General features: G+C 58.4%; 203 protein-coding genes, 2 tRNA genes, 2 rRNA genes, 1 other RNA gene, 2 pseudogenes and 1 riboswitch (2 of these 211 cut by a window edge). Of the genes and pseudogenes, 125 read left to right on the top strand and 85 right to left on the bottom strand.

Annotated elements, in window-relative coordinates; translation table 11 throughout:
* From H035_RS0117190 to H035_RS21080, 8 genes are all read right to left on the bottom strand, one after another.
* Positions 1 to 558 (bottom strand): 23S ribosomal RNA (locus H035_RS0117190); it reaches 2,342 nt to the left of the window's first position.
* Positions 559 to 639: 81 nt separating this feature from the next.
* A tRNA-Ala gene (locus H035_RS0117185) sits at positions 640 to 715 on the bottom strand.
* A 5-nt stretch (positions 716 to 720) separates the two neighbouring features.
* Positions 721 to 797: transfer RNA gene (locus H035_RS0117180), tRNA-Ile, on the bottom strand.
* Between the two features lie 105 nt (positions 798 to 902).
* Positions 903 to 2,442: ribosomal RNA gene (locus H035_RS20540) — 16S ribosomal RNA — on the bottom strand.
* The 16S and 23S rRNA genes sit together here with 2 tRNA genes alongside, the layout of an rRNA operon.
* 243 nt (positions 2,443 to 2,685) lie before the next feature.
* Positions 2,686 to 3,426 carry a potassium channel family protein gene (locus H035_RS20535; protein ID WP_022950188.1) on the bottom strand — a complete coding sequence of 247 codons (741 nt, stop codon included), beginning with the start codon at positions 3,424 to 3,426 and terminating at the stop codon, positions 2,686 to 2,688.
* A 92-nt stretch (positions 3,427 to 3,518) separates the two neighbouring features.
* The gene (gene ubiH, locus H035_RS0117165; RefSeq protein WP_022950187.1) at positions 3,519 to 4,709 is read right to left on the bottom strand and encodes a 2-octaprenyl-6-methoxyphenyl hydroxylase; all 1,191 of its coding nucleotides are present in this window, start codon (positions 4,707 to 4,709) and stop codon (positions 3,519 to 3,521) included.
* On the bottom strand, positions 4,696 to 6,018 hold the full coding sequence (gene pepP / locus H035_RS0117160) for a Xaa-Pro aminopeptidase (protein WP_022950186.1): 1,323 nt from the start codon (positions 6,016 to 6,018) through the stop codon (positions 4,696 to 4,698). The genes ubiH and pepP overlap by 14 nt, the downstream gene beginning before the upstream one ends.
* Positions 6,008 to 6,565, bottom strand: a complete 558-nt coding sequence (locus tag H035_RS21080; protein WP_022950185.1) for a UPF0149 family protein — start codon at positions 6,563 to 6,565, stop codon at positions 6,008 to 6,010. Before H035_RS21080 ends, pepP begins: the two co-directional genes overlap by 11 nt.
* Before the next feature lie 292 nt (positions 6,566 to 6,857).
* Between H035_RS21080 and H035_RS0117150 the strand changes: the two genes are divergently transcribed.
* From H035_RS0117150 to rpiA, 4 genes are all read left to right on the top strand, one after another.
* Positions 6,858 to 7,169: a cell division protein ZapA gene (locus H035_RS0117150; protein WP_022950184.1), complete on the top strand. Its 312-nt coding sequence runs from the start codon at positions 6,858 to 6,860 to the stop codon at positions 7,167 to 7,169.
* A gap of 89 nt (positions 7,170 to 7,258) precedes the next feature.
* Positions 7,259 to 7,445, top strand: a non-coding RNA gene (ssrS, locus tag H035_RS21620) — 6S RNA.
* A gap of 24 nt (positions 7,446 to 7,469) precedes the next feature.
* The gene (locus H035_RS0117145) at positions 7,470 to 7,979 is read left to right on the top strand and encodes an EVE domain-containing protein (RefSeq protein ID WP_022950183.1); all 510 of its coding nucleotides are present in this window, start codon (positions 7,470 to 7,472) and stop codon (positions 7,977 to 7,979) included.
* Positions 7,980 to 8,042: 63 nt separating this feature from the next.
* Positions 8,043 to 8,705 (top strand): ribose-5-phosphate isomerase RpiA, encoded by a 663-nt coding sequence (gene rpiA, locus H035_RS0117140; protein WP_022950182.1) that lies wholly within the window; start codon positions 8,043 to 8,045, stop codon positions 8,703 to 8,705.
* A 110-nt stretch (positions 8,706 to 8,815) separates the two neighbouring features.
* Here rpiA and H035_RS20525 read toward each other — a convergent pair whose 3' ends face one another.
* The 5 genes from H035_RS20525 to H035_RS0117115 form a co-directional block, all read right to left on the bottom strand.
* Positions 8,816 to 11,434 (bottom strand): UPF0182 family protein, encoded by a 2,619-nt coding sequence (locus H035_RS20525; protein WP_022950181.1) that lies wholly within the window; start codon positions 11,432 to 11,434, stop codon positions 8,816 to 8,818.
* A 226-nt stretch (positions 11,435 to 11,660) separates the two neighbouring features.
* Positions 11,661 to 12,122: an FKBP-type peptidyl-prolyl cis-trans isomerase gene (locus H035_RS0117130; protein ID WP_022950180.1), complete on the bottom strand. Its 462-nt coding sequence runs from the start codon at positions 12,120 to 12,122 to the stop codon at positions 11,661 to 11,663.
* A 292-nt stretch (positions 12,123 to 12,414) separates the two neighbouring features.
* Positions 12,415 to 14,352, bottom strand: coding sequence for a transglutaminase TgpA family protein (locus tag H035_RS20520; RefSeq protein ID WP_022950179.1), 1,938 nt, complete (start codon positions 14,350 to 14,352; stop codon positions 12,415 to 12,417).
* Entirely contained in the window at positions 14,345 to 15,154 is an 810-nt protein-coding gene (locus H035_RS20515) for a DUF58 domain-containing protein (RefSeq protein WP_161624044.1), read from the bottom strand. The genes H035_RS20520 and H035_RS20515 overlap by 8 nt, the downstream gene beginning before the upstream one ends.
* Positions 15,155 to 15,235: 81 nt before the next feature.
* On the bottom strand, positions 15,236 to 16,147 hold the full coding sequence (locus H035_RS0117115) for an AAA family ATPase (protein WP_022950177.1): 912 nt from the start codon (positions 16,145 to 16,147) through the stop codon (positions 15,236 to 15,238).
* 53 nt (positions 16,148 to 16,200) lie between these two features.
* On the opposite strand from H035_RS0117115, the gene mnmG reads away from it, so the two are divergent.
* From mnmG to H035_RS0117020, 19 genes are all read left to right on the top strand, one after another.
* Entirely contained in the window at positions 16,201 to 18,096 is a 1,896-nt protein-coding gene (mnmG, locus tag H035_RS0117110; RefSeq protein ID WP_022950176.1) for a tRNA uridine-5-carboxymethylaminomethyl(34) synthesis enzyme MnmG, read from the top strand.
* Positions 18,096 to 18,710 (top strand): 16S rRNA (guanine(527)-N(7))-methyltransferase RsmG, encoded by a 615-nt coding sequence (gene rsmG / locus H035_RS0117105; RefSeq protein ID WP_022950175.1) that lies wholly within the window; start codon positions 18,096 to 18,098, stop codon positions 18,708 to 18,710. The genes mnmG and rsmG overlap by 1 nt, the downstream gene beginning before the upstream one ends.
* Positions 18,711 to 18,715: 5 nt before the next feature.
* Positions 18,716 to 19,519 carry a ParA family protein gene (locus tag H035_RS0117100; RefSeq protein ID WP_022950174.1) on the top strand — a complete coding sequence of 268 codons (804 nt, stop codon included), beginning with the start codon at positions 18,716 to 18,718 and terminating at the stop codon, positions 19,517 to 19,519.
* Entirely contained in the window at positions 19,509 to 20,357 is an 849-nt protein-coding gene (locus tag H035_RS0117095; protein WP_022950173.1) for a ParB/RepB/Spo0J family partition protein, read from the top strand. Before H035_RS0117100 ends, H035_RS0117095 begins: the two co-directional genes overlap by 11 nt.
* 72 nt (positions 20,358 to 20,429) lie before the next feature.
* Positions 20,430 to 20,801 carry an ATP synthase subunit I gene (locus tag H035_RS0117090; protein WP_022950172.1) on the top strand — a complete coding sequence of 124 codons (372 nt, stop codon included), beginning with the start codon at positions 20,430 to 20,432 and terminating at the stop codon, positions 20,799 to 20,801.
* Between the two features lie 6 nt (positions 20,802 to 20,807).
* A complete protein-coding gene (gene atpB, locus H035_RS0117085) occupies positions 20,808 to 21,569 on the top strand; it encodes a F0F1 ATP synthase subunit A (protein WP_022950171.1) in 762 nt (253 codons plus the stop codon).
* Between the two features lie 36 nt (positions 21,570 to 21,605).
* Complete coding sequence (gene atpE / locus H035_RS0117080; RefSeq protein ID WP_022950170.1) at positions 21,606 to 21,884, top strand: F0F1 ATP synthase subunit C; 279 nt, start codon at positions 21,606 to 21,608, stop codon at positions 21,882 to 21,884.
* 61 nt (positions 21,885 to 21,945) lie between these two features.
* On the top strand, positions 21,946 to 22,425 hold the full coding sequence (locus H035_RS0117075) for a F0F1 ATP synthase subunit B (protein WP_022950169.1): 480 nt from the start codon (positions 21,946 to 21,948) through the stop codon (positions 22,423 to 22,425).
* Positions 22,425 to 22,961: a F0F1 ATP synthase subunit delta gene (locus tag H035_RS0117070; protein ID WP_022950168.1), complete on the top strand. Its 537-nt coding sequence runs from the start codon at positions 22,425 to 22,427 to the stop codon at positions 22,959 to 22,961. The genes H035_RS0117075 and H035_RS0117070 overlap by 1 nt, the downstream gene beginning before the upstream one ends.
* Before the next feature lie 14 nt (positions 22,962 to 22,975).
* Positions 22,976 to 24,517: a F0F1 ATP synthase subunit alpha gene (gene atpA, locus H035_RS0117065; RefSeq protein WP_022950167.1), complete on the top strand. Its 1,542-nt coding sequence runs from the start codon at positions 22,976 to 22,978 to the stop codon at positions 24,515 to 24,517.
* 6 nt (positions 24,518 to 24,523) lie between these two features.
* Positions 24,524 to 25,390 carry a F0F1 ATP synthase subunit gamma gene (gene atpG / locus H035_RS0117060; protein ID WP_022950166.1) on the top strand — a complete coding sequence of 289 codons (867 nt, stop codon included), beginning with the start codon at positions 24,524 to 24,526 and terminating at the stop codon, positions 25,388 to 25,390.
* A gap of 37 nt (positions 25,391 to 25,427) precedes the next feature.
* A complete protein-coding gene (gene atpD, locus H035_RS0117055) occupies positions 25,428 to 26,810 on the top strand; it encodes a F0F1 ATP synthase subunit beta (RefSeq protein WP_022950165.1) in 1,383 nt (460 codons plus the stop codon).
* A gap of 11 nt (positions 26,811 to 26,821) precedes the next feature.
* Positions 26,822 to 27,256, top strand: coding sequence for a F0F1 ATP synthase subunit epsilon (locus H035_RS0117050; protein WP_022950164.1), 435 nt, complete (start codon positions 26,822 to 26,824; stop codon positions 27,254 to 27,256).
* 123 nt (positions 27,257 to 27,379) lie between these two features.
* On the top strand, positions 27,380 to 28,747 hold the full coding sequence (gene glmU, locus H035_RS0117045) for a bifunctional UDP-N-acetylglucosamine diphosphorylase/glucosamine-1-phosphate N-acetyltransferase GlmU (RefSeq protein WP_200861605.1): 1,368 nt from the start codon (positions 27,380 to 27,382) through the stop codon (positions 28,745 to 28,747).
* 13 nt (positions 28,748 to 28,760) lie between these two features.
* A complete protein-coding gene (gene glmS, locus H035_RS0117040) occupies positions 28,761 to 30,608 on the top strand; it encodes a glutamine--fructose-6-phosphate transaminase (isomerizing) (RefSeq protein ID WP_022950162.1) in 1,848 nt (615 codons plus the stop codon).
* 50 nt (positions 30,609 to 30,658) lie between these two features.
* Positions 30,659 to 31,075 (top strand): desulfoferrodoxin family protein, encoded by a 417-nt coding sequence (locus H035_RS0117035; protein WP_022950161.1) that lies wholly within the window; start codon positions 30,659 to 30,661, stop codon positions 31,073 to 31,075.
* A gap of 101 nt (positions 31,076 to 31,176) precedes the next feature.
* Positions 31,177 to 32,496: an ATP-grasp domain-containing protein gene (locus H035_RS0117030; protein WP_022950160.1), complete on the top strand. Its 1,320-nt coding sequence runs from the start codon at positions 31,177 to 31,179 to the stop codon at positions 32,494 to 32,496.
* An 84-nt stretch (positions 32,497 to 32,580) separates the two neighbouring features.
* Positions 32,581 to 34,605, top strand: a complete 2,025-nt coding sequence (locus H035_RS0117025; RefSeq protein ID WP_022950159.1) for a CocE/NonD family hydrolase — start codon at positions 32,581 to 32,583, stop codon at positions 34,603 to 34,605.
* 59 nt (positions 34,606 to 34,664) lie between these two features.
* A complete protein-coding gene (locus tag H035_RS0117020; RefSeq protein ID WP_051149882.1) occupies positions 34,665 to 35,087 on the top strand; it encodes a flagellar basal body-associated FliL family protein in 423 nt (140 codons plus the stop codon).
* Between the two features lie 54 nt (positions 35,088 to 35,141).
* Here H035_RS0117020 and modC read toward each other — a convergent pair whose 3' ends face one another.
* The 4 genes from modC to H035_RS0117000 all read right to left on the bottom strand — a co-directional run bounded on the left by modC (position 35,142) and on the right by H035_RS0117000 (position 38,543).
* Positions 35,142 to 36,218, bottom strand: a complete 1,077-nt coding sequence (gene modC / locus H035_RS0117015; protein ID WP_022950157.1) for a molybdenum ABC transporter ATP-binding protein — start codon at positions 36,216 to 36,218, stop codon at positions 35,142 to 35,144.
* Positions 36,215 to 36,892, bottom strand: coding sequence for a molybdate ABC transporter permease subunit (modB, locus tag H035_RS0117010; RefSeq protein WP_022950156.1), 678 nt, complete (start codon positions 36,890 to 36,892; stop codon positions 36,215 to 36,217). Before modB ends, modC begins: the two co-directional genes overlap by 4 nt.
* Before the next feature lie 67 nt (positions 36,893 to 36,959).
* A complete protein-coding gene (gene modA, locus H035_RS0117005; protein WP_022950155.1) occupies positions 36,960 to 37,721 on the bottom strand; it encodes a molybdate ABC transporter substrate-binding protein in 762 nt (253 codons plus the stop codon).
* A 33-nt stretch (positions 37,722 to 37,754) separates the two neighbouring features.
* Positions 37,755 to 38,543 (bottom strand): TOBE domain-containing protein, encoded by a 789-nt coding sequence (locus H035_RS0117000; RefSeq protein ID WP_022950154.1) that lies wholly within the window; start codon positions 38,541 to 38,543, stop codon positions 37,755 to 37,757.
* A 180-nt stretch (positions 38,544 to 38,723) separates the two neighbouring features.
* On the opposite strand from H035_RS0117000, the gene H035_RS20510 reads away from it, so the two are divergent.
* On the top strand, positions 38,724 to 39,098 hold the full coding sequence (locus H035_RS20510; protein ID WP_022950153.1) for a HesB/IscA family protein: 375 nt from the start codon (positions 38,724 to 38,726) through the stop codon (positions 39,096 to 39,098).
* A gap of 66 nt (positions 39,099 to 39,164) precedes the next feature.
* On the opposite strand, the gene H035_RS0116990 is transcribed toward H035_RS20510, so the two are convergent.
* Positions 39,165 to 40,097 carry a bestrophin family protein gene (locus H035_RS0116990; RefSeq protein WP_022950152.1) on the bottom strand — a complete coding sequence of 311 codons (933 nt, stop codon included), beginning with the start codon at positions 40,095 to 40,097 and terminating at the stop codon, positions 39,165 to 39,167.
* Positions 40,098 to 40,405: 308 nt separating this feature from the next.
* On the opposite strand from H035_RS0116990, the gene H035_RS20505 reads away from it, so the two are divergent.
* From H035_RS20505 to H035_RS0116940, 7 genes are all read left to right on the top strand, one after another.
* Positions 40,406 to 42,967: a glycogen/starch/alpha-glucan phosphorylase gene (locus tag H035_RS20505; protein WP_022950150.1), complete on the top strand. Its 2,562-nt coding sequence runs from the start codon at positions 40,406 to 40,408 to the stop codon at positions 42,965 to 42,967.
* A gap of 217 nt (positions 42,968 to 43,184) precedes the next feature.
* Positions 43,185 to 43,400, top strand: coding sequence for a (2Fe-2S)-binding protein (locus H035_RS0116975; protein WP_026596763.1), 216 nt, complete (start codon positions 43,185 to 43,187; stop codon positions 43,398 to 43,400).
* Positions 43,401 to 43,421: 21 nt separating this feature from the next.
* Complete coding sequence (gene bfr / locus H035_RS0116970) at positions 43,422 to 43,886, top strand: bacterioferritin (protein ID WP_022950148.1); 465 nt, start codon at positions 43,422 to 43,424, stop codon at positions 43,884 to 43,886.
* Positions 43,887 to 44,455: 569 nt separating this feature from the next.
* Positions 44,456 to 44,965, top strand: coding sequence for a hypothetical protein (locus tag H035_RS0116955; protein ID WP_026596762.1), 510 nt, complete (start codon positions 44,456 to 44,458; stop codon positions 44,963 to 44,965).
* Between the two features lie 415 nt (positions 44,966 to 45,380).
* Positions 45,381 to 47,441 (top strand): squalene--hopene cyclase, encoded by a 2,061-nt coding sequence (gene shc / locus H035_RS20500; protein ID WP_161624043.1) that lies wholly within the window; start codon positions 45,381 to 45,383, stop codon positions 47,439 to 47,441.
* A gap of 48 nt (positions 47,442 to 47,489) precedes the next feature.
* Entirely contained in the window at positions 47,490 to 48,635 is a 1,146-nt protein-coding gene (locus tag H035_RS0116945; protein WP_022950143.1) for a 3-deoxy-7-phosphoheptulonate synthase, read from the top strand.
* Between the two features lie 67 nt (positions 48,636 to 48,702).
* Positions 48,703 to 49,722, top strand: a complete 1,020-nt coding sequence (locus tag H035_RS0116940) for a 2-hydroxyacid dehydrogenase (RefSeq protein ID WP_022950142.1) — start codon at positions 48,703 to 48,705, stop codon at positions 49,720 to 49,722.
* A 245-nt stretch (positions 49,723 to 49,967) separates the two neighbouring features.
* Here H035_RS0116940 and H035_RS0116930 read toward each other — a convergent pair whose 3' ends face one another.
* Positions 49,968 to 50,150 carry a type II toxin-antitoxin system RelE/ParE family toxin gene (locus H035_RS0116930; protein WP_026596760.1) on the bottom strand — a complete coding sequence of 61 codons (183 nt, stop codon included), beginning with the start codon at positions 50,148 to 50,150 and terminating at the stop codon, positions 49,968 to 49,970.
* A gap of 35 nt (positions 50,151 to 50,185) precedes the next feature.
* Between H035_RS0116930 and H035_RS0116925 the strand changes: the two genes are divergently transcribed.
* From H035_RS0116925 to H035_RS0116900, 6 genes and pseudogenes are all read left to right on the top strand, one after another.
* On the top strand, positions 50,186 to 50,590 hold the full coding sequence (locus H035_RS0116925) for a phage terminase large subunit family protein (RefSeq protein ID WP_022950139.1): 405 nt from the start codon (positions 50,186 to 50,188) through the stop codon (positions 50,588 to 50,590).
* Positions 50,587 to 51,276 carry a BRO-N domain-containing protein gene (locus tag H035_RS22565; RefSeq protein ID WP_022950138.1) on the top strand — a complete coding sequence of 230 codons (690 nt, stop codon included), beginning with the start codon at positions 50,587 to 50,589 and terminating at the stop codon, positions 51,274 to 51,276. The genes H035_RS0116925 and H035_RS22565 overlap by 4 nt, the downstream gene beginning before the upstream one ends.
* Before the next feature lie 35 nt (positions 51,277 to 51,311).
* Positions 51,312 to 51,908 (top strand): annotated as a pseudogene (gene istB, locus H035_RS20490) (IS21-like element helper ATPase IstB); the annotation flags it as partial.
* A 475-nt stretch (positions 51,909 to 52,383) separates the two neighbouring features.
* Positions 52,384 to 53,517, top strand: a complete 1,134-nt coding sequence (locus H035_RS0116910; protein ID WP_200861604.1) for a Fic family protein — start codon at positions 52,384 to 52,386, stop codon at positions 53,515 to 53,517.
* A 97-nt stretch (positions 53,518 to 53,614) separates the two neighbouring features.
* Complete coding sequence (locus H035_RS0116905) at positions 53,615 to 53,890, top strand: AbiJ-NTD4 domain-containing protein (protein WP_022950135.1); 276 nt, start codon at positions 53,615 to 53,617, stop codon at positions 53,888 to 53,890.
* A gap of 497 nt (positions 53,891 to 54,387) precedes the next feature.
* Positions 54,388 to 56,061, top strand: a complete 1,674-nt coding sequence (locus H035_RS0116900) for an IS1634 family transposase (protein ID WP_022950134.1) — start codon at positions 54,388 to 54,390, stop codon at positions 56,059 to 56,061.
* A 303-nt stretch (positions 56,062 to 56,364) separates the two neighbouring features.
* Here H035_RS0116900 and H035_RS0116895 read toward each other — a convergent pair whose 3' ends face one another.
* Complete coding sequence (locus H035_RS0116895; RefSeq protein ID WP_022950133.1) at positions 56,365 to 56,670, bottom strand: hypothetical protein; 306 nt, start codon at positions 56,668 to 56,670, stop codon at positions 56,365 to 56,367.
* A gap of 662 nt (positions 56,671 to 57,332) precedes the next feature.
* Between H035_RS0116895 and H035_RS20485 the strand changes: the two genes are divergently transcribed.
* The 3 genes from H035_RS20485 to H035_RS0116880 all read left to right on the top strand — a co-directional run bounded on the left by H035_RS20485 (position 57,333) and on the right by H035_RS0116880 (position 59,278).
* Positions 57,333 to 57,815, top strand: coding sequence for a helix-turn-helix domain-containing protein (locus tag H035_RS20485; protein ID WP_051149723.1), 483 nt, complete (start codon positions 57,333 to 57,335; stop codon positions 57,813 to 57,815).
* Positions 57,815 to 58,327 carry an IS630 family transposase gene (locus H035_RS0116885; RefSeq protein ID WP_051149724.1) on the top strand — a complete coding sequence of 171 codons (513 nt, stop codon included), beginning with the start codon at positions 57,815 to 57,817 and terminating at the stop codon, positions 58,325 to 58,327. The genes H035_RS20485 and H035_RS0116885 overlap by 1 nt, the downstream gene beginning before the upstream one ends.
* Positions 58,328 to 58,456: 129 nt before the next feature.
* Positions 58,457 to 59,278: a hypothetical protein gene (locus tag H035_RS0116880; protein WP_152486099.1), complete on the top strand. Its 822-nt coding sequence runs from the start codon at positions 58,457 to 58,459 to the stop codon at positions 59,276 to 59,278.
* Positions 59,279 to 59,459: 181 nt separating this feature from the next.
* On the opposite strand, the gene H035_RS21070 is transcribed toward H035_RS0116880, so the two are convergent.
* The gene (locus tag H035_RS21070; protein ID WP_051149721.1) at positions 59,460 to 59,939 is read right to left on the bottom strand and encodes a transposase; all 480 of its coding nucleotides are present in this window, start codon (positions 59,937 to 59,939) and stop codon (positions 59,460 to 59,462) included.
* Between the two features lie 91 nt (positions 59,940 to 60,030).
* Here H035_RS21070 and H035_RS20475 point away from each other — a divergent pair, with 91 nt between their 5' ends.
* Positions 60,031 to 60,510 (top strand): hypothetical protein, encoded by a 480-nt coding sequence (locus tag H035_RS20475; protein WP_040575103.1) that lies wholly within the window; start codon positions 60,031 to 60,033, stop codon positions 60,508 to 60,510.
* 28 nt (positions 60,511 to 60,538) lie between these two features.
* Here the strand turns inward: H035_RS20475 and H035_RS20470 are convergent, their stop codons facing one another.
* Together H035_RS20470 and H035_RS0116865 are read right to left on the bottom strand one after the other, a co-directional pair.
* Positions 60,539 to 61,708, bottom strand: a complete 1,170-nt coding sequence (locus tag H035_RS20470; protein ID WP_022947284.1) for a transposase — start codon at positions 61,706 to 61,708, stop codon at positions 60,539 to 60,541.
* A 44-nt stretch (positions 61,709 to 61,752) separates the two neighbouring features.
* Entirely contained in the window at positions 61,753 to 62,103 is a 351-nt protein-coding gene (locus tag H035_RS0116865; RefSeq protein ID WP_022950130.1) for a hypothetical protein, read from the bottom strand.
* A gap of 123 nt (positions 62,104 to 62,226) precedes the next feature.
* Between H035_RS0116865 and H035_RS20465 the strand changes: the two genes are divergently transcribed.
* Entirely contained in the window at positions 62,227 to 63,891 is a 1,665-nt protein-coding gene (locus H035_RS20465) for a cytochrome-c peroxidase (protein ID WP_022950129.1), read from the top strand.
* Between the two features lie 77 nt (positions 63,892 to 63,968).
* Here H035_RS20465 and H035_RS22070 read toward each other — a convergent pair whose 3' ends face one another.
* A complete protein-coding gene (locus H035_RS22070) occupies positions 63,969 to 64,685 on the bottom strand; it encodes a hypothetical protein (RefSeq protein WP_040574317.1) in 717 nt (238 codons plus the stop codon).
* Between the two features lie 91 nt (positions 64,686 to 64,776).
* On the opposite strand from H035_RS22070, the gene H035_RS21065 reads away from it, so the two are divergent.
* From H035_RS21065 to H035_RS0116830, 6 genes are all read left to right on the top strand, one after another.
* Complete coding sequence (locus H035_RS21065; protein WP_051149721.1) at positions 64,777 to 65,256, top strand: transposase; 480 nt, start codon at positions 64,777 to 64,779, stop codon at positions 65,254 to 65,256.
* A gap of 57 nt (positions 65,257 to 65,313) precedes the next feature.
* Complete coding sequence (locus H035_RS0116850; RefSeq protein WP_022950128.1) at positions 65,314 to 65,679, top strand: hypothetical protein; 366 nt, start codon at positions 65,314 to 65,316, stop codon at positions 65,677 to 65,679.
* 153 nt (positions 65,680 to 65,832) lie between these two features.
* Entirely contained in the window at positions 65,833 to 68,001 is a 2,169-nt protein-coding gene (locus tag H035_RS20450; protein ID WP_022950127.1) for a TonB-dependent receptor, read from the top strand.
* Positions 68,002 to 68,051: 50 nt separating this feature from the next.
* Entirely contained in the window at positions 68,052 to 68,801 is a 750-nt protein-coding gene (locus H035_RS0116840; RefSeq protein WP_026596759.1) for a hypothetical protein, read from the top strand.
* A gap of 89 nt (positions 68,802 to 68,890) precedes the next feature.
* Positions 68,891 to 69,703: an alginate export family protein gene (locus H035_RS20445; RefSeq protein ID WP_051149880.1), complete on the top strand. Its 813-nt coding sequence runs from the start codon at positions 68,891 to 68,893 to the stop codon at positions 69,701 to 69,703.
* A 21-nt stretch (positions 69,704 to 69,724) separates the two neighbouring features.
* Positions 69,725 to 70,069, top strand: coding sequence for a phenylpyruvate tautomerase MIF-related protein (locus tag H035_RS0116830; RefSeq protein WP_022950126.1), 345 nt, complete (start codon positions 69,725 to 69,727; stop codon positions 70,067 to 70,069).
* A 36-nt stretch (positions 70,070 to 70,105) separates the two neighbouring features.
* On the opposite strand, the gene H035_RS21060 is transcribed toward H035_RS0116830, so the two are convergent.
* Both H035_RS21060 and H035_RS0116820 read right to left on the bottom strand, forming a co-directional pair.
* Complete coding sequence (locus H035_RS21060) at positions 70,106 to 70,612, bottom strand: hypothetical protein (protein WP_022950125.1); 507 nt, start codon at positions 70,610 to 70,612, stop codon at positions 70,106 to 70,108.
* 21 nt (positions 70,613 to 70,633) lie between these two features.
* Positions 70,634 to 70,939, bottom strand: coding sequence for a DUF1244 domain-containing protein (locus H035_RS0116820; RefSeq protein WP_022950124.1), 306 nt, complete (start codon positions 70,937 to 70,939; stop codon positions 70,634 to 70,636).
* Positions 70,940 to 71,036: 97 nt separating this feature from the next.
* On the opposite strand from H035_RS0116820, the gene H035_RS0116815 reads away from it, so the two are divergent.
* Genes H035_RS0116815 through H035_RS0116795 form a run of 5 tightly spaced genes read left to right on the top strand, consistent with a single transcriptional unit; the run spans position 71,037 to position 73,421 of the window.
* Positions 71,037 to 71,327 carry a hypothetical protein gene (locus H035_RS0116815; RefSeq protein WP_022950123.1) on the top strand — a complete coding sequence of 97 codons (291 nt, stop codon included), beginning with the start codon at positions 71,037 to 71,039 and terminating at the stop codon, positions 71,325 to 71,327.
* Between the two features lie 6 nt (positions 71,328 to 71,333).
* The gene (locus H035_RS0116810; RefSeq protein ID WP_022950122.1) at positions 71,334 to 71,879 is read left to right on the top strand and encodes a septation protein A; all 546 of its coding nucleotides are present in this window, start codon (positions 71,334 to 71,336) and stop codon (positions 71,877 to 71,879) included.
* Positions 71,880 to 71,881: 2 nt separating this feature from the next.
* Positions 71,882 to 72,184, top strand: a complete 303-nt coding sequence (locus H035_RS0116805; RefSeq protein WP_022950121.1) for a YciI family protein — start codon at positions 71,882 to 71,884, stop codon at positions 72,182 to 72,184.
* A complete protein-coding gene (locus H035_RS0116800; protein WP_022950120.1) occupies positions 72,181 to 72,459 on the top strand; it encodes a BolA family protein in 279 nt (92 codons plus the stop codon). Before H035_RS0116805 ends, H035_RS0116800 begins: the two co-directional genes overlap by 4 nt.
* Before the next feature lie 5 nt (positions 72,460 to 72,464).
* Positions 72,465 to 73,421 (top strand): peptidylprolyl isomerase, encoded by a 957-nt coding sequence (locus H035_RS0116795; RefSeq protein WP_022950119.1) that lies wholly within the window; start codon positions 72,465 to 72,467, stop codon positions 73,419 to 73,421.
* Positions 73,422 to 73,460: 39 nt separating this feature from the next.
* Here H035_RS0116795 and H035_RS20435 read toward each other — a convergent pair whose 3' ends face one another.
* The 4 genes from H035_RS20435 to smc are packed head-to-tail and all read right to left on the bottom strand — an operon-like array spanning position 73,461 to position 81,028.
* A complete protein-coding gene (locus tag H035_RS20435) occupies positions 73,461 to 74,615 on the bottom strand; it encodes a GGDEF domain-containing protein (RefSeq protein ID WP_022950118.1) in 1,155 nt (384 codons plus the stop codon).
* A 17-nt stretch (positions 74,616 to 74,632) separates the two neighbouring features.
* Positions 74,633 to 76,684, bottom strand: coding sequence for an NAD-dependent DNA ligase LigA (gene ligA, locus H035_RS0116785; RefSeq protein WP_235044669.1), 2,052 nt, complete (start codon positions 76,682 to 76,684; stop codon positions 74,633 to 74,635).
* On the bottom strand, positions 76,657 to 77,478 hold the full coding sequence (zipA, locus tag H035_RS0116780; protein ID WP_022950116.1) for a cell division protein ZipA: 822 nt from the start codon (positions 77,476 to 77,478) through the stop codon (positions 76,657 to 76,659). The genes ligA and zipA overlap by 28 nt, the downstream gene beginning before the upstream one ends.
* A 49-nt stretch (positions 77,479 to 77,527) precedes the next feature.
* A complete protein-coding gene (gene smc / locus H035_RS0116775; protein WP_022950115.1) occupies positions 77,528 to 81,028 on the bottom strand; it encodes a chromosome segregation protein SMC in 3,501 nt (1,166 codons plus the stop codon).
* A 103-nt stretch (positions 81,029 to 81,131) separates the two neighbouring features.
* Here smc and queF point away from each other — a divergent pair, with 103 nt between their 5' ends.
* Positions 81,132 to 81,494 carry a preQ(1) synthase gene (gene queF, locus H035_RS0116770; protein ID WP_022950114.1) on the top strand — a complete coding sequence of 121 codons (363 nt, stop codon included), beginning with the start codon at positions 81,132 to 81,134 and terminating at the stop codon, positions 81,492 to 81,494.
* Here queF and H035_RS0116765 read toward each other — a convergent pair.
* From H035_RS0116765 to H035_RS20430, 5 genes are all read right to left on the bottom strand, one after another.
* Complete coding sequence (locus tag H035_RS0116765; protein ID WP_022950113.1) at positions 81,491 to 82,732, bottom strand: HlyD family secretion protein; 1,242 nt, start codon at positions 82,730 to 82,732, stop codon at positions 81,491 to 81,493. The two genes, queF and H035_RS0116765, sit on opposite strands and share 4 nt — an antisense overlap.
* A gap of 8 nt (positions 82,733 to 82,740) precedes the next feature.
* Complete coding sequence (locus H035_RS0116760) at positions 82,741 to 84,249, bottom strand: efflux transporter outer membrane subunit (RefSeq protein WP_022950112.1); 1,509 nt, start codon at positions 84,247 to 84,249, stop codon at positions 82,741 to 82,743.
* The gene (locus H035_RS0116755; protein ID WP_022950111.1) at positions 84,236 to 85,801 is read right to left on the bottom strand and encodes a DHA2 family efflux MFS transporter permease subunit; all 1,566 of its coding nucleotides are present in this window, start codon (positions 85,799 to 85,801) and stop codon (positions 84,236 to 84,238) included. The genes H035_RS0116760 and H035_RS0116755 overlap by 14 nt, the downstream gene beginning before the upstream one ends.
* A gap of 10 nt (positions 85,802 to 85,811) precedes the next feature.
* Positions 85,812 to 86,618, bottom strand: coding sequence for a hypothetical protein (locus tag H035_RS0116750; protein ID WP_022950110.1), 807 nt, complete (start codon positions 86,616 to 86,618; stop codon positions 85,812 to 85,814).
* 61 nt (positions 86,619 to 86,679) lie between these two features.
* Positions 86,680 to 87,360: a helix-turn-helix transcriptional regulator gene (locus H035_RS20430; protein WP_022950109.1), complete on the bottom strand. Its 681-nt coding sequence runs from the start codon at positions 87,358 to 87,360 to the stop codon at positions 86,680 to 86,682.
* Positions 87,361 to 87,513: 153 nt separating this feature from the next.
* Between H035_RS20430 and H035_RS0116740 the strand changes: the two genes are divergently transcribed.
* From H035_RS0116740 to H035_RS0116720, 5 genes are all read left to right on the top strand, one after another.
* Positions 87,514 to 88,452 carry a multicopper oxidase domain-containing protein gene (locus H035_RS0116740; protein ID WP_235044668.1) on the top strand — a complete coding sequence of 313 codons (939 nt, stop codon included), beginning with the start codon at positions 87,514 to 87,516 and terminating at the stop codon, positions 88,450 to 88,452.
* 15 nt (positions 88,453 to 88,467) lie between these two features.
* Complete coding sequence (locus H035_RS0116735; protein WP_084685004.1) at positions 88,468 to 90,318, top strand: hypothetical protein; 1,851 nt, start codon at positions 88,468 to 88,470, stop codon at positions 90,316 to 90,318.
* A gap of 256 nt (positions 90,319 to 90,574) precedes the next feature.
* A complete protein-coding gene (locus H035_RS0116730) occupies positions 90,575 to 90,934 on the top strand; it encodes an exosortase system-associated protein, TIGR04073 family (protein ID WP_026596755.1) in 360 nt (119 codons plus the stop codon).
* 147 nt (positions 90,935 to 91,081) lie between these two features.
* Positions 91,082 to 92,077 (top strand): DUF2333 family protein, encoded by a 996-nt coding sequence (locus H035_RS0116725; RefSeq protein WP_022950107.1) that lies wholly within the window; start codon positions 91,082 to 91,084, stop codon positions 92,075 to 92,077.
* Positions 92,078 to 92,348: 271 nt separating this feature from the next.
* Entirely contained in the window at positions 92,349 to 94,148 is a 1,800-nt protein-coding gene (locus H035_RS0116720) for an adenosylcobalamin-dependent ribonucleoside-diphosphate reductase (protein WP_022950106.1), read from the top strand.
* Between the two features lie 62 nt (positions 94,149 to 94,210).
* Here the strand turns inward: H035_RS0116720 and H035_RS0116715 are convergent, their stop codons facing one another.
* Entirely contained in the window at positions 94,211 to 94,570 is a 360-nt protein-coding gene (locus H035_RS0116715) for an HPF/RaiA family ribosome-associated protein (RefSeq protein ID WP_022950105.1), read from the bottom strand.
* Between the two features lie 203 nt (positions 94,571 to 94,773).
* The gene (locus H035_RS20425) at positions 94,774 to 95,904 is read right to left on the bottom strand and encodes an urease accessory protein UreH domain-containing protein (protein ID WP_022950104.1); all 1,131 of its coding nucleotides are present in this window, start codon (positions 95,902 to 95,904) and stop codon (positions 94,774 to 94,776) included.
* A gap of 244 nt (positions 95,905 to 96,148) precedes the next feature.
* Between H035_RS20425 and H035_RS20420 the strand changes: the two genes are divergently transcribed.
* From H035_RS20420 to H035_RS20415, 9 genes are all read left to right on the top strand, one after another.
* Complete coding sequence (locus H035_RS20420; protein ID WP_022950103.1) at positions 96,149 to 96,382, top strand: hypothetical protein; 234 nt, start codon at positions 96,149 to 96,151, stop codon at positions 96,380 to 96,382.
* A gap of 111 nt (positions 96,383 to 96,493) precedes the next feature.
* Positions 96,494 to 96,688: a heavy metal translocating P-type ATPase metal-binding domain-containing protein gene (locus tag H035_RS0116700; protein WP_022950102.1), complete on the top strand. Its 195-nt coding sequence runs from the start codon at positions 96,494 to 96,496 to the stop codon at positions 96,686 to 96,688.
* A gap of 23 nt (positions 96,689 to 96,711) precedes the next feature.
* A complete protein-coding gene (locus tag H035_RS0116695; RefSeq protein ID WP_022950101.1) occupies positions 96,712 to 97,134 on the top strand; it encodes a hypothetical protein in 423 nt (140 codons plus the stop codon).
* Positions 97,135 to 97,137: 3 nt separating this feature from the next.
* Positions 97,138 to 97,731, top strand: a complete 594-nt coding sequence (locus H035_RS0116690; RefSeq protein ID WP_022950100.1) for a hypothetical protein — start codon at positions 97,138 to 97,140, stop codon at positions 97,729 to 97,731.
* A gap of 56 nt (positions 97,732 to 97,787) precedes the next feature.
* Positions 97,788 to 100,172: a heavy metal translocating P-type ATPase gene (locus tag H035_RS0116685; RefSeq protein WP_407635343.1), complete on the top strand. Its 2,385-nt coding sequence runs from the start codon at positions 97,788 to 97,790 to the stop codon at positions 100,170 to 100,172.
* Between the two features lie 98 nt (positions 100,173 to 100,270).
* A complete protein-coding gene (locus H035_RS0116680; protein ID WP_161624042.1) occupies positions 100,271 to 101,008 on the top strand; it encodes a DUF3450 domain-containing protein in 738 nt (245 codons plus the stop codon).
* A gap of 293 nt (positions 101,009 to 101,301) precedes the next feature.
* Entirely contained in the window at positions 101,302 to 102,243 is a 942-nt protein-coding gene (locus tag H035_RS0116670) for an IS110 family RNA-guided transposase (protein ID WP_026596750.1), read from the top strand.
* A 132-nt stretch (positions 102,244 to 102,375) separates the two neighbouring features.
* Positions 102,376 to 102,978, top strand: coding sequence for a hypothetical protein (locus H035_RS0116665; RefSeq protein ID WP_022950097.1), 603 nt, complete (start codon positions 102,376 to 102,378; stop codon positions 102,976 to 102,978).
* 253 nt (positions 102,979 to 103,231) lie between these two features.
* On the top strand, positions 103,232 to 104,068 hold the full coding sequence (locus H035_RS20415) for an N-acetylmuramoyl-L-alanine amidase (RefSeq protein ID WP_235044667.1): 837 nt from the start codon (positions 103,232 to 103,234) through the stop codon (positions 104,066 to 104,068).
* Between the two features lie 134 nt (positions 104,069 to 104,202).
* On the opposite strand, the gene galU is transcribed toward H035_RS20415, so the two are convergent.
* From galU to uvrB, 3 genes are all read right to left on the bottom strand, one after another.
* Positions 104,203 to 105,072, bottom strand: coding sequence for a UTP--glucose-1-phosphate uridylyltransferase GalU (gene galU, locus H035_RS0116655; protein WP_022950095.1), 870 nt, complete (start codon positions 105,070 to 105,072; stop codon positions 104,203 to 104,205).
* The gene (cysC, locus tag H035_RS0116650) at positions 105,062 to 105,703 is read right to left on the bottom strand and encodes an adenylyl-sulfate kinase (protein WP_022950094.1); all 642 of its coding nucleotides are present in this window, start codon (positions 105,701 to 105,703) and stop codon (positions 105,062 to 105,064) included. The genes galU and cysC overlap by 11 nt, the downstream gene beginning before the upstream one ends.
* Before the next feature lie 82 nt (positions 105,704 to 105,785).
* Complete coding sequence (gene uvrB / locus H035_RS0116645; protein WP_051149900.1) at positions 105,786 to 107,834, bottom strand: excinuclease ABC subunit UvrB; 2,049 nt, start codon at positions 107,832 to 107,834, stop codon at positions 105,786 to 105,788.
* Positions 107,835 to 108,106: 272 nt separating this feature from the next.
* Between uvrB and H035_RS0116640 the strand changes: the two genes are divergently transcribed.
* The 8 genes from H035_RS0116640 to H035_RS21055 all read left to right on the top strand — a co-directional run bounded on the left by H035_RS0116640 (position 108,107) and on the right by H035_RS21055 (position 116,103).
* A complete protein-coding gene (locus H035_RS0116640) occupies positions 108,107 to 109,291 on the top strand; it encodes a pyridoxal phosphate-dependent aminotransferase (RefSeq protein WP_022950092.1) in 1,185 nt (394 codons plus the stop codon).
* Between the two features lie 391 nt (positions 109,292 to 109,682).
* On the top strand, positions 109,683 to 110,450 hold the full coding sequence (locus H035_RS20410; protein ID WP_022950091.1) for a hypothetical protein: 768 nt from the start codon (positions 109,683 to 109,685) through the stop codon (positions 110,448 to 110,450).
* 59 nt (positions 110,451 to 110,509) lie between these two features.
* Positions 110,510 to 110,980, top strand: coding sequence for a hypothetical protein (locus H035_RS0116630; protein ID WP_022950090.1), 471 nt, complete (start codon positions 110,510 to 110,512; stop codon positions 110,978 to 110,980).
* Position 110,981: 1 nt separating this feature from the next.
* Positions 110,982 to 111,470, top strand: coding sequence for a TlpA family protein disulfide reductase (locus tag H035_RS0116625; RefSeq protein ID WP_022950089.1), 489 nt, complete (start codon positions 110,982 to 110,984; stop codon positions 111,468 to 111,470).
* Positions 111,471 to 111,567: 97 nt separating this feature from the next.
* A complete protein-coding gene (locus H035_RS0116620; RefSeq protein WP_022950088.1) occupies positions 111,568 to 111,765 on the top strand; it encodes a DUF4266 domain-containing protein in 198 nt (65 codons plus the stop codon).
* On the top strand, positions 111,765 to 114,410 hold the full coding sequence (locus H035_RS0116615) for a DUF3570 domain-containing protein (protein WP_022950087.1): 2,646 nt from the start codon (positions 111,765 to 111,767) through the stop codon (positions 114,408 to 114,410). Before H035_RS0116620 ends, H035_RS0116615 begins: the two co-directional genes overlap by 1 nt.
* 164 nt (positions 114,411 to 114,574) lie before the next feature.
* Positions 114,575 to 115,483, top strand: a complete 909-nt coding sequence (locus H035_RS0116610; RefSeq protein ID WP_022950086.1) for an FAD:protein FMN transferase — start codon at positions 114,575 to 114,577, stop codon at positions 115,481 to 115,483.
* Between the two features lie 89 nt (positions 115,484 to 115,572).
* Positions 115,573 to 116,103 carry a GNAT family N-acetyltransferase gene (locus H035_RS21055; RefSeq protein WP_022950085.1) on the top strand — a complete coding sequence of 177 codons (531 nt, stop codon included), beginning with the start codon at positions 115,573 to 115,575 and terminating at the stop codon, positions 116,101 to 116,103.
* A gap of 180 nt (positions 116,104 to 116,283) precedes the next feature.
* Here H035_RS21055 and nadA read toward each other — a convergent pair whose 3' ends face one another.
* Entirely contained in the window at positions 116,284 to 117,279 is a 996-nt protein-coding gene (gene nadA, locus H035_RS0116600) for a quinolinate synthase NadA (RefSeq protein ID WP_022950084.1), read from the bottom strand.
* 200 nt (positions 117,280 to 117,479) lie between these two features.
* Between nadA and H035_RS0116595 the strand changes: the two genes are divergently transcribed.
* The 8 genes and pseudogenes from H035_RS0116595 (at position 117,480) to H035_RS0116560 (ending at position 122,529) form a co-directional block, all read left to right on the top strand.
* Positions 117,480 to 117,746: a BolA/IbaG family iron-sulfur metabolism protein gene (locus H035_RS0116595; protein WP_022950083.1), complete on the top strand. Its 267-nt coding sequence runs from the start codon at positions 117,480 to 117,482 to the stop codon at positions 117,744 to 117,746.
* Positions 117,747 to 117,754: 8 nt separating this feature from the next.
* On the top strand, positions 117,755 to 118,081 hold the full coding sequence (locus tag H035_RS0116590; RefSeq protein WP_022950082.1) for a rhodanese-like domain-containing protein: 327 nt from the start codon (positions 117,755 to 117,757) through the stop codon (positions 118,079 to 118,081).
* A gap of 195 nt (positions 118,082 to 118,276) precedes the next feature.
* A pseudogene (locus tag H035_RS22560) lies at positions 118,277 to 118,492 on the top strand (transposase); the annotation flags it as partial.
* Between the two features lie 103 nt (positions 118,493 to 118,595).
* Positions 118,596 to 118,814: a hypothetical protein gene (locus H035_RS22555; protein ID WP_235044674.1), complete on the top strand. Its 219-nt coding sequence runs from the start codon at positions 118,596 to 118,598 to the stop codon at positions 118,812 to 118,814.
* A 90-nt stretch (positions 118,815 to 118,904) separates the two neighbouring features.
* Complete coding sequence (locus tag H035_RS0116575) at positions 118,905 to 120,263, top strand: alanine/glycine:cation symporter family protein (protein WP_022950079.1); 1,359 nt, start codon at positions 118,905 to 118,907, stop codon at positions 120,261 to 120,263.
* Between the two features lie 150 nt (positions 120,264 to 120,413).
* A complete protein-coding gene (locus tag H035_RS21050) occupies positions 120,414 to 121,256 on the top strand; it encodes an SAM-dependent methyltransferase (protein WP_022950078.1) in 843 nt (280 codons plus the stop codon).
* Positions 121,257 to 121,350: 94 nt separating this feature from the next.
* Positions 121,351 to 121,920 carry an HdeD family acid-resistance protein gene (locus tag H035_RS0116565; RefSeq protein WP_022950077.1) on the top strand — a complete coding sequence of 190 codons (570 nt, stop codon included), beginning with the start codon at positions 121,351 to 121,353 and terminating at the stop codon, positions 121,918 to 121,920.
* A 114-nt stretch (positions 121,921 to 122,034) separates the two neighbouring features.
* Positions 122,035 to 122,529, top strand: coding sequence for an SLATT domain-containing protein (locus H035_RS0116560; RefSeq protein WP_022950076.1), 495 nt, complete (start codon positions 122,035 to 122,037; stop codon positions 122,527 to 122,529).
* 44 nt (positions 122,530 to 122,573) lie between these two features.
* Here the strand turns inward: H035_RS0116560 and H035_RS0116555 are convergent, their stop codons facing one another.
* From H035_RS0116555 to H035_RS0116540, 4 genes are all read right to left on the bottom strand, one after another.
* Complete coding sequence (locus tag H035_RS0116555; RefSeq protein WP_152486096.1) at positions 122,574 to 123,200, bottom strand: hypothetical protein; 627 nt, start codon at positions 123,198 to 123,200, stop codon at positions 122,574 to 122,576.
* Between the two features lie 273 nt (positions 123,201 to 123,473).
* On the bottom strand, positions 123,474 to 124,403 hold the full coding sequence (locus tag H035_RS21045) for a methane monooxygenase/ammonia monooxygenase subunit C (RefSeq protein ID WP_022950074.1): 930 nt from the start codon (positions 124,401 to 124,403) through the stop codon (positions 123,474 to 123,476).
* Positions 124,404 to 124,478: 75 nt separating this feature from the next.
* The gene (locus H035_RS20380; RefSeq protein WP_152486095.1) at positions 124,479 to 126,785 is read right to left on the bottom strand and encodes a SpoIIE family protein phosphatase; all 2,307 of its coding nucleotides are present in this window, start codon (positions 126,783 to 126,785) and stop codon (positions 124,479 to 124,481) included.
* Positions 126,786 to 126,843: 58 nt separating this feature from the next.
* Positions 126,844 to 127,254, bottom strand: coding sequence for an anti-sigma regulatory factor (locus H035_RS0116540; RefSeq protein ID WP_022950072.1), 411 nt, complete (start codon positions 127,252 to 127,254; stop codon positions 126,844 to 126,846).
* A gap of 274 nt (positions 127,255 to 127,528) precedes the next feature.
* On the opposite strand from H035_RS0116540, the gene H035_RS0116535 reads away from it, so the two are divergent.
* Entirely contained in the window at positions 127,529 to 128,401 is an 873-nt protein-coding gene (locus H035_RS0116535; RefSeq protein ID WP_022950071.1) for an SMP-30/gluconolactonase/LRE family protein, read from the top strand.
* On the opposite strand, the gene H035_RS0116530 is transcribed toward H035_RS0116535, so the two are convergent.
* From H035_RS0116530 to H035_RS0116505, 6 genes are all read right to left on the bottom strand, one after another.
* On the bottom strand, positions 128,402 to 129,793 hold the full coding sequence (locus H035_RS0116530; protein ID WP_022950070.1) for a PFL family protein: 1,392 nt from the start codon (positions 129,791 to 129,793) through the stop codon (positions 128,402 to 128,404).
* Positions 129,790 to 130,386, bottom strand: coding sequence for an ACT domain-containing protein (locus tag H035_RS0116525; RefSeq protein WP_022950069.1), 597 nt, complete (start codon positions 130,384 to 130,386; stop codon positions 129,790 to 129,792). The genes H035_RS0116530 and H035_RS0116525 overlap by 4 nt, the downstream gene beginning before the upstream one ends.
* A gap of 69 nt (positions 130,387 to 130,455) precedes the next feature.
* Positions 130,456 to 132,489, bottom strand: a complete 2,034-nt coding sequence (locus H035_RS0116520) for a 3-hydroxyacyl-CoA dehydrogenase NAD-binding domain-containing protein (protein ID WP_022950068.1) — start codon at positions 132,487 to 132,489, stop codon at positions 130,456 to 130,458.
* Between the two features lie 174 nt (positions 132,490 to 132,663).
* A complete protein-coding gene (locus H035_RS0116515) occupies positions 132,664 to 133,971 on the bottom strand; it encodes an acetyl-CoA C-acetyltransferase (protein WP_022950067.1) in 1,308 nt (435 codons plus the stop codon).
* A complete protein-coding gene (locus H035_RS0116510; protein ID WP_022950066.1) occupies positions 133,971 to 136,385 on the bottom strand; it encodes an acyl-CoA dehydrogenase in 2,415 nt (804 codons plus the stop codon). The genes H035_RS0116515 and H035_RS0116510 overlap by 1 nt, the downstream gene beginning before the upstream one ends.
* A 92-nt stretch (positions 136,386 to 136,477) precedes the next feature.
* Positions 136,478 to 138,337, bottom strand: coding sequence for an ExeA family protein (locus H035_RS0116505; RefSeq protein ID WP_022950065.1), 1,860 nt, complete (start codon positions 138,335 to 138,337; stop codon positions 136,478 to 136,480).
* A gap of 238 nt (positions 138,338 to 138,575) precedes the next feature.
* Between H035_RS0116505 and H035_RS0116500 the strand changes: the two genes are divergently transcribed.
* A complete protein-coding gene (locus H035_RS0116500) occupies positions 138,576 to 138,944 on the top strand; it encodes a DUF427 domain-containing protein (RefSeq protein ID WP_022950064.1) in 369 nt (122 codons plus the stop codon).
* On the opposite strand, the gene H035_RS0116495 is transcribed toward H035_RS0116500, so the two are convergent.
* A complete protein-coding gene (locus H035_RS0116495; protein ID WP_022950063.1) occupies positions 138,941 to 140,092 on the bottom strand; it encodes a PQQ-dependent sugar dehydrogenase in 1,152 nt (383 codons plus the stop codon). The two genes, H035_RS0116500 and H035_RS0116495, sit on opposite strands and share 4 nt — an antisense overlap.
* Positions 140,093 to 140,219: 127 nt before the next feature.
* Here H035_RS0116495 and H035_RS0116490 point away from each other — a divergent pair, with 127 nt between their 5' ends.
* Positions 140,220 to 141,296 (top strand): hypothetical protein, encoded by a 1,077-nt coding sequence (locus H035_RS0116490; RefSeq protein WP_026596739.1) that lies wholly within the window; start codon positions 140,220 to 140,222, stop codon positions 141,294 to 141,296.
* A gap of 186 nt (positions 141,297 to 141,482) precedes the next feature.
* Here H035_RS0116490 and H035_RS20375 read toward each other — a convergent pair whose 3' ends face one another.
* The 5 genes from H035_RS20375 to H035_RS0116465 all read right to left on the bottom strand — a co-directional run bounded on the left by H035_RS20375 (position 141,483) and on the right by H035_RS0116465 (position 145,447).
* Positions 141,483 to 143,216, bottom strand: a complete 1,734-nt coding sequence (locus H035_RS20375) for an ABC transporter transmembrane domain-containing protein (RefSeq protein ID WP_268741939.1) — start codon at positions 143,214 to 143,216, stop codon at positions 141,483 to 141,485.
* 154 nt (positions 143,217 to 143,370) lie between these two features.
* Positions 143,371 to 143,544, bottom strand: coding sequence for a hypothetical protein (locus tag H035_RS22065; RefSeq protein ID WP_161624041.1), 174 nt, complete (start codon positions 143,542 to 143,544; stop codon positions 143,371 to 143,373).
* A 4-nt stretch (positions 143,545 to 143,548) separates the two neighbouring features.
* Positions 143,549 to 144,379: a M48 family metalloprotease gene (locus tag H035_RS0116475; protein ID WP_022950059.1), complete on the bottom strand. Its 831-nt coding sequence runs from the start codon at positions 144,377 to 144,379 to the stop codon at positions 143,549 to 143,551.
* Positions 144,376 to 145,014: a hypothetical protein gene (locus H035_RS0116470; RefSeq protein ID WP_022950058.1), complete on the bottom strand. Its 639-nt coding sequence runs from the start codon at positions 145,012 to 145,014 to the stop codon at positions 144,376 to 144,378. Before H035_RS0116470 ends, H035_RS0116475 begins: the two co-directional genes overlap by 4 nt.
* Positions 145,015 to 145,111: 97 nt before the next feature.
* Complete coding sequence (locus H035_RS0116465; RefSeq protein ID WP_152486094.1) at positions 145,112 to 145,447, bottom strand: hypothetical protein; 336 nt, start codon at positions 145,445 to 145,447, stop codon at positions 145,112 to 145,114.
* Positions 145,448 to 146,257: 810 nt separating this feature from the next.
* Between H035_RS0116465 and H035_RS0116450 the strand changes: the two genes are divergently transcribed.
* Entirely contained in the window at positions 146,258 to 146,692 is a 435-nt protein-coding gene (locus tag H035_RS0116450) for a hypothetical protein (RefSeq protein ID WP_152486093.1), read from the top strand.
* A gap of 145 nt (positions 146,693 to 146,837) precedes the next feature.
* A complete protein-coding gene (locus H035_RS0116445; protein ID WP_022950053.1) occupies positions 146,838 to 147,125 on the top strand; it encodes a PGPGW domain-containing protein in 288 nt (95 codons plus the stop codon).
* Positions 147,126 to 147,260: 135 nt separating this feature from the next.
* On the opposite strand, the gene H035_RS20370 is transcribed toward H035_RS0116445, so the two are convergent.
* From H035_RS20370 to H035_RS0116415, 6 genes are all read right to left on the bottom strand, one after another.
* On the bottom strand, positions 147,261 to 148,058 hold the full coding sequence (locus tag H035_RS20370) for a glutathione S-transferase family protein (protein ID WP_022950052.1): 798 nt from the start codon (positions 148,056 to 148,058) through the stop codon (positions 147,261 to 147,263).
* Between the two features lie 21 nt (positions 148,059 to 148,079).
* Positions 148,080 to 149,444 (bottom strand): cytochrome P450, encoded by a 1,365-nt coding sequence (locus H035_RS0116435; RefSeq protein ID WP_022950051.1) that lies wholly within the window; start codon positions 149,442 to 149,444, stop codon positions 148,080 to 148,082.
* A 153-nt stretch (positions 149,445 to 149,597) separates the two neighbouring features.
* On the bottom strand, positions 149,598 to 151,238 hold the full coding sequence (locus H035_RS0116430; protein WP_022950050.1) for a Dyp-type peroxidase: 1,641 nt from the start codon (positions 151,236 to 151,238) through the stop codon (positions 149,598 to 149,600).
* A gap of 15 nt (positions 151,239 to 151,253) precedes the next feature.
* On the bottom strand, positions 151,254 to 152,291 hold the full coding sequence (locus H035_RS0116425) for a hypothetical protein (protein ID WP_022950049.1): 1,038 nt from the start codon (positions 152,289 to 152,291) through the stop codon (positions 151,254 to 151,256).
* 36 nt (positions 152,292 to 152,327) lie between these two features.
* A complete protein-coding gene (locus tag H035_RS20365) occupies positions 152,328 to 153,005 on the bottom strand; it encodes a hypothetical protein (RefSeq protein ID WP_022950048.1) in 678 nt (225 codons plus the stop codon).
* Between the two features lie 95 nt (positions 153,006 to 153,100).
* Positions 153,101 to 155,539, bottom strand: a complete 2,439-nt coding sequence (locus tag H035_RS0116415; RefSeq protein ID WP_022950047.1) for a spermine/spermidine synthase domain-containing protein — start codon at positions 155,537 to 155,539, stop codon at positions 153,101 to 153,103.
* Between the two features lie 75 nt (positions 155,540 to 155,614).
* On the opposite strand from H035_RS0116415, the gene H035_RS0116410 reads away from it, so the two are divergent.
* Positions 155,615 to 155,998, top strand: coding sequence for a c-type cytochrome (locus tag H035_RS0116410; protein WP_022950046.1), 384 nt, complete (start codon positions 155,615 to 155,617; stop codon positions 155,996 to 155,998).
* Positions 155,999 to 156,071: 73 nt separating this feature from the next.
* Here H035_RS0116410 and H035_RS0116405 read toward each other — a convergent pair whose 3' ends face one another.
* The 3 genes from H035_RS0116405 to coxB are packed head-to-tail and all read right to left on the bottom strand — an operon-like array spanning position 156,072 to position 159,989.
* Positions 156,072 to 156,434, bottom strand: coding sequence for a hypothetical protein (locus H035_RS0116405; RefSeq protein WP_152486092.1), 363 nt, complete (start codon positions 156,432 to 156,434; stop codon positions 156,072 to 156,074).
* Positions 156,431 to 158,971 carry a cbb3-type cytochrome c oxidase subunit I gene (locus H035_RS0116400; protein ID WP_022950044.1) on the bottom strand — a complete coding sequence of 847 codons (2,541 nt, stop codon included), beginning with the start codon at positions 158,969 to 158,971 and terminating at the stop codon, positions 156,431 to 156,433. The genes H035_RS0116405 and H035_RS0116400 overlap by 4 nt, the downstream gene beginning before the upstream one ends.
* A gap of 7 nt (positions 158,972 to 158,978) precedes the next feature.
* A complete protein-coding gene (gene coxB, locus H035_RS0116395; RefSeq protein WP_022950043.1) occupies positions 158,979 to 159,989 on the bottom strand; it encodes a cytochrome c oxidase subunit II in 1,011 nt (336 codons plus the stop codon).
* Positions 159,990 to 160,200: 211 nt separating this feature from the next.
* Here coxB and H035_RS20360 point away from each other — a divergent pair, with 211 nt between their 5' ends.
* Both H035_RS20360 and H035_RS0116385 read left to right on the top strand, forming a co-directional pair.
* Positions 160,201 to 160,800 carry a c-type cytochrome gene (locus H035_RS20360; protein WP_051149878.1) on the top strand — a complete coding sequence of 200 codons (600 nt, stop codon included), beginning with the start codon at positions 160,201 to 160,203 and terminating at the stop codon, positions 160,798 to 160,800.
* Positions 160,801 to 160,805: 5 nt separating this feature from the next.
* Positions 160,806 to 161,183: a c-type cytochrome gene (locus tag H035_RS0116385; protein WP_026596734.1), complete on the top strand. Its 378-nt coding sequence runs from the start codon at positions 160,806 to 160,808 to the stop codon at positions 161,181 to 161,183.
* Positions 161,184 to 161,257: 74 nt separating this feature from the next.
* On the opposite strand, the gene H035_RS0116380 is transcribed toward H035_RS0116385, so the two are convergent.
* On the bottom strand, positions 161,258 to 161,980 hold the full coding sequence (locus H035_RS0116380) for a protein-L-isoaspartate(D-aspartate) O-methyltransferase (RefSeq protein WP_022950042.1): 723 nt from the start codon (positions 161,978 to 161,980) through the stop codon (positions 161,258 to 161,260).
* 143 nt (positions 161,981 to 162,123) lie between these two features.
* On the opposite strand from H035_RS0116380, the gene H035_RS20355 reads away from it, so the two are divergent.
* Genes H035_RS20355 through H035_RS0116360 form a run of 4 tightly spaced genes read left to right on the top strand, consistent with a single transcriptional unit; the run spans position 162,124 to position 166,258 of the window.
* Positions 162,124 to 162,900 (top strand): GNAT family N-acetyltransferase, encoded by a 777-nt coding sequence (locus H035_RS20355; protein WP_022950041.1) that lies wholly within the window; start codon positions 162,124 to 162,126, stop codon positions 162,898 to 162,900.
* On the top strand, positions 162,875 to 163,795 hold the full coding sequence (locus H035_RS22550; RefSeq protein WP_152486091.1) for a lysophospholipid acyltransferase family protein: 921 nt from the start codon (positions 162,875 to 162,877) through the stop codon (positions 163,793 to 163,795). Before H035_RS20355 ends, H035_RS22550 begins: the two co-directional genes overlap by 26 nt.
* Positions 163,704 to 165,701: a polyphosphate kinase 1 gene (gene ppk1, locus H035_RS0116365; protein WP_235044672.1), complete on the top strand. Its 1,998-nt coding sequence runs from the start codon at positions 163,704 to 163,706 to the stop codon at positions 165,699 to 165,701. The genes H035_RS22550 and ppk1 overlap by 92 nt, the downstream gene beginning before the upstream one ends.
* A 53-nt stretch (positions 165,702 to 165,754) precedes the next feature.
* The gene (locus H035_RS0116360) at positions 165,755 to 166,258 is read left to right on the top strand and encodes a gamma-glutamylcyclotransferase family protein (RefSeq protein WP_022950038.1); all 504 of its coding nucleotides are present in this window, start codon (positions 165,755 to 165,757) and stop codon (positions 166,256 to 166,258) included.
* Positions 166,259 to 166,451: 193 nt separating this feature from the next.
* Here H035_RS0116360 and H035_RS0116355 read toward each other — a convergent pair whose 3' ends face one another.
* The 3 genes from H035_RS0116355 to cspE all read right to left on the bottom strand — a co-directional run bounded on the left by H035_RS0116355 (position 166,452) and on the right by cspE (position 167,982).
* Positions 166,452 to 166,976 (bottom strand): hypothetical protein, encoded by a 525-nt coding sequence (locus H035_RS0116355; RefSeq protein WP_152486090.1) that lies wholly within the window; start codon positions 166,974 to 166,976, stop codon positions 166,452 to 166,454.
* A gap of 325 nt (positions 166,977 to 167,301) precedes the next feature.
* Complete coding sequence (locus H035_RS0116350) at positions 167,302 to 167,571, bottom strand: RNA recognition motif domain-containing protein (RefSeq protein ID WP_022950036.1); 270 nt, start codon at positions 167,569 to 167,571, stop codon at positions 167,302 to 167,304.
* A gap of 207 nt (positions 167,572 to 167,778) precedes the next feature.
* Positions 167,779 to 167,982: a transcription antiterminator/RNA stability regulator CspE gene (cspE, locus tag H035_RS0116345; protein ID WP_022950035.1), complete on the bottom strand. Its 204-nt coding sequence runs from the start codon at positions 167,980 to 167,982 to the stop codon at positions 167,779 to 167,781.
* 134 nt (positions 167,983 to 168,116) lie between these two features.
* Between cspE and H035_RS0116340 the strand changes: the two genes are divergently transcribed.
* On the top strand, positions 168,117 to 168,632 hold the full coding sequence (locus H035_RS0116340) for a DUF2380 domain-containing protein (protein ID WP_026596732.1): 516 nt from the start codon (positions 168,117 to 168,119) through the stop codon (positions 168,630 to 168,632).
* Between the two features lie 55 nt (positions 168,633 to 168,687).
* Here H035_RS0116340 and H035_RS20345 read toward each other — a convergent pair whose 3' ends face one another.
* From H035_RS20345 to H035_RS0116325, 3 genes are all read right to left on the bottom strand, one after another.
* On the bottom strand, positions 168,688 to 169,497 hold the full coding sequence (locus H035_RS20345; RefSeq protein WP_022950034.1) for a UDP-2,3-diacylglucosamine diphosphatase: 810 nt from the start codon (positions 169,495 to 169,497) through the stop codon (positions 168,688 to 168,690).
* A gap of 145 nt (positions 169,498 to 169,642) precedes the next feature.
* Positions 169,643 to 171,076 carry an HDOD domain-containing protein gene (locus tag H035_RS0116330; protein WP_022950033.1) on the bottom strand — a complete coding sequence of 478 codons (1,434 nt, stop codon included), beginning with the start codon at positions 171,074 to 171,076 and terminating at the stop codon, positions 169,643 to 169,645.
* Positions 171,077 to 171,096: 20 nt separating this feature from the next.
* Entirely contained in the window at positions 171,097 to 171,849 is a 753-nt protein-coding gene (locus tag H035_RS0116325; protein ID WP_022950032.1) for a pentapeptide repeat-containing protein, read from the bottom strand.
* Positions 171,850 to 172,068: 219 nt separating this feature from the next.
* Between H035_RS0116325 and H035_RS0116320 the strand changes: the two genes are divergently transcribed.
* The 20 genes from H035_RS0116320 (at position 172,069) to H035_RS0116225 (ending at position 191,401) form a co-directional block, all read left to right on the top strand.
* A complete protein-coding gene (locus tag H035_RS0116320; RefSeq protein ID WP_152486089.1) occupies positions 172,069 to 172,446 on the top strand; it encodes a hypothetical protein in 378 nt (125 codons plus the stop codon).
* A 106-nt stretch (positions 172,447 to 172,552) separates the two neighbouring features.
* Positions 172,553 to 173,425, top strand: a complete 873-nt coding sequence (locus tag H035_RS21600; protein WP_022950030.1) for a phosphate-starvation-inducible PsiE family protein — start codon at positions 172,553 to 172,555, stop codon at positions 173,423 to 173,425.
* Between the two features lie 32 nt (positions 173,426 to 173,457).
* Entirely contained in the window at positions 173,458 to 174,561 is a 1,104-nt protein-coding gene (locus H035_RS21040) for a sensor histidine kinase (RefSeq protein WP_022950029.1), read from the top strand.
* Positions 174,562 to 174,563: 2 nt separating this feature from the next.
* Positions 174,564 to 174,980 (top strand): response regulator, encoded by a 417-nt coding sequence (locus H035_RS0116305; RefSeq protein WP_026596731.1) that lies wholly within the window; start codon positions 174,564 to 174,566, stop codon positions 174,978 to 174,980.
* A gap of 5 nt (positions 174,981 to 174,985) precedes the next feature.
* Positions 174,986 to 177,643 carry a GGDEF domain-containing response regulator gene (locus tag H035_RS21035; protein ID WP_022950027.1) on the top strand — a complete coding sequence of 886 codons (2,658 nt, stop codon included), beginning with the start codon at positions 174,986 to 174,988 and terminating at the stop codon, positions 177,641 to 177,643.
* Between the two features lie 132 nt (positions 177,644 to 177,775).
* Positions 177,776 to 178,522 carry a YebC/PmpR family DNA-binding transcriptional regulator gene (locus tag H035_RS0116295; RefSeq protein WP_022950026.1) on the top strand — a complete coding sequence of 249 codons (747 nt, stop codon included), beginning with the start codon at positions 177,776 to 177,778 and terminating at the stop codon, positions 178,520 to 178,522.
* Positions 178,523 to 178,543: 21 nt separating this feature from the next.
* The gene (gene ruvC / locus H035_RS0116290; RefSeq protein WP_026596730.1) at positions 178,544 to 179,041 is read left to right on the top strand and encodes a crossover junction endodeoxyribonuclease RuvC; all 498 of its coding nucleotides are present in this window, start codon (positions 178,544 to 178,546) and stop codon (positions 179,039 to 179,041) included.
* The gene (gene ruvA / locus H035_RS0116285; RefSeq protein ID WP_022950024.1) at positions 179,038 to 179,625 is read left to right on the top strand and encodes a Holliday junction branch migration protein RuvA; all 588 of its coding nucleotides are present in this window, start codon (positions 179,038 to 179,040) and stop codon (positions 179,623 to 179,625) included. The genes ruvC and ruvA overlap by 4 nt, the downstream gene beginning before the upstream one ends.
* Positions 179,622 to 180,647: a Holliday junction branch migration DNA helicase RuvB gene (ruvB, locus tag H035_RS0116280; RefSeq protein WP_022950023.1), complete on the top strand. Its 1,026-nt coding sequence runs from the start codon at positions 179,622 to 179,624 to the stop codon at positions 180,645 to 180,647. The genes ruvA and ruvB overlap by 4 nt, the downstream gene beginning before the upstream one ends.
* A complete protein-coding gene (locus H035_RS0116275) occupies positions 180,640 to 181,362 on the top strand; it encodes a ribulose-phosphate 3-epimerase (protein WP_022950022.1) in 723 nt (240 codons plus the stop codon). Before ruvB ends, H035_RS0116275 begins: the two co-directional genes overlap by 8 nt.
* Positions 181,359 to 181,763 carry a tol-pal system-associated acyl-CoA thioesterase gene (gene ybgC, locus H035_RS0116270; RefSeq protein ID WP_022950021.1) on the top strand — a complete coding sequence of 135 codons (405 nt, stop codon included), beginning with the start codon at positions 181,359 to 181,361 and terminating at the stop codon, positions 181,761 to 181,763. Before H035_RS0116275 ends, ybgC begins: the two co-directional genes overlap by 4 nt.
* Positions 181,756 to 182,418, top strand: a complete 663-nt coding sequence (gene tolQ / locus H035_RS0116265) for a protein TolQ (protein WP_026596729.1) — start codon at positions 181,756 to 181,758, stop codon at positions 182,416 to 182,418. The genes ybgC and tolQ overlap by 8 nt, the downstream gene beginning before the upstream one ends.
* 53 nt (positions 182,419 to 182,471) lie before the next feature.
* A complete protein-coding gene (tolR, locus tag H035_RS0116260; protein WP_026596728.1) occupies positions 182,472 to 182,894 on the top strand; it encodes a protein TolR in 423 nt (140 codons plus the stop codon).
* Positions 182,891 to 183,796, top strand: a complete 906-nt coding sequence (gene tolA, locus H035_RS20325) for a cell envelope integrity protein TolA (protein ID WP_022950019.1) — start codon at positions 182,891 to 182,893, stop codon at positions 183,794 to 183,796. Before tolR ends, tolA begins: the two co-directional genes overlap by 4 nt.
* Before the next feature lie 62 nt (positions 183,797 to 183,858).
* Positions 183,859 to 185,115, top strand: a complete 1,257-nt coding sequence (gene tolB / locus H035_RS0116250; RefSeq protein WP_200861612.1) for a Tol-Pal system beta propeller repeat protein TolB — start codon at positions 183,859 to 183,861, stop codon at positions 185,113 to 185,115.
* A 23-nt stretch (positions 185,116 to 185,138) separates the two neighbouring features.
* Positions 185,139 to 185,708, top strand: coding sequence for a peptidoglycan-associated lipoprotein Pal (gene pal, locus H035_RS0116245; RefSeq protein ID WP_022950017.1), 570 nt, complete (start codon positions 185,139 to 185,141; stop codon positions 185,706 to 185,708).
* 2 nt (positions 185,709 to 185,710) lie between these two features.
* Entirely contained in the window at positions 185,711 to 186,484 is a 774-nt protein-coding gene (gene ybgF / locus H035_RS0116240; RefSeq protein ID WP_022950016.1) for a tol-pal system protein YbgF, read from the top strand.
* Positions 186,485 to 187,135 (top strand): 7-carboxy-7-deazaguanine synthase QueE, encoded by a 651-nt coding sequence (queE, locus tag H035_RS0116235; protein ID WP_022950015.1) that lies wholly within the window; start codon positions 186,485 to 186,487, stop codon positions 187,133 to 187,135. It abuts the gene before it with no gap.
* A 16-nt stretch (positions 187,136 to 187,151) separates the two neighbouring features.
* Positions 187,152 to 187,838, top strand: a complete 687-nt coding sequence (queC, locus tag H035_RS0116230) for a 7-cyano-7-deazaguanine synthase QueC (RefSeq protein ID WP_022950014.1) — start codon at positions 187,152 to 187,154, stop codon at positions 187,836 to 187,838.
* Between the two features lie 26 nt (positions 187,839 to 187,864).
* A complete protein-coding gene (locus H035_RS0116225) occupies positions 187,865 to 191,401 on the top strand; it encodes an SNF2-related protein (RefSeq protein WP_022950013.1) in 3,537 nt (1,178 codons plus the stop codon).
* Position 191,402: 1 nt separating this feature from the next.
* Here the strand turns inward: H035_RS0116225 and H035_RS22060 are convergent, their stop codons facing one another.
* The 3 genes from H035_RS22060 to H035_RS21030 all read right to left on the bottom strand — a co-directional run bounded on the left by H035_RS22060 (position 191,403) and on the right by H035_RS21030 (position 194,538).
* On the bottom strand, positions 191,403 to 191,549 hold the full coding sequence (locus H035_RS22060) for a hypothetical protein (RefSeq protein WP_022950012.1): 147 nt from the start codon (positions 191,547 to 191,549) through the stop codon (positions 191,403 to 191,405).
* Positions 191,550 to 191,699: 150 nt separating this feature from the next.
* The gene (locus H035_RS0116215) at positions 191,700 to 193,613 is read right to left on the bottom strand and encodes a TonB-dependent receptor plug domain-containing protein (protein WP_022950011.1); all 1,914 of its coding nucleotides are present in this window, start codon (positions 193,611 to 193,613) and stop codon (positions 191,700 to 191,702) included.
* Between the two features lie 66 nt (positions 193,614 to 193,679).
* Positions 193,680 to 193,938, bottom strand: a riboswitch (cobalamin riboswitch).
* An 18-nt stretch (positions 193,939 to 193,956) separates the two neighbouring features.
* Positions 193,957 to 194,538, bottom strand: a complete 582-nt coding sequence (locus H035_RS21030) for a hypothetical protein (RefSeq protein WP_022950010.1) — start codon at positions 194,536 to 194,538, stop codon at positions 193,957 to 193,959.
* 63 nt (positions 194,539 to 194,601) lie between these two features.
* Here H035_RS21030 and H035_RS21025 point away from each other — a divergent pair, with 63 nt between their 5' ends.
* Positions 194,602 to 195,423 (top strand): hypothetical protein, encoded by an 822-nt coding sequence (locus tag H035_RS21025; RefSeq protein ID WP_022950009.1) that lies wholly within the window; start codon positions 194,602 to 194,604, stop codon positions 195,421 to 195,423.
* 62 nt (positions 195,424 to 195,485) lie between these two features.
* On the opposite strand, the gene H035_RS0116200 is transcribed toward H035_RS21025, so the two are convergent.
* The 3 genes from H035_RS0116200 to H035_RS0116190 are packed head-to-tail and all read right to left on the bottom strand — an operon-like array spanning position 195,486 to position 198,153.
* Positions 195,486 to 196,094, bottom strand: a complete 609-nt coding sequence (locus H035_RS0116200) for an NUDIX domain-containing protein (protein WP_022950008.1) — start codon at positions 196,092 to 196,094, stop codon at positions 195,486 to 195,488.
* Positions 196,095 to 196,120: 26 nt separating this feature from the next.
* Positions 196,121 to 197,479 carry an ATP-binding protein gene (locus tag H035_RS0116195; RefSeq protein WP_022950007.1) on the bottom strand — a complete coding sequence of 453 codons (1,359 nt, stop codon included), beginning with the start codon at positions 197,477 to 197,479 and terminating at the stop codon, positions 196,121 to 196,123.
* The gene (locus H035_RS0116190; protein ID WP_026596724.1) at positions 197,476 to 198,153 is read right to left on the bottom strand and encodes a response regulator transcription factor; all 678 of its coding nucleotides are present in this window, start codon (positions 198,151 to 198,153) and stop codon (positions 197,476 to 197,478) included. Before H035_RS0116190 ends, H035_RS0116195 begins: the two co-directional genes overlap by 4 nt.
* Positions 198,154 to 198,272: 119 nt before the next feature.
* On the opposite strand from H035_RS0116190, the gene H035_RS0116185 reads away from it, so the two are divergent.
* From H035_RS0116185 to H035_RS0116170, 4 genes are read left to right on the top strand one after another with little or no spacing between them, the layout of a single operon-like run.
* On the top strand, positions 198,273 to 198,569 hold the full coding sequence (locus tag H035_RS0116185) for a PilZ domain-containing protein (RefSeq protein WP_022950005.1): 297 nt from the start codon (positions 198,273 to 198,275) through the stop codon (positions 198,567 to 198,569).
* Between the two features lie 15 nt (positions 198,570 to 198,584).
* Positions 198,585 to 198,992 carry a 6-carboxytetrahydropterin synthase QueD gene (queD, locus tag H035_RS0116180; protein WP_022950004.1) on the top strand — a complete coding sequence of 136 codons (408 nt, stop codon included), beginning with the start codon at positions 198,585 to 198,587 and terminating at the stop codon, positions 198,990 to 198,992.
* Between the two features lie 9 nt (positions 198,993 to 199,001).
* A complete protein-coding gene (locus H035_RS0116175) occupies positions 199,002 to 199,457 on the top strand; it encodes a DUF1249 domain-containing protein (protein ID WP_022950003.1) in 456 nt (151 codons plus the stop codon).
* Between the two features lie 9 nt (positions 199,458 to 199,466).
* On the top strand, positions 199,467 to 200,546 hold the full coding sequence (locus H035_RS0116170; protein ID WP_026596722.1) for a TRAP transporter substrate-binding protein: 1,080 nt from the start codon (positions 199,467 to 199,469) through the stop codon (positions 200,544 to 200,546).
* A gap of 23 nt (positions 200,547 to 200,569) precedes the next feature.
* On the opposite strand, the gene H035_RS0116165 is transcribed toward H035_RS0116170, so the two are convergent.
* Positions 200,570 to 200,752 carry a hypothetical protein gene (locus tag H035_RS0116165; RefSeq protein WP_152486088.1) on the bottom strand — a complete coding sequence of 61 codons (183 nt, stop codon included), beginning with the start codon at positions 200,750 to 200,752 and terminating at the stop codon, positions 200,570 to 200,572.
* Positions 200,753 to 200,854: 102 nt separating this feature from the next.
* Between H035_RS0116165 and H035_RS0116160 the strand changes: the two genes are divergently transcribed.
* Positions 200,855 to 201,517 carry an alpha/beta hydrolase gene (locus H035_RS0116160; RefSeq protein ID WP_022950000.1) on the top strand — a complete coding sequence of 221 codons (663 nt, stop codon included), beginning with the start codon at positions 200,855 to 200,857 and terminating at the stop codon, positions 201,515 to 201,517.
* On the opposite strand, the gene H035_RS0116155 is transcribed toward H035_RS0116160, so the two are convergent.
* The 3 genes from H035_RS0116155 to argH all read right to left on the bottom strand — a co-directional run bounded on the left by H035_RS0116155 (position 201,508) and on the right by argH (position 206,528).
* Positions 201,508 to 204,249 (bottom strand): class I adenylate cyclase, encoded by a 2,742-nt coding sequence (locus H035_RS0116155; protein ID WP_022949999.1) that lies wholly within the window; start codon positions 204,247 to 204,249, stop codon positions 201,508 to 201,510. The genes H035_RS0116160 and H035_RS0116155 overlap by 10 nt on opposite strands.
* A gap of 3 nt (positions 204,250 to 204,252) precedes the next feature.
* Positions 204,253 to 205,032, bottom strand: coding sequence for a diguanylate cyclase (locus H035_RS0116150; protein ID WP_022949998.1), 780 nt, complete (start codon positions 205,030 to 205,032; stop codon positions 204,253 to 204,255).
* Between the two features lie 62 nt (positions 205,033 to 205,094).
* Positions 205,095 to 206,528 (bottom strand): argininosuccinate lyase, encoded by a 1,434-nt coding sequence (argH, locus tag H035_RS20310; RefSeq protein ID WP_022949997.1) that lies wholly within the window; start codon positions 206,526 to 206,528, stop codon positions 205,095 to 205,097.
* A gap of 160 nt (positions 206,529 to 206,688) precedes the next feature.
* On the opposite strand from argH, the gene H035_RS0116140 reads away from it, so the two are divergent.
* Both H035_RS0116140 and dhaK read left to right on the top strand, forming a co-directional pair.
* The gene (locus H035_RS0116140) at positions 206,689 to 207,549 is read left to right on the top strand and encodes an HAD-IIA family hydrolase (RefSeq protein WP_022949996.1); all 861 of its coding nucleotides are present in this window, start codon (positions 206,689 to 206,691) and stop codon (positions 207,547 to 207,549) included.
* A 32-nt stretch (positions 207,550 to 207,581) separates the two neighbouring features.
* Complete coding sequence (gene dhaK / locus H035_RS0116135) at positions 207,582 to 208,571, top strand: dihydroxyacetone kinase subunit DhaK (protein WP_022949995.1); 990 nt, start codon at positions 207,582 to 207,584, stop codon at positions 208,569 to 208,571.
* Here the strand turns inward: dhaK and dhaL are convergent.
* Together dhaL and H035_RS20305 are read right to left on the bottom strand one after the other, a co-directional pair.
* Positions 208,568 to 209,227, bottom strand: coding sequence for a dihydroxyacetone kinase subunit DhaL (gene dhaL, locus H035_RS0116130; protein ID WP_022949994.1), 660 nt, complete (start codon positions 209,225 to 209,227; stop codon positions 208,568 to 208,570). The genes dhaK and dhaL overlap by 4 nt on opposite strands.
* 19 nt (positions 209,228 to 209,246) lie before the next feature.
* Positions 209,247 to 209,615 carry the 3' end of a sulfite exporter TauE/SafE family protein gene (locus H035_RS20305; RefSeq protein WP_022949993.1) on the bottom strand. Its footprint extends 672 nt past the window's final position, so the window shows 369 of its 1,041 coding nt (coding positions 673-1,041); its start codon lies off the right edge, out of view; its stop codon occupies positions 209,247 to 209,249.

The following is a 209,615-nucleotide window of genomic DNA, read 5'->3' as shown; positions in this document are numbered from 1 at the left end:
ACGCCGTCACCCGTCCGAAGACAGGCTCCGACTGCTTGTACGCATACGGTTTCAGGTTCTATTTCACTCCCCTCTCCGGGGTTCTTTTCGCCTTTCCCTCACGGTACTGGTTCACTATCGGTCGGTAGGGAGTATTTAGCCTTGGAGGGTGGGCCCCCCATCTTCAGACAGGATAACACGTGTCCCGCCTTACTTGTTCGCACGCCTAGTTCCACTCCCAGCCTTTCGTGTACGGGACTATCACCCCCTCAGGTCGGACTTTCCAGACCGTTCCACTAAACTGAAAGCTAAATCGTGCCAGGCTCTTCCCCGTTCGCTCGCCGCTACTGAGGGAATCTCGGTTGATTTCTCTTCCTCCAGGTACTTAGATGTTTCAGTTCCCTGGGTTCGCCTCCCGGATAAACCGGGATGATTGCCTGATGGCAATCGGGTTGCCCCATTCGGACATCCCCGGATCAAAGCTTGTTTGCCAGCTCCCCGAGGCTTTTCGCAGGCTACCACGTCCTTCTTCGCCTCCTACCGCCTAGGCATCCACCGTATGCGCTTTCTCGCTTGACCCTATAACCCCAAAGGGTCTATAGGCACTTCCATACAGTGTACAGTTTTACCCAATTGTTAAAGATCGATCATGGTGTCTCTTGGTGGAGCCAGGGAGGATCGAACTCCCGACCTCCTGCGTGCAAGGCAGGCGCTCTCCCAGCTGAGCTATGGCCCCAGTGATGGTGGGTCTGGGAGGATTTGAACCTCCGACCTCACCCTTATCAGGGGTGCGCTCTAACCAACTGAGCTACAGACCCAAAACCTTTCCGGTCTGTCGCCTCACTCCCGCTTCCCAGCGCCACCGACAGACGTCCATCGAATCATCCGTGTGGGCCCTCAATCCAGCCGACCCAGCGTATCTGAAAGGAGGTGATCCAGCCGCACCTTCCGGTACGGCTACCTTGTTACGACTTCACCCCAGTCATCAACCACACCGTGGACGGCGCCCTCCCGAAGGTTAGGCTACCGGCTTCTGGTGCAGCCAACTCCCATGGTGTGACGGGCGGTGTGTACAAGGCCCGGGAACGTATTCACCGCGGCATGGCTGATCCGCGATTACTAGCGATTCCGACTTCATGCAGTCGAGTTGCAGACTGCAATCCGGACTACGACCGGCTTTCTGGGATTCGCTCCACATCGCTGCTTCGCTTCCCTCTGTACCGGCCATTGTAGCACGTGTGTAGCCCTGCCCATAAGGGCCATGATGACTTGACGTCATCCCCGCCTTCCTCCGGCTTATCGCCGGCAGTCTCCTTAGAGTGCCCGGCCGAACCGATGGCAACTAAGGACAAGGGTTGCGCTCGTTACGGGACTTAACCCAACATCTCACGACACGAGCTGACGACAGCCATGCAGCACCTGTCACCGGGTTCCCGAAGGCACTCCCGCCTCTCGGCAGGATTCCCAGGATGTCAAGGGCAGGTAAGGTTCTTCGCGTTGCATCGAATTAAACCACATGCTCCACCGCTTGTGCGGGCCCCCGTCAATTCATTTGAGTTTTAACCTTGCGGCCGTACTCCCCAGGCGGTCGACTTATCGCGTTAGCTACGCCACCAAAAGATAAGCTCTTCCAACGGCTAGTCGACAGCGTTTAGGGCGTGGACTACCAGGGTATCTAATCCTGTTTGCTACCCACGCTTTCGTCCCTCAGCGTCAGTCTTGATCCAGGTGGCCGCCTTCGCCACTGATGTTCTTCCCGATATCTACGCATTTCACCGCTACACCGGGAATTCCACCACCCTCTACCAGACTCTAGCCTGCCAGTCTCCAATGCAATTCCCAGGTTAAGCCCGGGGCTTTCACATCAGACTTAGCAAACCGCCTACGGACGCTTTACGCCCAGTAATTCCGATTAACGCTTGCACCCTCCGTATTACCGCGGCTGCTGGCACGGAGTTAGCCGGTGCTTCTTCTGAAGGTAACGTCAAATTCACAGGCTATTAACCTGCAAACCCTTCGTCCCATCCGAAAGAGGTTTACAACCCGCAGGCCTTCTTCCCTCACGCGGCATGGCTGGATCAGGGTTGCCCCCATTGTCCAATATTCCCCACTGCTGCCTCCCGTAGGAGTCTGGGCCGTGTCTCAGTCCCAGTGTGGCTGACCACCCTCTCAGGCCAGCTACCCGTCGTCGCCTTGGTAAGCCGTTACCTCACCAACTAGCTGATAGGACGTGGGCCCATCCCTCGGCGCGTGCTTGCAAGCAGAGGCACGCTTTCCTCCGTAGAGCGTATGCGGTATTAGCCCGAGTTTCCCCGGGTTGTCCCCCACCAAGGGGCAGGTTCCCACGCGTTACTCACCCGTCCGCCGCTCGCCAGCACCCCGAAGGGCCTGCTGCCGCTCGACTTGCATGTGTTAGGCCTGCCGCCAGCGTTCAATCTGAGCCATGATCAAACTCTTCATCCAAAGCAAAAAATTATCTTCGCCCGGACGACTCAATCAAGAACCCACACGGATGATTCGATCGATTTGTTAAAGAACTCGGCCTCTTTCTTCAAGACCCTCACCGCTCCGGCGAGACAAACTATCCTATCACAAACTCCCTCTCTGTCAAGCCTCCGGGTCAACTTTCTTTCAACCCTGACGACCCTATCCCTCGGCCCCGGCCTCCCTGGCCAGGCAAGACGCAAGATTCTATAGACCCGCTCTTCAGCCGTCAAGCTTTTTTTGCATCAGCGCTTCAATCCGTTTCAGTCGCTGTTCAATTCGTTCCAATCTAAGTTGCACTCCGGCCTCATCCTCTTCCAATTGTTCCACCTCGCGACCGACATTATCCAAATTGTGGTCTACCCGGCCGATCAAAACGGCCGAAATATGGGCGGTCAGAAGCGCAAACAGGCCCATTCCCAATAGAATCAAAAAAACCGCAAAGATGCGACCGACCGTCGAGACGGGCACGTAATCGCCGTAACCCACCGTGCTGACAGTCACCCAGGCCCACCAAACCCCTTCGAAGGGAGACGAAAAAGCCGGATCCATAATAAAAATCATGACTCCGGAAATCATGATGATGATGGCGGAGGCCAACAAGGTCGTGCCCAGGCTGTTGCGACGGAGAATTTCGTATATGGCCTTGATCATCCGGATGTAGACATCCACCAGGACAAGCAAACGGATCAATCGCAAGGATGCTGGCAGAGGCGCGTACTGCCATAGGGGAGGAAAAATCGTCACGATAATGAGAAGGTTCAACCAATTGCTTCGCAGATATCTGGATTTGTCCCGAACACAAAAGGTTACTATCAGGGTTTCCAGCATGAACAACCCCCAGATGCCCCGATTCAAAAGAGGAATCCATTCCGGAGCCAATCCCCCTTTGTATTCGAAATACCAACGGATGGGAATTAGAAGTGCAAGCAGCAACATGGGCCATTCGAACCATCGGCCCATCTGTTTGGCGACGACGGTCTCATAGGGGGAAACCCCGGCTATGCCCAGTTTTCTGTCAAACCTAAGCGTCCGCCACTCCATGCCGAATCAGCTTACTTTGAAACCCCGGCCATCCCCATGGCGTGTCGCGCGAAAGCGCGTTTTCCGTACATCCAATGATCGAGGGCCACTAACCCCAAATTACGCGCCAAGGCCAACGGAGGCAAGGAGGGCAGGAACCAACGAACCAAGCCATCGCTGAAACCGATAATCCGATTATGATCGGAGGCACGCAGGCGGGCATAACGTTCCAATAAAGTAAACGCGCCCGGATCACCTTTGCGTTGCACCTGCTCCGTCAACAATCGGGCCAATACGGCCACATCCCTGAGCCCCAGGTTGAATCCCTGTCCCGCCACGGGATGGAGTTGATGGGCGGCGTTTCCCACCAAGGCGACTCGTTCCGAAAACAAACGATCGGCTCGAATTAAACGAAGCGGGAAACCGCGGACGGGGACGACCAAATTCAAACGTCCCAACTTCCAACCGAAGGTCTTTTGCAGGCGTTGCTCGAAACGATCCGTCGGCATGGCTTGAGCCATTCGGGCTTCCTTAATGGAATGGGTCCAAATCAAGGCGCTGTTTCCTCTTGTTAAAGGTAGAAGCGCCAACGGCCCGGAGGGGGTGAATCGTTCGTAAGCCGTAAAATGGTGGGGCAGTTCCGATCGGACGGTGCTGACCAGGGCGATCTGGCCGTAATGATGAACTTGTTGGCCGATTCCCACCCATTGACGCACCTTGGATTGCCCTCCGTCGGCGGCGACCACCAAGCGGGCGCGGCAATGAAGTGCCTGCTCGTCCCGCAAAAGAGACACTTCCACCGCATCGGAGACGACTTCCAGTCCACTTACCCGAGCAGGGCAAAGGATCTCCATTCCCCCCCTCTCGCAAGCGCCGGCGAGGGCTGCTTCCAAATCGCGCGCGGCGATCACCTGACCGAAAGCTTCCACACCCATATCCCGGGCATGAAGACGGGTCTTGCCGAAATGCCCCCGATCGGACACTTGGATATGCTCGATCGGGGTTGCCCGACTCCGAACCTCGGACCATATTCCCAATTCCTGGAAAATTTCCACCGATCCCTTGGCCAAAGCCAGTGCCCGATCCCCGGAGGGAGAAGCGGAACGCTGTGTGGCGGGAATCGCCTCCACCAGAGCGATTTTCAAACCCAACGGTTCCAGGGCCAAGGCCAAGCTTGCGCCGGCCAAGCCTCCGCCGACGATCAAGACGTCATACGTTTTCACGCCCGTCCTCCATCAGCGCTTCAATTTCTTCCACCGTTTTCGGAACCGCTTCGGTCAAGACCTCGCAACCGTCTTCGGTCACCAAGACATCGTCTTCGATCCGCACCCCGATGCCGCGCCATTTTTTGGAGACTTCCTTGCAGCGCTGACCGATGTACAGCCCCGGTTCCACCGTCAATACCATGCCCGGCTGCAACTCTCGCCATTCTTCGTCCCGTTTGTAGTCTCCCACGTCGTGAACATCCATGCCCAACCAATGGCCGGTGCGATGCATATAAAAATCCTTGTAGGCCTCTTTTTTGATCAAGCGGGAAGGGCGGCCCTCCAGGATGCTCAGCTTCACCAGTCCCTTGACCAAAACCTTCACCGCCGCCTCATGGGGTTGATTCCAATGGTTGCCGGGGCGAACCTTTTCGATGGCCGCTTGCTGCGCCTCCAAAACCAATTCGTAAATGGCCCGCTGGGGTGAGGTGAAGCGACCATCCACCGGAAAAGTCCGGGTGATGTCGGCCGCATAGTAATCGTACTCGGCGCCGGCATCGATCAACAGCAACCCCCCCGCCTTCAGTTGCCGGTTGTTTTCGGTGTAATGGAGCACGCAGGCATTGGGTCCGCCGGCGACGATGCTGGGGTAGGCGGGGGAGCGGCTGCCGGCCTGCATGAATTCATGGATGATTTCGGACTCGATCTGGTATTCGTAGATGCCGGGTCGGCACATTTGCATCGCCCGCCGATGCGCCTTGGCGGAAATCTCCGCGGCTTGCCGCATCACGGCCACTTCTTCGGGCGATTTGAGCAAGCGCATCTCGTGGAGCACCCGGTCCAGATCGATCAAGGCTTCCGGCGCTCGCACCCCGGCCCGGGCTCGAGCTTTGACCGCTCCGACCCAATCCAATAACTTCCGATCGAACTCCGGATTTTTCCCCAAACCGCAATGAAGGCGTTCGCGATCGGCCAACAGCTCGGGCATCACCGCATCGATTTCATCCAAGGAATACGCCTCGTCGGCCCCGTAATCTTTCCGGGCACCTTTCAAGCCGGCGTGACGCCCTTCCCATATGGCTTTGCGTTCGTCGTATTCCTGGCAAAACAATACGAACCGACCTTTCTTGCGGCCCGGCAGAAATACCGCCACCGCGTGAGGTTCGGCAAAACCGGTCAAATAATAAAAATCGCTGTCTTGCCGGAAAGGAAACTCCACATCGCGATTGCGCGGCCGCGATGGAGCGGCCGCCAACACCGCGGCATCCCGCTCCCCGATCCGAGTCAAAAAACCGGCTCGACGGCGAGCGAAAACCTCATTCTCCATCCGATTTCTCCCGGGCCTGTTGCAAATGCGCCTCGGTATAGATCAATTGTGCCCCCACGCGCACAAATTCCACCAATTCCATCCAGGCTTCCTCCTCCTCTTCTTTATCGTCGTTTACCAAACTCGCATCCAACTGCGCGATTTCCCGAAAATCCCGCAGAATTTCCTCAACCTGGGAGGCATCCGGGGAACCGCCGGATACCCCCAGACCGTACAAAAACCCCTGGCACCAATAGGCCAAAGCGGCCGCTCTTTCCTGCAGGGGCACGTCCTCGTCGGGCAACCATAAGGCGAAACCGAAGTGTTCGTCGTTCAAGGCCTGTCGAATCAGGGTGAATACCTCCCTTAACACGGAAAAAGCCTTTTCGTCCTGGACGGGTAGAATTTCCGCCAAGCGCCGGGAGGCTTCCTCGAAGGAAATATCCGGTCGACCGCTCAGCAGTCCGGTCCAGGCACCGTGTATCTCGGATGCCGGATAGGGATGCCCGGAAACCGTCAGGATGGCTTCCAAAGTGGCGTGAAAATCGTTTTTTGGATGATCAGTCATCGATGGACCTGGTAACCTGGTTGCCTTATGCTAATGCTAACATTGATTGACGTGTCTGAGACCTGCTTGACGTGACTGCCGGACGGGACCCCGAATGTGAATTGGAAGCACTCGGAGAAAGATTGGAGCAGCTAGCAGAATTATGCCGCGAGCTTCGGCGTGAAAACCGGCGATTGAAAGCACAAATAAACGACCTGTCTGTCGAGCGGGATCGATATTTGGCCCAATCTCGTTCGGCCCGGGAACGGGTGAAACAAATGTTGGAGCGTCTACAATCGTTGAATCCTCCGATATGAACCCTCCTTCGAGGGAAGCCATTACTATCCATATTCTAGGGAGGGAATACAAATTACGCTGCGATTCCCGGGAGCGAGACCGGTTGATTTCCGCTGCCGAACGGCTGGATGCGGAAATGCGCGCCGTTCGCGCCGCCGGCAATACCATCGGCACCGACCGAATCGCGATCATGGCGGCTCTGAATATCGCCCATGAACTGATCCAGCAGCACAGCCATCATGCCGAACAGCAAAATCGCCTGCAGCAACGCATCGGCGATTTAAACCAATTGGTGGACCAACTCATACTGGATAAAAAAAATTTTTAATGGGCTTTCCCTCCAAATATCAACAGAGCTTAACCTCCCGATCAAAGGTCTGGCCAAATCCTTAAGTTCGTGTAGAATACCAACCTCGGTATCCCCTGCAGCGTTCGAAACGGCCTGGGTTACTTCTTGAGCCTAATTTAAAACCCAGGGAACGAAAGTGAGAGCGATGTTGAGCATGTCCGCCTCCGAGCGGAAAGCCTGAATCGTTGTCCTGAGTCCCCACTTGAACTTTCCGGTTCAAGAGCAAAAGGCGGTTACGGCGCAGGCGGGGGATGCTGCTTCTGATCCCTATTCCAAGCGATGAATCATTCCGGCCCCGCTTATTGGTTGCTGAAATCCGAGCCTTCGGCTTTCAGTATCGACGATCTAGCCCGCAGTCCCCATCAAACCGATCACTGGGACGGGGTACGCAACTACCAAGCCCGCAATTTCATGAGAGACCAAATGCGGGTGGGGGATCTCGCTTTTTTCTATCACTCCAATTGCAAGCCGCCGGCGATCGTCGGAATCGTTCGAATCGTCCGTTCGGGCTACCCCGATCATACGGCTTGGGATCCCGACAGTCCCTATTTCGATCCCAAAAGCACTTCCGATCATCCCCGGTGGTACATGGTGGATGTCCAATTGGAACGAAAATTCAGCCATCCGGTGACCTTGCCGGAGATGAAAGTCCATCCGGAACTGGCGGAATTTCGCCTGCTTAAGAAAGGCAATCGCTTATCGGTCATGCCCGTCGATCCGGAGCACTGGCATTTCATTCTCGCCTTCGCCGAACAAGCCGCTTCTTCGAAAGAAACACGCCAGCGCTGAATTGGTAATCCCTTTCCAAGGTCGTTATTATCGTTTATTTGATTAATCTCAAGGAGTAGGCACGTGAGTTCAGCAGATGCACTCAAGCGTAAAGCCGCAGAAGCGGCGTTGAAATACATCGATGGCATTTCCATTTTGGGGATCGGGACCGGATCCACGGTCAATCATTTCATTGAACTTCTGGCTGAGCGAAAATCGAACATCGAGGGCGCGGTATCCAGTTCCGACGCCAGCACCGAACTTTTGAAAAAAATCGGTATTCCGGTTCTGAACCTCAACAGTGTGGGAGATCTGGATATTTATATCGACGGCGCCGACGAGATCAATCCCCACTTGCAACTCATCAAAGGCGGGGGCGGCGCCTTGACTCGGGAAAAGATCATCGCCGCAGCCAGCCGGAAGTTCGTCTGCATCGCCGACGCGGGTAAAAAAGTCGACGTGCTGGGTGCATTTCCCCTTCCCGTCGAAGTGATTCCCATGGCTCGCAGTTATGTTTCCCGCCAGATGGTAAAACTGGGCGGAAGCCCCCAGTTGCGCGAAGGTTTCATTACCGACAACGGCAACCAGATCATCGACGTCCATAACCTGGAGATACTCCAGCCAATTGAGATGGAACAGACCATCAACAATATTCCCGGCGTGGTCACGATGGGAATTTTCGCAATGCGACCGGCCGACGTGGTGCTCCTTGGCGATGAAAACGGCATCCAAACATTGACCGTTTGATTTCGCCTCCAACCCCGCCATCGACCCATTCCCCAGATCCCTTCCCCTGCTTCTCTATTGAGGAGGCAGGGGAGGGGAATCCTCACAAAATCTTTTTCAGGATGAGCGCATCAGGTTTGCTCGTTCAAGCGCATCTCCGTTTCCTTTTCAGTCTGCTCCTGCAGCAAACGACGCAGTTTGTCGAACGCTTCCTTCAAGGTACGCTCCATAACCACCGCATCGCCCATGGAAACGATCACCCGCGTCAATTGGGGGATTTTGGTCTGCCCTTCGGCGATCAGATAGACCGGTTGCACGTAAAGTATGGAGTGGCCCACCGGAAGCACGATGATCCGGCCGCGCTTGACCTGGGAGCCGCGCTGATCCCAGAGGGTGAAATCCCGGGAAATTTCGGGGCTCTGGTCAATCAAGGCATCGATTTGAGCCGGGCCGTTCACCTGAACCTCCTTGCCGAATTTATACACCACCAATTCCGGCTGATAGGGACTCTCGGTCAGATCGCGCACACCGGCGATACTTAAAGCGCTGAGGTTATCGCGTCCGATGGGGGTCATGGGACTGATTTGCACGAAAGATTGCAGCTCCGGATGGGACTGCTCCACCAATTGAACCGTCAGATAATAGGGCTTCTTGGATACGTCCTTGACCTGGGCGAAATTCCAGCTTTCCGCTTGTTGATAGAACAGCTCCGGTTGCCGTTGATGGTACTTGGCATAGATCTGCATCTGTTGATGAAAAATATCCCGGGGATAACGCAGTTGGGCCTGCAATGCCAAAGGCATCGCGCCGATCGGTTTGAAAACTCCGGGAAAAGCCCGATCGTAGGCCCTAATGATGGGAGCATCCGGATCCGATATATATAAATCCACATGTCCGTCGTAGGCGTCGATGACAATCTTGACCGAATTACGGATGTAATTGATCTCTTCAGTATGGTTTGAATATCTTCGCTCGGGTAATCGAGAGGGTTTGGAAACCGGGTACCAAGCCGAAGTCGTATAGGCATCCACTATCCAATAGAGACGATCTTGGTCGGTTACGATATAAGGATCGCTATCCAAAGTCAGATAAGGAACCAATTGATGGATTCGCTCCATTATATTTCGGTGAATGCGCAGCTTGCTCTCTTCGGTGATATTGATGGACAAAAATATCTTGGGGTCTTGAAAGTGAACCGCGGCGATCAACTTACGGAACAAGGATTTTATTTCGACGCCTTCCCCGCCGTGATATTCCTTCGGTGCCAACCGCGTGCCAGCGCCAGCGATTTCGGTCACCTCCAGTTGGTTAGGTACCAGCACGTAAGGAAGCGTCCCTTCTCCGTAATAAATATTCGGGTTCTTGATTTGAAATCCCACCGGCGAATTCAAGGTCAAATCCCGCAGATACCAGGTCATGGGACGGTCCCCTTCCTGGGCGGCCGGCGTCATCACGATCCCATAGCCATGGGTGTAGCGAAGGTGCTGATTTTCCCAAGTTTCAGCCGCTTCGCGAGGTAGTTTGATCAAATTTATTTCCCGGGCACCTAAATTGACCTGCTGGACTCGGCCTTGAATGGGGTAGCGAGCCACATCCACCGCTGGAAATTCATAATAGGGACGCAGTCCCTGCATTTGGTTGTACACATCTTTAAGGAAGGTCTCATCCCATACCGGGATGTTGGTGATGTAATTCTCGATTTCCTCGGCGATATCGGTTTCCGGTTGACCGCTGATTTTAAAATTAATCGTGGTGGCTTGATCCAAATCATAAGCGTGCAAAGTCGCTTCTATGTTGTTTTTCATGAAGCGACCTTCGGTCGTCACCGGATTGGCCTTGACGATATACTTCTCGAGCAAATCGGGAATTATTTGCACATGGCGCAATCCCACCGCAATGAAAAAGCAAATCAGAAAAGAAACACCTACCGTCATTCCACGGCGACGGTGAAAATAAACAATGACGGAAAAAGCAAATCCCAAGAAAAAAAACAGCGATAACCAAATCAGGGGGAGATGAAAACGCATTTCCACAAAACCGGGACCGAAGAACACCGGTTCGTGGGTGTCTACTTTAAGGAGGGAGAATCTGTCCAGCATGAATCGCCATCCTTCGACCAACGTCAACAATACCGCCAGCACGGTCAGGTGGATTTTGGCCCCGGTGGGAAAAGTGACGTCTTTTTTGCCGCTGATCACTCGGTTCTCGATCCAGTACAAAATCGAACTGGCGACCAATAACAAAAGGAACGTGATCAGCAGCCCCCTCTGGATCATCAGAAAAATGGGCAAGCGGAACAGATAGAAGGTGACATCATTGCCGAAGACCGGATCTTCTATGCCGGTCAGCGGACCGAAGAAGAATAACAGTCCCGACTCCCATTGCTGATAGAAAGGCACCGCCAAGATGATCGCCATTACCAGGGCAAGCGGGGTGTACACCTCCATCGCACCGGTTTGGAAGCGCTCGAGAATGCTGTAACGGCCTTTTTTAGGCGTCTCTACCCCGAGATAGCGGGAAGCGATCCAGAAATTTCCAAAAAACAAAGCGAAGAAGCCGAGCGTCACACCCCCCGAGAGAATGTATCGATAGAGTAGACGCAGCCAAAAATATCCACCGTAGTCGAGGGAAAAGAACCACCACAGCTCGATGAGAAAGTGGCTCAATGAAATGGCGACAACCAGCACTAACAGCGCCAGAATCAGGATTCCAGCACTTATCAGTAGCCCTAAGCGTTTCCAATTTTGCATGGTCTCCCCTTGTAGATTGCCGTCGCAGTCCACCGATCACGGCGATCGAATGAAAGGCAGTCAGTTAATACGTCGTTATTAGGGGAACAAGGATAACCGCTTACGCGCCTTGCTGGCTAGCGGAAGTGGCGGGCAGTTTACTTAGAGGGGACGGGAACCGTTTACGGGTTGGGAGAGCAGCAGTTCAAGGGAATGGAACCATTCCCTTGAACTGCGACAATTGAGATCAATGAGCGTGGCCGTGGGATAATTCGTCTTCCGTTGGCTCTCGAACGTCGGTCACGTCCACCGAAAAATGCAGGGTTTCTCCGGCCAGAGGATGATTGCCGTCGACGACGACTTCATCGTCTTGAATTTCGACCACTGTCAACACCTGCGTTCCATTCGGCGTTTGCGCCTGAAACTGCATGCCCGGCTCAATCTTATCCACGCCTTCGAAAGCGCTGCGGGGCACTTTCTGAATCAAGGCTTCGTTCCGTTCACCATAACCATCTGCGGGCGCGATGCTCACATCCACATGCTCACCGTTGTTTTTACCCTCCAGAGCCTTTTCCAATCCCGGGATGATATTGCCGATGCCGTGAAGGTAGCTGAGCGGATCGCGACCGCTGGAGCTGTCGATCACCTCACCCGCATCGTTTTTCAAGGTGTAATGAATGGAAACGACTTTATTTTCAGTAACTTGCATAAAACAACCTTGGGAAAAATTAGCAGAAATTAGCAGATGAACTGAATCTTAACCTGGATAGCTTTAAAACTCAATGTTCTGTGTAAAATTTGGGGATAATTCGAGTAATAACTTGTGGATAAAAATTACTCCCCAATTTATTCACAGGAAATGACATTTTATCCACATGCTTAGAGACAAGTTGTTATCTGTATAAAGTGTTGATATATATAATATTTTAGCCTTATCCACCGGATTTTTTCTCACCAATAACAAACAATTCTTTTCTTAAGGAATATATTTAATTAATAATCTATTGGGGATCGTTCCTTTTCCCGTATCGAACCGCTAAATAACCTTCGGTGAAATCTTCAATAGGCTCGGACCGATCCGGCACGAGGAGGCGGGCACGTCGGGCGAATTCCCGGGGCGCCTCATGAGGACGTTTGGAAACGCCTTTTCGTTGTAATTGCTTTAAGAGTCGTTCATAGTGTCTAACCGCCGGTGGGCGACGCCGATATTCTCTCCAGCGATACCCTTGCCGGATGAGAATGATCGCGCAGGGTATCCCCAACAGAATCTTTATTCCCATCCAGCCTTGCGAACGCAGATATTGGAACAGTCGGGTTTGTGAGCCTACGCCGTAATTCAACACCCAGCGGTGCCAACCGTGATTCACGCTGGACCAAACGATATGGATTTGGCGATTCAGGCCCTTCCAGACGGAAAGGGGAGCGACAGCTGTCGAAGTCGATCCGATTTCCTCCGGAGCGGATGCATTCAAGGAGGCCGGATCCGGCATATCGAGTTCGTGTTCGACATACCAGGGGGCTACCGCTTGGGTGGGATCGTAATGAACCCACCCGCGTTTCGGCACCCAAATTTCTGCCCAGGCATGGGCATTGGATTGATAGACTTCGAGAAAGTCTCCCGTCCGGTTGTAAAAACCGCCTAGATAACCACCCACGATCCGTGCGGGAATCCCGGCGGCGCGCATCAAATAAACAAATGCCGAGGCGTAGTGTTCGCAGAATCCGCGGCGAGTATCGAATAGAAACTGCTCGATGGGATTTTGGGATGACAACCTTTCCGGATGCAAGGTGTAGACGAAGCCGTGGTCGCGAAAAAAATCCAAGACCTGTCCGGCGATGCCCTGGGGAGTTTGGGTTCGGTTGTGCCAATTCGAAACGAGCGCATCGATCCGCGAAGGGGGCGGCGCGGGGAGTTGCAGCGCCCAGTGCTGTTCCCGGGTGCTCAAGGGGGGTATCCGGGAGTGAACATGGGAAATCAGAGAATAACGAATTCGTTCGTGCACCGGATTGCGGCTGCTGAGTACCAAGGAACGGTTCAGAATCGCTTCGGCGGGGATGGAATTCGGGATTCCCAAGGAAAACAGCCAATGACGATGATGGGGTTCTTGGGTGATGGTGTAGTGATACGTCGCTCCGGAACCGGGCGGCGGTGCTTTTATGGGGCGTTCCGCGGTGGGGATGGAGGACCAGCGGCCACCTTCCAGGCGCCAAAAAACCTGGGCACGCCAATAGCGCATTTCGGGCGGTGGGAGCGCGCCTTCAAATTCCACGCGAAACGCCACTTCCCGGTTGGTGGTCAAGTCGGCGATCGAACCGGGCTCCATGACATCGCTCAAGCCGGTTTGGGCTTGGTTCGTCAACGGCAACCGCCAAAAGGGGCCGGTTACGCGGGGAAAAAACAAAAACAACAGCACCGCAATCGGCAAGGCGGGTAACAATAGGCTCAGGGTGATTTGCCAGACGGTTTTCCAGGCCGGACGCATGGAGATGTTGAGTCGAATCAATACCCCGGTCAACAAGAGCGCGGTCGTCAGGGCATAACCCACCATCCAGAAGGATTGGTCATACAAAAATTGCGTCAGGGCGACGAACCATCCTAAAAAAATCGTCAAATAAATATCCCGGGATTGATTGAGTTCCATGAGCTTCAATCCCAAGCCGGACACGAACAGACCGGTGCTGGTGTCCAGGTCGACGGCGCCATGCCGAGAGACGATCACCAGCGCGGCGGCGATCAAAGCCAGGAAGGGAACCCAGCGCCCCCGCGGCAAACTGCCGGCAAAGCGGCATCCCCACAACCGCCAGCCCCAGAGCGACAAAAAAACAAGCGTCGAACTCCAAGGCAAATGAAAGAAATGTGGCAATACCAAGATCAATAAAGTCCAAAGCAGTATCTGGATTTGGACGTTCGAGAAGCGGGAAACGGTGGAATCAACCATGGGGGAATTGAGACAAGGCTTTCAAACAACGGTGCAAGTGGGGGGATCCGCGATCGGGAGGAATGGTTTGCTGCGGTAAGCGCAAACCGTAGGCTTGTCCGGAACGCTCCGCTTCCAACAACCAGCGGCATAAGATTTGTAGACGATATTCGATGTCCCTGCCCGGCGTTGCGCGCCAATCCAACCATGCGGAATGCTCGAAATCGGTAGCCGGTTCATAACATAGGATTTGTAATTTTTGTTTTTTGGCCAACCCTTTCCAATAAATCTGACGCAAGGGATCGCCGGGCCGATAGGGGCGAAATCCATTGAAATCCAATTCATCCGACTTTTTCCCGAGTGTGGCCGGAAAAGGAATCCGTACCGGCGCCGGTCGGGGATAAATCCACCATTCTCGCTCCGGATCCAGGGTGGCGTACGCCTGGAAGAAACCCAGCGGAAAAGTTGAACTGAGGACAATAGATCCGGTCTTATGACGACCGCGTTTATTGATGGGCAGGGCGAGTTTCAGCTGCCGCCGTTCGCCGGAAGCCAAGGAGATGCTAAGGGCAGATGATCCTGGGTGGTCGATCCGGATTTGATAGCGAGGCTTGGCGGAAATATTGGCTATCTCTAATTGCAATTGAGCTTGATGACCGGCAAAAACCGGGGCGATGGGCGCACACCGAAATTCGAGACCCGCCAGATGGCGATAAGTGTGCCAAGAGGAAACCAGCACCATGCCCGCCAATAGATAAGTCAGAATAAATCCCAGGTTATTGTTGTAGTTGGCCGAAGTGATCCACAACAAGACCAATAACATGACTAATCCCAGACTTTTGCGGTTCGGCCGGAAGCTGATATTTTCGGGAGTCAAGGGCTCGGATCGAACGGCGCTCATTGCTCAGGGAATGGCGACGTATTCCAATAGCGGCCGAACACAAGCTTCGCTGTCACCCACGGTGACGTCGGTTTGCAGACGATGGGCGGTCACCGGTGCCAAAACGGTACGCACGTCCTCGGGATAGACGCAGTCTCTGCCCTGCAGAAAAGCCCACCCTTGCGCCGCCCGCAGCAAGGCCAAACCGGCCCGCGGCGACAAACCCAGGGCATATTCCGCCGATTGGCGGCTGTAGCCAAGCAAAGACTGGACATATTCCAATAAAGGATCGGCCACATGGACTTCCTTGACCCGTTGCTGCAGGCTTAATAATTGTTGGGGCGTCATGCAGGGAGACAATCGGGGAATCAACTCGGAGCGGTTTCGGCCCCTGAACAGCGCGCGTTCGGCTTCGGGATCCGGATAACCGAGACTGATTCGCATTAAAAAGCGATCCAGCTGGGATTCGGGCAAGGGAAAAGTCCCGGTTTGGTGAATGGGATTTTGAGTGGCGATGACGAAAAACGGCTCGGGTAGGGAATGCGTTTTGCCTTCGATGGAAACTTGATACTCTTCCATCGCTTCGAGCAGCGCGCTCTGGGTTTTGGGGGAGGCCCGATTGATTTCATCCGCCAATACCACTTGATGGAAAATCGGGCCGGCGTGAAATCGGAATCCCCGTTTTTCTTCGTCATAGATCATTGCCCCGAGAATGTCGGCGGGCAAAAGATCGCTGGTGAATTGAATCCGTTGATGACTCAAACCCAACAGTTTGGCCAAGGTATGGGAAAGGGTGGTTTTGCCGACTCCCGGAATGTCTTCGATCAAGAGATGGCCGCGGGCGAGAAGACAACAAAAGGCCAATTCGATTTGATGGCGTTTGCCCAAAATCACTTCGGAGACGGCGTCGAGAAAACGACGTGACAATTCATTCATGGAAGCACTGTATAATATTTTTCCAAATCAAGACTTGAAGACTAGCGCAAGCGATGGAATTTAACCAAGTGTTTGACGTGATCGTGGTCGGGGGCGGCCACGCCGGCACCGAAGCAGCCTTGGCCGCCGCCCGCAGCGGCGCCAAAACCCTGCTGTTGACGCAAAATATCGAAACCCTGGGACAAATGAGTTGCAACCCCGCCATCGGCGGGATCGGCAAGGGCCATTTGGTCAAAGAAATCGATGCCTTGGGCGGGTTGATGGCCCGTGCCATCGACCGGGCCGGCATTCAATTTCGGATTCTCAACGCCTCCAAGGGACCGGCGGTGCGGGCGACCCGCGCCCAGGCCGACCGCGCTTTGTACAAACAAGCGGTACGGCAAGCCCTGGAGCATCAAGCCAATTTGTGGCTGTTCCAGCAGACGGTTGCCGACCTCATCGTCGAGCGCGACCGGGCCGCCGGGGTAATCACTCAAATGGGCTTGCGCTTCCGCAGCCGGTGCGTGGTGCTCACGGTGGGAACCTTTTTGGGCGGCGTCATTCATGTGGGGGAGGCGAATTATCAAGGCGGTCGTGCCGGCGACAGCCCCTCCAATGCCTTGGCCCGGCGTCTGCGGGAATTGGATTTTCAAGTCGCTCGGCTCAAGACCGGCACGCCCCCGCGTCTCGACGGCCGCAGCCTGGATTACAGCGAAATGGCCGAGCAGCCCGGCGATACGCCCACTCCGGTGTTTTCCTATCTGGGGCGGGTGGATGAGCATCCTACCCAAAGGGGATGCCATATCACTCGCACCAATTCCCGCACCCACGAGATCATTCGCGAAAGCCTGGATCGCTCGCCGATGTTCAGCGGCGCCATCGAGGGCCGGGGGCCGCGCTATTGTCCCTCCATCGAGGATAAGGTGGTGCGTTTCGCCGAGCGCGATTCCCATCAGATTTTCGTGGAACCGGAAGGCCTCGAGACGCCGGAAGTCTATCCCAATGGGGTTTCCACCAGTTTGCCGTTCGATGCGCAAGTGGCGTTTATCCGTTCCATCCGGGGATTTGAAAAGGCCCATATCACCCGGCCGGGATATGCTATCGAATACGATTTTTTCGATCCGCGGGGACTCAAACCGAGCCTGGAAACCAAGGCGATGGACAACCTGTTTTTCGCCGGCCAGATCAACGGCACCACCGGCTACGAGGAAGCCGCCGCCCAAGGACTTCTCGCCGGCCTCAACGCCGCCCGCCAGGCCCGAGATTTGGCGCCTTGGTGGCCCCGCCGGGACGAAGCCTATCTGGGGGTTTTGATCGACGATCTGATCACCCGGGGGACCCAGGAGCCGTACCGGATGTTTACCAGTCGGGCCGAATACCGACTCATGTTGAGAGAGGACAACGCCGACTTGCGCTTGACCGAAAAAGGTCGGGAACTGGGCGTGGTGGATGACGTCCGGTGGGAAGCCTTCCAACGCAAGCGGGAGGCGATCGGCCTCTTGCAGAAGGATTTGGAGCGGACTTGGATTCAACCCGACAGCGCGAAGGCGGAGCGGTTGGCGGAGATTTTGACCACCCCCCTGCAACGCGAGGCCAATTTGGCGGAGTTGCTGCGCCGGCCCGAGGTCGGCATCGATCGTTTGTTGGCCTGGGTCCGGCGGGATGGGGCGGATTGGGAGCCCGAAGTGGTCGAGCAAGTGGAAATCCAGCTCAAGTACGCCGGCTACATCAAGCGCCAGCGGATCGAAATCGAGCGCACCCAGCGATACGAGGATTTAAGGCTGCCGGAAGATCTGGAGTACCAAAACGTCATCGGATTGTCCCAGGAAGTACGCGAAAAACTGACGCTCCAGAAACCGGCGACGCTGGGACAGGCCTCGCGCATTCCCGGGGTGACTCCGGCGGCAATCTCCCTGCTGCTGGTTCACATGAAGAAAAACCGGAGTAAACCGGAAGAAAAGAGCGCCTGATGGCTGCGTCTTTATTGACCGAGGGGCTGGAAGATCTGGGCTTGACTCCCACCCCGGATCGAATCGGCAAGATCCAATTGCTGTACCGGTCACTGGTGCGCTGGAACCGGGTGGTGAACTTGACCGCGGTGAAAGACGAGACCGGATTCGTCACCGTTCACGTGTTGGACAGCCTGGCCATCCATCCCTATTTACGCGGCTCCGACATCCTGGACGTGGGCACCGGCGGCGGCTTTCCCGGCTTGCCTCTGGCGATTTTCTTCCCGGCGTTGCGCTTCGTGCTGTTGGATGCGGCGGCGAAAAAAATTCGCTTCGTACGTCAGATGGCGCTCGAGTTGGGACTGACCAACGTGGAGGCGATTCACGCCCGGATCGAAAACTATGCAGCCGAGCCGGGATTCGATACCATCGTCACCCGAGCTTTTGCCGACGCCGGTCGCGGTTTTGCCCAGAGTCATCATCTTTTGGCCCCGGGAGGGAAATTCCTGGCTATGAAAGGACGTTACCCGGAAAAGGAGCTGGCGGCGCTCGCCGATCGAAGGCATCGTGTCATGCCGCTTCGGGTGCCCGGTCTCGAGGCGGAGCGTCATCTGATCGAAATCACGCAACACTGACATTAATGACGACTCGAACACCTGCGCAGCAGAAAATCATCGCGATCACCAATCAGAAAGGCGGTGTCGGAAAAACGACCACCAGCGTCAATTTGGCCGCCTCCCTGGCGCTCACTAAACGCAAGATCCTGTTGGTGGACATCGATCCGCAAGGCAACGCTACTATGGGATGCGGGGTGAACAAAAATGATTTGGAAAAAAGCACGTACGATCTGCTACTGGGCGAAGCTCCGGTCGAGGAGATCATTCTTTCCCTATCGGAATTGAAATTCGATTTAATTCCCTCCAACGCCGATTTGACCGCCGCCGAGGTGGCGCTGATGCAGGCCGAGGGACGCGAACGACGTCTCGCGAATGCGCTCGCGCCCTGCCGGGATCGGTATGAATATATTTTGATCGACTGTCCGCCGTCGCTCAACATGTTGACTCTGAACGCCATGGTGGCGGCCCATTCGATTTTGATTCCGATGCAATGCGAATACTATGCCTTGGAAGGCTTGTCGGCTTTATTGGATACCCTGGCCAACGTTCGTAGGACGGTGAATCCGGGGTTAATGATGGAAGGTCTGCTGCGTACCATGTACGACCCCCGAAGTCGTCTCACCAAGGAAGTTTCGGAACAACTCAAAGCCCATTTCGGTTCCCAACTGCTGCGCACCTGCATCCCCCGTAACGTGCGGCTGGCGGAGGCGCCCAGTTACGGTTTGCCGGTGATTCACTACGACAAATCTTCCCGGGGCGCCCTTGCCTATCTGGCATTGGCGAGTGAAATCATCAAACGTCAGGGAGGGGTAAAACATGGCGGTTAAAAAACGCGGCTTGGGACGGGGCTTGGATGCGCTTCTGGGCGATTCGGTGTTGAGCGATACGCCGGCGACGCCCCAAACGATCTCGGTGGAGCGCATCGAAACCAATCCGTTTCAGCCGCGCAAGGATTTCGATCTGGATCGCCTCCGGGAATTGGCCGATTCGATCAAAACCCACGGCGTGGTTCAACCGGTGGTGGTTCGAGCCGCCGGCAACGATGATCGTTACGAATTGGTTGCCGGCGAGCGGCGTTGGCGGGCGGCGCAAATGGCCGGATTGACGGAAATTCCGGTGGTGGTGCGCCAACTGGACGACCGGGCCTCCCTGGCGCTGGCCTTGATCGAGAACATCCAGCGGGAGGATTTGGGTCCTTTGGAACAAGCCGATGCTTTGTGCCGGCTCCTGGAGGAATTCGACATGACCCACCGGCAATTGTCCGAAGCGGTGGGAAAATCGCGTACCACCATCACCAATCTACTTCGGTTGCTGGAACTGCACCCCCAAGTCAAGAAGCTTTTGTCCGAAGGCCGGATCGAAATGGGCCATGCCCGGGCCCTGCTCGGTTTGACCGGGGAACAACAGGCGGCGGTGGCATTGCAAGTAGCCGACGGAAAAATGACCGTCCGCGCCGTCGAACAGTGGGTGAAAAAGATGCAAAACGGCGCCACTGACCCTCCTTCCGTCCCGATGGATCCGGATATCAAGCGATTGCAGGACGAACTGACCGATACCTTGGGGGCCAAGGTGGTCATCCGTCACGGCAAGCAGGGCAAGGGTCGTCTGGTGATCAATTACAGCGGCCTGGATCAGTTGGAGGGGCTGCTGGAACGGTTTCGTTAATACCCATCTCAGCTTGATTTTGCGGGGACGGGTCGATAGAATCCCGAGTTTGTTTGCGTGTGGAGATAAGCGATGGGCGTAAACGTCGCCGCCGAAATCGGCAGGATTCTCTACATGCAAGCCGCGGTACTTGCGGTGGTCTTTTTGGGGGTGCTGGCCGGGTTCGGCTGGCAAGCGGCCAAATCGGCCGCGCTGGGGGGAATGATCGCGCTCATTCCCAATGCCTATTTCGCCCTGCGTATCAGCCGCAGCGAGGGGAAATCGCCTCGCCAGGTCGTGCGCGGTTTTTACTTGGGTGAAATCGTCAAATTGGCGCTGACCGCCGCCTTGTTTTTCCTGGTGCTGCGTTTGCCGGGAATCGTGTTTTTGCCCTTGTTCGCGGGATTTGTGGCGGTTTTGGGCGTGTTCTGGTTCGCGCTCCTGTTGAATAAAAAACCAAAGTGAGGAAATATGGCAGCCAAAAGCGCTACCGAGTATATCGTTCACCACTTGACCCCCCTGAAGGCGGGCGATGGATTTTGGACTTTGCACCTGGACACCCTGTTTTTTTCCGCGGTCCTGGGGCTGGTTTTCATTTTGACCTTCAAATATGCCGCCGAGCGTGCCGTTTCCGGAGTTCCCGGACCGATTCAGAATTTCGCCGAAATGTTGGTGGAATTCGTCGACACCCAAGTGAAAGATACTTTCCACGGCCGCAACGAGCTCATCGCGCCCTTGGCCTTGACGATCTTCTGCTGGGTGTTCTTGATGAATCTCATGGACTTGATTCCGGTGGATTTACTGCCCACCATCGCGGCGTTGGAAGGCACGCCCTATTTGCGGGTGGTTCCGAGCACCGATCTCAATGCCACCTTCGCCATGTCGCTGTCGGTATTCTGCCTAATTATTTTTTACAGCTTCAAAGTGAAGGGGCCACTCGAGTTCACCAAAGAAATCCTGCTCCAGCCTTTCGGCATTTGGTTCATGCCCTTTAACGTGCTGTTGCGGGTGGTGGAAGAGGTCGCCAAGCCGGTTTCGTTGGCCCTGCGTCTGTTCGGCAACATGTACGCCGGCGAGTTGATTTTTATCTTGATCGCGTTGATGCCTTGGTATATTCAGCCCTTGTTGAGCTTTCCGTGGGCGGTGTTCCATATTCTGATCATCACGCTGCAAGCATTCATCTTCATGGTGCTGACCATTGTCTACTTGAGCATGGCGCACGCGTCCCATTGATTTGATCTTGACCAAACGACTAAAACGGAGGAAATGATGGAAAATCTGGCTTTGATTGCTGACATTCAAGGGTTGACCGCGATTGCCGTGGGCCTGGTGCTGGGGATGGGCGCCCTGGGAACCGCCGTCGGTTTCGGACTGTTGGGCGGTAAATTCCTGGAAGGCGCGGCCCGTCAACCCGAAATGGTTCCCATGCTGCAGGTGAAAATGTTCATCGTCGCCGGCCTGTTGGACGCGGTGACCATGATCGGCGTGGGGATGGCGCTGTTCTTCACGTTCGCCAATCCGTTCCTGTCACCGATTACGGGCGGTTAATCAGCCGGTGCCCAGCGGCAACGGATTAAACCAACAGACGAATTAAACGAGGCGAGGGGTTGTGAGTATTAACATTACCCTCTTGGGGCAGATGATCACCTTTGCACTTCTGGTGTGGTTCACCATGAAGTTTGTGTGGCCGCCCCTGATGGAGGCATTGGAAGAGCGCAAAAAGAAAATAGCCGATGGTTTGGCCGCCGCGGAACGCGGCAAGCATGAAATGGAGCTCGCCGAGCAGCGGGCTAAAACCGTGATTCACGAGTCCAAGGAGCAAGCCAACGAAATCGTGGGCATGGCCCAGAAGCGTGCCAACGAAATTGTCGAAGACGCCAAGGAGAATGCGCGCCTGGAAGGAGAGCGTCTGATTGCCGCGGCCAAAACCGAAATCGAGCGGGAAGTTCAGCAGGCCAGGGAGGAATTGCGCGATCAGGTGGCACAATTGGTGGTAACGGCCTCGGAACAAATTCTGCGGGAAGAAATTGACCAGGCCAAGCACCGGAGCATTCTGGACGACGTGACCAAGCAACTGGAACAAGCGTAATGAGCGAATTGAAAACCCTGGCGAGGCCTTACGCCGAAGCGGTGTTTGAACAGGGCCGGGAAGCCGGAACCATCGAGCAATGGTCGCGGATGCTGGAATTTTTGGCCCTGGCCATGAAGGATGAAGAACTGGCTTGGGCGGCGGTCAACCCAAAAGTCGAAAAGGGAGCATTCGAGCGTTTATTGCTCGACATCGGCAAAGGCTATCTAGATCGGGAAGGCGAGAATTTTGTCAAGCTGCTGGTACACAACAACCGCATTACCCTGGTGGACCCGATTCGCGATCTGTTCGAGCAGTACCGGACCGAACACGAGGGTTACGCGGAGGTTCAGGTCGTCAGCGCCTATCCGTTGGCCGAAGATGATCGGGCCGCGTTGACCGCCGCCCTGGAAAAAAAGCTGGGCAAGAAGATCCGTCTGGACGCCCGGCACAACCTGGCGTTGATCGGCGGGATCGTGATCCAGGCCGGCGATAAGGTGATCGACGGCTCGGTGAAAGGGCAGCTCGAACGTTTGGCAAAACGACTCAAAGCTTAAGTGAGACAGGAATTATGCAACTGAATCCAGCGGAAATCAGCGATCTGATCAAAGACAAGATCAAGGAATTCGAAGCCGGCGTGGAAGCGCGTACGGAGGGTACGATCGTCAGTCTCACCGACGGCATCGTTCGCATCCACGGTTTGGAAGACGTCATGCACGGGGAAATGTTGGAATTTCCCGGCGATACCTTCGGGATGGCGCTCAATTTGGAGCGCGATTCGGTGGGTGCGGTGGTCATGGGCGCCTACGAGCACTTGGCCGAAGGCGACAGCGTTAAATGCACCGGCAAGATCTTCCAAGTACCGGTGGGCGAATCCTTGCTGTCCCGGGTGGTGGATGCCTTGGGGCGTCCCATCGACGGCAAAGGGGCGTTGAAAACCCGGGATTATTCTCCCATCGAGAAGATCGCTCCGGGGGTGATCGCTCGCCAATCGGTGGATCAGCCGCTCCAAACCGGCCTCAAGGCGATCGATTCCATGATCCCCATCGGCCGGGGTCAGCGCGAGCTGATCATCGGCGACCGGCAGACCGGCAAGACCGCGATCGCCATCGATACCATCCTCAATCAAAAAGGCACCGGGGTTAAGTGTATTTACGTCGCGGTGGGTCAGAAGCAATCCACCGTCGCCACCATCGTGCGCAAACTGGAAGAGAACGGCGCGATGGAATACACTACGGTGGTGGCGGCGACGGCCGCCGAAGCGGCCGCCCTCCAGTTCATCGCCCCTTACGCCGGTTGCGCCATGGGCGAATACTACCGGGACAAGGGCGAAGATGCGCTGATCGTCTACGACGACCTGACCAAGCAGGCCTGGGCGTATCGCCAAGTGTCCCTGTTGCTGCGCCGGCCGCCGGGGCGCGAAGCTTATCCGGGGGTTATTTTCTATCTCCACTCCCGCTTGCTGGAAAGGGCCGCGCGCATCAACGCCGACGAAGTGGAAAAATTGACCGACGGCAAGGTCAAGGGTCAAACCGGTTCCTTGACCGCCCTGCCGATCATCGAAACCCAAGCCGGCGACGTTTCGGCCTTCGTTCCGACCAATGTGATTTCCATCACCGACGGGCAAATCTACTTGGAATCGGATTTGTTTAACGCGGGTATCCGTCCGGCGGTGAATCCGGGGATTTCGGTATCTCGCGTGGGCGGTTCGGCGCAAACCAAGATCATCAAGAAACTGGGCGGCGGCATTCGTCTCGACTTGGCCCAGTACCGGGAACTGGCGGCCTTCGCTCAATTTGCCTCGGACCTGGATGAATCCACCCGGAAGCAGATCGAACGTGGGCAGCGGGTAACCGAGTTGTTGAAGCAAGCCCAGTATAAGCCCATGTCGGTGGCCGAGCAGGCGGTTTCCCTGTTTGCCGCGAACCAGGGCTATCTGGACGATATCCCGGTGAACAAGGTACGCGATTTCGAAGATGCCTTGCAGGATTACATGAAGTCGGAGCAGGCGGATCTCATCAAGCAGATCGACGAGACCTGTGCCTACGACGACCAGGTTGCGGACCAATTGCACGAGGCGATTCGGAATTTTAAGCAAACCCATACGTGGTAAGGGCTCATGGCTGTAGGCAAAGAAATACGCACCAAGATCGAGAGTATCAAGAATACTCAGAAGATCACCAAGGCCATGGAAATGGTCGCCGCGAGCAAGATGCGCAAGACCCAGGATCGCATGCAGGCGACCCGGCCCTACGCGGAGCGGATGCGTCAAATTATCCACCATCTGGCCCACGCCCATCCGGAATACCGGCATCCCTATCTTTTGCCCCGCGAGGGCAAACGCGTCGGGATCGTATTGATTTCCACCGACCGGGGCCTGTGCGGCGGATTGAACGCCAACCTTTTCCGCGGATTGCTGCAACGGATGCGGGCATGGGAAGAAATGGGCTTATCCTTGGAAATGAGCGTGATCGGTCAAAAAGGGGCATCCTTTTTCTCCCGAATCGGGGCCGAGATCGTCGCCCAGAATACCCAGATCGGAGATCAGCCTCATTTGGAGGACATTCTGGGTCCCGTCAAAGTCATGCTGGATAAGTACGACCAAGTGGAAATGGACGAGGTGTATCTGGTCTTCAACGAATTCGTCAATACCATGACCCAACGACCGGTGGTTCAAAAGCTTTTGCCGGTCGACGTGGAAGAGGCGGAAGAAGAGCTTCGACACCACTGGGACTACATCTACGAACCGGACGCCAAGGAAGTGCTGGATGACCTGATGACTCGCTACATAGAATCGATCGTTTTCCAAGGCTTGGTGGAGAACAAGGCCTGCGAACAGGCGGCTCGAATGGTGGCGATGAAAAGCGCTTCCGACAATGCCGGGCAATTCATCGATGAACTGCAATTGGTCTACAACAAGGCTCGGCAGGCTTCCATTACCCAGGAAATCTCCGAGATCGTTTCCGGCGCGGCGGCCATCCAGTGACCGAATACGAAGAATCAGGACTTAAGAGGAATTTCACATGAGTGCGGGTAAGATCGTTCAAATCATCGGCGCGGTTGTCGACGTCGAGTTTCCCCGGGAAGCATTACCCAAGGTTTATCACGCCCTCCGGGTGGAGGAAGCCGAACTGACGTTGGAAGTTCAACAACAATTGGGCGACGGCGTGGTACGCACGGTGGCGATGGGAAGCACCGACGGTTTGCGCCGGGGGCTCTCGGTGACCAACACCGGAGCGCCCATTTTGGTGCCGGTAGGCAAGGAGACCTTGGGGCGGATCATGAACGTCTTGGGGGAACCCATCGACGAAAAAGGCGCCATCGGCGAGCAGGATCGCTGGCCGATCCACCGCAAGCCGCCCACTTATGAAGAACAAGCGCCGGCAACCGAATTGCTGGAAACCGGTATCAAGGTGATCGACTTGATTTGCCCCTTCGCCAAGGGTGGCAAGGTGGGGCTCTTCGGCGGTGCCGGCGTGGGCAAGACCGTCAATATGATGGAGCTGATCCGCAACATCGCCATCGAACACGCGGGCTATTCGGTCTTCGCCGGGGTGGGGGAGCGGACCCGCGAAGGGAACGACTTCTACCACGAAATGCAGGAATCCAACGTATTGGACAAGGTGGCGCTGGTTTACGGTCAGATGAACGAACCCCCGGGGAATCGCCTGCGGGTGGCTCTGACCGGTTTGACCATCGCCGAGCAGTTCCGTGACGAAGGCCGCGATGTGCTGCTGTTCGTCGACAACATCTATCGTTACACCCTCGCCGGCACCGAAGTATCCGCGCTGCTGGGCCGAATGCCCTCGGCGGTGGGTTATCAGCCGACCTTGGCGGAAGAAATGGGGATGCTGCAGGAACGCATCACCTCCACCCGGAGCGGCTCCATCACCTCGATTCAAGCCGTCTACGTCCCCGCCGACGACTTGACCGACCCCTCGCCGGCCACCACGTTCGCCCACTTGGACGCCACCGTGGTGTTGTCCCGCCAAATCGCCGAATTGGGGATTTACCCGGCGGTGGACCCCTTGGATTCCACCAGCCGTCAATTGGACCCGCTGGTACTCGGCCACGAGCACTACGAAGTGGCGCGTCAGGTTCAATCCACCCTGCAGCGCTACAAGGAGCTGCGCGATATCATCGCGATTCTGGGAATGGACGAACTCTCCGAGGAAGACAAATTGACCGTGTCGCGGGCGCGGAAAGTTCAGCGTTTTCTGTCGCAGCCGTTTTTCGTCGCCGAAGTCTTCACCGGCGCGCCCGGAAAATACGTGCCCCTCAAGGAAACCATCCGCGGCTTCAAGGGCATCGTGGAAGGGGAATACGACAGTATTCCGGAGCAGGCGTTCTACATGGTGGGCACCATCGACGAGGCTCTCGAGAAGGCCAAGAAACTCGCAGCGTAAGGTAGGCATATATGGCCATGACCATTCATGTAGATATCGTAAGCGCGGAAGAGGAAATTTATTCGGGGTTGGCGGAGATGGTCTTCGCCCCGGCCGAGTTGGGCGAGGTGGGTATCTCGCCCCGGCACGCCCCGTTCATTTCCCGCATCCGCGCCGGAGAAGTCCGGGTTCGAGTGAGCGCGAACGAGGAGTTGCCATTCTTCGTTTCCGGCGGAGTACTCGAAGTGCAGCCCCATGTGGTGACGGTGCTCGCGGATACCGCCATTCGAGCCAAGGATATCGACGAGGCGGCCGCCCTGGAAGCCAAGCGGCGGGCGGAGGAAGCGCTCAAGGATCGATCCGGCAAGATCGACTACGCCACCGCTCAGGCCGAATTGGCCGAAGCGATCCGGCAGCTCCAAGTGCTGGAGCGCTATAAAAAAGGCAAGGGCCGGTTTCAGAAATAAGTCAAATTTCCGGTCCGGTGTTCGCAAAGCCTGTTGGAAGAAGGAGCTTCCGACGGGCTTTTTTGCTTTAAGATCCGGGTTTTTTTGGCTAAGGTTAATCTATCTGAATTGAAAGGATTGGAGATGACGTCCTTGAATATCGTAATTCTCGCCGCGGGCCAGGGAACCCGAATGCGCTCGGACCGGCCCAAGATCCTCCATACCGTGGGCGGCAAGCCGCTTTTGCAGCACGTCTATGAAAGGGCCCGTGAGTTGAATCCGGAAACCACCGCCATCGTCTACGGGCATGGCGGGGAACAAGTGCGGCAGCGTTTCCCCGACTGGTCGGCCCATTGGGTCGAGCAATCCCCCCAGTTGGGCACCGGTCACGCGGTGCAGCAGGCCTTGCCGGTACTGCGTGACGATGCCTTGATTCTGGTGCTATACGGCGATGTGCCTCTTCTGCAAAGACCTCCCCTGGAAAGATTGCTTTCCGTGGCGGCAACGGATACCTTGGCCTTGTTGACGGTGGATATGAACGATCCCACCGGCTACGGTCGCATCGTCCGAGACGCCGATGGACGGGTGGTGCGGATCGTGGAGGAAAAAGACGCCGCTGCCGAAGAAAAGCGGATAACCGAGGTCAATACCGGCATCCTGGCGGTGCCGGGATTTAAATTAAAAACCTGGCTGGATCGGCTCGACAACGACAACGCTCAGGGGGAATATTATCTGACCGATGTGATCGCCATGGCGGCGACCGAAGGGATGATGATCGAGACCGTGAGCGCCCCGCCGAACGATGTGGCGGGGGTCAACAACAAACGCCAACTGGCGGCTTTGGAGCGGATCTATCAAAGTCGTCAGGCCGAGGACTTGCTCGACCGGGGGGTGACTTTGCGCGATCCGGCCAGATTCGATCTACGAGGCGATCTGGAAGCGGTGGGACGGGACGTGGAAATCGACGTGAACGTGCTTCTGGAAGGTACGGTTCGTCTCGGCCATCGGGTCAAAATCGGTCCCCAGGTGGTCATTCGGGACGCGGTCATCGGCGACGACGTGGAAATTATGAGCCACAGTGTCATCGAGCAGGCTGAAATCGGAGCCCGTAGCCGGGTCGGGCCGTTCGCGCGCATTCGACCGGAAACGGTGCTGGCGGAAGAGGCCCATGTGGGGAATTTCGTGGAAATCAAGAAATCCACTCTCGGCGGCGGGACCAAGGTCAATCATCTCAGTTATATCGGCGATAGCGAGGTTGGGGCCGGGGTCAACGTGGGCGCGGGGACCATCACCTGCAATTACGACGGCGCCAACAAACATAAAACGGTGATCGAGGACGGCGCCTTTATCGGTTCCGATACCCAATTGGTGGCGCCGGTGAAAGTGGGGCGCGACGCCACCATCGGCGCCGGGTCCACCATCACGCACGATGCCCCGGCGGAGAAATTGACCTTGAGCCGCAGCAAGCAGTTCACTATTGAGCATTGGCAACGTCCGACCAAACAACGTTAAGCGAGGTACGCCTATGTGCGGGATTGTGGGGGCAGTCGCCCAAAGAGACGTAGTTCCGATTCTGGTCGAAGGCCTCAAGCGGCTGGCCTACCGGGGGTATGATTCGGCCGGGGTGGCGATTCTGGAAGAAGGACGAATCCAGCGCTGCCGAAAGCAGGGCAAGGTGGACGAATTGGAAGCGGCCTTGGCCTCGATCAAAGACTCGGAGGAAAATACGTTTGCCGGACCCACCGGCATCGCCCATACCCGTTGGGCCACCCACGGGGTCCCCAGCGAGCAAAACGCCCACCCCCACGTTTGCCGCAGCACCGTGGCCCTGGTCCACAACGGTATCATCGAGAACTACGAGCGACTGCGGGAAGAGCAGAGCGCGCAAGGCTACGAATTTACTTCCGAGACCGATACCGAAGTCATTGTCCACGCGGTCTACGATCAGCTCAAGTACACCGACTCCCTGTTGGAGGCGGTGCAAGCAACGGTCCAGCGGTTGGAAGGCGCCTACGCCATCGGGGTCATCAGTACCCAGGAACCCGATAGGCTGGTGGCGTGCCGGCGGGGCAGTCCTTTGGTGGTGGGAATCGGCATCGGGGAATATTTCATCGCCTCCGATATCGCCGCGCTTTTGCCGGTGACCCAGCGCTTCATCTTCTTGGAGGAAGGGGATTTCGTGGAATTATCCCCGGAAGGCTACCGGATCTTCGACGAACACGGGCAGGAAGTCGAGCGTCCCCTCAAGGAAAGCGAAGTCCGCCTGGACGCGGTGGAGCGGGGCCAATACCGCCATTACATGCTCAAGGAAATTTTCGAGCAGCCGCGCGCCATCGCCGAAACCCTGGAAGGCCGCTTCAACGGTCTCAAGCTGTTGGAAGAAACCTTCGGCATCCAAGCGCCGGAATTGTTCGATCGGGTCAAAGCGGTTCAGCTTTTGGCGTGCGGCACCAGCTACCACGCCGGCTTGGTGGCCAAATATTGGATGGAGTCTTTGGCCGGCATTCCTTGCAACGTCGAAGTGGCGAGCGAATATCGCTACCGCGATCCGGTCCTGTTGCCGGATACTTTGGTGGTGACCATTTCCCAGTCCGGGGAAACCGCCGATACCCTGGCGGCTCTGGAGGAAGCCAAGCAATTGGGTGCGATCGCTTCCCTGGCCATTTGCAACGTTCAGGAAAGCTCCCTGGTGCGGGCCTCGGATTTGGTGTTGTTGACCCGCGCCGGCCCCGAGATCGGCGTCGCTTCCACCAAGGCATTCACCACGCAATTGGTGGCCTTGATGATGCTGGTGATCGTGCTGGGGCGGCGCCACAAGCTGGATCGGGTGACGGAAAAGCGAATCGCCTCCCAATTGTTCTCCCTGCCGGCGCGAGTGGAAGACGTGCTGGAGTTGAACGATCAGATCAAAACCTTCTCCGAACGCTTCGCCGACAAACATCATGCCTTGTTTTTGGGGCGGGGCAGCCATTACCCGGTCGCCATGGAGGGCGCTCTGAAGCTGAAGGAAATCTCCTATATCCATGCCGAAGCCTATCCCGCCGGGGAATTGAAACACGGTCCCTTGGCATTGGTGGATGCGGCGATGCCGGTCATCACGGTGGCTCCCCACAACCGTTTGCTGGAAAAGCTCAAGTCCAATTTGCAGGAAGTGCGGGCGCGCGGCGGCGAGTTGCTCGTGTTCGCCGACGAAACCCTGGACGTCCAGCCGGACGAATACACCCACGTCTTGACCGTCACTCCCAGCGAAAATGAAATGTCGCCGGTGATTTTCACCGTGCCCTTGCAGTTGCTCGCCTATTACGTGGCGGTGATCAAGGGGACCGACGTGGATCAGCCGCGGAACCTGGCCAAATCGGTGACAGTGGAATAGGATAGGGTTTCCGGGTTGGAAATTTTCTTCTCACGATAGGGAGGAAGGAAATGAAACGCAGAGAGTTTATTCGCCTCACCGCAGCAGGTTCCGTCGCCGGACTCGTCGTATCGGGCAGGGCGTTGGGAGAATCCGCCGAGGCCGAAATGGCCGGCGGAGTGTATTATTCCCAGAGAGCCCCCGGCCGCTGGCAAGGCAAGGAAACCGGCCACGTCCCCTATGTGGAGAAGCTCGACAAGGGCGTCCTTCGGGTGACGACGCCCCACCCCATGGATGGCTACGATCACTATATCGTCAAGCATATTGTCCTGGATCGGAACTATCGTTTTCTGGCCGAAAACCTGTTCGATCCCATAAAGGACAAAACACCGATTTCCGAATTTACCCTGGAAGATCAGCAGGGACCCATTTACATTTTGAGCGTGTGTAATCTTCACGATACCTGGCTGAAAAGTTATTCCTTGTGATCTGACCGATCAGCTCGTATCGAGGTGGACGAGCAACCAGCCGGGATTCCATGTCGATAGCCGCTGAATGCGCCTGGTTTCTCGGAGTGGCCCGGAGGGGTATGAAAAAGAACCTATTCCTCATTGGTCTGGATCCGTTTCACCTGGAGATGGTGCGCAAGGTGCGTCATGCCGAGGATTATCTCTTCCACGGCCTGCTCGACTATGATGAGGTGATCACCCCCGCGGCCTACCCTTTCGACCAGCTGCTGGCCAAGGCCGAACACCAGCTGGCTGAGTTTCCCGGGACCGTGGACGCCATCATCGTCCACTGGGATTTTCCGGCGAGCACCCTCCTGCCGATCCTGTGTCGACGCTTGGGGCTGCGTTCGGCATCGTTGGAAAGTGTGCTCAAGTGCGAGCACAAGTATTGGGCGCGCTTGGAACAGCAACGAGCCATTCCCGAATACACCCCCCGATTCGCCGCGGTCGATCCCTTCGACGACAGGGCGTTGGATAAACTCGATTTAGCTTATCCGTTTTGGCTCAAGCCGGTAAAATCCTTCGCCTCTCATCTGGGCTTCCGGATCGACCGCGCTGAAGATTTCCATCATGCCATACCGATCATCCGTAAACGCATTCCCCGCTTGGGGGAAGGTTTCAACCAGGTGCTGGCCCATGCGGCGCTGCCGCCGGAGGTAAAGGGGGTGGACGGCTATCACTGCGTCGCCGAGGAGATTACCGAAGGCAAGCAATGTGGCGTAGAGGGATTCGTCTTCGAGGGAAAGGTGGCGGTCCACGGCATTATCGACGGGGTCAAGGATGCCCATCAGCTCAGTTTTACCCGCTGGGAATATCCCTCGGTGTGGCCGCACTCGATTCAAGCGCGGATGATCGAAGCCACCGAGCGTTTGATGGCTCACATCGGCTTCGACAACTCGCCCTTCGGCGTAGAATTCTTCTGGGATGAAAAAACCGATCGCCTCTGGGTGCTGGAGGTCAACACACGCATTTCCCAGTCGCATTCCGACCAGTTCATCAAGGTGGAAGGCGTATCCAATCACGAGGTGGCCATCGACGTCGCTCTGGGGCGCCAGCCGGAATTCGGTTTCAAGGAAGGGAATTATGCGTGTGCGGCTAAATTCATGTTGCGTAAGTATCATGACGCGACCGTCACTCGCATCCCTTCCGCCGAAGAAATTCAGGCGATCGAGGGGGAGTTTCCGGACAGCAGGGTAGTGGTACTGGTGGAAGCGGGGAAACCCTTGTCGATCCTGCGCGACCAGGACAGCTACAGCTTCGAGATCGCCAATATCTTTCTCGGGGCGCAAAGCCAGAAGGCCTTGCTGGCTAATTACCGGGACCTGGCGCAGCGGTTGCGATTCGAATTCTCCGACGGCCGGCCCGTAGAGGAATGGCAATTCGACCAGGTGAAATACTAGGCGGTGTCAGCAGTGACTAAAAAGTCAGCGCTCCTCCCCACGAATGTCAACGGCTCCTAGGAAAAGATTACAGAGGAAGCTCCCATGAAGGTCGTCCGCAAGTTTCCCCGCAAGATCCGCCAGATCGAACATACCTGGATTCCCATGCCCGACGGCGTCCGCCTGGCGGCGAAAATCTGGCTGCCGGCGGGGGCGGAAAAGGAACCGGTCCCGGCGATCTTCGAGTACATCCCCTATCGCAAACGCGATTTGACCCGGGTGCGGGACGCGCAAACCCATCCTTATTTGGCCGGCCACGGCTACGCTTGCGTGCGCGTGGATTTGCGCGGCTCCGGCGAATCCGAGGGAATTTTGGTCGACCAGTATCGGCAGCAAGAGTTGGACGACGGCGTGGCGGTGATCCGCTGGTTGGCGGAACAACCCTGGTGCGATGGCCGGGTGGGGATGATGGGCATTTCTTGGGGCGGATTCAACAGCCTGCAAGTGGCTTCGCAGCGACCGCCCGAACTGAAGGCGATCGTCACCGCTTGCTCCACCGACGATCTCTATCTGGACAATATGCATTACATGGGCGGCTGCCTGTTGACCGACAATCTGTCCGAGGCGACCACCATGTTTTCGGTCAATACTTGTCCCCCCGATCCGGATCTAGTGGGCGATCGGTGGCGGGAAATGTGGCTCGAGCGTCTGAAAAAAAGCGGCTTATGGCTGGAAATCTGGCTCCGCCATCAACGGCGCGACGACTACTGGGAGCACGGTTCGGTCTCCGACGACTACGCCGCCATCCAATGTCCGGTGATGGCGGTGGGCGGTTGGGCCGACGGTTATACCAACGCCATCTTCCGCCTGCTGGAGCATCTCCAGGTGTCGCGACTCGGCCTCATCGGCCCCTGGGGACACCGCTATCCCCATCGCGGCAGTCCCGGCCCGGCCATCGGTTTTTTGCAGGAGATGCTGCGGTGGTGGGATTATTGGCTCAAGGATAGGGAGACCGGCATCATGGACGAGCCTCTTCTGCGCGCCTGGATGTTGGACTCGGTGCCACCCACCACTCGCTACGATTACCGCCCCGGCCGTTGGGTGGCCGAACCGGTCTGGCCCCCCCGCCAACCGCGCTGGCGAACCCTGTACTTGGCGCCCGATCGTTTAACTTCGTCACGCGACAAAGCGCGGGGCAGCGACAGCGAACAGTCGATACAATCTCCGCTCAGCGTCGGCTTGTTTGCCGGCAAATGGTGTTCTTATACGGCGGCGCCCGATCTGCCCCACGACCAGCGCGAGGAAGACGGGGGCGCCTTGGTTTATGAAAGCGCTCCTCTGCAGGAGACAATGGAGATCCTGGGGGCACCCGCAGTGGAGTTGGAAATGGCCGCCGACCAGCCGGTGGCCATGGTGGCGGCCCGTTTGTCGGACGTGGCTCCCGACGGCAAAGCCACGCGGGTCACTTACGGCCTGCTCAACCTGACCCACCGCAACGGTCACGACCGGCCCGAGCCCTTGGAGTCGGGTAAATCCTATCGAGTGCGGGTCGAACTGAATTATATTGCGCAACGTTTTCCCCCAGGCCACCGCATCCGACTTTCCCTTTCCACGTCTTATTGGGCATTGGCCTGGCCACCGCCCCGCCCTGTGCGTCTGCAGATATTTACCCGGAACAGCGCGCTGCGACTGCCGGTACGCGAGCCTCGGCCGGAAGATACCCGGGTGGTTTTCGAACCGGCGCAGGGGGCCGCGCCGCCGGAGGTGATTCAACGCGAACCGGCGCACCACAATTGGTGGGTGCATCGCGATTTGGCCGGGGATGAATCGGTGCTGGAAGTGATCAAGGACGAGGGAACTTTCTACTTCCCGGAGCTGGATTGGGAAGTCGGCGATGCCACCTGGAATTGGTACACCTATCGCGGAGACGATTTCAATTCTCCCCAAGGCGAGACGCGAACCCGACGCCATTTCCGCCGCGGCGACTGGTGGGTGCGCACCACCACCCGGACGGTGCTCACCGCCGATGCCACTCATTTCCACATCCATGCCGAGCTGGATGCCTACGAAGGGGAGATGCGCGTTTTTTCGGAAAACTGGTCGCGTACCATCCCGCGAGACTTGGTGTAAAGGCTGCTTGCGGTTCTATACTGAAACTGTGATTTAGTTTGATGTTTAAGGTGTGGACAATGAAAGGAATGCGGTTTCAGCGTTCATTGATGAGCTGGTTGCCGGTGCTGTTGTTGGCAATCGCGCTTCCCCTCCAGGCAGGGGCGACGAACGAGGAGAAAAATGCTTCGCCGGTGGACTATTTGCCGGTCAAGCCCAAGTTGATCGTCAATTTGGAGGGGAGGCGACGTTATCTTCGTACCAATATTCAGTTGATGATTGATGGGAAGGAAAATCTGGAAAGAATCCGCCAACACCTCCCCATCATTCGACATTCGCTGATTATGTTGTTGAGCGATCTGCCCGAGGAGCGGGTAACGAACCTGGAACAGCGGGAAAAACTGCGCCGCGACGCCTTGCAGGAGGTACGCAAGGTTTTGGATCGATACGCGGGCAGCGAAGGATTAGAGGATATTTTATTCACCGAATTTTTGGTTCAGTGAATTTGGGTCCCCGGCTCCTCTTGAATGCTGGGATTGTCCAAATATCAACAGAACCTAGCGAATTATGGCCACCGATTTGATCTGGGCCCAAACCCGCTTGCCAGGGTGGAGCTTCAGCGCTTGGGCCGAGCGAGCCGTCAGGCGGGAGAGCAGCGCGGAGTCGCCCACCTGGAGCCGCACCAGTCGTATCGCCGGATGTTCCCCATCGCCCATTTCCCGGATGATCGCCGGGAGCAGATTCAACATGCTGCTGTGGGGTTGAGGCGTCAGACTCAGACTCACATCCCTGGCCAACACCCGGACTCGGATGGTTTTTCCTTCGACGATCCCCCTATCCCTCACCCATAAACTGCCGCCGGGAAATGCCACCCGGGCCAGATGCCATTGTCGGTCCCGCTCCACGACTCGTGCCTCTAATACCGCGCCGGTTTCTTCCCCCAATTGAACGAGAAGATCCAGGCGGGCCAAGGTTTCGCTCAAGGGACCGCTGGCCACTGCCTTGCCGTCCTGCATGACTACCAAATGGTCGGCCAGACGCGCGACTTCGTCGGGGGAGTGGGTGACGTAGATCAGGGGGATTTGCAATTCATCGCGCAAACGTTCCAGAAATGGCAGTATTTCCTGCTTGCGAGGCAGATCGAGGGCCGCCAGGGGTTCGTCCATCATCAGGAGGCGGGGGCGAACCGCCAGCGCCCGGGCGATGGCCACCCGCTGGCGTTCGCCGCCGGAAAGCCCGGCCGGTTTTCGCGCCAGCAAATGGCCGATGCCCAACAGCTCGATGGATTGCTCCAAGGAGGCTTTCGCATGACGCGGCTTTACCCGCTTCATACCGTACTGCAGATTGTTCAAGACGCTCAAGTGGGGGAACAGACGGGCTTCCTGGAACACATAACCCTGCGATCGCTTGTGGGTGGGCAGGCAAGCGGCCTCGTCCTGCCAGGTTTCGCCGTTGACCGAAAGATAACCGGCGGCTTCTTCGAGACCGGCGATGCAGCGGAGCAAGGTGGTCTTGCCGCAACCGGAGGGGCCGAATAGAATCGTCGTTCCCTTGCCGGGCAAATTCAAATTCACGTTCAGGGAGAACCCCGGAAAATTCAGTCGGAAACGGGCGGTGATGTCGCTTTGGCTCACAGTGGGGATTTCTTGCCGCGGTTGAAGAGATACAGGGTCAGCAGCACGATGAAGGAAAATCCCAGCATGGTGCCCGCCAGCCAGTGGGCATCGGCATATTCCAGGGCTTCCACGTAATCGTAGATCTGCACCGAGGCGACCCGGGTCTCACGGGGAATATTGCCGCCGATCATCAGGACCACGCCGAATTCTCCCACCGTGTGGGCGAAACCCAAGATGCCCCCGGTGAGAAAGCCGGGGAAAGCCAAGGGAACGGCGACGGTGAAAAAACGATCCCAGGGACCGGCGCGGAGTGTGGCGGCGCTCTCCAGAAGCTGGCCCTCGATGGCCGCGAAGGCGTTTTGAATGGGCTGAACCACGAACGGCAAGGAGTAGCACACCGAAGCCACCACCAGGCCCGAAAAGGTGAAAGGCAGCGTGCCCAAGCCCAAAGACTGGGTAAGTTTCCCGATCGGCCCGTTGGGCCCCATGGCCACGAGCAAATAAAAACCCAGTACCGAAGGCGGCAGCACGATGGGGAGAGCGACCAGCGCTTCGATCGGTTCCTTGAGCCTGGATCGCGTATTGGCCAGCCACCAGGCGATGGGCGTGCCTACGAGCAGCAGCAGCAGGGTGACGATGACGGCCAGTTTCAGGGTCAACAGGATGGCGGTCAAATTGGCTTGGCTGAGCATCGCTGGTCAGACGAATGTTTGGAACCCGTCCCCATTGGCAGGGAAAACGATCCAATCGGGGTAGTTTTTAATGGGGCAGTCCATAGCCGTAATTCCGAATGACGGCGGCCGCTTTGCCGGACTTCAAATAATCCACCAGGGCTTGGGCGGCGGCGTTGTCCTTGCCGCTGGCGAGAAGCACGGCGTCCTGCCGGATCGGTGAATGCAATTCTGCCGGCACGATCCAAGCGGAGCCTTCGGCAATCCGGCCGTCCTTGATCACTTGGGAGAGAGCGACGAAGCCCAATTCGGCGTTTCCAGTGGCGACGAACTGATAGGTTTGAGAAACATTTTCCCCCAACACCAATTTGGGGTTCAGTTGGTTTTTGACCCCCAGTGCTGCCATCGTTTCGATTGCGCTGGCGCCGTAAGGGGCCAGCTTGGGATTGGCCAGCGCCAAATGCTTGAAATCGCCTTGGGTCAGGATTTCCCCCTTATCGTCTACGAAACCGGGAGTAGCGGACCACAGGACGAGGGTTCCGAGAGCGTAGGTGAAGCGGCTGCCCGGAACGGTCAGTGCGGCTCGTTCCAATTTTTCCGGTTTTACTCCGTCGGCGGAAAGAAAGACTTGGAACGGCGCACCGTTTTGGATCTGGGCGAAAAGCTTGCCGGAAGACCCGAAGGCCAATTTTAACCGGTGGCCGGTAGCTTGCTCGAATACTTCCGCGATGGCCCGCATGGGGGCGGTAAAGTTGGTCGCAACGGCCACGTTGACCGTTTCGGCATGGCCGATGGTTGCGGTCATAATCGCGATGGCAATTGCGCCGCCAAGAGATATCAATTTTTTCATTGCTCAATGCTCCTTTTCTCTTCTTGGCGATGATCAAGATGCGGTGGCAAGAATAATGTGGGAGGCCTTGATCAAGGCGCAAAGGCGCATCCCTTCCTTCAGCGCCAGATCGCGGCTGCTGTCCTTGGTGACGATCGCGGTCAAGGTTTTGCCGCCGGGAAGCTCGATGATGAGTTCGTCGTTGACGGAACCTTCCTGACAACGCGCCAGCGTGCCGCACAGACGGTTGCGGGCGCTGATTTTGAAATCCTCGTCCTTGCTGACGATGACCCAGGAAGCTTTGATCAGCGCGTAGGCCTCCATGCCTTCCTTCAGATTCAAATGCTTGAGACTGTCATGGGTGATGATTGCGGCCAATTCGTCCCCGTCGATATCCAGAATCACTTCGGCATTGACCGCTCCCTCCTTGATTGATTTCACTTTGCCCAGAAATTGATTGCGCGCACTGGTTTTCATATCGAATCTCCGAATAATTTGATAGTACTCGTCGAAATCGTCCATGACCCGGTTGAGATGGGCCAATACCTGCTCCCGTTCTTTTTCCAGGCGTCGGTAGGCGGCCACCAGGCGCCGCCCGTGCGGAGTCAGTTCAGCGCCGCCGCCTCTGCGCCCGCCCACCCGACGCTGGACCAGAGGCTGTTCGGCCAGATTGTTGATCGACTCGACCGCGTTCCACGCGGCTTTGTAACTCATGCCCAATGCATTCGCCGCGGCGCTGATGGAACCACTCGCGTCGATGCGTTCCAGTAATTCGATATGGTCGTGTTTCCGACCGCTACTCAGCAGCTGAGTTTGATCCCTTCGTCCGGTGGATTTAGGCATTTCGATTGACCGTTACTCGAGTTATCAAATCTATTCATTCGGCAGTTTAACTACATAACGCCGGCCGAACAAAGGCCCGGCATTCCCTGACTTGCCTCCCTTTGATTCCAGGCAAAATATGTTCCAAATCTTAAGTGGCTGTATTTTAACTGATTTTAAGTTGCATAGGGGATTCATGCCATGCTCACGCTAACCGACGATGCCATCAAAGCAGTCAGCCGCTTCCTGCGCGGTTCCGAAAAACCGGTCACCGGCCTGCGCGTCAGCGTTAACGGCGGCGGGTGCTCCGGTTTGCAATACAGCCTTAATCTCGAAGAGCGTGCCGGACCTGAGGATACGGTGGTCGAGTTCGGCGACGTCCAGGTGTTCGTCGATCCCGACAGCATGTCTTTTCTAAAAGGGATCAAGGTGGATTTCGTGGAAGGTCTCGACGGAGCCGGCTTCAAATTCGAAAACCCCAAAGCGGCGAGCCCGCCTCTGCGTTCGCAACTGGCTTGCCGCCCTGCCTGTCACGGAGCATCCAGGCGGTCGCCGGCGACGGGCCTGTACGGATGATTTTCGCGGAGGCGGAGCAAAGCCGGGTGGATTGCGCGGAGGTAGGCGGCTAGCGATGGTGGATCCTTACTGCAAGATGCCTTTCTTAGGCTTGATTGGTTCGGGACGGTCCGGGCTGTTTATGAGTTCGAGCAGGTTGATCTCGATGGTTCGGGAGATGGACGTCAGCGGAAGATGGTTGGGCTGGGTGCCGAACGGATCCTCGATTTCGTCGCCGATGGCGTCCAATCCGAAAAAGGCGTGGGAAATGAGAAAGACGACCACCGGCGTCAACGCGCCCGTCGTATCGATCAGGCCGAAAGGCAGAAAAATGCAATAAAAGGCGACGATCCGATGAATCAAGACCGTGTAAGTGAAGGGAATGGGTGTTTTTTTGATCCGCTCGCAGCCACCCATCACATTCGACAATTCCACAAGCTGGGCGTCGATGAAGGCCAAGTTCAGTTCATGCAGCCAATGGTGTTTTCGCGCGTAAGCAAGGTCGCGGCCCAGTTGTTGCAGGATGGTCAGCGGTCGGTGCGAAGATTCGAGTGTCTCGGCGAGATCCCCGGGCGGTAGGCCCTTTTTGATTTCATCGCCCGGTTCCTCGTCGCGCAGGTGATGGCGTAACGCATGGACAAACGCGATGACCCGCCTGACGAACATTTCCCGGAAGCGCTGAAGTTCGGCGTCGTCTTGCGGCCCGTCGATCAGGGAGTAGGCTTGACGCGCGAGGCTTCGCGCCGTGTTGACCAATGCCCCCCAAAGTTTGCGTCCTTCCCAGAACCGGTCGTAGGCGGCATTGTTGCGAAAACCCAGAAAAATACCCAGCGCGACGCCGATCAATGCGAAAGGCGTCGTGGTGAGCGTATATTTCTGAAGGCCGTAGCGCATCTCCAAATAGGTGACGATAATCGCAATGACCGTCACCGTCAGGATTCGCGGCCACGTTTCCTCAAAACTGCTGCCCCTGAAATGAAACAGCAGACGAATCCAGGCAAACTTCTGCTTGACGATCACACCGACACGAACCTCTGGTGAAATTCCGGATACCTCGGGTGCATATCTATCACCTCTCCGTCGGGCTTGGCAAGCATCGCCCCAAGCTTGTAATCCGTGACCCATTTTCCCGATGTCTGCACCAAAATTAGGCATTCGAATAAATCGTCCTCTTCGGTTTAAGGAATTGGATAGGGTATTCGTTCGCTTGTTTCTGAGAACAATCAAGCACTTAGCTCGGAAATCAAGTTTGTTCCCGGCTTTTTCCGGGATTCGGAATGATCCTTGCAAATTCATTATGAGTGCATCATTTTTTAAATAGGTCATCCATGTCGAATTACCCAAACCCGGTCATTGCCCAGCAGGGAGTGGAGCACGACCGAACGGGCCTCGGAAAGGAAGCCATCAAACGGGACTTTCTGGATAATCTTTTTTATCTGCAAGGCAAATTCCCCATCCTGGCCACCCCCTACGATTATTACCAGGCGCTTGCCTACACCGTCCGCAATCGCTTGCTGCACCGTTGGGTCAGCACGGCCGAAACCTATACCCTCAAGTGGTCGCGCACGGTGGCCTATCTGTCGGCGGAATTTCTACTCGGACCGCATTTGGGCAACAATCTGGTGAACCTGGGGATCTACGACCAAGTCCGACAGGCGGTGCGCGAACTGGGTTTGAGTTTCGAGGAAATCATGGGCCAAGAACCCGAACCGGGCTTGGGCAATGGCGGCCTCGGACGGCTGGCGGCGTGTTTTCTCGATTCCATGGCGACCCTGGAGATTCCCACCCTCGGTTACGGCATCCGTTACGAGTTCGGCATTTTCGCCCAGGACATTCGGGACGGCCGGCAAGTCGAATTCACCGACAAGTGGCTGCATTACGGCAATCCTTGGGAACTTCATCGCCCCGACTGGAAGGTGGAAGTCAAATTCGGCGGCGAGGTGCAGCATTACAGCGATCAGTACGGCCGGCACCGGGCAAGGTGGTATCCCGGTTGGTCGGTGATCGGAACCCCTTACGACACCCCCATCCTGGGCTACCGCAACAACACCGCCAATACCCTCCGTCTGTGGAGCGCCGAGGCGGTGGAGGCGTTCGACTTCGGCGCCTTCGACCGCGGCGACTATTGGGGCGCGGTCAATCTCAAGGTGATGTCGGAGAACCTCACCAAGGTCCTTTATCCCAACGATGAGAAAATTCAGGGCAAGGAACTGCGCTTGCAGCAGCAATACTTCTTCGTCTCCTGCTCCTTGCAGGATATGCTGCGCATCATGCGCGTTCAGGAAATCCCCTTGAGCCGCTTCCACGAGAAATTCACGGTCCAGCTCAACGACACCCATCCGGCGATCGGGGTGGCGGAATTGATGCGGCTGTTGGTCGACGAACAGACGCTGGAGTGGGAAGAAGCCTGGGAGGTGACGCGCAAGACCTTCGCCTACACCAACCACACCCTATTGCCCGAGGCACTGGAAGAATGGCCGGTGGCATTGTTCGCCCGCATCCTGCCGCGGCATTTGGAGATCATTTACGAGATCAATCTGCGCTTTCTGGACCGAGTACGGATACGCTTCGTCGGCGATCATGAACGGGTGGCGCGTATGTCGCTCATCAACGAAGCCGGCGAGCGATCGGTGCGGATGGCCCACCTGGCCTGCGTCGGGAGCTACGCCATCAACGGCGTGTCGGCGCTGCATACGGACTTGCTCAAACAACACGTGTTGGCCGATTTCCATGCCCTCGAACCCGACAAAATTTGCAATGAAACCAACGGCGCGACCCCCCGCCGCTGGCTGATGTTGGCCAATCCTCGGCTCAGCGCTTTATTGAACAACGTGGTCGGGGAAGACTGGGTGCGCGATCTGGAAACCTTGCGCACCCTCGAGCCGTTCGCCGAGGATGCCGCTTTCCGACGCGATTGGCGCTTCATCAAGCGGGCGGTGAAGGAGGAATTCGCCACCTGGCTGCGGCGTCAAACCGGCATCACCGTCGATCCGCAAGGAATGTTCGACGTTCAGGTCAAGCGGTTTCACGAATACAAGCGCCAACATCTCAACCTCCTCCACATCATCGCGCTCTACCTGCGCTTGAAGAATGATCCGAATCTGGATATGCCCCCGCGCACCTTCGTTTTCGGCGGCAAGGCCGCGCCCGGCTACTACATGGCCAAGCTGATCATTCGACTGATTCTCGCGGTGGGGGAAGTGGTCAATCGCGACCCGCAGGTGCGCGATCGCATCAAGGTGGTCTTCCTGCCCAACTTCAACGTCACCAACGCACAGCGCGTCTATCCCGCGGCGGACTTGTCGGAGCAAATATCCACCGCCGGCAAAGAGGCCTCCGGCACCAGCAATATGAAATTCTGCATGAACGGCGCCCTCACCATCGGCACCCTGGACGGGGCGAACGTGGAAATCCGGGACCGGGTGGGTTCGGAAAATTTTTTCCTGTTCGGCATGACCGAAGAAGAAGTCCAACAGCGGCAAAGTCAGGGATACCATCCTTACGACATCTACGCCGCCAACCCGGAACTCAAAGCCGTCATCGACCTGATCGCAGGCGGCAGTTTTTCCCGCGGGGATCGCGAACTCTTTCAACCCCTGGTGGGCAACCTGATGTACCACGATCCATTCCTGGTGCTGGCGGATTTTCAGTCCTATCTCGATTGCCAGTACCACGTGGGCGAGGTCTGGCGGGACAAGGAACACTGGACGCGTATGTCGATCTTGAATACCGCGCGCAGCGGCTATTTTTCCTCCGATCGCACGATACGGGAATATTGCCGGGATATTTGGCGGGTGGAATCGGAACCCATCGAGCTATTGTCGAACCGAGATTTCTATAATGGCTTGATGGAGGCAACCCGATCCCGGAAAGGAACCAGTCATGCTTAGATTCTGTTGCCATCCCGACCCGGGAATCGAGCCGATGGAGCGCTCGATCGGTGTCGAATGAGGCACGAGGCCGGGAAAGGAATAATTGTCGCAAACCCGACAAAACCGAAGACGATAGAGGGCGATGCAGGGGTTCCGCTTTTAACTATTGGTAATTCAAATGAGATTTGTTATTATTTGCATGTGAATGATCCCTGTTGTCATAGAGGTCTTTTCCATGTATGTATGTGTCTGTAAAGCGGTAACCGACGGGCAGATTCGCGATGCCATCGGCAAAGGTGTCTGTACCCGCAAGCAGTTGACCCAGTGTTTGGGGGTGGGGAAGGATTGCGGCAGGTGCAATCGACATATCCGGGAGATCTTCAGCGAAACGCTGCAGCGCGTCACACAACCGTCCGTGGAGCCGGAAACGCTTTGCCGGCAAAATCTCTAAGCAATTGAAGCGAGGGCATCTATGAAAGGGGATCAAAAAGTCATCGAGTATTTGAACAAAGCTCTGACCAACGAACTGACCGCCATCAATCAGTATTTTCTTCATGCCCGGATGTATAAAAACTGGGGCTTTGAGAAGCTGAACGAGAAGGAGTACCACGAATCCGTCGATGAGATGAAGCACGCCGACCGCCTCATCGAACGCATCCTGTTCCTGGAAGGGCTGCCCAACCTGCAGGATCTGGGTAAATTGCTGATCGGCGAAAATCCCCAGGAAATGCTCGACTGCGATCTCAAACTCGAACAGCAGGCGGTCCCGCTGCTCAAGGAAGCCATTGCCTATTGCGAAAACGTCGGCGACTACATCTCGCGGGAAATTTTCGAAGATATTCTGGAAAGCGAGGAAGATCATATCGATTGGTTGGAAACGCAACTGGAATTGATCGATAAAGTGGGACTGCAGAATTATTTACAGTCGCAAATGTAATTGTTGTCCTCTTCCCGGAACGATGGAGTTTCGATGGAAGATGCTGCGCCAATTTCCTTATTATTTTTCAGGTATGGAGGTTGCTTAATAGATGAAGTGTTCCGTGGTTCGCTGAAAGGAGCGAGGGAGGTACCCAACGCGCCTTATATCCTCGCCATGAATGACGAGGCTTTACGGCGCGTTGGGTAAAAGCCTTGCTAAACGGATTCGCTGGGAGTACCGTTTTATTGCGAGGGATGGAGAACTGGCGTTGGAATTTCTCTCCATCGGTGAACCCGCCATACCCCCCCTCGAATTGCTCCTGCTCGCGAGCCTCCAGACGGGTCGGAGGCGGATTTCGATCGAACCGATCGCGCAGGGCGCAAAACGAGCACCCGTGCGAGCCGAATGGTTCTGGGAATCTCGGCAATGACAACATGATTTAACGTTAAAAAGATGGGGTAACGAAAAATGAGAAAGGAAGGTGCCGCATTGCGCAACGCATTGATCATCGCTGGTACGCTTATCGCCTTGATCATTATCAGTATCCTGATCGCCAATTACGTTGTCTGAGTTTACGGGGGATCACCATGAAAAGACTTTGTTTTCTATCACCCGATGTGGACCACGCCCGCAAGGTAGTGGAGGATCTCAAGGCCAACGGCATACCCGAGAAACATATCTACGCAATCGCCAAATACGGTGTCGATATGGAGGACCTGCCCGACGCCGGTCCCGAGTCAGACGATTTCCTGGCCGCCTATCAACGAGGGATTGAACTGGGGGGTACCGCCGGGCTGCTGTTGGGCCTGACGGCCCTGGCTTTTCCGCCCAGCGGAATCGTCGTCGGCGGCGGTCTGGTGCTATTGATCGGACTGTGGGGAGCGGGCATTGGCGGACTGTTGACCGGGTTAGCGGGCGCAGCCTTTCCCAGTTCTCGGTTGAAATCCTTCGAGTCCGCCATTGACGAGGGCAAGATACTCCTGATGGCGGACGTACCCAAGGATGAGGTTGAAAAGTATGAAGCCTTAATCAAGAAACACGATCCGGAAGTGAGCGTCGAGGGTATCGAGCCGACAGCACCTCTGATCCCCAAATGAACTTGGGAACCCTATCAACGCATTAGGTCTCTCGCTGTGGCTGGCTTGCTGAAAGCTATTCTGGACGCTTATCTGTGGCAGGACTCAGGCCTCTTCGCAACAATGCCGTTAAGCTGTTCTACCATTGCGCGGTGCAAGAAATGCAACAGAAAAACGTCCTACTGACTTTTTTATCTGATTTCGAGCAGTTCCACGTCAAAAATCCGGGATCGATGGAACCAATCTGTCCACCGGCCCCGCGGCTAGACTATTGGAACTGCTGAACTCGGTACTCCGCACGACCCCGGGCCGCTCATGCCGCCCGGTAGAATCGAATTTGTCCAACCGTCCAAGAACATTCGGCTTGAGCGGAGTACGCGCGTTTGGATATCATTGCATACCGTGCCACCACTAGGGTGGCCGAATGCTCCACCGAATGGAAAACAAAAGGACCCGCATGCACCAGTCTGGCACCGCCGCCCGCTCTAGCGCCGTCAGCCGAGCCGCTGCTCATGTCGGCGCCGAGACCGAGCTCGATCGGGCGCTCGCCGAGGCGACCGACGCGCTGCTCGCCCTACAGCACGAAGAGGGCTGGTGGAACGGCGAAGTCGAGGCGAACCAGACGCTCGACGCGCAGTATATTTTCCTCCTCCACTACACGGGCTTGCTCGAGCGGCCCGAGTATCAGGACAAGGCGCGCCGACTGGCCAACTGGATCCGCCGGATGCAGCGGCCCGACGGCACGTGGGCGATCCACTACGACGCGCCTGGATGCATCTCGGTCACGACCGAGTCGTACACGGCGCTGAAGCTCCTTGGCGACCCCGCCGACGCGCCGCACATGGCCAAGGCACGCAAGTTCATACGCGCCCACGGCGGCCCGACGCGCACGCGCGTGCTGACCCGCTATCAGCTGGCCCTGTTGGGTGAGCTGGACTGGGTCGCTTGTCCCAGCCTCCCGGTCCAGTTGATGTTCGTGCCGCGTGTGAGCCGGTTCAACATCTACGAGCTGTCCTACTGGTCGCGCGTGTGCACCGTTCCGCTCGCGGTGCTGACCGACTACAAGAAGGTCGTCCCCGTCTCCGAGGGGCGAGGGATCTCCGAGCTGTATCCGGCGCCCGTCGACCCCGACGTCCTCTACGAAGGCGCCGAGGACATCCGCGGCGTGTCGAGGGCCCACTTCTTCGTCAAGGCGGACAAGGTCCTCAAGTGGTGCGAGCGACGCGGGATCAATCCCCTCCGCGAGCGCGCCCTCGCCAGGGCCAAGCGGTGGATCCTCGACCATCAGGACGATTCGGGCGACTGGGGCGGAATCTTCCCGGCGATCGCCAACTCCCTGCTGGCCTTGTACGTGATGGGCATGGATGTGGACGCCGACCCGTTTCTGCGGGGCATGCAGGCGCTGGAGCGGTTCGAGTGGCCCGATGAAGTCCGCGACGAGACGCACGTCGCGCCTTGCGTCTCGCCGGTGTGGGACACCGCCTGGAGCGTGCTGGCCCTCGTGGAGGCGGGTGTCCGACCCGACACCGACCCCGTGGCGCGCGCTTGCGACTGGCTCACTTCGATGCAGATTCAGCGTGAGGGTGACTGGGCGGTCAAGGCGAAGGACGTCCCGGCCGGCGGCTGGGCGTTCCAGTTCTACAACGACTTCTACCCCGATACCGATGACAGCGCGGTCGTCATGATGGCGCTCACGAACGGAAGCCCCGAGTCCGAGGGCGCCCGCCGCGCTGCCCTGGACCTCGCCCGCCGGTGGTTGCTGGGCCTCCAGAACGGCGACGGCGGCTGGGGCGCTTTCGAGCTCGAGGTCAACGACGAACGCTTCAACGAGATCCTCTACAACGACGAGAAGAACATGCTCGACCCGAGCACCGTCGACGTGACGGGCCGAATTCTCGAGATGCTCGGTGTGCTGGGGGCCTCGCGTTCGGATCCGGTCGTGCAGCGCGCCGAGGCCTACGTCCGCCGCGAGCAGGAGCCAGACGGCAGCTGGTGGGGTCGGTGGGGCGTGAATTACGTCTACGGCACCTGGTCGGTCGTCCGGGGTTTGGCGGCGCTCGGGGTTGGCCCCGACGACCCCGCCATGCGCGCCGCCGGCGATTGGCTCGAGCGTTACCAGCAGGACGACGGTGGCTTCGGCGAGTCGTGCGCGTCGTACCTGCCGGGCCACGAGGGCGAGACCTGTGCCCCGACCGCCGCCCAGACTGCGTGGGGGCTGATGGGCCTGATCAGCTGCGGCCGCGCCGCCGGCGACCCCGTCCGCCGGGCCGCCGATTGGTTGATCCGCAACCAGGAGGAGGACGGTCTGTGGTGCGAGAACGAATTCACCGGCACCGGCTTTCCCAACGCCTTCTACCTAAAGTACCACCACTACCCGAAATACTTCCCGGTACTCGCCCTGGCGGTATACCGGAACGCAAAGGCCAAGCGCGCCTTCACGCGCGCCGCGGCGCACCGACGCCTGCACGATGCGAAAACGGCCGATGGATCCCGCTGATCGAGGCCAAGACGATCGCGTCTCGACAGACCGTTCGAATATGTGATAATGGCGCTCACCGTCATCTTGCGAGCGATCGGCGCCATGATACTCATCCTTACCCCAGACATCGACATTGCCGGCGACGATTACCGTCGACTGATGGATCATCTCTCTCATCTGCCCAACATCAAGACCCGGATTCACCAGGAAATCGGCACTCAGCAGACCCTGACCGAGGTCTATCTCGTCGGCGATACCGCGGCGTTGGCAGTGGCGGCGATGGAGCAATTACCCGGCGTCGATCGGGTGGTGCGGGTCTCCGAGGAGTACCGGATCCTCGGCCGCCACCGGGACGATAAGCGTGCCACCTACTTCGACTACAACGGGGTGCGCTTCGGCCAGGACAATCTCCACGTCTTCGCGGGACTGTGCGCCGTGAACAGCCCCGAACACGTGGAAGCGATGATGAAGGCGCTCAAGGACAACGGCCAGGTATGCACGCGGATGGGCGCCTACAAACCCAGGACCAGTCCTTATTCATTTCAAGGGTACGGCAAGGCCTGCCTGCCTTATGTCTTCGAATTGGCGGGCAAATACGGTATCCGCGTGATCGCCATGGAGGTGACCCACGAGGCGCACGTGGCGGAGATCCACGAGGCGCTCGAGCAAACCGGTCATCCCACCGGGGTGATGCTGCAGATCGGCACCCGCAACACCCAGAACTTCGAGCTTTTGAAGAGCGTCGGTCGCCAGCGGGAATTTCCGGTGCTGTTCAAACGCGGTTTCGGGATCACCCTGGAGGAATCGCTCAACGCCGCCGAATATCTCGCCAGCGAAGGCAATCGCAAGGTGGTTTTCGGGCTCCGCGGGATGAAGACCAACATGGGTGATCCGCACCGGAATTTCGTCGACTTCGCCCATGTCCCCGTGGTCAAGCGCCTCACGCGCATGCCGGTGTGCATCGATCCGTCCCATTCGGTGGGCTCGCGGGAGAGCGATCCCGACGGGATTCTCGATGTTTTCCACGTCACCGCGCAGGGAGTGATCGCCGGTGCCAACATGATCCTGGTGGATTTCCACCCCGATCCCTCTCATGCATTGGTGGACGGACCGCAGGCCCTTCTGCTGGAAGAGCTTCCCTTATTCCTGGAAGACGTCCGAATCGCCCGCGAAGCCTACGAAAAGCGCCTTGCTCTGATAAACCTTCTGTGATAAGCCGGTCGGGTAGGGGGGTCGGTGCTTAATATTTCAATGATTGGGAGAAGTCCCGGGATAGGCAATGAAAATCGCATTATTCTCCACCAAGCCTTTCGACCGTCGTTTTTTCGAGCGGGCCAATGGAAAGGGAAGGCACGAGATCCATTTTCTGGAATCCCGCCTCAGCCCGGAGACGGTGGCGCTTGCGCGAGGTTATCCCTGTATCTGCGTGTTCGTTAACGACCAGTTGGATGCCGAGGTGATTTCCCGACTGGAAAGCGGCGGCACCCGCTTCATTGCCCTCCGCTGTGCCGGCTTCAACAACGTGGATCTTCACGCGCTCGCCCGAGCGAAGCTGAAGCTCGTGCATGTGCCGGCTTATTCCCCCCATGCCGTCGCCGAACACGCGGCGGCCCTGGTTCTGGGGCTCAATCGCCATCTTCCGAGGGCGTACAACCGGGTGCGGGAGGGCAACTTCTCCCTGAGCGGCCTGGAAGGCTTCAACCTGTTCGGCAAGACGGTGGGCGTGATCGGCACCGGTCGGATCGGGGCAACCTTCGCGCGCATCATGAAACACGGTTTCGGCTGCCGAGTGATCGCCTTTGATCCCTATATTAACGAAGAATGTCGGGAGATGGGCGTGGAATATCTCTCTCTTCATGAACTCTATGCAGTCTCGGATGTGATCAGCGTGCATTGTCCTCTGAATCCGAAAACCCACCACCTGATCAACGGCGAAGCCGTGGCGCGGATGAAGCGCGGAGTGATGCTGATCAACACCAGCCGGGGGGCGGTGATCGACACCCTGGCGGTAATCGAAGGGCTCAAGTCGGGCCGGGTGGGATCATTGGGGATCGATGTCTATGAACAGGAAGGCGACCTGTTTTTCGAGGATCTCTCCGACCAGGTCATTCAGGACGACGTCTTCGAGCGCCTGATCACCTTCCCCAACGTCCTGGTCACCGGCCATCAGGGGTTCTTTACCGAGGAGGCCCTGACCGCCATTGCCGAGGAGACGCTGGACAATATCAGCCGTCTGGAAGCCGGCGGGAAGTGCGAGAACGAGATCGTTCCCGAGCGCGTGCTGGCGAGGAACCGCTAACGAGTTGTTTTGTCGATCCTTGTCAGGTGTGACGGAACGCTTGCCTGCGACGATCTCACCGATGCGGCGCTGAGGCACCTCGATTTCCTTGGCCAGCCGGTACTGGGTGATGCCCATCGGTTTCAGGAATTCCTCCAAGAGAATTTCGCCTGGATGGACGGGCGGCAACTTCCCCGAGGATAGATCCGCCGCATCGGAAAAGTCCGTCCGTTCCAGATCTTCGGCACGAATGTTCATAAAACCTCTCAATGGTAATCCACAATCTCGACATTCCAGGCATGGCCGTCCCGCCACTCGAAGCAAACGCGCCATTGATTGTTGATGCGGATACTCCATTGACCCTCCCGGTCGCCGGAAAGTTTTTCCAGCCGGTTGCCGGGGGGAACACGCAATTCTTCCACGGAAGCAACCCGATTCAGAAGCGCCAGTTTCCGACACCCACCCGCTGGTGGAAGTCGTCACCATGAAAGAGCGCCCGGGTGGGCTATACCAAAACCTCGGCCATGTGATCGGCTACCACAGCCACCAGGACCCGTGTTCCATGCTGATCGTCCAGCCCACCGTGGCCGGACTCTCCCGGGTGGAGGACAGCTTTCAGAAATCCAGCCCGGGCTATTTCGTCCTGACGTGCCCCGACTGCGGTCTCGAGCACGTCCGCGGCTTCGAAACGGCGGAGATCAAGCAGCCCCGGATCGAGGCCGAAATCGGCGGCTGGGGCGTCGGCGAGGAAGCCTGGTCCATCGATCACCTCATCCTGCCGGGCGACCTGGTCCTAGGCCCGGTCTTGGCAGGCCCGTGCGGTTCGCCTCCCTGTTTTGCCAAGGCAGCGAGGTGGTTCCCAACTTCAAGCCTAGGAGAAACGTTATGAATGCACGCCTTCCTTCCACCCTTACTTTTGAGGGTACCGACCTTACTATCATCGACCGAGACGGGAAGCCATGGATCGCTGCCGCAGATCTAGCCCGAGCGTTGGGATACTCGGAAACCAGAAAAGTCACTCGCTTGTATTCCCGTCATCCCGACGAATTCAGCAAGGATATGACGCAAGTCATTGATGCATCATTGGCGCCCAAAATGGGCATTCGCATCTTCTCCCCCCGAGGCTGTCACCTCATCGCCATGCTCTCCCGAACCAACCGAGCCAAGACATTTCGCAAATGGGTCCTCGATGTACTGGAAAGCTTGGCGAACCAACCGCCCAAGCCTCTCCCTAAACTGCCACCCCAAACCGAACCCGACCTCGGCTCCAAGACCCGCCAAGAGATCGACCGCCGCGCCCAGGAATTGTCCGTCGAAGCGTTCCAGCGTGCCCGCGACGCCCTGGAGGACCTGGCCCGACAATGGAAGCAGCTTCAACCGCACATTTCGGACGGCGGGCTAGCCGAATTCATCCAGGCGCGCGATCTTCGCCGCGAAAATTATCTGGTGGTCCGCAGCCTTGCGTTCTATGGCATGACCGAAAAAATGGCCAGGCTGGGTCCTTTGGTGAAGGAGATTCAGGAGGCCATCCATGAGTTGGAGGAGGAGACCGGTGTGAAATGCTATAGCCATTGATGGATGATTGCCGGGCGCCGGGATGCGCCTGGACGGCGAGGTTCCCGGCGATTAAGACGCTCCAGGACTATGATTTCGAGTTCGCTACCGGCGCTCCCCGAGCGCAGCTTTTGGAACTGACCTCGCTGGCCTTCATCGAGCGAGCCGAGAATATCATCCTGCTCGGCCCCAGCGGGGTGGGCAAAACCCATCTGGCGATTGCGCTGGGCTATCTGGCCACCCAGGCGGGCATCAAGACACGCTTTCTCAGCGCCGCCGACCTGATGTTGCAACTGGAAACCGCCCAACGTCAGGGCCGCTACAAGGAATTCATGCGCCGCAGCGTTAGCCATCACCGGCTGTTGATCATCGACGAGATCGGCTACCTGCCTCTGTCCCGCGAGCAGGCCAACCACTTCTTCCAGGTGGTGGCCAAGCGCTATGAGAAAGGTTCAGTGATCCTCACCTCCAATTTGACCTTCGGACAATGGGATCAAGCCTTTGCGGGAGATACCGAGCTGACGGCGGCGCTCCTGGACCGTCTGCTGCATCATTCCCATGTGGTGCAGATTCAGGGGGAAAGCTTTCGGCTGAGGGAGAAACGTCAGGCCGGCGTGTTTCCGGCCTCCAAAACCAGGGACGGTTCAAGATAACCGGGTGGGTCAGATTTCAATCGGTGGATTTTGCCAAAGTGGGTCACTTTTCAATCGGTGTTGACAAAGTCTTGATTCACTGTACGGCAGCTGCTGCTATGCTGAAAAAGTAGCAGGCTAGGGGGGGTAAGTAAGGATGTATGGTTCAGCTGCTGTCCGCTGCTTTACTTCCCGATTTGATAGCCGCCGCGCTTTGCGCTTTAGCTATTAATCCATTCGAGCCACGGCGATTCTGAGCAAGTGTCTAAATAAAAATCGCTTGCCTGTGATGCTCGAGGCTCAACAGCTGATCCGTTAAAGCACACAGAGTCTTCCACGGCCTCCATCCCTTATTCCGTTTCCTGTACTTCTCGGTATCCTTTGCTTGTAATTTTGTACTCGGCTAGAATGTAGTTGTGAGCGCCAAACTAATTTTTAAAATTTGTTGAATTACAGATGGTTAGTTCTCTTTATTGTAAATATGGTGGTGGTAGGAATGAATTTTAATCTCAGACTTGTGAGTCCTAGCTTTGATTCTCCCCTTACAGACACGTTGATAGAGCTGAATCATTTGAGAAAGCTACGCCTGCAGGGGACGACTGCGCCTTGGATCTTTTTTCAGCTCAAGAACATTTTCCATATTCTTGAAAGCGTAGGGTCTGCGAGGATAGAGGGGAATAGGACTACGATTTCTGAGTACATCGAGAGAAAAATCGAGAATAAAGAACGCTCAAGTGAAAGATTTTCCGAAATTGCAAACGTTGAAGCAGCAATGGATTTTATTGAGAAGAATATTGATGAAGGCTCTGATATTACTCACCATTTTGTCCGAGAACTTCACCGCTTAGTAGTCAGCAACTTAACTCGAGAAGGGGACAAAACCCCTGGAGCTTATCGTACTTGGAACGTAGAGATTACAGAATCCTCACACATACCACCTGAGCACTTTCAAGTTCAATCCTACATGGATGAGTTGTTGGAGTTTGTGAACAAAAAAGATCCGGACAAGTATGATCTTCTTAAAACCGCGATCGCTCATCACCGGTTTACCTGGATTCATCCTTTCGGTAATGGAAATGGGCGAGTCGTCAGGTTGCTCACTTATGTATTGCTGATAAAATATGGGTTTAACGTAAAGGATGGCAAGATACTTAATCCGACAGCTGTCTTTTGTAACGATAGAGATTTCTATTACGAAAGACTATCTGAGGCGGATACAGGTACTGATGAAGCGCTACTTAAGTGGTGTGAATACGTTCTTACAGGGATTCTCCAGGAGGTTACTAAAGTAAATAACCTTCTGGACTTTGACATCTTATATAAAAAAATATTAGTTCCAACGCTTAATTTGGCGATTGATCGCGGTTATATCAATAAAGATGAGGCTAAAGTTCTAAGTGTAGGGATAAAGAAACAGTATTTTAAAGCTGGTGAGCTGGATGATGCCTTGGAAGGGCTAACCACTAGGCAGCGCACACATCTAATAAAAAAAATGAAAGATTCTGGTTTTATCAGGCCGCTCAAAGAAAATGGACGAACATATTATGTGAGCTTTATGAATAATTTCCTCATGAGAAGCCTGATTCAGATTCTGGAGAAAGAAAACTTTATTCCACCAATCAATCAATAGCGCTTTAACATGTAGAAATTAAATTCTATAAATTTCATACGTTAATAATAGCATAGACAGAATCGGTCTAGGACTGATTCTGTGTCTGAGGTGATTCATGACATTCAGTAAGCGAATGGGCATCGTTGAACGGAGCACGCTGTTGCAGCGTGATTCGATGAATGCCGAACTTCGTAACTCACTCTGGAATGTGCTGGATGAGGTGGTTTGGAGTTCATCTGACTTTATGTATTACCAACATGGCGAGGAAGCGATTTATGGTTTTAGTAAGGTGCTTTGGTTTCATTATTTTAAGCGCCCTATCGATGAGCGCCTCAATCGCTTGGGTTATATCTTGAAGGAGATTCGCGCTTACTTGTCGTGTCCCGGATGATTGACGACACGTTTATGAAACAAGTGTGGGTGTGATCTTTGCCAATATTAAGGGTCAGAGTAACATTTACCGGCTATTATAATTAAATATATAAATATTACTTTGACCCTTAATATTGTTCCAGCAATGGGACACCCGCCTCAACCAGATGGCGAAAGCACCACTTCAGGAGGAGAAATTCTACACTCAGCAAGACGTTTCACTTCTTTTGGGCTCACCCCCATCGAAGTGTGAGCAACTTCCAAATGCAAGTCCGAAGATCGGTATCTATCTAGAAGCGGACGAGCCAATAAGCAAGTTCATCGTCCCAGGTAGTCCGGCAGCGGTCGCCGGGATTGAACCGGGTTTCCCAACTTCGACACTTCCTCCTCCCCCATTTCTGATATAAGCCAGTAATGACAGGCGTTCCCGATGTTTTGTGCGGCGATTCTTGTAGTGCCATCTTTTTCGTATATATCTCTTTATGTATGGATATATGGAGGGCGTAATGTCATGCCATGTATGTTCGTGTATCCAACTCCGGCGGCCGAAAATATCTACGTCTGGTCGAATCCTATCGGGACGAAAACGGCCGAGTTCGCCAGCGTCACATCGCCCAGCTCGGCCGCTTGGATGAACTGGACGAAGGCCAAATCAACGGGCTGATTCAGAGCCTGCGCCGCTTTAGCGGAACGGAAGTGCCCGAGGCGCACGAAGGGATCTCTCCTCAGTTCGAACGGGCCCTCGAAGTGGGTCCCACTTGGCTCTTGACGGAACTGTGGGAGACCTTGGGGTTGGGGCCGATGCTCCGTCAGGCGTTGCGTTCGGGTCGGCGGCGATTCGACGGCGAGGCGGCGGTGCGGTTGATGGTGTTCAATCGCCTGTGCGATCCGGAGAGCAAGCTGGGCTTGCTGCGTTGGCTGGAACAAGTGGTGGTACCGGGCATCGATGGCTCGCGGATTTCCCATCCGCACTTATTGCGGACGATGGATGCCCTGATGGCCAAGCGGGAAGCCATCCACAAGGCGTTGAGCCGCCGCTTGCTGCCTTTGCTGGATCGGGAAGTCTCGGTGGTCTTTTACGATTTGACCACGATCCGGATTCAGGGCGGGGGTAAAGTGGCAGACGATCTGAGGCGTTACGGCCTGAGCAAGGAACTGAAAGGCCCCGCCCGCCACGTGTTGGGGCTGGTCCAGACCGCCGACGGCTTGCCGCTCGATTTCGAGCTGTTCGAGGGCAACGTCGCCGAAGTCAAAACCCTGTTGCCGATGCTCGAGCGTTGCCTTCAGCAATACCCCATCGAACGGGTGATCGTGGTGGCCGACCGGGGACTGCTGAGCTTGGATAACGTGGCCGACCTGGAACAACTGACCCTGGCCGATGGCCGCCGGCTCGACTATATTCTGGCGGTGCCCGCCGGTCGTTACCGGGATTTTGCCGAGTGCATCGATGGGGTGGCCTTTGCCGGGGAAAGCGAAAGCGTGCGCGAGGATCGACTCGACGGCCGCCGGGTCGTGGTCGCCCACGATCCGGAAAGGGCCCAAATCCAACGGGAACGGCGACGCCGCAAACTCGATGAATTAGTCGCCTTGGGGGATCGGTTGGCCCAAAAGCTCGACGCCCAGGATGCCGGTCAGACCGAACGCGGCCGCCGGGCGAGCGATCGGGGCGCCTATAGCCGCTTCGCTCGGGCCGTCCATGAGGCCCACTTCAGCCGCTATATCCATACCGAACTCGACAGCGACCGGTTCACCTTCCGCGTCAACGAACCGGCATTGGCGCGATCGGAAAGGCTCGACGGCAAGCGGGTGCTGCTCACCAACGCCTGGGACTTCCAGGCCGAAGACATCGTCGCCCGTTACAAAGCCCTGGCGGACATCGAGCGTGGCTTCCGGGTGCTCAAGCAGGACATCGAAATCGCTCCGGTCTATCACTACAAACCGGACCGGATCCGCGCCCATGCCCTGATTTGTTTCCTGGCGCTACTGATGCACCGGGTTATGCGCCGCCGCCTCAGGCAATGCCACGCGCCTTTCAGCGTCGAGCGCGCCCTGGAAAAACTGCGGGCCATTCAGCTGCATCAAGTCCAGATCGGCTACCGGACATTCCGAGGCCTGACCCAAATGACCGCCGAACAACTCGATCTGTTCAAAACCATGGAGGTCTCTCAACCCAAGATCGACGCCTTGTAGTGCAAAAATTAAAAACAGGGGTCAATAAAAACAAATACTTACACCCCTAACTGTCGAACTTGGGGGGCGGGATCGTCCACATCACCGGGGCGCACAGCGCGCGGGTTTCGCCGGATCACCGTCCGCCTGGTGCTGTTCGACGAAGTGGACGGCTACCCCAGTTGGCGCTTATGCCGCAATACCCCCCCCCGCTGCGGATCGGAGATGGTGCTGAGAACCGCCAGGCGGGGAGAGGGGAAAGGTACTCGGTTTTGGGGCTGCGCCGGCTTTCCGAGGTACCGGGGAACGCGGGCGGCTTAGAGGTTAAAAGGTGATACCCAGGTGTTTCTCGGCACAGCTTTGACAGATTTCTTGGTCAAGCATGTGGCCGGCGTTCATTCGTTCTCTGCAATATCCACAGACACGGAAAAACCGCGGCGTTTCAAGCGCCTTCATTTGGGCTGCCGCCAGACGCTCGGCCGTGGGACATTTGGACCACCGGCGGAAAACCTTCCAACTGAAGTCTGGATCATGGGGGCCGTTCCATGTGACCACGCCTACTTCGAGAATGGTTTTGCCGTCCCTTTCCACCAGTCGCATGAAGTCGGCAATCAGTTCATCGTTGGTCATCACACATGATCTCCGAATATTGCTGCCACACCGCACGCTCAGGGCAGGAAGCGGCATAGTCAGAATGAGCGGGCTTCCCCCGAGAATCTGTTCTGTGTACAGAATTCCTGCGGCGTTGGCAACTGTCTGAATGTGAAACCTAGCCATAATCGCCCAATCGCCAAACTATGTCATATCACATAGTGCTGTGTGATATGACACACCTTTGCATGTTTTAGGTGCGCCTCCATTTCCCAATAATCCTATGCGTATCAAGGGGTTGTTGTAAGTGGTATGGTACTTGCAATCAATCATGATCGACTGATACTCGAAACCATCCGTCGCGATGGAAAAACTTCGAGATTTGCCGGTGAATCATGAGGGAGCGCTTTCGCCGGAAAAAGCCGCGAATGTGCCCGGTCCGGTGGTCCATCGATTGGAACGGTGCAGAGAAAGCGGCTCGAGGTGCCTGATCTGTCAATAACCTGCAACTTGGGAAGGAAGGTATAGGAGTTGAGTGGGAGCGGATTTCGTAATCAATTATTATTAAGAGCGAGATGAAAATGACGATTAAATTCTCAGTTAAGGCCGTTTTAATATCCTCGGCGCTAACCTTTAAGTCCTTCGCAACAAATTGACATGCATTAAAATGACGTTTTTTTGAACTGAGGGACAAGCGGACAATGGGCGTGAAAGCGATAGAATTGAGCGAAGGCGAGCGGGAAACGCTGCGGGCGATTATCAAAAAAGGCGTGGATTGGCGGGAGCGTGACCGAGCGGAAACGATCTTGGCCTTGTCGGAGGGGCGGACGGTGGCGGAGGTTGCGGAAACGCAAGGGGTGAAGCCGGAAACGGTGCGGGTGCGGCGGCGGAAATGGCTGAAAAGAGGTTTTGCGAGCTTGCCGGACCGGCAACGCAGCGGGGCGCCCAGCAAACTGACGGACGAACACCGCGTGCAGTTGAGGTGCTGGGTCGAGGCGGAGCCGTTGACGGCGCGCGTCCTACTGACGCGGCTGGAGCGGGAATTTGGCGTGAAGATCGGCGCGACGACGCTGCGCAACGAATTGAAGCGCCTGGGCTATGTCTGGAAGCGCACGCGCTACTGTTTAAAAAAAAGCGTGATGAAGGACGTTTTGAGCAAGCCCAGCGGGATATCGCCGAACTGATGACCCAGGCCCAGGCGGGTGCAATCGAACTGGCTTACGTGGACGAGGCGGGTTTTGCGCCGCAACCGCCGAACCGCTCGGCGTGGACGGCGAAAGGCGAGACGCACGCCGTTGCACCCAAGCGGGCAAAGCGTCTGAACGTGATCGGCGCGTTACTGTCGTCGGGCAGACTGTTTATGACCAAACTGTGGTGGAACGTCAGCGGACTGTACTTTTTTGCCTTCCTGATGGCGCTCGTGGAGCGTGTCAAGAAGCCGTTGGTGGTGATTTTGGATAACGCCTCGATCCATACCGCCAAGTCCTTGCAGCCATATTGGGAACTGCTGGAAGAAAAAGGGTTGCGTTTCTACTTCCTGCCCCCTTATAGCCCGGAGTTGAACCGCATCGAAATGTTATGGCGTAAGATGAAATACGAATGGCTCCCGTTCAAGACGTTCACGCCGGAAGAACTCGAACAGGCAATCGGTGAAATCGGGGCCGGTTTTGGCTCGGAATACATGCTGACTTTCTGATAAGCACTTAACGCCTCCGTCAATGCGGAAGATACGTGGGTCAACGATGACAATATTCTCGAACCGGGAACCACGATTCAGGCGATCGCCGCAAATTCCAACAAGAACAGCTACACCGGTAATCCGGCTTTGGATAATTTGGCTTGGGGCATGCAGGGCACTTGGCTTAGTTTTGAAGTGAAGGAACCGAGCGATGTGCTTATCTCGTTATCGTCGGCATCGGGAAATGCGCCAGGGTTCACGGTCTATCGAACCGATGGTCCTTTTACGGGGGAAGGTACGGGAGTAAGTAATAAAAATGGTACCGAAGGGTCCATCCATGCCTTCAATCAAGTCGCGCAGGCGGGGGAGCAGGGCATCATTTGGGCGACGGATGACGATGTATCCGATTCATTGGAAGGAAATACCACAGAACAGGGGATCGTTGAAACGCTGGGATATGTCAATGGATCCGGAAAAAATTACGAGAATTTTTACGGCTATCAAGTCGCGGCCGGCGCACACGATTTAAGCATCAGTAACGAATATGAAAATGGTGTTTTCGGTAGTGTCAGCCACTCTTCCGGTGTGGATGGAAATACCAACTACGCCAATTTAACGCTGCTGAATTTGCAAGCCGGTTATTACACGATATTTCTTGGCGGAACGGACACGGACGGCATCGATACCCCCATCGATGTCAAAGTTTCGGGAGTTCCCTTATCGCCGGCCGATTGCTTGTTGAACTGGGAAGAAAAAGAAAATCCGACGTTATATCCCAGAAGTTCGGGGGCCGAGCCAAAGGGTTTGGTATCTCAGACCAAGCTTCAATACTATGTCCGTTATTATTCTGAAACCAATACCTATCTTGGCGTTTCCTCCGATAACCATGTTTATTCTTTAGGTCCCAATGATCCGGAACCGGTGGATTTGGGCCTTGTTTCGGAAATGCTGCCGGAAACCTGTCAATAAGAAGGCTGAGGATATTAGCCGGACATGGACAAATGCCCGGCTAATATCCTTCTGCACAATCAATTTTGGTTAGGGGTTTTATCGATACGCCTATTTCAGGCGAAAGCGGGCGCATCGATGGGGGTGTCGAGTGATCCCTGCCAGGCATACGCGCCAACTTAAGCCATAACCGACTGATTTATTAGGCATTGCTCAATCCTTGTTTCCTGCAATGCGCCAATAATTCGATCACCGGCCCCGGAAGCGTCTGCAATGCCCTTTTCCGTGGTCGCTCCATCATGACTTTCCGGCACGGATCGTAGTTTTGCGTTTGCCAATGCCACGGCGCCTGAATGGCCGTATCGATCGCTTGTTTGAGCAGTTGCCACAGGCGCCACCCGGTTCCCTGGCGCGGCCGGTCCAGACAGGTCCATTGCCGGCCAAAGCGTTGGCCGGCCAATTGTTCCAACACCAGGGTATAGAGCAGTTTGCCGTACAAATACACCCGGGCCAGTTCGCTTCCCTGTCGAGCCCGCAGCCGATCCCACGCCAACAGGCTTTTCAGGCGCTTGATATACAGTTCCACCTGCCAGCGCAGCCGGTACAATTCGCCGAGGGTTTCGGTAGGGAGCAGTTCCGGCGGCAGATGGGTCAGTACCAGCACCCAACCGGCCAGGGACAAGGCCGCTTTCGACGGTGTATAGCCTTTTTTTTGCCTGGCGTCTCAGTCGCTGCCGGGCCTTTTCCGCCTCGGCCGGGGGCAGGGGCAAGGCATGCAGCGTCATGTCGACGTACGCTTTTCGTTTCGCATCGATCACCCGGACCGGCCGGCGCTGACAGGTCTTTCGGTTCTGAAGCCAGTCATACACGTCCACCTTGCGCAGGGATTCGTCGTACAGGTTCATGCCATGCGGGTTGTATCGCAAGACCACGCTCACCCCATGCTCACCCGCACGGATCAGGCTCAAAGGCTGGTTGTAGCCACGATCCACGACCACCACATCCCCGGATTGAAAAGGGAAATGATCCAGGCTTTCCCCCGTATGAGCATCGCTGACTTCGACCGTCACCAGCTCCAACTTCACCAGGTCAATGGCCAAATGCAGCCGATAACTGATCCCGGAGGCGCCGGGCACCTGAACCGTGCTGCCATCCGCGATCAAAAACCGCAAATGTCCCGGGGGCAGGCCAACTTGGCCTGCTTCATGCAGGTGCTGACACATCGCCTTCAGCCACGGACCCTGACTGCCTGACAAAACTCATTTTTCCATGCAAAATCAGTCATGTAGTGGAGTCAGGGATACAAAAGGTATATTGCCAAGGTAATTCCTCCATCCAGCGCGAACGATCCGAGGCCGTAGGCACGGGAGCGGGGTCGTCGGCGGAAGGCAACCACAACCGATCGATAAGCGCCTTCCCGCAAGCCAGGGCATGGTGGATCCAGTTCCAGCCGATACGGGCATAGCTCAAGCCCCGACACCAATGCGGATCGACGGTTCTACGCTGCCCCTCGGCTACCACTGCCGTCCCCTGACAGGTCACGATCCAGGTGGCCACCGCCATCACAAAGCACAGCCGATCCAAGACCTCGGCTTGCCGAAGCCGGGAAGACGCCCATTGAAACCCATTGGATTTATGGTCCAGAAACCCTTCCTCGATGGCAAAACGCTTGCCGTAATCGGCGAGGGTCGTTTCATCGGTCCATTCATCGCTCAGGATCAGCCAGGGTTCCTTGGCGCCTTTTTCCCAACCCACGGCCACGTTCACCGCTTCATGCACCTTCCAGAGATAAACAGTGTGGTAATAACGCACCTGGCCGGCATCCACGCACCACTTCAGCGGGCGGTAACCAGCGCCGCTCCATCGCCAAGCCGGCGTATTGCGCTTCATCCGAATCCGGCAGTGCCAATCCGGTGTCCGTTTGATCCAGCGCACCAACTGCAGATGACAAAATCCACGATCGGCCAGCAAAATCACCTCAAAACCTTTCAGGCGGGAGACACTTTGCGCCAGAACCGAGCGGTAGACCTGAAAGGCCACGCTGGCACTGGGTTGCCGTTTCACCTTCCAGGCCACCGGAATCGCCCGACCCCGATACACCAACGCCACTTGAATCACACAGAAACTATTCCATAGCATCGTCGTATCCAAGGCCACGTATACGCGGCGTTCCTCGCCCGTCGGTAACCACCCTTTCAACAGCCCCGCATACACCTCATTCACATCGATCCGTCCGTTACTCAACCAACGCCGGAATCGCCGCTCAATGCTTTGGGCATAGCGGGCGCGGCTGTCCACATACACCACCCACCGGCTCAAACCGATGCCCCCACTCAACAACAATCCTGCGATCATCCAAGCGACCGTCGAAAGATGTCGCATATCTCGCCACGGCGCTTGTTTCAAAACCTGGGTTACCGTAACGTACATCCGTGTGGAAGGGTTGTTCATGGGCAATTTCGTCCTTTATCAATCATCATCTCGGACGATCTACCCTACAATCCTTCCGCGCCCTCCGCGAGTTTTGTCAGGCAGCCAGGCCACGGACCACAAGCCTTCAACCGCTTATGGACGGCCGTGTCGGTGATCTGTTCTTGCAGCAGCGTCACCCTGCCGGCCGTCCCTCTCAGACTCAGATCCACTCCGCAATACAGCATCACCACCTGCAGCAACTGGAGGGGACTGGTGATCTTGCGCCCCCGGACAAAGGCCCGGAATTCATAGGCCATCGCTTCATAGTCTTCAGGCAACGCTTGCACAAACTGCTCGAATGCGATATCAACACGGTTCGGAAGTGACGACATCTCCGGCTCCTTCAATTTGGTCGTTGAAAAAGCTGAGATCATGCCGTCACTTCCCCCTAAAAATCAATGCCTTATGCGCTTAAGTTGGCGCGTATGTCCCTGCCAGGTTAGTTGATTGGGTGTTGTGTCTTGTACCGAAGTTAGGCGCTTATCGCCGAAGTCCATATGACCCTATTTTATCGTTGGCTATTGTGTTGGTTGTTGCTATCGCCATCGTCGAGCGCCATAGCGGCCGATGAATTGCCGCTTGGACCGATGCCGATCAGCCTGAAGCATTTGCCGGTACCCGAAGTACCGGGATTGCTGGATGGACCTGATCCCATTGTGGTGGACAAAACGGCCGCGATCGCGTTGGGAAAAGCATTGTTTTGGGATGCCAACGTCGGCAGCGACGGAATGGCCTGCGCTTCTTGTCACTTCCACGCGGGCGCCGATCGGCGCATAAAAAATCAAATGGCCCCGTCCGGACAATCCGGACCGATTGACCAGGATTTTTCTGGCTTTGCGGCAAACCGCACCTTGGGCATTGACGATTTTCCCCTGCATCGCAGACAGGATCCGTTGCAAGAATTGTCTCCGGTTGTGCTCGACAGCGATGTGGTGATTGGCTCCGCAGGCACGTTTGGCGGGGAGTACAGGGGTGTGGACCTCGATGACAGTGGCATCGAGGATTGCCAACGCACGGTCGATGAAATTTTCCATGTGGGGCCCTACGGCACTCGGCGAGTCACCTCGAGGAACGCACCAAGCGTGATCAATTCGGTTTTCAACCATCGCAATTTTTGGGATGGCCGAGCAAATCATATATTCAATGGCAGTAGTCCTTGGGGGGATCGCGATCCGGATGCCGGTGTATGGGTAATGAATAAGGAAGGAACCGTCAGCAAGCAACGCTTGCATTTGTTAAATGCCTCACTGGCCTCGCTCGCAACGTCGCCGCCTCTGAATACCAACGAAATGAGTTGCAGTCAGCGATCGTTGCCGGATATCGGCAGAAAGTTGCTGCACCGCCGACCCTTGGCGAGGCAAAAGGTTCATTGGAATGACAGCGTGTTAGGGCGTTGGAGTCCGAGCCGGCCGGGCAAGCTGTTGCCGGGGCTCGAAACGACCTATGAGGCGTTAATTAAGAAGGCTTTCAACCGCAAATTTTGGTCCTACGAAGGAGCCGGTGAATTCGGCGGCCCTCTCAAGGGACAAGCTTACCGCCAAATAGAAGCAAACTTTGCCATGTTTTTTGGGCTGGCGATCCAGCTTTATGAAAGCACTTTGATATCCGATGAGTCGCCATTCGATAATAGCCGGCGCGACGCGAATAATGTACCGGTCGATCTCAGCGAATCCGAGTTGCGTGGTTTGACGCAATTCAGGCTCAACTTATGTTCCCATTGTCACTTGGGCCCCAATTTTACTTCCGCATCGGTGAATGCCAATGCAGCTTTAGCAAAGGCCCGCCCAGAAGTATTCGGAGAGCCCGGCAACAAAATCAGCACCACAACCAATGTGGTCAATCGCATCCCGGTATTTGCGCGCAATAAGGCGATGTTGGTGTTTTCCGATACCGGCTTCGCATCTACCGGCGTCGCCAAGGAAGCAGCGGACATCGGATTGGGTGGCGTTGATGTTTTTGGCACCCCCTTGTCTTTCAGCGAGCAATATTTTCAATATTTGGCGGGTAACGATACGGGAGTAAAGGATGATGCGGTCCGTCAGGTCCGCGCCTGTGATTTCCAAGCGCCATTCGCGATCAATTTCGAGCCGCCATATATTGCCACAAGCTTATTTACCGTCGCTGATGGCATTCGGCCCATACGCGCCAACTTAAGCGCATAAGGCATTGATTTTTAGGGGGAAGTGACGGCATGATCTCAGCTTTTTCAACGACCAAATTGAAGGAGCCGGAGATGTCGTCACTTCCGAACCGTGTTGATATCGCATTCGAGCAGTTTGTGCAAGCGTTGCCTGAAGACTATGAAGCGATGGCCTATGAATTCCGGGCCTTTGTCCGGGGGCGCAAGATCACCAGTCCCCTCCAGTTGCTGCAGGTGGTGATGCTGTATTGCGGAGTGGATCTGAGTCTGAGAGGGACGGCCGGCAGGGTGACGCTGCTGCAAGAACAGATCACCGACACGGCCGTCCATAAGCGGTTGAAGGCTTGTGGTCCGTGGCTGAAGGCGATGTGTCAGCACCTGCATGAAGCAGGCCAAGTTGGCCTGCCCCCGGGACATTTGCGGTTTTTGATCGCGGATGGCAGCACGGTTCAGGTGCCCGGCGCCTCCGGGATCAGTTATCGGCTGCATTTGGCCATTGACCTGGTGAAGTTGGAGCTGGTGACGGTCGAAGTCAGCGATGCTCATACGGGGGAAAGCCTGGATCATTTCCCTTTTCAATCCGGGGATGTGGTGGTCGTGGATCGTGGCTACAACCAGCCTTTGAGCCTGATCCGTGCGGGTGAGCATGGGGTGAGCGTGGTCTTGCGATACAACCCGCATGGCATGAACCTGTACGACGAATCCCTGCGCAAGGTGGACGTGTATGACTGGCTTCAGAACCGAAAGACCTGTCAGCGCCGGCCGGTCCGGGTGATCGATGCGAAACGAAAAGCGTACGTCGACATGACGCTGCATGCCTTGCCCCTGCCCCCGGCCGAGGCGGAAAAGGCCCGGCAGCGACTGAGACGCCAGGCAAAAAAAAGGCTATACACCGTCGAAAGCGGCCTTGTCCCTGGCCGGTTGGGTGCTGGTACTGACCCATCTGCCGCCGGAACTGCTCCCTACCGAAACCCTCGGCGAATTGTACCGGCTGCGCTGGCAGGTGGAACTGTATATCAAGCGCCTGAAAAGCCTGTTGGCGTGGGATCGGCTGCGGGCTCGACAGGGAAGCGAACTGGCCCGGGTGTATTTGTACGGCAAACTGCTCTATACCCTGGTGTTGGAACAATTGGCCGGCCAACGCTTTGGCCGGCAATGGACCTGTCTGGACCGGCCGCGCCAGGGAACCGGGTGGCGCCTGTGGCAACTGCTCAAACAAGCGATCGATACGGCCATTCAGGCGCCGTGGCATTGGCAAACGCAAAACTACGATCCGTGCCGGAAAGTCATGATGGAGCGACCACGGAAAAGGGCATTGCAGACGCTTCCGGGGCCGGTGATCGAATTATTGGCGCATTGCAGGAAACAAGGATTGAGCAATGCCTAATAAATCAGTCGGTTATGGCTTAAGTTGGCGCGTATGCCCTATATGCATAACGGGGGTATGGCAACCTTGGAGCAAGTGATTAATTTTTATGCAAGAGGGGGAAATTTTTCCAATGATGCCAAGGAAGTCACCCTCGTCTTTCCTTTACCCCGATTGAAATATTCCGACCAGAATCGTAAAGATCTTATCGCATTTTTAAAAACATTGACCGATGATCGGGTTCGTTATCAAAGGGCACCGTTCGATCATCCGGAACTCATTGTTCCGCACGGGCATGAAGGCGATGAGACGATGGTTGATTATTACGATATGTATCCTGATTTCGCTAAAGATGGAATGCTCGTGCTTCCAGCCGTGGGGGCATCCGGAACAGATCATCCGTTGCAACCCTTCGCCTATTATCTAGCAGACCATACGCAATAATCGTGATCATCGGAAATGCCGCGACACAAATTGTTTTAAATTCCGAGCGCCGGCGTCCCGCCCCCCAGAGGCCAATCCTTCCAGTCGATTTTTAAAGACAATTGTATCTATTCTTGCCTTTCGATATTGCACCGTTGAATCCTGAGAATCTTGATGAAAAACAACAAAGCATTATTGCTGACGATTTCGGCCGGGCTATGTGTTTTTACAACCGCCAATGCCGAAGAACAAAATGAACATTTAACACCCAATGATCATTCCTTCATCTACTTGGATGAGCTCATAATCAAAGAAGATCTGATCGATGGCGGGATTTTATCGAAAGAAACGATTAAAAAAGAAGAGATTGTGAGAAAACAATCCCGCATTTCCGATACGGCGAAATTACTGGAAGACACGTCAGGCATCAGCTTGCAAGCCGGCGGCGGCGTCTCTTCAATACCCGTCATGCGCGGTCTCAATGATAATCGCATCAAAATTGATGTGAATGGCATGACCGTTAACTCAATTTGCCCAAATCATATGAACCCGCCGCTGGCGAATATCGACCGTAGCAATATCGGCAGCATTACCGTCATCAAAGGGATAACGCCCGTTAGCATGGGAGGTGACAGCATCGCGGGAACTATTTCGGTGGAGTCTCCCGAACCCGAGTTTTCTGAACCCGGCGAAGCGCTTTTGATCACAGGGCGGGTTTCCTCTTTCTATCGCAGTAATGGCGATTCCTATGGGGGAACGATTGCTGCGGGCCTTGCCAATGAAAATTTAAGATTTGACTACACGGGGTCCCATACGCAAAGCAATAATTACGAGGACGGCACTGGAAGCAATATCAAATCAACCAATTATAAGAATCAAAATCATGCCGCCAGCTTGGCCATGAAGTTTGATTCGCATTTGTTGGAAATCAAAGGTGGGCAGCAACATATTCCCTTTGAAGGGTTTCCAACCGCTCGAATGGATATGACCAATAACGATAGTATTTTCGGAAATGTCCACTATCAAGGTTTTTTCGATTGGGGCAACCTGGACGGAAAACTGTATATCGGGAGAACCAATCATACCATGAACTTTGGATCCGATAGAGATGCGCCGGAACCCATGCCGATGAAGACGCGGGGCAAGCATCACGGGTTCAATCTGCAAGCCGAGATTCCTTTCCAACAGGACGATACCTTTCGCTTCGGTTCCGAATTTCACAGTAGCAAAATTAAGGACTATTGGCCGCCGACATCCTTATTGCCAAGCATGATGGGTCCCGAAACGTTCATTAACCTCAATAATGCCATACGGGACCGCTTCGGCGCGTTTGCCGAATGGGAAAGATTCTGGACCGACGAGTGGAGAACCATGCTAGGTCTGCGATACGACCATACCACGACCGATACCGGCGATGCGGAACCCTATAACAATATTACCGATGATTTCGAGCAAGCGGCCGCCTTTAATTCGCTGAATCATGAACGCAACTTTAGTACCTTCGATGTCACTGCCTTAGTGCAATATACGCCGAATCATTGGGGCAGCTATAGTCTTGGTTATGCGCGAAAAAACCGCGCTCCATCGCTTCATGAGCTATATCCATGGAGTACCAGTCCCATGCCGATGACCATGATCGGTTGGTTCGGTGATGGTAACGGTTATGTGGGAAATATCGATTTAAGGCCGGAAACGGCTCACAATATTGCCCTTACCGCCGAGTTTATCGATCATGAGCAGGAAACTTGGCGTCTCAAAATAAGCCCGTATTTTAGCTACGTCGAAGATTATATCGATGCCGATCTCTGTGAAGAATGCAGGCAGCCCACAAATGGTTTCTTCTATCTGCGAATGGCTAATCACGACGCTTGGCTATGGGGGGTTGACGTGACCGGTACGTTGAAGCTGTCCGAAGATCCATCCTATGGTGAGTTTTCTACGCAAACCGTTATGAGTTACGTGCGTGGCAGGCGCACGGACGGGGATAATCTTTATCACATGATGCCATTCAATCTTAAATGGAGTCTGAACCATAAACTGGGAGGCTGGCAAAGTTCGTTTGAAATGCAATTTGTGGATGAAAAGGACGATGTACAGGAAATTAGAAATGAATTGCGAACATCTTCCTATATTTTGCTGAATGCCAAAACGAGTTACCAATGGAAATTCATTACCGTAGATGTCGGTTTGGATAACATTCTCGACAAACAATATTTTCATCCTTTATCCGGTGTATATATTGGCGACCAAAATGCAATGACTTTAAATTCATCACGGCCGAAAACGACCAATCTTCCCGGTCAGGGGCGATCTGTCTATGTAGGCCTGACTCTTTCTTATTAAAAAGTAGAAGCGAGTCGGTATTCAATTCTCAAAAAGTAAGAGGAAGTAAAATGAAAGCATTTAAATTATTTATTGCATCGGGCTTGGCCTTTGCTGCAATGACCGTAGCCCATGCCGAACCACTGAATTATGAGGTAAAAGTTGTTTATTGGGATGATACCGAGTTTAGAGGGTCATTCGATTATGATGCCGATACCCAGAAAGTGACGAACCTTCAAGGTCTGCTGGACGATACCCTGATGGGAAACATAGAGGAGATTCGTTATCAGCTTCACACGACAGGCGATGGAAAGGGCGGTATAACGGCCTATGCCTTTGCCATGAATACCACCGAAATAGATACGAATCCTCCAGTCAATAACAATGTGGCCGTAGCGATCAACTTCAACGCCATAGACCCCGTCCTCGGCCCCACTGATCCCGATCAATTGGCTTACATGGATTGCAGTCCCGGAGGGTTAATGGGGCAAACCTGCATGTATCACTTATCATGGCATGATCCGGTTTACCCGATGGAAGGCGGCCACGGTATCCTATCGGAAACGATTACCGCTGCCGGGGGGCAACTGTCTCGTTCCGACTGCTTATTAAACTGGGCGGAAAACAGCTACCCTAACATGTTTTCTCCGGCGCAAGCCGCTTCGCAGTCCTCCTCCCCTTATTATTATCGCTTTTACCCCAACACGAATCTCTACATGGGCATCTCAGCCGAAGATTCTCATGTCTATTATTTAGAGCAAGGTGCTGATTTACGGGATGTGGGACATTTAGCGGACTGGTTGGCGCTCGCAGGCTGTTAGCGGCCGGCGGCGGTTACTCAACGCCTGTCGCAATTGACGAATAACCTGCAAACATTGGGGCGTCAGCTCCTATTGGCGACGCCGAAGCTTTGCGCCGCGGCCGGACCCAATTCGACGAGGAGAACGGAGCCACCTTCTTCATCGGCACCTTTCTCGGCCTCGACCGCTTGCCCCTGGATTCCCGGGGGAAGCTCTACGCCTATTACCTGCACGAGGAAGATACCCGTCATCATCCCATCGCCACCCAAAATCGGAAATTGTGGACGCCCGGCGTGCGCTGGTATCGCAAGCCCGATACCGGACGGTTCGATTTCGAATTCGAGACGGCCTTGCAGACGGGCAGTTCGCGGGCGTCCAAAACCTCGACCGACAGCCTGGACCACTTCGCCTATTTCGGTCATGCCGCCGTTGGCTATACCTTCGATCTGCCTTGGCGGCCGCGCTTTCTCGTCCAGTACGATTACGCCAGCGGGGACGAAGACCCCAACGACGGCGATTATGACCGCTTCGACACCTTGTTCGGCGCGCGCCGCTTCGAATTCGGTCCCACCAGCATTTGGGGCGCGTTCGCGCGCGGCAATTTGAATTCCCTCGGCTTTCGGGTGCAGGTCGAACCGGCGCCGACGGTAGACGGATTCTTCGCCTATCGGGCTTTTTGGCTGGCGGAAAAACGGGATGCTTGGACCGGTGCCGGGTTGCGGGACGCCAGCGGCGGATCGGGCGACTTTCTCGGCCACCAGATCGAAATCCGCACCCGCTGGCATGTGATTCCCGCTCTGTTGACCCTGGAGGCCGGCTGGGCCCATCTATTCAAAGGCAAGTTTGCCCGCAACGCGCCCGATGCGCCGAATCAGCGGGGGGATTCCAACTATTTCTACAGTCAGACTATAATCTCGTTCTGACGAAGAAAATGGAGGAGAGCAATGCCGTATTTGCGGGTTGAAACCAATTTGGAGCTGAGTTCGGACAAGCGTGAATCCATCCTGAAAGAGGCCTCCGCCCAACTGGTGGACAAGCTGGGCAAGCCGGAGCGATTCGTGATGGTGCAAGTGGTGGGAGGCGCCGATCTGATTTTCGGCGGCACCTCGGACCCGGCCGCCTATGTGGAGTTGAAAAGCATCGGTCTGCCGGAGAACCAGACCGAACCGCTGTCCCGCTTCGTCTGCGAGTTTCTGCAGGCGCAGTTGAATATTCCCCCGGATCGGGTCTATGTCGAATTGATCGATATTCCGCGTAAATATTGGGGGTGGAACAACGGGACGTTTTAAAGTACCAGGCCCGCTGATGCGGGCCTGGTTTTGGGCTCAGTGCCAGCCGCCGTATTGCTTGGTCAGATCGCCCTTGAAACCGGTGGACGAGCGTTTCCCGCCCTGGCTGGGGCGTTGATTGATGGCGCCGCCGGCGGCGCGGGCGATATTCTCCGGCGTCAAGCCGCCCAGTTGGCGCGCGGATTTGACCACCAAATCCGTATAGGAACTGATATTTTGCTCGCTCACCAGGCTGCCGCCTGCCACCGCCTCCAAGGTTTTGCCATTGGGCAAAGTGGCAGTGAGGACCACCGGATAAGCGGTATCGGCGGGTAATTGAATGCGAAAATGGGCGTCCCGGCCCACTTCGGTCGTGGCCAAGGTGCGATTCCGACTGTCCACCGCCTTGATCGCGGCTTTCTTGGCCGGTCCCTGGTCGCTGATGACTTGGCCGCGGATGTTGGCGGGCCCGCTGCTGACGCTATCTGTCCCATTGCCGCACCCGGCCAAAATCAGGGTGAGCAAAGAGAGTCCTAACCAATGCATCCGGTATTTAATAATCATGGGAGCACCTCCGGGAGAGTTTTATCGCGCTTGTTTGCGCCGCTGGCGTTCCTCGTAGGCTTGCTTCTGCTCAGGGGACGCTTCGGTTTGATGCTGGGCTTTCCAGTCGGCGTAGGGCATGCCGTAGATGATTTCCCGGCTTGCGTCGTAGTCCAGCTCGACGCCTCGCGCTTCCGCTTCCGCCAGGAACCATTTCGCCAGACAGTTGCGGCAGAAGTCGGCGGTAAGCATCAAATCGATGTTTTGGATATCGGGATGGGTTTGTAAATGCTGGAGCAGTCGACGAAAAGCCGCGGCTTCGATTTCGGTTCGGGTTTTTTCGTCCATTTGCGCAAAGATCGGGTTGTTTTAGGGTAACGGGATTCCGGTTGCTTGCGCGCCGGATGGCGACAGGATAGCATAGCTAACATTAATGGGTGGTTCGATGAATGCTATCAGGCGTGTCAATTATCCTTCGGCGTTGGCCGTCCATCCCCGGACGCGTCCGAGCGGGCGGAAACCCGATCCGGTTCGGGCGGTCCAATCGGTGCCGTCGTCCGGACGTAAAAGCTTTGCCGAACCCGCCGTGGAGGATTCGATCCGAGCCCGGCGGATTTTGGTGGAGGACACCTTGGATCTTCGTACCCGACGGGCCTTGCTGGCCTATTTGAACGCTCAGTCCCTCCCGGACGAGACGGCGCCCCAACTGTGGTACGCTGTGGACGCATATGTGTGACAATTTATGAAATTATTATTCGATTTTTTCCCCATCATTCTGTTTTTTGCCGCTTATAAGCTCGAAGGCATTTATGTCGCCACCGGGGTGGCGATTGCGGCGACCTTCGTGCAAGTGGGCTATATGTGGTTGCGCCACCGGCGGGTGGAAAACATGCACCTGATCACCTTGGGGTTGATCGTGGTATTCGGCGGTGCGACCTTATATTTCCACGATGAGGAATTCATCAAATGGAAGCCCACCGTGATCAACTGGTTGTTCGGAGTGGCGTTTTTGGCCAGCCAGTTCATCGGAAAGAAACCTTTCATTCAGCGGATGATGGCCGCTAACGTGGATCTTCCCCAGCTGGTTTGGTACCGTCTCAACCTCAGTTGGGCGTTGTTTTTTCTGTTTCTCGGGGCGGTCAATTTATTCGTAGTCTATACCTTCGATACCGACACCTGGGTCAATTTCAAATTGTTCGGTATGTTGGGTCTGACCGTCGGCTTCGTGCTGCTGCAGGCGGTTTTTTTGGCCCGTTATCTGCCCGAGCCCGAATCCAATAAGGAGTAATCGTGCTGTATGCGATTATCGCCGAGGATGCCCCCGGCAGTCTGCCGCTGCGCAAGGAGCAGCGGCCGGCCCACCTTCAGCGTTTGGAGGCCCTTCAAGCGGAAGGGCGCTTGATCCTCGCCGGCCCCCATCCCGCCATCGACAGTCCCGATCCGGCGGCGGCCGGTTTCAGCGGCAGCTTGATCGTAGCCGAGTTTCCCAGTCTCGAGGATGCCCGCTTTTGGGCGGATGCGGACCCTTACCTGAAAGCGGGAGTCTATGCCCGCGTGACAGTTAAACCATTTTTACAGGTGTTTCCCCAATGAGTGATCGAGTTCAAATGATCGAAGAGCGCCTTCGCCAAACCTTGTCTCCTACCCATATGGAGTTGATGGATGCCAGCGCCGCCCACGCCGGCCATGCCCAGGCGGGTGGGGCGGGACATTTTTATCTGACCATCGTTTCCGACGCGTTCGCCGGCAAAAACTTGGTCCAACGCCACCAGATGGTCTATCAGGCGCTCTCCGACCTGATGCAGAGCGAAATTCATGCGCTCAGCATCCAGGCATACACTCCCGATGAATCTGCAAACAAAGGATGATAATTATGAAAAAAACCTTCACCTTGACCGTCCTGTCCTGCGCCATCCTGGCCGGCTGTAACGCCGGCGGCAATAAAGCTTCGGAAGGCCTGAGCCTGGCGCCCGTGGATGAAAAAGAGGCGGTGGCGATCGTCAATGGCCAGCCCATCAGTCGCAAGGCGTTGGAGTACGTCAAAAACGAAATTACTCGCAACAATCCCAGGGCCGGCGCCGATCTGCCGGAAGGCAAACTGGTCGAGGAATTGGTCGACCGGGAGTTGTTGAAGCAGGAAGCCCTGCAAAATCAGCTTCCTCGGCAACCGGAAGTGGCGGAGAGAATCCGTTATACCCAACGGGCGGTCTTGTCCCAGGCGAATGTGGAGGATTACCTGAACAAGCATCCTATCACCGAGGAGCAGCTTCAGGCGGAATACGACCGACTGGTGGGCGCGATGAAGAAAAGCGAATATAAAGCCCGCCACGTCCTGGTCAAGACGGAAGATGCGGCGAAAAAAATCATTGAACGCCTGAAGGCGGGCGAGGATTTTGCCAAGTTGGCCGAGGAGAATTCGATCGGACCTTCCGCCAAGAAAGGCGGCGATTTGGGTTGGTTCGTGCCTGAGCGGATGGTGGAGCCTTTCTCCGAAGCGGTGATCGCGCTGGAAAACGGCAAGTACTCCGAGGAACCGGTCCAGACCCAGTTCGGTTGGCATGTGATCTTGAGGGAGGATTCGCGCGAGAAAACTCCTCCGCCGTTCGAGCAAGTCAAACCCCAGATTGAAATGATGCTCAAGCGGCAAATGATTCAGGAGCACGTGGACGAGCTGAAGCAAAAAGCCGAGATCAAGCTGTTGACCGCCAAGGCAGCGGAGAAGGCCCCAGCTCAGGAAGCGCCTAAAGAGGCGCCCCGGGAAGAACCATCGGAAGTTCCCGCCACTCCCGCGCCGGAGCAAGCGGAAGAAGCTCCGGACAGCGGGGCATAGTTATTCCGCTTGGAAAGGCGCCGGACCCGGCGCCTTTCGTTAGGATTGGGACGCCACCCACTTTTCATGGAGGGCTGGATAAGCCCCGCCGCTATGTACCCGGTTTCTCCCGGCGCGCTTGGCGTGATACAAGGCCTGGTCGGCCAGCTCCAAAAAACGCTGTTTGTCGGTTTCGGTCAGTGCCGAGCTTGGGGTTGGCGTATATTCCGACACACCGATGGACAGGGTGACGGAGATCGGCTGCTCGTTATGATCGACGATTTTGGATGATTCGATGCGTTTTCGGATACGTTCCGCCACCTCCAACGCTCGTCGCTCATCCGCCGTAGACAGCAGGGCGACGAATTCCTCTCCACCGTAGCGGGCGAGTACGTCGTTGCTGCGCAGCTGGGAACGGATTTGCGCGGCGACCTCCGCCAACACCAAATCGCCGGTTTGATGGCCGTAAGTGTCGTTGACCGTTTTGAAGTGATCGATGTCCAGAAACAGGCATGCGATCGGTTCATTGCGCCTTTGGGCGAGGCCGAGTTCTTCGCCGAGCCTTTGTTCGAAAAAGCGGCGGTTGTTGACCCCGGTCAAGGTATCGATGAAGCTGGTGCGGCGCAGCAACTCAAAGTTCAGGGTATTCTCCAGGCAGATCGACAAGATCGCACGTAAGCGATCGAGAAAGTCGGTGGCCATGCCGATAATGAAGCGGTCCGGATCATGGCTTCCCAAATTCAAGGCGCCGAGAAGTTCTCCCCGGCGTACCAGGGGAAGCAGGGCGATATTGGTGGGTGGGGATGAGTATGGAAACAGTGTTCCATGTCTGGAATCGAAGGCTCCCAAGTAAGGCCGAAAGGCCTTGCCGAACAGCTGCGTCAAGGTGCGGTCGGAGTCCAGAAGGATCAGTTCCTTCAAACTGTCGAGGCCGAGACCGTCTTCCTGCATGAATTGTTGCAGCTTGCCGTTGGGATCCACCAGGGCCAGGGTGACGCAATCCAGTTCGAATACGGTGCGCGTGTCGTCCAGAACGTACTCCACCAATTCCCGCAAGGAGTTGAGGGAGAGCAGCTGGGTTTCCAGGGATTGGAACTGACATAATTTGGCATCGTTTTGGCGGATGCGCGCGATCAAGCGCTCCAAATGGCTCTGTAAAATGCAAAGCTCGGTCTGTAGATCGTCGATTTCCGCGTCTGGATCTGTCTCGTTCACGAGTTTTTCTTGTGGGTTCAGGGGGTTACGAACTGATTAAGAAAGGCCAGAAACGCCTCCTCGTTCATGACGGCAATTTCCAGTCGACGGGCCTTGTCCAGCTTGGAGCCGGGGTCCTCGCCGACGATCAAATAGTCGGTGTTTTTGGAGACGCTGCCGGAAGTCTTGCCGCCCAGGGCTTCGATCCGCGTTTTGGCCTCATCCCGGGTCATGGAGGCCAGCGCGCCGGTCAACACGAAGGTTTTGTCGGCCAGCGGACGGGAATGGTTTTCCTCGGGTGTTTCCCACTCGATCCCGGCGTCCCGCAGCCGCTCGATGACCTGGCGGTTATGCGGCTGGCGAAAGAAGGCGACGATGTGATTGGCCACCACCGGACCGATGTTGGCAATCTGCTCCAATGTCTCCTGGTCGGCCTTTATCAAGGGTTCCAGGCCGCGGAAGTGTTGCGCCAGGGTTTGGGCGGTGACTTCCCCCACCTCGCGGATGCCCAGGGCGTACAAAAAGCGAGGCAGGGTGGTCTGTTTGCTTTTTTCCAGGGCCTGGATCAGATTTCGTGCCGATTTGCTGCCCATTCGTTCCAATTGCGCCACTGGCTCCTCGGTCAAATCGTACAAATCGGCCACATCCTCGATCAGGCCTTTTTCCAGCAACTGGTCGATCAATTTATCCCCCAGCCCGTCGATGTCCATCGCCCGCCGGGAGGCGAAGTGTTTGATGGCGGCCTTGAGCTGGGCGGGGCAAAACAGTCCCCCGCTGCAGCGGATCAGGGTTTCCCCCGGGTCGGTCACGACTTCCGCGCCGCAGATCGGGCAGCGGCCGGGCGGTTGGATCGGGGAAGTTTCGGCCGGGCGTTTCTCGGCAATCACCGTCACCACTTCCGGGATGACGTCGCCGGCGCGGCGCACGATCACCGTATCGCCCACCCGCGCGTCCTTGCGTTTCACTTCCTCGTAGTTGTGCAGGGAAGCGCTGGACACGGTCACGCCGCCCACCTGGACCGGCTCGAGTTTGGCCACCGGGGTGAGGACGCCGGTCCGTCCCACCTGCACTTCGATGGCTTGAATCTCGGTGGTGGCCTCGTGGGCCGGGAATTTGTGGGCGATCGCCCAGCGCGGGGCGCGGGCGGTGAAGCCCAGCCGCTGTTGGGCGGCGATGCGGTTGACCTTGTAGACGACGCCGTCGGTTTCGTAGGGCAGAGATTCCCGCTTGGCTAGAATCGACCGATGATAGTCCAGGCATTCCTCGGCCCCTTCTACCACCGTCAATTCCGGGCACACCGGAAAGCCCCAATCCTGGAGCCGGGCCAGCAATTCCGCCTGCGCCTCGGGCAGCCGATCCGCGGGGAATAGTCCCCAACCGTAGCAGAAAAAATCCAGCGGCCTCCGCGCGGTCACCTTCGGGTCCAGCTGGCGCAGGCTGCCGGCGGCGGCGTTGCGGGGGTTGGCGAACACCTTTTGGTCGTGACGCAAGGCCCAGGCGTTCAATTGTTTGAATCCTTCGATGGGCATGAAGATTTCCCCCCGCAGCTCGAATCGGTCGGGCCAGGCCGACCCCTGTAGACGCAAGGGGATGGAACGGATGGTTTTGACGTTGGCGGTGACGTCCTCGCCGGTGGTGCCGTCGCCGCGGGTGGCGGCGCGGGTGAGACGGCCGTGTTGATAGAGAATCGACACCGCCAGGCCGTCCAGTTTGGGTTCGGCGGTGTATTCCGCCCGGTCGACGCCCAAGTGCTCGCGTACCCGTCGGTCGAAATCCAGCAGCTCCGTGTCGCTGAAAACATTGTCCAGCGACAGCATGGGCACTTCATGTCGGATGGGGGCGAAGGCTTCCGAGGGGGGCGCCCCGATCCTCTGGGTCGGAGAATCGGGGGTGATCAATTCGGGATGGCCGGTTTCAAGCGCCTTGAGTTCGGCCATCAGGGCATCGTATTCGGCATCCGAGACGACCGGCTGGTCGAGGACGTAATAGCGATAATTGTGATGCTCGATCTCCCGGCGCAACGCCTCCACCCGCTGCGCCGCCGATTCCGGCGGCGACATGCTCACGAGCCCTTGAGCTGACGGCGCCATAGGGAGATTTTAACCGCGGTCAAGGGTTGTCGACGGTCGTCCCACTCGCTGCCGCCGAAACGCTGCGCCAGGGTGTGGCAAGCGGAAATCATCCGTTCGAACGCCTCGGAGGGGCGCTTGACCAAGGGCGGTTGAATGAACAGCGTCAGCCCCCGGGTTTGAAAATCGTCCATGGCATCGATGGGAAAAGTCCCCGGCTTGACCAGGCTGGCTACGCTGAATTGAATTTCATCGCCTTGGTAGGCGTGAAAGATTTCCATGTCGCCGTATTCGAGTCCCAAGTCGGCGAACGCTTTGGCCAGTGCCGGTCCTTGGAGCGGTCGCCCCGGCGGAGCGGCCACGCTTACCTGAATGACGTCCGGCAATTTGGCGGCTTGGGTCGCCGCTTGCCGTTCGGCAGGGGCCGGCTCGGGAGCGCGTTGAGCGGCTTTGGCCGTCGCTTCGGGTTCGCTCCGGGTTTGGCGTTTCTCGGCTTCGGCTTGGCGGGGGCGGTCGCGGCCGGAATAATCGCTGGACGATTCGCGTGGTTCTTCCCGGGGGGGCGACATGCTGGCCTGTTCGGCGTCCAGGACGTCCGCGTCCACCGGGACGTTTTCTTCCGCCGGATTGATGGAGATGGTATCGATTTCTTCCAATTCGAATTCGTCATGGGACGGTTCGGATTCCATTTCGTCCCAGGTTTCGTCCGGTATCCGGCGCCGCTTTTTCCAGCGGTCCCACAGGTAGATTCCAACCAGCAGCACCGCCCCGGCGACTGCCAGAATGATTCTCAAGGTGGTTTTATCCATCTCCATGTTTGATTCTCCTCCGGAGCGCTTCGAGTCGGTTCTGCGGTCGGCCCATTTACGCGGCCGCCATTTCGGCGGCCTGTTTCAGATCCACGGCGACGATGCGGGATATCCCCGGTTCGCGCATGGTGACGCCGATCAGCTGATCGGCGATTTCCATGGTGGCTTTGTTATGCGTCACAAAGATGAATTGTACCCGTTCCGACATGGATTTAAGAAGTTGGCAGAAGCGCCCCACGTTGGCTTCGTCCAGGGGTGCGTCCACCTCGTCCAGGAAGCAAACGGGGGCCGGGTTCAATTCGAAAAAGGAAAATACCAGGGCGACCGCGGTCAGCGCTTTCTCTCCGCCGGACAACAGCTGGATGGAGCTGTTGCGTTTGCCCGGCGGCCGGGCCACGATGCGTACCCCGGCGTCGAGGGGGTCGTCGCCGGTCAGCTCCAGTCGGGCCTCCCCGCCGCCGAACAGCGCCGGGAAGCGTTCCCGGAAATGCCCGTTCACCGCGTCGAAGGTAGCGCGAAAGGTGGCGCGGCTTTCGCGGTCGATTTTGCGGATGGCCTTCTCCAGCATTTCCACCGAACTTTCCAGATCGGCGTGCTGTTTGTCGAGAAAGCGCAGACGCTCCGAATGCTGGCGGTGTTCCTCGATGGCGGCCAGATTGACGTCGCCCAGGCGGGCTTGATCCGCCTTGAGTTGTTCCAAGCGTTTCCGCCAACCGGCCACATCGGCGGAGGGAGGCAAGGATGCCAGGGTTCGGTCGAGGTCGACGGCTTGGGTCGCCACCTCGTTTTGTGCGGTTTGCCAGCGGACCCGAGCCGCCTCGGCGGCGAGACGGGCTTGCTCCAGGGCGCTTCGAGCTTGATCGCGCTGCGCTTCCGCCCGTTGCTTCCGCTCGGTCGAGTCGCGCAAATCGACCTCGGCTTTCTGCACCGCGGCGCGGGTTCGGGCAAGGTCTTGTTCCAGCGCGGGGCGGCGTTCGAGCAGGGATGCCAGTTCGCGTTCGGCGGCTTGGATCGGCGCCTTGCCTTCGGTTTGCTCGGCTTCGGCGTGCCGGAGGCGATCCCGGAGCTGACTTTCTTGTCGTTCGGCCCGCGCCAGTTGCTGCCGGAGCAGTTCTCGGGCGTGTTCGATCTTTTCCCGGCGGGCCTCCAACCGGTGTTGGTGGTCCAGTTGGCGGCGGGCTTCGTTTTCGATCCGGTCGAATTCGGCGTGGGCGCGATTGAAGTCGGCCTGCAATTTGCCCAGCGCATCCCCTTGATCCGCTTTGGCTTCGGTTTTCCGGGCGAGTTCCCGGCGATGTTCGGCCAGTTTGTCGGCCAGCGCCCGGTTATCCTTTTCGGTTGCCTCATATTCCCGCGCGAGCCGTTCTAGGCGGGTTTGGATTTCTTTCTGGCGGGTCCGGGCGGCGCCCAATTCGGCTTGCAAGCGGCTGTGTCGGGAGTGGCTGTCGCGTTCCCCGGAGCGAAGCGTTTCCAAGTCCCGTTCGGTCTCGCTCAGCGCCTCGTTCACACGGTTTTTTTCGGCCTGGTCCCGGCTCCGCTCCCGGTCCAGGGTATCCAGGCTGCCCCGGAGCTCCCGCAGGGCTTTTTGCCGCTCCAGTACCCCTTGATTGGATTCTCCCCGGTGGCGGAGCTGCAGCCACGAGGGACCGACCTGATCCCCGCCGGGCGTGATCCAGCGTTCGTGAGTCGCCAATTCTTCCCGCCGAGCCAGCGCCGTGTCGAGGGATTCCGTGCAGCGGAAGCCTTCCAGAAGAGGCGCCAAATTCACCGGGCTTGTGACTTTTTTCATCAGGGAGTCGGCAGGCGCGGAACCGGGGAAGGAAGGATGCTTCAGAATGAATACGGCGTTTTCTTCCAACTCGGGGGTGGCTTGGGCGACGGAAGCGAGATCCTCCAGGCAGACCGATTCCAGCCATTCGGCCAAAGCGGTTTCCACCGCAAGTTCCCAATCGGCCTCGCTTTCCAGGGCTTCGGCGAGGCGCGGGGCATCCTGCAGCCCCAGGGCTTTGAGCCAATCGTTCAATCGTTCGCGGTCTTTTCCCAAGGCATACCGCTGGAGGGTTTCCAGGGCGCTGAGCTTGCCTTGCAGGCGGGATGATTCGCTTTCCGATTGTTTGATCCGGCGCTCGACGGCCTGCTTTTCGTCTTGCAGGCGGCGGATGGTTTGGCTGGTGCTTTGGATGGCTTCCTGTTGGGCCTCTCGCCGGGTCTGAATTTCCGACAATTGCCGGGCCAGCTCATCGACTGCATCCGAGTCGCGGTTCTGTTCCAGTTGGCGCCGCTCGCCGGCCAGCTGTTCGAGACGCGTCCGATTGCGGCTATGGTGACCTTCCAAATGACGGATTTCCACTTCCAAGAGTTGAGTCTCGGACTCGGTGTGTTTCAACTTCTCGCCTTGACGCTCGAACGCTTGCCGCGCTTCTTGGCGGCGGCTTTTCGCCGCATGCCGCTGGGCTTGGATTTGTTCGACCCCGCTTCGATGTTGCTCCCATTCGGCTTGCACCTGAAGGTGCTCCTGCTCCAGGTGTTCCAATTCGGTTCGGGTCTCGGCGATGGCCGATTGGGACCGTTCCAATTCGGCGCGCCAGGCATCCAGCGAGCGTTCGCGCTCCTGGAGGGTTTTTTGGGCGTGACGGAGATTCTGATCGCATTGGCTGATGGCAGCCTTCAGATCGTATAGCTTCGCCTGCCGGGATTGCAGGTTTTGGGTCAAATCTTGAGTCCGGCCGCGCGCTTTCGACACCCTCGTTTCCGCTTCTTCCAGAGCGCTTTCCCGGTCGGCCAGCTCGCTTTCCATCCGCTGAAGATCCCCTTGATGGCGGCGATGCTCGGTTTCGGCCTGGCGCCATTGGATCGCCAACAGCTCCGCCTGGCGCTGCTCGATGGAACGGGTCAATTCGCGGTATTGCTCCGCTTTCTTGGCTTGTCGAGCAAGGCGTTTGACCTGGCCTTGAAGCTCGCCGCGAATATCCTCGACGCGATCCAGGTTGGCGCGGACGTGCTGGAGTTTGAGTTCGGTCTCGCGGCGCCTTTCCTTGTATTTGGAGAGTCCCGCCGCTTCCTCCACGAACAGGCGCAGATCTTCCGGTTTGGCCTCGACGAAGCGCGATACCATCCCTTGTTCGATGATGGCGTAGCTGCGCGGTCCCAGGCCGGTCCCCAACAGCACATCCATGACGTCCCGGCGGCGGCAGCGGGAGCCGTTGAGGAAATATTGGGACTGACCTTCGCGGGTGACCTGGCGTTTGAGGGCGATCTGGGCGTAGCGGGCGTATTCGCCGCCGAGGCGTCCTTCGTGGTTGTCGAAGACCAGTTCGATCCCGGCCAAACCCACCGGTTTGCGGCTGCTCGAACCGTTGAAGACGACGTCCGCCATGGCGCTGCCGCGCAAGTGCTTGGCCGAGCTTTCCCCGATCACGAAGCGGACCGCGTCGATGATGTTGGACTTGCCGCAGCCGTTGGGACCGACCACCCCGATCAAGCGCCCCGGAAAGACGAGCGCGGTGGGGTCCGCGAAGGACTTGAAGCCGGCTAATTTGATTTTTTCCAGGCGCATGGGAGCAACGAAGTTGGATGAAGGTCCAATGTTACGACGCATTATTACAATTTTACGTATTATACTGACCCATTTTGAATTTTCAGGCTTTCAGCAAGACAATATGCCCTCCCAACCGAGTAAAACGTTAGAAACTTTTCCCAACCCCAATCCCGGCCGCGAATACACCATCCGGATCGATTCGCCGGAATTCACCTGTCTGTGCCCCAAGACCGGTCAGCCGGATTTCGCCACCATCCTGGTGGAGTACATCCCCGACCGGCTGTGCATCGAGCTCAAGTCCTACAAGCTTTACCTCTGGTCCTATCGCGACGAAGGCGCATTCCACGAAGCGGTGACCAACCGGATCCTGGACGACTTGGCGGCCGCGTGCCGTCCCCGCTGGATGAAAGTGGAGGCCCGCTTCAATGTCCGCGGCGGGATCTATACTACCGTGACCGCCGAGTACCGGCCGGCAGAGTCTTAACGTTTCCTCCGATTGGCCTCGATGATGCGCTGGCTGAGGGATTCCACCGCCTGCAGTTCGTTCGCGTAGGCCTGGCTTCGGTAGGCGGGTGCCTCGGTGGTGGCCAGGGAGCGCAGGACGTCCGTCTCGAATCGCCGTTCTTCCCGGGGCGGTGGGCTCGCTTCGGTTTTCACTTCGTTCGACGGCTGGGAGCCCCTTTCTCCCGCCCAAGTCAATCCCCGCCGTCCCACCGCGATGCGGGTGACGGTGGACAGACCGGGGCGCAGGGGATGGCGACGCAGTTCCTCCGGGAACAGGCCGATGCGTACCCCCACCCGCTGGCGGATGCGGATGAAGTTGCCGGTGGCGGTGTCGGGGGGAATCAGGGCGAAGGTGCTGCCGGTGGCGGGGAGGATGCCTTCCACGACGCCGTGATAGGTGCGGCGGGAACCGTACATGTCGACACTGATTTCCGCGCGTTGGCCGGGGCGGACGGGGGCGAGCTTGGTTTCCAGAAGGTAGGCCTCGACCCATAGATGATCCAGGGGAACCAGGGTCAGTAAGGGGGTTCCGGTAGACACCCGGTCGCCTACTTGGATTTTCCTTTTCGCCACGAAGCCGCTGGCCGGGGCGACGATGGTTTGGCGTACGAAATCCAGATAGGCCGTCTCGAGCGCGCTTTTGGCCTGCTCCACCCAGGGATGATTGTCCACCTCGGTTCCCTGGATCTGGCTTTCCGTCCGGCGTAAATCGGCCCGGGTCTCGCGCACGCGGGCGCGCAATTCACGCAGCCGGTCTTCGGTGTTTTGCAGGGTTTTTTGGGACACCCCGCCTTCCTCGACCACCCAGCGGAAGCGTTGGAGATCGTGTTGAATTCGCTTTACCCGAGCGGTTTGGGCGTCCAGTCGATGGTGCAGCACTTCGGTTTCGTCGAAGGCGGCCTGGACTCGGCGTACCGCCGCGGCCAGATCGGCCTTGGCTTTTTCCAGAGCGATCTGCGCCCGATGTCCCTGCAGCCGGACCAGGATCTGCCCTTCGCGGACGAATTGGGTGTCTTCCGCGGCGACCTCCACCACCGTCCCGGAAACCAAGGCCTCGACGGGGATCACGTTGCCTCGCACGTAGGCGTCGCCCGTGCTGACAAAGCGGTGGTTGCGGTACCAGAACCAAGCGAAGATCAATGCGAGAATCAATAAGATCAAGGTCAAGCGTCGGATGCGCCGGTTCCTCCGGCCCAAAAGTCGTTTGCGGGTTGACATGAATTCCTTTACTCGTCGGGGATATCGGTTTTTGTCCAGCCTCCTCCCAGTGCTTGGATGAGGTCCACCACGGCCCGATTGCGCTGCATCTCCAACCGGGCCCGCTCCAGTTCGCGGAAGCTTGTTTCGGTTGCCGCCGCCAGCAGTTCCGAGCGATCGTTGAGACCGGCCTCGTGGAGGCCGGCGGCCAGACGATAGCGGCGTCGGGCGGCGTTCAGCGCCGCTTGGTGCGAAGTCAGGCGGCGGTTGCTATCCTGCCAGCGGGTCAGGGCGTCGGCCACGTTCCGCACCGCGTGGAGGACGGCTTCATTATAGGTTTCCACCGCGGCGGCATAGGCGGCTCGGCTGGCCTGAAGGTTGCCCCTGAGGCGTCCGCCCTGAAACAGGGGGAAATCCACCGTGGGACCGATCTGGTAGGCCAGGCTGCTGCCTTGCAGGAGAATGTCCGAGAACGACACGCTGTGCAGACCGGCGAATCCCACCAGATTGACGTCGGGATAGAAGGCGGTGCGGGCGACCTTGACCTCCTGGGCGGCCGCTTCCGCCAGATGTTTCGCCACCGCCACGTCCGGCCGGTGGCCGAGCAGGTGGAGGGGCAGGTCGGTGGGCAGGGAAAAGCGCTTGGAAATCCGAACCGGCTGAATTTGGATGGTGTCGCCGAAATCGGGACCCCGGCCGACCAGATAGGCGATTTCGTGGCGCAGTAGTGCCACCTCTTGACGCAATCCATCCCTCAGGGCTTGGGCGTCGAGGTAACGTTCCTCGGCGGTGTCCTGACGCATATGCGGGTCCAATCCCGCCCGCCAACGGCCCCGACTGACTTCGAGCCGGCCATTTTGGTGCCGGATCAGTTCTTCCGCGGCGGCCAGGCGTTGTTCGGCGACCGCCAGGCGAAGATAGGCCCGGGCGATGGCGCTGCTCAGCCACAAGCGGGCGTCGGCCAGTTCGGCGGCGCGGGCTTTGGATCGACCCATGGCGGCCGCGATGGCGGCGCGGTCCTTGCCCCACAGATCCAGATGCCAGCGCAGATTGACCGGGTTGAACAGGATGAATCCGAAGCTCTCCCCGGCCAGCTTGGCCTGTACGCTGTTGGCCGAAAATCGCGCATGGCCGAATTGGGTGTTGGACTCCAAGCCCGGCAGCAAGCGAGCCGTTTCCACCGTGATTTGAGCCCGGGATTGGCGCAGGCGATGGGCGGCGGTTTTGAGATCGGGATTGTCTTTCAGTGCGGTTTCGATCAGCCGATCGAGTTCGTCGCTGCCGAATTGTCGCCACCAGGCGCGGTTCGGCCATTTGCCGTCGACCGGCGCGGCCTCGTCGGTCGCTTCCAGGGTAAGCGCCATATCCGGCTGGGAGAGGAAGCGGGCCTCGCTTTCGTCGGCATCGGGCAGGAAGGCGCAGCCGGCGAGAAGCGCCAGGGGGAACAACCATGCCGGTAAAACCGGGCATTTTCCGGAATCGCGGCGTGCCGAACCGGCAATGTTTCGCGGAGAGGAATAGGTTTTACGGTTCCTCAAGCTGCTTCTCCTCCCAAAGCATGCGGATCTTGCGGCGCAAATCCAGGCGTACCGGCAAGTGCACCGGATCGGCCAGCCAGGCCAGCACCGCCAGGCCGACGAATACCATGGCCGCGAGCAAAAACGCATCGTCGAATCCCAGGATCGACGCCCGATGCGCCACGGTTTTTTCTAGTTGCGTCTGCGCGGCGGCGGGGGAGAATCCGGCCTGGGTAAATTTGTCCAACAAGGCTTGGCTGCGCGGATCGGCGAGGGTGAACTGGTCCACCAGATTGACGCGATGGAAGCCGCTGCGCTGGTAGGCGATCACCCCCATGCTGGAAATCCCCCAGGACCCGGCGGCGATTCTCAGAACGTTGGCCTGTTCCAGAACCCGGGGATGGTATCTGGGCGGCACCCCGGCCAAGATCAGTGCGGTCAAGGGGGCGAAGAAGACGCCCAGGCAGAGTCCTTCCAGGCAGAGGGGCCAGAACAATTGATCCAGCCAGGCATCGCGATCGAAGCGGCCGATCCAGGAAAAGACCAGGGCGAAACCGAGCAAGTCCAGGGAAATCAGCAGGCGGAGATCGATGTTCCGCATCAATCGATGCGTGAAGGCGATCATCGGCTTGGCCAGCAGCAAAGGCACGAATACCAGCCCCGCCAGCCAGGTGGAATAGTCGAAGATGAGCTGAAGCCGTACGATCAGAAACGAGAACAAGCCTTGAATGAAGAAAAAACCCACCGCCAGGCAGGTCACTCCAATGAGAAAGTTGCGCTGGCGCAGGAGGCGCAGATCCACCGCCGGATAGGGGGTGCCCAGCTCCCAAATCCACCAGTAAAGCAAGGCGACTACCGTGATCGACGCCACGCCGACCAGGAGGTCGGAACGCCACCAATCCCAGTCGTTGCCCAGGTTGAGGAGGGTATGGGTTCCCGCCATCACGATCACCAGCAGGCCATAGCCGATTTTGTCGAAGCGCCAGGCGGGACGGGTTTCCTTTTCCATATCCAGGAGCGTGGTCACCATGAAGGCCACCATGCCGCCGACGGCGAGATTGAGATAAAACAACCAGCGCCATCCCAGTTCGTCGGTAATCCAGCCGCCGACCATTCCCCCCAGGGTGAGCGGTGCCAGGGCCGCCATGCCCCAGAGGGAGACGCCGGTCAGTTTTTTTTCCGGTGGCCAGCGGCTCAGGGCGATATTTTGGGAAAGGAGCAATACCAGGCCGCTGGGGAAGCCCAACAGAATCCTGCCTAGGAGAAAGCCGGGAAATTCCGGTGCCCGGGCGCAAATCGCCGAGGCGAGGAGGAAGCCCGCGAGCCCGGCCAAGAGTATCCGCGCCCGGCCGAATTTTTTCGCCAGCCAACTGGTCAGCGGCACCGACAAGGCCCAGCCCATCATGAAATAGGTCTGGGCCCAGGTGCCGAAGCTGGATGCCACCCCCAGGGCCCCCGCCGCCTTGGGGATGGCGGCGACATAAACCGCGGCGTTGAACAGGACCAGCACATGGCCCAGCATCAGGCTCGCTTGAACGAGCGCGAAGGGGGCGTTGCGGCGGGGCATGGCCATGGGGCCGGAGTCAGAAGCTAGCGGTCAAGGGCGGCAGAGTCTGCTCGGCGAGCCGTCGACCCAGATCGCGGATCGCCGATTTGAAGGCCCTGGCCTCCCGATCGAACAGTTGCCACTCCGCCCGGACGGATGCGGTCTCGCGCCCGCTGGCGCGCGCCTTCACCCGGCCACTGACGGGATCGATGCGTTTCGCCAGCAAGGTCAGGCGGATTTGGCCATGGAAGACGGAAACGTCTCCGACGGCCACCTCGATGACATCGGTGCTTTTCGGAATGCCGGCGTGCCGGTAATCGGCGTCACTTTGCTCCGCCGCGTACCATTGCAGAACCGCGGCGCGCCAATCGGGCAGATGGGTCGGACGGGAGGGCGATAGGGGGAGATAGCGATCCCACACGCGGGCTTCGACCCCTTGATTTCGAAGCGCTCGGGCGAGGGTTTCACTCACTTCCCGACTCGCTGACCAGATATGCCCTTCATAAGGTCTCGGGCCGCGATCCGAAATGAGGGGCGGATCGAAACGGGCGCCGGATTCATTCGGTGCGATTCTGCCTAGGGTGAGTACGCCGCCGGGAGCGAGATAAAGGCTTTTTTCCAGCGCCAGGTAGTCGGCGGTCATGATCGCATCCCTGATCAAGGCGTGGGTGGCGGGTTGGCGATCGCCGAGCGAATCGGGATGCATTTCCAAGGGTGGCGAAGCCATCGCCACCAATACCACTGGTGCCGTTTCCGCTGTGAAATTATGCGGCTTTGCACCGGCGTCGGCCAACCAACTACCCGATAACAGCAAGAACAGGAGGGGGATGATGGAAGTCTTCATGGGTAGAGACCTTCGGCTTGCTTGATGACAAGCGTTACCAAAACAAAGAGCAGTTTGTTTGTCAAGTTTTATGTTTATAAACTGAGGGGGTGGTCTTGGCTTTCTCGGAGACTTGCCGTGCCGCCAGACAAAACCGACAGGCCATTCCGTCCCGCACCATGCATTCCCGCTGCACCACGGTTTCTTCCAGCAAACCGTCCAGCAAGCCCATATCGAGCGCGCAGACTTCGGGATGGGTTTCGGCCAGGTCGTGATAGACGCAGTTTTTCGCGCTGATCTCCGGCAATCCCGCTTCCGACTCCACGACCTGGGCCTGGTAACCGAACTCCTGCATGATCTGAACCGCTTCCCGAATCCGTTCCGCGCGACTTTTTCCGCGAAGGCGTTCGCGCAAGACGGCGGCGGTTTCCTGTCCCAGCCGGTAGAGCAGTTTCTCCATCTCCGCGCTGCCCAATTGTTCAATCAACTGACGCAGAAGCAGTTCGGAGAACCAGGCGTATTGCTTGGGGAAAAGGTGCATCCCTCGGTCGGTGAGGGCATAGACTTGGCTGGGACGCCCGCCGGTCTTCATGAAGGCCTTGTGCGCGACGTAGCCGTCCCGTTCCAAGGCGGTCAAGTGCTGGTGGACCGCGCTTTTCGACACGTCCAGGGCGCGCGCCAAGTTTTCCATCGTCATTCCCGCCTTGTTTTCCAGCAGCAGCTCGAGGAGTTGTTGCTGGCGTTTGCCAAAGCCAGTGAGCATTGTGTTTTCTCCAGAATCGTTGAGTTTTATGAAGTGTACAAGCTTTCCCTTTTAAGCGAAATATGATTTTTTAAACATAAAAATTGACAAAGCGTTTAAAGTCACGTTTACTGGTTTCCCGACACCATCAATATCATCCATCGGGAGCAGGTTATGCGCTTATATTTCTCCTTGTTCATGGCTCTGGCCTTAAGCCTGGGCCTCGCTTCGCCGCTTTACGCGGCCAATCACCGGATTACCCTGGAGGCGGTGCGGATGCCTTCCGGCCAGTTGGCTTACCGGATGCTCGAGCATCGCATCGATGCCGACGGGAAGGTGAAGGATGTCACCGGACGTTACCCCTCCGGGCCCACCATTCCGGGACCGGCCATCGTCATCCAGGAAGGCGACGTGGCCGAAGTGACCTTGAAACATGGGATCGCCGATTCGGACTTGCCGGTGAGCCTCCATGTCCACGGGGTCCATTACAAAATCGACAGCGACGGCACCACCGCCGCCCTCAACGGCGAGGGCGATCAAGCCGCCTTTCCGGGTAAGCCCTATACCTACAAGTGGATCGCCGCCCCCGGCACCGCCGGGACCTGGCCTTATCACGACCACGCCTTCGGGGATCCCAAAGTGGGAGCGGAGGACAAAGGGCTGTACGGCACCCTCATCGTCAACCCCAAAAGCGGCCGGGTGCCCGCCATGATCGACGGTAAGGTGACCCAAGTGAACGTCGGGGATATCAAGCGTGAATTCATTCTTTGGATGCACGAGACCACTTTCTGGGGACAGGAAGTGAACCACATCGTCGACAAGCAGGTTCCCCTCTGGACCAATCCCACCGTCGGTGCCCGGGAGGGAGAGTTGGTGCGCTTCCATGTCATCGGCATGGGGACCGCCTTTCACACTTTCCATCTGCACGGACACCGTTGGATCGAACCCGGCACCACGCACGTGGTGGATACCGTCAACATCGGCCCCATCAGTCGCCAAGCTTTCGTCGTCAAGGCGGGCGAGGGCGTCGGTCCGGGGGACTGGCACTACCACTGTCACGTGGTCCAGCACATGCAAAGCGGCATGATGGGTAAATTCCGAGTCATTCCATAAAAGAGGAGGAGTGCTATGAAACCGTTATTCAAATTATTGGCCATTGCCGCCGGCGTCAGCCTGGCGACCAACGCTTCGGCGGTTCGGTTGAAGAGCGGAGGCGCCGAGAGCGCCGCGCCGAAGCCCTCGGCCGAAGGGGCGATCATCAGCGTGGCCGGGGTGATGCCTTCGGCCACTTTGGAGATGACCGACGAGCCCGGAACCTGGTTCAAGGACCCCGTCGACGGGGATGCGGTGGTGGTGGTTAAGCCGCGGGAGGCGGTGTTGATCAAGATGACCGAAACCAACAGCGAACACACCATCACCAGCCTGCTGTGGCAGCCGGGGGCGAAGGATTTCCCGGTGGATCAGGAGAAGGCTTCTTCGGCCAGCGTCACGGTCCAGTTCGACCGTCCCGGGCTGTATGTGTTCACCTGTAAAGTGCATCCCTATATGTTCGGAGCGGTGATCGTGGACGATCCGGCGACCGACGGACTGGACATCGGCAGCGAGATCCAATTGGTCACCGGCGCCAAAGTGCCCACCACCAGCGATATCGCCAAGAAGCTCCTCCGGACCTTCTTCGTTGTGACCACTCCCGATCTGTGGCGCGATTACAGCAAGTCCACCTGGGAGGTCAATTTGCCCGACCTGCCCTTGAATCTGGGTGGAACGGAAATCTCCCTGAATGCCTTGAGCGTTTCCGTTCCCAACGAGGTCTCCAAGCCGAGTACTCCCGGCGTGGGGGAGGTCTGGGTCAACACCCAGTTCGAAGCCATCAACGGCAAGACCAAGTTCGGTTCCGCCACCCAGCTCAATACCGCCACCTGGGAGATCGAAAAGAAGGTCAAGGGGGTCGAGACCAATATGAACCACCCCCACAATATGTGGACCGACAAGACGTACAAGTACATCTATCAGACCGAGTGGTTCGATAAGCGCTTGACCACCTTCGATCGCGAGAAGGGGGATGTCTACGGCGTGGTCACGGTGGGTCAATCGCCTTCCCACGTCATCACCCGCCCGGGCACCGATGACTTGTACGTGGCCATCAACGGCGAGGCGCGGGTTGCCAAGCTGTCTCCCGGCGCCAATCACAATCTTCTCGGCGCGATCGACACCGGTCCCCATACCGGTCCCCACGGGCATTGGATCAGCGACGACGGCAGCACCATGGTGACGCCCAACGCCCTCGCCTCGAGCGTATCGGTGACGGATCTGAACAGCGAAAAAGTGACCGAGATTCCCACCGGCGGGGTGATTCCCATCGCGATCGGCATCCGGCCGCAGGGAGATTACGCCTATGCCGCCAATCTGCTGGGGACGCCGCCACAGTTGAGCACCATGAGCGTGATCGACCTTAGAACTAAGAAAAAGGTCAAGGACATCGATCTCGCCGCCGACTACGATCCGATTTCCGGCGAAGTCTCGGGGCCTGCCTACGGTTTGCTGCCGATCCAAACCCCGGTGAGTCCGGACGGTAAATACGTGGTGACCGCCAACACGTTGAGTGCGAGCATCTCCATCGTCGACACCGAGACCAATCAGGTGGTCAAGCAGTTGCCCTGCGATCCCGGCGCCCACGGGGTGGAGTTCGGGTTCAAGAAGGGGGGCGGTTACTATGCCTACGTGGCGAGCAAGTTCTCCAACGTATTGACCGTGGTGGACATGGATACCCTGGAGGTGGCCGGAAGGATTCCGCTTGCCGACCCCAGCGATTCCCAGATCACCGCTTATAACGGTTACGGGGGCCAGGGCGTGCTGCCGTTGCCGCTGGTATTCCACGGATGGCTCAAGGACACGCTCGATTTGTCCGGTAGCGGCAAATTGGCTCCCGAGGTCGAGCGCTGGCTTAAGGAACTGACACCCGAGCAAAAGGGCATCTAACCGCCCTCGTTTCTCCGCCGTCCCCCGGGACGGCGGAGCTTTTTGCGGCATCGATATCTGATACTTGGATAAACAGTGCCTGGCCATTGATTCGTCGCAACGGATGGTCATCGGGAAAGCCGGGTGACTTTTGTTTACGGGAAGTAAATGGTTTATTTGAGAATAACCCTCATTTTTGGTTGACCGGGAAGCGCCAGCGCTCTATTATTGGTTTCGACTCGAAACAAAAAAGAATGAGCTTCTGGAGGACTTGATCATGCAGAAATTCAAACCGCTTTGCTTGACTGCGTTGCTCGCCATTGCGACCTATGCACCGGTCGGACATGCCGATGGTTATGTGTCAGGGGTGGGCGACAAGTTCAATCGCGGCGTGGCCAATCTGTTTACCGGTCTTGTGGAGGTCCCGAAAAATATCGTGGACGCGAGCGGGAAAACCAACGCCGTCGTCGGTACGACGGGTGGCTTGATCATGGGAACCGTGGATACCCTGGGTCGAACCGCCAGCGGTGTCTTCGACATCATTACCAGCCCGCTGCCGACCGAAAGCGTGGTCGAACCGGCTTATGTTTGGGACGATTTTTATCGCCCGACCTCTTACGGTGACGCCTATATGTAAAACCGGACCTTCCGGTTCGAGGGTGGTGGGAGGGGCGGTTTTCGGTCCGTATGCGGTTTCATTTACCATGTCCGAGGATTACTGAAGTATTCCAAACTTTGCAGGGGGCGGTCGCAAATGTCGATAGTATCTAGAGCTCCGTTGTTCATGGGAACCGCAGAAGGAGGATTGCAAAAACGCTGGATTTGGATCCTCGCCGGAATTGCCGGTGGCGTGGCGTTTATCATGATCGCGGTGGGTTGGTATTGGACCTATCAGTGTTTTTACCCGGACATGTACGATGTCACCGAAGCGGCGTTGAATGAAACCGGTCTCAGCAATCCCAAGGAGCTTGGGACCGGCGCCCGGACCACGGCGGTATTGATTCATAACATGGAATATTTATTGACCAAGCCGGGCGGCTACCTGGCCAATGACGTCACCCCGCCGAGCGTATTCCTCGACAATATGCCCAGTTGGGAATACGGGGTGGTGGTGGCTTCCCGGGATCTGGCCACCGCCTTGCGTAATCATTTCTCCCGGGCCCAGTCCCAATCCGCCGAAGATCCCGATTTGGGCGTCGGGGAACCCTATTACTACTTCGAAACCACTTCCTGGATCCTCCCCCCGACCGAAATGGAATACCAAAAAGGGATCGAGGCATTCCGCCGCTATCTGGGGCGTCTCCAAGAGCAGCGGGGCCCGTTCTATCCCCGTGCCGATAATCTGTCCCAATACATCGACATCCTATCCAAGCGCCTGGGTGCCTACGCTCAGCTTCTTACCGCCGCCGCCGGTTCCCACCACGAGGAACCGGCCGTCGCTGTCCCCGAGGAATCCGGGGCTTCCGTGCCTTTGGAAGAAGTTTCCTGGTTCGAGGTGGACAATCATCTCTACGAAGCCCGCGGCTATTGTTGGGCGCTGTTGCATATCATGCGGGCGATCCAACGGGACTTCGGCACGATAATCCGGTTGAAGGAGGCGGATGAGGAGGTTAAGCAGATCATCCGCGAACTGGAATCGATTCAAGATCCCGTGTTGAGCCCGGTCGTTTTGAACGGAAACGGCCTGGGGGTTTTTGCCAACTATTCCTTGACCATTGCCACCTATGTTTCCCATACGACTTCCGCTTTGATCGATTTGCGTGCCTTGCTGAAAATTTAATAAGAAGATCCTGATGCCCGAACGTCGCCGTGATCTGGCCATGGCGCAAGAGGGCCAAAGGACGGACTCCCCCGCCTGAGTGAACAGGCATCTAACCACCCTCCCGTTCTCCGCCGCCTGGGACATGTGCAGACGGCGGATTTTTTTCGCCGATTATACGGATACATTTTGGAAGATACGTATTGTGTCCCCGCAATTCTGGCGACGCTTCTTTAATTGGGGACGCGTTCCGTGGAACAATAGCTCAGTGGGCGTTTTATGGAGGTCTGTCATGGCGGCGGACTTCGAACTGGAAATCTCCCGCCTGGTGTGGTTGAACAAATACCGGATCGAAGGCGAGGGCGGCATCGAAGATACCTGGCGGCGGGTGACCTCGGCGGTGGCGAGCGTGGAATCGGATGCCGAGGGTTGGCGTGACCGCTTTTACGCGCTTCTGGAGGGCTTCAAGTTTCTCCCCGGCGGTCGGATTCTGGCCGGTGCCGGCACTTCCAAACGGGTCACCTTGTTCAATTGTTTCGCCATGGGATTGATCGAGGATTCCCTCGACGGCATTTTCCGTGCGCTCAAGGAAGGCGCCTTGACCATGCAGCAGGGCGGCGGCATCGGCTATGACTTTTCCACCCTGCGTCCGCGCGGCACCCTGGCGCGCACCGTGGGAGGGATCGCCTCCGGACCGGTGTCGTTCATGCGCATCTGGGATGTGACCTGCGCCACCTTGCTTTCCACCGGCAGCCGCCGCGGCGCGATGATGGCCACCCTGCGCTGCGATCATCCCGACATCGAGGAGTTCATCGACGCCAAGCGCGACCCCCGGGCCCTGCGCAATTTCAATCTATCGGTTTTGGTGAGCGACGCTTTTCTGAAGGCGGTGGCAGACGACGCCGACTGGAAGTTGGTATTTCCCGAGGTCAGCTTGGCCGACGAAATCGGAGAAGGCAGCGTGGAACGGAAATGGCCCGGTTTCGATCGGCCGGTGCCGTGTCGGGTGTTGAAGGTGGTTCGGGCGCGGGAACTTTGGTGCCGGTTGATGCGCGCCACTTACGATATGGCCGAACCGGGGGTACTGTTCATCGATCGGATCAACCGCACCAACAATCTGTATTATTGCGAACATATCTACACCACCAATCCCTGTTCGGAACTTCCCCTGCCGCCTTACGGCGATTGCAATCTGGGATCGGTCAATCTAGTCCAATTCGTGCGCGAGCCTTTCACCCGCCGGGCGCGTCTCGATCTGGACGCCATCGCATCCGTGGTGCCCGTGGCGGTCCGATTTCTCGACAACGTCATCGATCTTTCCCGTTTCCCGTTGAAGGAACAGCGCCGTCAAGCTCACGCGACGCGGAGAATCGGATTGGGAATCACCGGGCTGGCCGATGCCTTGATCATGCTGGGCCTGCACTACGCAAGCGAATCGGCGCGGGCGCTCGCCGGCAAGTTGATGGCGACCATTTGCCATACCGCTTATCTTGCCTCAACCGAGTTGGCGCGGGAAAAAGGCAGTTTTCCCCAATTCCAGGAGGATGCTTTTTTGGCCGGGGAATTCGTCGCCACCCTGCCGGCCGAGGTGACAAAGGCGATCACCGCTTCGGGCATCCGCAACAGCCACTTGCTGGCGATCGCTCCCACCGGTTCCATCAGCTTGTTGGGGGGCAACGTTTCCAGTGGTCTGGAACCGGTGTTCGCGTGGCGCTATCAGCGCCGCCTGCAAATGCCCGACGGCAGCCGCAGCCTGGTCAACGTAGAGGACGCGGCCGTCCGCTTGTGGCGTCAGCGGCATCCGAATCGGTCCTTTTCCGAGGCGTTCGTGACCGCCACCGAATTGGCGCCGGAAGCCCATCTGCAGATGCAGGCGATCCTCCAAAAATACGTGGACTGCGCTATTTCCAAGACCATCCAGGTGCCGGAGAAGTGTGCTTTCGAAGATTTCCAGGACGTCTATCGCCGCGCCTGGGAATTGGGTTTAAAAGGTTGTACCACTTACCGGCCCAATCCGATCCGCGGCGCGGTGCTCCTTCCCGAGGCGCCACCCGCAACCCACTGCTGCGATCTCAATCGGGAGGGGGATTGAATGGGCACCGTCAGTAACTTTCGGGATACTGACGGTGCGGTAGGGATGGTTGGATAAACGACTCAGCCGAGGGCGGAGTTGTTGTGTTTTTTGACGTCGCCGCGCTGGATGCGGGCGTAATCTTCCAGTCGCCGGGAGGCTGCTTGAAATGCGTCGCGGATTGCCACGTAGGCGTCTTCGTAGGCGTGATTGTCGTGATGCTCGCGGCTGATGGCGATTTCCTTGCCCGGCACCGTCAGATCGATGCGGACGTGATAGAGATCGCCTTTGTTGTGGTTGTGATGGGCGCGCTCCACCACCACTCGGCAACTGGTGATCTTGTCGTAATAGCGTTCCAGCTTCTGTGCTTTTTCCTGGATCTTGGCTTCCATGGCATCGGATTGGGGCAAACCCCGGAAAGTGACTTGCAAGGGTATTTGCATGATGGCTCCTTGTTTTCTCGGGTTAATCTTAAATTATAAAGCCGTGGCGTATCATACCAGCCCGGCGCCCCCTGTCCTTCATTATCGAGTGGATTGATTGCCCGTTCCTTGGCGGCCGGAATGCGATGGGGAGATCCGGAATGGCCAGATTCGCGCCATAAGCCTATTTTAGAGGGTTTTTACGGCTTGCGGGAACCGGAGATTCATTGCACGGTAAATGTCCCGTAACGCTCCGGTTCGGTACATCGCCAGAGAATCAGACCGGACCGGGGTGGGGAAAATTCCACCGCCTGGTGGCCGGGCTTCAAATCCAGGGCGACCTCGAAAGAAGGAATTTCCAGGCGGCTCCGGCAAAATCCGTCTTCAGCCACTTCGATTTCCCAGCGCACCGCTTGTCCGCGTAGCAAGACGAAATGATCGGGTTCGAAACCCCGCGCCGTCACCTGCATGTTGACTGTGGGCAGGGGCTTTTCCCATATGGATTCGATGCGGGAAATCAGGGGCTTTTCCCCGGTGAATTCGATGCGGGAGATCACGCTGCGTAGATCGTAATGGGTATCCGCCAAGGCCAACCCCCGGTTGAGCATCAAAGCGCCCAGCGCCACCACCACCACGCTGGAGAACTTCACCAGCTTGGGGCCCACGCTTTTGGCGATCGTGCTTGCGAAAACCCCGAAACCGATCATCATCGGCAAGGTGCCGATCCCGAAAAAGAACAACAGTTGCGCGCCTTTCAGGGGGTCGCCGGTACCGGCCGCCATGATATACATGGCCTGCAAGGGGCCGCAGACAATCATCAATCCATTGAGAAGGCCGATGATGAGCGGATGGCTGTGTTTTTTGTATTGGCGGCCGAGGAAGCGCATCACGAATCCCGGCGTACGCAGCTGGATCCGGCGCAGCCAGGGAAAGATGTTGAGCATGCTCAGCCCGAACAGGATCAAAAACACGCCGGCGATCAAGGCGATAATCCCCCGCAGCCAGGGCGTGAAGGCCACCACCGAACCGAGTGCGCCAAATGCCGCACCGATCAGCGTGTAAGAGAGGGTTTTGCCGCTGGCGTACCAAAAGTGGGAAAGATAGGAAGGGCGACCCCGGGCGCTGTCCTGGGTGGTGTAAGTGAGTATCAGCGCTCCGCACATCCCGACGCAGTGAAAACTGGTCATGAAGCCGGTCGCCAAGGCCAGGGCATGGCTCATTCCATCCATCAAGCCGTGTTCATGGGGGGAATGACCGCCCAGGCGGGCATCCATATAGACGATCAGCAAAATGCCGAGGGCACCGAACAAAATCCCCGTCCAGCGTTTGACGGGATGAGGCGAGGCTGGCTTCAAGGTGTTGTCTCCCACAAGTGTCAAACCATTATTTCTAGCAAAAAATATGCAAAGCCTTGGGTGGTGATCGGTCGTGACTGGAAATGAATAACTGCGGCATATCACACACCTCTGTGTGATATGCCGCAGTTTTGACCGATGAGTGGCTTAAAACGATATGAAATTTGTTGTTTTTCAGAGTTTTAATAAATTGGCACAAATTATGCTAAATATCAATCGGCAATCTGGTTACGAGGTGTTTATTATGAGCGAAAAAGCATTGGTCCAGTCTTCTCAATACGACGGTGGCGCATTGTTGTTAAGTACCGGCCTGACCGTGGCGGCCTTGATTCTGGTGCCGGCCATGGCGAGTCGGCTGGGCATGGGGGCGGCCTTGACCGGCGCCATGCGGATGGCGCTCATGCGCGCCTCGAGTCGGGCGGTTAGCAACGGCAAGGGCGAGGAATGCGGCGATGTAGGCGGCTTCAGCTGTCATTGATCGATTCCGGATCATATCGGATAGGGCGCCAAGGAGGGTGCCCCTTTTTTTATTGCTCGATAATGAAGTGCTAAAATCGGCGAGCCATTCATCGACAAGTATTGGATATCAATGAGTGAAGACAAGCGCAGTTGCGACCTTTGCGGCTTGCCGGTGGAAATCCCCGATTTCCGCCTTCAAACCAAGAATGGAGTCAAGCAGTTTTGTTGTGAGGGTTGCTTGGGAATTTATCGTATGCTACATGAGAACGAAATCGTCGAGGAGCCGGAAGAATCCTCTTCACAGGCTCCCGATGCCGGTTCCTGAAGAAAACCGTTAGGAGTATAACCATGGCCCATGTACACGGCGACAAAAAGAAAATGGTGGAGGCTGCCGCCCACGCGGCGGGTGGCGCGATGCGGGGGCCTGGTCCCCACGGACCCATGATGGGAGAAATGATGGGGCCGTCCCCCATGATGCATGGCGCCACCCATTCCATGAAAACCGCTGCCAAAGGCGCCGCCGTTACGGCCGGTGTCACCAAAGGAGGATCGTTAATGAGCAGATTGTACCGTCATCCCTGGCTAATGTTCGGCCTCGGCGTTGCCGCCGGTGTGGTGGTGTACCGCTATCGCAAGGAGATCATCGCCACCACCCTGCAAGCGGGAGAAAAAAGCAGGGATTTCGTCCTTCAGCAAAGGGAATCCCTGGAAGACATCGTGGCTGAAAGCCAGGAAGAAGGCGGCGAAAAGGGGCCTGGAGGAAAAAAATAAACCTTGATTATTACCCGTCGGATTATTCTTCGCTACCGGGCGCCGGGGCATGTGCGCTTTCAGCTTCCGCCGGAATTGTGCCGGCCGGAGGCCGCCGCGCTCTTGATCGCGGAACTGCGGGCGTTGGACGGCGTCTACCGGGTGGTTCGGCGCGGCAACAAGCTGTCGGTTCGCTACCAGGAAGCATTCTGCGCCTACCCTCGGTTCACCCGCCGCTTCCATGCGATCGTTACCCGTTTGGAACAGCAGGGACAACTTAAACCCCGTCCTCCGGTACCGCGTCCTTCCCCCTTGGTGCGGATCAAGCAGACCCCTCTCGTCCGCTGGTTCCGGGAGAAGGTCGAGGCAGTACGGGAGACCTTCACCGCCTTCGGTATCTTGGCCCGACGGGGGTGGCAGGGCGGTCCGAAGTTTCTCCACGATCCCAAGGAATTCGCCTTCGAATTCGCCAACGATGTCCTGGTGCTCTATCTCATCAAGATGCACTGGCACCGGATCGTCACCCAATGGCTGCCCAATCCCATCAAGCACCGCTACGAGTGGGCGGCAGTGTTTTATCTGACCTATTTGCTGGTTCGTTCCCGCCTGCCTAAATAATGACTCCCGAGCATTTTTCAATCGTCCACCGGTTGCGCCGCAGGATCCGGATCGTGGTGCCTGCACTGAAAAACGATCCGGAAAAAACCTATCTGTTCGAAATTCTGCTTGCCAAGCGCGATGGCATCAAACAGGTCAAAGCGGTGCCCGCCATCGGTTCGGTGACCGTCTGGTTCGATCCCCAGGCGCTGCCCTTGGCCGCGCTTGTCAAGATTTGCGACGCGCTGCTGGAAAATCTCGCCGCCGCGAAGACCGGCATGTTCCAAGGCATCGAAGAAGTCGATCCGGATGCCCCGACGGTGGAGGCACAATTCGCCGTGGAAGGGATGACCTGCGCCTCCTGCGCCCTGTTGATCGAAATGCTCCTTCGGCGCGATCCGCGCATCCGCGAGGTCAACGTCAACTTCGCCGCCGAGACGGCGCAAGTCGTCGGCGTCCTGACCAAGGAGGAAGTCTACCGGCAAGTGCGAAAACTGGGTTACCGGGCCCTTCCGTTGGACAACCTCACCCAGCGCAAGCTGCTGATGGAAAGGGAGCATCGGCGGATCAAGGAATCCCGGCGCCGCTTCGTATGGGCGGCAGTGCTCAGCACTCCGGCGATCCTCATCGCCATGGCCATGCCCAAGCGGCGGATTTGGCACTGGATTCAGTTTCTCCTCACCACGCCGGTGGTTTTCATCAGCGGCCGGTCGTTTTTCCAAAAAGCCTGGGCGTTGGCCAAGCGGAAATCGGCCAATATGGACAGCCTGGTGGCCTTGGGTACCGGGGCGGCTTACGGTTACAGCGTGCCCGCCTTGCTCTTGAGTCGATCCGGGGGGTTATATTTCGAGGCCGCCGCGGGAATCATCACCTTCGTGTTGTTGGGCCGCTATCTGGAAGAAAAGGCCAAAGGCCAGGCTCACGAAGCGGTCTACAAGCTCATCGATCTCCAGCCCCAGACCGCCACCCGCCTCGAAAACGGCAAGGAGAAAGTCATCCCCATCGAGGAGGTGCGTCTCGACGATCTGCTCTTGGTGCGTCCCGGTGAGCGCATTCCCACCGACGGGATCGTGCTCGAGGGCGCCACCACGGTGGACGAGTCCATGCTCACCGGCGAATCCATGCCGGTGGTGAAAAATGCCGGTGATAAAGTGATCGGCGGCTGCATCAACGGGCCGGGCGCGTTTCGATTCAAGGTGACGGCGGTGGGGCCGGATACGGTCCTGGCCGGGATCGTCCATTTGGTGGATCAGGCGCAAGCTTCGAAACTGCCGATTCAGAAGACGGTGGATCGCATCTCGTCGGTGTTCGTCCCTTCGGTGATGGGAATCGCCGGTTTGACCTTCGGTGGATGGCTGCTCAAGAGCGCTCGGTTTGCTCCCGCCCTCGGCAACACCATCGCGGTTCTGCTCATCGCCTGTCCCTGCGCCCTGGGGCTTGCGACCCCGGCGGCGATCATGGTCGGCACCGGCCAAGCCGCCCGCCGCGGCATCTATATCAAAAACGGCGAAAGTCTGGAGTTGGCCGCCCATCTCTCCGCCATCGTTTTCGACAAGACCGGCACCATCACCGAGGGCCGGCCGGAAGTGACCGATTTCATCAATCTCTCCGATTGGGAACGAACCGCCTTACTGGCTTGGACCGCGGCGGCGGAGATCAATTCGGAACATTTCCTGGCCCGCGCCATCGTGGAAAAGGCCGAACAGGAAGGGGTTCGAATACCGGCGGCGATGGATTTCGAGGCGGTTCCGGGAGAAGGGGTTCGGGCTCGGGTCGAAAATCGCGAGATTATGATCGGCAATCAAGCGTGGATGAACCGCCATGAGGTGCTCTTGGCGGGGCTGGAAAATCGGGTGGAAAAGCTCAGCGAGGTAGGTAAAACACCGGTTTACGTGGCTTTGGATCGCCGGCCGGCGGCCTTGATCGGCATCGCCGACCAACCGCGTCCGAATGCCAAGGCGGCGATCGATCGCCTCCATCGAATGGGGGTGAAAACCATGATGGTCACCGGAGACGTGGCAACCACCGCCCGCTTCATCGCCCGTCAGGTGGGGATCGGAGAGGTCATCGCCGGCGCCAAGCCCGACGATAAGCTGGCGGAGATCCGCCAATTGCAGCGTCAAGGAGAAAATGTCGGCATGATCGGCGACGGTATCAACGACGCTCCCGCCTTGGCGGCGGCGGACGTGAGCTTTGCCGTCGGCAGCGGCACCGACATCGCCATCGACGCGTCCGATATCACCCTCGTTCAAGGCGACATCGAAAAAGTGGCCGATGCCATCGAGATTTCCGCCTTCACTCTCAAAGTCATCCGCCAGAACCTGTTCTGGGCATTCGGTTATAACACCGTGGCGATACCGGTGGCGGCCATGGGCAGACTCAGCCCGATGATCGCTTCCGGAGCCATGGCGTTGAGTTCGGTCTCGGTGGTGGCCAATTCGTTACGGTTGCAGCGCAAATGATCACGTATCGGTCAGTTGGGAGAAGGGTTGCGGGTGATTGGGTCGGAGGACGCCGTGAACCCACGCCCAAGCCACCCGCAACCCCCATTGTTTTGATTTTGACACTGATTTTTCCGGCCTGGCCGACACCCGCCGACTCAGCCCAAGTGGATCGAGCCATCCAGCAACAGGTGAACACTCAAAAACAGGCCGCCGGGGTGCAAACCAAAATCGATTCCCTCGACGATGAAACCCGAAGAATGGTCGAGGAATACCGCGCCAACTTGGCCGAATTGGATGAACTGACCCGTTATAACGATCAATTGGATAAGCTGTTGGCCGATCAGGCCACGGAACTCTCGCGCAGAGAGGCGCAGCTCGAGGAACTGGAAACGCTCAAGCAGAAGCTGTTCCCCTTTCTCTTAGAGATGCTCGCGGCGCTGGAGAAAGTCGTCGAAGTGGATACGCCCTTTCTGCCCCAGGAACGGCTGGAACGGGTGCGGTCATTGCGTGAGCTGATGAACCGCGCCGACGTGGCGTTGCCGGAAAAATACCGCCGCCTGATGGAGGCTTTCCGAATAGAAGCCCAATACGGCCACAACATCGAAACCTACGAGGGACCCTTGGCCGACAATGGCAAAACGCGCACGGTGCGTTTTCTGCGCTTCGGGCGGGTGGGGCTCTATTATCTGACCCTGGATGGTCTCGAAGCCGGCGTGTGGGAGGAAGCCACGCGCAGTTGGCGGGTACTGGATCGAGATTATCTACGTTCCTTGGACCATGCCATGCGGATCGCCGCCAAGCAGGCGCCGCCGAATCTGGTGACCTTGCCGGTACCTGCACCGGAGGCGCCATGAGTGGCGGGTGGAAACAGGCGGGGGAAGAACGTTCGCCTCATAGAGTCGGTTTCAAAGCTCGTGTGGGGGTCAGGGTAATCGCGAATGCCATCATCTCCCTTGTATGTTTTGTGTTGCTGGACAGTGGTTGTTTGAGTAGGTTTATGTCTGGCCCGGTGCGGCAGTTCGAAACTCCCTTGGGACACCAAGCCCGTGGGAGAGCGATGAGCGTCGCACCGGTTTTCATGGATAACCCGGACGGTTGCTTGGGCAGATAAGCCCGTATTTTTGCAAGGTTGGGAATCATGAACGAAATGAATGCAGAACAGTTTGTTGGTATTGACGTGTCGAAAGCGACGCTGGATGGGGCGGTCGAGCCTCAAGGTCAGGTATGGCAGGTGGCCTACGATGCCAAGGGGATCGATCAGCTGGTTTTGCAATTGCAAGAGATCGGGCCGACCTTGATCGTCATCGAGGCCACCGGTGGTTTGGAAACCCAGATTGCATCTGCCTTGGCGGGCAAGGGATTGCCGGTGGCGGTGGTCAATCCGCGCCAGGTGCGCGACTTTGCCAAGGCCAGTGGCCGGCTGGCCAAGACCGATCGGGTGGATGCCGGAGTGCTGGCGGCGTTTGCCCGGGCCATCCGTCCCCAGGCGCGCCCGCTCAAGGATGCGGACACCCGCGCGTTGGACGATCTGGTGGATCGGCGGCGGCAGTTGATCGGCATCCGGGTTCAAGAGGTCCTCCGATTGAAGGGAGCCACGACGAAACCGCTGCAAACCAGTCTGAAAAAGCATATCGCCTGGCTGGACAAGCAGATTGACCAGAACGACCGGGACCTGACCCGGCGGTTGCGCGAGTCGGACGCCTGGCGGGCCAAGGACGATCTGCTCAAGAGCATTCCCGGCGTCGGTTCAGTGACCATTGTCACGTTGCTGGCAAAATGCCCGGAGTTGGGCACCCTCAACCGGCGCGAGATTGCCGCGCTGGTCGGCGTGGCGCCGATGGCCAACGACAGTGGCCAGTATCGCGGCAAGCGCTTCATCTGGGGCGGTCGCTCCGAGGTTCGCGCCGTGCTATACATGGCCACGATCTCGGCGATACGCTGTAATGCGGTCATCCGCGCCTTTGCAGAACGCCTCAAAAACGCTGGCAAACCGCCCAAGGTCGTCATCGTCGCCTGCATGAGGAAGTTGCTCACCATCATGAATGCCATGTTGAAAAATAATACCCCTTGGCAGCCACAAAACACTTGACTTTAAACACGGTTGCTCTCCCGCTGGCGGGAGAGGGATGGGGTGAGGGTGGTTTAAATCAAAATGCCTTTTATTTCAATTAGATCCAGCCTCTTCCTAACCTTCTCCCGCTGGCGGGAGAAGGGATTCTACTTGAGTCATTCCCGGACGGTCGCGATCGAGCCCCCGGGGATGGGTTCACGGCGTCCCGGAAGGCAGGCCGCCGAACCCCGCTTCATCTCAGGTCGGATTAAGTTTGTAATCAGCCTTTTGATGCTGTTGTGGCTATTTATTGGCAACACGCAACTATCCCGGGCGGCCGAGGTGGTGAGCTTGGAACAGTTGGTCAAAACCATCCGCGAGGAAGGTCTGCTTGAGCGCAAGCATCAACAGGAACGTTTGGAGCGGTTCCTGCGCGAACGCAACCGGCAACGCCAATTATTGGCCGAGATCAGCGCTCAGTTGAGCCGGGAACAGACCAGGGCCGACCAGCTGCGCGCGCAATTCGAAGCCAACGAAGCGCGTTTGGCCGAGATGGAGCGGAAATGGCACCAGCAGGCAGGGGACATGGAAGCGCTTTTTGCTCAGGCCAGCCAGAATGCCACCGCCATCAGTGTACAACAACGAACGACAAACCTCCGATTGGAGCGTGTCAACGGTCTCAATCGGGTCCGCGACACACGCGATCTGCCCGTGGGAACGCGGGTACCCAACCCCGGCCGCAACCTATACGCGACTGTCACCTATGATTTCTAATGGATTGATTCCCCCTCATCCTAGCCTTCTCCCCTGAGGGGAGAAGGGATCCATGCTTTTGCGAGGCTCTTGCCGGCGACAGAAGGGGGAACCAAGAGGGTAGCAAAAGTTTTCGTTCCTTCTCCCGCTGGCGGGAGAAGGTGAGGTTGAGGGTGGATAAGAACAATCATTTATCCTTTTCTCGATAAGGGCGGTTGAGATTTGTTGTAGCATGTCCAAGGTTTCTTGGAACAAATACATTCGTCAGGGGAGAATGATGGTTTTTTCCGTCCGCAATCACCGCCTTTTCCAGGCCGATCGTCAGGTGGATTATCGTCTGACCCCGAACCGCACCCGACGCTTTACGCTCAAACCGGAAGGCATCGTAGTGCATGACACCGCCGGCCGCCTGGACGGGGAGTCGTCGGTGAGGTGGTTTCTCAATCCCGCCGCCAAGGCATCGGCGCATTTGGTGATTGACCACGACGGTGGCGTGGTGCAAATGGCGCCTTTCAACGCAAAGACGTGGCACGCCGGCCGTTCCACACTCAATGGGCGGGATGGGGTCAACAATTTCGCCATTGGCATCGAAATCGTCAATCCGGGGCGGCTGGAGCCGTTGGGCAACGGTCGCTATCGGGCCTGGTTCGGTGAGGTATACGACGATCGGGAATATACCATCATCGAGAAAAGCACTCCGAAACACGACTTCGGTGGCTGGATGGATTACAGCAGCGCTCAGTTGGCCGCAGTGGAGGCGGTCTGCGCCTGCTTGTTCGCCAAGTACGATTTGCGTTGGCTGTGGCCCCATTGGAAAGTGAGTCCGGGGCGTAAAGTAGATACCAACCCGCTATTTCCGCTTTTTCATCTGCAGGCGAAATTGACCGGAAGAGAAAGCGACGACGGCAACGACGGAATCATGCTGGCCAATACCAATCAGCGCCGTTGGCCCTCCTATCACGATAACGTCATCCAAGTCCTTCCCAAGGGGGCGGCGGTGGAGGTGCTGCGCAGCGGCTGGTATCGCAACGGCGACGAGCATGCGCGTTGGTTCCTGGTTTCCTCCGGCGGTCACGAGGGCTGGGTGCATGGTTCGCTGATCGAGGTATGAACACTGTCGGTCCTTGAGGGAAGCAGTCCGACCGCTACCCGTTTGATTTGAAAAGCGACTGCCGGATCGATTTCGATTTTTCCCTGATCTGGCGTTGAATGTTGCCTCCGGTAGAGGCGGTTCGCGAAACGCCCCTACAGATTCAAACTTTTGAGATAAGCCCGAAAATCTTCGGCCAGTTCCGGATGCTGCAGGGCGTGATCGACGGTGGCCTCCAAGTAGCCCAGTTTCGCGCCGCAGTCGTAACGTTTGCCGCTGAAGCGGTGGGCGTAGACCAGTTCGTGTTCGAGCAGTTGGGCGATGGCGTCGGTGAGCTGGATTTCTCCGCCGGCACCGCGACCCACGGTCTCCAACAGGTCGAAGATCCGCGGCGTCAAAATGTACCGGCCCACCACGCCCAGATTGGAGGGGGCTTCCTCGGGTTTGGGTTTTTCCACGATACCTTCCACCCGGGTCACGTTGTCGACCACCTCGGAAGCGGCCACGACGCCGTAGCTTTCACTGGCATCAAGCGGGATTTCCTCTACCGCCAGCACCGAGCGGCCGTGGGATTCGTAGATTTCCACCATTTCCTCCATGCACCCCCGGCCGTTGTTCTCGATCAAGTCGTCGGCGAGCAGGACCGCGAAGGGCTCGTTGCCGATAATCGGCTTTGCGCAAAGCACCGCATGGCCCAATCCGAGCGCCTCGGCCTGGCGGATATAGACGCAATTGACCCCCGCCGGCGGAATGTTGCGCACCAGTTCCAATTTGTCGATTTTGCCGCGGTGCTCCAGTTCGGTTTCCAGTTCGTAGGCTTTGTCGAAATGGTTGCTGATGGCGGTTTTGTTGCGGCCGGTGACGAAAACCATCAACTCGATGCCGGCGGCGGCGGCTTCCTCCACCGCATATTGGATCAAGGGTTTGTCCACCACCGGCAGCATTTCCTTGGGGCTGGCCTTGGTCGCCGGCAGGAAGCGGGTCCCCAAGCCCGCCACGGGAAATACGGCTTTTTTAATTTTCATAGATTCTCTCCCAGCGTTGTTCGGACTCCGGCACCAATGCGATTTTGTCGTGCCGTTCCAGATAGTCTAGGATTTTGCGGGCGCATGTGTCCAAGGAATCCGAGCCGCTTTCGACCATGATTTCGGGATTTTCAGGCGGCTCGTAGGGTGAGGAAATCCCGGTGAAGTTTTTGATTTCCCCCCGCCGGGCCTTTTCATACAAACCCTTCACATCCCGTTGTTCGCATACTTTCAGTGGGGCGGCGCAGTAAATCTCGATGAAATCCCCCTCATCCACCAGCGATCGGACCATTTCCCGATCCCGCCGGAAGGGAGAGATGAAGGCGGTCAGGGCGATTACTCCGGCGTCGATGAACAATTTGCTCATTTCGCCGATGCGGCGGATGTTCTCATGGCGCTCCTCGGGGCTGAAACCCAGGTCCGAGCATAGTCCGTGACGGACATTGTCGCCGTCGAAAACGTAGGTGCGGCAACTGCGTAGATAAAGCAGTTCCTCCACCCGATGGGCGAGGGTGGATTTGCCGGCGCCTGAAAGGCCGGTAAACCATAGGATAAAGCTTCGGTGGCCGTTGATCTGTTCCCGGTCTTGTCGAGAGACGGTCGCTTGATGCCAGCGGATGTGTTTGTCCATGGGTATCAGTATAGGCAAAGTAAACAGGCGGGAGTTAGGATGCCCGCCCGGGGGAAATTTGACAAGTTATTTGGGGTGTTACTTAGCCCGACAGAGTAAAGCGTTCTCTCAGCGCGGCGATCTCGTCGCGGAGCTTGGCCGCCTGCTCGAATTCCAGCTCGCGCGCGTGCCGGTACATTTCTTCCTCCAGCCGTTTGATGTGTTTCGCCGCCTCCACCGGAGACTTGAGTTCGGCGGCGTATGCGGCTTTTTTCTCGGCCACCTTGGCTTTGGGCTTTTGCGGACCGCGTCCCGGGACCGGCAACTCCAGAATATCGGTCATAGAGCGGGTAGTGCTTTTGGGTGTGATGCCGTGGTGCCGGTTGTGCTCGATCTGCTTGGCTCGGCGGCGCTCGGTCTCATCGATGGCCTGGCGGATGGATTTAGTCAGGGTGTCGGCGTACAGGATCGCTTTCCCTTGCACATTGCGCGCGGCGCGGCCGATGGTCTGGATGAGGGAGACGGTGGAGCGCAGGAAGCCTTCCTTGTCGGCGTCGAGGATCGCCACCAGCGAGACCTCCGGCATGTCGAGTCCTTCGCGCAGCAGGTTGATGCCCACCAGTACGTCGAATTCGCCGCGCCGGAGATCCTGGATGATTTCCACCCGCTCCACGGTGTCGATGTCCGAGTGCAGGTAACGGACCCGGACCCCGTGTTCCATCAGATAATCGGTCAAATCCTCGGCCATCCGCTTGGTCAGGGTGGTGACCAGCACCCGTTCGTCTTTGGCCGCGCGCAGGCTGATTTCCGACAACAGGTCGTCCACCTGGGTGAGGACGGGGCGGACCTCCACTTCCGGGTCCACCAGGCCGGTGGGGCGGACCACCTGTTCCACCACCGCGCCGGAGTGCTCGCGCTCGTAGGCGGCGGGGGTGGCGGAAACGTAAATCCGCTGCGGCGCGCGCGCGTCGAATTCCTCGAAAGTCAGGGGGCGGTTGTCGAGGGCCGAGGGCAGGCGGAAGCCGTAGTTCACCAGGGTCTCCTTGCGCGACCGGTCGCCCCGGTACATGGCCCGCAGTTGGGGGAGGGTGACGTGGCTTTCGTCGACGAACACGATGCCGTCGTCCGGCAGGTAATCGAACAGGGTCGGCGGCGGTTCGCCGGGGCCGCGCCCGGACAGGTGGCGGGAGTAGTTCTCGATGCCGGAGCAGTAGCCCACCTCCAGAATCATTTCCAGATCGAAGCGGGTCCGTTGTTCCAGGCGTTGGGCCTCCACCAGCTTGTTTTCCTCGCGCAATATCTTGAGATGCAGGCGCAGTTCCTCGCGGATCGCGTCCACCGCTTTGAGCAGCGTCTCGCGGGGGGTGACGTAGTGGGTCTTGGGATAGACCGTGTAGCGCGCCACCGGACAGAAGACTTCGCCGGTGAGGGGATCGAACAGGCTCAAGCGTTCGATCTCGTCGTCGAACAGTTCCACCCGGAGGGCTTCCTTTTCCGATTCGGCCGGGAAGATGTCGATCACGTCGCCGCGCACCCGGAAGGTACCGCGCCTGAGTTCCGTGTCGTTGCGCATATACTGCAGCTCCACCAGCCGCCGCACTATCTGGCGCTGATCGAGCAGGTCGCCGCGCACCAGATGCAGCACCATCTGGAAATAGGAGGCCGGCTCGCCCAAGCCGTAAATCGAGGAGACGGTGGCCACGATCACGGTGTCGCGCCGCTCCAGCAGCGCCTTGGTGGCCGACAGGCGCATCTGTTCGATGTGCTCGTTGAGGGAAGCGTCCTTTTCGATATAGGTATCGGAGGCGGGCAAATAGGCCTCCGGTTGATAGTAATCGTAATAGGATACGAAGTATTCCACCGAATTTTCCGGGAAAAAGGTTTTCATCTCCCCGTAGAGTTGGGCGGCGAGGGTTTTGTTGGGCGCCAGCACCAGAGCGGGACGCTGCATTTGCTCGACGATGTGCGCCATGGTGAAGGTCTTGCCGCTGCCGGTGACCCCGAGCAGGGTTTGATGGAGTTCGCCGTGATTCAACCCTTCCACCAGGCGGCGGATGGCCTCGGGCTGGTCGCCGGCGGGCCGATAGGGACTGTGGATCTTGAACTTTTTCGCCGCGGAAGGATTCAGCGGGCCTTGGCCTTCGGTTATCATGTTCGGGGTGTCATGGCTGGTGTCCTGGGTAGCGGTATCCAAGGATTTTCGGTAGAGAGAACGGCGCGAGCCGATTTCCGTGGAGTTCATGGCGTACCTCCCTGGACGCCATCCTGCGGGCGCGCTGAAGCGCGTGAAAATTCTCTATTTCGATCATGTTTCATAGGGATACTGACTCTGCGTTAAGTTTTTCGCGAAGTATGTCGTCTGCCCGGGCACCGGTCCGTAAAATTATCTCGTGATTTCTATCTATTAAACAGCAGGCAGTTTCCATGACCATATCACTTTCCCAACGCGTCAATCGCATCAAACCTTCTCCCACCCTGGCGATCACCGCCCGCGCCGCGGCGATGCGCGCCGAGGGCCACGACGTGATCGGCCTGGGCGCCGGGGAGCCGGATTTCGATACCCCCGAGCATATCAAGCAGGCCGCCATCGAGGCCATCCGTGCCGGGATGACCAAATACACGCCGGTGGACGGGATTCCTTCTTTGAAACAGGCGGTGGCCGACAAGTTCCGCCGCGACAACGGCTTGGAATACCAGACCGATCAAATCCTGGTTTCCTGCGGGGGCAAGCAGAGCTTCTATAATCTGGCCCAGGCCATGCTGGACGAAGGCGACGAAGTGATCATCCCCGCGCCTTACTGGGTGTCCTATCCCGACATGGCGCTTCTGGCCGGAGCCACCCCTGTCTTCATCGAGGCGGGCCAAGCGCAGGCATTCAAGATCACGCCCGAGCAACTGGAGGCGGCGATCACGGCCCGCACCAAACTGTTCGTCATCAACAGCCCCTCCAACCCCACCGGCAAGCTCTACACGAAGGAAGAATTCGCCGCGCTGGGGGAAGTATTGCTCAAGCATCCCCGAGTGGCCATCGCCACCGACGACATGTACGAACACATCGTTTGGGAGGAGGGGAGTTTCTGCAATATCCTCAACGCCTGTCCGGATCTGTCCGATCGTACCTTCGTTCTCAATGGCATTTCCAAGGCCTACTCCATGACCGGTTGGCGGATCGGTTACGCGGCGGGTCCCAAGGAAGTCATCGGGGCGATGAAGAAGATCCAGTCCCAGAGCACCTCCAATCCCGCTTCCATCTCCCAGGCCGCCGCCGTCGCCGCGCTGGAAGGGGATCAAAGCTGTATCGGAAGGATGGTCGAGGCCTTCAAGCAGCGCCACGATTTCGTGGTCGGGGCCCTCAACCAAATTCCCGGGATCGATTGCCTGCCGGCGGAGGGCGCGTTCTACCTGTTTCCCAAGGTCGCCGGAATGATCGAACGCTTGGGTCTCGAGGACGACTTGGCGCTTTCCGAGTACCTGATCGAAAAGGCCGGCGTCGCCCTGGTCCCCGGAACCGCCTTCGGCGCCCCGGGTCATGTCCGTCTGTCCATCGCCACCAGCATGGAAAATCTGGAAAACGCGGTGGATCGGATCGGAAAGACCGCAAACGGCTGAACCATTCGGCCAGCATTCCTCGATACCGGCCCGATTCCGGGCCGGTTTTCCTGCTTTCACCTTCCTCAGTGCATCCTGCCGGGCCCGAAGGTCTGCGATTGGTCCCGAAAGATGCCCGTCGACCCTCGCTGTGACGTCAACGGAACTTAATCCTCCCTTGCCGGAAATCCAACTGTGTGAAATGCCGCACTAGTGTGTGAAATGCCGCACTTTTTTGACCGGCTTTTAATGTAAATCATTGTTATTTTTGATTGGCATTTGGTTTGCAAGCTCTACTTAGAGCTTGTGCTGCCTTGCTCATAATAATCAAGGATAAGAAGCAAGCGCCCGGCCCGCCTCGGAATCGAGGTGCGGCATATCACACACTTTTCATTTCCCGGAGGAATCAACTATGACAACCCAAAATTACAGAGCCGTTAAAATCGGTGTTGTGCTGGCGGCCTCGGCCTTTTTTATCCAGGGAGCGCTGGCGCATACCCGGCTGGACAATCCGGTGGTGCAGGAAAGCACGTCCGCCCACGGCACTTACGACACCGCCGTGGTGATTCCCCACGGCTGCGACGGCAATCCGGTGATCGGCAACGTCTTCGTCATGCCCGATCAGACCGATTCGATCGTGCAAACATCGACCGACGGGTTCGAAACTTTTGAAACCAGCGGCCAAACCGCCGCGGATTTTGTCGCCGCAGGCGGATTCATCCGCTTGATCAAAAGCAATGACGTGTTCGCGAAGTCCGGTCTCATCAGCGATACGGTGGGCAACCCGGTCGGTTTTTGGGCCGCGGACGGGGAGTTGCCCGCTTCCAATTGGGTGGGCAAGCTACCGCTGCGCATTTCCTCGGTGGATATTCAGGACGAATCCTGCGCCAACAGCGTGAACTTGGTTCCCGCCATCGCCAACGTGTGTCAGTTGAGCTCCGTCGAGGGATTCGGTGATGGAGTCGTGGATTTGTGGACCGCCCCCGATGCCGGCTCTTCCTTCGATGCGCCGGATTGGTCCTATCCGGCCTCATTCACGGTTGAGCGCGATCTGGAGAACAGCCCGCTTCCCGAAAGCTGCGGAAACGGCTTCGATGTGAGAATATTCCCCTCGGCGACGCAGCTCGATCGCGACATGCCGGTTGAAATGAACGGCCAACGGATATGGCCGCAACCGTAAGCGGGTCATCGGGTGGAGCGGGGCTCCACCCGCCCCTTGTCCCAAGAAGAGGTGAGTGAATGAAAACGATATGGCCGGGCAGACCGATTGCCCGATGGTTGACGGGGGTGGTCGCTTTGTTTGCGGCGACCGCCCAGGCGCATACAGGCGGGACGGTTCTCGATCCCGGTGGCGCGAACCCCCATGCCACCGATATGGCGGACATCAGTTGTTCTTCCAGCGATAATTTACCTCCGACGGCGAAGCTGTTCGCCCGGGTTAAGGATCAGTCCCCGCCCGAGGCGGGACTCTTGGTGAACATGCAAATTATCAAAGGTCGCCAGGCGATCAGCGTGACCGACGAGTTTTCCGGCGACGGCGAATTCAGCGCCCCGGTGGAGCTGTTCGGCGGGAGCGGCACGTATACGATGTTGGTCGACAAGACCGGTTTGGGGCCTCGATCCTTCGAGGTGGAATGGCATTGCATGTCGGAAAACAATATTCATACCGGCACCGACATCACCATCAGACAGATCGATACCCCCCAGTAACATGCGGTGGATTGTGCTTTTGATGATCGGCTTGAGCGGTTACGCCCAGGCTGCCCCCTTGCCCGACTGTACCCTGACCTCCCTGGACGGCGGGGAGAGCCGCCAGTTGCGAGAGATCCAGCAAGGCAAGGTGTTGTATGTGGATTTTTGGGCTTCCTGGTGCACCTCGTGCGCTCATGCCTTCAAATTCTTGAACGACCTGGAAAGCGATCTGCAGGACCGGGGGTTTGCCGTCATCGGGGTGAATCTGGACGAGAACCGGACCGATGCCGAAAATTTCCTGGAACGATTCCCGCCCCGGTTCACCGTGCTCGCCGATGCGGAGGCGCAATGCGCCAAGGATTTCGGCGTGCAGGGGATGCCCGCGTCCTATCTAATCGACCGCACCGGCGAGGTTCGCTATCGGCATTTGGGCTTCCGGTCGGGGGACGCGGATGAACTGCGCCGCGCGATCGAGAAACTGGTGGCCGAGCCGTCGCCGGACGGTTGATTGTTTCCCTGCATGATAAATACTCAGGCCCTCCCTCCCTTGTAGGGAGGGCCTCACGATGTTTGGATATTTCCCAATGAGAATAAAAACGAAAATAATGCCACTTTTGTTCATTGCCTCGGGCTTGATCGGCTGCGCCCAGGTCCCGCCTTGGGAGAGAGGCTACCTGGCCAAGCCGCAAATGGCCCTCGATCCCTATCCGCTGCAGAACTCGGTGCGAGAGCACGTGCATGGCAGCCGCGAGGCGGGCGGTAGCGCCCGCAGTAGCGGCGGCGGAGGCTGCGGCTGTTATTGATGGACAGCCCGGGTAAGCAATCCTCCGCCCATTCCGCGCTCAAAGCCCTCACTTCGGCGGCCCTGGTGTTGCCGGGTTTGCTGGAGACTTCGGGATTGGCCGCCGAGACCGATTCGGTCAGCGTGCAATACAGCCGTTACCAGGAAGGTGAGCGGGATCTGTTCAATGTCAAAAACAGCATGGATCCCCTCCAGGTGGATACCTTCCGGCTGAACGGCGACATCGGGCTGACCGACCGACTGCGATTCGGCTTCAACTTCATCGAAGATGTGTGGTCGGGGGCGACGCCGGTGGCCACCGCGCCCCTGGCGGCGGGCAGCAACCGCCCCATTCGCGAAGGCGACACGGTGGTGGGGGCTTCTCCCATGCTCAACCGGCCGGTGCTTTTGGATTCCGACCTGAACCCCCTGCAGAGGGACTCCATTACCGGGGAAGTGCTGGGCGTGGAATCACGCTCGGTCCATGTGCTCGCCACCGCCTCGCCGGAGGCGCGCCGGCAAGGGGATTTCAATCTCGAATACGAGTGGGACAACGCGGCGTTGGCGATCAACGGCGGGCTCTCCGTGGAGCGCGACTACGAATCCGCGTTCGGCGGGCTCAGCGGGCGCTGGGATTTCAACCAGAAGCTGACCACCTTGAAGGGCGGCGTCAGCTACACCGACAGCGACATCACCGCGGTGCTCGATTCCGACGCCGCCCCCTATATCACCCAGGTGGATTTTCAGGACCAAATCAGCTTCAAGTCGGGTTCGGAAATCCTCCGGGAAGAAAGAAGCGATTTCGCCGCCAATCTGGGCTTGACCCAGGTGGTGAGCAAATATTCCCTGATCGATGTCAACCTGGGCTTCACCCACAGCAGCGGCTACTTGGAAAATCCCTACAAGGCGGTCAGCGTCATCTTCGTCGATCCTGATCAGGCTTCCAATGCCATTCTCTCGGGCGACGTGCGCGCGCTGCTGGAAAACCGCCCCGGCGAGCGCAATCAAGGGACGGTCGGGGTCAAATGGGTGCAGCATATCAAGCCCCTGGATGCGGCGCTGCATTTCGATTATCAATTCTCCCGCGACGACTGGGGCATTTCCGCCCACACCTTCGAGGCCGATTGGGTGCAACCCTTGGGCGGCGGCTGGACGATCGCGCCCCGCATCCGCTATTACTCCCAAAACGACGCCGATTTCTACCGCCCGTTCCTGTTTTCCTTCCAGCGTTTCAGCGAGATCGCCAGGGACGATCGGGGGCGGGAGATCTGGGTGGATGATCAGGGGCAAGAATTCTTCCGTGACGAAAACTTCGATCTGGTGGACGCCGACGGCAACGTGGTGGACGAGAACGCGGTCAACGCCCGTCCCAAAATCCAGTCCTTCGACCGCGATCAACTGCCCGATCATTTCTCCAGCGACCATCGCCTATCGGGATTCGGCACCCTCAGCGGCGGGATCACGGTGAGCAAGGCATTCACCCCAGGAGTCACCTTGGAGGCGGGCTTCGAGTATTACAGCCATGCCGGCTCCTTGAAACTGGGCGGCGGCGGGGAAGACGCGTTTGCCGATTTCAATTATTTCGTGGCCAACGCCGCTCTCACGGTGGATTTGGAATCACTCGATTTCAGCATGCCTGAGGATCATCACACCCAGCACCACCACCATCATCATGCCAGCCACCTGGTGCCCGCCGGCTTGATGTACGCCCACATGATGCCCAGCGCCACCCCCTTCATGGTGGGGTACCGATTCAACTACAGCCGGCGGGACGGTCCCAAAAAACTGCTGCACGGCTCGAATACCGCGAGCGACCGGACCGTGGTCGCCGACGGCTGCCGGGACATCGGCTGCCGGTTCGCGCCGACCTATATGGATCGGTACATGCACATGGTGGAAATCATGTACGCGCCCACCGATTGGCTGAATCTGATGCTGATGCCTCAATTCATGAGCATGGAAATGAACCTGCGCGAGCTGGAAGGGCGCCCGCCGCCGGTACCGGAAGTCCACGAACATACGGGCATCGTCGGCCATACCACGGGCGGCGTGGGCGACACCATCATGGCTTCGTTGATCCGCCTGTTCGACCTTCCGGGACACCATATGCACCTGGGGCTCGGCATCAGTGCCCCCACCGGCTCAGTGGATCTGGAATTCCGGCGCACCGCTCAGCAGGACGGCGGTCTGGTGCACTTCGGAATGCAGCTGGGCAGCGGCACCTGGGATTTCCTGCCCAGCCTCACCTATACCGGTCACCAGGAACGCTGGTCCTGGGGGGCTCAGGTGAGGGGCACCGTGCGCCTGCAGGATGAAAATGAATCCGGTTACCGCCTCGGCAACGTCTTCCAGTCCACCGTCTGGGGCGGCTACGGGATGACCGACTGGCTGCAATTGTCGGTGCGAGGCGTTTATACGGCCCAAGGAAAAATCGTCGGGGATTTCAACGCCTTCAACGGCCGCTCGGGGCCGATGGATTTTCCTTCCAATCAAGGCGGGCATTTTGTGGACGTAGGTTTCGGCGTCAACGCCCTGATCCCCAAGGGATGGCCGCTGGCCGGCAACGTCTTGCGATTCGAATGGCTGCAGCCGGTCCAAGACGACGTCAACGGCTTCCAGTTGAAGCGCGAAGGGGCGTTGACCGCTTCCTGGAATTACGCTTTTTAGATGCGGTTAGCATTCCTATCAGGATGATATTTCCTCTCTCGTTGACGAAAGTGTTGCAAAAGTATGGGTCCCTTCTCCCTATTGGAGGGAGAAGGTTAGGAAGAGGGTGGATATAATTGAAATGAAAGGCATTCATGAGATTGCTCTGAGATGGATTCCCACTCATGAAATATCACCGGCATGGTTTCAAGGCCATGGGAACGACGTGCGAAATCCAGCTTTTCGCCGCCACCCCGGCCGCGGCGAAACGGGCGGCGGACACGGTCGTCGCCGATGTGGCCCGGTTGGAAAACCGTTATTCCCGTTACCGGGGCGACAGCTTTCTGTCGGAAATCAACCGCGTCGCCGCCTTAGGCGGGAAAATCGAAGTGGACGACGAGACCGCGGGCTTGCTCGATTACGCCGCCGCTTGCTACGAACAGAGCGGCGGCCTGTTCGACATCACCTCCGGGGTGCTGCGTCAAGCCTGGCGCTTCGATCGGGAACGAGCGCCGGCGCCCGGGCAAATCGAACGCCTGCTCGGCAAAATCGGCTGGCATCGGGTCCGCTGGGCGCCGCCGGTGCTCGAATTTACCACCCCGGGGATGGAAATCGACTTCGGCGGCATCGTCAAGGAATACGCGGTCGATCGTGCGGCGACCCTGGCGCGAGAAGCGGGGGTTCGCCACGGGGTGATCAATCTGGGCGGCGACGTCAAAATCATCGGCCCGCGCGCCGACGGCAGTCCGTGGCGGGTTGGTATTCGCCATCCGCGGCGGCCGGAGGCGGTGCTCCGGACCTTATTCCTGAAGGAGGGCGCCTTGGCCAGCAGCGGCGACTACGAGCGCTGCCTAGTGGTGGACGGGGTGCGCTACGGTCACATCCTCAACCCCCGCACCGGCTGGCCGGTGCGGTATCTGGCCTCGGTCAGCGTGCTGGGGGATTTCTGCGTGGTGGCGGGCAGCGCCGCCACCATCGCCATCCTCAAGGAAAAGGAAGGCCCCGCCTGGCTCGAACAATTGGGCTTGCCCCACCTGTGGATGCGCGTCGACGGCCACATCGGCGGCTCGCTGGCACCCCGGGATTCCGCTTAGAATAGTGGAATCTTCTTCCGCTTAAATCTGCCGATCCGACGACAATGCTCGATCTGATCGAGAAAACCTCTGGAAGAGGGGGTACGACGATGGATAGAAAAGATCCGAAGCCGAAAGCGATCCGTATCGTCCCCGCCCGCACGGACGACGCCGAAGCCATCGCGGCGATGGGCTGGGACATCTGGCAATGCTGCTACTATCCGGAAGTTTTGAGCCGGGATGCGATGGATTATTTATGGCACCGCACCGGGAACCGGGACCGCATCCTTGACGAAATGGCCCGGGGCGCGGTCTACGAATGGATCGAGCAGGCCGAAAACCGGATCGGCTTTCTGGCCTACCATCACTTCCCCGACCAAGCCCGGATGCGGCTCAGCAAACTCTACCTCCTGCCCGAATATCACCGCCGTGGCATCGGCGCCCGGGCGCTGACGCACGTCAAGACGGTGGCCGAACAGCGCGGGGTGCGGGAGATCCATCTCTACGTCTTCAAGAAAAACCGCCAGGCCGTCCGCGCCTATCTGCGAGCCGGCTTCATCATCGCCAAGGCCGAAATCGGCGATGCGGGAAATGGTTACTACTACGATGATTATATGATGACTTGCTGTTTGGAGCGATAGGATAAGTAGGAAGCTTGCACCTCAAGGGTCAGGTCAGCCCGAGGATTCCAGCAATGCTTGGATAATCTGATCGTAATGTTCCCTGACTTTCGAAACTCGCCAGTCATACGGGACACGACACCCCGAGCGGCCTTCCGAATTGCAGCGACAAGGCCGCTCCGCAAGTGGTAGTAGGGTTCGTTAAACGGCCAGCATGCGTTCCAAGGAGCGGTGCGCCTGGCGGGCGGTCTCCGGATTGATGTGGACTTCGGGCTGCAGGGTTTCCAAGCTGTGCAGGATCTTGGGCAATGTGATGCGCCGCATGTGCGGACAAAGATTGCAGGGACGCACAAAGTTGGTCCGAGGAAATTCCACAGCGACGTTATCGCTCATGGTGCATTCGGTGATCATCACCACCCGTTCCGGTCGGTGTTCATCGATGTAACGGATCATACCGGACGTCGAACCCACGAAGTCCGCCTCCTCCAATACGTCCGGAGGACATTCGGGGTGGGCGATCACCTGGATATCGGGGTAAGAACGACGATAATGACGCAATTCTTCGCCGGTGAAGCGTTCGTGTACTTCACAGGCGCCCTCCCATAGAATGATCTCCACATCGGTTTGAGTGGCCACGTAGCGGCCGAGATAGCCGTCGGGGATAAAAATCACCCGATCCGTCCCCAGCGACTCCACCACTTGCACTGCATTGACCGAGGTGCAGCAAATATCCGCTTCGGCGCGGACATCGGCATAGGTATTCACGTAGGTCACTACCGGAACACCCGGGTATTTCTCACGCATCCGGCGCACATCTTGCGCGGTAATCGATGCGGCCAAAGAGCACCCCGCTTCCATATCGGGCAGCAGCACTGTTTTTTCGGGCGATAGCATTTTGGCGGATTCAGCCATGAAGCGCACGCCGCAAACCACAATCACATCCGCTTCCGTCTCCGCGCCAAACTTGGCCATGCCGAGCGAGTCGCCGGTGTAATCGGCGATTCCATGAAAAATTTCCGGCAGTTGATAGTTGTGAGCCACGAGAGTGGCGCTGCGTTCCCTTTTGAGCTCATTGATCCGTGCAATCAAAGGGGCATGGACGGGCCATTCCATCTCGGGAATGACATCGCGCAGGCGTTCGTAGATCGGTTGGGTCGCTGCTTTAACCTGGGGCGTAAACTCTAAACTGCTTGGCATAGATCAATCACTTTAAATGGTTATACAGATAAAAACCGAAGAAGGCATCGGGAGGGCTCCGGGTTTTCTAGATGCCCTTTAATCTATTGGGACCAAACATCTATTGACATTTAGTGTACCATGCTGTTCCTATCTATAAGCGAATAAGAATGAAGGTGTTATTGCATTGAAATCTTAAATAAAACCGAACGGAAATCATTATGACCAATGCTTTTGATGCGCAACAATCTATCGTCGACACCGTGCGCGAAGCGATCGAAGCGCACGTTCCTGATTCGCAAGCAAGCGTCAGCGGTGCTGGCGGACACTTCAGTATTTCAGTCACCTCCCCGGTATTCGATGGGAAAAGTCGGCTGGAGTGCCAACGCCTCGTTTACGAGGCGATTACTCACTTGATGACGGGCGAGACCGCGCCGGTTCATGCCATTGATCGCCTGGAAACCGAGGTTCCCCAAAGAACGGGATAAGTCTTCCCATGGATCAGCAGCGGGATATCGACGTAAACGCTTTGGCCAGCATGCGTCGAAACGGCCGGCCGCACCTCGTGCTTGACATTCGTGAACCGCAGGAAGTCGGGATCTGTGGACTTGAGGATAGCCTCAATATTCCCATGCACGAGGTGCCGCATCACCTGGCGTCAATTCTCCGCGATCGGCCGGTTGTGGTTCTCTGCCATCATGGAATCCGCAGCGCCATGGTGACGTCGTTTTTGCAAAACCAGGGATTCGACAACGTATGGAATCTGGCCGGCGGTATTGATGCCTGGGCTCGATTCATCGACGAAACGATGCCGCGCTATTAAAAAACAGACAGTTTCCCTTTTCACTTTTCAACCGTTCAAGGGGATCTGGAATTGATTTTCGAATATCGAATCGATGGAGCTGCTTTGATGCGATGGTGTCGAAATTGGTAAGGTAACGTGACTTGCGTCCCCTTTTGCATACTTGGGGTCAGTTCTAACATTCAAACATACTCCGCTCTGCGCTATACTCGCTTCATGGCTAGACCTTTAAGATGGGAATTTGCGGGCGCCCTCTATCATGTGACTTCGAGAGGAGACCGGCGCGAGGACATCTATCTGGATGATGAGGACAGAACGGCATGGCTGGAAATCCTGGGGCATGTCTGCGCCCGCTTCAACTGGGTGGTGCATGCGTATTGCCAGATGACCAACCATTATCACTTGATCGTGGAAACGGTCGATGGCCATCTGTCCCAAGGCATGCGGCAGTTGAACGGCGTCTATACGCAGCGTTTTAATCGTCGCCACGGCCTGGTGGGGCATCTATATTCAAGGTCGCTACCAGGCGATCCTGGTGCAGAAGGAGACTTACTTGCTGGAACTGGCCCGATATGTCGTGTTGAATCCGCTCAGAGCCCACCTGGTAGAACAACCGGAAGATTGGCCCTGGAGCAGCCATCGGGCCTATCTGTCCGGCGCTTACACCATGGCCGAAATCGGCGCGCACTTCGGTGTGCATTATATGACGGTGAGCCGTGCTATACGTCGATTTGAGCTGAACAACCGGGAGTGATGTTGGAATGTGAGAACCCTCCGAATGGACCCTGGCCGGTATAAACGGCATATCTATCTATAATCCCCCTACCCCTAATAAGGACAAGCCATGCAGAAAATCGAGGCGCTGATCGCTACGTTATCAGACTGGGTATGGGGGCCGCCCATGCTTATTTTATTGGTCGGGACCGGGCTCTATTTGACCATGCTCTTGCGCGGCCTGCAGTTCCGCGCCCTGCCTCGGGCATTCGCTTTGATTTTCCACAGGGATCTTGAGCACGCCGGGGACATCAGTCATTTCGCGGCATTGATGACGGCACTGGCGGCTACGGTAGGCATCGGCAACATCGTCGGCGTCGCGACCGCCATCAGCCTTGGCGGGCCCGGTGCCGTGTTCTGGATGTGGATGACGGGCCTGGTCGGTATGGCCACCAAATATTCCGAGGCGGTGCTGGCGGTCAAATACCGCGAGGAGGGCAAGCACGGCATGCGCGGCGGACCGATGTACTATCTGGCCAAGGGGGCCGGTTTGCCTTGGCTCGGCGCCGCGTTCGCCGTCTTCACCGCGTTGGCCGCCTTCGGCATCGGCAACATGACGCAGGCCAATTCCACCGCCAAGATACTGGAAAGCACCTTCCGCATTGCTCCCCTGACCACCGGACTGGTATTGATGGTGCTGACGGCTCTGGTGATTTTGGGCGGTGTTCGCTCCATCGGACGCTTCACCTCACTGCTGGTTCCGTTCATGATCGTCGGCTACATCGCCGCCGCAGTGGTCGTTATGGTACTCAATGCCGAGGAAATCCCCCATGCCCTGAGTCTGATTGTCTGCCACGCATTCAATCCGGCCGCGGCCGGTGGCGGCTTCGCCGGCGCCACGATCACCACCGCCATGCGTTATGGCGTCGCCCGCGGCGTGTTTTCCAACGAATCCGGGCTCGGTTCGGCCCCCATCGCGGCAGCGGCGGCGCGCACCGACGATCCGGTCAAGCAAGCGCTGGTGAGTATGACCCAGACCTTCATCGACACGCTGGCGGTATGCACCATGACGGCGTTGGTGATTCTCACCGCCACCCCATGGACGCAAGGCGTCAGTGCCGGAGAGTTGACCAGCGCCAGCATGGCGGAAACCTTGGGCAGAACCGGGGCACTTTTGATCGCTGTGGCCACGGCACTGTTCGCCTATTCCACCTTGATCGGCTGGAACTACTATGGCGAGAAGGCGGTGGAATACCTGTTCGGGCCCCGGTCGATCCGCATCTATCGAATCTTTTTTACTGCCGCCGTGATCGTTGGCGCCACCACCCCCCTGGAATTTGTCTGGAACTTCTCCGACTTGATGAACGGCATGATGGCCATTCCCAATCTAATAGGCCTCTTGTTGCTTTCAAAAGTCATCAAGGGAGAAACCGACCGTTACTTCCGCAAAAAGGCAATTCGAAAGGATCGAGCCTCCGCAGCGCATTGATGAGGTGGCAGTTGGTTCATACCACGCAGGCGCAAAGGGACGCGAATCGGTCCGTTCCTGATCTGTGCTAAGATTTCAGCTTTTTTCGAGCGAGTCTATTTTCAAGCCATGTCGACCACCAGCCCCCAAAGCACTTCTACGCGGAAAACCATGCGGGACATCATCTCCTATTACGACGACACTCGTTGGGATTACCAACTACTCTGGTTCAGCAAAAAGACGCGTGCGGTCCATTTCGGTTTTTACGACGAAACCGCCCAAAAACACAGCGACGCCCTGGTCAACATGAACCGAGTGCTGGCTCGGACGGTGGACATCGGTCCGGGGGAGCGGGTGCTCGATGCCGGTTGCGGTCAAGGTGGCAGCAGCGTCTGGCTGGCGCAGAATTTGGGCGTCGAAGCGGTGGGAATCACCCCGGTGGAATCCCAGGTTCGCCTGGCCCGTGCCTACGCGGAAAAACAAGGGATGGGCGACAAAGTTCAATTCGAAATCGGCGATTACACCGGCACCCGCTTCGAAGACGCCAGTTTCGACGTAGTCTGGGCCTGTGAAAGCCTGTGCCACGCCGATCGCAAAGAAGAATTCTACCGCGAAGCCTTCCGCATCCTGAAACCGGGCGGCCGCTTGATCGTCGCCGAATATATCCGCAGCAATGATTCCTATCATGCCGAAGGAGAAAGGCTCCTGACCGAGTGGCTGCACGGCTGGGCTATCAACCGGATCGATTCGAAGCAAGCGCACCTGGATCATGCCGGGCAGGCGGGATTCACCGACGTTGTCATCCGCGACGTGACGAAAAACACCGAACCTTCCCTGCGGGTTCTATACCGTCTCTCCATCTTCTTCACTCCCTTGGGCCATCTGCTGAATTTCTTGGGCATCCGCAATGCCTATCAGCACGGCAACCTGATTGGTTCCTTGCGACAATACGAAGCCCTGCAAAAAGGTTATTGGTTTTACGGCATCATCAGCGCCCGCAAACCCGAAGTATAAATCCCCTGGATTGTTGACCCTTCGGAAAGGAAGTATTTATACTCCAAGTACCGAAATCAGCAATGAGAGGTTTTCCTCTCACAGGAGGCAGGAAATGACCCGGGACGAGATGACCGAGCTTCCATCCGAATGGGAAGGGAGGGGGAAATGGGTGCTATGGATTGCCGGAGTCCTATCGATCCTACTGGGAATCGGGGCGCTGATCTATCCCTTTGCCGCGTCTATCGGTTTCGAAATCGCCTTCGGCGTGGTGCTGCTCGCGACCGGGCTGGTCGAGATTTTCCGTGGTTTTCAGCTGCGCAGATTTGCGCGGATTTTCTGGAACATCGCCTTTGGCCTGATTGCTGCGGTGACGGGCGGGGTGTTGCTGTTCTTCCCCCTCGAGGGCGTGATGACCCTGACTGCGATCCTGGCTGGCTTTTTCTTTGCCGGAGGCATCATGAAGATAGTCAGCGCATTCTCCCTGTATCCGCGCATGGGCTGGGGCTGGATGATGTGGTCGGCGCTGGTGTCGGTGACGATTGGCATATTGATGTTCATGGGTCTGCCCGGCTCGGCTTTTTGGGCGATCGGAATATTGATCGGCGTCGATCTGGTCTTCCTGGGCGTGGCGCAGATCATGATCGGTTCGGCCCTTGGGCAGCTAGAAGAAGCACACGACTGATCCTTGATCGAGATAGGAATCAGGGGAAATGACGCGCTTTTATTTAAATTCGTCATTACCTGAAGAAAAAAGAGACGCTACCCTTGGCAATGCTCAAACTACAGGAGAGGATCGATGAAGGCTGAACAAAAATCGCTACTGCAGTCCTGGCGGGACGAGTTGAGGGTGCTTTTTCAAGCGCATTACGCCCGATCCATTGCAATCCGGCGTTTGAATTATCTGCTGGGCGTGCCGGTCATTCTGATCGCGATGCTGGTCGCCAGCTATATCTTTTTTACCATCAACCACAATCCGGATTTTTGGGTCAAAATGATCGCGGGCATGCTGCTATTACTCTGTGCCATACTCGCCTCCCTGCAAACCTTTCTGAAATATTCCGAACAGGCCGAAAATCATCGGAACGCAGGCACTCGCTATCAGTCCTTGCATCATTCCATCGATCAACTGATGGTATTCTCGCCCGATAATGAAACGGAACTGTCGGCATGGTGCGATAAGCTTCGCGAGCGTTGGGACGAATTGAATTTGGAAGTGCCCAATGTCAATAAGAACGAAGGCAATCCGCCCGAGGCTTCCGAACAGTTGACGAATACGCAATATGCCGAGTAAAAAGTAACCGATCCCTTGTGCGTTGGTTACGACTGGGGCACGCGTCAAGGCAGTAATTTTTGGTCGTTATATAAAAAATAGAGCTGGGTGCCTATTTCCGTCATATAAACCAAATCGCCAATGTAATAGCCTTTTCCCTCGAAGAAAGTCGCGTTCTCCCACAGGAAAACATAACTCAGAGCAAAAGCGGCGTCCTCGGAGCTTCCCGAACATGAAATGCGCTTCGCCGAGCCGGCTCCGGGAACGCCGATCGCGCTATCGTTGAATACCGCATAAAGCATATTCGACACCGACCCGGGATCCAAACCGACGCTTTCTCTCAGTTGGTCGTGTAACAAATCGACGTCGAAATCGGGAAAGCTGCTGTCGATAATCGGACCCAGTACCCAGCCGGAAGCCTCGCCGCCGGCGAGAGAGATATTGCTGCCGCAAATGCTGTCCCAGGATGCTTGCATGTACAAACTGGTATCAAATCCGTCGAACTCGATGCCTCCGTAAGGCGATACAGCGCTGTCCTTAGTCAGAACCTGAAACGTACCCGTGCGCGGAGCGAAAGAGTTTTCTTCCATTGAAAATTCCAGCACTATTGTGTCCGCGAAAACCATCTTCGCGTAGCCCGACAGCAGAAAACAGAATGTAAACAAACAAGTTTTTTTGAACGATGTAGTCACTGGCCCAACCTCCTGATTGGCACAATAAAATTCACACGACAGCCGGTATTAACCCACAATAAAAATGTAGTCCAAAAAATTGAAAGTGGGCTTTAGAAAATTCTTATATGAAAAATTGGGTTCATTTTTTACTGCTTAATTGTCGTGTCCCCGATGATTCTCACTGGCTTTGGGTTAGGATCGCATCGGCTCAATATCAACAGAGTCTAGTGGTGGAGGTCAAAAAAACAGCGACGCCCACGACAAGAGGCGTCGCTTAAGTCATTGAGACAATTAATAAATCGAGGGAAAGGAAGGTTCTTTCGGTTTTCCCGTTTCGACCAGGAGCGCTTCGGGGTTTTCGGATAAAAGGTCATTTTCGATCAGGTATAAAATACTGCTGAATACTTGCAGCATCACCCCCATGACCGACAAAGCGAACCAACAAAACACCACGAAGCCCCAGTGCAGCGGCGCCACGAATATTTCTTCCATGAACCAGAAGGTATGTCCCCATTCATTGAAACCCACGTTGGGTAGAATCGTGAAGGGACCAACCACCAGCATCAGGTAGGGGATGGACAGTCCCTTGGCGAAATAGGGCACCCGCGTTTTCGCATAGAGAAAAGCGCCGCCCCCGGTAATGATGAAGATGGGGTAAGACAGATAAAAAACGACGATGTGGCTGGGGGTGAAGTCGGTGTCCCGAATCACCGTTTGATGCCAAGTGGCATCCTGCTCGGTGAAAAAACTCACGCCCCAGTAGAAAGTCCAGGCATAGACGGCTAACCAGATCAGGTGCGTCATGTTGCGGCGCAGTTCTTCGCGCGGCGTCAGCATGGCTAAACCGCGGTCCCGTTTCTTGTTCAGCAATGCCTTCAGTTCGGCCCCCTTGACTCTTTCCAGCGCGATCTCCCGTTTGAGGAGGTGCATCCAATAATCCTCCAAACGGCGATCCCGGGTCTTCCATAACCAGCCCCAGAGGGCGGCGGCCGCGACGGCTTCCAATGCCAGCTCCACATACATCAGGCTCATCCAATAAAGCTTGAATTCCGGTGAATAGGCGTCCAAGCCCTTCGTCCAACCGTAAGCTTCCTGATACCAGCGGACCGCGAGGTAAAACAGGGTAAAACCGATGAGTGCCGAAACCAGGTTTTTCACCTGGAGTAACGGTTTCTCTTCCACTTGCGTAACTTTTACTTCGGTTTGAGGCCGCGTGGTCATCGGATTCCTCTAAGGCGGTGGAATTGAGTCTCGATTCTAATTGAGACAGAACGGGAGAAGGAAAAATCCTGGTTGTCAGGCGACTTTCAAAACCAGCAGGGAAATATCGTCATGAAAGGATTGGCTTTGGCAAAAAGCCTCCAATTCCCGGATGACGGCGTCGATGATGTCTTGGGGCGAGGCTTGGACATGGGCGGTAGAAAGTTCCTTTAAGCGCGCCTCACCGAAAAATTCCCCGCTTTTATTCTGGGCTTCGGTGATGCCGTCGGTATAAAGGAGCAGCACGTCTCCATCTTCCAAGGTAAGCTGTTTTTCTTCGAAGGCCACCTCTTTGCTCACCCCCAGGATGAGCCCGTCGGCATCCAATTCCAGGCTTTCGCCTCGGCGCAGGAGCAGGGGGCGGTTGTGGCCGGCATTGGCATAGCTGAGCTTACGGCTGGCGATGTGGTATTGGGCGTAGAACATAGTGATGAAGAGTTCGGCCCGGTTCAGATCCTCGAAGAGCAATTCGTTCAGGATGGCGAGGTTTTCCGACGCGGCGTTCGCGACACTCGTACTCTCCTTCATGAGCCAAAGGGTCTCCATTTTCAAGGTGCAGCGGGTTTCGGCCATGATCATCGCCGCGCCTACCGAATGACCGGAAACATCGGCGATCACCAGGTCCACGGTGTCTTTCATGCTGAAATAGTCGTAGTAATCGCCGCCCACATGGGCGGCCGGGAGACAAAAACCCGCCACCTGGATGCCGTCCTTATGCAACGGCGCCGGGGGGAGCAGGGATAATTGAATCTGTTTGGCGATTTCCATTTCATGGCGCTGTTCCTCCACCCGCCTGAGTTCGGTGACATCGGTCTGGGTGCCCACGTAATGGGTCACCTTGCCGTCTTCGTCCCGTACCGGCGAGATTAACAATTCATTCCAAAAAGGGGTGCCATCCTTGCGGTAATTTTTTAGCGTCAGATGACAGTCGCGGCCTTCCTGCACGGCCTGTCGAATCTCCTCATTCGCCTCGGGATCGGTTTCCGGGCCTTGCAAGAAGCGGGGATTCCGCCCGATCAACTCTTCCCGGCTGTATCCCGTGATTTCCGTAAAGGCCGGATTGGCATAGATAATGGGGTTGCCCGGTCGGTGGGCATCGGTGATGATGATGCCGACGCTGGAGGCCTCGATGGCGCGGTCCCGAAGGCGCAGCTCATCCTCGAAGCGCTTGCGCTCGGTGATGTCGTGATCCACCCCTCGCCATTTGAGTATCTTACCGTGGCTGTCCAGGATCGGCGTGCCGGTGGATTCGGTATAGACCTCATAGCCTTTTTTATGTTGGTAGCGATTGGTGATGCTGTGAAAGGTCTCCTTTTTGGCGATTGTTTCAGGAGCGCTCACAGCGATGCGTTTCCGGTCTTCCGGGGTGAATAATTCGTAATAGTATTTTCCGATGATCTCCTTCGGTCGATAACCGAGAATCTCGGCCACCGCAGCGCTGGAGTAAATATAGCGACCGGTTTCATCCTGTTCCCAGATCCATTCGCCGGTCATGTCGGCGATCTGGCGAAATCGAGCCTCGCTTTCCCGGAGCGCCATTTCCACGCGTTTGCTTTCGGTGATGTCTTCGATCATATCGATGGCGAACTGCAGTTCGCCATCGATTCCATAGACTCCGGAAACGATTTTGCGCGCCCAAAGCAGCGATCCGTCTCGTTTGATAAAGCGCTTTTCCAATTTGTAATGGCTATGTTTGCCCGCCACCAATTCTTGAAATAAGCGGATGCTGACTTCTTTGTCTTCCGAATAGGTGAGTTCGAACAGGACTTTGCCATGCAGCTCCGCTTTGCTGTAACCGAACATCCGCTCCAGGGCCTGGTTGCTTTCCCGCACTTTTCCGTCCCGATCCAGCAGGCTCATGCCGATGCCCGCTCTTTCGAAGATCACGCGAAAGCGGGCCTCGCTGTCCTGCAAGGCCATTTCAGCCAGCTTGCGCTCCATGATTTCCGCTTCCAGCGTCTCGTTGGCCTCCGCCAGCTCGGTCACGTGTTTCTGAGTCTGGCTTTCCAACGCCTCGTGGGCTTGACGTAAGGTTTTGACGGCTGCTTCATAACCTTGCAAAACCGCCTTCCAGGGGATCGAAGCCCGGTGCAAGGTGTCTTGAATGTCAGCGCTTGCGTCCGGTTGCGGCTTGACGAGCGGAGACAAAAACTTCGCCACGGTTTCGTGATGGGCCGCCGCCAGGGGCGAGAGAGTCGCTTTCTCTTCCGCCGTCCGCCGCCCGATACGATAAGCACGCCGTAAGGCTTCTTTCTCGGCGCCAGCCAGATAGTCCCGCAAAGCCTCGGTATATTGCTCCGTCAGCTTTTGTTCCATCGCTTCGGGTGTTTCATTTTCATTCACAGCCCGGCTCCAAAAAAGAGGGGCAATTATTAGAGATCCTATCGAGTCGCGCCGCTTTTCAGCGTACCCATTTTTTCATGGTCACCGTGGTGCCTTTGCCGGGTTCGGAGGTGATTTCGAATTCGTCCATCAGCCGCTTGGCTCCGGCCAGGCCGAGCCCCGGCCTGCCGCTGGTCGAGTAGCCTTCCTGCATGGCGAGCTCGACGTTTTCGATGCCCGGTCCTTCATCGCGGGCGATGATCGAAATGCCTTGACTGCCGTCGCCCCTCACGGCGTTGCCGAGGATGATTTCGCCCTTGCCGGCGTATTGAATGATGTTGATCGCAATTTCGGAGATGGCCATGGCGATGAACATTTTCTCCACCGACCAAAACCCCAGTTTCGCGGCCAACGATCGAGCCTCCCTTCGGGCGGTCAGGATATCGGCCTCCGAGGCGATGGGTATATGCACTTCATCGGCCACTACCATCGGCCCCTGCGGTGATCGATAAGGGGGACGCTGGAACTGATTCTGCTACACAGCGCTTCGGGTCGGTTGGGCATGGATTTATATTCTCAGAATCTAACCGGTAAGATCGATTGATAACACGCCATTTGGGGATTTGCAAAATGTTACCAGACCGAGCCAAGGCCTTCCTGTCCCAGGAGGGCTGCTAAAGATTTGCCCTTCACAATGTCTTGCAATAAAGTGCCCGGCAGTGTCCCCTCATTCAATTCTGGAACCTTAGCAAGAGGTATGAACCATGCAATCGAATTTTCGATTATTGATCGCCCTCGGCTCGATGCTGGCCGTGGGTATTTCCACCGGTGCGGCGGCGGAAGCCGAGACTCCGAAAGAAGAAGTCAAGAAAGTGACCGGTTTGCGGAATCCCGAATCCGCAGTGGGGCACCTGGATGGGCGGATTTTCGTTTCCGAAATCGGTGAGTTCGACAAGGATGGGGACGGAAAGATCACCGTCATCATGCCGGACGGCGGCAAGGAGGTTCTGGCCGGCGGTCTCGACGATCCGAAGGGCATCGACCTGTGGAACGATACGCTTTATGTCGCCGATAAAACGCGCGTGATGAAGATCACCCTGGACGGGAAGACTTCGGTGTTTGCCGATGCGGAGGATTTTCCCAACCGGCCGGAATTTCTGAACGACATCGAAATCGATGACGAAGGCAATGTTTACGTTTCCGATAGCGGCAAGGAAGACGGTACCGGTAGCGGCATTTACCGCATCGATCAAGACGGCGAAGTCACCCGGATTCTCGCCGAAAAGCGCGGTATCCAACGGCCTAACGGCCTCTTGCTGGATGGCATAAACGCTCTGTTGGTGGCCGATTTCGGCACCGGCGAGCTGTTCCGGCTGGATCTGATCCGAGGCAAGGTGATCGATCTCAACTCGGGACTCGGCGGTACCGACGGTCTGGTGCGCGACAGCCGCGGCTATCTCTACGTCAGCGATTGGAAGGGCGGCAAGGTCTGGCGGTTGGTGGAACCGAGTTCCCCGCCTCAGTTAATGAAAACCGATTATCAGTCCGCCGCCGATATCGCCCTTGCGCCGGACGGCCGCTATTTGTTGGTGCCGGACATGAAAGCCGGCGAGCTGCATTTTTTGTCGGTTTGGTAGTTAGTTCCTCAGGGCATGAATGGGCGAGGGGATTCGCCCGCCGAGACGAATGAATCCCTCGCCGCCGGCGCGCACCGGCATCACCGGCGCCTCGCCGAACAATCCGCCGAACACCGCTTTCTCGCCGGGCCCTTTGCCGGGCACAGGAATCAGGCGGCAGGCGGTGGTCTTGTGATTCATCACCCCGATGGCGCACTCGTCGGCGATGATGCCGGCGATGGTTTCGGCCGAAGTGTCCCCGGGAATGGTCACCATGTCGAGGCCCACGGAACAGATGCTGGTCATCGCCTCCAATTTCTCCAGCGACAAACTGCCCGATTCGGCCGCTTGCGCCAAGACGGCGTCCTCGCTCACGGGAATGAACGCGCCGGACAGTCCCCCCACCGAGGAAGAGGCGAAGGCGCCGCCTTTTTTGACCGCGTCGGTCAAAAGCGCCAGTGCCGCGGTCGATCCCGCCGCACCGATTTTTTCGATCCCCATCATTTGCAGAATTTCCCCGACCGAATCGCCGATGTGCGGCGTCGGCGCCAGGGAAAGATCCACGATCCCGAAGGGAATGCCCAAGCGAGCGGCCACCTCGTTGCCGATCAGTTCACCGATCCGGGTGATCCGAAAGGCGGTGCATTTGATTTCCTCGGCGATGTCGCCCAAGGTGAGCCCGGACACGTTCCCGGCGGAACTTTCCGAGTCCGCCGCGCGCAGGCGCTCCACCGCCCGCTTGACCACCCCCGGCCCCGAGACGCCGATGTTGAGGGCGCATTCGGGTTCTCCCGCGCCGTGCAACGCTCCGGCCATGAACGGGTTGTCGTCGGGGACGTTGGCGAACACCACCAGTTTGGCGCAGCCGAAGCCGTCGGCATCGGCCGTTCTCCGGGCCAGTGCCAGGATCGCGCGGCTGACCGCCAGGATGGCGTCCACGTCGATGCCGGCGCGCGAGGAGGCCACGTTCACCGAACCGCAAACCCGCTCGGTTCGCCCCAGAGCTTCGGGAAGGGCGGCAATGAGGGCCCGGTCGGCCTCGGTTTCGCCTTTTTCCACCAAGGCGGAAAAACCGCCGATGAAATCCACGCCGATTTCTCCGGCTACCTGATCCAGGGTTTGGGCAATACGAATCAGCCCTTCCGGGCCATGTCCCCCCGCCCACCAGGCAGCCGGGGTGACGGCGATGCGATAGTTGACGATGGGAATGCCGTAACGCTCCGAGACGCGCTTTCCTTCCGCCACCAGTCGGCCGCCGAAGGCGGCGATCTTCTCCTTGACCCGGCGGCAGCAGATTTCCAGGTCGGAGTCCGCGCAGTCCATCAGATTGATGCCCAGGGTCACGGTGCGCACATCGCAGTTTTCCTCCTGGAACATGCGCAGCGTCATCAGAATGTCCTCGATCCGCATCATGGGCGTATGCCTCCCCGCACCAGGCGGCGGACCGCGCCCACCTCGCTGGTGGCGCGCAGGATGTCGCGGTGGAGCAGGTGGACGGCGACCCCGAGTCCGGCGCCGATGGTGGTATGGTCCCGACGCAGTGCTTCGGCGGCGCTTTCGTCCCGGGGGTGCACCTGTAAGATCATGGTGATTGTCTCTTCCTCGCTGCGGGTATAGAGATCCTCGATATTGATTCGGCGTTCCGCCAGCGCGGCGGCGATGCCGGCGATGAGGCCGGGTCGGTCCGGTCCCTGCACGGTGAGAAAATAAACCGGGGCATCGGTTTTCGCCGCGAAGGCGGGCACCGGATCGTAGCGGCGCACGCAGGCCGAAAGCTTAAATTCCGGCACGCTTTGCTCGATCGCCGTGCGGACCGCCTCCGGCGCCAGCCCCGTCGGGCAGGTGGCGCGCAGGATCAGGCTGAAATGGCCGGCCATCACCGTCTGGCTCAACTCGGTGACGTTGCCGCCCAGCCCGAATACCGCCCGGGTGACGGCGGCGACGATCCCCGGCCGGTCCTTGGCCGTGACGGAGAGGATGAAGTCTTCGGTCGTGGGTGTGGTCATGGGAAATGGCGCCAATCAAAAATTGAATCCACCGATGCGACTGCCTACCCTACATCGGGTCTGCCGGTTTCAAGCCGGTATCTGCAATATATCCCAACCAGGGTCGGGTTGAAATCTGGGCCCGTAGGTGGACGCAAATTCTTCCAGCTTCTGTTGGGTTTCCGCTATTCCGCGCTGTCTCAGATAATGCATGGGACCGCCGCGAAAGGGCGCGAAACCGGCGCCGAAGACCATTCCGGCGTCCACCAGGTCGGCGTCTTCCACCACCTGTTCCCGGAGTACCGCCACGCATTCGTTGAGCAGCCGCAGGATCAAGCGCTCCTCGATGGTTTCCTGGGGGAGGGGGCTGGCCGATTTTCTCCAGACGATCGGCTTGCCGCGCTTGTAGCGGTAAAAACCGGTCCCGCTTTTCACCCCCAGTTCGCCGGCTGCGACTTTGTCGCGAAGCAGCCGGGGTACCTCGCCCCCCAGATTCTCGGTCAGGATTTCGGCCACCGCCAGGCAGATGTCCAGTCCCACCGTATCGGCCAACCGGATCGGTCCCATGGGCATGCCGAATTCGGTCGCCGCCCGGTCGACGGCATCGGCCGGGATGCCTTCTTCCAACAGCACCACCGCTTCCAAGAGATAAGGCATCAGCACCCGGTTGACCAGAAAGCCGGGCGCGCTTTTCACCGGTAGCGGCAGGCGGTCGATGGCGCGCACGAAAGCGGCGGCCCGGTCGGCGACGCCCTCGTCGGTATGACTTCCCCGCACCACTTCCACCAACTGCATTTTCGCCACCGGATTGAAGAAATGCATTCCCACCAACCTCTCCGGGTGTTGGAGCCCCTCGGCCAATTCCTCCAGGGGCAGGCTGGAGGTGTTGGTGGCCAGAAGGGCGTCGGGCGCGAGTTTGGATTCGATTTCCCGGTAGAGGGCCCGCTTGGCGTTCAGATTCTCCACGATTGCCTCGATCACGATATCGGCGCGATCGACTTGAAATCCCTTGGAGTCGGGAATCAGCCGGTCGCGGGCGGCGGTTTCCTCGTGCTTGGCTTTGAATCTGCGCTTGAACAGCCGATAGGCCCGCTTCACCGCCGGTGCGATGTATCTCGGTTCGCGATCTTGAAGGCCGGCGGTAAGTCCCCGGGAGACGCACCAGGCGGCGATGTCGCCTCCCATGGTGCCGGCGCCCACCACATGGACGTGGGAGAAATCAGTGGATTCCTTGCCCAAGCCCTTGAGTCGTTCGCGCAGGAAAAACATCCGCACCAGGTTGCGCGAAGTGTCGGACAGGAGAAGATCGGCGACCGATTCGGCTTCGGCCTGGAACATGCTGTCGGAGTGGGCCCCGTGACGTCGCCAAATATCGATCAAGGCATAGGGGGCGGGGTAATGCTGAGCGGGTGCGCGTTTGGCCGCCTGCCGATTCAGAAAAAAAGCCAGCAGCGGACGAACCGGAGCGGTATCGGCCAAGGTCGCCAGGCGGGAAGGGTGCTTTTGCGGGGGTTGGGTTTTCAGTATTTGGCGACAGGCGCGGTCCCAATGTCTTTCGGGAACGGCATGATCCACCAAGCCCAGCCGGGCGGCCTTGGCGGCGTCGACGGTGCGCCCCGAAAGCATCAATTGAAAGGCCGCCGGCGCGCCGATTCGGCGGATCAGGCGCACGCTGCCGCCGAAGCCGGGGTGGATGCCGAGCAGCACCTCGGGCAGTCCCAGGCGGGTCTTGGCGTCGTCCAGGGCCACCCGGTAGCGGCACGCCAGGGCCAGTTCCAGTCCTCCGCCCAAGCAGTAGCCATGGATTCGGGCTACGGTGGGGCACGGTAGTGTGGCCAGGCTTTGGAGTCGCTTGTGGGCCACTTGAATCAGACTCAGGGCACGATGGCGTTCGGTGAGCTGGATGAATTCTTTCACGTCGGCGCCGGCGATGAAGCCCGAGGGCTTGTCGGACAGAATCACCAACCCGCGGGGTGGATTTTTGTGGAAGCGATCGAGCACGCTGCCCAATTCCGCCAGCACGTCGGCGGAAAGGACGTTGGCGTTGGATTCGGCGTGATCGAAATGAAGCCAGGCGATCCCCTGGTTATCGGTTTTCAGGCGGAAGTGTCGAAGTGTTGCCATGATTGCTCTTCTCTCAATGCCTTAATCTACGGTTTCTGTAGGGGCAACCCCCCGTGGTTGCCCGGGCCTGGGGCAGGCACGGGGGCCTGCCTCTACGATTTTGATGGTGGGCAAATCATCCCTGGCAGGGGACCCCGTGGTTGCCCGGGGCTGGGGCAGGCGCAGGGGCCGCCCCTACCTTTCCAGCAACATGGCGCCTCCTTGACCGCCGCCGATGCACAAGGTCGCCACCCCCCGTTTGCCGCCCCGCGCGGCCATGACGCGCAGCAGATGCAGCACGATTCGGGTGCCGCTCATGCCCACCGGGTGGCCGACGGCCACCGCGCCGCCGTCCATATTGAGTCGGTCCCGGTCGATTTCCCCCAGAGCCCCGGGAAGATCCAGGGTTTCCCGGCAGAAGCGCTCGTCGGCGAAAGCCTTGAGGCAGGCGAGCACCTGGCCGGCGAAGGCCTCGTTGAGCTCCCAGTAGTCGATTTGATCCAGGTCGAGACGGTTGCGCCCCAGCAGGGCGGCGCTCGAGTAAACCGGTCCCAACCCCATTTGGGCCGGATCCAGACCGGCCCAGGTGCAATCCAAGACGCGTCCCATGACTTTCAGATCGTAGCGCTGGACCGCTTCTTCGCTGGCCAGAAGCAGCCAGGCGGCGCCGTCGGTGACCTGCGAACTGTTGCCGGCGGTCACCAGACCGAACTTACGATCGAAAACCGGCTTGAGAGCGGCCAATTGCTCCAGGGTGAGGTCGGGGCGCACGCCATCGTCGTGATCGTAAAAATGCCCCTCGCCGTCGTAGATGCTCTCGATTTCGTCCGCCAGTCGCCCTTCGGCTTGGGCCGCCGCCAGTCTATGGTGACTGGCGTGGGCGTAGAGATCCATTTCCCGCCGCGAAATATCGAATCGCCAGGCCAGAATCTCGGCGGTGCGTCCCATGCTCAGGCCCACCGTGGGATCGGTCAAACCGCGAAGCAAACCGATGATGGGCTTAAGATGAGCGGGTCGCAGCCGGGTAAAGTGGCGCAGCCGGGCGGGGAGCGTACGGGCTTTCTGCCATTGGCCCAGCCAAGCCACCATCGCGTTGTTGAACAGCACCGGAGCGTGGCTCATGGCCTCGGCGCCGCCGGCGAGCACCAGGTTGGATCGGCCGGCGGCGATGTCGCGCGCGGCGGAATCGATCGCCTGCATGCCCGAGCCGCAGTTGCGCTGCACCGACCAGGCCGGCGTCGAACGCCCACAGCCGGCGCGCAGGGCCACCACCCGGGCGATGTTGGCCTCGTCCGGGCCGGGAATGGCGCAGCCCAAGATCACTTGATCCAGGACCGGAGGTTCGAAGGGTTGGCGTGCCAGCAGCGGTTGGGCGGCGCGCAGGGCCAGGTCGGCGGCGGTGAAGGGGCCCGGTTTGCCGCGGGCCTTCAGGCAGGGGGTGCGGCTCCCGTCGACCACGTAGACCGGGCGGCCGGTCATGGGAAAATCCTGACTGTGCTCCATTAAACTTCCTCGACTGATTCAAAATGTTGAGGGGGAAAGGCATCCACGGCGATGACCTGCCGGGTGAGCGTTTCCGTTTGCCTCAAGCGTTCGGCTTCCTCGGAGTCGATCACTCCTTCCCCGAGCGCCGCATCGATTACGGCGGGACCCGGCGGGATACGGCCCGCCTTGACCGCCGCTTTGATCCGCCGCTCGATGGGTTCGGCGGCCAGGATCGATGCGAGGGCCGCTTCCAGGCGGGCGACCGGTTCGTCCGGCTCCGAAGGCATGAAAATGCCGGCGGTGAGGCGATCGCGCGCCGGGCCCTGCGATTGCAGCAGGCGAGAGACGGCGAAATCCAGGCGGTCGGCGGGCGGGGAGAATCGCCGTCCCCAGGGGAGGACCAGGCGTTTCAAAATCCATCCCAGCCAGGGGGCGGGGTAGTTGTCCAAAAGGTCCACCATCGCCCCTTCCATGTGCGATAAGCACCACGCTATTCCCCATTCCAGCAGCGGCGCCTCGTCTTGCGGCGAGTTCGATGCTTGGTGATGGCGTAGCAGAGCCGAAGCCAAATAAAGGTGACTCAAGATATCCCCCAGCCGCGCGGAGACGCGCTCGCGCCGCTTCAGTTCGCCCCCCAGCAGGCCCAGGCTGACATCGCTCAGGAAAGCCAACGCCGCCGAGAAGCGGTTCAAATGTTGCAGGGTGCGCCGATAGGAACCGCTCGGCGCCGGGGCGAGCAGGCCGTGGGACAGGCCCAGCAGGATCGCTCGGACCTTGTTGCGAATCACCAATCCCAGATGTCCGGTCAGCGCCCGATCGAAGGCGGTCAAATCCAGCGCCTGCGCCGCGTGCATCTCGGTGAGCAGGTAGGGATGGCAGCGAATCGCCCCCTGGCCGTAGATGATCATGTTGCGGGTGAGAATGTTGGCCCCCTCCACGGTGATGCTGATGGGAATCGATTGGTAAAGCCGGCTCAGATGATTGTGGGGGCCCTGGATTATGGTCTTGCCGCCGTGCACGTCCATGGCGTCGTTGACCAGTTGACGCATGGCTTCGGTGAGATGGTATTTGATGATCGCCGAGGCCACCGTGGGGTGGATGCCTCGGTCGATGGCGTCTACCGTCAGTATCCGTGCCGCGTCGATGACATAGGTGAGACCGCCGATTTTTCCCAGGGCTTCGGCGATTCCCTCGAAGGCGCCGATGGGAACGCGGAACTGGCGCCGGATGCGGGCGTAGGCGCCGGTGGTGCGGCTCGCCACTTTGCCGCCGGCGGCGGCCAGGGCGGGCAGGGAGATACCGCGCCCTTCCGCCAGGCATTCCATCAGCATCCGCCAGCCTTGGTTCACCCCTTCCCGGCCGCCGACGAGCCAGTCCAAGGGAATGAACACGTCTTGGCCGCGGGTCGGGCCGTTCTGAAAGGGAATGTCCATGGGGTTGTGACGATCGCCGATTTCCACCCCCGGGGTGGCGGTGGGAATCAGGGCCAAGGTAATGCCCGGATCCGCCTCCTCGCCCAGAAGCCGGTCGGGGTCCTGGAGCTTGAAGGCCAGTCCCAGCAAGGTCGCCACCGGCGCCAGGGTGATGTAGCGCTTGTCCCAGTTGAGGCGAATGCCGAGCACATTCGATCTTCCTTCGAAATCCTGCCGGCAGACCACGCCGGTATCGGTCATGGCGCCGGCATCCGAGCCGGCTTCCGGTCCGGTGAGGGCGAAGCAGGGGATCTCTTCGCCGCTGGCCAGGCGCGGTAGATAGTAATCTTTCTGTTCTTGGCTGCCGTATTTGAGAATTAGCTCGCCGGGTCCCAGGGAATTGGGCACCATCACCGTCACCGCGGCGGTGATACTGCGGCTGGCGATCTTAACCACCACCTCGGAATGGGCGCGCGCGGAGAAGGCCAGCCCCCCGTAACGTTGGGGCAGAATCAGGCCGAAGAAGCGGTTGTTGCGGATGAAGCGCCAAACCTCGGGAGGCAAATCGCGGTCGCGGTGGGTGATTTTCCAGTCGTCGAGCATCCGGCATAGTTCTACCACCGGTCCATCGAGGAACGCCTGTTCTTCCTCGGTCAACGGCTGGCGGGGGAAATCCAGGAGCTTGCGCCAGTTGGGCCGGCCGCCCAGCAATTCCGCCTCCCACCAGGCATCGCCGGCCTCCAGCGCTTCCTGCTCGGTGCGGGAAAGTTCAGGGAGGCGTTTGCGGGTCAGCCGCATCGCCGGGGCGCTGAGCAGCCGGCGGCGCAGCGGCGGCAGGTTGAGGACGGTCAGGGGAATCGCGATCGACAGCCACAAAGCGGTGAGGACAGAAGGTCCCGCAAGTTGGAGCAGGGTTCCCACGGTCAGGATTGCGATCAGAACCCCGCTCCACATCCTTAACCCGGCGCCCGTGAAAGCCAGGATCAGGAATGCGGAGATGAGGGCGGAAACGAGCGCCATGGCGCCTCCCTTTGGCTAGCAAAGTACCGACAGAGTATCGAGTTTAGCGCTCTCCACCGGCCGGGGGCAAGTTGGCGCCGATGTGCGCCCCCTTAGCGATCGGGCGCGGGGGAACGATCGGTCAAAAATTCGTTTTCTTGGGGGTTGGCCGAAAACACCTGGAGGCGCAAGGTTTCGGTGGTGCTGGCGCTGTCTCCATTGGCTGATTCGGTCGCTTTGGCGGTCACTCCCAGTATGAGCTCGGGGGGAGAGTTTGCCAGGGGGGTCAAAATCAACCCGCGGAGTTGGGCGGGAGTGAGTGTCCAGCAGCCCTTGCGTTGGGGATGACCGGCGGAGAGTTTGACGGTGTAAGGGACGCCGCAGATATCAATGGTAAGTTCCTCCGATCCGTCTTGGTCCTCGAGTCGGGACCATATCTGCAGGGGAATGGGGGTGAAGCGGTCACCCGGTGCGGCCGACACCTTGAGCTGCGGCATGTCCGCCACCGCTCGAACCTTCGCCTCGACGGAAGCGGTCGCCAGTCGCTGCCCGGAGGTGCGGTGGAATCCCTGGATGGAGAAGGAAAAATCCCGGTCGCTGTGCGGCGGCGGAGTAAGGGTGAGCCCCGTCAAACCGGTGCTCGGAAGGAGCCACCTATCCCCCTCCCTGCGGCCTGCGGAGAGATGGACGCTCGGCGGCAAGCCGTGAAGCTCCACAGCCAGGTCGGAGGCCAGTTGCGGGGTGACGCGGATGTCGAGGGGAATGGGGGTATCTTCATACCCCCGGATCTTCCGGGGAACCTGGAGGCGGCCCGCTTCGGCCTCCGACTCGCTTGGTGCCATGGGCGTGGTAGCAGGAAGCGGAGAGATGGGTAGCCCCGGTTTCGCTTGTCTTGCTTCCGGTCTCTGCGGCGGAAGAGGCTTCGACAAGTGTCTGGAGGCATCCATGTGTTTGTAGGGTCCCAACAGATACATCATTGAAGCCCCCAGCATCATCGACACCCACATCAGGAGAAGGAGCGTCAGTGATCGGCGGCCCAGGCGTCTCCCTTGGCGAGGACGATAGGGCGGAGATTCGAGACTGGCGGCGGTGAACGTTTGGAGCGTTACCGTTTCCTCGGGCTCGGGGAGTTCGTCGAACCGCGGTGTCGTGATGGGGGAAGCTTTCCCGGCGATGGCGGGCTCCTCTTCGTCCGTGAAAGATTGTTCCCGGGCCACCTGCTCCACCAGGGTCTCGGTAATGACGCGCTCGTTCTCCAACGCCGCCACCATCATGGCGTTCGAACAGAGCACTTGGATGCGTGCGGGAACCCCGCCCGTGTATCGGGCCACCCGTTGAACGGCTTTCTCGGAAAACAGCTGAGGTGAATCGCAGCCGACGGCTTTCAAGTGCTGACGAATGAATGGCCCCACTTCGTTTTTCTCGAGGGGTGCCAGCCGGATGGGCGATTCAGCCGCCGCTTCCAGACCTACGGCGCGGAGCTTGGTCAACAAGGTCGGCCGGCCTGCGAGAACGACATGCATCCGCCCCCGGTGAGTAAAGTCGGACTCGGAATTTCGAATCAGCGCCCCGAGGATGTCCTCCGAAAGTCCGTCGGCTTCGTCCAGGAGCAGTACTCTGCCCTTGCCCTCCTCCCTGCCGCTTGAGGGGGAAGGGGGGGGATCGCCCGCCGTGGCGGTTTCGGTCAATTCAGAAATCGAAGCGACGGGATTACAGAAAAAGGACACGGCGTAATCCGCTTCGGCCAGTGCTTGGGATAGGCGGCGTAGCAACGATGTCTTGCCGGTTCCCGGTTCGCCGATAACCAGCAAGTGCCTCGCGCCGGCACGGATATGGGCCAAAAGCCGCCGATAGCCTAGTGCTTGAGAAGGACTCAGGGAGACGTGGCGCGGATCGGGAGAACGCCGAAAGGGTTCTTGTCGGCAACCGAAATAGGAGGCGAGCATCTGATAGATGCCCGGTGCCTCTTGCATGGATCTTTCTCCCAAAGGACCTCAGGGACATAAGCAGTAAAGCTTCAAGCAATGTATTCCAGGACCGGGAAAGTGTCAATAAATCTGGGGCGGTTTGGGTTTCCCTGGATCTGCTGAACCCCGTCTCCCGCTGGGGCCAGAGGGCAAGTGGAACCTGCTCTGGGAAAGGGGGGCACTGTGTCCGGTGAAAGATGTCTCATGGTAATCAAGACACGATCATCTCGATGGGAGTCGATGGATGTGCCATGATCCGAGCGAACGCATCGACCTTAAAAGTCATTCCGGCCGGGTGCGGGTCTGGGCAGGTGACACCTTGATTGCCGACACGCGCAAGGCGATCGAGCTGCGCGAAACCGGTTATCCGCTCAGGCTATACATTCCGCGCGAGGACGTGGAGATGACACGCTTGCGGCGATCGGCCACCACCACCCATTGCCCTTTCAAGGGCGATACCACTTATTATTCGATCGAGCTGGACGGCGAGACGATCAGGGACGCAGCCTGGAGCTACGAGGCGCCGTTCGAAGCCGTCGCCCCTATTCGAGGACGACTCGCTTTCGATCCCGAGCTGATTCGGATTCAAGGGGGCGGCGACAGGTCAGGTTAAAGATCAGCCGGATCGACGCGCAGTATCTTGTCGTCGCCTGTATGCACCCGGCCGCGGCCGTCGCGGTTGCTGGTGGCGAAATAGAGCATGCTGTCGGGCCCTACGGCAACGGCGCGGATGCGTCCGAATTCCTCCACGAAATGGGCGTGAAAACCGGCCACTTTTTCCCCTTGTATCCGGGTTGCGTAAAGGGCCTGTCCGCGCAGGCCGCCGAAGAACAAGCGTTTGTCGAGCCAGGCCAAATCCGCCGGCGCCCAGGTGTAGTCGGGGCCGGAATGCTTTACCGGCGGATGCATGCCGGATTCGGTTGCGTCGCCTTCGATCGCGGGCCAGCCGTAGTTGGCGCCCGGCTGGATCAAATTCAGCTCGTCGAATCCGCTGCGCAAGCCGGAGCGGCCGTGCTCGGTGCTCCACAGTCGTCCGGAATCGTCCCAGGCCAGGCCTTGAGGATTGCGGTGCCCCCACGACCAGAGCAAGGAATCGAAGGGGTTGTCCGGCGGTATTTCGCCGTTGTCGGTGACCCGCAAAATCTTGCCGTTGAGCGTATTGCGCGTCTGGGCCAGCTCGGATTGGGTCGCGTCGCCGGTGGTGATGTAGAGGTAGCCGTCCGGTCCGAAGGCGAGGCGTCCGCCGGTATGGAAGCTGGCCGCCGGGATGTTATCCAGAATCGTCTTGGCGTCGATCAGGCCCAGTTCGGTGAGCCGATAGCGCGTCACCCGATTGACCGCTTGCCCCGCTTTTTGGCTGGTGTGCATGAGATAAATCAGGCGGTTGGCGGCGAAATTGGGATGCAGCGCCAAACCCATGAGGCCGCCTTCGCCTTGATGATGAATCGAAGCGACTGTCCAAGCGTGGCCGTCCTCGGGGTGAACCGGTGCGTCGTCCGGGTCCGGAATCGGCAGTTTCAGCAGCCGTCCCGGGCGCTCGGTAACCAGCATATCGCCGTCCGGCAGGAACCGGATTTCCCAGGGAATTTCCAAGCCTTCGGCCACCACTTGGACGTGGATGCCCGGCGTTTCGGTCGTCATGCCTTTCTGCCCCGCCGGCGGCTCACCGGGGGACATGAACATCCGCACCACCGGTTTGCAGAAGGAAAGCAGCAAGGCCGCCAGAATCAATCCCGTCGCCGTGATCGCAACTTTTTTCATGATGCCCCTCCGGTGTGTTTGGCCCCGAACTCGGAAGCCATTCTGACACAATTTCTTGAAATCGCAGTCCCTTCGCCGGTTGATTTATACTGCGACCATGATGCGCATGAGCAGGATATGTCAAAACGTGGTCGACCTAGCCCGGGCGGCGATGGTGATCTTCCTGTTGGTCTGGATGGGGGAGGGCGCGGTCCGGTCGTTGGAAGCATGCGAATCGGGGCGGCAGGTTTCGGATCTACCTATGCCGCGGCGCGTTCTGCTGGTGCCGCTGTTGCGAGCCGAGCCGGGCACCGAGGAAAGCGAGTACTGGCCCGAACGTCCGGCGAGGATCATCGAACGTTTTTATCGGCGTCGCTTCGGGGCCGACGTGACCTGGTTGCCGGAAGTGCGAATCTGGGCGGACTATTACCGGCAGGTGGACCGGTTGCGGCAACAATCGGCCCCCTTCGATCGGGTAATCTTCATCGGTCACGGCGGCTTCGACGGCCCCATTCTCAACCAGGAGACGCTTCGAGAAAAGAGGAACATGACGGGATCGCACCGCAGCGTCACCCGAATCCGCGAATCGCAGCCCGGGATCGAAAAGGTATTGACCATTCGCTACGACGCCGGTGAAAACGCGGCTTTCAGCGAATTCATGGCGTCCCATTGGGACCGGCTGCGCGACAAAAGCGAAGTGGAATTACGCGAACTTCTGACCCGGGTGGAGCGGGAAGTTCAGCCCGTCGACGCCGCTTGTTTCGAGTTTCACTGTTCCTATGCCCGCCTATATGAAATCGAGGACCCGGTGGCGCGTGCGAATCGTCGCGAGCTCTGTCGCGCGGTCTGCCGCAAGCCACTGTTCGTCGTCGAGTCGGAAGAGCGGGTGGCGGCGGACAGGTTTTATCGGTTTACGGAGGGACTCAAGTCGCTGGTCGACCCCGCCGGCTTGATCTTTTTCGGCGCCTGCAATCCCGGCACCGAGGTGCCTGAAATCGAACCCGATTTCAAGACCCACGGGACAATGGCCTATTCGAGCCTGGCCGGCGGTCCCCATGACAGCTACGTGCGCTTGCTCGCGGCGGCCACCGATCGCATTGTTGCCGGTCCCATCGGCAAGAGCAGCGCCGCCGATATCGTCAATCGCATTCGGCTCCTCGAGCAAGGCCGCTCCCAGCATTATTTACGTATCAGCGACCCGGGGCCAGCGTGTGGCGGAGATTGAAACCTAACCGCTCCGGTGCCCCGAATATTTCGTCGGTATCCCGGGAGCCAGGCGCTGTTGATTTTCAAGAAGGAACCGGAGAAAACGCGTCATATCCTACCTCCGAGCGGTCAAGATTCGCTGCTCTCCTTCTTTAAGAACATGGGTTTTCGGGAAAGTTTATTTTTTGTGGTGTACCCCTTGCTTTCAGTGCGCATTCAACTCCTCGAATTGGATTGCCGCCAATCTGGCGTAGAGGCCGCCCTGTTGGATCAGCTCGTGGTGCTTGCCCACGGCGATAATTTCCCCGCGATCCATCACCACGATACGGTCGGCCTTAAGCACGGTGGAAAGGCGATGGGCGATCACCAGGGTGGTGCGGCCTCGCATCAACCGGTCCAGGGCGGATTGAACCAGGCGCTCGCTTTCAGCATCCAGGGCGCTGGTGGCTTCGTCCAGAAGCAGAACCGGCGGATTTTTCAAGATGGCGCGGGCGATGGCGATGCGCTGCCGTTGGCCGCCGGAAAGGCGAATGCCACGTTCGCCCAAGAAAGTCGCATAACTTTCGGGTAACGCCCGGATGAACCCGTCCGCCGCCGCCAGCCTGGCGGCGGCATGCACTTCTTCGTCGCTTGCCCCCGGTCTGCCGTAGCGGATGTTTTCCAGGGCGCTGTCGGCGAAAATGACGGTTTCCTGGGGAACGATGCCGATATGACGACGTAGTTCGCCCGGTTCGACCCGCCGCAAAGGAATTCCGCCCAGGCGGATGACGCCGGCCTGGGGGTCGTAGAACCGCAGCAGCAGTTGAAATACTGTGCTCTTGCCGGCTCCCGAGGGGCCCACCAGGGCCAGGCGTTCGCCCGCGGCGACCTCCAGGGAAAAATCCCGAAGCGCCGCTTGGCCGGGGCGGGAAGGGTAATGAAAAGTGACCGCCTCGAACCGGATGGGACCGCGCGACGTGTCCGGCAGGGAAGTCGGCGGCGGCGACGTTTCGATGCGGGTGCGGGCGTGAAGCAACTCCAGCAATCGCTCCATGGCCCCGGCGGCCCGCTGAACCTCGCCCCAAACCTCGCTGAGGGCGGCGCTGGCGGTGGCCACCATGGCGGCGTAAAGTAGGAATTGGCCCAATTCCCCCACGCTCATATTTCCGGCGATCACATCGAGAGCGCCGATCCACAATACCAGGAGGACCGCGCCGAACACCACCAGGATGGCGAACGCCGAAAGCAGGGAACGCGCCAGAATGCGCCGCCGAGCGGCAGCGAAGGCCGATTCCACCACCGCGGCGAAGCGTCCGGTCTGCAAGCGTTCCAGGGTGAAAGCCTGCACCATGGGCATGGCGCTCAAAGTTTCCCCGGCCACCGCGCTGGCCTCGGCCAGGCGATCCTGGCTTTCTCGGGACAGGCGTCTCACCTTGCGACCGAAAACGATCAAGGGAAACACCGCCAGCGGCACCAAAACCAGAATCCATCCGGTGAGCCTGGGGTTGGTCGCCGCCAGCATGATCAGACTGCCCCCCAGCATGAAAGCGCTGCGCAGGGCGATGGAAATGCCCGCCCCCACCACCGATTGCACCAAGGTGGTGTCGGCGGTGAGCCGGGAAAGCACTTCGCCGGGCCGGGTCTCCTCGAAAAACGCGGGGCTCAAATGGATCACATGGCCGTAGACTGCGCGTCGAATATCGGCGACGATGCGCTCTCCCAGCCACATGACCAGGTAAAAACGGCTCGATGCGAACAGCGCAAGGGCCGCCGCCAATCCCAGGAGCAGCAGAAAATGACGGTTGATTTCGGCGAGGGGGGCTTCACCGAGTCCCAGATCGATGATGCCGCGGATCGCCCAGGGGAGCGCCAAGGCGGTACCGGCGGCGAGGGTGAGCAGAATCAGGGCGAGTCCCAGACGACCCGCATAGGGTTTAAGAAAAGGCAAAACGCCCCTCAGGGCGCGAAGACCGCCTCCGCGGTCTGCCGCGCCGGACGGCCGCGATGCTGTTCCCGACTTATCCTCCATGGATCGTTACTATACCTTCTTAATGGCCGCCGGCACCCATTTGCCTCCGGCATATCCCTTTTGCCCGGGAGAAGCGGAAAGAACCCTAATTCAGTCTTCGATCGCAGGGGCGATGTTCCAGACGTTTGAGATCGTCGGGGTTTCCCAGTACGGCACAGCGGGCAATCAGGCGCTGCATGTCGGGTTCGGCCAAGATATCCCCGATGGCGACGACTTTCCCGGCGATGAATCGTAGAATCCCCGAATGGCTGCGGCTCAAACTTTCATCCGCCGACTGATTGATCGCCGCGGCCAGGGTTCATGGGGTGAGTCGCCGAACCCCAGCGGGGATGGTTCAACTTGCCTCGCAGCCAATCGCGATATTCCGCCTCGCTGCGGAAATCCGCCCGGTTCGGAAAATACCCTACGCTTGCCTGAAACCAGAGAATCATTCCCATCGGGATCTCGTCAGATCGTCTGAAGAGTTCAACCGCAAATGCATCCGCTTCTTGTTCATGGCGTTGGGAAACCTTTGCCGGCACGGAGCCATTGCCCGGATGACGCCGTCGCAAATGCTCTAGTTCGTGGGCAAGAATGAAGGCCCACGCCGTGTTGCGAAAGCGCAGTGACAAATCGTCCACCCGTGTATCCTTTTCCCAGATCCGTGCCGGAACGCCCAGTGCCGTCAGGGGGTTCGGCAGGCGGGAACCGGGAAAGTCGCCAGGCCGCCGATATTTCAGCATCGCCAGATATTCATCGATGGGTTCCAGGCTGTATTGATAGACGTGCCGCCAGGCGTAGGCCATACTCAAGTCCTCGATGAACTTGAGGGTTAATACGGGGAGGACTACGGTGGGAATTCCGTCTATTCTACCCGAGAAGGCGTTCAGCGGACCGTTCCCCTTTAACGGAAGCAGGATGCGGACGTCGGGGAGTGCTCGTCGCTCCTCTTCTTTCATCAGGCTCCAGAGACGCTGCGAGAAGAGCTCGTCGATCCGTCGCTCGTATCTGGCTTGAGCGTGAACCAATTCCCTCTCCGCGTACATATCGTTTACCTCCTCGGCGTATGCCTGCAGCGAAACGAATAGCAGGGCCGGCAACAAAATCTTGATCATCGAGGTTCCTCTCTACCGTGAGTGAAAAATGCCGCCGCCGTGCGGAACGCTTCCGAGTCGACCGCTTTGCCGCCTTCTTCCGCCCAAAGCAGGAAGTCTTCGAATGAGCCCCAGTCCCGGTCCCAAACGCTTTTCATGAGGTGTAGTTTGGTTGCTAGCAGAGTTTTCCGTACATGCCGCTGCTGGGCCGTCGAAAGCTTCGAATCAAGCAGGGGCGGCAGTTGATTCAGGAAGGCGATATGTTGTTGTACCCGGAGTCGATCGAACGTCAATTCCTGATCGGGTGAAATGGACGGAATGTGATTGGTCGGGGTGCCGATGCCCGAGATGGCGGCCCCGATTCCGGACCATTCCCGTTGGCGGTACGCGTCACCCGCGATTTTCGATTTTTGCTCGCTGTAGCGGACTGGAAAGGCGAGCGATGCACCGACGACTCCCGCTCCGAACAGAGCGAAAAATACGCCCGGTCCGATCCGGCTGATCATCACGGTCAAATCGCGGGGTAGCTTGACTTCGATCCGGCCGTCGCCGGTGGTGTCAACGGCGTAGAAAAGCCGATAGCCCAAATAAATGGCGATACCACCGATGGCGACGGCGATCATTCGTTCCAGAATACGAAATAGAAATATTTCCATGTTCAACACCTCATGCAGTCGGCGTCATGGACGCGACGAGGCCTTCCTTGGCATCGTCGCGGAGAGATGTGTTTCCGTTCCTTTTCTTGCGGAAAAATCAGCGGACGAAATCGTAGGTGGACAAAGGGCCCGGTCTGACCCCGCGCAGTCCGCCGTGAGTCAATTCTTCCGGACTGACCCATCGGTCGGCTGGACTTCCGCCGGAACCGGCGTTGAGACAGCCTGAAGCGCCGTTCACTAGATTCGCCCAGCAACCCGTCCGCGGGTTGTACAAATAGTAGCCGGGGACAACAGAAGCGCCGAGCATTCGCTCCAGAACCAGCAATTCATTCGGTCGTAATTCCTTGCCGTTCACGAACACGTCGGTAGCCTGTGCGGTCCCGCCCAGAAAAAGCAGACCGGCCATAACAGCCGTAACAAAGCGTAATTTCATTTTAGGTGACCTTCTCGATATACCGTCTTGAATTAGATACACGGACGAGGACGGCGGAATTCTTCTCGGATGTTGCTCGCCTAACGGAAAAGAATGTCTCGGATTGATGCGACCACTCGATAAGGATCGGATCGTCAGTCGGTACCAAGCCCTTCCGGAGAAGGAAGAGCGACGAATCTGCTTGACTTAGTTCGGAGGGTATGCTTCATTGACTTTGCAACGGTCTTGAAGCATTTTGGCGAAGGGTGGAAAGGCCGTTTAATGCTCGCATTTGTCCGGGAGGTGACCTATGAAACCTCGCGCGTGCTTCACCTTATTAATACTTGGTTTGGTGGCGGCACCCTTCTCGATTCCAAACCTCCTAGCAGGTCCCTCGCCGGAAGAGAGTGCTACGGCTACATTGGACAAACTCCCGGCCACCGGCCGTACCATTGGAGGTCCGGGCGGCATGCAGGACCTCGCTCCGACGGAGGAGCCGGTCTACCTTGTAGGTTCTCCCTATGCCCAGCGGGTCGATCTATGTGCGACCATTTTGAATCTCGGAGGCGGAGATGTGGAGTTAACCGTCCACTATGAGGGGGGGGAGTAGTTATGCGGACGTAAAGTCCGGCATGACCAGGACCCTCTGCGGCGATCGCGTGGACAGCGTGTTCGTGCAATGCCGTAACAATCCCTGCACCTTCCAATGGCGCATCGACGCGGCAACGGTGGTGGAATAACATGTTTTCACGTCGGCCTCTCATATTGATATTCGCTACCCTTCTTTGCTTGCAATCTTTTTTTCCGGCCATCTCCGTCGGATCCGTGCAAATGGACCGGTCCTTTGTTGCGGCCGCTGGCCATATCGTCGATGAAGACGGTCGGAGCGAAGTCGAGCAATTGCTGGACGCTATCGGTCGGGCGGAATCCGTGGAGAAGGCTAGGGGTCTGGCGCTGGAGCCCACTGACGCCGCCCTCGGCGCTCTCGATACCGCTCGCACTTTGATGCCGGCTAGTAGTGAACTCGAATCGGCCCGGAAGCGTCTCATGAACATGCGTGACCGAATCGCTGCGGCCGACAGCCCGGATCGCGTGGCGGATGAGATGGAAGGATTGATGCTGGCCGGATTGGACGACGACAGTGTCGTCGATATGGACGTGGGCGGTCACGGATGCCACTATTCAACCGGGGAAGTCATCGCCATCGTCATCGGATTGCTACTGGGCATCATTCCCGGCCTGCTCATGCTCGTCGTGCTTTGCTGAGTTGCGTAAATTATCGACAAAAGGAATATCCCACCCTTTGCTAAGCGCGATTTCCTCAAACGCCTCTCCCGATTGAACCGAATTCGGGGGGATGGTTTATACTTCGCCGAAATCGCATGTCACTCAATCTTGAACATACCGACGAATGAATGGAAAATCCGTACTGAAGATAACTTATGTCACCGCCCGGCGGCTGGTAGTGGCGCTGATCGGCGGCACCTTGGTCTTGATCGGAATCGTGATGATCGTTTTTCCCGGCCCCGCCATGATCGTGATCCCCTTGGGCTTGGCGGTGCTCGGAGCCGAATTCGCCTGGGCGAGGCGTTGGTTGCACCGATTGAAGGAGGAAACCAACAATCATCTGGATAAAATCCGGGAAATCGGAAACAACCATTTGAATAAAATCAAGAAGCTCCGAAACAATAACGGCTAAGTGTTTTAAAGCGCTTGTTTGCAAATCCGAAAAGGCGGGTATCGGGCGTTCGTCCGAAGGCCGATACCCCCACAGCAATTGTAAACCCGCTCTTAATTGCCCGGGCTCGTCCCTGAGCCGCTGGGCCGCCTTGCTTCAAGCGGCTTCTTTTGTCTGCGGCGGCGGGGTTTTCCGGTATTCGTCGTAGAGGTGCTGGACGAACTTGCCTGCCGGGCGCGTCCTCAGTTCGGACATGACCTCGAACATTTCCGGCGGGACCCGATCGATGGTCGGCAAATGGCCGCCGTAGCCGTCGGCGAGCACCATGGGCGCCGCCGAGGTGGCGAAGGCGAGATCGGCGAGGGTCAGCCGGTCGCCGGCCAGGAACGGACGTCCGTCGGCGAGCAGGGCATCGATCTTGTCGAAGCCGGCCAGGACCCGATCCAGGCCCTTTCGGGCGCTTTCGGGGGTGAGATCGAGTCCTTTGAACATGAGCGACTTGATGAGTCCGTAGCCGAAGGTCAGAAACAAGGTTTCCCACCACGGGACACCGGTGGTGAAGCTCGCCCAGGTCAGGTCTTTGCGCGGCAGGAAATGATAATAGCACCAGTCCACCGTGCCTTTTCCGAGGCCGAATCGCACCTCGTTCTGCAGTTTCATGACTTCGTCGTGGAGCGCCTTTTCCGCGACCGGGTCGGGAACCAGCCGGTTTTCCGGGGCGGCGAGGGGATCGAGGGCTTCCACCATCGCCTTGATCGCCGGATACTTCCGGCCTCCCGAGATGAACAAGGGGTACTGATCCTTCCCCACCCCGTACCATTTGAGCGCCAGAATATGGAAAACCGGCGCGTGGGGATGCTCCTCGTAGTCGATCCCCCAATGCTGGAGGAGCCAGCGGCCGAGATCCACATCCACGCTCGGCAAGAGAGTGACGAGAAAGGGTTTTTTGGCCATGATGAGTCTCCTGTAGTCGCTTCAGGCCGGATCGAATTCGACGACGAAGTGCTGGGGGAAGGGGGTGCCGCCGGTGTCGATCTGTCCCGCACCGCCCGCCGCGCGCCGCAAGTTGTTGCGCGTCAATAAGGGTTTCAGGGTGGCGGGGATCACTACTCGGTTGATGGCGGCGCCGAAGCAGGTGTGCATGCCGTAGCCCCAATGGATGTAGGTTTCCCAGGGGCGATCGGTGCGGAACGCGCCGGCGTCGGGCACGTCCAGCCGGTCGAACATGGCCGACAAATTGGCCGCGAAAACCATCTGTCCCTGTTTGATTTGGATCGACCGCAGGTTCGATCGGGCGATCACCGTATCGCGGGTGGCGCGTCGATAGATCACCGGGTTGTGGGGATTGAAGCGCAGCGCCTCCCAAAGGTATTGCGCCATCTGCTCGTCGTCGTCGGCCTGGGCCGCGGCCTGCGCGCCCGCCAGGGCATCGGGCCGCCGCAGCAGCTCGTCCAGGGCCAGACAGCATGCCTTGCTGATGGTGGGGATGGCGCCCACCAGAAGGCCCAGCAGGTTGTTGCGGATGCCGAGATCGCTCATCCCCGGCGTGCCGGCACTCTGCAGCGCGAGGCATCGATTCAGGACGTCGTCGTTTTCGGTGAGTGAGGCTTTGCGTTGGGCGATGGCTTCGTCGAGGTAGGCTCGAAGTTCGGCCGCGTAGCGCATGGATTTCTCGTCCAACTCGGGGTCGGCGCCGAGATCGCCGAACAGGTACCAGAACAGGGTGGTGGTCCAATCCTGCATGGCCTCGGCGCTGGGGCCGCCGGTTCCGAAATAGGTCGCGGTCATGTCCCAGGGCACCTGAAGGGTCAAGTCCTTGGGCAGATTCAATTTGCCGCCGCTTTCGGCGACCTGTGCTTCAGCCACTTTCCGGGCGCGCGGGAGGACGATCTCGGCCACGTCGGAGCGGCGCGCCGCCAGCCGCATATCGGAGACGTCGCGTTCGTAATCCCAGCCGGGCTGCATTCCCAGAAAGAAATTTTCGCCTTCGGTGAGCCGGCGCATTCGGGGGCCGTAGACCACTTCGAAATCCGCATCGCGCGACAACACCTCGCGCACGTCTCTTCCTCGGGTCACCACTGCGGTGCCGGTGTTTTCATAGGATTTCACCAGCACCCGGGACAGGGCGAGGTTGGGGAGAAAGGCGCGCAGGATGGCGAAAATCGCCCTTTGGGCGGGGGCGGCGGTGAGTCGGGACACCAACCGTTCCTTCAGGCTGCCGGAACCGACGAGCGCGGACAGTCCCATGCCCACTATTTGAAGAATACTCCAGAATCCTTCCAGCCAGACGAGCAAGATGCGCATCGGGGTCACGAAAAGGTTTTTGAGCGCGTCAATCATTGTTTTTATCTCCTGTTGTATGTTTTCTCCATGAGGGATTTGCCCCCATTCAACAGTCTTGCTAAAGGCGTAGGGGATGGGATTTTCGGGATGTCGGGTGTTTCCGAAAGCCGTTTCCCCCACGCCCACACGACGAACCTATTGGGATAGGCTTTAGGTGGGATCGACAATGCCCATGGCCATCATTCGCAGCGCCGTCATAGATGGCAGGAAGAAATAATCGCCGCCTCTCGTTTCCACGAAGGTTTTGAGGCGGTTCATGATATAGGGCTGCTTGCCGGATTCCGGATCGGAAGGAATCACATGGCGTTTGTGATGTTCGTGATTCCCCAGCAAGGGACAGGTGGTGTTGCCGAGATTGAAATCCAGGCTGTACTGGATCCATTGCTGCTGAATGAATTCGAACTGGCGGAAAATATTGGCGCAAACCACCATGAAGGCGATGCCCTGCTCGGTGGTGTCGTCGCCGGTGCCAAGCGTGGCGGAGCCGTAGGGCAGGCCGCGGCGCAAAATCCGGCGGCGCTTGTTGAGCTGGGTGGTGGCGTCGGGGTTGTCCGAATCCGCTTGGTTCAGGGGGTCGAGGTAGTCGCGGGTGTTGACCCGGCGGAGATGCGACCCCATGGGACATTTGTAACCCTTCATGTCGTCGGCGAAACGGAAATCCGACGCGGCGGGCGAGCGGAGATAGCGGGAAAGGGCGAGGGCGGCTTTTTCGGGGTTGGGATCTTCGAAGCCCCGCTCCTTTCGAAAAGCCTTCCATTCCGCGTAAGTCGGAACCTTGGCCAGCGGCACGCCGTCGGACCAGCGCCCCACCATTTTGGCCTTTAGAGTTTCCTCCGCCTCTTCCCGGGAAACGTCCATGGTGGCGGCATAGGTCTCGGCTTCGGCCGCCATCACCTCGCGGAAGGAGCCCACATTCTCGTGCAGCTTGCGGTACACCAGGAAGCTCCCGTTGTGCATGAAATTTTGCGGCACGGCGGTGGGCGCAAGCTCCTGGCTTTCGTCCGGATAGCCGAGCAGGAATTCGCCCGTGGCCAGCGGTTCCCAGCCGCGCTCGGGCGACATCCATTTGCCCCGGCCCTTGACCACGTCCGGTACTTGTTCGTCCGGGTATTGTCCCTCGAAGACCGGATCGCCGATCCCGTCGGTGAAGCCGAAGTGCTCCTTGGCGGTGGGAACTTTGTAGCCGCCGATATCGGCGAGAATCGCGGAGGCCGACTGATATTCGTCCTCTCCGCTTTGACCGTTGGTGGCCAGGATACGCACTTTTTGATCGAGCTCGTCGCAGAGGCTCCGCAGCCATTGAGTCTGTTTTTCCAGGTCGGAATGGGGCGTGTCTGAGCCTTCGGCGGCGAGCTGGGCATTCATGGAAATCCAGATATGGACGTCCTCGCCGTTGCCGGTTCGATTATTCCGCCAGAGCGGATCCCAGTGGCGGCACCATTCGGAATCGCCGACGTGGGTTTGGGTGGGGTCCCGGTCGCCGAGAATATGGGCGCGGGCCTTCATGCCGTCGATGAATTCGTCGGGCAGGCTCTGCAGGGTTCGGGTGGGCAATTCGAGCTGCAGCAAGCCCATGAAGGTAAAGCCGATATTGAGCGTGACTTTGGGTTTGGTCTCCGGCGTCCAGCGAGCGGCGGTGGTGACCTTGCCGCGCACTTTGTCCACGAATTTGCGCCCCGCCTCCGGGTCCTCGATGTGGAGGAAGAAATAGCGGGCGAAAGGGAAGGAGAAACGACCGTATCCACGGGTGACGTTGCCCTGGATATCGTCCAGATTGAGTTGTCGTGTCATGGCCTCAGATCTCTCTTATTGTTCGAAAATGGCGTTCTTGCGCTGGATCGAGATCACGCCCGGAACCTGGGTGGGCGCCATCTTGTTTTCCGGCTGGGTTTCCGCGATAAAGTCTCCGAAGGCGGCGTGAATCTCGGCATTGCTCTTGCCTTGCATGCGCACGGCGAAATCGGCGAATTTTTGTTGCAGGTAAAGGGACTTGAGCACCGACGGCAGGTCGCCGTATTCGCCCGGCGGCATGGGTTTCTCGCCGTTGCGGAGGGTGTAGGCATAGGCACCCCAAACCGTCAGGGCGGTGGCGATCAGGCCGCCGGCGAAGGTCCAGCCCGGGGTCCAGCCGAAGATCCAAGTCAGCAGCGGCACGCTGCCGGTGAACCAGCCGATCGCCCCCAGCAGTGCGACCAGCAGCGGAACCAGCGCCACCGCCGCCATTCCCTTGACCGGCAGTTGGTGAAGGTTGGGCGGGTTGAGCCAGTAATCGTTGAACGGCATGGTGGTCTCCACCTGACACCGGCGCAGGTAATCGGCGAAACCGTCGGCGTCTTTCACCGTGTCGAAGCCTTCGCAGTTTTCGTAGATCTCGCAAATTTCCGCTTCCATGGTTTCCCACAAGCGGCGGGCATAGGCATCGCGCACCTCATCCTGCTGGGCCTTGCTCAGCTTGGCGGGCAGCGGCGCGCCGTCTTCGGTCACCGCGTCGATATCGGCGACGAACAGCAGGAAGGAATTGGTCAGTTGGTCGACCGGCCGGGGATGGATCGGATCCTCTCCGCTCAGCGCGGTGACGATCGCATCCTGCTTGACGCGACCGTTGAAGACCACGTCGTCGAGCACCATGAATCGGCACAAATGGGTGCGGAGGTTGCGGGCGAAGGGGCTGTTGATTCCGATCTCTTCGGTGGCGGGGGATTGCAGGGCCGTGGGCAGAATCGCCAGGGTCGTCCGTATCTTCTGCTCATGGGAAACCTTGACCCCGCGATCATCCAGAGTGGTTCCCTTTTTGATCGGCGCGAGGGTGGTTAGAAACAAATGACCGGTATCGAAATTGGGCATGATGATGCTCCTTCTGAGGGCGGGTTGGGCTGAGAATTACACTGCGGATTTTGGGCGGGCAAAGAGTTCTTTTTCCGCCCGCCTGACGAAGGGCTTGCGGTTGATATCGGCGTTCTCCGTATCGAGGCTGGCCACCGGCGCATAGCCGGGTTCGCCCATACAGTCCTGCACTTTCAGCAACGCCTGGCGGTAGGAGTGAGCGAACTCTTCGGGGCTTTCCTCGCTATGGCGTCGGGCCAGATCGCGCAAGGTGTCGTAGACCTGCATTCCGTTCTTGATGTCGCGTTGAGCCGCCCCCGGCGTGGCGTTGTAGTAATAATCGGTGTAAATCTGGTTATAGGTAATGTAATTCTTGAACGGGGTGATGGGAATCGAGGCGGGATATTTGGTGGCGGTGTACCAGAACAGGTTCAGCCCGTTGGGGATGCCGTCGGAAAAGGCGTCGATATATTGATCCCAGGTGCCGTTGAAATTGGAGCAGAAGATCATGTAATCGTTCTTCAGGTTCTGTTTTCCCTGACCGAGGTCGGGCCATTGGTCGCGCTTGACGATGATCCAGCGCGCGAAATGAATGATGGAAAGGCCCAGCAGGCCGCCCAGCGTCTGCGGCAGCCCCCGTGCCACCATGAAAATCAGGCGGTTGATCCAGGTGATTTTGGGATTGCTGGGCGTGACCACGTTCATGGCATAAGCTTTACCGGCGATATTGGACATATGCCTTTCCCCCTATTTAAAATTGATGAAATATCCTAATAACCATAGTAGGAATTGGAAGGTTTACAATAGGTGGGAGACGGTGTACAGGATAATTAGTGTCGAGATAGCAGCAATCCTGCCGCCAGATAGGCGATCAGACCCAGGCCCACCAGCGCGGTCAGCCCCAGATGAATTGCCAGCAGGCTAGCCAATACCGCACCGATGACCGAGGCGCAGCCGTTCACCGCCCAGGCCCAGGCGATCCAGTCGGAGCGGTTGGTTTCTGGGGAAGATTGCGAATGCACCAAACGCGCCATTCCCAGGGGGAAAGGAAACCCCATGCACCAGGCAAGGGGAGCGAGCAGCATCTGGCTGATCACGATTTTGAGCCAATCCGCGGCCGAAGCGGTGGTTTCGATCAACCCGGGCAAGCAGCCTAAATCGAACAAGGCCGAAGCCGAGATTCCCAGCACCGGCCACCACACGGATAAGTTCGGCCGAAGCCTTTGCAGCGGTGCCAGCGAAGCGCTGCCGAGCCCTGCCCAGAACAACATACCGGTCAATACCACCGCGACGGCATAGAGCGGATGGGAGAGATAAAGAATGAATTTCTGGATGAAGGCCACTTCCAGGAAAATAAAACCGATTCCGATGGCGAAGAAGTAACCCATTATCTTTGCCCGCGGCAGGGTTCCCCGGCGCAGGCTGCCCGGCAGGAGCGGGGCGGCGATCAGCACCGCGCTGAGAAGTATCAATTGACCGAGCGTCCCCAGCAGCAGCAGATAGGCGCTGTCCAGCAGGGCGATTCCGCCGTGGGCGCGCAGCGCCCACAGCTCTTCGAGTGCGGACCATTTGAAGGTATGGAAAAAATAGGGCCGATCGTCGGTGGCGGGACGGATGTCGAATTTGTAGTCGTCGAAGAAATCCCGATCGGCGCGCAGAATGGCCGTTGCGGCTTGATGATAATAGGCCTGGGGCAGGCGGTGGCGGCGATTGATCTCTTCCGATCGGATGCCCGGATAATAGGCGGGATCGAATCCGTTAGTTTGGCAGAACTGGCGGACGGTTTCGATCTCCTCGTCGCTGAAAGGGGCGGGTTTCACCAATAGGGTGATGGTGTTCCAGCTTCGGATCCAGGCCAGATGTCGCTCGGGTTTGTCCATGCCCGAGGCTTTCAAAGCCGCCACCGCGGTGGCGAACAGTTTCAATTCTTCCCGGGGAGGAATCCGGATCCAGCGGGTGATGGCCAGCATGCCGCCGGGAGTCAAACGCCTCACATAGGCGGCTATCCCTTCCACGGTGTAGAGATAGGTTTCGTTGAGGGCGTGCAGCCCGGAAGAAGCAGTATTGAAGGCATCCAACAATCCGATTTGGATCAGGTCGAAGCGCTTTTGTCCGGTGGTCACGAATCCGCGGGCTTCGGCCGAATGGACATGAACCTTGGGGTGCTGATAAAGATGACCGGCAAAATCGGCGAATTCTTCTTGCACCAGGTCGAGCAGATTGGGGTCCAATTCCACCGCATCGATCCGTCCGGCATGATGGTAAAGCGCCTGGAGCACGTCGATCCCGCCGCCTGCGCCCAGCACCAGGATGGAGGGATGGGGGAGCAGCCGATAGGGCAGGGCGGAAGGCATCTGGCCGAGAAACGCCAGGGGTTCGAGATCTCCCTCGAAGCGGGTGATCACGCTCATTCCGTCGCCGTCGGTGAACACCGCCAGTTGCGGCGGCACCACCGTAGTAGCGGAAAGACTCAAGCCGGGGGCGTGGCGGAACGGCACTTCGGGGCTTGCGACCACGGTCAACAGTCCCAACGGGCCGGAGCGCTCCTCCAACGTTCTAGCGCCGGTGACCGAAAGCGCCTGGCTCAGCGGTTTGTAGGGGGAAAGGCGAAGCTGGAACGGCCCCTGGGCAAGCCCCACGGGCAGCAATCCGGCCATGATGAGCGTGACCACGCCGACGATTCTCGGCTTGAGACCGAGGCCGAACCAGCTCAGTGTCGCGGCGAGGCAGGCCACGGCGGCAATCCAGCCGAGCACGGTGAGGGGAAAAAAATACTCCAGCAGGGCGATGACCCCCAAGGCGCCGGTTGCGGCGCCGATCAGGTCGCAAGCGTAGATGCGGCCGATGTGGGATTCGAAGCGGATCAGGGTCAGGCAAACGGCGCTGGCGGCGAACAGAAAAGGCCATAGCAGCAGGACATAGACGGCTATCAAACGGAGCCATTGATGCGGATCCCACAGCAGCTCTAGGGGATTGAAGGCGATCTTTTGCGCGAGCAGAAAGCCCCCTGCCAAACTTGCCGCGAACGCCAGACAAGCGGCGGGAAAGAGGCGGGCGAAATGGCGCCTGATTCGAATTCTGGCCAAGGAGACCAGGGTGCCGCTGGCGCCGTAGCCGAGTAAGGCCAAGCTGATGATGATATAGGCGAAGTGATGCCATTGGATGATGGACAAAAGCCGCATCAGCAGAATTTCCCCGGCCAGGGAGGCGACCGAGATCAGGGCCACTGCCAGCAGCACGGACAGGGGCGGAACGGTCTTTTCCATCATGATTTCCCCTTCAAGTAAGCTTCAAGGTACCATTAGGACAGTACCGCATTCGAGGCGATTTCGGTCGACGTCAAGATGCCCGCATCAATTCGCTCCATTTGCGCCTTGTCGGTTTTTCTCGTTGCGCTGGCCGCCTGCAGCGAGAAACAAGCGGAGACGTACACCCCTCGGATTGCGGGAGGTGATCCTCGGCAAGGAAAAACGGCGATCCGCCGCCACGGCTGCGGCGCTTGCCACGCCATCCCCGGCATTCCGGGCGCCAACGGAATCGTGGGTCCGCCGCTTGCCAAAATGGCGAGGCGCGCCTATGTGGCCGGGAAACTGGCCAATACCCCCGAAAACATGATCCGCTGGCTGCTCGACCCGCCTCGCGTCAATCCGTCCACCGCCATGCCGGCAATGGGGCTGACCGAATCCGATGCCCGCCATATCGCGGCCTATTTGTATACGCTCGAATAAATTGGCGTTGGTAGAGATGGAACGGATTGAGCAACTGTGAGCCGGTAAGCGGTAGCCATCTCGAGCCGATTGTTTATCCACAAACGGGAATCAGCAACACCGGTACTGCCTGCCAGACGATCGCCACCAAAGACAGACCGCCGATCGACGCAGTCATCCAGAGCATGAATCTCAAAGCATTTTCCGGGGCGGTGTGGTTGCGGATATAGCGTATCGACCGCAGGGTGATCACCGCCACCGACGAGACCGCGGCTAAGGTCGCGGCGCCGATGACCCAAGGCACCACACCGATACCGTGCCAGTTCATTGCCGAGAAACCGCGCGCGCAGGCCAGGGCGGTAAAGAGATAGATGACTCCGAAGTGGGAGGCCCAGATCAGCGCCCCCGAGAGCATCCGGAGAGTAAGAGGTGTAAATGAGACGGCTGCGGGGTTCATTCGACCATCCTCGGGAAAAGATGGACCACCGCCAGCGTCACCAGTCCCTGAAGGACGGTGTAATGCCAAAGCAGCATAGTGTTGTCGAAGGTGGCGCGACGTTCCGCGTTCAACAGACCGCAAAGGGAACGGGCGATCGTGTACATACTCATGAATAACAGGGTGGTGACGTATAAACCCTGGTTGGCAATGAAGGTATAGATCATGGCGCCATAGCTGTTTTCCGTAGCCCGAAGCCCCGTCTGCCAATGCCCGTAAAACTCGGCCCCGAACGCTCCGATGAGCAAGGAGAGAGCGAACAGAAGGGCAAGCCGTATCGGCCAATGACCCACGCCGTTCCCGACCCCCTTGAGTGCTCGGCTGGCGTAGGCGACGACCATACTACTGAGGATGAGAAGCAGCATGGCCGCAACGGGATAATGGCTTTCCGGCATTAACCGGGGATCTTCGGGCCAAGCCTCCGACGACACCGTCCAGAGGAAGAAATAGGAAAAGACAAAGCAGGCGAATATGGTGGCGGCCACCAGGATGACCACCCACATCGCCCAACGGGAGTGAGACATGGGGCCGGTGATGTAGACCGGAAGCTTGATGCCGCCGCCGATATCCACCGGCGGATGAGTGGGTCCCGGATCGGTGGTCCACAGCCAGCGTAGGACCATGATGATCGCGAAAACGCCTGCCACCGCCGCCGGGATCAGCCATTTAAGCGTGAGCATCAGAAAAAAAACCGCGGTGGCCACGGCGGCGAGCACCGTCGGCCAACTGGGACCCGGCATCTGCAGCAGATAAAGCGGACGCGCATGAACCGGACTGGTGATGATGGTTTCGCGATAACCGGTGGGGGCCCCCGGCAGATAATAGCGGCCCGCCTCCACGTCTTCCGCGAGATTGGGTTGATCCCAGATCGGTTCGCGACTGGTGACGATGGGAATGGTGCGGGTGGCGTAGTTGCCGTTGGGAAGCCATTCCAGCGTCCCGGCGTTCCACACGTTACCGGCATTCTCGTCGGTGGCCAGGCGGAAGTTCCGAGCCAGATCCACCAGAAAAACCGCCACCCCCGCGCCGATCAGATAGGCGCCTGCGGTGGAGACGAGATTGAGTTCGTCCCAGCCCATGCCGGCGGAATAGGTGTAGACCCGCCTCGGCATACCGAGCAGGCCGGTGAGATGCATGGGGAAGAAAGTGAGATTGAAGCCGATGAAAATGAGCCCGAATACCCAGCGGCCCAGATGCTCGGAGAGCGGGCGGGTGCTGAGATAAGGCATCCAATAGTAAAACGCCGCGAACAACGGAAACACCATGCCGCCGAACACCACGTAATGGAGATGGGCGACGACGAAGTAGGTGTCGTGAGCCTGCCAATCGAAGGGCACCACGGCCAGCATCACCCCGGTCAAGCCGCCCAAGATAAAGACGAAGAGAAAGCCCAGGATGAATAGGGTGGGGACTTTGAGTTGGAGTTTCTCGGCCGCGGCGAAGGTGGCGATCCAGGCGAAGACTTGGATCCCGCTGGGGATCGACACCGCCATGCTGGCGGCGTTGAAAAAACTCATGGAAAGCTGAGGCAGGCCGGTGGCGTACATGTGGTGAACCCACAGGCCGAAGCTCAGAAAGCCGGTGCCGATCAAGGCCAGGACGATCAGGCGATAGCCCACCAGGGGTTTTTGCGCCATGGCGGGAACGATCATGGACACCATTCCCGCCGCGGGCAAAAAGATGATGTAAACGTCGGGATGGCCGAAGAACCAGAAGAGATGTTGCCAAAGCACCGGATCGCCACCTTTGGCGGCGACGAAAAACGGCCATTGGAAGCTACGTTCCAGCTCTAGCAGCGCGGTGCCGGCGATCATCGCCGGAAAGGCGAAGATCACCATCACCGCGAACACCAGCATGGTCCAGCAGTAAACCGGCATCTTATCCAGCGACATCCCGGGGGCCCGGGTGAGAAGGACGCCTACCACGATTTCTATGGCGCCGGCGATGGCCGAAATTTCGATGAAGCCGATGCCCAGCAGCCAAAAATCAGCGTTGTCTCCGGGTGAATATTCGTAGCTGGTCAGGGGCGGATACATAAACCATCCGCCCTTGGGTGCCAGATCGAAAAACAGGCTGGCGAAGAAGAAGAGCCCGCCGATGAAATAGGCCCAGAAAGCAAAAGCGGAAAGCCGCGGAAACGGCAGGTCGCGCGCCGCTTGCATGTTGGGCAGCAACAGGATGCCCAGGGCTTCCACCGCGGGGATGGCGAACAGGAACATCATGATGCTTCCGTGCATGGTAAAGACTTGGTTATAGGTATCGGGATCGAGGAGGGTGTTTTCCGGTACGGCGAGCTGGGTACGCATCACCAATGCAAGGAGGCCGGCCAGCAGAAAAAATAAAAAGGCGGCGCCCACATAGAACACACCGATATAGGTATTGTTGACCACGGTGAGGAAGTTCCAGCCCGAAGGCGGTCTCCAGGCCTTCTCCAGAATCTCGAGCTCGTCTTCCGGTCTCGGCAGCGGGTTCGGCAATTCCGGCTCGGATCCCATCATGCAGTCCTCATTTCAGGCTCTCCAGATAGGCCGCCAACGCGCGCAGCTCCTCTCCCTCGTAAGCGGCAAAGGAAGGCATGTGGTTGCCCGGTTTGAGGTGTTGGCTGGCCGCGATCCAGCCGGCCAGGGTCCCGGGGTTGTTGGGCAATGTTCCGGCCGCGATCCAGCGGCGGCTGCCCACGTGGGTCAAATCCGGTCCATGGTCGCCCTCGGCCGCGGTACCCCGCACGGTATGACAGTCCGCGCAGCAGTCTTCTCGGCCGCAATCGTCGGCCAGAAACAGGGCTTTGCCGCGTTGTAGAAAAGAGTCGTCCGGTGCTTCCGCGGGGCGGCGCTGAGCCGCCAACCATGCGGCAAATGCCTCCGGTGACTCCACCACCACATGGAACGCCATCTTGCCATGCTGGGCGCCGCAATATTCGGCGCACTGGCCCCGCCACGTCCCCGTGTTGTCGGCCTTGATCCGCAGCGTATTGGTGCGCCCCGGAATCATGTCGATCTTGCCGGCCAGGCTCGGCACCCAAAAGCTGTGGATCACGTCCGCACTCTTGACGATGAAATCGACCGGGCGATCGACTGGGATGTGAATTTCGTTGGCGATGACCGCACCGATTCCGCCGGCGGCATCGAGATAACGCACCCGCCACCAGAACTGCTCGCCGATCACTTCGATCCGGACATCCGCCGGTTCGTCGATGTCGACAATCCTATCGGCCGTGACCAGCGCATAAAGAAGGAGGGCGAACAGCGATACCGCGGGAAAGATGACGCCGCCACCAACGATCAGGCTCCGCCGGCCGATTGCGGCACGCCGCTCGCGGGGGGCAAATACAGCGTAAAGGGCAAGCATCAAAACGGCCAGGAAAATTAGTGTCCCTCCGACGAACATAACCCAGCCGATCTTCGCAATCAGCTGAGCGACGGCTGATTGCGGATGCAGGCTCGATTGAAGCGCCTCCGGGAAATCGGCTGGAAAGAGTCCTAAGCCGTACAGCGCAGGACCGGATCTCCGGAACATGGATCACCTCCGCCGGAAAAATTGAGTCGCCGGATCATACCGGTCGCTTCCCATGCCGCACTTATAGAAGTACGGTCTGTCCAACCAGGTATGCTACCTTTTACCGGTCTGTCGGTTAAGTGCATAGGACGCTCCTTTACCGATTCGAGGAGGTGACCAGGGATTGTCTTGATGGCATTGTAAAGGCAAAAGACCCCGCTTAGGTAAGATTATGTCGCCATTCAAGCCGTTCAAACAGTTTCTTCTCCACGCCGCCGTGGCGCTGGCGATAATGGGGATGGCCGGCGTGGTGGGGGCGGCGCTGGTGGTTTATTTCGGCTTGTACAACATCGCCGCGGTTGCCCAGCATACACTGCCGGTCTATACGGTTTTGGATATCGCCTTGAGACAATCGATCCGGCAGCGTGCCAAACACATCGAGTCGCCTTCTTTAGAGGATAAATCCCTGATTCAAGCGGGATTCGTCCGTTACCACAAAAACTGCGTGCCCTGTCACGGTGCGCCGGGTATCGCTCCGGGCGATGCCGGCAAAGGCATGCTTCCGCTGCCCACCAACTTAGTAGAAAGCGGCCGGGAGTTGACGTCGGCCGAAATCTTCTGGGTGGTCAGCAACGGAATTAAAATGACCGGCATGCCCGCCTGGCAGTACCGATTCCGGGACGATGAAATTTGGTCGATCGTGGCGTTCGTGAAGTACCTTCCTGCGCTTTCGCCCAAGGATTATCGGTCCATGGCGTACTCAATAAATGCAATGGAAACCGCAGAGGCTGTTTCCAGGGAAACACAGTCATCCACAAACTATCTTGAATAAAGGCCGTGCAATTAGATAAAACGATCGCCGTTTTTCTGGGAATGCTGGCGGGGCTGTCCGCTCATGGGCACGAATCTTCCACTGCTGCCATGCAGGAAATGGAGGGAGACCCCCAACGGGGAAAAGTGGCGCTGCAACAGTATGCGTGCACCGGTTGCCACGTGATTCCCGGTGTCGTAGGCGCCAACAGCCTGGTGGGCCCGCCCCTCGACCGGATGGCGAAGCGAGTCTATATCGCGGGCAGTCTGCCCAATACGCCGGAAAACATGATCCGATGGCTCCGGCACCCCCAGGAGATCGCTTCCTTGTCGGCGATGCCGGATCTGGGGGTGAATGAGCGGGATGCGCGGGATATGGCCGCTTATCTTTACACCCTCGATTAAGCGTCTATCCCGATAATTATGGCGGGTTGGCGTTGAGGCGGGTTTTCGGGGAGCGCCGAACCCCGTCCTTCCAATCAATGCTTTCCGGTCAAGGGGACGAACCTGACCGGCAGCAACTGCCGCGTGATCACGCGCCCCCCACGATCTTTTTCCACCAGCAGCAGGGATTGGGTGAGAAAATGCCCACCCACCGGAACGATCATTCGTCCGCCGGGTTTGAGTTGTTGGACCAAGGGTTGAGGAATGTGGCTGGCGGCCGCGGTGACCACGATGCCGTCGAAGGGCGCGTGTTCCTTCCAGCCGTGATAGCCGTCTCCGAGACGCACCTCCACGTTGGCATAGCCCAATTCCCGCAGCCGCTTCCGCGCTTGTTCGGCCAAGGGTTCGATGATCTCGACGGTGTATACCTTTTTCACCAGACGGGACAGGACCGCCGCCTGATAACCCGATCCAGTCCCGATTTCCAGGACCGTGTGATCCGGTTGGGGTTCGAGCAGCGCGGTCATTAAAGCGACGATATAGGGTTGGGAGATGGTTTGGCCGTAGCCGATGGGGAGGGGCCGGTTTTTGTAGGCCTGGTGGCGGTGGGGGGGATCGACGAAAAGGTGCCTGGGTACTTCCCGCAGCGCCTTTTTCACCCGCGGGTCGAGCGCGCGCTTGCCGGTCATGGCGGCGGTGTCGCGAAAATCTTGTTCGATGCGATTCAAAAGTCGCTCCCGCGCCGCTTCGTCCTCGTTTTCCGCCCAGCATGAGGCAGCCAGCGGGAGCAGGAAAGCCAACCATATCGCTTTGAACATCGCTTGTTCCGCTTAGGTACGAATTTCCGCCAAGCATGCCGACTTCCTGACTATTTTGTCAACAAACGTTCATGGTTCTGTCGCACGCCTGTCACAGGGCGCCCTTATGCTCGCTCGATCGATAATTATCACGGGAGTGAACCATGCAGCGGGATTTTTCGGTCGCCTCCAACCGCCGTTACGAGGCCTTCGTGGCCATGAATGACGCGACGGTGAGGGAGGCGTATGCGCTTCGCTATCGGGTCTTCGCCCAGGAAATGGGCGCGCGCCTGGAAGGTTCGGATGGGCTCGACCGGGATCAATTCGACCCCTATTGCGACCATTTGGTGGTGCGCGACCGCCGCAGCGGGAAGATTGTCGGCTGCACCCGCCTGCTCAGCGACGCGGCGGCCGATCGGGTGGGGCATTTCTATTCGGAGAAGGAATTCGATCTGGGAGCGGTGCGTACTCTGCCGGGGCGGTTTCTGGAGGTCGGGCGCACTTGCGTCGATCGCACCAGCCGCGGCGGGATCGTGCTGACCATTCTCTGGTCGGCGCTGATCCATTACGCCCGGGAGCGCGGATTTTCCTATCTCATGGGTTGCGCCAGCATTCCGCCGGGGCCGGACGGTTTCGCGGTGGAAGCGTTTTATCGCCGCCTGATGCCCGAGCAGACGGGGCCCAATTGGTTGGAGGTAACCTCGCGCCGCCCGGTTCCGCCGGATCTCCACTGCGTCCGTGACGATTGCGGCGTCCCGCCCCTGCTGCAAACCTATCTGCGGGTAGGTGCTTGGGTGTGCGGCGACCCCTATTGGGACGAAGACTTCAATTGCATGGACGTGTTCATCCTGTTGCCCTTGGCCAATATCCAGAGTCGCTATTCGAAACGCTTTCTGGAAACGCGCACCAAAGACCGTGGCCTGGTCGAGAGTCTGTCTTAAGGGAGCGCTCTTCCTGACCTGGTTGCTCCTTGGCGCGGCTATCCTGGGCGGCGTTTTTCCCTGGTTGGAACGATTGCAGCCAACCGCCTGCCCGGCGATCCGACTCAAGTGGTTCCGGGGGATGGCGCGCATTCTGGGATTGCGCCTGGAGGTTCGGGGCGAGCCCGAATCCGGTCCGGCCTTGGTGCCCTGCAACCATATTTCCTGGCTGGATGTGCTGGTGCTTGGAACCCAGGTCCCGGTCACCTTCGTCGCCAAGAACGAGGTGGCCGACTGGCCGTTGATGGGATTTCTCGCCCGGCGCAGCGGGACGCTGTTCGTGACCCGGGGCAATCTGCGCGCCACCGCCGGCTTGGTCCGGGCGGTCGGCGTTCGATTGCAAGCGGGCGATAAGGTGGTGGTCTTTCCCGAGGGCACGACCACTAGAGGCGAAACTGTGTTACCCTTTAGTACTGCTGTTTTCCAAGCGGTCCACGAGACCGCCGTGCCCGTCCAGCCGGTGGGCCTGCGTTATCGGGGGAAAGCGGCGCGGTGCGCCCCGTTCATCGGTGAGGATGATTTTCTGAGTTCTCTGGTGCGGGTGTTGAGTCTTCGCATCGTGCCGGCGACCGTCGTATGGTGCCGTCCGCTTCCCGCATCCGAGCAGCGCCAGGCATTGGCCAAGCATGCCCGAAAGTATATCCTGGCCGGTTTGGCCGCCGCGGATGGAAATCACGCCCCCCTTGAACCGCGTCGCTTGAGGATGGATGAACTCGCAGCGTTATCTGAATCGGGAATTGAGCTTGTTGGCGTTCCACCGCCGGGTGTTGGCCATGGCGGAGGACGAGACTCAGCCGTTGTTGGAGCGGCTGAGGTTTTTATGTATTTCCAGCGCCAATCTGGACGAGTTTTTTGAAGTCCGGGTGGCGGCGCTGAAAAAAAAGATCAGTCTCGGCGTCACCGGCACCGGGGTGGATCGGGCCGATACCGGTGCGCTCTTTCGAACGCTCAACGAGCGGGTGCGCGCCATGGTGGACGATCAGTATCGGCTGCTCAATGGCCAGTTGATCCCGGCATTGGCCGGAGAGGGCATCCGCTTTCTGCGGCGTGCTCATTGGAATAACGCCCAGCGCAGCTGGCTGAATACTTACATGCGCGAACAGGTATTGCCGGTGGTCACGCCCCTGAGTATCGATCCCGCCCATCCTTTCCCGCGAATCGCCAACAAGAACCTTCATTTTATCGTCTGCCTCCACGGCAACGATGCTTTCGGTCGCGGCCACCGCTACGCGCTGCTTCCGGTTCCCCGCTCCCTGCCCAGGTTGGTGCGTCTGCCGAGAGAATTGGCCGGCACCGACACCGCCTTCGTCTTCTTATCTTCGGTCCTCCACGCCTTCGTCGGCGAGCTGTTTCCCGGCTTGACCGTGGAGGGGTGCTATCAATTCCGGGTGACGCGCGATACCGAGCTGTATATCGACGAAGAGGAAATGGAAGACCTCAAGCGCGAACTCCAAGGCCGATTGGAGCAGGAGCGCCGTTTCGGGCAGGCGGTGCGGCTGGAAGTGGCCGATAACTGTCCGCCGGAAGTGGCGCGCTATTTGGGCGATTGCCTGGGGGTGATGGAAGATGATCTGTATCAGGTCAACGGTCCGGTCAATCTGCACCGGCTGGCTTCGGTATACGACGACGTGGAGCGCCCGGATTTCAAGTATTCGTCGTTCAAACCGGCCATCCCCAAGCGTTGTGTCGCTCAGGAGGATTATTTCGGCGTCTTGCGGCGCGGCGAGGTGCTGCTCCATCATCCCTACGACGCCTTCTCGCCGGTGGTGGCCTTGCTGGAGCAGGCCACCGACGACGAAAAAGTCTTGGCCATTCGCCAAACCCTTTACCGGACCGCCTCCCGATCTTCCATCGCCGACGCCCTGGTTAGGGCGGCCCAGAACGGCAAGGAGGTGAGCGCGGTGATCGAGCTCCGCGCCCGCTTCGACGAAGCCGACAACATCCGCCTGGCCGAGCGTCTGTACGAGGCGGGGGTGCATGTGGTGTACGGAGTGGTCGGCTACAAGACGCACGCCAAGATGTTGTTGATCGTACGCCAGGAGAAGGAAGGTCTGCGCCGCTATGTGCATTTGAGCACCGGCAACTACCATGAGATCACCACCGGATTCTATACCGATATCGGCTTGCTCAGCGCCGAACCGATTCTGGGAGAGGATGTGCAGCGCTTGTTTCATCAGCTCACCGGGCTGGGTCACGCCTTCAAACTCCAAAAATTGGTGCAAGCGCCGTTCGATCTGCACCGTTTCTTCCTCGACAAAATCCACCGCGAAGCGGATTTGGCGAGGCAGGGGAAGCGCGGGCGCATCATTGCCCGGATGAACGGCCTGGAAGACCCGGAGATTATCGAAGCGCTCTATGCCGCTTCCCGGGCCGGCGTCAAGATCGATTTGATCGTGCGTGGAATCTGCTGCCTGAGGCCGGGCGTGAAGGGGATGTCGGACAACATCCGAGTGCGCTCGATATTGGGGCGGTTTTTGGAGCACAGTCGGGTCTATTACTTTGGCAACGACGGTAAGCCGGAAGTTTACGCCGCCAGCGCCGACTGGCTGATCCGCAATCTACACCGCCGGGTGGAAGCGGCTTTCCCCATCCAATCGCGCAGCCTCCAACGTCAAGTGATTCGTGAGACCCTGCGCTATTCCCTGCGCGACACCACCGGCAGCTGGGAACTCCAGCCGGACGGCAGCTACACCCGAATCGAGCCCGGTCATAAAACGCCGTTCTCGGCGCAGGCTCAGCTATTGGCTGACCGTTTGGATTGAGTGGCCGGCCACGGTAGCGTTCAACCTTACCGCAATGAGAGGTCTATATTGATATGCTTTATTTCTCCTATGGTTCCAATATGTCGAGTAAGCGGCTCAAAGCTCGGGTGCCATCGGCAAATTTTGTCACGATCGCGACCCTCGATCGACATGATTTGAGGTTCCATAAAAAAGGTAAGGACGGCTCCAGCAAATGTGATGCCCACGAAACCGGAAATGAAGCACATGCCGTGATGGGCGTGGTATTCGATATTTTCGAAACGGAAAAACCCCATTTGGATAGCGTGGAAGGGCTGGGTCACAGCTACGAAGAGAAAACGGTCGAAGTGGCAACGCCTTCCGGTGAAACCCTTGAGGCCTTTACTTACTATGCTGTCAGCATCGATTCGACGTTATTTCCCTATCATTGGTACAAACACCATGTGCTGACAGGGGCAAGGGAATACGGACTTGCCGAAAGTTATGTAGCGCGAATCGGTCTTGTTGAATCCATCTCGGATCCTCAGCCGGATCGACATGAAAGGGAAATGGCGATCTACATTGGCGAAGAGGGCTAGCGGGCTCAAAAAACGCCGCACGCAAGAATGCGGCCGATTGTACGAAGCGCGTCGAAAGCCCGGATCAGTCCTCGCCGGGACTAAGACCGATGAGGAACAACGGTGGGTGTTCTTATATTGCGACAAAGCCCCGCCATCTAAGCGGGGCTTTGTCAGTGTGATCCTGATGGATGTCGCTGTAATCGTTCCCGATTTAAGGTAGGGGGTCAAAGCAGATTTCGTCGTCGGGGCTGGGGGTGACTTCGAAAGTATTGATTCCCGTCGCCAAACCCAACGTGCCGGTGAGCGTGATCGTTCCCCCGGGAACGAGCCCTTCATAGATCCCAGTGCCTTGGGCGACGTGTAATGTTTCTTCGATTTCCAACGTATTGACCCCGTCGCCGCCTATCGGACAACCCACGTCATTGTTCGTGGAAATAGTCCCTTCCATGTCCTTGTCCATGAAAATATGATTTAAAGTGATGCCGCCACATTCATTGGGTTGCTCTGTGATCGTGCCCCGGAAGGTTCCACTCATTCTGAGCCAAGGGTTGCCGCCGGGAGACTGGCGCTTCAATTCGATTTGGTAGATGCCGAGTTGAGTGGTGCAATCGGTGTTTGCGCAGATCGATGCGGCAAAACCGCGTACCGGATTATAGCAACCTTCAGGGGGAGTATCCGCCCATGCCGAGATGAAAGGGGCGGCAGCAAGAATCGAAACGGCGAATTTCGATAACAACTTCATTATTTACAAGCTCCTCTTGATTATACGTTCCGGGCTATTTGGTTTCCGTGACTGCTTGAGGTCTAGAGGTGTCTCGGTCGACCTCGAGAAGTCCGGACGAAATTAGCTAATTAAGCTAACGTTAGCCGTAGAGCTTTTAAGCAAGATTGGAGCCAGAAATAAATTCTCAATAAAATCCGCTAGTTGCTAAAAGGCGACAGTGCGGTGTTCAATGAGCGAACCGGAAGTGTCAAAAATCCTGACAGCCGTTTTGTCTCACCTTCGTATGTTTTCTTCGGGGCGAGCGAAACTCTGTTTTTCGTATTCCTTGAGGCGAGGATTAGCGACGGCGACGACGGCCTTTTTTAAGCCGCGGTTTCTCGTCGCGCACTTTCAGGTGGCTGTCCATGAAGGTTTTCCCGTCCAAGGCGGCTTTGGCGGCGCGGGCTTCATGGCCTTCCATGTCGACAAAAGCAAACCCCCTGCATTTGCCGGTGAAGATGTCTCGCGGTAGTTCCAGCTTGCGCACCGTGCCATATTCGGAGAAAAGTTCCTTGATATCGTTTTCCGTTGCTTGCGGTGCGATATTTCCGACAAAGAGTGTTTTCATACGCTATTTCTCGAATTGTATGGATTGATAGCGACCGGGGCGGTCACCGGGGGGCTCGTCGCGAACCGGATACGACGAGAAATGGAAAAAAACCCACCGACGCTCCCGCCTCTCCGATGGGGAGATGGGGATTGCCGGTGCGAGTTTCCTGAGGCGGGCGTGAAACGCGCCCATGCAAGCGCGTTTCAGCTCAATCAGTGCAAGCGTTTATTGAGGAACGACGTTGCTTGCTTGAGGACCCTTGGGCCCGTTTTCGACGTCGAATTGGACGGATTGACCTTCGGTCAGGGTTCTGAAACCGGAGCCTTGAATCGCGCTGAAGTGAACGAACACGTCTGCACCACCATCGTCCTGAGCGATGAAACCGAAGCCCTTGGCTTCGTTAAACCATTTAACAGTACCTGTAGCCATGAATACCTTACCTAAACAAAATCCAAAACTACTATAGGCCAATCACTGAATTTATGCCACAATTATTTTTCAACCGATCGGATTCGGCCATATTTACTTCGATCATTCGGACAAAATGGTGCGAGGAGAGTCCCATGCATTCGGTGCTAAAGTATTCGATCATTGTCGCCTGGTTGATTTTGTCGTGCAGTCCGGCCTTTGCGGAAAATGCATCGATCGCGATTCTCGATTTCGAACTCAAGGATTTGACGCTTAAGCCCCGCACCCAGGAAGAAATGGATCGGACCGCCTCCATCAAGCCGTCCTTGCAAGAAATCTTGAGGAATCGATGGAAGTATCGCATTGTTGTATTGGATCCCGCCGCTCAGCAGGCGGCAAACAAGGGGTTCGGTTATCTGTTCGAGCATTCCGATGTGGCCGCCCGACTGGGACGCGATGTCGGTGCCGAGTGGGTCGTGGTGGGCCGGGTCCATAAAGCGAGCTTTTTGTTCGTTTATTTGTTCGCCCGCTTGGTCTCCGCGCAAACCGGCGAGCTGGTAGAGGAATTCATCGTGGAGGTCAAAGGCCCTCCCGAAAAAGTCACCGGCAAAGGCGTGGCCCGTCTTGCCCGGCAAATAGCCTCGACGATCAGGCAACACAATAAGCGTTGATTGCGGCCTCCGAAACATTCACCAATGTCGACACGCCGCGCCATCGGGATGCGTTCTAGGCCGCCCTTCTTTGGCGAGTTGTTGGCAGCGCACCGGCCTGCCGGATATCGGTGAGCAGGCGGGCACGGTCTTCCATCCAAAAGAGCTGTGACCACTGACCGGTTGCGTCCTCCATCAGTGCCGTGCAGTGTTCCACCCAGTCGCCGCAATTGCCGTAGAGGATGCCTCCCGCTTGACGCAGGGCGGGATGATGAATGTGGCCGCAAAAGATCCCGTCCACTTGCTGACGATGGGCGCTGTGAATGAGCGCTTGCTCGAAGGTGGCAATGTAATCGACCGCGTTTTTGACCCGGGATTTGAGAAAAGACGCGAACGACCAATAGGGCAGGCCGAGTTTGCGCCGCCCGAGATTGACCCAATGATTCAGCCCCAGCAGGGCGTCGTAGCTGCGGCTGCCGAAGGTGCTGAGCCAGGGGCTGGAGCAAATCACCGCGTCGAATTCGTCGCCGTGAAGAATCATCAGCCGGCGGCCATCGGCGCTTTCGTGAACGCAACGCGAGGCGATCTCGATGCCGTTGAACTCGGTTCCCACGTAACCGCGCAGCAACTCGTCGTGGTTGCCGGGAATATAGACCACCCGAGTGCCGTTCTGCGCCAAGGTCAGCAGTTGACGAACGACCTCGTTGTGGGCGGCGGGCCAGTACCAGCCGGCTTGTTTCAAACGCCAAAAATCGATGACATCCCCCACCAGATATAGGGTGTCGCAGTGGAGGCGGCGGAGAAAGTCGACCAATTCTTCCGCCTTGCAGTTGCGGGTGCCGAGGTGAATGTCGGAGAGGCAGACGGTGCGGCAATGCAATTTCATGAATCTTTCCCCACGGTGCCATTGAATCGAGGGGAAATTGTGGCGGATCGTTGTTACAGAATCGGGTGGATTGGGTGAAAATTCTGTTACTTTAACGGAAATTGGATGATTTCCGCGTTCGTTTGATGACAGGCATGACCGAGTCTCAGCGTTTTTTCAGGGAGGTGTATTCGATCGCCATTTTCGCCTGAATGCAAAAATGGCGGAAGCTTTCGAAACTGTCCGCGTCGAGTTTGCGCATACTGGGTTGCCGATCCGCGTAAACGATGCCGATGGGCGTCGTGTTGAGAATCAACGGAAAAGCAAAAAATGCCGGCGCGGCGATTATCTCCAGTAATTGATTGACGATAAGGGGCTGGTTTTCCGGATCTTGGGTGTTTTTTATCCATATCGCGTCTTTGTGCTTGAAGAGCCAGTCGAAAAATGGGACTTGCCCGAGTTCGAACTGAAACTTTTGGGTGAAAAGTTGGTTGTCTTCTCCGAGGGCGTATTTTCCATGAATGCGCTTTTTATCCGGAGTGAGTAACGCAAACAGCGTACGATCCATGCCGACGCCGCGATAAATGCCTTCGAGAACCGTCTCCAGGGTAAGATTGATGTTGGGCTGTTTCTCCAGAATGCGGGACAGGTCGTGCAAAATATTTAACTGAAGGATTGGGTCGGGGGATGGATATTTTTCCGCTTCCTGACAATCGGCCGAGGTTCCCTCCGCGCTGCTATTTTCAGGGATGGGCAGATACTCGATAATGGATGAGGCGCCGAACAGCTTTGCCACATCCATCGCCTTGACGGCGTTATGACAGAGATGCGCCTGGGTTTTCTCGGGTTCGAGTCCCAGGTAGGGGGCGATGGTTCGGATCAATTCGTGTGTGGTTTTGGCGTTCCAGCCTTTTTCCGCGGATACGGCCAATTTGTGGCCGTAGATGATGTCCTTGATGCGCGGATTTTTGAGGTGCGGTTGGTTGATGGCGCTGTGCAGCAAATCGCTCAGGTGCCAATCCTGAGTCAGGGCGATGGTCAGTTGATTGAAGGTGAATCCCAAGACTTGCCGTTGCGCCATTTCCGGCGGATAACCTTTATCGTCGGTCAAGTGGAGTATTCTTTCGCCTTCTTGCCCGGCAACGCACCAGAAAGCCATTTCGCCGATATAATAGAGCAAGGCGGCGATGAAAATCTCTTCGGGGGCGTCGTCCCCCCGTTCCTCGGCGATGGATTTGGCCTGCACCGCGGCATGGAACGAGCGTGCCATTAAGCGAAATGCGTGCTGTCTGCCTTTGAGGTTCAAGAGCGCGTCGATGATCGCCAGCGAAAGACTGAGATCGCGCACCATATTGAAACCGAGAATGACAATCGCCCGGCTGATGGTGTTGATCGACGACGCAGTAGGATTGTAAGTCGCGCTGTTGGCGATTCTCAGAATGCGAGCGGTGAGGGTGGCATCTTGCAAGATGACCTGGGCGAGTTCGGTCGTCGATGCATCTTCGTTGGATACGATATTATTGATGGCGTTAATGGTGTAACGGAAAATGGGGAGATCTTGTTGACAGATAATACCGGCCCATTTTTTCAGCTCTGACATGGGTGAAACGCCATCTTCGTTTAATGTTCAAGCCCCCGGGTGGAGGAAAGGCCTTCAGCTTCTTCGAATTTCGCCCCTTCTACCTCGGCGCCGGTGAAATCGGCCTGTTTCAGCTTGGCCTTGCGCAGATCGGCGTTGTTCAGCTTGGCTCCCGCGAGGTTGGCGCCCGACAAATCGGCACGGAACAGGTCGATGCCCTCCATATTTGCGTTTTTCAGCCTGGCGAAACGCAGCAGGACCCGATTGAAGTCGGCGTTTTTCAGATTGGCATCGGTGAAATCGGCGTTGTTGCAGCTGGCGCGCATCAGCCCCATGCTCTGGTTTTTCATGTCGGCGCCCCAAAACGAACCTTCGATGTCGGCGCCCACCAGCTTGGCCCGGTCCAAAGTGGCCATGACCCGGCTGTTTCTAAGGTTGACGCCGGTAAGATTGGCGCCGATCATGGTTACGCCGAAAATACTCGCGTTTTCCAAATTGGCGTGAGACAAGTCGGTGCCGCGCATAATGGTCAGATCCAGATTTTGCCCGGCGAGGTTGGCGCGGCTGAGATTGGCGTAGCGCAAGTCGGCGCCCCATAAATCAGCGTGGCGAAGGTCCAATCCGGACAAGTCCACGCGCTTGAGATCCTTGCGCCTGAGATCGGCGGGTCGGTCCGGGGTGGCTTTCTCTAAAAGCGCCACCACCTGATTGCGGGTCAGGTCGGCCGCCGATAAGGGAAGCGCAATCAGAAGCGACAGAGTCAAGACGGCGAGTGAATAAAATCGCTGTAACATGGCAAATCCTCCGATGGGGAGAGTATCCGCGTAAGCTCAAATTGATACGTTCAATTTTATACGTTAGTCCTTGTCTCATACTATCATCGACGCGAGTTTGGGCCCCAACCATATATTCGTGAGTTGCTCCCTGTTCTTGTTCGATGCGAAAAGGGGCACCCGCTTCGCAGGGAGATACACCTCGGGCGTGCAAAATCCTGGTAAATGTTGATTCAAGATATGTCGAAACGAAAGGCGGAGCAGATTGGCGCCTTGATTCAGTCCTATGTGCGAGCAAGGTGGGGTTGCCTGCCGAATGACGGCGTGGGGACCGACTTGAGTTTGCCTTTGGGTCCCGAGCTCAGAGATCGGATCGATATCCTCGGTCTGGATGGAGAGCGGCTATTGGATGTGGCGCCGGCGGCGGTGCTCGCCGAACTCGAATTGCTCGAACGGGAGGCGGCTCGGGAGGATGCCCACGCCGCCGCCTCGGTCGCCCGGGCTCAGCAGGCGGGAAAACATCATAAGCTGAAAAATAACGGTCGGCGGGATTCTCGATTACGCTCGGGGCGATCGCGTAAATCAGCCGGACGCGGGCGCCGTCATCAACGCGACTAGCACTGTGCCTCACGTTTGTGCTTCCTGCTCTTGTCGATTGGCTGGATGGTATACTGCCGAGAAACGGGGTCAAGGGTTGAGGTGATCCGCTCGGAGGAGGGGAATAATGATAAGGCTCAGTTACATCAGCCAGGCGCGGCAATCCTTCAGTGATCAGGAGTTGGATGGGTTGCTGACGGTCAGTCGCGCCAACAATGGCGCTTGCGGCGTGACCGGCATTTTATTCTACGGCAATAAGATGTTCTTGCAGACCTTGGAAGGTTCCAGAGAAGCGGTGGAAGAGACCTTCAAGCGGATCAAAAAGGATTCCCGCCACGTCGGCGTTCGGGTAATCGAAAAAGTTCCCATCGACACGCGCGAGTTCGAGGATTTCGGTATGGCATTCAAGAGGCTGTCCGATCGGGAGTTTGCTTCTTTGGTTGAAGGAAAGCCGGCGACCGAAGAGGAGACCGTGCGTGGCCAGCAGCAGATTCTCGATACCATGTCCCGCCATTTTCAACAGGAATGGACGAAACGGCGTCGGTACGAGGAATTGCCCACCGAGCACGAAGATCCATTGATTCGAGTGCTGCACAAGACGATTCTGGGGGCGGTTCGAGTACTGGCGATATTGATGACCGGGTTGATTATCCTGAGTGTTTTCGATGTGCTTTGGACCCTTTATCAAAGATTGTCGAAGCCGCCGCTTTTTCTGCTTGAGGTCAGTGATATTTTTGCCGTGTTCGGCGCTTTTCTTGCGGTATTGATCGCGATCGAGATTTTTATCAACATTACGCTTTATTTGCGCACCGATGTGATCCCGGTTCGCTTGGTGGTGGCGACCGCGTTGATGGCCGTTTCCCGGAAAGTGATCGTGCTGGATTTCAAAATCATCGATTGGCCATTCGTGGCCGCGACCGGGGTAGTGGTGTTGGCGCTCGGGATCACTTATTGGCTCCTTGGAAGGGTCGATGAAAATACCGAGGAAATGGAGGAATAAAACTGCCGTCACGACGAGCCGCACTGGCTATCTTGGAGAAGAAAAGTCTCCGCGAGTTACTGGAAATCGCCGCGGATGCGATGCTTCTCGTCGCTCCCGACGGTAGACTTCTGTTTGCCAATCCCGCCGCCGAACGATTGTTCGGTTATACCTTGGATGAATTCTTGGAGCTCACGCTCGAAGACATGATTCCCCGGCGATTTCGCGCAACCCATAGCGCAAGGCGTGCCGAATTCGCCGTGCGACCCAAAAGCCGCACCATGGGCGCCGGGCTCGATATTTATGGCTTGCGCAAAGACGGAAACGAGTTCGCTGCGGACGTGAGTCTCAGCCCCATGGATAGCGGTTTGGTACTGGCGACGGTGTATGATGTCACTGAGCGCAAACGGTTGGAGGCGGAAAAGGCACGCGAGCAGGCACACTTGATCCACGATTTGGAAATCGCCAACGAAGAGCTCAAGAACTTCGCTCATGTGGTTTCCCATGATCTCAAGGCACCCTTGCGCGCCATCGGCTCGCTGGCCGACTGGATCGCTACCGATCAGAAAGAACGTCTCGACGCCGAAGGGCAGGAGCATCTGCGTTTGCTCATCCAAAGGGTACGGCGCATGGATGCCCTGATCGACGGCGTATTGCGGTATTCTCGCATCGGACGAATCCATGAAGCGCAGGTCGCGGTCGATCTCAACGAATTGGTGCACGAAGTGATCGATTCGCTGGCGCCGCCCGCCCACGTCACTGTCACCGTCGCCGCCGATATGCCGACGATCCGGGCGGAAAAGATCCGAATCCAACAGTTGTTCCAGAACCTCATCGCCAATGCGCTCCGCTTCATGGACAAGCCCCGGGGACGGATTCGAATTGATTGGGCCGACCAAGGCGAAAGTTGGCGGTTCAGCGTGGCGGACAACGGCCCGGGGATCGAGTCGCGTCATTTCGACCGCATTTTCCATCTATTCCAGACCTTGAATCCGCGAGATCGGGTGGAGAGTACAGGTGTGGGGCTTGCGATTGTCAAGAAGATCGCCGAACAATTCGAAGGCCGTGTTTGGGTCGAATCCGCTGTCGGTCAAGGCACCACCTTTTTCTTTACCTTGCCGAAAAGAATCCCCGAAACACTCCCAAAACAAAAGTGATCATGCGATTGAAAACCAAACCCATTCTGTTAATCGAAGACGATCAAGTGGATGCCATGACTGTCCGGCGCGCTCTCAAGGAATTGCACGTGGGCAATCCCCTGGCGCATGTGGAGCACGGTGAGGAGGCGCTCGTTTATCTAAGCGATCCAAGCAAGGAGCGACCCTGTATTCTCTTGCTCGATCTCAACATGCCCATCATGAATGGCATCGAATTTTTGCGCGCGATCAAAGCGGACCCGGAGTTAAGGTATCTTCCGGTCGTTGTGCTCACCACATCCGAGGAGCAGGAAGACAAAGTAGAAAGTTTTGATCTCGGGGTGGCCGGCTATATGCGCAAGCCCGTGGACTATGGACAATTTGTCGAGACGATACGCACCATCGATGTTTACTGGACCCTCAGTGAATTACCGGAGTGAACGCCATGTCCAACATTCCGATCATCCGCTTGCTGCTGGTGGACGACGATCGAGTCGACCGCCTGGCCTGCCGGCGAGCTCTGGCACAAGACGCAACTAACCAGTATGTGATTCTGGAGGCCGAAACCGGCAGGCAGGGGCTCGAACTCGCCCGTAACGAGCGGCTCGATTGCATCGTGCTCGACCACCGTTTGCCGGATTTTAGCGGCGTGGAATTTCTCGCCGAGCTTGTCGAGGAAAACGGTGAGCTGCCGATACCCGTGGTGATGTTGACCGGTACGGACAGTGCCCAGGTCGCGGTGGAAGCACTGAAGCGCGGCGCGCGCGATTATTTGGTCAAGGATGCGGAGCAGGCGTTCCTGCAGTGGCTTCCGGCCGCTGTCATTCGGATGCTGCGCGAACAGCGAATTATCCAGGAAAAGGTGGCGGCCGAGAAACGGCTACGCGAGGCCGAAGCCAAGTATCGTACTTTGGTGGAGCAAATTCCGGCCATCACTTATATCGCTTCGCTCGAGACGCCGGGAAAACTACTGTACATCAATCCCCAGATTCAACAGTTGGGATTCCCCTTTGAAAAATGGTTCGACGAGCCGGACGGGCTGCTCAATCGGATTCATCCGGACGACCGCGAGCGCGTGATCGAAGCCTACGCCAAAACCTGTGAGCAGCATGTTGCGCTGCGCCGCGAATACCGGCTCTTGACGCGGGATGGACGGGCGCGCTGGTTTCTGGACGAAGGGAATGTGGTGTGCGACGAAGCGGACCTGCCGCTTTTTTTACAAGGCGTTCTCGTGGATATCACGGAAGACAAGGAAACCGAACAAGAGTTGGAATATTACCGCCGGCGCCTCGAGGATTTGGTGGCCCAGCGCACGACCCAGTTGGAAAAACAGAGTGAAATTCTAAAAGCCGCCAATACCAACCTGGATCGTGAACTTTACGAGCGCAGGCGGGTGGAAACCGCGTTGCGCCAGAGTGAAGCCCGCTTCCGCTTATTGTTGGATTCAGTCGGAGAAGGTATTTTGGGGCTCGATACCGAAGGTGCTTGTACCTTCATCAATGAGGCTGCTCTCGACATGCTGGGCTATACACGGGAAGAGTTTTTGGGGCAGGACATCGCCCAAAAAATTTATCGTGACGCCAACAAGGAGACGTGCCCCGCGGAGGCGGGGGCGGGCTATGACTTCTTCTCCCAGAGGGGGCATCGATCCACGCACCGGCTCCAGCGCAAGGACGGTAGTTCTTTTCATGCCGAATGTTCCTCCTATCCGGTCCTGGTGGAAGGGAGGATCACCGGGGCGGTGCTCCTGCTCCGGGACGCGACCGAGTTTCAGGCTTTAACTCAACAGCTTTCCTATCAGGCTTCCCATGATCCTCTTACCGGCCTCGTCAACCGCACGGAGCTCGAGCGGCGCATGGCCAGAGTGCTGGATAGTACGCGTGAAGCCCCCTCCGAGCATGCGCTGTGCTATCTCGATCTGGATCAATTCAAGTACGTCAACGATGCCTGCGGTCATGCCGCCGGCGATGAGTTGCTGCGCTCGCTCAGTGCCCTACTTCAGTCCAAGCTGCGTCAGCGTGATACGTTGGCACGATTGGGAGGGGACGAGTTTGCCTTGCTGCTCGAACACTGTTCGCTCGACCAAGCCCGGAGTCTTGCCATCGAGCTTTGCGAAATCGTGCGGAACTTCCATTTCACCTGGGAAGACAAGACCTTTCCGGTAGGTGTAAGCATCGGGGTGGCGGCGCTGAGAAACGGCGATATTGCTTCCATTCTCAGCGCCGCCGATGCAGCTTGCTATATGGCCAAGGAAAAAGGGCGCAGCCGCGTGCATGTGTTCAAACCGCATGATGCCGGAATTGCCGAGCAGCGAGCCCAGAGAGAGTGGGTGGCGCGTCTTACCCGGACCATGGATGAAGATCGCTTCCGCCTTTATTATCAACCCGTCAGCCGCCTTGCTCGGGCGACTGGTCGACCGCACTATGAAATTCTGCTTCGCTTAGTGGAGAAAGACGGCAGCCTGGTCGATCCCGGGGCATTTATGCCGGTGGCGGAGCGCTATCATCTGGTGCCGGCCATCGACCGTTGGGTGCTGCGCAAAGTCGTCGCCCACATCGCGGAAAAGCATCGCCAGACCGCGCCGGACAGTTTGCCCGTCTATGCGGTCAATCTATCCATTGCGTCGTTGACCGAAGACCACTTCATTGAATTTGTTCGGCAATTGCTCACTGTGCACGGAGCCCCCGCCCCTGCGTTGTGTTTCGAAATCGTCGAATCCGCCACACTCACCCATCTGAATCAAGCCCGGCAATCCATCCAGGAGCTCAAAGCGCTTGGTTGCTTATTCATCATCAAGAATTTCAACAGTGTCATCGCCTCCTTCGACCATCTGAAAACGTTGACGGTGGATTTTTTGAAATTGGATGGCAGTTTTATCCAAAACCTGGCTGAAGACCCGACCAAACAGGCCGTCGCCGAAGCGATCAACCAAGCCGCTCATGCGATGGGTATTCAGACGGTGGGGCAGTGCGCGGACAGTGAATCGATTCTTGAAGTGTTACAAGAGCTCGGAGTGGATTATGCTCAGGGTGATGCCGTTAAGATTCCGCGACCTTGGGAGGAAATGGATATTCCGATGGCTATCGGACAGAAAAAAGGTTAACCGATACCGCGCTATTGGGTCGGGCAGGCTAAATCCCGGGCGAATATCGCACTATTTGCCGGCGTGATGAGGGGGGTTCCCACCTGTATAATAGAAAAACCCAGATTCGTTGTTATTGATTTAAAAGAGGCTATGGCAGGACACAGTAAATGGGCGAACATTCGTCATCGTAAAAACGCGCAGGATGCCAAGCGCGGTAAGATCTTCACCAAACTGATTCGGGAAATCACCGTCGCGACCCGGTTGGGAGGAGACGACCCTTCCACCAACCCGCGTCTGCGAGCGGCGATTGACAAAGCGCTTTCCCAAAACATGCCCAAGGACACCGTTCAGCGGGCCATCACCAAGGGTTCCGGCGGCCAGGACGGGAACGATTTCGAGGCGGTCCGTTACGAGGGTTACGGTCCCGGCGGGATAGCGGTGATGGTGGATTGCCTCACCGATAACCGCAATCGTACCGTCGCCGAGGTTCGGCATGCGTTCAGCAAGGCCGGCGGCAATCTCGGCACCGATGGCTCGGTGGCCTATCTGTTCACTCATACGGCCATGTTCACGTATCCGCCCGGCAGCGACGAGGATGCGATCACCGAGGCGGCCTTGGAAGCCGGTGCCGACGACGTGATTACGGGCGAGGACGGTAGCATCGAGGTGCTGACTCCGCCGGAAAATTTCGAGACCGCCAAGCAGGTATTGATCGATGCCGGCCAGGCGCCGGAAACGGCCGAGGTCACCATGCGCGCCAGCACGTCGGTGGCGTTGGAAGCCCGCGAGGCGGAGAAAATGGTACGCTTGCTGGAGCGGTTGGAGGATCTGGACGACGTCCAGCAGGTATACTCCAACGCCGACATCAGCGAAGAAGTGCTGGCGGCGATCGAATAACGAGCCCAATGGTTGGGAATGGTGCCCAGAATCTTAGGGATTGACCCCGGCTCGCGGATTACCGGTTTCGGGGTGGTGGATGTGGAAGGATCGCGAATGCGGCTGGTGGCGGCAGGATGCGTCCGAAGTGTGGCCGACGACTTTCCCAGTCGCCTTAAAATCGTCTACGACGGTGTGCTGGAAGTGGTCGGCGAGTACCGGCCCGAAGCGATGGCGATCGAACAGGTGTTCGTGCACAAAAACGCCGATTCCGCCCTTAAACTGGGGCAGGCGCGGGGCGCGGCCATTTGCGCCGGATTGGCACGGGACCTCTCGATTTACGAGTACGCCACCCGCCAAGTCAAACAGGCGTTGGTGGGCAAGGGAGGGGCCGACAAGTTGCAGGTGCAGCATATGGTTAAAATGCTTCTCAATTTTCACGCCGAGCTTCCTTTGGACGCCAGCGACGCCCTGGCGGTGGCCATGTGCCATGCCCATTACCAGCAAACCCGGCAACGCTATGCCGTGAGCGTGGCATGATCGGCTTTCTGCGCGGTACCCTGGCTGCCAAACAACCGCCGTCGCTGTTGATCGATGTGAATGGTGTGGGATACGAGGTGGACGCGCCCATGTCCACCTTCTACCAATTGCCCGAAACGGGCGGAGAAGTGACCCTCTTCACCCATCTAGCGGTGCGCGAGGATGCCCACGTTTTGTTCGGTTTCGCCACCGAATCCGAGCGGGTCCTGTTTCGCTCGTTGATCCGAGTCAACGGAGTAGGGGCGCGCTTGGCGCTGGCGATCCTTTCCGGTCTCAGCACCGATGAGTTCCAGCGCTGCGTTAGCCAAGGCGATGCCTTGAGTCTTCAACGCTTGCCGGGGATCGGCAAAAAGACCGCCGAACGTTTGATCGTCGAGTTGCGCGATCGTCTGCCGCAGTCCACCTCCGCTGCAGCGCTGCCGGTGGGGGCGGCCGCCGATCCGGCGCGCGAGGCGTTCGATGCCTTGACCGCGCTCGGCTACAAGCCGCAGGAAGCCCAGCGGTTGCTTAAACGGGTCGCGGATCGCGCCGATTCGGTGGAGGAATTGATCCGCCTGGCCCTGCAAAGCGCGGGGGCGCAATGATCGAAGACCGCGTCGTCGGCCCCGTCCAGCTCAGCGAAGAGGAGGCCCTGGACCGGGCGATCCGTCCTCGCAGCCTGGCCGACTACATCGGCCAGCCGCAGCTCAAGGAACAATTCTCCATCTTCATCGAGGCGGCCCGGGGGCGGGGGGAATCCCTCGATCACGTGCTGATTTTCGGCCCGCCCGGATTGGGGAAGACGACCCTGGCCCATATCATCGCCCACGAGATGGGGGTCAATCTGCGCCAGACCTCCGGGCCGGTGCTGGAAAAGCCCGGGGATCTGGCCGCGATTCTGACCAACCTGGAACGTCACGACGTATTGTTCATCGACGAGATCCACCGCTTGAGTCCGGTGGTGGAGGAAGTGCTGTATCCGGCGATGGAGGATTTCCAGCTCGACATCGTCATCGGCGAGGGGCCGGCGGCCCGTTCCATCAAACTGGATTTGCCGTCTTTCACCCTGGTGGGGGCCACCACCCGCGCCGGTCTTTTGACTTCCCCCCTGCGCGACCGTTTCGGCATCGTTCACCGGCTGGAGTTTTATTCGGCGGGCGATTTGGCCCGCATCGTCACCCGCTCGGCGCGGATCTTGGGCCTGGAGATCGAGTCCGACGGCGCTCGGGAGATCGCCCGCCGCGCGCGCGGCACGCCCCGAATCGCCAATCGCCTGCTCCGGCGGGTACGCGACTACGCCCAGGTCAAGGGCAACGGGCGGGTGACTCAGCCCATCGCCGCCGGCGCGTTGGAGATGCTCAAGGTGGACCCCAACGGCTTCGACCAGCTCGATCGGCAGCTGCTCATCACCTTGATCGAGAAATTCGGCGGCGGACCGGTGGGATTGGACAGCCTGGCCGCCGCGATCGGCGAAGAGCGCGGCACCATCGAGGACGTGCTCGAGCCTTATCTCATCCAGCAAGGATTCATGATGCGGACGCCGCGCGGTCGGACGGCAACTCCGCAAGCCTATCTCCACTTCGGACTCAACCCTCCCGGTGGCGCCAATGAAAATTTGTTTGACTGAGCAAGATACCGCCGTCGCCCTCGCACCTTCTCTCATTTGCGTCGATCAATGCCGGCTGGCGCGGGAGGTGAAGGCCTTGGATACGCTCAACGTGGACTTTCTCCATGTGGATCTGATCGACGGCCATTTCAGTCCCAGTATGCCCTTGGGGATCGAGGCGGTGCGTCAACTCAAGCCCCGCACGGATCTGCCGTTCGACGTCCACTTGATGGTGACCGAACACGACTTTTTCATTGATGAAATGATCGATATCGGGGTGGAACGGCTGTGTTTCCATTACGAATCGGCCGGACATGTGGACCGCCTCCTGGAAAAGCTGCACGGGAGCGGTATTTGTTCCGGCATCGCGCTCAAGCCGGCCACGCCGCTCAGGGTGTTGGAGTATTGCCTGGATCGCATCGATTACGTGCTGTTGATGTTGATCAATCCGGGTTTCGCCGGTCATCCGGGGGTGACCCAGGTTCCCTACGCCCGGCAGCGGGTGGCCGAATGCCGCAAGTTCCTGGACGAGCGCGGTTTCGACGAGGTGGCCATCGAGATCGACGGGCGGGTATCGTTCGCCAACATTCCGGACTTGGTGGGCGCCGGCGCGGACGTGTTGGTGGCCGGTACTCAGAGCTTGTTTCATCGGGACGGTTCCTTGGAGGAAAATTTAGCCACCATGCATTGCGCCGTGGCGAAAGGATTGCAATTGCGAAAACGCGAAGGGTCATGAAGCCGTTTACCTGGCCGGTACGGGTTTATTACGAGGACACCGACGCCGGCGGCGTGGTCTATTACGCCAATTATCTGAAGTTTTTCGAACGGGCGCGGACCGAATTCCTGCGCGCCCTGGGCTTCGAGCAGGATGAGCTCAGAGCGCGGGAAGGCGTGCTGTTCGCGGTTCGATCCATCGAGGCCGAGTATCTGCGTCCGGCCCGCTTCAACGACCTGCTCGAGGTGAGCTGTAAATTGACCGATTATCGGCGCGCCAGCCTGGATTTTTTCCAGACGGTGCGCAATGACGAGGCGGTGTTGTGCGAGGGCCGGGTGCGCATCGCCTGCTTGGATGCCGGAGCCTTCCGGCCGCGGCCCATGCCTGAAAATTTAAGGAAAGCATTGCCTTGCCATGAATGAATCCCTGCTCGATTTGATCCTCAACGCCAGTCTGCTGGTGCAAGCGGTGATGACTTTGCTGCTCGCCGCCTCCGTATTTTCCTGGGCGGTGATTTTTCAAAAATCCCGCGAGCTCAAACGCGCCGAGACCGAGGCCGAAGTGTTCGAAGGCCGCTTCTGGTCGGGCATCGATTTGGCCGAGTTGTACAAACAGCTGGTCAAAGCCGAACCCCGCGGACTGGAGACGGTGTTCCTCAGCGGTTACCGGGAGTTCGTCCGCCTGTTCAAGCGTGAGGCGCCTCCCGCCTTGTTGTCCGAAAACGTCGAACGGGCCATGCGGGTGGGCGTTGGACGGGCTCTGGAAGCGCTGGATGAACGCTTGCCGTTTCTGGCCACGGTGGGCTCCACCAGTCCTTACGTGGGCCTGTTCGGCACCGTGTGGGGGATCATGAATTCCTTCCGTGCCTTGGCGAATGTCCAACAAGCCACCTTGTCCCTGGTGGCGCCGGGTATCGCCGAAGCCCTGATCGCCACCGCCATGGGGCTGTTCGCCGCCATTCCGGCGGTGATCGCCTATAACCGCTATACCAATCGCATCGATCGACTGGGACGGCGCTACGAGCATTTCGCCGAGGAATTTTTGTGCCTGCTGCAGCAGCGGGCTTTGGAAAAGTGACTCGCAAAGGCGCGTTTAACCGTGGACGAATATAAAGGATTAAGAAGCTCCCGATGACAAGAGAGAGACCCCGTCGACGGCCCATGGCCGAGATCAACGTGGTGCCTTACATCGACGTCACCTTGGTGCTGTTGATCATTTTCATGGTCACCGCCCCCTTGCTGCAAAGCGGGGTGGACGTGAACCTGCCGCAAGCCGAGGCCAAACCCGTGGCGACCGAGGATACGCCGCCTTTGATCGTCACCGTCGCCGGTGACGGCCAGTTTTACGTGGCCTCGGGGCGCGATCGCGAAGCGGTGGAATATAAGACCCTATTGGCCAGGGTCGCCGCTGAATTGCGTCTTAAACCGGAGACCCGAGTGTTGGTGGCCGGCGACGACCAGGTGCCTTACGGGCGCGTGGTTCGGGTAATGGCGGCGCTGCAGGAGGCGGGCGTGGAACAAGTGGGACTGCTGACCCGGCCGATGCAGCCATGACCGATCGAATCTCGGCGCCAAATCGCCCTTCGCTCTGGGGGGTTCCCTTTTTTGCTTCACTGGCGATGCATCTTGTCCTGCTGGGCTTGTTGCTTTTCCGCTGGGACGCTTCATCCACACCGTCCCCGACACCCCCCCAACCCCGGGAAATCATTCACGCCACGGCCGTGGACCAAGCCCAGGTGGAGGCGGAAATGCAACGCCTCGAAGCCCGGGAAGCGGCCGAGCGCCGGGCGGCTCAGGCGGCGCGGGAAAAACTCGAACGCCAACGCCGGGCCGAGGAACGTCGCCTGGCGGCGTTGAAGCGCCAACAACAGGAAGAGAAAAAGCGACTCCAGACCCTGGCCGAGGCGCGTCGCCAAAAGGCCGAAGAAGAAGCCCGGCGCCAAGCGGAGAGGAAAAAGCGCGAGCAGGCGGAAAAGGCGCGTCTGGCCAAGTTGGAACGGGAGCGCCAAGAGGCGGAGCGCAAACGCTTGGAAGAAGAAAAAAAGCGTCGCGAAGCCGAACGCAAACGGAAGGCGGAAGAAGCCGCTCGCCGCAAGGCCGAGGAGGCCGCCCGCCGCAAGGCCGAAGCAGCCCGAAAGAAGGCGGAAGCGGCGAGAAAGCAGCAAGAGATACAGGCGGCGGTGAACGAAGCTAGCTACCGAATCCAGCAAAGAGTGGAAAGTTACTGGCTCCGGCCGGCGTCGTACCACACCGGCTTATCTTGTACAATCCACGTGCGGCTGATTCCCGGCGGCGAGGTGGTCGAGGCCCGGGTGGTTCGATCCAGCGGCAACGCCGCTTTCGATCGCAGCGCCGAGGTGGCTGTGCGAAAGGCCTCTCCCTTGCCGGTTTCGGACGATCCGGCAGTGTTCGAAACGTTTCGAGAGTTCAATTTCAAGTTTGATCCCGAAGGATGATGATGGTCATGTTTTCTGTCCCGCGGATTTATCGCCTCACGCTCCCCATCCTATTGATTCCGATGCTTTGGGTCGGCTGGTTATCCGGCGCTCGCGCCGAGTTGACCATCGAAATCACCCGGGGCGTGGAGGGGGCCCTTCCCATTGCCGTGGTGCCTTTCGGTTGGAGCGGGCCGGAGCGGCGGCCCTTGGACGCGGCCGGAATCATTCAGGCCGATCTGGCTCGCAGCGGTCGCTTCGAACCCCTGCCCGAAGACGACATGCTCACCCGCCCCAGCCGGCCCGAGAATATTCAATGGCCCGCGTGGCGGGCGTTGGGACAGGATTATTTGGTCATCGGCGGACTGCGGCAAAGCGGCGCCGATCAGTTCGAAGTGCAGTTCCACCTGTTCGACGTGTATCGGGGCAAGGCGCTCGCCGCCTACCGCCTGCCGGCGCGGACGCGGGATCTGCGCCGCACCGTTCACCGCATCAGCGATCTCATTTACGAGAAGATCACCGGTGAGCCGGGTGCATTCGCCACCCGCATCGCTTATATTACGGTGGCGGAACAAAACGGCCGCCGGATCTATAAACTCCAGATCGCCGACGCCGACGGCTATCGTCCCCGGACCGTGGTGGTTTCGCCGGAGCCGCTGATGTCGCCGGCCTGGTCGCCGGACGGCAAGCGGCTCGCCTATGTTTCTTTCGAGCGTCGGAGCTCGGCGGTTTACATTCAAACCCTGGCCACCGGGGAACGCGAGAAAGTGGCTGAATTTTCCGGAATCAACGGCGCGCCCACCTGGTCGCCCGACGGCGGTCGGTTGGCGCTCACCCTGTCCAAGGACGGCAGTCCGGACATTTATGTTGCCGACCTGACTTCTCGCCGGCTCACGCGTCTGACCCGGAGTTTCGCCATCGACACCGAGCCGGCCTGGTCGCCGGACGGCAAAAGCCTGGTGTTTACTTCCGATCGCGGCGGCAGTCCCCAGATCTATACCATTTCCGCCGCCGGCGGCAATCCTCGCCGCTTGACCTTCGAAGGCAATTACAATGCCCGGGCGACGTTTTCCCCCGATGGCCGCCGACTGGCGCTGGTCCACGGCGGAAACGGCTACCGAATCGCCGTGTTGGATCTCGAGGAAGGGGGCATGAGCGTGTTGACGCCGGGACCGCTGGACGAGTCTCCCTCTTTTGCTCCCAACGGTCGTATGATTTTATATGCCACTCAGGCCGGGGGGCGCGGGCAACTGGCGGCGGTTTCCGTGGACGGTCGGGTGCGCCAGCGTCTCAAAACCGAGGAAGGGGACGTGCGCGAGCCGGCCTGGTCACCGTTTTGAGTCAATCTTTTGGAGGATGAACCATGAAAAAATGGGTGCTGATCGGTTTACTGGTAGCCTTGGCGGGTTGCAAGAATTTGGGGGAAAAACCGTCGGAGGCGGGGGAGGAGGCGGCCCGGGCCGGGATGGCCGACGCCGAAGGCGCAACCACTCAGGGTTTGCGGGGAGAGGAGGGGGAAGTCCTCTATGAAGTGGAAACCGGCGGGATCGCCGAAGACGGTGCCGGTGCCGGACCCGGCGCCGATGCGGGCGGATTGTTGGCCAAACGGACGATTTACTTCGCCTTCGACAGCGCCCAGGTCCAAGCCGAGGACATTCCGGTGATCGAGGCCCACGCCGCTTATCTCTTGGCCCATCCCCAGGCCGGCGTGGTGTTGGAGGGGCATACCGACGAGCGGGGCTCGCGGGAATACAATATCGCCCTGGCCGAGGCCCGCGCCAAGGCGGTATCCAAGTTGCTGGGGCTGCAAGGGGTGGCGGATGACCGGATGCGCATCGTCTCCTATGGCGAGGAAAAACCGGTGGCCATGGGACACGACGAGGAAGCCTGGCGGCAGAACCGGCGGGTGGAAATCGTCTATCGCGGAGAGTGAGCATGCGTTGTTTGGCAGGGCTTTTAGGACTGGGGTTCGCGCTTACCGTCCACGCCGAAAGCGAGAACTTGGAGGCTCGGGTCCAGCTTTTGGAGCAGCGGCTTTCCAGCAGCGCCATGCGGGATATGATGCGCCAGACCGATCAACTCCAGCACGAGGTGCAAGAGTTGCGCGGCCAATTGGAGTCGATTCAGCATCGCTTGACGCGCATGGAGAAAACCCAGCGGACGCAGTATCTGGATATCGATGCCCGTTTGCGCCGGCTGACAGGTGAGGAGTCGCAAACCGAATCGCCCCAAGCGTCTGCCCAACAGGCCCCCGAGCCTGCCGCGGAACTTCCCCCGCCGGCGCCCGTCCAATCTACCCAAAAGCCGGCGACGCCTGCTTCCCAGCAAGCCAGCCAAGCTTACCGGGAGGCGTATGAAACGCTCCAGGCGGGACATTACGATGCGGCCGTTGACGCTTTCTCCGCCTTTCTCCAACGTTATCCCCAAGGCGAGTTGAGCGACAACGCCTGGTACTGGCTGGGCGAGGCGTATTACGTCAAGCGCGATTTCAACGCCGCGCGCCAAGCTTTCCGGCGATTGGTCGAACGTTATCCGAACAGCGCCAAAACCTCCGCGGCGCTACTCAAGTTGGGTTATGTGGCTTACGAAGAAAAGCGCTGGCAGGAGGCGCGTCAACATCTCGAGGAAGTGGTGGCCCGGTTTCCCGATAGCCGGGCGGCTTCGCTGGCGGCCGATCGATTGAAACGGATGAAGAGCGAACGACGTTAGATGACGAGCCGGGATTCCCTCCGCATCAACGAGATTTTCCTCTCCCTGCAGGGCGAGTCCAGAAGCAGCGGTTGGCCCACCGTTTTCGTGCGCTTGACCGGTTGCCCCCTGCGTTGTCGTTGGTGCGATACCGCCTACGCCTTCCACGACGGGGAGCGGCTGAGCGTGGACGAAATCGTCCGGCGGGTCGCCGATTACGATGTCCGCCATGTGACCGTCACCGGCGGCGAGCCCCTGGCCCAACCGGCTTGCCTCCCGCTTCTTTCTCGTTTGGCCGACGGCGGCTTCCTGGTCTCGCTGGAAACCAGCGGCGCGATGGATATCGCCGAGGTGGACGAGCGGGTGATTCAAGTGATGGACCTCAAACCGCCGAGCTCCGGAGAAACGACGCGTAACCGCTACGCCAATCTGGAGCGATTGACCGCCCGGGATCAGGTGAAATTCGTGATCGGCGACCGTGGCGACTACCTCTGGTCGCGGGACATCTTGAATCAATACCGGCTGGCGGATCGGTGCGAAGTGTTGTTCTCTCCGGTGGCCGGGGAGCTGGAACCGCGCCGGCTGGCGGAATGGGTTTTGGAAGACCGCTTGCCGGTGCGGTTTCAGATTCAACTCCACAAACTGCTGTGGGGGGATCGGCCGGGACATTAAACGCACGGGGCATTCGATGACCACACAAGCCAAGAAAGCCGTGGTGCTGCTCTCGGGCGGCCTGGATTCCATGACCACCCTGTTGATCGCCCACCAACAAGGCTATATTTGCCATTGCCTCAGTTTCAACTATGGCCAGCGCCAAGGGGCGGAACTGGCGGCGGCCAAGACCATTGCCCGTACTTATGGGGCCAAGGAGCACCGAATCATCCGCCTCGGTTTGGAGGACATCGGCGGTTCGGCCCTCACCGATCGGACCATCGATGTCCCCGAAAGCCCCACGGAAGGGATTCCGGTGACCTACGTGCCGGCGCGCAACACGGTGTTTCTCGCTTTCGCCCTGGGTTACGCGGAAGTGATGGAGGCGTTCGATATTTTCATCGGTGTGAACGCGGTGGATTATTCCGGCTATCCCGACTGCCGTCCGGAATATATCGAAGCGTTTCAACATCTGGCCGATTTGGCCACCAAGGCCGGGGTGGAAGGCGGGCATTTCCGCATTCACACGCCGCTCATTCGCCTCCCGAAATCCGACATCATTCGCACCGGGATCGCACTCGGGGCCGATTATTCCCTGGCGGTCTCCTGCTATGCCGCCGACGAACGGGGCCGCGCCTGCGGCAAGTGCGATGCTTGTCGGCTGCGGCGGGAAGGATTCGCGGCGGCGGGCGTGCCCGATCCAACTTCCTACCGTTCGGAATAGGCGATACCAGAACATAAAACGTCCAGATGGCGCGGCAAAGATTCGGTCAAACTTGGTGGGGCAAGCAATGGCTTAACGCCTTGACCCAGATCGACTATGACAACCGTCTCCCTCGGGGTCGCACCTACGCCAGCAAGGGAGCCGTCAGGCAAATGGCGATCGACGGAGGCCGAGTCCGGGCCCAGGTCGAAGGTTCGCGTTCCCGGCCTTACGCCATCGCCATCGACGTGCCTAAGATTCCGGCGCATCAGGTGGCGTCATTGATCGATACCTTGACCTCCGATCCCGGTGTTCTTGCCCGCCTGCTGAACCGGGAACTCGATCCGGTCGTACTGGAACGGGCCAATCAACTCGGGATCGATGTCTTCCCGAAGAGTTGGAAGAGTCTGTCGATGCAGTGTTCCTGCCCGGACTGGGCGGTGCCCTGCAAACACCTGGCCGCCGTGATTTATTTGCTGTCCCGGGAGATCGATGGGAATCCCTTTCTGGTTTTTGCCCTGCGCGGTGTCGATCTCGTCGCGGCTCTGAAAAAGCGCGGCATTGTCATCGAATCGGAAACGGAAACGGCATTGCCGCAGGTCTCCTCGCTGTTGCCGATTGAAGAAGGCACGGTCGATGAGTCGGTTCACGATCTTTCCGAGTTGGAACGATTGGATCTATCGGCGGTGCCCCCGTTGACGGAAACCTTGGCCAGGCTTTTACCGGTACGCCCCGCGTTTCATGCTCGCGGCGATTTCCATCGCATCTATCTGGCCGCGTTGAAACAGATCGCTAAATTGGCTCGTCAAAATTTAAATACCCTGCCGGATAACAAAATTCATAAAAGTCGGCAGAAAGATGTTTCTCCCTTGCAGGGAGCAGCCGATTTTCGGGCCGATGACCGTCCCCGATTCGAGATCGGAAAAAATTATTCAGTTTCGCTCACCGGCGTTTCCGGCAGCGATGCCATGGAGCCGCTCCTTGCGGCGCTCGAACGGCTTCATCCCGCCGATCTTCCCGATCTTCAATCCGAAGTGGCAGCGCTTTATCATATCCGCTTGGCGGCCCTGCATCTGCTCGCTCGGGGCGCCGTCGTACCGCAATTGTTCGCCCTGGACGAGACGACGGTGGGGCTGCGCTGGCTGCCGGCCACCCTGGACGAGTCGATTCGTGATCTGATGGCCTCGCTCACGCGCGGTTTACCCCCCGGGATCGCTCGCCGCATCCAAGGCGGAAAATCGGCGATGCTGACCGCCGAGGCCCAGGCGCTGACTCTGTGCTCTCTCTTCCTCGGTGCGTTGGTGCGTCGTGGGAGCGGTCGAACGATGGCCCGCTATCCGGACGACAAAACCGTGGGATTGTTTTTCGACTCCGGCCGGGCTCGTTTCGGCGGGCCGGGTGAGGGAGAGATCCCCGCCGGCATTCAGATTTGGCTGTCGCGCTTGCATCTTGCCCAGCGTGAGTACGCACCGGTACTTTGCCTCAGTGAGGGACAAAGTGACGAGGATTTTTCCCTTTCGGTGGCGGTCCAGAGCCGCAAGGCACCGCCGGAGACGCCCTGCCCCCTTGCCGAGGTGCTGACGGAGAAACGCTGGGAAAGTGTCCGGTACGGCGTGTTGCGGACGATTTCCCTGCTGGCTGATTTCTATCCGCCTCTCCAAGCTTATGTGGCAAACGGAGGCCGGGAGTCTCTCTCGCTCGGCGCGGACGAGTTGCCGTCTTTCCTGTTCGAGACTTTGCCGGTGGTTCGTCTGCTCGGGATCCGAACTCTTTTGCCCAAATCGCTCGACCGGATTCTTAGGCCGCGCCTTTCCCTGAAGATCTCGTCCCAAGCGGAAGGTTCGCCGAGTTTTCTCACCTTGGACCGATTGCTTTCTTACGATTGGCGAGTCGCCGTGGGCGGCGAGGTGGTCACCCTCGCCGAATTCGAATCGCTGGTCGAGGGCGCCACGGGCATCGTCCGCTTTCGCAACGGCTACGTCTATCTCGATCCCCAAGAGATCGAACGATTGCGCCGGCAGCTCGAGGCGCCTGCGAAACTTTCCGGAACCGAGTTGCTGCGAGCGGCGCTGGCGGAGGAATATGCCGGCGCTCCCCTCCTGCTCGACGCCGACCTGCGCCGAATTTTGCGCGAGATGACCGAGATAGGCGAGATTTCCCCGCCGGCCGGCATCCGGGCGCGACTTCGGCCCTATCAGCAGCGCGGCTTGGCGTGGCTCTACCGCAACCACCGCGCCGGCTTCGGCAGCGTTCTCGCCGACGACATGGGGTTGGGCAAGACCCTGCAGGTGATCGCGCTGCTCCTCAAGCTTCGGGAAGAAGGCGGCCTCGAGGAATCCAAGGCGTTGATCGTGGTACCCACCAGCCTGCTCACCAACTGGCGGAAGGAAATCGAGCGCTTCGCCCCCGCTCTCTCCTGCGACGTTTATCACGGCACGGCACGCACGCTTTCCGACCGGCGTCCCGATGTGCTCCTGACCACCTACGGGGTGGCCCGTACCGAGGCGGCCGCGCTCAAGAAAATGGCGTGGCGGCTGGTGGTGGTCGACGAGGCGCAAAACATTAAAAATCCCGCCGCAGCCCAGACCAAGGCGATCAAATCGATCCCCGCCTCCGGCTTTATTGCCATGAGCGGCACGCCCGTAGAGAACCGGCTGGCGGAGTACTGGAGCATCATGGATTTCGCCAACCGGGGCTATCTGGGGACGCTGACCCGCTTCAATCGCGAGTTCGCCGCTCCTATCCAGAACGACCGCGATCCCCGCGTCGTCGAACGTTTTCGGAAAATCACCCAACCTTTCTTGCTGCGCCGGCTGAAGTCGGACAAGACCATCATTACCGACTTGCCCGATAAGATCGAGCAAAATCAGTACTCCGAGCTGACCCGGGAGCAGGCGGCGTTTTACGAATCCGTAGTCCGGGAGAGTCTGCAAGTCATCGCCGGTGAATCCGATGCCTTCAAGCGCCAGGGGTTGGTGCTGCAGATGATCATGGCCCTCAAGCAGATTTGCAACCACCCGGCCAACTACCTCAAGCAGGGCGAGGACGATCCCGCATTGTCGGGCAAGGCGGCGTTGTTGCTGGAGCTTTTGGCCACTATCCACGAAAGTCATGAAAAAGTGCTGGTATTCACCCAATTCCGAGAAATGGGGACGCTTTTGGAACAATGGATAGGACAGCGTTTCAAATGCCGACCGCTATTTCTGCACGGCGGCGTGAGCAGGAAAAAACGCGATCAAATGGTGGAGAAATTCCAAGCCGACCGCACGGCCCAGGTTTTTATCCTCTCGTTGAAAGCGGGCGGTACCGGCTTGAATCTGACCGCGGCCTCCAACGTGATTCACTATGATCTATGGTGGAATCCGGCGGTGGAGGCCCAGGCCACCGATCGCGCCTATCGCATCGGACAACAAAAAAACGTCCAGGTGCATCGCTTGATTACCCGGGCCACCTTCGAAGAACGGATCAACGAAATGATCCAAACCAAAAAAAACCTGGCAGAACTGACCGTCGGGGCGGGCGAGCAATGGATCGGCAAGCTCTCCGACGCGGAACTCGAGGAAATATTTTCCCTTCACCAATGATTCAACGCAGCCATTCGGCGACCAGTTTCAGGCATTCCTGTCGGAAGGGACAGGGTTTGCGGCAGATAAATCGGTAGTCGCTGAGGAAGCAATTCGGTTTGCTGTGTTCCCGGGCGGGGATGACGGTTTTCGGTTTGACGGGGGCCATAGGGCGAATCCTCCATTTATCGTTGCGTCTCCCCTAACGTTCAGCATGCGTCGTGCCATATTTTTATCAAACAAAATCAAGCAAGTATAAATCGGCGGGTGATTCGGTTGCGCCATTTGCCGCACCCACTGCGGCAAATGGCGCAATTAATCAAAACGAGAGCTGCACTCCGCCGTAACCGGCGACGCTGCTGGCGCCGAAGCCCGAAACCTCCTGATACCGCTTGTCCAGCAGATTGTCCACCCGGCCGAAAACCTCCAGGTTTCGATTTACTCGATAACGGGCAGCCAGATTCACCACCGCATAGCTGGCAAGGTTTACCCGCTCGGCGGGAAAGACGTTGAAATCCATGTCATCGCGGCTACCCACCGCCAGCACATTGAGGTGGAGATGGGCGTTTTCCCATACCTCGAGGTCGGCGTCCACGCTGCCTTTGTGGGAAGGACGCCGCAGAAGGCGCTTGTTGGTGGTCTCGTCTTCGGTGCGGGTATAGGTGTAGTTACCGCGCAAAGTGAGAAAATCGAAAGGCTGAAATTCCAGATAGGTTTCCACCCCTTCGCTTTCGGCGTCGTCGATATTGGAGAAACCTTCGCTGAAATCGAAATCGATCAGATTGCGGAAATCGTTGCGAAAATAGGTCGCTCCCAGCAGGACACGCTCGTCCCAAAAGCTCTGATCGAATCCCACCTCGAAGCCGCGGCTGGTTTCGGGTTTCAGATTGGGGTTGCCGAGTGGGCCGAAGCTGGAGGCGGGCGCGAATAGCTGAAACAGGCTTGGTGCTTTGAATCCCTTGCCGTAGCTGCCGCGCAGCTTGGTGCCGGTTTCCGGAATCAGAATCGCCTGCGTCGCCCGCCAGGTCACCTTGTCGCCCGTATGGTTGGGGTCGTCCTGCCGAACGCCGACGGTGGTGATGAAACGCTCCAGCCAGGTAAGGCGGTTTTCGGCGTAGTAGGCCAGGGTGCTGGCGGAACGGTGAGGGGTGGTGTCCCCGCTGGCGGTTTCCCTTTCATCGGTGATGCCGATCACCAGCGAGTCGTTGGCTAGCGCCTCCATATCGATCAGACGGAAGGTATTCTGCCAGTCCACCTTGTATTTTTCTCCCTTGAAGTGGTTGGTGGCCGGCGGAAACGGACTGATCGGATCGGGATCGTCCTGGTTGTTGCGATCATGCAGAGTATAGGAAAGACGCAGCTGTTGATTCCAGAAACCGTCGAACAGATCCAATTTGCCCTGGAGGCGGCCGAACACTTGATCGGCGTAGCTGCGCTCGTTGGGATCGTCGCAATGGGGGCCGCCGCAGTCGTCGAGTTCGGTTTGGGTACGGTTGTAGCGTACCACCCCGTCCAGATCCAGATTGTCCAGGGCACGCCAGCCGAGCCGAGCGGAGACGGTGGTGTTGAGGTAGCCGTCGTCCTCGCTGTTGTCGTCGAGGCGGCGGTTGGCGGCGGAAAAGCCGCGCGATCTGAGGTGGGAGGCGGCAACGCTGTAGCGGAAACGGTCCAGGCGACCGCTGCTGTTGCCCGTCAGCCGCCAGCTTCCGAAGCTCCCGCCCTCGGCGCTGAAATCGGCGCCGGGTTTCGCTTGCCCGCTTTGGGTGATGATGTTGATCACCCCGCCGATGGCGTCGCCGCCGTACAAAGTACTCTGGGGACCGCGCAGGATTTCGATTCGCTCGATGTTGTCCACGGTCAAATTGGCGAAATCGAACAGGCCGCCGGGATTGGACGGGTCGTTGGCCTCGACGCCGTCGATCAGCACCAGGGTTTGGTTGGAATTGGCCCCCCGCAGGAAAACCGAGGTTTGCTGGCCGAGGCCGCCGGCCCGCACCACGTCCAGGCCCGGCACGGAACGCAGCGCGTCGGCGAGACTGACGACTTGGCGCGCAGCGATATCCTCGGCGGTAATGACGGTGACGCTGCTGCCGATCCGGCGCAGGGGAACCGGGACTCGAGAAGCGGTGACGGTAAGGGTGTCGAGTCGTTTGGTCGAGGCCTGATCCTGAGCGGCCAGGGCCACCGCCGGCAGGCCCAGCAAAGGCAATAATAAACGCAAGGGTGAAGACATAGAAAAACTCCTCGTCGGGACGCGCCCTCCGCGCGCCCACAAGGTGAAAGACCACGGCCTTTAGGCCGCACCGAAGCCTGCCGGGCCGGTCTCCGGGCTCGTGAGCGACCTTTTGAGAAGAATCTCGAAAAAACCCGAAGGCCGGAAAGCTCAGCTTTCCGGCCTTCGAGCAAAAAGGTAGACATGGACCGCCTTCCCGGGCAACTTGCCCAGTGGCTCGTGGTCCGCTATTTCACTCACCTACCGTTGCGGGGGCAGCGCAGGCTTTCGACCTGCTTCCCGTTTCACCCTCCCGAGGGAGGACACCCGACAGAGGAGTCGAATTATAGCAAAAGCCAGCCGGTCAGGACTTGGGGTGCTCCTGGGGCAGACCGCTCGCCAGTTGCCGCCAGCCCCAGCGGCCGGCCAGAATCAGTGCGGCATAGGCTAAAGGCGCGGCGACATAGGGCGTCAGGTAAGGAATCATCCGGACGCTGTAGCTTTCGAAATCGGTGCCGTTGAAATAACCCGACAAAGCGTAGAAGCTGGCGTTGGAGATGAGAAAGGCGACCAGGGTGGAAGCCCCAAGCGCGACCAGGGTGCGAGCCAATCCGGCCGCCTCGTCGAGCGTAAAACACCGGCTCCAGCGTCCGCCCAGCCACAGGGCGGCGTAAGTGGGGATCAAAAACAGATAGGCCGGCGTTACGCACCAATCGCTGACCCCGGCATGGGCGACGGCGAGGTAGTCGATCAGCCCCGCCGCCGCCAGCAGGACGGGGAACAAGCAGCGGTCGGCGATCAGCAGACCGGCCAGGAAAAATACCGCCAGCGAAGCGTCGGGCAGCGTCTGAAAATCCCCGAAGTGATGGAATCGAGTGGCGGCCATCAATGCCAGAAGGCCCCAAGCGGGAAGCGTGAATATACCGGTTAGGGTCGTTCGGGTCATGACAGATCTCCTAAGATTGAAACTAACATTCATCATATCCAAATCAATTTGCAGGGGAAAGCGATGAGGCGCATCGGTTTTTTTCTAATCGGCTTGTTATGGATCGGCGCTCAAGCGGCGTGGGGGGATTCCCGGGACTTACCAACGGAAACGACCGTCCTGGACGTCCGCCACCGCTTGCCGCAGGAGTTGGTCCGAGTGATCCGGCCGCTTTTGGCCGAGGGCGAGAAGCTCGTCGCGGTCCCCGACGGCTTGTTCGTACAGGCCGCCCCGGGCAGGATCGAAGAGATCCGCACTTTGCTGGAACGGCTCGACCGCCGCCTCAAATCGCTGCTGGTGACAGTATGGCAGACCGATCGCTTCAATTTGGAGGAACTGAATGCCGGCGTGGACGTCACCGTAGGCCCGTCTTCGGGACGCACCCTGGAAGCAGAGACGAAAGTGTACGGTTCGCGCGCCGACAGGGCGGCGGGGACCCGGCAACGTCTTCAGACGCTGGAAGGCCAGCCGGCTTTCATCGCGGTCGGGCAGGAGCGCCCGATTCCGGTTATACATCTGTACGGATCGCCACCGGCGGCCGTGGGCGGGATCGATTACAAGCCGGTCACCACCGGTTTCCAAGTGATACCCCGCACCATCGGCTGCCGGGTCCGCCTAACCGTCGCTCCCTGGTCGAGTCGGCTGAGCGGAGTCGGTGACGGCGGTCTCGACGTGCAATCGGCGGGGACCACGCTGGAAGTCGAACTGGGAGAATGGATCGAGCTGGGCGCTCATAGCCTAAACGAGAACGTGAGCAGCCGGCGGATATTGGGGCATCGCTATCGAACCGACACCCGCCGGATGCGCATTTTCCTCAAGGTGGATGCGCCCGAAGGTTGTGATTAGGATCAAACGCTTGCCGGGAGGCGGAGAGAGAGCGCTCTCTCTCCGCCTCTCTCTGCAAAATCCTAATCCGTCCACTCGCGCCGCAGCCTTTCCCGGTTGAGGGCGAGCCACTGGAGTCCGAGGATGGGAATCCCCGAGTTGATCTCACCGCTTTCCACCTTGGCGAAAGCGTCTTCGAAGCTAAAGACATGCACCCGGATGTCCTCGTCCTCGGCGTCGAGGCCGTGGATGCCGTCGGCCCGGGTGGCGTCCACCCGGGCGCAGAACAGGGTGATCTTCTCCGACGTGCCGCCGGGGCTGGTGTAGAACTCGGTCACCCGAAGCAGCTTTTGAATCGTACAGCCGGCTTCCTCCCAGGTTTCCCGGTGGGCCACCTCCTCCGCTGTTTCGCCCGGCTCGATGGCGCCGGCGACGATTTCCAATATCCATTTGGCGTCTTGGTTTTTCACGGTGCCGACCCGGAATTGCTCGATCAATACCACTTGATCGGTGATCGGATCGTAGGGCACCACCGCCACGCAGTTACCGCGGTGAAACAGTTCCCGGGTCAGGACCGGGCTCCAGCCGCCATCGAACAGGGTATGGCGGAGACGGAATTTGAACAGGCTGAAAAACCCTTGATAGGCGGCTTCTTCTTCCAGGATTTCGTAAGCGAATTCTTGCCGAGACATATCCCTCCTTTCGATGGCAGCTCAAGCTAGATCGGGCTGGGCAAAACCACTTCCCAACAGGCGCCGCCCCATCGGCTTTCCCGATAGCGCAGGGTTCCTTGGTGGAGACGGACCAGTTCGTGGACCACGGCCATGCCGATGCCGTGACCTTGAGTGGACTGATCGGCGCGAATACCCCGTTTCAACACCTCGCTACGCCGGGTTTCCGGAATCCCCGTTCCGTCGTCCTCGACCACCAGGTGCAGTTCGGGGTGATTTTGCGCGTCGGCCGGCTCGGTGGCAACCTGTACTCGGACCTTCCCTCGGCACCACTTGTAGGCGTTTTCCATCAGATTGCCGGCCAATTCGTAGAGATCGCCTTCTTCCAAGAAACTTTGCGCTTCCCGGTCTCCTTCCAGGGAGCAGTGGAGGTTTTTACCCACGTAAACTTTGTCCAGGCCGGCGCGAATCCGTTCCAGCACCGGCCACACCGCCACCGGCCTCAGGGTGCCGTGGCCGCCGCGGGCCGCGGCCCGCTGCAGTTGATAGTCCACCAGCATCTGCATTCGGTCCACCTGTTCGATCAACAAGGTCCGGGACGAATCGGGTAGGGGTTCGTTTTGGCCCAGGCCGCGCAGCACCGCCAGCGGGGTCTTGAGACTGTGAGCCAAATCGGCCAGGGTATTGCGGTAGCGCTCCAAATGGGTGCGACCGCTGTGCAGCAAGGCGTTGAGATTGGCCGCCAGGCGGTTCAATTCTCTGGGGTAGGTCCCTTCCAGGCGCTCCTTGCGGCCGGCTTCAATGGCTTCCAGGTCTGCGCTGATGGTGTGCAAGGGGCGCAAGCTCCAACGCAAGATACCCGCCTGGAAGATCAGCAGAAAGATGCCGGACCCGCCCAACCACATCCATAGGGTGCGGCGGAAATCGTCCACCTGGTGAGCCAGGGAATCGGCGTCCGCGGCGACCGCCAGCACCAAGGGAAAAGGCGGACCACTGACGGTCTCCCAAGTGACCCCGTAATATAAAATCCATAGATCCCGCTCCTCCCCTCCGTGGAGAAACACGACTTCGCCGCTCGCCGGTTGTCGGGGTGGAATCTCCAAGCCCAAGGCCGAAGGAGAGCGCCACACCGTCCGGCCTCGCTTGAAGATAAAGCCATACAAGCCGGAACCCGGATTGGAAAAGCGGGCGTCCGGTAGGTGTTGGGGAAGCCGTGGGTGGCCCCGCCGGTCCACATCGATGGCCGAGAGGAGGGCATAGATATGGACTTGGAGTTGGTCCTGCATGGCCTTGTGGGCGGAATCGCGAAAGGCCCGTTCCAGGGCGATGCCGGTCAGCCCGAAGAAGGCGGCCAACACGAGGCCCGCGGCGAGCAGCAGACGCAGGCTCAGGGAGCCGCGTTTCATTTTTCTTCGAACGCCCAGCGGTAGCCTCGCCCACGCAGGGTTTCGATGGGTTTGAGGGTGCCGTCGGGGTCGAGCTTGCGGCGCAGGCGGCCGATGAACACTTCCAACACGTTGCTGTCGCGCTCGAAGTCCTCGTCGTAAAGGTGCTCGCTCAGTTCCGTTTTGGACAGCACTTTGCCCGGATGGAGCATCAAATACTCCAGCACCTTGTATTCGTATGCGGTCAGTTCCACCGGTTGGTCGCGGAAGCGGACTTCCTGGGCGGTCGTGTTCAGTGCGTAAGGCCCGTATTCCATTACCGGATGCGCCTTGCCCGCCGCCCGTCGGATCAGGGCGTTGATGCGGGCCCACAATTCCTCGTAATGGAACGGCTTGACCAGATAGTCGTCGGCGCCCGCTTCCAAGCCTTCCACCTTTTCCTGCCAGCGGCCGCGGGCGGTCAAAATCAAGACGGGAAAAGTTCGATTCTGGGCGCGCCAGCCCCGGATCAGCTCCAATCCGGAAAAATCCGGCAGTCCCAGATCGACGATCGCCACGTCGATGGGAAATTCGTCGCCGAAATAGCGCCCCTCTTCGGCGGTGGCGGCGGTATCCACGGCGAAGCCCTTGTGACTGAAATATTGATGTAACTGCTGGGCCAAAGAATGTTCGTCCTCGACAATCAAAATCCGCATCGCTTGTCCTCGCTGGCCGATTGCCGCCACCATATCAGATCCCGGCCGGATCCGCAGCATGGCTTAACCGACGCGACTGGACTATGCTGTAAAAATAACCCGGTATGAGAGGTGATAAAATGCTTGAGCGTCAAGGCGAACGCCGCCGGTTCATCCGAATGCAGGCCCGGTGTAAAATGACCTATCGATTTCCCCAGTCCCCCGAGACATTTGAGGCCACGTGCCACAACCTCAGCGGCGCCGGGGTGATGTTTACCTCCTCCCGCCCCATCGAGCCAGGCAACGCTTTGGAGATCAAGATTACGCCGGTGACGTCGGCGACACCGCCTTTGGAAGCGTTCGTGGAGGTGCTCAGGGTCGAGGAACGGGACGGGGAGTACGAAATCGCCGCAGAGATCAAAGGCATTAAAGGTTAAACAGAAGAGAATTTTATGGGTATCTACTCCGTCACCAAGGAAGTCCGGTTTTGTTACGGACACCGTCTGATGAACCATCCCGGCAAGTGCCGTCATCTTCACGGCCACAGCGTCAAGGTGGCGGTAACGGTCAGTGCCGTGCAATTGAACGACCAGGGAATGGTTTGCGATTTTTCCGATTTGAAACAAGTCGTGGCCGACTTTGTCAATCAACGCCTCGACCACAACCTGCTGCTCCATGAGGGCGATCCCTTGGTGCCGATGCTGCGCGATGCCGGGGAGCGTTTTTGGGGGTTGTCCGACCATCCCACTGCGGAAGTCCTGGCGCGGATGGTCCATGATCATGTCAAGGAGCAAGGTTATCCGGTCGAGGAAGTCGTACTTTGGGAAACCGATGAAGCTTACGCCCGCTACCGAGAGTAATTCCCGATCATGTCGCAATTGAATCCGGTCAATAAATTTTGCTGCCTCCAGGAGATCTGCGAATCGAACTACCGCAAATTGCTCCGCCTGGTTCCCCGTTTGTCTTGTCTCGAGCGGCGCTCGGTGGCTTCACTCGGGGGTAAGCCGACGCTCCATCTCAGATTGGTGGAGAAGGCGCGCTACACGGTCACCTTGGAGCTGAGTTATTGCTTCCAGCACGGTCCCCGGCTCCTGTTCGAGCCCAAGTTGGTACTGAAAGCCTATCTGGACGCGGGCATGGTGGAGGTCTTGAGCGACGGCGAACGACCTCGGCAGGCGCTCAAAACGCCGGTGGACCGGGAGGTGCTGGAACACAAATGGCTGCTCAACTATTTTCTCGACAAATGGCTCGACCATTGTCTCTATCACGGCTATCGGTTCGCGGCGGTGGATGATCATTCCAAAACGGTTTATGCGGACGTTTAAGGGGGAGAAATGAAACGACGCCAATTTATTCAAGGTATGGGGCTGGGAGCCCTGGCAGGCACTAGCATGACGGTGCCTTCGGTGAGCTTGGCGAAAAAGAAATATCGCTGGAAGATGGTGACCGCCTGGCCCAAGAATTTCCCCGGGTTGGGGACCGGCGCGGAGCGGCTGGCTAAGCAAATTACCGCCATGAGCGGCGGTAGGATTCAGGTCAAGGTCTACGGCGCCAAGGAGCTGGTGCCGGCGTTCGAGGCCTTCGATGCCGTCTCTCGCGGTACCGCCCAGATGGGTCACGCCGGAGCGTATTACTGGAAAGGCAAGGGCGATGTGTTCCAGTTTTTTTCCGCGGTGCCGTTCGGTCTCACCGCCCAGGAAGTGAATGCCTGGCTGTACTATGGCGGCGGGATGGCGCTTTGGCGCGAACTGTACGCCCGCTTCAACCTGGTGCCCACCGCCGCCGGCAATACCGGCACCCAGATGGCCGGTTGGTTTAAAAACGAGATCCATTCGGTGGCGGATTTGAAGGGGCTCAAGATGCGGATTCCCGGTCTGGGGGGGGAAGTGTTCAAGCGCGCCGGCGGCACACCGGTCAATATCCCCGGCGGCGAACTGTTCACCGCCTTGCAATCGGGCACCATCGACGCCACCGAGTGGGTGGGTCCGTATAACGACCTGGCCTTCGGTCTCTACAAGGCGGCCAAGAATTACTACTATCCCGGTTGGCACGAACCGGGCTCGGTGATCGAATGCTTCATCAACAAAGAGGCTTTCGAGGCACTTCCCAAGGATCTGCAAACGGTGGTGTTGACCGCTTGCAAGGCCGCCAACCTGGATATGCTGTCGGAACTCACCGCGCGCAATCAGCAGGCGCTGGAGACCTTGGTGAACGAACACGAGGTAAAGCTCAAAGCGCTGCCGGACGATGTATTGAAGAAGCTCAAGGGGCTGGCGGAGGAAGTGGTGGCGGAAATCGCCGACGGCGATCCTTTCGCGCGCAAGGTCTACGATTCCTTCAATCGCTTCCGCAAGCAGGTTTCGACCTGGTCGGCGAGCGCCGACCAGGCGTTCATGGGGGCACGTACACTATGAGACCGTTCGTAGGAGCTACAAACTCAGGAACCGGTTTGTTGCAACGCCGTCAGGGTTTTTTCCAGGGCGGTTTTTTTTGCTTTGAGGCGATCACGGAAGTCTTGGGAGTCGGTGTCGCCGATTTCATAGCGCAGATCGGACAGATAACTTTCCAGCGCCTCGATGAGGTAGGTTTTTTCAGTCTCGTTCAGATCGAGCTGGATCATGGGCATGCTCCTTGGTGATTATTTTCTCTCGCGGGTTTTCCGGTCGCAGACCGTTTTACCGCGCCTATTCGGGAGCGTCAACCGGATTGCAAGGAGTGGGGTGTGACTGAACGACTCGATGCGGTGGTGCTGGAGACCGGCCCGGAACCCGATGCCTGCATTCTTTGGCTGCACGGCTTGGGCGCCGACGGATACGATTTCGAGCCGATCGCCTACGAGCTGCGGCTGCCCGGGGCGATCCGTTACGTATTCCCCCATGCCCCCACCCGGCCGGTCACCATCAACGGCGGCATGGAGATGCGGGCCTGGTATGACATCTTTTCACCGGATTTGCAGGGGCAAGTGGATGAGACCGGCATCGATGATTCCCGGGATTTGATCGACGTTTTAATCGACGATCAGATCGCCGCCGGCATCGATCCGGGGCGAATCGTTTTGGCCGGCTTCTCCCAGGGCGGGGTGATCGCTTTGGAAACGGGCGTCCGCCGTCATCCTTCCGTCGCCGGCATCGTGGCTTTGTCCACCTATGTGGCGCTGCCGGGAGCGTTGCCGGAAGTCGGTGGCGACGCGTTCCCTCCCATCTTGATGATGCACGGAAGCCAGGATACGGTGGTGCCCCTACCGGTGGCCGAACGAAGTCGGCTGCAATTGGTGCGGAAAGGCTATCCGGTGGAATGGCATGTGTTTTCCATGCCCCATTCGGTCTGCGCCGAGGAAATCGCCATTTTGCGCCGTTGGTTGTCGGCACGGCTAGGCTACGCTTGATTGAGCAAATGCTCCACCTGGCGTTTGTAGGCAAGCACGCGGACGGTATGGAAGCGGGCGGGATGGGAGAGGCCGAGTACCCTAAGCGGTACGTCGATGTCGCTTACGTAGCAGGGATATTCGGTGCCGCTGAGGCGGAGCTTGCGGATATAACGCGCCGTTTCGCTGAAGACCGCCTCCCCCAAGTCCCGGGAAGAAAATTCGCGCCCGTTGCAGACCAGGGTATAGCGAGGGGAAGCGTCGGGGATTTCCTCGGCATAGACTTGGACCTCGATCGAGGGCGCCGAGGGCGGTAGGAGGTCCAGGGTTCGTAACCGCCATTTTCCTTCCGTTCCGTCCAGCCAGGCGGATTCCACATCGCCGCTCCCCGGATAGCGTCGGTCCAACGCGGAGAACAAGGCGGCGTAACGCTGCCAAACCACCTTGGCGGGGGCCGCGTAATCCTGCTTATACAAGGCGCCGCGCTCGTCGAGTATCCAGACTTCCACCCCTCCGCCGCGCGGCCGGAGAAACAATTGCACCTTTCCCTGACGGTTGTGGCGATACAGGAATGGGAGCGGCGAGTGAGTCAGGGTTTGGGCGTCGAACGAAACCGACGAAAAGTCGGTCCGGTGCTGTCCCAAAGTGTCCAGCAAGGACGCCTCGTCGTCGCACTGCACCCAATTCAGTCGATGGTCCCGGGAGCGGATCAAATAGAACCGGTTGCCTCCGTGGAGCACAAACCAGTTTTTCGGCGTTTGCTGCAAGGCATGCTTTAGATCCCGATACAATCCGTCTACGCGCAGAGCGATGGTACGGGAGGCGAAGCAGTGAACTCGGAACTCGGTTTCCGGACCGCCTTGCTCGTAAAGACGGCAGAAACAGTCGAGCAGCCCTGGCAGGCCTTCATAGCGGTGGACCTGGATTTCTCCCCAGCTGTTGCGGGTGAGAACTTCCGCGTTGTGGATCAAGACATGGCGCTTGGCGCCGTAGCCCAAGGGATCGAAGCGCTCGCTGGCGATTTCGAATCCGCTCCGCCGGGGTCGGGCGGGGGCGTTGATATTGACGAACAGGGCGGCGGTTAAAAGGCGCGCCGGCCGGCGATAAGCGTCCAGGGGCGGCTCCCAGCGATGGGCCAGATAGCGGCGCGCGGTGTGGTTGAGAAAGCGCAATTCGGCGGTATCCAAAGGTAAGGGGCCGGGGAGCGGCGTCCATTGGCTGGCGGGAGGGCTGACGCCATTCACCTGGGCCCAGGCGATCACCTGGAGCAGATGGCGGGCTTGATGGAGGGGTTGGGGATGATAATTCGGAGGGCGGCCGCGGTACAGCCGCCATTGCCATCCGCCGTCCGCGGTTTGTTCCCGATTTAAGGCGAACGCCGCTTCCGGCAGTCCCCCTTCGGGCACCAGCTGCACCACGTCCACTTTATCGGGGCGCTTTTCCAGGGCCGCCCGGAGTTTGCGTCCCAGCAGCCGCAGCTCTTCTTGTTCCCGTCCTGGAACAGGATTGTGGCGAGAGGCGAGACGGCTGATCAGTTGATAGTTGCTTTCCAAGGTTTGGTTCAGGGTTCGCCATTCGACTTCCGCCTGCTCGATGCGTTGCAGACGGTTTTCGCCCTCTTTGAGTGGAAAGCGGGGATCCCAGCCCCAGCTTTGAAACAGCGCTGTCAATTGAGCGCGGTGCGCCGGTCGCTGCAATGCCGAGCGGGTCTTGATATAAAAACAGCGGCGGATCAAGGGAAGGAAGGTGGGTTGATCCTGGGTCAGCAGGTATTGCTCGACTTGCCGGTAGAGACAAAGATAGGGATCGATCGGTTCGGAGTCCAGCCGGCCGGCATAGACGGCCGACTTGATCGACGCTGCCAACCACCGGGGACGGGGATAGGCGGTGGCGTAATCGAGTAGAAGCTGGAGCTTGAGGAGGGCTTTGTAGGGAGAGTCGAGGGCCTTGTACAAATGCCAGAGTCCCGCGCTGATGAATTCAGCCGCGGGTACCCGGTCCAGTCCGCCCAGGTCGATGACCGATTCGGCGTCGACGAAGCGCCGATGGAGCAGGTAGTCGGCGTATTCCCGGTAATCATGTTCCTGTTGCGGCGGTACCAGCCACCACAGCAATTTGCGTCCGGCCAGCCATACCGCGGTGCGATAGAACTCTTCCAGCAGTAGATTGTGTTGGGTGGTGCCCGAGCTGGTGGGTGAGAGGGGGTCCAGCCGGCCTTGTCGGAAGCGCTCCGGGTCGATTGGAAAAAAATGGATCTCCAGTCCATGCTCGGCGGCCCAGCTTTCAATGAGTCCGCATTTGTTCTGCAATTCGTCCAGCTCGGCTGAATCTAGGTCGGAGCGGTGACAGACCCAGATGTCCAGGTCGCTGTCGTCCGAGTAGGCCACGCTGCCGATGCTGCCCATCAAAAAGAGGCCGAGGATCGGCGGGTCGAGGGTTCCCCGGCGACGGTAGTCGAAGCCGGAGGCGAGCCGCCTGGCCGCCTGACGCGCGGCGCTGGACGGGCGGTAATCGCTGACTCCGGCCGGTGCCTGTCCGCTACCGTAGCCGGGCAGGGCGGGATGGTTGCAGTGCAGCAGCAGAGGCAGGATTTCCAGGCAGTCGCGTTGCCGCGGGGTGAGCCAGGCATGCAAATACTGCAGGCGTTGGCGGTGGAGGTGCAGGAAGCGACGAATCAGAGTGTTGAGATCCTTGCGGCTGATTTCGCCGCCGGGAGGGTCCAGGCGGATGGCGCGGTGGGTGCGAAGAGGCAAGGGTCAGGAAAGCAAGGCGCTGAGATTGATTTCTTGGTCTTGCTCCACCCGCTTGAGCATTTTGCGCAGATCGTCGCCCTGTTGCCAGGCGGTGACGCCGTGGCGGAATTTTCCCTTGCCCTCATCGAGTCGGAAAGCGGCACGGTCGTCCAAAAACTTGCCCGCCAATTCCTTGGCGTCCTCCTCCAAAGTTTCCGGGAGCAACAACAAAAAAGTGCGCTCGTCGAGGACACCCACGTCATCCGCCCAGCGCAGATTGTCCTTGATCGCCTGACCGACGGATTCCATTTGTTTCCGGCGTGCTTCCGCCTCGCCGTCCATTTCCAGGGTCAGACGGATCACGGAAAGGGGGTTATGATAACGGCGGCTGCGGCTGATCTGCCGGTCCAATTCCTGGAGGATCGCACGCCGGTTTTTAAGGCGGGTGACCGGATCGATGGTTTCTATGGTTTGCAGGCGCCGGTGCAGCGCTTCGGCGGCTTCCTGGAGCTCGAGGTGTTCGGTCACGTCCTGATAGTAGACGACTTCCCCGCTCTGATAAGGTTCGATCCGATGGGATCGAAGTCGGCGAGGACCGTCGGAGCCGGGGAGGGTTACCAACGCGTTTCGCTCCTGACCGAGGGCGGTTTCCGGCAGCCGCCGGCCGATGAAGTCGGATTTGGCTTGTCCGGTCAGCGCCGCCAGGGTCTCGTTGATCCAAGCGATGCGTCCTTGCCGAAGAATCAGCACCCCCCACGGGGCTTGGTCCAGCGCCACCGAGAGGTCGTCTAAGGTTGCGATCATGATCAAATCCCCTGAACCGATGCGATATCAGTGAAAGTATGGCACAAATGTACAAATATTGGTCATTTGGTTTCCGCGCCATGCGTTTTCGATGGTCGGAGCAGGGCGCGGCCTTCCTCGATCGCTTTTTTGACCTGCCCGGGGGCGGTGCCGCCGTGGTGGGCGCGGGAAGCGACCGAGCCTTCCAAGGTCAGAATCCGATAGACGTCCGCCTCGATTTTATCCGACAGGGTTTGGAGTCGGTCCAAGGGCAGATCGGCCAAGTCGCAGCCTTGCTGCAGGGCCAGGCGGACCGCTTGACCGACGATTTCGTGGGCATCGCGAAAGGGGACCCCGCGGCGGACCAGGTAATCGGCCAGATCGGTGGCGGTGGCGAACCCCTGGCTCGCCGCTTGCCGCATCCGGTCGGGCTTGGCTTGAATATGGGGGACCATGTCGGCGAAGGCGCGCAGGCTGTTTAACAGGGTGTCCACCGTGTCGAACAGGGGTTCCTTGTCCTCCTGGTTGTCCTTGTTGTAGGCCAGGGGTTGGGCTTTCATCAAGGTCAAAAGCCCCATCAGGTGGCCGTTGACGCGGCCGGTTTTGCCGCGCACCAGTTCCGGGACGTCCGGATTTTTCTTCTGGGGCATGATCGACGAGCCGGTGCAGAAGGCGTCCGGCAGCTCCAGGAAATCGAACTGGGCCGAGGTCCACAGCACCAATTCCTCGGAGAAGCGCGACAGGTGCGTCATGATCAACGCCGCGCAGGCGCAAAATTCAATCGCGAAATCCCGATCCGAGACCGCATCGAGGGAATTGGAAGCGGGACGCTCGAATCCCAAAAGTTCGGCGGTGTAAGCCCGGTCGATGGGAAAGGAAGTGCCGGCCATCGCCGCGGCTCCCAGGGGCATGACGTTGACCCGGCGGCGACAGTCGAGCAGTCGCTCGCGGTCGCGCTGGAGCATTTCGAACCAGGCCATGAGGTGATGGCCGAAGGTAATCGGCTGGGCCACCTGAAGATGAGTGAAACCGGGCATGATGGTGTCGGCTTCGCGTTCGGCCAAGTCTAATAAAGCATTCTGAAGCCGACCGAGCTCGCCCAGAAGCCGGCCGATTTCATCGCGCAGCCACAAGCGAATGTCGGTAGCCACCTGGTCGTTGCGGGATCGCCCGGTGTGAAGTTTCTTGCCGGCCTCGCCGACGAGCCGGGTCAGGCGGGCCTCGATGTTCATGTGGACGTCTTCCAGGGTCACCGACCAGCTGAATTCCTCCCGCTGGATCTCTGCCAGAATCTGCTCCAGGCCGGATACGATCGCATCCCGTTCGGCCTGGGTGAGGACGCCGATCTTTTGGAGCATTCGGGCATGGGCGATGGAGCCTTGGATATCGTAGGGGGCCAGGCGCTTGTCGAAGTCCACCGAAGCGGTGAATTCTTCGACGAATCGGTCGGTGGGTTGCTCGAAACGACCGCCCCAGGGTTTTTCTGCTCCGCAGCTCTTCGAGTCGTTTTCTGTCATATCGATGGGTGGTGAAAGGATCAGAGGAAATAACTTATTATAGCTTATGCTCTGTCCGGTGGGTGACGGAGAGAGGCATCGGTGCTTAATTTCCCATCTTTCGGGTCGGTTTAGACAAGATCTTGCGGGAACGTTTATACTCGCGGTCATCCGAATTGCCATGGGAACCCTATTCGTGAAACAAACCCACACCGACGTGCCGCTCCACAACGCCCGCGCCCTGATCGTCGATATGGACGGCGTGCTTTGGCGAGGCAGCGAGCCGATGCCCGGCATCCGGGAGTTCTTCCGGACGCTGCGGGGGGCGGGAATGCCGTTCATTCTGGCGACCAACAACGCCAGTTCCACCCCCCGCAATTACGTGGCCAAGCTTGCCCGGATGGGCGTGGAAGTGCGCGCGGAGGAAATTTTGACCTCCGGCATCGCCACCGCCCGCTATCTGGCCGAGCACCACGATCCGGGGGCGACCAAGGTCTGTGTCCTGGGCGAGGAGGGGCTTCGTCAACCCCTGGCGGAGGCGGGTTTCATCCTGACCGGATGGCACAAGGAAACCGACGACTGGCGCGCGGATATCGTGGTGGTGGGAAAAGACGAGACCCTGACCTGGGACAAACTCGCCACCGCCACCTTGAATCTCAACGCCGGCGCCCGCTTCATCGGCACCAACGCCGATACCACCCTGCCCATGGAGCTGGGGTTCACCCACGGCACCGGCGCCATTCTGGCGGCCTTGATCGCGGCCACCGGCCTCACCCCGAGCATCATCGGCAAACCGGAACCGATCATGTATCGCCAGGCCTTGGGCCGATTGGGCGTCGAACCCCATGCGGTGGTGGCCATCGGGGATCGGCTCGAAACCGATATCTTGGGCGCGGTCCGAGCCGGCATCCGCAGTTTATTGGTATTGACCGGGGTATCCACCGAGGCGGACCTGAAGCGGGCCGAGTACCGGCCGGACTGGGTATTGGCGGATATCGAGGCGGTCACGAAAGTGTTGCAGGGACGGATGGAATTGGATTGAATGGGCAGCTATCAGCTGCAAGGAGAAACCCGATGAAAAAATTCATCAACCATGTTGATTCCCTGCTCGACGAAAGCCTGCGCGGCTTTGCCAAGGCCCATGCGGACCTGGTGGAAGTCAACCCCGAACCCTGCTTCATCAAACGCAAGCAGCCCGGAAATGCCGGCAAGGTGGCGGTGATTTCCGGCGGCGGCTCCGGGCACGAGCCCTTGCATAGCGGTTACGTCGGCCGGGGGATGCTGGATGCCGCCTGTCCCGGCCAGATTTTCACCTCGCCCGGTCCGGATCAGATGCTCGCCGCCGCCCAGGCTGTGGAGAATGGCGGGGGCGTGCTGTTCATCGTCAAGAATTATGCCGGCGACGTGATGAATTTCGAGATGGCCGCCGAGATGCTCGAATGCCCCGTCGAAACGGTGTTGGTTCAGGACGATATTTCCTTGCCCAAGGAACACGACATCGGTCGACGCGGCGTGGCGGGAACCCTGATGGTGGAAAAGATCGTGGGTGCGGCGGCCGAGGAGGGGGCCGATCTGGCCGCCTTGAAAGCCCTGGGGGATCGGGTGGCCGAGCGGACCGCCACCTTCGGCGTGGCCTTGTCCGGTTGCAACGTGCCGGCCCTGGGCGGCCCCACCTTCACCTTGCCGGCGGACAAGGTCGAACTGGGGGTCGGCATCCACGGCGAGCACGGTCGCGAACTCATGGATTTCAGCAGCGCCACCGAAATCGTCAAGCGGATGGGCGAGGCGATCGAGGATGAACTCCCCTTGAGCAAGGGCCAGCCGGTGCTGCTTCACGTCAACGGCCTGGGCGCGACCACCTTGATGGAACTTTATCTGGTCTACGAGCTGGCCTACGATTTCTGGAAACAGCACGGCTTGGATATTCGCCGCTCCCTGGTGGGCAACTACACCACCGCCTTGGATATGGCCGGCTGCTCCATCAGCTTGACCCTGCTCGAGGACGAGCTGACCCGGCTGTGGGACGCGCCGGTCCACACGCCGGGATTGCGTTGGGGGTGTTAGGTCGTTTGGCCGGTTAGGGCGTCGGTGATGGCGCAGATCATCAGCTGACTGGTGCGGGCGCCGGCATCCACGATGCCACGGGTGCGTTCCCCCAAATAAGAAGCTCGGCCCTTGGTGGCGAGGAGGTCGCGGGTCGATTCCATGCCCGCCACCGCCGCTTGTTTGACCTTTTCCGCCGCGTCCGTCGAGGGTTCGCCTCCCTGCGCCCCGGCGGTCAGCGCATTGGCTACCGGCACCAAGGTATCCACCATGGTTTTTTCCCCCACCTCCGTCTTGCCGCGCTTTTGCACCGCCGCCACCGCTTCGTTGAACGCGCCGGCGAACGCTGCCAGCGTCAAGGGAGTAGGGGCGACCGGCCGGTCGCCCCTATAGGCTTTGGCCAGGGCGACGAACAGCGTCCCGTACAAGGAACCGGAAGCGCCGCCGACGCTGGACATCACCGTCATGCCGATTGTTTGAAAGGCATTGCTCCAATCGCTTATCTGCGTCAGTTCGTCGCTTTTGGCGGTCAGGGCTTTGAGGCCGCGCTGCAGGTTGGTGACGTGATCGCCGTCCCCGAGCGTCTGGTCGAGGGCGGTGACTTCCTCGGCGTGGGCGTCGATGGCCTCGGCGGCGGCTCGAATCAGATCCGGCAGAATGGCGGGCGTCAAAGGCATGGGGCACTCCTTGTCGTAGTTATTCTTCGGCCCCGAGCATAGCGCGGCCGGCGCGGAAGTGTCCAGCGGTCGCCGGCGTGCGTATATCCGGGGGCAGGTAGGTTTGGCAGCGATACATCAGGACGTATAGGGCGAGAAATCCGGCCAGGGAAACCGAACCGCCGGCAATGACCGGCAGGTTCATGGGAATCAATAGCAGCGTGCTGACCCCCTCCACGGCGATCAGCGCCAAAAGCACCCGGACGATGATCGTGCGATTCAAAAGAGAGCACAGCATCGCTCCCGCCGGCGCGCCCACCACCACGACCGGAATCGCCGCCAGCCAATAGGCTTTCACTTCCTGGGAAAGTCCGCCGAGAAAGGTCAGTTGGAACGCGAACCCTACCAG

It is taken from the genome of Methylohalobius crimeensis 10Ki, from assembly GCF_000421465.1.
Taxonomy (GTDB): domain Bacteria; phylum Pseudomonadota; class Gammaproteobacteria; order Methylococcales; family Methylothermaceae; genus Methylohalobius; species Methylohalobius crimeensis.
Note: the sequence above shows the minus strand (reverse complement) of the source record. Positions and strands in the feature narration are given on the sequence as shown.

Bases quoted from the DNA above. Each gene is read 5' to 3' on its own strand.
- H035_RS20535 (WP_022950188.1), bottom strand. From the start codon at position 3,426: ATGGGCCGATGGTTCGAATGGCCCATGTTGCTGCTTGCACTTCTAATT.
- pepP (WP_022950186.1), bottom strand. From the start codon at position 6,018: ATGGAGAATGAGGTTTTCGCTCGCCGTCGAGCCGGTTTTTTGACTCGG.
- H035_RS21080 (WP_022950185.1), bottom strand. From the start codon at position 6,565: ATGACTGATCATCCAAAAAACGATTTTCACGCCACTTTGGAAGCCATC.
- H035_RS0117150 (WP_022950184.1), top strand. From the start codon at position 6,858: ATGAACCCTCCTTCGAGGGAAGCCATTACTATCCATATTCTAGGGAGG.
- H035_RS0117145 (WP_022950183.1), top strand. From the start codon at position 7,470: ATGAATCATTCCGGCCCCGCTTATTGGTTGCTGAAATCCGAGCCTTCG.
- H035_RS20525 (WP_022950181.1), bottom strand. From the start codon at position 11,434: ATGCAAAATTGGAAACGCTTAGGGCTACTGATAAGTGCTGGAATCCTG.
- H035_RS0117130 (WP_022950180.1), bottom strand. From the start codon at position 12,122: ATGCAAGTTACTGAAAATAAAGTCGTTTCCATTCATTACACCTTGAAA.
- H035_RS20520 (WP_022950179.1), bottom strand. From the start codon at position 14,352: ATGGTTGATTCCACCGTTTCCCGCTTCTCGAACGTCCAAATCCAGATA.
- H035_RS20515 (WP_161624044.1), bottom strand. From the start codon at position 15,154: ATGTTATTGGTCTTGTTGTGGATCACTTCGGCCAACTACAACAATAAC.
- H035_RS0117115 (WP_022950177.1), bottom strand. From the start codon at position 16,147: ATGAATGAATTGTCACGTCGTTTTCTCGACGCCGTCTCCGAAGTGATT.
- mnmG (WP_022950176.1), top strand. From the start codon at position 16,201: ATGGAATTTAACCAAGTGTTTGACGTGATCGTGGTCGGGGGCGGCCAC.
- rsmG (WP_022950175.1), top strand. From the start codon at position 18,096: ATGGCTGCGTCTTTATTGACCGAGGGGCTGGAAGATCTGGGCTTGACT.
- H035_RS0117100 (WP_022950174.1), top strand. From the start codon at position 18,716: ATGACGACTCGAACACCTGCGCAGCAGAAAATCATCGCGATCACCAAT.
- H035_RS0117095 (WP_022950173.1), top strand. From the start codon at position 19,509: ATGGCGGTTAAAAAACGCGGCTTGGGACGGGGCTTGGATGCGCTTCTG.
- H035_RS0117090 (WP_022950172.1), top strand. From the start codon at position 20,430: ATGGGCGTAAACGTCGCCGCCGAAATCGGCAGGATTCTCTACATGCAA.
- atpB (WP_022950171.1), top strand. From the start codon at position 20,808: ATGGCAGCCAAAAGCGCTACCGAGTATATCGTTCACCACTTGACCCCC.
- atpE (WP_022950170.1), top strand. From the start codon at position 21,606: ATGGAAAATCTGGCTTTGATTGCTGACATTCAAGGGTTGACCGCGATT.
- H035_RS0117070 (WP_022950168.1), top strand. From the start codon at position 22,425: ATGAGCGAATTGAAAACCCTGGCGAGGCCTTACGCCGAAGCGGTGTTT.
- atpA (WP_022950167.1), top strand. From the start codon at position 22,976: ATGCAACTGAATCCAGCGGAAATCAGCGATCTGATCAAAGACAAGATC.
- atpG (WP_022950166.1), top strand. From the start codon at position 24,524: ATGGCTGTAGGCAAAGAAATACGCACCAAGATCGAGAGTATCAAGAAT.
- atpD (WP_022950165.1), top strand. From the start codon at position 25,428: ATGAGTGCGGGTAAGATCGTTCAAATCATCGGCGCGGTTGTCGACGTC.
- H035_RS0117050 (WP_022950164.1), top strand. From the start codon at position 26,822: ATGGCCATGACCATTCATGTAGATATCGTAAGCGCGGAAGAGGAAATT.
- glmU (WP_200861605.1), top strand. From the start codon at position 27,380: ATGACGTCCTTGAATATCGTAATTCTCGCCGCGGGCCAGGGAACCCGA.
- glmS (WP_022950162.1), top strand. From the start codon at position 28,761: ATGTGCGGGATTGTGGGGGCAGTCGCCCAAAGAGACGTAGTTCCGATT.
- H035_RS0117035 (WP_022950161.1), top strand. From the start codon at position 30,659: ATGAAACGCAGAGAGTTTATTCGCCTCACCGCAGCAGGTTCCGTCGCC.
- H035_RS0117030 (WP_022950160.1), top strand. From the start codon at position 31,177: ATGAAAAAGAACCTATTCCTCATTGGTCTGGATCCGTTTCACCTGGAG.
- H035_RS0117025 (WP_022950159.1), top strand. From the start codon at position 32,581: ATGAAGGTCGTCCGCAAGTTTCCCCGCAAGATCCGCCAGATCGAACAT.
- H035_RS0117020 (WP_051149882.1), top strand. From the start codon at position 34,665: ATGAAAGGAATGCGGTTTCAGCGTTCATTGATGAGCTGGTTGCCGGTG.
- modB (WP_022950156.1), bottom strand. From the start codon at position 36,892: ATGCTCAGCCAAGCCAATTTGACCGCCATCCTGTTGACCCTGAAACTG.
- modA (WP_022950155.1), bottom strand. From the start codon at position 37,721: ATGAAAAAATTGATATCTCTTGGCGGCGCAATTGCCATCGCGATTATG.
- H035_RS0117000 (WP_022950154.1), bottom strand. From the start codon at position 38,543: ATGCCTAAATCCACCGGACGAAGGGATCAAACTCAGCTGCTGAGTAGC.
- H035_RS20510 (WP_022950153.1), top strand. From the start codon at position 38,724: ATGCTCACGCTAACCGACGATGCCATCAAAGCAGTCAGCCGCTTCCTG.
- H035_RS20505 (WP_022950150.1), top strand. From the start codon at position 40,406: ATGTCGAATTACCCAAACCCGGTCATTGCCCAGCAGGGAGTGGAGCAC.
- H035_RS0116975 (WP_026596763.1), top strand. From the start codon at position 43,185: ATGTATGTATGTGTCTGTAAAGCGGTAACCGACGGGCAGATTCGCGAT.
- bfr (WP_022950148.1), top strand. From the start codon at position 43,422: ATGAAAGGGGATCAAAAAGTCATCGAGTATTTGAACAAAGCTCTGACC.
- H035_RS0116955 (WP_026596762.1), top strand. From the start codon at position 44,456: ATGAAAAGACTTTGTTTTCTATCACCCGATGTGGACCACGCCCGCAAG.
- shc (WP_161624043.1), top strand. From the start codon at position 45,381: ATGGAAAACAAAAGGACCCGCATGCACCAGTCTGGCACCGCCGCCCGC.
- H035_RS0116945 (WP_022950143.1), top strand. From the start codon at position 47,490: ATGGCGCTCACCGTCATCTTGCGAGCGATCGGCGCCATGATACTCATC.
- H035_RS0116940 (WP_022950142.1), top strand. From the start codon at position 48,703: ATGAAAATCGCATTATTCTCCACCAAGCCTTTCGACCGTCGTTTTTTC.
- H035_RS0116925 (WP_022950139.1), top strand. From the start codon at position 50,186: ATGAAAGAGCGCCCGGGTGGGCTATACCAAAACCTCGGCCATGTGATC.
- H035_RS22565 (WP_022950138.1), top strand. From the start codon at position 50,587: ATGAATGCACGCCTTCCTTCCACCCTTACTTTTGAGGGTACCGACCTT.
- H035_RS0116910 (WP_200861604.1), top strand. From the start codon at position 52,384: ATGAATTTTAATCTCAGACTTGTGAGTCCTAGCTTTGATTCTCCCCTT.
- H035_RS0116905 (WP_022950135.1), top strand. From the start codon at position 53,615: ATGACATTCAGTAAGCGAATGGGCATCGTTGAACGGAGCACGCTGTTG.
- H035_RS0116900 (WP_022950134.1), top strand. From the start codon at position 54,388: ATGTATGTTCGTGTATCCAACTCCGGCGGCCGAAAATATCTACGTCTG.
- H035_RS0116895 (WP_022950133.1), bottom strand. From the start codon at position 56,670: ATGACCAACGATGAACTGATTGCCGACTTCATGCGACTGGTGGAAAGG.
- H035_RS20485 (WP_051149723.1), top strand. From the start codon at position 57,333: ATGGGCGTGAAAGCGATAGAATTGAGCGAAGGCGAGCGGGAAACGCTG.
- H035_RS0116885 (WP_051149724.1), top strand. From the start codon at position 57,815: ATGACCCAGGCCCAGGCGGGTGCAATCGAACTGGCTTACGTGGACGAG.
- H035_RS20475 (WP_040575103.1), top strand. From the start codon at position 60,031: ATGCAGCGTCATGTCGACGTACGCTTTTCGTTTCGCATCGATCACCCG.
- H035_RS20470 (WP_022947284.1), bottom strand. From the start codon at position 61,708: ATGAACAACCCTTCCACACGGATGTACGTTACGGTAACCCAGGTTTTG.
- H035_RS0116865 (WP_022950130.1), bottom strand. From the start codon at position 62,103: ATGATCTCAGCTTTTTCAACGACCAAATTGAAGGAGCCGGAGATGTCG.
- H035_RS20465 (WP_022950129.1), top strand. From the start codon at position 62,227: ATGACCCTATTTTATCGTTGGCTATTGTGTTGGTTGTTGCTATCGCCA.
- H035_RS22070 (WP_040574317.1), bottom strand. From the start codon at position 64,685: ATGCAGCGTCATGTCGACGTACGCTTTTCGTTTCGCATCGATCACCCG.
- H035_RS0116850 (WP_022950128.1), top strand. From the start codon at position 65,314: ATGGCAACCTTGGAGCAAGTGATTAATTTTTATGCAAGAGGGGGAAAT.
- H035_RS20450 (WP_022950127.1), top strand. From the start codon at position 65,833: ATGAAAAACAACAAAGCATTATTGCTGACGATTTCGGCCGGGCTATGT.
- H035_RS0116840 (WP_026596759.1), top strand. From the start codon at position 68,052: ATGAAAGCATTTAAATTATTTATTGCATCGGGCTTGGCCTTTGCTGCA.
- H035_RS0116830 (WP_022950126.1), top strand. From the start codon at position 69,725: ATGCCGTATTTGCGGGTTGAAACCAATTTGGAGCTGAGTTCGGACAAG.
- H035_RS21060 (WP_022950125.1), bottom strand. From the start codon at position 70,612: ATGATTATTAAATACCGGATGCATTGGTTAGGACTCTCTTTGCTCACC.
- H035_RS0116820 (WP_022950124.1), bottom strand. From the start codon at position 70,939: ATGGACGAAAAAACCCGAACCGAAATCGAAGCCGCGGCTTTTCGTCGA.
- H035_RS0116815 (WP_022950123.1), top strand. From the start codon at position 71,037: ATGAATGCTATCAGGCGTGTCAATTATCCTTCGGCGTTGGCCGTCCAT.
- H035_RS0116810 (WP_022950122.1), top strand. From the start codon at position 71,334: ATGAAATTATTATTCGATTTTTTCCCCATCATTCTGTTTTTTGCCGCT.
- H035_RS0116800 (WP_022950120.1), top strand. From the start codon at position 72,181: ATGAGTGATCGAGTTCAAATGATCGAAGAGCGCCTTCGCCAAACCTTG.
- H035_RS0116795 (WP_022950119.1), top strand. From the start codon at position 72,465: ATGAAAAAAACCTTCACCTTGACCGTCCTGTCCTGCGCCATCCTGGCC.
- ligA (WP_235044669.1), bottom strand. From the start codon at position 76,684: ATGGCGCCGTCAGCTCAAGGGCTCGTGAGCATGTCGCCGCCGGAATCG.
- zipA (WP_022950116.1), bottom strand. From the start codon at position 77,478: ATGGAGATGGATAAAACCACCTTGAGAATCATTCTGGCAGTCGCCGGG.
- smc (WP_022950115.1), bottom strand. From the start codon at position 81,028: ATGCGCCTGGAAAAAATCAAATTAGCCGGCTTCAAGTCCTTCGCGGAC.
- queF (WP_022950114.1), top strand. From the start codon at position 81,132: ATGCCCTCCCAACCGAGTAAAACGTTAGAAACTTTTCCCAACCCCAAT.
- H035_RS0116765 (WP_022950113.1), bottom strand. From the start codon at position 82,732: ATGTCAACCCGCAAACGACTTTTGGGCCGGAGGAACCGGCGCATCCGA.
- H035_RS0116755 (WP_022950111.1), bottom strand. From the start codon at position 85,801: ATGGCCATGCCCCGCCGCAACGCCCCCTTCGCGCTCGTTCAAGCGAGC.
- H035_RS0116750 (WP_022950110.1), bottom strand. From the start codon at position 86,618: ATGAAGACTTCCATCATCCCCCTCCTGTTCTTGCTGTTATCGGGTAGT.
- H035_RS20430 (WP_022950109.1), bottom strand. From the start codon at position 87,360: ATGCTCACTGGCTTTGGCAAACGCCAGCAACAACTCCTCGAGCTGCTG.
- H035_RS0116740 (WP_235044668.1), top strand. From the start codon at position 87,514: ATGCGCTTATATTTCTCCTTGTTCATGGCTCTGGCCTTAAGCCTGGGC.
- H035_RS0116735 (WP_084685004.1), top strand. From the start codon at position 88,468: ATGAAACCGTTATTCAAATTATTGGCCATTGCCGCCGGCGTCAGCCTG.
- H035_RS0116730 (WP_026596755.1), top strand. From the start codon at position 90,575: ATGCAGAAATTCAAACCGCTTTGCTTGACTGCGTTGCTCGCCATTGCG.
- H035_RS0116725 (WP_022950107.1), top strand. From the start codon at position 91,082: ATGGGAACCGCAGAAGGAGGATTGCAAAAACGCTGGATTTGGATCCTC.
- H035_RS0116720 (WP_022950106.1), top strand. From the start codon at position 92,349: ATGGCGGCGGACTTCGAACTGGAAATCTCCCGCCTGGTGTGGTTGAAC.
- H035_RS0116715 (WP_022950105.1), bottom strand. From the start codon at position 94,570: ATGCAAATACCCTTGCAAGTCACTTTCCGGGGTTTGCCCCAATCCGAT.
- H035_RS20420 (WP_022950103.1), top strand. From the start codon at position 96,149: ATGAGCGAAAAAGCATTGGTCCAGTCTTCTCAATACGACGGTGGCGCA.
- H035_RS0116700 (WP_022950102.1), top strand. From the start codon at position 96,494: ATGAGTGAAGACAAGCGCAGTTGCGACCTTTGCGGCTTGCCGGTGGAA.
- H035_RS0116695 (WP_022950101.1), top strand. From the start codon at position 96,712: ATGGCCCATGTACACGGCGACAAAAAGAAAATGGTGGAGGCTGCCGCC.
- H035_RS0116670 (WP_026596750.1), top strand. From the start codon at position 101,302: ATGAATGCAGAACAGTTTGTTGGTATTGACGTGTCGAAAGCGACGCTG.
- H035_RS20415 (WP_235044667.1), top strand. From the start codon at position 103,232: ATGATGGTTTTTTCCGTCCGCAATCACCGCCTTTTCCAGGCCGATCGT.
- galU (WP_022950095.1), bottom strand. From the start codon at position 105,072: ATGAAAATTAAAAAAGCCGTATTTCCCGTGGCGGGCTTGGGGACCCGC.
- cysC (WP_022950094.1), bottom strand. From the start codon at position 105,703: ATGGACAAACACATCCGCTGGCATCAAGCGACCGTCTCTCGACAAGAC.
- uvrB (WP_051149900.1), bottom strand. From the start codon at position 107,834: ATGATAACCGAAGGCCAAGGCCCGCTGAATCCTTCCGCGGCGAAAAAG.
- H035_RS0116640 (WP_022950092.1), top strand. From the start codon at position 108,107: ATGACCATATCACTTTCCCAACGCGTCAATCGCATCAAACCTTCTCCC.
- H035_RS20410 (WP_022950091.1), top strand. From the start codon at position 109,683: ATGACAACCCAAAATTACAGAGCCGTTAAAATCGGTGTTGTGCTGGCG.
- H035_RS0116630 (WP_022950090.1), top strand. From the start codon at position 110,510: ATGAAAACGATATGGCCGGGCAGACCGATTGCCCGATGGTTGACGGGG.
- H035_RS0116625 (WP_022950089.1), top strand. From the start codon at position 110,982: ATGCGGTGGATTGTGCTTTTGATGATCGGCTTGAGCGGTTACGCCCAG.
- H035_RS0116620 (WP_022950088.1), top strand. From the start codon at position 111,568: ATGCCACTTTTGTTCATTGCCTCGGGCTTGATCGGCTGCGCCCAGGTC.
- H035_RS0116615 (WP_022950087.1), top strand. From the start codon at position 111,765: ATGGACAGCCCGGGTAAGCAATCCTCCGCCCATTCCGCGCTCAAAGCC.
- H035_RS0116610 (WP_022950086.1), top strand. From the start codon at position 114,575: ATGAAATATCACCGGCATGGTTTCAAGGCCATGGGAACGACGTGCGAA.
- H035_RS21055 (WP_022950085.1), top strand. From the start codon at position 115,573: ATGGATAGAAAAGATCCGAAGCCGAAAGCGATCCGTATCGTCCCCGCC.
- nadA (WP_022950084.1), bottom strand. From the start codon at position 117,279: ATGCCAAGCAGTTTAGAGTTTACGCCCCAGGTTAAAGCAGCGACCCAA.
- H035_RS0116595 (WP_022950083.1), top strand. From the start codon at position 117,480: ATGACCAATGCTTTTGATGCGCAACAATCTATCGTCGACACCGTGCGC.
- H035_RS0116590 (WP_022950082.1), top strand. From the start codon at position 117,755: ATGGATCAGCAGCGGGATATCGACGTAAACGCTTTGGCCAGCATGCGT.
- H035_RS0116575 (WP_022950079.1), top strand. From the start codon at position 118,905: ATGCAGAAAATCGAGGCGCTGATCGCTACGTTATCAGACTGGGTATGG.
- H035_RS21050 (WP_022950078.1), top strand. From the start codon at position 120,414: ATGCGGGACATCATCTCCTATTACGACGACACTCGTTGGGATTACCAA.
- H035_RS0116565 (WP_022950077.1), top strand. From the start codon at position 121,351: ATGACCCGGGACGAGATGACCGAGCTTCCATCCGAATGGGAAGGGAGG.
- H035_RS0116560 (WP_022950076.1), top strand. From the start codon at position 122,035: ATGAAGGCTGAACAAAAATCGCTACTGCAGTCCTGGCGGGACGAGTTG.
- H035_RS21045 (WP_022950074.1), bottom strand. From the start codon at position 124,403: ATGACCACGCGGCCTCAAACCGAAGTAAAAGTTACGCAAGTGGAAGAG.
- H035_RS0116540 (WP_022950072.1), bottom strand. From the start codon at position 127,254: ATGGTAGTGGCCGATGAAGTGCATATACCCATCGCCTCGGAGGCCGAT.
- H035_RS0116535 (WP_022950071.1), top strand. From the start codon at position 127,529: ATGCAATCGAATTTTCGATTATTGATCGCCCTCGGCTCGATGCTGGCC.
- H035_RS0116530 (WP_022950070.1), bottom strand. From the start codon at position 129,793: ATGATGCGGATCGAGGACATTCTGATGACGCTGCGCATGTTCCAGGAG.
- H035_RS0116525 (WP_022950069.1), bottom strand. From the start codon at position 130,386: ATGACCACACCCACGACCGAAGACTTCATCCTCTCCGTCACGGCCAAG.
- H035_RS0116520 (WP_022950068.1), bottom strand. From the start codon at position 132,489: ATGGCAACACTTCGACACTTCCGCCTGAAAACCGATAACCAGGGGATC.
- H035_RS0116515 (WP_022950067.1), bottom strand. From the start codon at position 133,971: ATGGAGCACAGTCAGGATTTTCCCATGACCGGCCGCCCGGTCTACGTG.
- H035_RS0116510 (WP_022950066.1), bottom strand. From the start codon at position 136,385: ATGGCGCTCGTTTCCGCCCTCATCTCCGCATTCCTGATCCTGGCTTTC.
- H035_RS0116505 (WP_022950065.1), bottom strand. From the start codon at position 138,337: ATGCAAGAGGCACCGGGCATCTATCAGATGCTCGCCTCCTATTTCGGT.
- H035_RS0116500 (WP_022950064.1), top strand. From the start codon at position 138,576: ATGTGCCATGATCCGAGCGAACGCATCGACCTTAAAAGTCATTCCGGC.
- H035_RS0116495 (WP_022950063.1), bottom strand. From the start codon at position 140,092: ATGAAAAAAGTTGCGATCACGGCGACGGGATTGATTCTGGCGGCCTTG.
- H035_RS0116475 (WP_022950059.1), bottom strand. From the start codon at position 144,379: ATGATCAAGATTTTGTTGCCGGCCCTGCTATTCGTTTCGCTGCAGGCA.
- H035_RS0116470 (WP_022950058.1), bottom strand. From the start codon at position 145,014: ATGGAAATATTTCTATTTCGTATTCTGGAACGAATGATCGCCGTCGCC.
- H035_RS0116465 (WP_152486094.1), bottom strand. From the start codon at position 145,447: ATGAAATTACGCTTTGTTACGGCTGTTATGGCCGGTCTGCTTTTTCTG.
- H035_RS0116450 (WP_152486093.1), top strand. From the start codon at position 146,258: ATGGACCGGTCCTTTGTTGCGGCCGCTGGCCATATCGTCGATGAAGAC.
- H035_RS0116445 (WP_022950053.1), top strand. From the start codon at position 146,838: ATGAATGGAAAATCCGTACTGAAGATAACTTATGTCACCGCCCGGCGG.
- H035_RS20370 (WP_022950052.1), bottom strand. From the start codon at position 148,058: ATGGCCAAAAAACCCTTTCTCGTCACTCTCTTGCCGAGCGTGGATGTG.
- H035_RS0116435 (WP_022950051.1), bottom strand. From the start codon at position 149,444: ATGATTGACGCGCTCAAAAACCTTTTCGTGACCCCGATGCGCATCTTG.
- H035_RS0116430 (WP_022950050.1), bottom strand. From the start codon at position 151,238: ATGACACGACAACTCAATCTGGACGATATCCAGGGCAACGTCACCCGT.
- H035_RS0116425 (WP_022950049.1), bottom strand. From the start codon at position 152,291: ATGCCCAATTTCGATACCGGTCATTTGTTTCTAACCACCCTCGCGCCG.
- H035_RS20365 (WP_022950048.1), bottom strand. From the start codon at position 153,005: ATGTCCAATATCGCCGGTAAAGCTTATGCCATGAACGTGGTCACGCCC.
- H035_RS0116415 (WP_022950047.1), bottom strand. From the start codon at position 155,539: ATGATGGAAAAGACCGTTCCGCCCCTGTCCGTGCTGCTGGCAGTGGCC.
- H035_RS0116410 (WP_022950046.1), top strand. From the start codon at position 155,615: ATGCCCGCATCAATTCGCTCCATTTGCGCCTTGTCGGTTTTTCTCGTT.
- H035_RS0116405 (WP_152486092.1), bottom strand. From the start codon at position 156,434: ATGAACCCCGCAGCCGTCTCATTTACACCTCTTACTCTCCGGATGCTC.
- H035_RS0116400 (WP_022950044.1), bottom strand. From the start codon at position 158,971: ATGATGGGATCCGAGCCGGAATTGCCGAACCCGCTGCCGAGACCGGAA.
- coxB (WP_022950043.1), bottom strand. From the start codon at position 159,989: ATGTTCCGGAGATCCGGTCCTGCGCTGTACGGCTTAGGACTCTTTCCA.
- H035_RS20360 (WP_051149878.1), top strand. From the start codon at position 160,201: ATGTCGCCATTCAAGCCGTTCAAACAGTTTCTTCTCCACGCCGCCGTG.
- H035_RS0116380 (WP_022950042.1), bottom strand. From the start codon at position 161,980: ATGTTCAAAGCGATATGGTTGGCTTTCCTGCTCCCGCTGGCTGCCTCA.
- H035_RS20355 (WP_022950041.1), top strand. From the start codon at position 162,124: ATGCAGCGGGATTTTTCGGTCGCCTCCAACCGCCGTTACGAGGCCTTC.
- H035_RS0116360 (WP_022950038.1), top strand. From the start codon at position 165,755: ATGCTTTATTTCTCCTATGGTTCCAATATGTCGAGTAAGCGGCTCAAA.
- H035_RS0116350 (WP_022950036.1), bottom strand. From the start codon at position 167,571: ATGAAAACACTCTTTGTCGGAAATATCGCACCGCAAGCAACGGAAAAC.
- cspE (WP_022950035.1), bottom strand. From the start codon at position 167,982: ATGGCTACAGGTACTGTTAAATGGTTTAACGAAGCCAAGGGCTTCGGT.
- H035_RS0116340 (WP_026596732.1), top strand. From the start codon at position 168,117: ATGCATTCGGTGCTAAAGTATTCGATCATTGTCGCCTGGTTGATTTTG.
- H035_RS20345 (WP_022950034.1), bottom strand. From the start codon at position 169,497: ATGAAATTGCATTGCCGCACCGTCTGCCTCTCCGACATTCACCTCGGC.
- H035_RS0116330 (WP_022950033.1), bottom strand. From the start codon at position 171,076: ATGTCAGAGCTGAAAAAATGGGCCGGTATTATCTGTCAACAAGATCTC.
- H035_RS0116325 (WP_022950032.1), bottom strand. From the start codon at position 171,849: ATGTTACAGCGATTTTATTCACTCGCCGTCTTGACTCTGTCGCTTCTG.
- H035_RS0116320 (WP_152486089.1), top strand. From the start codon at position 172,069: ATGTCGAAACGAAAGGCGGAGCAGATTGGCGCCTTGATTCAGTCCTAT.
- H035_RS21600 (WP_022950030.1), top strand. From the start codon at position 172,553: ATGATAAGGCTCAGTTACATCAGCCAGGCGCGGCAATCCTTCAGTGAT.
- H035_RS0116305 (WP_026596731.1), top strand. From the start codon at position 174,564: ATGCGATTGAAAACCAAACCCATTCTGTTAATCGAAGACGATCAAGTG.
- H035_RS21035 (WP_022950027.1), top strand. From the start codon at position 174,986: ATGTCCAACATTCCGATCATCCGCTTGCTGCTGGTGGACGACGATCGA.
- H035_RS0116295 (WP_022950026.1), top strand. From the start codon at position 177,776: ATGGCAGGACACAGTAAATGGGCGAACATTCGTCATCGTAAAAACGCG.
- ruvA (WP_022950024.1), top strand. From the start codon at position 179,038: ATGATCGGCTTTCTGCGCGGTACCCTGGCTGCCAAACAACCGCCGTCG.
- ruvB (WP_022950023.1), top strand. From the start codon at position 179,622: ATGATCGAAGACCGCGTCGTCGGCCCCGTCCAGCTCAGCGAAGAGGAG.
- ybgC (WP_022950021.1), top strand. From the start codon at position 181,359: ATGAAGCCGTTTACCTGGCCGGTACGGGTTTATTACGAGGACACCGAC.
- tolQ (WP_026596729.1), top strand. From the start codon at position 181,756: ATGAATGAATCCCTGCTCGATTTGATCCTCAACGCCAGTCTGCTGGTG.
- tolR (WP_026596728.1), top strand. From the start codon at position 182,472: ATGACAAGAGAGAGACCCCGTCGACGGCCCATGGCCGAGATCAACGTG.
- tolA (WP_022950019.1), top strand. From the start codon at position 182,891: ATGACCGATCGAATCTCGGCGCCAAATCGCCCTTCGCTCTGGGGGGTT.
- tolB (WP_200861612.1), top strand. From the start codon at position 183,859: ATGCTTTGGGTCGGCTGGTTATCCGGCGCTCGCGCCGAGTTGACCATC.
- pal (WP_022950017.1), top strand. From the start codon at position 185,139: ATGAAAAAATGGGTGCTGATCGGTTTACTGGTAGCCTTGGCGGGTTGC.
- ybgF (WP_022950016.1), top strand. From the start codon at position 185,711: ATGCGTTGTTTGGCAGGGCTTTTAGGACTGGGGTTCGCGCTTACCGTC.
- queE (WP_022950015.1), top strand. From the start codon at position 186,485: ATGACGAGCCGGGATTCCCTCCGCATCAACGAGATTTTCCTCTCCCTG.
- queC (WP_022950014.1), top strand. From the start codon at position 187,152: ATGACCACACAAGCCAAGAAAGCCGTGGTGCTGCTCTCGGGCGGCCTG.
- H035_RS0116225 (WP_022950013.1), top strand. From the start codon at position 187,865: ATGGCGCGGCAAAGATTCGGTCAAACTTGGTGGGGCAAGCAATGGCTT.
- H035_RS22060 (WP_022950012.1), bottom strand. From the start codon at position 191,549: ATGGCCCCCGTCAAACCGAAAACCGTCATCCCCGCCCGGGAACACAGC.
- H035_RS0116215 (WP_022950011.1), bottom strand. From the start codon at position 193,613: ATGTCTTCACCCTTGCGTTTATTATTGCCTTTGCTGGGCCTGCCGGCG.
- H035_RS21030 (WP_022950010.1), bottom strand. From the start codon at position 194,538: ATGACCCGAACGACCCTAACCGGTATATTCACGCTTCCCGCTTGGGGC.
- H035_RS21025 (WP_022950009.1), top strand. From the start codon at position 194,602: ATGAGGCGCATCGGTTTTTTTCTAATCGGCTTGTTATGGATCGGCGCT.
- H035_RS0116200 (WP_022950008.1), bottom strand. From the start codon at position 196,094: ATGTCTCGGCAAGAATTCGCTTACGAAATCCTGGAAGAAGAAGCCGCC.
- H035_RS0116195 (WP_022950007.1), bottom strand. From the start codon at position 197,479: ATGAAACGCGGCTCCCTGAGCCTGCGTCTGCTGCTCGCCGCGGGCCTC.
- H035_RS0116190 (WP_026596724.1), bottom strand. From the start codon at position 198,153: ATGCGGATTTTGATTGTCGAGGACGAACATTCTTTGGCCCAGCAGTTA.
- H035_RS0116185 (WP_022950005.1), top strand. From the start codon at position 198,273: ATGCTTGAGCGTCAAGGCGAACGCCGCCGGTTCATCCGAATGCAGGCC.
- queD (WP_022950004.1), top strand. From the start codon at position 198,585: ATGGGTATCTACTCCGTCACCAAGGAAGTCCGGTTTTGTTACGGACAC.
- H035_RS0116175 (WP_022950003.1), top strand. From the start codon at position 199,002: ATGTCGCAATTGAATCCGGTCAATAAATTTTGCTGCCTCCAGGAGATC.
- H035_RS0116170 (WP_026596722.1), top strand. From the start codon at position 199,467: ATGAAACGACGCCAATTTATTCAAGGTATGGGGCTGGGAGCCCTGGCA.
- H035_RS0116165 (WP_152486088.1), bottom strand. From the start codon at position 200,752: ATGATCCAGCTCGATCTGAACGAGACTGAAAAAACCTACCTCATCGAG.
- H035_RS0116150 (WP_022949998.1), bottom strand. From the start codon at position 205,032: ATGATCGCAACCTTAGACGACCTCTCGGTGGCGCTGGACCAAGCCCCG.
- argH (WP_022949997.1), bottom strand. From the start codon at position 206,528: ATGACAGAAAACGACTCGAAGAGCTGCGGAGCAGAAAAACCCTGGGGC.
- H035_RS0116140 (WP_022949996.1), top strand. From the start codon at position 206,689: ATGGGAACCCTATTCGTGAAACAAACCCACACCGACGTGCCGCTCCAC.
- dhaK (WP_022949995.1), top strand. From the start codon at position 207,582: ATGAAAAAATTCATCAACCATGTTGATTCCCTGCTCGACGAAAGCCTG.
- dhaL (WP_022949994.1), bottom strand. From the start codon at position 209,227: ATGCCTTTGACGCCCGCCATTCTGCCGGATCTGATTCGAGCCGCCGCC.